At 74.2% G+C, this 227,965-nt stretch carries 221 protein-coding genes, 2 tRNA genes and 2 pseudogenes (2 of these 225 cut by a window edge); 94 read left to right on the top strand and 131 right to left on the bottom strand.

Going from position 1 to position 227,965, the window contains the following annotated elements; genetic code table 11:
* Both ND486_RS08065 and ND486_RS08060 read right to left on the bottom strand, forming a co-directional pair.
* A protein-coding gene (locus ND486_RS08065) for a substrate-binding protein (RefSeq protein ID WP_251783450.1) crosses the window boundary here: on the bottom strand, positions 1-541 show its beginning. The gene continues 893 nt to the left of window position 1, outside the view; only the first 541 of its 1,434 coding nucleotides appear in the window; it begins with the start codon at positions 539-541; its stop codon lies beyond the left edge, outside the window.
* 31 nt (positions 542-572) lie between these two features.
* A complete protein-coding gene (locus ND486_RS08060; RefSeq protein ID WP_208822812.1) occupies positions 573-947 on the bottom strand; it encodes a helix-turn-helix transcriptional regulator in 375 nt (124 codons plus the stop codon).
* Between the two features lie 218 nt (positions 948-1,165).
* On the opposite strand from ND486_RS08060, the gene ND486_RS08055 reads away from it, so the two are divergent.
* Entirely contained in the window at positions 1,166-1,591 is a 426-nt protein-coding gene (locus ND486_RS08055; protein ID WP_251783449.1) for a nuclear transport factor 2 family protein, read from the top strand.
* 66 nt (positions 1,592-1,657) lie between these two features.
* Here the strand turns inward: ND486_RS08055 and ND486_RS08050 are convergent, their stop codons facing one another.
* On the bottom strand, positions 1,658-2,620 hold the full coding sequence (locus ND486_RS08050; protein WP_251783448.1) for a helix-turn-helix domain-containing protein: 963 nt from the start codon (positions 2,618-2,620) through the stop codon (positions 1,658-1,660).
* Between the two features lie 226 nt (positions 2,621-2,846).
* Between ND486_RS08050 and ND486_RS08045 the strand changes: the two genes are divergently transcribed.
* Positions 2,847-3,617 (top strand): SDR family NAD(P)-dependent oxidoreductase, encoded by a 771-nt coding sequence (locus ND486_RS08045; RefSeq protein ID WP_251783446.1) that lies wholly within the window; start codon positions 2,847-2,849, stop codon positions 3,615-3,617.
* Positions 3,618-3,792: 175 nt separating this feature from the next.
* Here the strand turns inward: ND486_RS08045 and ND486_RS08040 are convergent, their stop codons facing one another.
* Complete coding sequence (locus ND486_RS08040) at positions 3,793-4,638, bottom strand: alpha/beta fold hydrolase (RefSeq protein ID WP_251783445.1); 846 nt, start codon at positions 4,636-4,638, stop codon at positions 3,793-3,795.
* A 20-nt stretch (positions 4,639-4,658) separates the two neighbouring features.
* Between ND486_RS08040 and ND486_RS08035 the strand changes: the two genes are divergently transcribed.
* Positions 4,659-5,075: a helix-turn-helix domain-containing protein gene (locus tag ND486_RS08035; RefSeq protein WP_251783444.1), complete on the top strand. Its 417-nt coding sequence runs from the start codon at positions 4,659-4,661 to the stop codon at positions 5,073-5,075.
* 55 nt (positions 5,076-5,130) lie between these two features.
* Here the strand turns inward: ND486_RS08035 and ND486_RS08030 are convergent, their stop codons facing one another.
* A complete protein-coding gene (locus tag ND486_RS08030) occupies positions 5,131-5,562 on the bottom strand; it encodes a TetR/AcrR family transcriptional regulator C-terminal domain-containing protein (protein WP_251783443.1) in 432 nt (143 codons plus the stop codon).
* 9 nt (positions 5,563-5,571) lie between these two features.
* Between ND486_RS08030 and ND486_RS08025 the strand changes: the two genes are divergently transcribed.
* From ND486_RS08025 to ND486_RS08010, 4 genes are all read left to right on the top strand, one after another.
* Positions 5,572-5,886 carry an amidohydrolase family protein gene (locus tag ND486_RS08025; protein ID WP_251783442.1) on the top strand — a complete coding sequence of 105 codons (315 nt, stop codon included), beginning with the start codon at positions 5,572-5,574 and terminating at the stop codon, positions 5,884-5,886.
* A gap of 633 nt (positions 5,887-6,519) precedes the next feature.
* A complete protein-coding gene (locus ND486_RS08020; protein ID WP_251783441.1) occupies positions 6,520-7,659 on the top strand; it encodes a serine hydrolase domain-containing protein in 1,140 nt (379 codons plus the stop codon).
* An 85-nt stretch (positions 7,660-7,744) separates the two neighbouring features.
* Complete coding sequence (locus ND486_RS08015; protein WP_251783440.1) at positions 7,745-8,707, top strand: alpha/beta hydrolase; 963 nt, start codon at positions 7,745-7,747, stop codon at positions 8,705-8,707.
* A 51-nt stretch (positions 8,708-8,758) separates the two neighbouring features.
* Positions 8,759-9,832 carry a helix-turn-helix domain-containing protein gene (locus tag ND486_RS08010; protein ID WP_251783439.1) on the top strand — a complete coding sequence of 358 codons (1,074 nt, stop codon included), beginning with the start codon at positions 8,759-8,761 and terminating at the stop codon, positions 9,830-9,832.
* A 266-nt stretch (positions 9,833-10,098) separates the two neighbouring features.
* On the opposite strand, the gene ND486_RS08005 is transcribed toward ND486_RS08010, so the two are convergent.
* The 6 genes from ND486_RS08005 to ND486_RS07980 all read right to left on the bottom strand — a co-directional run bounded on the left by ND486_RS08005 (position 10,099) and on the right by ND486_RS07980 (position 16,492).
* Positions 10,099-10,172: transfer RNA gene (locus ND486_RS08005), tRNA-Thr, on the bottom strand.
* A gap of 56 nt (positions 10,173-10,228) precedes the next feature.
* The gene (locus ND486_RS08000) at positions 10,229-10,735 is read right to left on the bottom strand and encodes a 2'-5' RNA ligase family protein (protein ID WP_251783438.1); all 507 of its coding nucleotides are present in this window, start codon (positions 10,733-10,735) and stop codon (positions 10,229-10,231) included.
* A complete protein-coding gene (locus ND486_RS07995; protein WP_251783437.1) occupies positions 10,728-11,879 on the bottom strand; it encodes a DNA polymerase III subunit delta' in 1,152 nt (383 codons plus the stop codon). Before ND486_RS07995 ends, ND486_RS08000 begins: the two co-directional genes overlap by 8 nt.
* Entirely contained in the window at positions 11,876-13,150 is a 1,275-nt protein-coding gene (locus ND486_RS07990) for an MFS transporter (protein ID WP_251783712.1), read from the bottom strand. Before ND486_RS07990 ends, ND486_RS07995 begins: the two co-directional genes overlap by 4 nt.
* 127 nt (positions 13,151-13,277) lie before the next feature.
* Entirely contained in the window at positions 13,278-14,003 is a 726-nt protein-coding gene (locus tag ND486_RS07985) for a hypothetical protein (RefSeq protein ID WP_251783436.1), read from the bottom strand.
* Between the two features lie 95 nt (positions 14,004-14,098).
* Entirely contained in the window at positions 14,099-16,492 is a 2,394-nt protein-coding gene (locus tag ND486_RS07980) for a penicillin-binding protein (RefSeq protein WP_308215822.1), read from the bottom strand.
* Positions 16,493-16,646: 154 nt separating this feature from the next.
* On the opposite strand from ND486_RS07980, the gene ND486_RS07975 reads away from it, so the two are divergent.
* Both ND486_RS07975 and ND486_RS07970 read left to right on the top strand, forming a co-directional pair.
* Positions 16,647-17,009, top strand: a complete 363-nt coding sequence (locus ND486_RS07975; RefSeq protein WP_178375656.1) for a WhiB family transcriptional regulator — start codon at positions 16,647-16,649, stop codon at positions 17,007-17,009.
* Between the two features lie 18 nt (positions 17,010-17,027).
* Positions 17,028-17,705 carry a class I SAM-dependent methyltransferase gene (locus ND486_RS07970; RefSeq protein ID WP_251783435.1) on the top strand — a complete coding sequence of 226 codons (678 nt, stop codon included), beginning with the start codon at positions 17,028-17,030 and terminating at the stop codon, positions 17,703-17,705.
* A 2-nt stretch (positions 17,706-17,707) separates the two neighbouring features.
* On the opposite strand, the gene ND486_RS07965 is transcribed toward ND486_RS07970, so the two are convergent.
* Positions 17,708-18,151: a MarR family transcriptional regulator gene (locus ND486_RS07965; RefSeq protein WP_251783434.1), complete on the bottom strand. Its 444-nt coding sequence runs from the start codon at positions 18,149-18,151 to the stop codon at positions 17,708-17,710.
* A 90-nt stretch (positions 18,152-18,241) separates the two neighbouring features.
* Between ND486_RS07965 and ND486_RS07960 the strand changes: the two genes are divergently transcribed.
* A complete protein-coding gene (locus ND486_RS07960) occupies positions 18,242-18,505 on the top strand; it encodes a hypothetical protein (RefSeq protein WP_251783433.1) in 264 nt (87 codons plus the stop codon).
* Between the two features lie 3 nt (positions 18,506-18,508).
* Here ND486_RS07960 and ND486_RS07955 read toward each other — a convergent pair whose 3' ends face one another.
* Together ND486_RS07955 and ND486_RS07950 are read right to left on the bottom strand one after the other, a co-directional pair.
* Entirely contained in the window at positions 18,509-19,648 is a 1,140-nt protein-coding gene (locus ND486_RS07955) for an ArsA family ATPase (protein ID WP_251783432.1), read from the bottom strand.
* Entirely contained in the window at positions 19,645-20,697 is a 1,053-nt protein-coding gene (locus ND486_RS07950) for an ArsA-related P-loop ATPase (protein ID WP_251783431.1), read from the bottom strand. Before ND486_RS07950 ends, ND486_RS07955 begins: the two co-directional genes overlap by 4 nt.
* 165 nt (positions 20,698-20,862) lie before the next feature.
* On the opposite strand from ND486_RS07950, the gene ND486_RS07945 reads away from it, so the two are divergent.
* From ND486_RS07945 to ND486_RS07930, 4 genes are read left to right on the top strand one after another with little or no spacing between them, the layout of a single operon-like run.
* Positions 20,863-21,033 (top strand): DUF4177 domain-containing protein, encoded by a 171-nt coding sequence (locus ND486_RS07945; protein WP_139282840.1) that lies wholly within the window; start codon positions 20,863-20,865, stop codon positions 21,031-21,033.
* Positions 21,030-21,488, top strand: coding sequence for a RidA family protein (locus ND486_RS07940; protein ID WP_251783430.1), 459 nt, complete (start codon positions 21,030-21,032; stop codon positions 21,486-21,488). Before ND486_RS07945 ends, ND486_RS07940 begins: the two co-directional genes overlap by 4 nt.
* 1 nt (position 21,489) lies before the next feature.
* The gene (locus ND486_RS07935) at positions 21,490-22,053 is read left to right on the top strand and encodes a hypothetical protein (RefSeq protein WP_251783429.1); all 564 of its coding nucleotides are present in this window, start codon (positions 21,490-21,492) and stop codon (positions 22,051-22,053) included.
* A gap of 23 nt (positions 22,054-22,076) precedes the next feature.
* A complete protein-coding gene (locus tag ND486_RS07930) occupies positions 22,077-25,046 on the top strand; it encodes a hypothetical protein (protein WP_251783428.1) in 2,970 nt (989 codons plus the stop codon).
* A 31-nt stretch (positions 25,047-25,077) separates the two neighbouring features.
* On the opposite strand, the gene ND486_RS07925 is transcribed toward ND486_RS07930, so the two are convergent.
* Positions 25,078-25,971, bottom strand: coding sequence for a Gfo/Idh/MocA family protein (locus ND486_RS07925; protein ID WP_251783427.1), 894 nt, complete (start codon positions 25,969-25,971; stop codon positions 25,078-25,080).
* 52 nt (positions 25,972-26,023) lie between these two features.
* Between ND486_RS07925 and ND486_RS07920 the strand changes: the two genes are divergently transcribed.
* From ND486_RS07920 to ND486_RS07900, 5 genes are all read left to right on the top strand, one after another.
* Positions 26,024-26,830: an NUDIX hydrolase gene (locus ND486_RS07920; RefSeq protein ID WP_178375648.1), complete on the top strand. Its 807-nt coding sequence runs from the start codon at positions 26,024-26,026 to the stop codon at positions 26,828-26,830.
* Positions 26,827-27,615 carry an MBL fold metallo-hydrolase gene (locus ND486_RS07915; RefSeq protein WP_251783426.1) on the top strand — a complete coding sequence of 263 codons (789 nt, stop codon included), beginning with the start codon at positions 26,827-26,829 and terminating at the stop codon, positions 27,613-27,615. Before ND486_RS07920 ends, ND486_RS07915 begins: the two co-directional genes overlap by 4 nt.
* A gap of 107 nt (positions 27,616-27,722) precedes the next feature.
* Positions 27,723-28,475 carry an amino acid ABC transporter substrate-binding protein gene (locus tag ND486_RS07910; RefSeq protein ID WP_251783425.1) on the top strand — a complete coding sequence of 251 codons (753 nt, stop codon included), beginning with the start codon at positions 27,723-27,725 and terminating at the stop codon, positions 28,473-28,475.
* On the top strand, positions 28,476-29,144 hold the full coding sequence (locus ND486_RS07905; RefSeq protein ID WP_251783424.1) for an amino acid ABC transporter permease: 669 nt from the start codon (positions 28,476-28,478) through the stop codon (positions 29,142-29,144).
* Positions 29,141-29,893, top strand: coding sequence for an amino acid ABC transporter ATP-binding protein (locus ND486_RS07900; RefSeq protein ID WP_285898326.1), 753 nt, complete (start codon positions 29,141-29,143; stop codon positions 29,891-29,893). Before ND486_RS07905 ends, ND486_RS07900 begins: the two co-directional genes overlap by 4 nt.
* Here the strand turns inward: ND486_RS07900 and ND486_RS07895 are convergent.
* From ND486_RS07895 to ND486_RS07880, 4 genes are all read right to left on the bottom strand, one after another.
* Positions 29,890-30,582 (bottom strand): HD domain-containing protein, encoded by a 693-nt coding sequence (locus ND486_RS07895; protein WP_251783423.1) that lies wholly within the window; start codon positions 30,580-30,582, stop codon positions 29,890-29,892. The two genes, ND486_RS07900 and ND486_RS07895, sit on opposite strands and share 4 nt — an antisense overlap.
* Entirely contained in the window at positions 30,579-31,841 is a 1,263-nt protein-coding gene (locus tag ND486_RS07890; RefSeq protein ID WP_251783422.1) for an MFS transporter, read from the bottom strand. Before ND486_RS07890 ends, ND486_RS07895 begins: the two co-directional genes overlap by 4 nt.
* Positions 31,842-31,882: 41 nt before the next feature.
* Complete coding sequence (locus tag ND486_RS07885; RefSeq protein ID WP_020628211.1) at positions 31,883-32,557, bottom strand: Crp/Fnr family transcriptional regulator; 675 nt, start codon at positions 32,555-32,557, stop codon at positions 31,883-31,885.
* Positions 32,558-32,719: 162 nt separating this feature from the next.
* Complete coding sequence (locus tag ND486_RS07880; protein ID WP_043282623.1) at positions 32,720-32,968, bottom strand: hypothetical protein; 249 nt, start codon at positions 32,966-32,968, stop codon at positions 32,720-32,722.
* Between the two features lie 352 nt (positions 32,969-33,320).
* Between ND486_RS07880 and nth the strand changes: the two genes are divergently transcribed.
* The 5 genes from nth to ND486_RS07855 all read left to right on the top strand — a co-directional run bounded on the left by nth (position 33,321) and on the right by ND486_RS07855 (position 37,932).
* On the top strand, positions 33,321-34,052 hold the full coding sequence (nth, locus tag ND486_RS07875; protein ID WP_374231390.1) for an endonuclease III: 732 nt from the start codon (positions 33,321-33,323) through the stop codon (positions 34,050-34,052).
* Entirely contained in the window at positions 34,049-34,720 is a 672-nt protein-coding gene (locus tag ND486_RS07870) for a TlpA disulfide reductase family protein (RefSeq protein ID WP_251783420.1), read from the top strand. The genes nth and ND486_RS07870 overlap by 4 nt, the downstream gene beginning before the upstream one ends.
* A complete protein-coding gene (locus ND486_RS07865) occupies positions 34,717-35,463 on the top strand; it encodes a CoA pyrophosphatase (RefSeq protein WP_251783419.1) in 747 nt (248 codons plus the stop codon). The genes ND486_RS07870 and ND486_RS07865 overlap by 4 nt, the downstream gene beginning before the upstream one ends.
* Before the next feature lie 2 nt (positions 35,464-35,465).
* Entirely contained in the window at positions 35,466-36,665 is a 1,200-nt protein-coding gene (locus tag ND486_RS07860; protein ID WP_251783706.1) for a MarP family serine protease, read from the top strand.
* Between the two features lie 70 nt (positions 36,666-36,735).
* Positions 36,736-37,932 (top strand): MFS transporter, encoded by a 1,197-nt coding sequence (locus tag ND486_RS07855; protein ID WP_251783418.1) that lies wholly within the window; start codon positions 36,736-36,738, stop codon positions 37,930-37,932.
* 18 nt (positions 37,933-37,950) lie between these two features.
* Here ND486_RS07855 and ND486_RS07850 read toward each other — a convergent pair whose 3' ends face one another.
* Complete coding sequence (locus tag ND486_RS07850; protein ID WP_251783417.1) at positions 37,951-39,225, bottom strand: adenylosuccinate synthase; 1,275 nt, start codon at positions 39,223-39,225, stop codon at positions 37,951-37,953.
* Between the two features lie 204 nt (positions 39,226-39,429).
* On the opposite strand from ND486_RS07850, the gene ND486_RS07845 reads away from it, so the two are divergent.
* Positions 39,430-40,011 carry a hypothetical protein gene (locus ND486_RS07845; RefSeq protein ID WP_251783416.1) on the top strand — a complete coding sequence of 194 codons (582 nt, stop codon included), beginning with the start codon at positions 39,430-39,432 and terminating at the stop codon, positions 40,009-40,011.
* Here the strand turns inward: ND486_RS07845 and ND486_RS07840 are convergent, their stop codons facing one another.
* The 7 genes from ND486_RS07840 to fbaA all read right to left on the bottom strand — a co-directional run bounded on the left by ND486_RS07840 (position 40,012) and on the right by fbaA (position 45,973).
* Positions 40,012-41,430: a WXG100 family type VII secretion target gene (locus ND486_RS07840; protein WP_251783415.1), complete on the bottom strand. Its 1,419-nt coding sequence runs from the start codon at positions 41,428-41,430 to the stop codon at positions 40,012-40,014. It abuts the gene before it with no gap.
* An 8-nt stretch (positions 41,431-41,438) separates the two neighbouring features.
* A complete protein-coding gene (locus tag ND486_RS07835; RefSeq protein ID WP_251783414.1) occupies positions 41,439-41,771 on the bottom strand; it encodes a hypothetical protein in 333 nt (110 codons plus the stop codon).
* Between the two features lie 128 nt (positions 41,772-41,899).
* Entirely contained in the window at positions 41,900-42,391 is a 492-nt protein-coding gene (locus ND486_RS07830) for a DUF3558 family protein (RefSeq protein ID WP_308215827.1), read from the bottom strand.
* 119 nt (positions 42,392-42,510) lie between these two features.
* Positions 42,511-43,188, bottom strand: coding sequence for a 1-acyl-sn-glycerol-3-phosphate acyltransferase (locus ND486_RS07825; RefSeq protein WP_062398772.1), 678 nt, complete (start codon positions 43,186-43,188; stop codon positions 42,511-42,513).
* Positions 43,189-43,308: 120 nt separating this feature from the next.
* The gene (locus ND486_RS07820) at positions 43,309-44,454 is read right to left on the bottom strand and encodes an aromatic acid exporter family protein (RefSeq protein ID WP_251783411.1); all 1,146 of its coding nucleotides are present in this window, start codon (positions 44,452-44,454) and stop codon (positions 43,309-43,311) included.
* A 5-nt stretch (positions 44,455-44,459) separates the two neighbouring features.
* Positions 44,460-44,873, bottom strand: coding sequence for a DUF3151 domain-containing protein (locus tag ND486_RS07815; protein WP_251783410.1), 414 nt, complete (start codon positions 44,871-44,873; stop codon positions 44,460-44,462).
* Between the two features lie 71 nt (positions 44,874-44,944).
* Complete coding sequence (fbaA, locus tag ND486_RS07810) at positions 44,945-45,973, bottom strand: class II fructose-bisphosphate aldolase (protein WP_062398779.1); 1,029 nt, start codon at positions 45,971-45,973, stop codon at positions 44,945-44,947.
* A gap of 150 nt (positions 45,974-46,123) precedes the next feature.
* On the opposite strand from fbaA, the gene ND486_RS07805 reads away from it, so the two are divergent.
* From ND486_RS07805 to ND486_RS29645, 3 genes are all read left to right on the top strand, one after another.
* Complete coding sequence (locus ND486_RS07805) at positions 46,124-46,855, top strand: RNA polymerase sigma factor (RefSeq protein WP_083474417.1); 732 nt, start codon at positions 46,124-46,126, stop codon at positions 46,853-46,855.
* Positions 46,852-47,196, top strand: a complete 345-nt coding sequence (locus ND486_RS07800) for a hypothetical protein (protein ID WP_208822261.1) — start codon at positions 46,852-46,854, stop codon at positions 47,194-47,196. Before ND486_RS07805 ends, ND486_RS07800 begins: the two co-directional genes overlap by 4 nt.
* 69 nt (positions 47,197-47,265) lie before the next feature.
* Positions 47,266-48,258: a VTT domain-containing protein gene (locus ND486_RS29645; protein ID WP_308215821.1), complete on the top strand. Its 993-nt coding sequence runs from the start codon at positions 47,266-47,268 to the stop codon at positions 48,256-48,258.
* Here the strand turns inward: ND486_RS29645 and ND486_RS07790 are convergent, their stop codons facing one another.
* From ND486_RS07790 to ND486_RS07780, 3 genes are read right to left on the bottom strand one after another with little or no spacing between them, the layout of a single operon-like run.
* Entirely contained in the window at positions 48,259-48,906 is a 648-nt protein-coding gene (locus tag ND486_RS07790) for an RNA methyltransferase (protein WP_251783409.1), read from the bottom strand. It lies immediately after the preceding gene.
* A complete protein-coding gene (gene pyrE / locus ND486_RS07785) occupies positions 48,903-49,463 on the bottom strand; it encodes an orotate phosphoribosyltransferase (protein WP_062398785.1) in 561 nt (186 codons plus the stop codon). Before pyrE ends, ND486_RS07790 begins: the two co-directional genes overlap by 4 nt.
* Positions 49,460-50,233, bottom strand: coding sequence for an SDR family oxidoreductase (locus ND486_RS07780; RefSeq protein WP_251783408.1), 774 nt, complete (start codon positions 50,231-50,233; stop codon positions 49,460-49,462). The genes pyrE and ND486_RS07780 overlap by 4 nt, the downstream gene beginning before the upstream one ends.
* 152 nt (positions 50,234-50,385) lie before the next feature.
* Here ND486_RS07780 and ND486_RS07775 point away from each other — a divergent pair, with 152 nt between their 5' ends.
* A complete protein-coding gene (locus tag ND486_RS07775; protein WP_251783407.1) occupies positions 50,386-51,984 on the top strand; it encodes an NAD(P)/FAD-dependent oxidoreductase in 1,599 nt (532 codons plus the stop codon).
* A 1-nt stretch (position 51,985) separates the two neighbouring features.
* Here the strand turns inward: ND486_RS07775 and ND486_RS07770 are convergent, their stop codons facing one another.
* The 9 genes from ND486_RS07770 to ND486_RS07730 form a co-directional block, all read right to left on the bottom strand.
* Positions 51,986-52,993: an adenosine deaminase gene (locus ND486_RS07770; RefSeq protein WP_251783406.1), complete on the bottom strand. Its 1,008-nt coding sequence runs from the start codon at positions 52,991-52,993 to the stop codon at positions 51,986-51,988.
* A gap of 30 nt (positions 52,994-53,023) precedes the next feature.
* A complete protein-coding gene (locus ND486_RS07765; protein WP_251783405.1) occupies positions 53,024-53,992 on the bottom strand; it encodes an SDR family NAD(P)-dependent oxidoreductase in 969 nt (322 codons plus the stop codon).
* A gap of 96 nt (positions 53,993-54,088) precedes the next feature.
* The gene (locus ND486_RS07760; RefSeq protein ID WP_062403935.1) at positions 54,089-54,736 is read right to left on the bottom strand and encodes a hypothetical protein; all 648 of its coding nucleotides are present in this window, start codon (positions 54,734-54,736) and stop codon (positions 54,089-54,091) included.
* Positions 54,737-54,810: 74 nt separating this feature from the next.
* Positions 54,811-55,719: a hypothetical protein gene (locus tag ND486_RS07755; RefSeq protein WP_251783404.1), complete on the bottom strand. Its 909-nt coding sequence runs from the start codon at positions 55,717-55,719 to the stop codon at positions 54,811-54,813.
* Positions 55,716-56,048, bottom strand: a complete 333-nt coding sequence (locus ND486_RS07750; protein ID WP_251783403.1) for a hypothetical protein — start codon at positions 56,046-56,048, stop codon at positions 55,716-55,718. Before ND486_RS07750 ends, ND486_RS07755 begins: the two co-directional genes overlap by 4 nt.
* On the bottom strand, positions 56,045-56,374 hold the full coding sequence (locus ND486_RS07745) for a YbaB/EbfC family nucleoid-associated protein (RefSeq protein WP_062398799.1): 330 nt from the start codon (positions 56,372-56,374) through the stop codon (positions 56,045-56,047). Before ND486_RS07745 ends, ND486_RS07750 begins: the two co-directional genes overlap by 4 nt.
* A gap of 50 nt (positions 56,375-56,424) precedes the next feature.
* Positions 56,425-59,058: an ATP-dependent chaperone ClpB gene (gene clpB, locus ND486_RS07740; RefSeq protein WP_251783402.1), complete on the bottom strand. Its 2,634-nt coding sequence runs from the start codon at positions 59,056-59,058 to the stop codon at positions 56,425-56,427.
* Between the two features lie 217 nt (positions 59,059-59,275).
* Entirely contained in the window at positions 59,276-59,620 is a 345-nt protein-coding gene (locus tag ND486_RS07735; protein WP_224401105.1) for a hypothetical protein, read from the bottom strand.
* Between the two features lie 211 nt (positions 59,621-59,831).
* Positions 59,832-60,641, bottom strand: coding sequence for a pyridoxamine 5'-phosphate oxidase family protein (locus ND486_RS07730; RefSeq protein ID WP_251783401.1), 810 nt, complete (start codon positions 60,639-60,641; stop codon positions 59,832-59,834).
* A gap of 314 nt (positions 60,642-60,955) precedes the next feature.
* On the opposite strand from ND486_RS07730, the gene ND486_RS07725 reads away from it, so the two are divergent.
* Positions 60,956-62,128, top strand: coding sequence for a globin domain-containing protein (locus ND486_RS07725; RefSeq protein ID WP_174525529.1), 1,173 nt, complete (start codon positions 60,956-60,958; stop codon positions 62,126-62,128).
* Between the two features lie 69 nt (positions 62,129-62,197).
* Here ND486_RS07725 and ND486_RS07720 read toward each other — a convergent pair whose 3' ends face one another.
* From ND486_RS07720 to ND486_RS07705, 4 genes are all read right to left on the bottom strand, one after another.
* Positions 62,198-63,001 carry a TauD/TfdA family dioxygenase gene (locus ND486_RS07720; protein ID WP_251783400.1) on the bottom strand — a complete coding sequence of 268 codons (804 nt, stop codon included), beginning with the start codon at positions 62,999-63,001 and terminating at the stop codon, positions 62,198-62,200.
* A gap of 63 nt (positions 63,002-63,064) precedes the next feature.
* Entirely contained in the window at positions 63,065-63,922 is an 858-nt protein-coding gene (locus ND486_RS07715) for an ABC transporter permease (protein ID WP_251783399.1), read from the bottom strand.
* Positions 63,919-64,860, bottom strand: a complete 942-nt coding sequence (locus ND486_RS07710) for an ABC transporter permease (protein WP_251783398.1) — start codon at positions 64,858-64,860, stop codon at positions 63,919-63,921. The genes ND486_RS07715 and ND486_RS07710 overlap by 4 nt, the downstream gene beginning before the upstream one ends.
* Positions 64,857-66,413: an ABC transporter substrate-binding protein gene (locus tag ND486_RS07705; RefSeq protein ID WP_251783397.1), complete on the bottom strand. Its 1,557-nt coding sequence runs from the start codon at positions 66,411-66,413 to the stop codon at positions 64,857-64,859. The genes ND486_RS07710 and ND486_RS07705 overlap by 4 nt, the downstream gene beginning before the upstream one ends.
* A 267-nt stretch (positions 66,414-66,680) precedes the next feature.
* Here ND486_RS07705 and ND486_RS07700 point away from each other — a divergent pair, with 267 nt between their 5' ends.
* Entirely contained in the window at positions 66,681-67,871 is a 1,191-nt protein-coding gene (locus ND486_RS07700; RefSeq protein WP_224401102.1) for an MFS transporter, read from the top strand.
* 29 nt (positions 67,872-67,900) lie between these two features.
* Here the strand turns inward: ND486_RS07700 and ND486_RS07695 are convergent, their stop codons facing one another.
* The 4 genes from ND486_RS07695 to dnaK form a co-directional block, all read right to left on the bottom strand.
* On the bottom strand, positions 67,901-68,356 hold the full coding sequence (locus tag ND486_RS07695) for a heat shock protein transcriptional repressor HspR (RefSeq protein ID WP_301549047.1): 456 nt from the start codon (positions 68,354-68,356) through the stop codon (positions 67,901-67,903).
* Positions 68,357-68,361: 5 nt separating this feature from the next.
* Positions 68,362-69,588 (bottom strand): molecular chaperone DnaJ, encoded by a 1,227-nt coding sequence (gene dnaJ / locus ND486_RS07690; RefSeq protein WP_251783396.1) that lies wholly within the window; start codon positions 69,586-69,588, stop codon positions 68,362-68,364.
* Positions 69,589-69,676: 88 nt separating this feature from the next.
* Entirely contained in the window at positions 69,677-70,339 is a 663-nt protein-coding gene (gene grpE, locus ND486_RS07685) for a nucleotide exchange factor GrpE (RefSeq protein WP_251783395.1), read from the bottom strand.
* Between the two features lie 38 nt (positions 70,340-70,377).
* Positions 70,378-72,249, bottom strand: a complete 1,872-nt coding sequence (dnaK, locus tag ND486_RS07680) for a molecular chaperone DnaK (protein WP_251783394.1) — start codon at positions 72,247-72,249, stop codon at positions 70,378-70,380.
* Positions 72,250-72,540: 291 nt separating this feature from the next.
* On the opposite strand from dnaK, the gene ND486_RS07675 reads away from it, so the two are divergent.
* From ND486_RS07675 to ND486_RS07660, 4 genes are all read left to right on the top strand, one after another.
* Positions 72,541-73,068 carry a DUF3558 family protein gene (locus ND486_RS07675; protein ID WP_251783393.1) on the top strand — a complete coding sequence of 176 codons (528 nt, stop codon included), beginning with the start codon at positions 72,541-72,543 and terminating at the stop codon, positions 73,066-73,068.
* Between the two features lie 80 nt (positions 73,069-73,148).
* Positions 73,149-73,487 carry a hypothetical protein gene (locus tag ND486_RS07670; RefSeq protein ID WP_251783392.1) on the top strand — a complete coding sequence of 113 codons (339 nt, stop codon included), beginning with the start codon at positions 73,149-73,151 and terminating at the stop codon, positions 73,485-73,487.
* A 25-nt stretch (positions 73,488-73,512) separates the two neighbouring features.
* Entirely contained in the window at positions 73,513-74,889 is a 1,377-nt protein-coding gene (locus ND486_RS07665) for a PPE domain-containing protein (RefSeq protein WP_251783391.1), read from the top strand.
* Positions 74,886-75,707, top strand: a complete 822-nt coding sequence (locus ND486_RS07660) for an ESX secretion-associated protein EspG (RefSeq protein ID WP_251783389.1) — start codon at positions 74,886-74,888, stop codon at positions 75,705-75,707. The genes ND486_RS07665 and ND486_RS07660 overlap by 4 nt, the downstream gene beginning before the upstream one ends.
* Before the next feature lie 184 nt (positions 75,708-75,891).
* Here ND486_RS07660 and ND486_RS07655 read toward each other — a convergent pair whose 3' ends face one another.
* From ND486_RS07655 to ND486_RS07625, 7 genes are read right to left on the bottom strand one after another with little or no spacing between them, the layout of a single operon-like run.
* The gene (locus ND486_RS07655; protein WP_226367990.1) at positions 75,892-76,287 is read right to left on the bottom strand and encodes a hypothetical protein; all 396 of its coding nucleotides are present in this window, start codon (positions 76,285-76,287) and stop codon (positions 75,892-75,894) included.
* Between the two features lie 28 nt (positions 76,288-76,315).
* Positions 76,316-77,341 carry a C40 family peptidase gene (locus tag ND486_RS07650; protein WP_062398829.1) on the bottom strand — a complete coding sequence of 342 codons (1,026 nt, stop codon included), beginning with the start codon at positions 77,339-77,341 and terminating at the stop codon, positions 76,316-76,318.
* Positions 77,338-77,934, bottom strand: a complete 597-nt coding sequence (locus tag ND486_RS07645) for a hypothetical protein (protein ID WP_062398831.1) — start codon at positions 77,932-77,934, stop codon at positions 77,338-77,340. Before ND486_RS07645 ends, ND486_RS07650 begins: the two co-directional genes overlap by 4 nt.
* A complete protein-coding gene (locus ND486_RS07640) occupies positions 77,924-79,831 on the bottom strand; it encodes a hypothetical protein (RefSeq protein WP_251783388.1) in 1,908 nt (635 codons plus the stop codon). Before ND486_RS07640 ends, ND486_RS07645 begins: the two co-directional genes overlap by 11 nt.
* A complete protein-coding gene (locus tag ND486_RS07635; protein WP_251783387.1) occupies positions 79,828-82,902 on the bottom strand; it encodes an ATP-binding protein in 3,075 nt (1,024 codons plus the stop codon). The genes ND486_RS07640 and ND486_RS07635 overlap by 4 nt, the downstream gene beginning before the upstream one ends.
* The gene (locus tag ND486_RS07630; protein ID WP_251783386.1) at positions 82,889-83,578 is read right to left on the bottom strand and encodes a hypothetical protein; all 690 of its coding nucleotides are present in this window, start codon (positions 83,576-83,578) and stop codon (positions 82,889-82,891) included. The genes ND486_RS07635 and ND486_RS07630 overlap by 14 nt, the downstream gene beginning before the upstream one ends.
* Before the next feature lie 3 nt (positions 83,579-83,581).
* Complete coding sequence (locus ND486_RS07625; RefSeq protein ID WP_020622502.1) at positions 83,582-83,860, bottom strand: hypothetical protein; 279 nt, start codon at positions 83,858-83,860, stop codon at positions 83,582-83,584.
* Between the two features lie 512 nt (positions 83,861-84,372).
* On the opposite strand from ND486_RS07625, the gene ND486_RS07620 reads away from it, so the two are divergent.
* Positions 84,373-86,847: a heterodisulfide reductase-related iron-sulfur binding cluster gene (locus tag ND486_RS07620; RefSeq protein ID WP_251783385.1), complete on the top strand. Its 2,475-nt coding sequence runs from the start codon at positions 84,373-84,375 to the stop codon at positions 86,845-86,847.
* A gap of 60 nt (positions 86,848-86,907) precedes the next feature.
* Here the strand turns inward: ND486_RS07620 and ND486_RS07615 are convergent, their stop codons facing one another.
* A complete protein-coding gene (locus tag ND486_RS07615; RefSeq protein WP_251783384.1) occupies positions 86,908-88,065 on the bottom strand; it encodes a hypothetical protein in 1,158 nt (385 codons plus the stop codon).
* Between the two features lie 42 nt (positions 88,066-88,107).
* Positions 88,108-88,488, bottom strand: coding sequence for a nuclear transport factor 2 family protein (locus ND486_RS07610; RefSeq protein WP_062398837.1), 381 nt, complete (start codon positions 88,486-88,488; stop codon positions 88,108-88,110).
* Between the two features lie 104 nt (positions 88,489-88,592).
* Between ND486_RS07610 and ND486_RS07605 the strand changes: the two genes are divergently transcribed.
* Entirely contained in the window at positions 88,593-88,898 is a 306-nt protein-coding gene (locus ND486_RS07605; protein ID WP_251783383.1) for a helix-turn-helix domain-containing protein, read from the top strand.
* Between the two features lie 2 nt (positions 88,899-88,900).
* Here the strand turns inward: ND486_RS07605 and dcd are convergent, their stop codons facing one another.
* Together dcd and ND486_RS07595 are read right to left on the bottom strand one after the other, a co-directional pair.
* Positions 88,901-89,485, bottom strand: coding sequence for a dCTP deaminase (gene dcd / locus ND486_RS07600; protein WP_251783382.1), 585 nt, complete (start codon positions 89,483-89,485; stop codon positions 88,901-88,903).
* A 26-nt stretch (positions 89,486-89,511) separates the two neighbouring features.
* On the bottom strand, positions 89,512-90,693 hold the full coding sequence (locus ND486_RS07595; RefSeq protein ID WP_251783381.1) for a UDP-N-acetylglucosamine 2-epimerase: 1,182 nt from the start codon (positions 90,691-90,693) through the stop codon (positions 89,512-89,514).
* Positions 90,694-90,856: 163 nt separating this feature from the next.
* Between ND486_RS07595 and ND486_RS07590 the strand changes: the two genes are divergently transcribed.
* Positions 90,857-90,927: transfer RNA gene (locus tag ND486_RS07590), tRNA-Gly, on the top strand.
* A gap of 94 nt (positions 90,928-91,021) precedes the next feature.
* On the opposite strand, the gene ND486_RS07585 is transcribed toward ND486_RS07590, so the two are convergent.
* The 12 genes from ND486_RS07585 to ND486_RS07530 form a co-directional block, all read right to left on the bottom strand.
* On the bottom strand, positions 91,022-91,249 hold the full coding sequence (locus ND486_RS07585; protein WP_251783380.1) for a hypothetical protein: 228 nt from the start codon (positions 91,247-91,249) through the stop codon (positions 91,022-91,024).
* Positions 91,250-91,252: 3 nt separating this feature from the next.
* Complete coding sequence (locus tag ND486_RS07580; RefSeq protein ID WP_251783379.1) at positions 91,253-91,558, bottom strand: VOC family protein; 306 nt, start codon at positions 91,556-91,558, stop codon at positions 91,253-91,255.
* A 455-nt stretch (positions 91,559-92,013) separates the two neighbouring features.
* The gene (locus tag ND486_RS07575) at positions 92,014-92,388 is read right to left on the bottom strand and encodes a hypothetical protein (RefSeq protein WP_251783378.1); all 375 of its coding nucleotides are present in this window, start codon (positions 92,386-92,388) and stop codon (positions 92,014-92,016) included.
* A gap of 54 nt (positions 92,389-92,442) precedes the next feature.
* The gene (locus ND486_RS07570) at positions 92,443-93,075 is read right to left on the bottom strand and encodes a pyridoxamine 5'-phosphate oxidase family protein (protein ID WP_062398847.1); all 633 of its coding nucleotides are present in this window, start codon (positions 93,073-93,075) and stop codon (positions 92,443-92,445) included.
* A gap of 144 nt (positions 93,076-93,219) precedes the next feature.
* Entirely contained in the window at positions 93,220-94,110 is an 891-nt protein-coding gene (locus ND486_RS07565; RefSeq protein WP_251783377.1) for a hypothetical protein, read from the bottom strand.
* A gap of 263 nt (positions 94,111-94,373) precedes the next feature.
* The gene (locus ND486_RS07560; RefSeq protein ID WP_251783376.1) at positions 94,374-95,018 is read right to left on the bottom strand and encodes a maleylpyruvate isomerase N-terminal domain-containing protein; all 645 of its coding nucleotides are present in this window, start codon (positions 95,016-95,018) and stop codon (positions 94,374-94,376) included.
* Positions 95,015-95,968, bottom strand: coding sequence for a 2-dehydropantoate 2-reductase (locus tag ND486_RS07555; protein WP_251783375.1), 954 nt, complete (start codon positions 95,966-95,968; stop codon positions 95,015-95,017). The genes ND486_RS07560 and ND486_RS07555 overlap by 4 nt, the downstream gene beginning before the upstream one ends.
* Positions 95,969-95,983: 15 nt before the next feature.
* Complete coding sequence (locus ND486_RS07550) at positions 95,984-96,322, bottom strand: MmcQ/YjbR family DNA-binding protein (protein ID WP_208826833.1); 339 nt, start codon at positions 96,320-96,322, stop codon at positions 95,984-95,986.
* Positions 96,323-96,365: 43 nt separating this feature from the next.
* Complete coding sequence (locus tag ND486_RS07545; protein WP_251783374.1) at positions 96,366-97,088, bottom strand: alpha/beta fold hydrolase; 723 nt, start codon at positions 97,086-97,088, stop codon at positions 96,366-96,368.
* Between the two features lie 9 nt (positions 97,089-97,097).
* On the bottom strand, positions 97,098-97,910 hold the full coding sequence (locus ND486_RS07540; RefSeq protein WP_208826828.1) for a DMT family transporter: 813 nt from the start codon (positions 97,908-97,910) through the stop codon (positions 97,098-97,100).
* Positions 97,911-97,989: 79 nt separating this feature from the next.
* A complete protein-coding gene (locus ND486_RS07535; RefSeq protein ID WP_167410005.1) occupies positions 97,990-98,322 on the bottom strand; it encodes a hypothetical protein in 333 nt (110 codons plus the stop codon).
* Positions 98,323-98,606: 284 nt separating this feature from the next.
* Positions 98,607-100,658, bottom strand: coding sequence for an Hsp70 family protein (locus tag ND486_RS07530; RefSeq protein ID WP_251783373.1), 2,052 nt, complete (start codon positions 100,656-100,658; stop codon positions 98,607-98,609).
* A 245-nt stretch (positions 100,659-100,903) separates the two neighbouring features.
* Here ND486_RS07530 and ND486_RS07525 point away from each other — a divergent pair, with 245 nt between their 5' ends.
* The 4 genes from ND486_RS07525 (at position 100,904) to ND486_RS07510 (ending at position 106,121) form a co-directional block, all read left to right on the top strand.
* On the top strand, positions 100,904-101,728 hold the full coding sequence (locus tag ND486_RS07525) for a hypothetical protein (protein WP_251783372.1): 825 nt from the start codon (positions 100,904-100,906) through the stop codon (positions 101,726-101,728).
* Positions 101,729-101,841: 113 nt separating this feature from the next.
* A complete protein-coding gene (locus ND486_RS07520) occupies positions 101,842-102,651 on the top strand; it encodes an IniB N-terminal domain-containing protein (protein WP_251783371.1) in 810 nt (269 codons plus the stop codon).
* A 165-nt stretch (positions 102,652-102,816) separates the two neighbouring features.
* A complete protein-coding gene (locus ND486_RS07515; protein ID WP_251783370.1) occupies positions 102,817-104,646 on the top strand; it encodes a dynamin family protein in 1,830 nt (609 codons plus the stop codon).
* Positions 104,643-106,121, top strand: coding sequence for a dynamin family protein (locus ND486_RS07510; protein ID WP_251783369.1), 1,479 nt, complete (start codon positions 104,643-104,645; stop codon positions 106,119-106,121). The genes ND486_RS07515 and ND486_RS07510 overlap by 4 nt, the downstream gene beginning before the upstream one ends.
* Positions 106,122-106,139: 18 nt before the next feature.
* Here the strand turns inward: ND486_RS07510 and ND486_RS07505 are convergent, their stop codons facing one another.
* Positions 106,140-106,589 (bottom strand): MarR family winged helix-turn-helix transcriptional regulator, encoded by a 450-nt coding sequence (locus ND486_RS07505; protein ID WP_062398878.1) that lies wholly within the window; start codon positions 106,587-106,589, stop codon positions 106,140-106,142.
* A gap of 148 nt (positions 106,590-106,737) precedes the next feature.
* On the opposite strand from ND486_RS07505, the gene ND486_RS07500 reads away from it, so the two are divergent.
* The gene (locus tag ND486_RS07500) at positions 106,738-107,529 is read left to right on the top strand and encodes an SDR family NAD(P)-dependent oxidoreductase (RefSeq protein WP_251783368.1); all 792 of its coding nucleotides are present in this window, start codon (positions 106,738-106,740) and stop codon (positions 107,527-107,529) included.
* A 9-nt stretch (positions 107,530-107,538) separates the two neighbouring features.
* Here ND486_RS07500 and ND486_RS07495 read toward each other — a convergent pair whose 3' ends face one another.
* On the bottom strand, positions 107,539-110,133 hold the full coding sequence (locus tag ND486_RS07495) for a LuxR C-terminal-related transcriptional regulator (protein ID WP_251783367.1): 2,595 nt from the start codon (positions 110,131-110,133) through the stop codon (positions 107,539-107,541).
* Between the two features lie 106 nt (positions 110,134-110,239).
* On the opposite strand from ND486_RS07495, the gene ND486_RS07490 reads away from it, so the two are divergent.
* Positions 110,240-110,872 (top strand): 2-C-methyl-D-erythritol 4-phosphate cytidylyltransferase, encoded by a 633-nt coding sequence (locus ND486_RS07490; RefSeq protein WP_251783366.1) that lies wholly within the window; start codon positions 110,240-110,242, stop codon positions 110,870-110,872.
* Here the strand turns inward: ND486_RS07490 and ND486_RS07485 are convergent.
* Positions 110,865-112,514 (bottom strand): GMC oxidoreductase, encoded by a 1,650-nt coding sequence (locus tag ND486_RS07485; protein ID WP_251783365.1) that lies wholly within the window; start codon positions 112,512-112,514, stop codon positions 110,865-110,867. The genes ND486_RS07490 and ND486_RS07485 overlap by 8 nt on opposite strands.
* A gap of 117 nt (positions 112,515-112,631) precedes the next feature.
* Between ND486_RS07485 and ND486_RS07480 the strand changes: the two genes are divergently transcribed.
* Positions 112,632-113,267 (top strand): TetR/AcrR family transcriptional regulator, encoded by a 636-nt coding sequence (locus tag ND486_RS07480; protein ID WP_251783364.1) that lies wholly within the window; start codon positions 112,632-112,634, stop codon positions 113,265-113,267.
* Here ND486_RS07480 and ND486_RS07475 read toward each other — a convergent pair.
* Genes ND486_RS07475 through ND486_RS07465 form a run of 3 tightly spaced genes read right to left on the bottom strand, consistent with a single transcriptional unit; the run spans position 113,198 to position 116,055 of the window.
* Positions 113,198-114,385, bottom strand: coding sequence for a class I SAM-dependent methyltransferase (locus ND486_RS07475; RefSeq protein WP_251783363.1), 1,188 nt, complete (start codon positions 114,383-114,385; stop codon positions 113,198-113,200). The two genes, ND486_RS07480 and ND486_RS07475, sit on opposite strands and share 70 nt — an antisense overlap.
* A 23-nt stretch (positions 114,386-114,408) precedes the next feature.
* Positions 114,409-114,831 carry a hypothetical protein gene (locus ND486_RS07470; protein WP_251783362.1) on the bottom strand — a complete coding sequence of 141 codons (423 nt, stop codon included), beginning with the start codon at positions 114,829-114,831 and terminating at the stop codon, positions 114,409-114,411.
* A gap of 42 nt (positions 114,832-114,873) precedes the next feature.
* Positions 114,874-116,055, bottom strand: coding sequence for an N-acetylmuramoyl-L-alanine amidase (locus ND486_RS07465; RefSeq protein WP_251783361.1), 1,182 nt, complete (start codon positions 116,053-116,055; stop codon positions 114,874-114,876).
* Between the two features lie 252 nt (positions 116,056-116,307).
* On the opposite strand from ND486_RS07465, the gene ND486_RS07460 reads away from it, so the two are divergent.
* On the top strand, positions 116,308-118,146 hold the full coding sequence (locus tag ND486_RS07460; protein WP_073576088.1) for an acyl-CoA dehydrogenase: 1,839 nt from the start codon (positions 116,308-116,310) through the stop codon (positions 118,144-118,146).
* A 66-nt stretch (positions 118,147-118,212) separates the two neighbouring features.
* Here ND486_RS07460 and ND486_RS07455 read toward each other — a convergent pair whose 3' ends face one another.
* The 4 genes from ND486_RS07455 to ND486_RS07440 all read right to left on the bottom strand — a co-directional run bounded on the left by ND486_RS07455 (position 118,213) and on the right by ND486_RS07440 (position 123,005).
* The gene (locus ND486_RS07455; protein ID WP_251783360.1) at positions 118,213-118,638 is read right to left on the bottom strand and encodes a CBS domain-containing protein; all 426 of its coding nucleotides are present in this window, start codon (positions 118,636-118,638) and stop codon (positions 118,213-118,215) included.
* 95 nt (positions 118,639-118,733) lie between these two features.
* The gene (locus ND486_RS07450; protein ID WP_251783359.1) at positions 118,734-121,172 is read right to left on the bottom strand and encodes a VanW family protein; all 2,439 of its coding nucleotides are present in this window, start codon (positions 121,170-121,172) and stop codon (positions 118,734-118,736) included.
* Positions 121,173-121,297: 125 nt separating this feature from the next.
* On the bottom strand, positions 121,298-121,618 hold the full coding sequence (locus tag ND486_RS07445) for a co-chaperone GroES (RefSeq protein ID WP_043276256.1): 321 nt from the start codon (positions 121,616-121,618) through the stop codon (positions 121,298-121,300).
* A 196-nt stretch (positions 121,619-121,814) separates the two neighbouring features.
* A complete protein-coding gene (locus ND486_RS07440) occupies positions 121,815-123,005 on the bottom strand; it encodes an ATP-binding protein (RefSeq protein WP_062398897.1) in 1,191 nt (396 codons plus the stop codon).
* A 308-nt stretch (positions 123,006-123,313) separates the two neighbouring features.
* Here ND486_RS07440 and ND486_RS28935 point away from each other — a divergent pair, with 308 nt between their 5' ends.
* Complete coding sequence (locus ND486_RS28935; protein WP_255497807.1) at positions 123,314-123,448, top strand: hypothetical protein; 135 nt, start codon at positions 123,314-123,316, stop codon at positions 123,446-123,448.
* A gap of 171 nt (positions 123,449-123,619) precedes the next feature.
* On the opposite strand, the gene ND486_RS07435 is transcribed toward ND486_RS28935, so the two are convergent.
* From ND486_RS07435 to ND486_RS29640, 5 genes are all read right to left on the bottom strand, one after another.
* Entirely contained in the window at positions 123,620-124,129 is a 510-nt protein-coding gene (locus tag ND486_RS07435) for an FxsA family protein (RefSeq protein ID WP_251783358.1), read from the bottom strand.
* 90 nt (positions 124,130-124,219) lie between these two features.
* Positions 124,220-125,965, bottom strand: coding sequence for a dihydrolipoamide acetyltransferase family protein (locus tag ND486_RS07430; protein ID WP_251783357.1), 1,746 nt, complete (start codon positions 125,963-125,965; stop codon positions 124,220-124,222).
* Between the two features lie 10 nt (positions 125,966-125,975).
* Positions 125,976-126,941 carry an alpha-ketoacid dehydrogenase subunit beta gene (locus ND486_RS07425; RefSeq protein WP_178373126.1) on the bottom strand — a complete coding sequence of 322 codons (966 nt, stop codon included), beginning with the start codon at positions 126,939-126,941 and terminating at the stop codon, positions 125,976-125,978.
* A 15-nt stretch (positions 126,942-126,956) separates the two neighbouring features.
* Entirely contained in the window at positions 126,957-128,144 is a 1,188-nt protein-coding gene (pdhA, locus tag ND486_RS07420) for a pyruvate dehydrogenase (acetyl-transferring) E1 component subunit alpha (protein WP_062398901.1), read from the bottom strand.
* A gap of 226 nt (positions 128,145-128,370) precedes the next feature.
* Entirely contained in the window at positions 128,371-128,736 is a 366-nt protein-coding gene (locus ND486_RS29640) for an antitoxin (RefSeq protein ID WP_073576094.1), read from the bottom strand.
* Between the two features lie 209 nt (positions 128,737-128,945).
* On the opposite strand from ND486_RS29640, the gene ND486_RS07410 reads away from it, so the two are divergent.
* The 4 genes from ND486_RS07410 to ND486_RS07395 are packed head-to-tail and all read left to right on the top strand — an operon-like array spanning position 128,946 to position 132,548.
* Positions 128,946-129,881 (top strand): ABC transporter substrate-binding protein, encoded by a 936-nt coding sequence (locus tag ND486_RS07410; RefSeq protein WP_251783356.1) that lies wholly within the window; start codon positions 128,946-128,948, stop codon positions 129,879-129,881.
* Complete coding sequence (locus tag ND486_RS07405) at positions 129,874-130,794, top strand: amino acid ABC transporter permease (protein WP_208822769.1); 921 nt, start codon at positions 129,874-129,876, stop codon at positions 130,792-130,794. Before ND486_RS07410 ends, ND486_RS07405 begins: the two co-directional genes overlap by 8 nt.
* On the top strand, positions 130,791-131,552 hold the full coding sequence (locus ND486_RS07400; protein WP_307799466.1) for an amino acid ABC transporter ATP-binding protein: 762 nt from the start codon (positions 130,791-130,793) through the stop codon (positions 131,550-131,552). Before ND486_RS07405 ends, ND486_RS07400 begins: the two co-directional genes overlap by 4 nt.
* A gap of 42 nt (positions 131,553-131,594) precedes the next feature.
* Positions 131,595-132,548 carry an AraC family transcriptional regulator gene (locus ND486_RS07395; RefSeq protein ID WP_251783355.1) on the top strand — a complete coding sequence of 318 codons (954 nt, stop codon included), beginning with the start codon at positions 131,595-131,597 and terminating at the stop codon, positions 132,546-132,548.
* Here ND486_RS07395 and ND486_RS07390 read toward each other — a convergent pair.
* From ND486_RS07390 to ND486_RS07365, 6 genes are all read right to left on the bottom strand, one after another.
* Positions 132,484-133,026: an SCO family protein gene (locus ND486_RS07390; RefSeq protein ID WP_251783354.1), complete on the bottom strand. Its 543-nt coding sequence runs from the start codon at positions 133,024-133,026 to the stop codon at positions 132,484-132,486. The two genes, ND486_RS07395 and ND486_RS07390, sit on opposite strands and share 65 nt — an antisense overlap.
* The gene (locus tag ND486_RS07385) at positions 133,023-134,486 is read right to left on the bottom strand and encodes a hypothetical protein (protein ID WP_251783353.1); all 1,464 of its coding nucleotides are present in this window, start codon (positions 134,484-134,486) and stop codon (positions 133,023-133,025) included. The genes ND486_RS07390 and ND486_RS07385 overlap by 4 nt, the downstream gene beginning before the upstream one ends.
* Positions 134,487-134,618: 132 nt before the next feature.
* Positions 134,619-135,200, bottom strand: coding sequence for a peroxidase-related enzyme (locus ND486_RS07380; protein WP_251783352.1), 582 nt, complete (start codon positions 135,198-135,200; stop codon positions 134,619-134,621).
* Between the two features lie 26 nt (positions 135,201-135,226).
* Positions 135,227-135,886 (bottom strand): response regulator transcription factor, encoded by a 660-nt coding sequence (locus ND486_RS07375; protein ID WP_251783351.1) that lies wholly within the window; start codon positions 135,884-135,886, stop codon positions 135,227-135,229.
* Positions 135,883-137,196 carry a sensor histidine kinase gene (locus ND486_RS07370; RefSeq protein WP_251783350.1) on the bottom strand — a complete coding sequence of 438 codons (1,314 nt, stop codon included), beginning with the start codon at positions 137,194-137,196 and terminating at the stop codon, positions 135,883-135,885. The genes ND486_RS07375 and ND486_RS07370 overlap by 4 nt, the downstream gene beginning before the upstream one ends.
* Positions 137,197-137,232: 36 nt before the next feature.
* On the bottom strand, positions 137,233-139,212 hold the full coding sequence (locus tag ND486_RS07365) for a serine hydrolase domain-containing protein (RefSeq protein WP_251783349.1): 1,980 nt from the start codon (positions 139,210-139,212) through the stop codon (positions 137,233-137,235).
* 122 nt (positions 139,213-139,334) lie between these two features.
* On the opposite strand from ND486_RS07365, the gene ND486_RS07360 reads away from it, so the two are divergent.
* Positions 139,335-139,673, top strand: a complete 339-nt coding sequence (locus ND486_RS07360; protein WP_251783348.1) for a hypothetical protein — start codon at positions 139,335-139,337, stop codon at positions 139,671-139,673.
* Positions 139,674-139,676: 3 nt separating this feature from the next.
* Here ND486_RS07360 and ND486_RS07355 read toward each other — a convergent pair whose 3' ends face one another.
* From ND486_RS07355 to ND486_RS07330, 6 genes are all read right to left on the bottom strand, one after another.
* Entirely contained in the window at positions 139,677-141,761 is a 2,085-nt protein-coding gene (locus ND486_RS07355; protein WP_251783347.1) for a hypothetical protein, read from the bottom strand.
* 347 nt (positions 141,762-142,108) lie between these two features.
* Positions 142,109-142,288: a YbdD/YjiX family protein gene (locus ND486_RS07350; RefSeq protein ID WP_251783346.1), complete on the bottom strand. Its 180-nt coding sequence runs from the start codon at positions 142,286-142,288 to the stop codon at positions 142,109-142,111.
* Positions 142,285-144,468: a carbon starvation CstA family protein gene (locus tag ND486_RS07345; RefSeq protein ID WP_251783345.1), complete on the bottom strand. Its 2,184-nt coding sequence runs from the start codon at positions 144,466-144,468 to the stop codon at positions 142,285-142,287. Before ND486_RS07345 ends, ND486_RS07350 begins: the two co-directional genes overlap by 4 nt.
* A gap of 250 nt (positions 144,469-144,718) precedes the next feature.
* On the bottom strand, positions 144,719-146,545 hold the full coding sequence (locus ND486_RS07340) for a phosphoenolpyruvate carboxykinase (GTP) (RefSeq protein ID WP_251783344.1): 1,827 nt from the start codon (positions 146,543-146,545) through the stop codon (positions 144,719-144,721).
* A gap of 387 nt (positions 146,546-146,932) precedes the next feature.
* Positions 146,933-147,283 (bottom strand): hypothetical protein, encoded by a 351-nt coding sequence (locus tag ND486_RS07335; protein ID WP_208822749.1) that lies wholly within the window; start codon positions 147,281-147,283, stop codon positions 146,933-146,935.
* A 204-nt stretch (positions 147,284-147,487) separates the two neighbouring features.
* Positions 147,488-149,107, bottom strand: a complete 1,620-nt coding sequence (locus tag ND486_RS07330; protein ID WP_251783343.1) for an MFS transporter — start codon at positions 149,105-149,107, stop codon at positions 147,488-147,490.
* Positions 149,108-149,255: 148 nt separating this feature from the next.
* On the opposite strand from ND486_RS07330, the gene ND486_RS07325 reads away from it, so the two are divergent.
* Both ND486_RS07325 and ND486_RS07320 read left to right on the top strand, forming a co-directional pair.
* Positions 149,256-149,840, top strand: coding sequence for a TetR/AcrR family transcriptional regulator (locus tag ND486_RS07325; protein ID WP_073576103.1), 585 nt, complete (start codon positions 149,256-149,258; stop codon positions 149,838-149,840).
* Between the two features lie 88 nt (positions 149,841-149,928).
* Positions 149,929-150,381 carry a hypothetical protein gene (locus tag ND486_RS07320; protein ID WP_251783342.1) on the top strand — a complete coding sequence of 151 codons (453 nt, stop codon included), beginning with the start codon at positions 149,929-149,931 and terminating at the stop codon, positions 150,379-150,381.
* 8 nt (positions 150,382-150,389) lie between these two features.
* Here the strand turns inward: ND486_RS07320 and ND486_RS07315 are convergent, their stop codons facing one another.
* Both ND486_RS07315 and ND486_RS07310 read right to left on the bottom strand, forming a co-directional pair.
* Positions 150,390-150,668 carry a DUF6802 family protein gene (locus ND486_RS07315; protein ID WP_251783341.1) on the bottom strand — a complete coding sequence of 93 codons (279 nt, stop codon included), beginning with the start codon at positions 150,666-150,668 and terminating at the stop codon, positions 150,390-150,392.
* Positions 150,658-151,320, bottom strand: a complete 663-nt coding sequence (locus ND486_RS07310) for a hypothetical protein (protein ID WP_251783340.1) — start codon at positions 151,318-151,320, stop codon at positions 150,658-150,660. Before ND486_RS07310 ends, ND486_RS07315 begins: the two co-directional genes overlap by 11 nt.
* 477 nt (positions 151,321-151,797) lie before the next feature.
* Between ND486_RS07310 and ND486_RS07305 the strand changes: the two genes are divergently transcribed.
* The 4 genes from ND486_RS07305 (at position 151,798) to ND486_RS07290 (ending at position 156,304) form a co-directional block, all read left to right on the top strand.
* Complete coding sequence (locus ND486_RS07305) at positions 151,798-152,538, top strand: glycosyltransferase family 2 protein (protein WP_062403950.1); 741 nt, start codon at positions 151,798-151,800, stop codon at positions 152,536-152,538.
* Between the two features lie 65 nt (positions 152,539-152,603).
* Positions 152,604-153,602, top strand: coding sequence for a glycosyltransferase family 2 protein (locus ND486_RS07300; RefSeq protein ID WP_202417942.1), 999 nt, complete (start codon positions 152,604-152,606; stop codon positions 153,600-153,602).
* Positions 153,595-154,407: a tRNA (guanosine(46)-N7)-methyltransferase TrmB gene (gene trmB / locus ND486_RS07295; protein ID WP_251783339.1), complete on the top strand. Its 813-nt coding sequence runs from the start codon at positions 153,595-153,597 to the stop codon at positions 154,405-154,407. Before ND486_RS07300 ends, trmB begins: the two co-directional genes overlap by 8 nt.
* An 805-nt stretch (positions 154,408-155,212) precedes the next feature.
* Positions 155,213-156,304, top strand: coding sequence for a nitric oxide synthase oxygenase (locus tag ND486_RS07290; RefSeq protein ID WP_308215826.1), 1,092 nt, complete (start codon positions 155,213-155,215; stop codon positions 156,302-156,304).
* Between the two features lie 24 nt (positions 156,305-156,328).
* Here ND486_RS07290 and paaI read toward each other — a convergent pair whose 3' ends face one another.
* Positions 156,329-156,778: a hydroxyphenylacetyl-CoA thioesterase PaaI gene (gene paaI, locus ND486_RS07285; protein ID WP_251783338.1), complete on the bottom strand. Its 450-nt coding sequence runs from the start codon at positions 156,776-156,778 to the stop codon at positions 156,329-156,331.
* A gap of 67 nt (positions 156,779-156,845) precedes the next feature.
* On the opposite strand from paaI, the gene ND486_RS07280 reads away from it, so the two are divergent.
* Entirely contained in the window at positions 156,846-157,490 is a 645-nt protein-coding gene (locus tag ND486_RS07280) for an NYN domain-containing protein (RefSeq protein WP_073576110.1), read from the top strand.
* Between the two features lies 1 nt (position 157,491).
* Entirely contained in the window at positions 157,492-158,817 is a 1,326-nt protein-coding gene (locus tag ND486_RS07275; protein ID WP_179761503.1) for an amidohydrolase family protein, read from the top strand.
* Positions 158,818-158,832: 15 nt separating this feature from the next.
* Here the strand turns inward: ND486_RS07275 and ND486_RS07270 are convergent, their stop codons facing one another.
* Both ND486_RS07270 and ND486_RS07265 read right to left on the bottom strand, forming a co-directional pair.
* Positions 158,833-160,068: a D-arabinono-1,4-lactone oxidase gene (locus ND486_RS07270; RefSeq protein WP_251783337.1), complete on the bottom strand. Its 1,236-nt coding sequence runs from the start codon at positions 160,066-160,068 to the stop codon at positions 158,833-158,835.
* 669 nt (positions 160,069-160,737) lie between these two features.
* Positions 160,738-161,214 (bottom strand): hypothetical protein, encoded by a 477-nt coding sequence (locus ND486_RS07265; RefSeq protein WP_251783336.1) that lies wholly within the window; start codon positions 161,212-161,214, stop codon positions 160,738-160,740.
* Positions 161,215-161,755: 541 nt separating this feature from the next.
* Here ND486_RS07265 and ND486_RS07260 point away from each other — a divergent pair.
* Together ND486_RS07260 and ND486_RS07255 are read left to right on the top strand one after the other, a co-directional pair.
* On the top strand, positions 161,756-163,045 hold the full coding sequence (locus ND486_RS07260; RefSeq protein ID WP_251783335.1) for an AI-2E family transporter: 1,290 nt from the start codon (positions 161,756-161,758) through the stop codon (positions 163,043-163,045).
* 44 nt (positions 163,046-163,089) lie between these two features.
* Positions 163,090-164,709 carry an SDR family oxidoreductase gene (locus ND486_RS07255; RefSeq protein WP_251783334.1) on the top strand — a complete coding sequence of 540 codons (1,620 nt, stop codon included), beginning with the start codon at positions 163,090-163,092 and terminating at the stop codon, positions 164,707-164,709.
* 49 nt (positions 164,710-164,758) lie between these two features.
* Here ND486_RS07255 and ND486_RS07250 read toward each other — a convergent pair whose 3' ends face one another.
* Both ND486_RS07250 and ND486_RS07245 read right to left on the bottom strand, forming a co-directional pair.
* Complete coding sequence (locus tag ND486_RS07250) at positions 164,759-165,121, bottom strand: BlaI/MecI/CopY family transcriptional regulator (RefSeq protein ID WP_251783333.1); 363 nt, start codon at positions 165,119-165,121, stop codon at positions 164,759-164,761.
* A gap of 64 nt (positions 165,122-165,185) precedes the next feature.
* Positions 165,186-166,346, bottom strand: coding sequence for a class I SAM-dependent methyltransferase (locus ND486_RS07245; RefSeq protein ID WP_251783332.1), 1,161 nt, complete (start codon positions 166,344-166,346; stop codon positions 165,186-165,188).
* A gap of 195 nt (positions 166,347-166,541) precedes the next feature.
* On the opposite strand from ND486_RS07245, the gene ND486_RS07240 reads away from it, so the two are divergent.
* Positions 166,542-167,060: a dTDP-4-dehydrorhamnose 3,5-epimerase family protein gene (locus ND486_RS07240; RefSeq protein WP_224401060.1), complete on the top strand. Its 519-nt coding sequence runs from the start codon at positions 166,542-166,544 to the stop codon at positions 167,058-167,060.
* Between the two features lie 170 nt (positions 167,061-167,230).
* On the top strand, positions 167,231-167,569 hold the full coding sequence (locus ND486_RS07235) for a DUF3040 domain-containing protein (RefSeq protein ID WP_251783331.1): 339 nt from the start codon (positions 167,231-167,233) through the stop codon (positions 167,567-167,569).
* A 101-nt stretch (positions 167,570-167,670) separates the two neighbouring features.
* Here the strand turns inward: ND486_RS07235 and dnaB are convergent, their stop codons facing one another.
* The 5 genes from dnaB to rpsF form a co-directional block, all read right to left on the bottom strand.
* Positions 167,671-169,080: a replicative DNA helicase gene (dnaB, locus tag ND486_RS07230; RefSeq protein WP_062403954.1), complete on the bottom strand. Its 1,410-nt coding sequence runs from the start codon at positions 169,078-169,080 to the stop codon at positions 167,671-167,673.
* A gap of 638 nt (positions 169,081-169,718) precedes the next feature.
* Positions 169,719-170,165 (bottom strand): 50S ribosomal protein L9, encoded by a 447-nt coding sequence (gene rplI, locus ND486_RS07225; protein WP_208822723.1) that lies wholly within the window; start codon positions 170,163-170,165, stop codon positions 169,719-169,721.
* Between the two features lie 14 nt (positions 170,166-170,179).
* Positions 170,180-170,416: a 30S ribosomal protein S18 gene (gene rpsR, locus ND486_RS07220; RefSeq protein ID WP_020623471.1), complete on the bottom strand. Its 237-nt coding sequence runs from the start codon at positions 170,414-170,416 to the stop codon at positions 170,180-170,182.
* Positions 170,417-170,470: 54 nt separating this feature from the next.
* A complete protein-coding gene (locus ND486_RS07215) occupies positions 170,471-171,016 on the bottom strand; it encodes a single-stranded DNA-binding protein (protein ID WP_251783330.1) in 546 nt (181 codons plus the stop codon).
* An 11-nt stretch (positions 171,017-171,027) separates the two neighbouring features.
* Entirely contained in the window at positions 171,028-171,342 is a 315-nt protein-coding gene (rpsF, locus tag ND486_RS07210; RefSeq protein WP_062398960.1) for a 30S ribosomal protein S6, read from the bottom strand.
* 333 nt (positions 171,343-171,675) lie between these two features.
* Between rpsF and ND486_RS07205 the strand changes: the two genes are divergently transcribed.
* Entirely contained in the window at positions 171,676-172,443 is a 768-nt protein-coding gene (locus ND486_RS07205; RefSeq protein ID WP_062398963.1) for a deoxyribonuclease IV, read from the top strand.
* Positions 172,444-172,450: 7 nt separating this feature from the next.
* Here ND486_RS07205 and ND486_RS07200 read toward each other — a convergent pair whose 3' ends face one another.
* Positions 172,451-173,572 (bottom strand): helix-turn-helix transcriptional regulator, encoded by a 1,122-nt coding sequence (locus ND486_RS07200; protein ID WP_251783329.1) that lies wholly within the window; start codon positions 173,570-173,572, stop codon positions 172,451-172,453.
* A gap of 191 nt (positions 173,573-173,763) precedes the next feature.
* Here ND486_RS07200 and ND486_RS07195 point away from each other — a divergent pair, with 191 nt between their 5' ends.
* Entirely contained in the window at positions 173,764-175,134 is a 1,371-nt protein-coding gene (locus tag ND486_RS07195; protein ID WP_251783328.1) for an FAD-binding oxidoreductase, read from the top strand.
* An 18-nt stretch (positions 175,135-175,152) separates the two neighbouring features.
* Here the strand turns inward: ND486_RS07195 and ND486_RS07190 are convergent, their stop codons facing one another.
* The 4 genes from ND486_RS07190 to ND486_RS07175 form a co-directional block, all read right to left on the bottom strand.
* On the bottom strand, positions 175,153-175,830 hold the full coding sequence (locus tag ND486_RS07190; RefSeq protein ID WP_251783327.1) for a CoA pyrophosphatase: 678 nt from the start codon (positions 175,828-175,830) through the stop codon (positions 175,153-175,155).
* Between the two features lie 555 nt (positions 175,831-176,385).
* Entirely contained in the window at positions 176,386-177,996 is a 1,611-nt protein-coding gene (locus ND486_RS07185) for a glycosyltransferase 87 family protein (protein WP_308215820.1), read from the bottom strand.
* 131 nt (positions 177,997-178,127) lie between these two features.
* Positions 178,128-180,557, bottom strand: coding sequence for a transglycosylase domain-containing protein (locus ND486_RS07180; RefSeq protein ID WP_251783326.1), 2,430 nt, complete (start codon positions 180,555-180,557; stop codon positions 178,128-178,130).
* 288 nt (positions 180,558-180,845) lie between these two features.
* A complete protein-coding gene (locus ND486_RS07175; RefSeq protein ID WP_251783325.1) occupies positions 180,846-181,238 on the bottom strand; it encodes a DUF5318 family protein in 393 nt (130 codons plus the stop codon).
* A 194-nt stretch (positions 181,239-181,432) separates the two neighbouring features.
* On the opposite strand from ND486_RS07175, the gene ND486_RS07170 reads away from it, so the two are divergent.
* The 4 genes from ND486_RS07170 (at position 181,433) to ND486_RS07155 (ending at position 184,947) form a co-directional block, all read left to right on the top strand.
* Complete coding sequence (locus tag ND486_RS07170; RefSeq protein WP_251783324.1) at positions 181,433-182,077, top strand: PadR family transcriptional regulator; 645 nt, start codon at positions 181,433-181,435, stop codon at positions 182,075-182,077.
* A gap of 1 nt (position 182,078) precedes the next feature.
* A complete protein-coding gene (locus ND486_RS07165; RefSeq protein WP_251783323.1) occupies positions 182,079-183,158 on the top strand; it encodes an inositol-3-phosphate synthase in 1,080 nt (359 codons plus the stop codon).
* 364 nt (positions 183,159-183,522) lie between these two features.
* Positions 183,523-184,122 carry a C40 family peptidase gene (locus tag ND486_RS29635; RefSeq protein WP_251783322.1) on the top strand — a complete coding sequence of 200 codons (600 nt, stop codon included), beginning with the start codon at positions 183,523-183,525 and terminating at the stop codon, positions 184,120-184,122.
* A gap of 105 nt (positions 184,123-184,227) precedes the next feature.
* Positions 184,228-184,947: an SDR family oxidoreductase gene (locus tag ND486_RS07155; protein WP_251783321.1), complete on the top strand. Its 720-nt coding sequence runs from the start codon at positions 184,228-184,230 to the stop codon at positions 184,945-184,947.
* On the opposite strand, the gene ND486_RS07150 is transcribed toward ND486_RS07155, so the two are convergent.
* Complete coding sequence (locus ND486_RS07150; protein WP_251783320.1) at positions 184,916-185,830, bottom strand: LysR family transcriptional regulator; 915 nt, start codon at positions 185,828-185,830, stop codon at positions 184,916-184,918. The two genes, ND486_RS07155 and ND486_RS07150, sit on opposite strands and share 32 nt — an antisense overlap.
* 82 nt (positions 185,831-185,912) lie before the next feature.
* Here ND486_RS07150 and ND486_RS28925 point away from each other — a divergent pair, with 82 nt between their 5' ends.
* The 6 genes and pseudogenes from ND486_RS28925 (at position 185,913) to ND486_RS07125 (ending at position 188,721) form a co-directional block, all read left to right on the top strand.
* On the top strand, positions 185,913-186,047 hold the full coding sequence (locus ND486_RS28925) for a hypothetical protein (protein ID WP_255497419.1): 135 nt from the start codon (positions 185,913-185,915) through the stop codon (positions 186,045-186,047).
* A pseudogene (locus ND486_RS07145) lies at positions 186,044-186,910 on the top strand (DMT family transporter); the annotation flags it as partial. The gene ND486_RS28925 and the pseudogene ND486_RS07145, both read left to right, overlap by 4 nt.
* A gap of 94 nt (positions 186,911-187,004) precedes the next feature.
* Positions 187,005-187,136: pseudogene (locus tag ND486_RS29630) on the top strand (DUF1707 domain-containing protein); the annotation flags it as partial.
* An 87-nt stretch (positions 187,137-187,223) separates the two neighbouring features.
* Positions 187,224-187,463 (top strand): hypothetical protein, encoded by a 240-nt coding sequence (locus tag ND486_RS29625; RefSeq protein WP_174525533.1) that lies wholly within the window; start codon positions 187,224-187,226, stop codon positions 187,461-187,463.
* Positions 187,464-187,513: 50 nt separating this feature from the next.
* Positions 187,514-188,269, top strand: a complete 756-nt coding sequence (locus tag ND486_RS07130; protein WP_062398985.1) for a UPF0158 family protein — start codon at positions 187,514-187,516, stop codon at positions 188,267-188,269.
* The gene (locus tag ND486_RS07125) at positions 188,266-188,721 is read left to right on the top strand and encodes a HEPN domain-containing protein (RefSeq protein WP_251783319.1); all 456 of its coding nucleotides are present in this window, start codon (positions 188,266-188,268) and stop codon (positions 188,719-188,721) included. Before ND486_RS07130 ends, ND486_RS07125 begins: the two co-directional genes overlap by 4 nt.
* A 12-nt stretch (positions 188,722-188,733) precedes the next feature.
* On the opposite strand, the gene ND486_RS07120 is transcribed toward ND486_RS07125, so the two are convergent.
* The 3 genes from ND486_RS07120 to leuS form a co-directional block, all read right to left on the bottom strand.
* Complete coding sequence (locus ND486_RS07120) at positions 188,734-189,162, bottom strand: DUF805 domain-containing protein (protein WP_251783318.1); 429 nt, start codon at positions 189,160-189,162, stop codon at positions 188,734-188,736.
* An 86-nt stretch (positions 189,163-189,248) separates the two neighbouring features.
* Complete coding sequence (locus ND486_RS07115) at positions 189,249-190,004, bottom strand: hypothetical protein (RefSeq protein ID WP_251783317.1); 756 nt, start codon at positions 190,002-190,004, stop codon at positions 189,249-189,251.
* A 46-nt stretch (positions 190,005-190,050) separates the two neighbouring features.
* Positions 190,051-192,912, bottom strand: coding sequence for a leucine--tRNA ligase (leuS, locus tag ND486_RS07110; protein ID WP_285898323.1), 2,862 nt, complete (start codon positions 192,910-192,912; stop codon positions 190,051-190,053).
* A gap of 207 nt (positions 192,913-193,119) precedes the next feature.
* Between leuS and ND486_RS07105 the strand changes: the two genes are divergently transcribed.
* On the top strand, positions 193,120-193,605 hold the full coding sequence (locus ND486_RS07105) for an SdpI family protein (RefSeq protein WP_062398996.1): 486 nt from the start codon (positions 193,120-193,122) through the stop codon (positions 193,603-193,605).
* Between the two features lie 61 nt (positions 193,606-193,666).
* Here ND486_RS07105 and ND486_RS07100 read toward each other — a convergent pair whose 3' ends face one another.
* The 3 genes from ND486_RS07100 to ND486_RS07090 all read right to left on the bottom strand — a co-directional run bounded on the left by ND486_RS07100 (position 193,667) and on the right by ND486_RS07090 (position 196,524).
* Entirely contained in the window at positions 193,667-194,176 is a 510-nt protein-coding gene (locus ND486_RS07100; protein ID WP_251783316.1) for a DUF427 domain-containing protein, read from the bottom strand.
* Positions 194,177-194,301: 125 nt separating this feature from the next.
* Positions 194,302-194,898: a YqgE/AlgH family protein gene (locus ND486_RS07095; protein ID WP_073573695.1), complete on the bottom strand. Its 597-nt coding sequence runs from the start codon at positions 194,896-194,898 to the stop codon at positions 194,302-194,304.
* A gap of 141 nt (positions 194,899-195,039) precedes the next feature.
* Complete coding sequence (locus ND486_RS07090; RefSeq protein WP_374231389.1) at positions 195,040-196,524, bottom strand: CCA tRNA nucleotidyltransferase; 1,485 nt, start codon at positions 196,522-196,524, stop codon at positions 195,040-195,042.
* 196 nt (positions 196,525-196,720) lie between these two features.
* On the opposite strand from ND486_RS07090, the gene ND486_RS07085 reads away from it, so the two are divergent.
* The 8 genes from ND486_RS07085 to ND486_RS07050 all read left to right on the top strand — a co-directional run bounded on the left by ND486_RS07085 (position 196,721) and on the right by ND486_RS07050 (position 205,736).
* Positions 196,721-197,269, top strand: coding sequence for an NUDIX hydrolase (locus ND486_RS07085; RefSeq protein ID WP_202417219.1), 549 nt, complete (start codon positions 196,721-196,723; stop codon positions 197,267-197,269).
* A complete protein-coding gene (locus ND486_RS07080) occupies positions 197,266-199,548 on the top strand; it encodes a DUF6049 family protein (protein WP_251783315.1) in 2,283 nt (760 codons plus the stop codon). The genes ND486_RS07085 and ND486_RS07080 overlap by 4 nt, the downstream gene beginning before the upstream one ends.
* A gap of 242 nt (positions 199,549-199,790) precedes the next feature.
* Positions 199,791-201,554, top strand: coding sequence for a protein kinase family protein (locus ND486_RS07075; protein WP_251783314.1), 1,764 nt, complete (start codon positions 199,791-199,793; stop codon positions 201,552-201,554).
* A 77-nt stretch (positions 201,555-201,631) separates the two neighbouring features.
* Positions 201,632-202,144: a sigma-70 family RNA polymerase sigma factor gene (locus ND486_RS07070; protein ID WP_073573699.1), complete on the top strand. Its 513-nt coding sequence runs from the start codon at positions 201,632-201,634 to the stop codon at positions 202,142-202,144.
* A 119-nt stretch (positions 202,145-202,263) separates the two neighbouring features.
* Positions 202,264-202,791, top strand: coding sequence for a hypothetical protein (locus ND486_RS07065; RefSeq protein ID WP_251783313.1), 528 nt, complete (start codon positions 202,264-202,266; stop codon positions 202,789-202,791).
* Positions 202,792-202,982: 191 nt separating this feature from the next.
* Positions 202,983-203,996, top strand: coding sequence for a thioredoxin-disulfide reductase (trxB, locus tag ND486_RS07060; protein ID WP_062399016.1), 1,014 nt, complete (start codon positions 202,983-202,985; stop codon positions 203,994-203,996).
* Between the two features lie 50 nt (positions 203,997-204,046).
* Positions 204,047-204,373, top strand: a complete 327-nt coding sequence (trxA, locus tag ND486_RS07055; RefSeq protein WP_020622767.1) for a thioredoxin — start codon at positions 204,047-204,049, stop codon at positions 204,371-204,373.
* A gap of 202 nt (positions 204,374-204,575) precedes the next feature.
* Complete coding sequence (locus ND486_RS07050; RefSeq protein ID WP_073573702.1) at positions 204,576-205,736, top strand: N-acetylmuramoyl-L-alanine amidase; 1,161 nt, start codon at positions 204,576-204,578, stop codon at positions 205,734-205,736.
* Between the two features lie 85 nt (positions 205,737-205,821).
* Here ND486_RS07050 and ND486_RS07045 read toward each other — a convergent pair whose 3' ends face one another.
* Entirely contained in the window at positions 205,822-206,511 is a 690-nt protein-coding gene (locus ND486_RS07045) for a GNAT family N-acetyltransferase (RefSeq protein WP_224401046.1), read from the bottom strand.
* 273 nt (positions 206,512-206,784) lie between these two features.
* On the opposite strand from ND486_RS07045, the gene ND486_RS07040 reads away from it, so the two are divergent.
* The gene (locus ND486_RS07040) at positions 206,785-208,155 is read left to right on the top strand and encodes a PLP-dependent aminotransferase family protein (RefSeq protein WP_224401045.1); all 1,371 of its coding nucleotides are present in this window, start codon (positions 206,785-206,787) and stop codon (positions 208,153-208,155) included.
* An 89-nt stretch (positions 208,156-208,244) separates the two neighbouring features.
* Positions 208,245-209,195, top strand: a complete 951-nt coding sequence (locus tag ND486_RS07035) for a D-alanine--D-alanine ligase (RefSeq protein ID WP_062399020.1) — start codon at positions 208,245-208,247, stop codon at positions 209,193-209,195.
* A 46-nt stretch (positions 209,196-209,241) separates the two neighbouring features.
* Here ND486_RS07035 and ND486_RS07030 read toward each other — a convergent pair whose 3' ends face one another.
* From ND486_RS07030 to rpmH, 9 genes are all read right to left on the bottom strand, one after another.
* Positions 209,242-210,180: an aminoglycoside phosphotransferase family protein gene (locus tag ND486_RS07030; RefSeq protein WP_251783312.1), complete on the bottom strand. Its 939-nt coding sequence runs from the start codon at positions 210,178-210,180 to the stop codon at positions 209,242-209,244.
* Positions 210,181-211,498: 1,318 nt separating this feature from the next.
* Positions 211,499-212,470, bottom strand: a complete 972-nt coding sequence (locus ND486_RS07025) for a ParB/RepB/Spo0J family partition protein (RefSeq protein ID WP_208820465.1) — start codon at positions 212,468-212,470, stop codon at positions 211,499-211,501.
* Between the two features lies 1 nt (position 212,471).
* Positions 212,472-213,365, bottom strand: a complete 894-nt coding sequence (locus ND486_RS07020) for a ParA family protein (protein WP_060713924.1) — start codon at positions 213,363-213,365, stop codon at positions 212,472-212,474.
* 70 nt (positions 213,366-213,435) lie between these two features.
* Complete coding sequence (gene rsmG, locus ND486_RS07015) at positions 213,436-214,110, bottom strand: 16S rRNA (guanine(527)-N(7))-methyltransferase RsmG (RefSeq protein ID WP_062399027.1); 675 nt, start codon at positions 214,108-214,110, stop codon at positions 213,436-213,438.
* Complete coding sequence (locus tag ND486_RS07010; RefSeq protein WP_145983423.1) at positions 214,107-214,598, bottom strand: R3H domain-containing nucleic acid-binding protein; 492 nt, start codon at positions 214,596-214,598, stop codon at positions 214,107-214,109. The genes rsmG and ND486_RS07010 overlap by 4 nt, the downstream gene beginning before the upstream one ends.
* Before the next feature lie 154 nt (positions 214,599-214,752).
* Positions 214,753-215,898 carry a membrane protein insertase YidC gene (gene yidC, locus ND486_RS07005; RefSeq protein ID WP_208820463.1) on the bottom strand — a complete coding sequence of 382 codons (1,146 nt, stop codon included), beginning with the start codon at positions 215,896-215,898 and terminating at the stop codon, positions 214,753-214,755.
* 40 nt (positions 215,899-215,938) lie between these two features.
* Positions 215,939-216,304 carry a membrane protein insertion efficiency factor YidD gene (yidD, locus tag ND486_RS07000; protein WP_308215819.1) on the bottom strand — a complete coding sequence of 122 codons (366 nt, stop codon included), beginning with the start codon at positions 216,302-216,304 and terminating at the stop codon, positions 215,939-215,941.
* A gap of 41 nt (positions 216,305-216,345) precedes the next feature.
* Complete coding sequence (rnpA, locus tag ND486_RS06995) at positions 216,346-216,732, bottom strand: ribonuclease P protein component (protein ID WP_208820459.1); 387 nt, start codon at positions 216,730-216,732, stop codon at positions 216,346-216,348.
* Between the two features lie 27 nt (positions 216,733-216,759).
* Complete coding sequence (gene rpmH / locus ND486_RS06990; protein ID WP_020622600.1) at positions 216,760-216,897, bottom strand: 50S ribosomal protein L34; 138 nt, start codon at positions 216,895-216,897, stop codon at positions 216,760-216,762.
* Positions 216,898-217,404: 507 nt separating this feature from the next.
* On the opposite strand from rpmH, the gene dnaA reads away from it, so the two are divergent.
* From dnaA to gyrA, 7 genes are all read left to right on the top strand, one after another.
* Entirely contained in the window at positions 217,405-219,168 is a 1,764-nt protein-coding gene (gene dnaA, locus ND486_RS06985; RefSeq protein ID WP_251783311.1) for a chromosomal replication initiator protein DnaA, read from the top strand.
* A gap of 1,043 nt (positions 219,169-220,211) precedes the next feature.
* On the top strand, positions 220,212-221,366 hold the full coding sequence (dnaN, locus tag ND486_RS06980; RefSeq protein WP_020628488.1) for a DNA polymerase III subunit beta: 1,155 nt from the start codon (positions 220,212-220,214) through the stop codon (positions 221,364-221,366).
* Between the two features lie 116 nt (positions 221,367-221,482).
* Positions 221,483-222,427, top strand: a complete 945-nt coding sequence (gene gnd, locus ND486_RS06975; protein ID WP_308215818.1) for a phosphogluconate dehydrogenase (NAD(+)-dependent, decarboxylating) — start codon at positions 221,483-221,485, stop codon at positions 222,425-222,427.
* A gap of 36 nt (positions 222,428-222,463) precedes the next feature.
* Positions 222,464-223,651 (top strand): DNA replication/repair protein RecF, encoded by a 1,188-nt coding sequence (gene recF, locus ND486_RS06970; protein ID WP_251783309.1) that lies wholly within the window; start codon positions 222,464-222,466, stop codon positions 223,649-223,651.
* 57 nt (positions 223,652-223,708) lie between these two features.
* Positions 223,709-224,425, top strand: a complete 717-nt coding sequence (locus ND486_RS06965) for a DciA family protein (protein ID WP_308215825.1) — start codon at positions 223,709-223,711, stop codon at positions 224,423-224,425.
* A 512-nt stretch (positions 224,426-224,937) separates the two neighbouring features.
* Complete coding sequence (gyrB, locus tag ND486_RS06960) at positions 224,938-227,004, top strand: DNA topoisomerase (ATP-hydrolyzing) subunit B (protein ID WP_251783308.1); 2,067 nt, start codon at positions 224,938-224,940, stop codon at positions 227,002-227,004.
* A 49-nt stretch (positions 227,005-227,053) separates the two neighbouring features.
* Positions 227,054-227,965, top strand: partial view of a DNA gyrase subunit A gene (gene gyrA, locus ND486_RS06955; RefSeq protein WP_208820449.1) — the start only. 1,599 nt of this gene lie beyond the right edge of the window; 912 of the gene's 2,511 nt are visible here — the first part of the coding sequence; the start codon lies at positions 227,054-227,056; the stop codon falls past the right edge of the window.

Below are 227,965 nucleotides of genomic sequence, written 5' to 3'. Positions count from 1 at the left end.
CGGGGTCGGTGGCGTCGTCGCCCACCATCAGGTCCAGCGGGCGCCCGCCGACACCACCCGACTCGTTGATCTCCTCGACGGCCAGGGCCGCCGCGTTCGCGACGGCCGAGGCGAACACGCTGCCCGACCCGGACCGGCTGGTGAGCACACCGATGCGGGGGCCGTCCGGGGCGTGGTCGGGAACCGGGTGGCCGCGCCGACGCATCAGCCACTCGAACCCGAGCCGGTCGATCTCGGCGTCGAGCCGGATCCGCGTCCCGCCGGGCGCGGCGGAGAACCGCAGCCGGATGCGGCCCTGCCAGGGCTGGTCGTGGGTGATCGTGATGGTGCGCGGTCCGCGGAGCTCGCTGATCCGGCCGAGCACGTCGACCGGCGGCCCGCCGGCGATGGGCGCCCGCAGGGTGACCGGCTCGCCCACCGCGACCCGGTCGCACGCCGCACCGAACAGCCAGCCCGCGCCGGAGTCGCGCCCGAAACGTCCGAAGACGACCGCCGGGGCGGCGGCGACGAACTCCTCCACCGCGAGCGCGATCGTCCCCACGGGGGTCAGTCTCCCGGCACGGAGGGTCCGGTCATCCGGTCGCGCCCTCCCGGTCCGTCGCGGGACGGCTCTCCACGGCGGAGCCCACCTCCCCGAGGGAGGACTGGAACAGGCTGCGCAGCAGCGCGATGACGTCGGCGGCCGCACCACCGGGCTCGATGGAGTAGTAGCGGTACCGGCCGGAACGGCGCTCGGTGATCAGCCCCGCGACGCGGAGCACCCGCAGATGGGTGGAGACGGCCGTCCGGCCGACCGAGGTGATGCGGTCGGCCAGGTCGCCCGCGCTGACCTCGTCGTGCTCGGAGAGCACGGCCAGGATGCGGCGGCGGACGGGATCGGCGAGCGCGTCGAAGGCGGGGCCGGCGTCCCGGCCGGCCCCGGCCGACGCGTCAGGATCCGATGACATGATGCCGAGTCTAACGCGGACGGACCCGCACGGTGGCCCGGCCGGGCCGAAGCGCCGACACGACGGGGAGGCCCGCCGGGCAGGGCGTGGCCGGCGACACCCCGGTCCGTGCACGCTGGTGCACGCAGGCGTGCAGTCGTGTCCAAGGCCGCCCGTGGAGTCCGCTCCTAGCGTCGGGTTCCAGGACCCCGTCACGGGACCGGACCGGAGGATTCATCATGATCAGCTCGGACACGCTCGCCGATCTCGAGGAGATCCGCGCGCTCAACGCCCGCTACAACTTCGCGGTCGACCAGGGGACCCCCGAGGAGTGGGCCGCCACCTTCTCGACGGACGGCGTGTTCCACGCCCTCATCGAGGGCCAGACCCCGAAGGGCCACGCCGAGCTCGCGGCCTTCGTCCCGCTGTGCCGGGACACCTTCGGCCCGATGCGGCACCTGACCATGAACGAGGTGGTCTCGGTGTCCGGTGACACCGCCACCCAGACCTGCTACCTGCTGTTCTTCGCGAACACGGCGGGGACGGTGAGCGGCACCGTCTGTGTGTACACCGACGAGCTGGTCCGCGAGGACGGCGCCTGGCGCTACCGCGACCGCAAGGTCGCGCCGGTCATGCCGTTCACCAGCTTCGCCCCGCCCGCCTGAGCGCGGCGGGTCGGTCGGCCCGGGTCCGGCGAGCCCACCGCTCGCCGGGTCCGGGCCGTCGCCGTCTCAGGCCGGGCGCAGGTCGGCGGGCCGGTGGCCGCGGTGGGTGCGGAAGGCCCGGTTGAGGTGGGAGAGGTCGAAGAAGCCCCACCGGGCGGCGAGGGCGGTCAGCGACTCCCGGCACGCCGGGTCGGCGAGGTCACGGGCGCAGGCGTCCACCCGTAGCTTCGTGACCGTCTGGGCGTAGGTGTGCTCGGAGTCCCGGAAGACGTTGTGCAGTGTCCGCACCGACACGCCGAAGTGCGCCGCCACCCGGGCGGCCGCGAGGTCGCCGTTCCGCAGGTTGTCCTGCAGGTGGGTGCACACCGACGTGTAGAGCGACGCGGCCAGCGTGCGGCGGCCGGCGCCGCGGGCCTCGTCGGTCGCCCCGCAGGCCGTGGCCAGCAGGGTCGTGAAGCCGGAGCTGACCGCGCGGGCCTCGGCGTCGCCCAGGTCCTCGACGGCGTCCCACACCGACCGCATGGTGCCCGCGACCACGGCGCCGAGTGCGCGGGAGCCGTCGACGGTGGTCGCCGTGACGTCGTCGGGCCGCGCCACCAGCGACATCAGCCGGTCGCGGGGCACCCGGAACGACAGCGACCGCCAGTCCCCGGCGTAGTCCAGCCGGAACGGCCGTGTCGCGTCGAACAGGGCGAACGAGCCCGCCGGGACGTGGCAGGTGCGCCCGCCCTGGGACCCGACGCACGATCCGGCGAGCTGCAGGTTGACGAAGACCGTGGCCTCCGCGGTCCGGGCGACCTCCCGTGTGCCGTGCAGGTTCACCTGCCCGACGGTGGCGATCTCGGCGCAGTTGACGTCGGCCACCCGCCGCGACCGGACCCAGCCCGCCACCCCCTGGGACGCCCAGTCACCCGCCCGCGGGTGGGGCAGCGGGACCAGCGGGGTGAACGCGTCGCAGACGACCTCGCGCCAGTAGGCGTGCTGCTCGCGCACGGGACGGTCCCGGGTCGACCAGTAGCCGGATGTCACGACGCCTCCAGGAGTGCGGGTGACCGATGTGACCACCGGTTCGTTGCCTGGCTGTTTCGCCCGCCGGACCAGTGGGTGACGCGGCCCGCACCGCGACGGCGACGCCCGTGTGAGACCCGGCGGTGCGCGCCGGTACCTGCGCCGGTGCACGGCCGTCCGGGCGCCGCGGCCCCGCTCCGGCCGAGGCTCGGTCCCGTCAGCACGACCGGAGAGAACGGAGACGACCATGGATTTCGACGGCAGGACGGTCCTCATCACCGGAGCCGCGGGCGGCATCGGCGCGGCGGCCGCCGCGGCGTTCGCGGCGGAGGGCGCCTCCCTCGCGCTCGTCGACCTCGACCGCTCCGCGCTGGAGAAGGTCGCGGCCGGGCTCGGCGTCGACGACGCCCGGGTGCTGCTGCACGTCGCGGACGTCCGTGACGAGCAGCAGGTCAAGGGCTACGTCGCCGCCACCCGCGACCGTTTCGGCGCGATCGACGTGTTCTTCAACAACGCCGGCGTCGAGGGCGCCACCGGCCCGCTGGTGGACACCGACCTGGAGACGGTCGACACCATCCTGTCGGTCAACGTGCGCGGCTCCTTCCTCGGGCTCAAGCACGTGCTGCGGGTGATGACCGCACAGGGCCACGGGTCGGTGGTGAACACCTCCTCGATGGCCGGGGTCATCGCGTTCGCCGGGCTGGGCATGTACACGGCGTCCAAGCACGCCGTCGTGGGCCTCACCCGCGTCGCCGCCGTCGAGGCGGCACCGGCCGGCGTCCGGGTCAACGCGGTGTGCCCCGGGCCGGTCGACACCAGGATGATGCGCTCGATCGAGAACGGGATGTCCCCCGACGACATCCCGGGCGTCCAGGAGCAGTTCGCCGGGCTCACCGCGCTCAAGCGCTACGCGGACCCGGCCGAGATCGCCTCGGTCGTGCTGTTCCTGGCCTCGGACCGGGCCAGCTACGTCAGCGGCAGCATCTACACCGTCGACGCCGGGATGACCGGGATCTGATCCGGGGCAGCCGGCCGGTGTCGGCGTCGGGCCGCCCGGTGGCGACGAGCGCACCGAGCACCAGCCGCGGCCGCACCGGACGCTGCTCCCCCGACCCGCTCCTCGGGCCTCGTCCGGGACCGGCCGGCGCGCCCGGGGTCCGCCGGCCGCGCCCGGCGTCCGACGGCACCCGGCATCATCCGGGCCGCAGCAGTGCCACGAGCTCGTCCGGCCGGTCGAGGGGCACGATGTGCCCGCAGTCGTCGAACAGATGCCCGTCGAGGACGTCGGCGACCCCGCGCAGCTGGTTCTCCAGCGCGCGGCCGACCGGCGCGGCTCCGACCGCGGTCGTGGGCACCGTCAACCGGGCACCGGCCACCGCCGTGGAGATCTGGTGTCCGGTCTCGGGCAACGACCGGTAGAGGGCGAACGCACAGCGGAGGGCGTCCGGGCGCGCGAACGTCCCGGCCATCGCGGACCGCAGATCCGGACGGATTCCGCGCCCGCGGGTGCCCTGGTCGAGGAACCACCCGGCGTACGCCGCCTCGTTCCCGCGCAGCACGCTCTCGGCCAGGCCCGGAACCCCGTGGAAGCCGAACCACCACGGGGGTCCGCCCTCGAAGAAGTCCTCGGCGCCGGGGAGCGTCCCCAGCGTCGACTCGACCAGGACCAGCCGAGCCACGAGATCCGGGCGGCGCATGCCGAGCAGGAACGCGGCGGGCACGCCGGCGTCGATCGCCACCACGACCGCCGGCGCCGCACCGAGGGCCACGATCAACTCCTCCAGGTCCCGGGACAGGTTCCCCGCATCGAGGCCCTCGGTCGTGCGGGTGCTGGCCCCGAACCCGCGCAGGTCCGGCACGACGACACGGTGGTCCTCCCTCAGCGCGTCGCGGACGTCGGACCACACCAGGCCAGTGTGCGGAAAGCCGTGCACGAGCACGATCGACGGCCCCTGCCCCACCTCGTCGACGGCCAGCTCGACCCCGTTCACGGCGACCATCCGCACGACGACCTCCAGTCGGTAACTTCTGGTGACCACGTCACCTAAGCTCACCGACCATGAGGACGGAAGACGGCACGTCGACGGCACCTGGTGAGCCCGGGGTGACCGGCGACCGTCGCGGGGACCTGTTCTCCCCGGACTGCCCCACCCGCCGCCTCCTCGACCGGCTCGGCACGAAGTGGACCTCGATGGTGGTCGGATCCCTGGCCGACGGCGGAGAGCTGCGGTTCACCGAGCTACGGCGGCGGGCACCGGGGATCTCGCAGAAGATGCTGTCCACGACGCTGCAGAACCTCGTGCTCGACGGCCTGGTCGCCCGCCGCGTCGAGGACACCGTGCCGCCCCGTGTGCACTACCGGCTCACCGAGCTCGGGGTCTCCCTCGAGATCCCGCTGTCCGCGCTGCGCGAGTGGGCGCAGCAGAACATGGCGCACATCGACGACCACCGGACACGGGCCGGGGCGGACCGGTGATCGGGAGCCGCACCCCGGACGACCGCACCAGGCAGGCCGCGGACACCGGCCGACCTCAGGAACCCTGGGAGAGCAACGAGGCCGCGACGGCGCGGATCCGGTCGAGGTCGACGTCGTCCTCGAGCGTGGCCGGATCCGGTCGACGGGGGAGGGCCGGGCGGACGCCGAGCAGGCAGCCCAGCAGGTCCGGGTGCGCGGTCTGCGCGATGAGGGCGCGGGCCGTGGCTGCGGCCGCCTCCGGAGCGAGGACCGTGCGACGTCCGAGGAACTCGCCCAGCCGCGCGGTCGGCATCTCGAAGACCGACTCGTAGTAGCCGGCCGCCAGCCCCGGGACCCTCTCGGCCTCGGTGATCCCCATCCGGAGGCTCTGGACCGACGTCGTCCACAGCAGAACCTGCAGCAGGCGACCGCAATAGCGCGCCGCCGCCTCGACGGGATCGGCGAGGTCGCCGTCGGGCACCCCGATCTGCAGATCATCAGCGGGCACTGGGGCGAGATGGTCCCGTTCTACCTCCCACGCCTCGACGACGTGCTCTCCCCCGGTGACACCGGCCTGTCCCGGACCATCACCGACACCTATCGATCTCATGTCTGGGTCACCCCCAGCGGGATGTACCACCGGCCCCAGTTCGACTACGTCCGCGACGTGGTCGGCATCGACCGCATCATCTGGTCGACCGACTACCCGTTCCTCCACCTCGGCGGCACACAGGACTTCCTCGGTGAACTCGACCTCTCCCACGGCGAGCGCGAACAGGTCACCCACGGCAACGCCGACCGGCTCCTCGGTCTGACGACGCAGCGGCTCTGACCGTCCGCCCCCACGGTGGGACGGCACCTGCTCGATCGCTACGGAAGGTGCGGAGAACCAGTCGATACGGCCGGCGTCTCGACCGAGGAGCGGGCCTACGCGTCCGGCTCGTGCCGCGGACGATGGCTCCGACCGCGGACAACGCGAACGGGCTGTCCGTGTCGTCATGGCGACGCGGACCCTGCTCCGGATCAGTCCGGTGACCTGCAGGAGATGGAGCCGCCTTGGGGAGTCGAACCCCGGACCTACGCATTACGAGAACTCGTGTCACCGGACACACCGTCCCCGCCGAGTCCGTTCGTGCACGTCGCCCGGTTCATCGTGCGCACCGCACACCTCCGTGCGCCTGCGTTGGAGGCCATGAAGGAGGCCACACGGAATCGAGTTCTCGCCGACCGGGACACCGCGTCCCTGTGGTCGGCCGTGGTCGACCTGCCGGCCGGCGCCGGACCGCCACATGGCGGGCGACAGGTCGAGATTCTCGTCGCGCCGTCGGTTACCAACTGATGTGGTTCCGACCACACTCAAGACCGTCGCGGAAGGCGTCACGCAGGCCTATCGGGCATCGGCGACCAGATCTGAGCCAACGGAGGTTCCGTGTCGAGGAACATTGAAGGATCCCGCATCGACCAGGTGCTGAAGGGGGCAGTGGACGCCGGTGCCGTACCGCACGTGGCCGCGATCGCCGCGGACGCCGACGGCGTGTTCTACGAGGGGGCCGCCGGAGTTCGGCTCGACGACGCCGGTGCGAAGCCTGTGTCGACGTCGACCCATTTCCGCATCATGTCGATGACCAAGATGGTCGCCACCGTGGCCGCGCTGCAGCAGGTGGAGCGCGGTGAACTCGATCTCTCGGCCCCGGTCGAGCGCTACGTTCCCGACTTCGCCGAGCTGCAGGTCCTCGACGGCTTCGACGGTGACACCCCGCGCCTACGCGCACCGAGGTCGAAGGCCACCGTCAAGCAGCTGATCACCCACACCTCGGGACTGACGTACTGGTTCTGGAACGAGGACCTGGTCAAGTACGAGCAGGTCACCGGCATCCCCAACGTGGTGCCAGGAGACATGGCCGCGTTCAAGGCGCCACTGGTCGCCGACCCCGGCACGAAGTTCGAGTACGGCATCAACACCGACTGGCTCGGCCGCGTCGTCGAAGCCGTCGCCGGCTCGACCCTCGACGTGGTGATCAAGGAGAACATCACCGGTCCGCTCGGCATGGACGACACGATGTTCGCCCTCGACGAGGCACGTCAGGCGAACAAGACGCCCGTGCACGTCAAGGGCGAGGACGGCAAGTGGATCTCGGCGGGCAACGTCCTGCCCGACGACCCGCAGTGGTGGGCGGGTGGCCACGGTCTGCACTCGACCCCGCGTGACTACATCCGCTTCGAGCGGGCGTTGCTGCGCGGCGGTGAGCTGGACGGTGTACGGATCCTGAGCCGGGAGACCGTGGACGCGGCGTTCACCGACCAGCTCGACGGCGCTCCGATGCCGACGGAGATCAGGACGGCAGACGCTCCGATCACCGACACGCTGAAGCTCGGTGAAGGGTGGGCGTGGGGCTACGGGCTGCTGATCAACACTCAGGACGTCCCCGGCGCCCGGCGGGCCGGGACGGGCGCGTGGGCCGGGCTGTTCAACACCCACTTCTTCATCGACCGCACCACCGGCATCTGTGCGTCGATCTACACGAACTCGCTGCCGTTCATCACCGAGCACGAGGCGTGGAAGCTCTACGGGGACTTCGAGGCCGCCCTCTACGCTTCGCTGTGATCGTCGACCCGCCGCGACGCTGCACCCGCCGGCAGCGTCGCGGCGGTCGTCGTCTCCCTGCCGCCGCACCCTGTCGGAGGAGCCTGTGTCGTCCAGAGCCCGGCCGGAGTTCGACCCGGAGCTGAAGGCCGGCCTCGCCGTGGTCGGTGGTGTGTTCCCGCCGACCATCACCCCGAACCTGATCGCGTTCATGCGGCGGTCTTATGCCTCCCCGCCGATCGACGACACGCTGCGGGGACGCGCGATCACGCGCAGCGAGCACACGATCGCCGGCCATCGAGGCGAGCCGATCCAGGTGTCGGTGCTGCGCCCCACCCGAGCCGGCTCCCCCCGGCCCGGCATCGTCTTCGTCCACTCCGGTGGGCTGATGTTCGGCGACCGCTTCAGTGGAGCCGACCTGGTGCTCGACTGGGTCGACAACCTCGGCGCAGTCCTGGTCGCCGTCGAGTACCGGCTCGCGCCGGAGTTCCCGGACCCCTTCCCCCGAGAGGACTGCTACGCCGCGCTGGAGTGGGCGGCGGCGACGGCCGGGCAGTTGGGCATCCGCCTCGACCGGCTCATGGTGGCCGGGGCCAGTTCCGGTGGTGGGCTCGCGGCCGGGATGGCGCTCGCGGCGCGGGATCGCGACGGCCCAGCCCTGTGCGGCCAGGTCCTCGACTACCCGATGCTCGACGACCGCGGCGTCACCGCCTCAACCGGCCAGTTCGACGGCGTCGGGGTCTGGGACCGCGTCAGCAACGAGACCGGCTGGTCCGCGCTGCTCGGCGAGGCGCGCGGTGGGCCGGACGTCTCCCCGTACGCGGCGCCGGCCCGGGCGACGGACCTGTCCGGGCTCCCGCCCGCCTTCATCGACGTCGGCGCCGCCGAGATCTTCCGCGACGAGGCGATCGCCTACGCCGACGGCCTCTGGGCCGCCGGTGGCGACGCCGAGCTGCACGTCTGGTCCGGCGGGTTCCACGCGTTCGACATCTTCGCCCCGCACACCGTCGTCGCCCGAGGCATGGTCCGGACGCGGGACACCTGGGTCGAGAAGATCCTCGCGGACTGATCCGGTGACCCACGCCACTAGACTGCACCCACCAGTCGTCGGGAGGCGCCCGTGCAAGAACTCCTCGGTCGGATCTCGGCGCTCGACCCGCAGGCGAGCCTCGGTCTGCGGGTCATCGCCTGCTTCGACGAACTGATCATCGGCAACGTCAACACCCGAGCACTGCTGAGTGCGGCCGCCTCCCTCTCCGGGTGCAACGCCGGCTACCAGAGCGATCTCCCCCCGCGGTCGCTCCGGGTCAGCCCGCGCGGCGAGATCGTGGCCCCCGACGACGGGCCGCCGACGCCAGGGAGCTGCTCGGCCATCACGGCCGAGGGGTTGACCGTGTGGATCGAGCGCGACGGCGAGCCGCATGCGAACGACGCGATCGTCCTCGAACGCCTGGCGCTGGCCGTCCGCATCCGCCTCGGAGGAGGCCGACGAGAGATCGACGGCCGCCGCGATCTCGGCCTGCTGCTCGACCCGACCGTCCCGACCGAGACCCGCCGTCTCGCCGCGGCCCGACTCAATCTCGTGTCCACCGCGCGATACCGCGTCATCGCGGCGCCGTTGTTCGCGGTGTGGGACGAGCACCCGTCCGGCGCCGAGGACGTCGTCGCGACCCCCTACGGATCGATCCACGCCCTGGTCGTACCCCACGACCACGCGCCCGTCCCGGCACGGCCGATCGGAACCGGGCCGGCCACCGACGTCGACCACCTGCACAGGTCGTTCCGCACGGCGGTGGTCGCCCTGCGTCTGTGCGATCCCGAGGTCGCACCGTCGGTCCTCGCCGACGACTACGGCGGCCTGGTCGGCCTACTCGCCGACCTCCCCCTGGACAGCGACCTGCCCGACGTCGACTCCCTGGACGCGATCATGTCCCACCCGTGGGGCTCGGCCACCGTCGACGCACTCGTGCGAACCAGCTCCGTACGCCAGGCGGCGCGGAACGCCGGAGTCCACCACAGCACGTTGCAGACCCGGCTCGACACGATCATCGCCGAACTGGGTTACGACCCCCTCGACAACGGCATCGGACGAACCCGATTCGGACTCGCTTCACTGGTCTGGCGACTCCGCAACTCCCGCGTTCTGGACCTCCCCGCCCCGACCACACCGTCGTCGCCCACCCCACTCCGATAACGAAGCGCCCGACGACGGTGTGGGTGGCTCCGCCGTCCCACCGATGTCGGTGATCACCGCCGACGATCGGAAGCAACGATCAATGTCGGACAGCCGCACCCGCTGTGGACAGAGAACCATGAGCAAGGAGGTGCAACCGACCGACGCACACACGGGTGGAGGCCACGTCGCAGGCAGCTGACCGGCAAGAACCCGCCTGAGAGAGGCCACGAGCCACGAGAAGGCGACAGGCAAGATCCATAAGCGCGATCTGACCTGCGAAAACGAGCCGCCTTGGGGAGTCGAACCCCAGACCTACGCATTACGAGTGCGTCGCTCTAACCGACTGAGCTAAGGCGGCGTGGTGCGAAGCCAGTGTAGCGACCGGGCTCCGCCGCCTGCACAAGCCCCCACCTGTCATCCGGTGAAGGGGAACCGCGGCCCCGGCTCCCACGGCCCACCGTCGTAGCGCCACAGCGCCAGGCCGGGGACGCCGGCGTCCCACGGGGCGAACCCGGCGGCCAGGTCGTCGTGCAGCGCCCGGGCCACGGCCGGGGTGACCTTGTTCTGGACGGTCACGTGCAGGTCGGTCTTCCCGGCGTCCTGTCGGGTGAGGCGGGACCGCCATCGGTCGGCGACGCCGCGGCGCAGGGCCGTCAGCCCGGGGCTGTCGAGGGTGAAGGCGACCCCGCGGCCGAGCAGCCGCAGGCCGGTGACGCGGGCGGTCATCGGGGCCCGGTCGGTCGCGGCGGTCAGGTCGGCGGCGAGTTCGGCGGCGGCGTCGCCGGGCAGGGCGTGGAACAGGGTCAGGTGTGCGGCGAGGTGGTTGCGCCCGGCCGGGAAGTGCCGTTCGCGCAGGTCGTCGAACCGGGTCTGCGTGGCGTCGTCGAGCAGGGCCGTGAGGATCAGCGGCCGGTCATCCACGGTGCAGGGCCGTCATCATGGCCTCGACGGCGATCCGCGGCTTCACGTTCTGCTCCAGCGCGTCGCGGCAGGCGAGCACCGCCTCCAGGCGACGCAGGCTCGACTCCGGGCCCCACTCGGCGGCGGCCACCCGGATCTCGCGGTCGCGGTCCGGGTTGGTCAGCGGCACCGTCGCGCCGGTCGCGGTGATGATCGCGTCCCGGTAGAAGCCGGCGAGGTCGACCAGGGCGCGGTCGAGCGCGTCCCGCTGGGTCCGGGTGGCGCGGCTCTTCTGGCGCTTCTCCAGGTCCCGCTCGGCCGCCTTCGCCGAGCGGGCCGCCGACGCGGCACCCTTGCCCGTGCCGCCGGCGCCCATCGCGACGGCCAGCTCCTCGCGCTCGGACTCATCGCGGGAGGACCGCAGCTCGTCGGCCTCGGCCTCGGCCGCGCGGATCAGCACGTCGGCGTGGAAGAACGCGTCGCCGAGGCGGCGGAGCTTCGTCGGCACGCCGAGGATCTCCTCGCGCCGGGCACGGGCCTGCGGATCGCGGGCGAGGCGCCGCGCGCGACCGACGTGGCCGCCGCACACCGACGCGGCCCACTGCGCCTGGTCGGGGTCGATCCCGTCGCGGTCGCGCAGCACCCCGGCGACGGCGTCGGGCGCCGGGCTGCGCAGGTGCACCATCCGGCAGCGCGACCGGATCGTGACGGGCACGTCGTCGGGGTGGTCCGACGGCGCGCACAGCAGGAACACCGTCTCCGGCGCCGGCTCCTCGACCGCCTTGAGCAGCGCGTTCGACGCGCCCTCGGTGAGCCGGTCGGCGTCGGCGATGATCACGATCTGCCAGGTCCCGGTGGCGGGCTTCCGGGCGGCGAGCTGGACGAGCGAGCGCATCTCGGCGACCGAGATAGACAGTCCCTCCGGGACGATCTCGCGGACGTCGGAGTGGGTGCCCGCCATGACGGTCCGGCAGGCCGCGCACTCGCCGCAGCCGTGGTAGCGGCACTGCAGGGCGGCCGCGAAGGCGCGTGCGGCGTTCGACCGGCCGGATCCGGGCGGGCCGGTGAACAGCCAGGCGTGGGTCATCGCCGTCGGGTCCGACGCCGCCCCGTCCAGCTCGGCGACGGCGGCGGGCTGGCCCACCACGTCGTCCCACACGCTCACGACGACCCCTCCTCCGTCATCTGCCGGCGCGCGACGACACCGACCACCGCCGCCAGGACGCCCCCGCCGGCGAGGACGAACCGCGTGCCGTCGACCAGCAGCGCGGTGTCGCCCACGGTCACCGTCCGCGTCGCCACGACGCCGACGACGATCGGCACCACCGACATCGCCCCCAGCAGCACCAGCCGCACCAGGGACTGGACGAACGCGTTGACCCGGCCGCGGATCCCGTCGGCGACCTCGGTGCCGATGATCGTGAGCCCGGTCAGGAACGCGACCCCGGCGAACGCGCCGACGAACAGCACCGCGGCGATCGCCATGAACAGGTGCACCGCCACTGCCACGACCACGAGCGACACCCCGGCCCCGATGATCGCGCTGCCGAACAGGCGCCGGTGCGGCACCTGCCGGGCCAGCACCGGACCGGCGGCCATGCCCGCCGCGAGACCGGCGAACACCGACGCGAACAGGATCGAGTACGCCGCGTCCCCGCCGCCGAGGCTCGACGCGTAGAGCTTGGCCGTCGCGATCACAGCGCCGCCCGCGGTGAACGCGCCGACGATCCCGACGACCAGCCCGCGCACGAGCGGGGTGCGGACGACGAAGGTGTAGCCGTCGCGCAGCAGGAACAGCATCGACGGCGGGGCGTGCCGCCGCTCGGCCTCGGTGGCCCGGCCGGAGATCTCCGGGATCGCGAGGTACACGACCAGCGCCGAGGCCAGGAAGGCGAACGCGTTGACGCACAGCGCCGCGTACACGGTGGTCGCCTGGTCCGCGCCGAACAGCGGACCGACCTTGCTGACCAGCGCGAAGAGCCCCGCACCCCCGACGACGGCGACGCCGTAGGTCACCAGCAGGCTCAGCTGCGCCGCGCTCTCCATCTGGGCCGGGCTGCGCAGCAGGTTCGGGACCGCCGCGTCCTTCGCCGGGATCCAGAACATGGTGCACAGCTCGAGGAGCAGGGTCACGACCAGCAGCCACCACAGCTGCCCGACGAACGGGATCGACAGCAGCAGCACGAACTTCGTGAGGTCGCAGGTCACCATGACCTTGCGCCGGTCGAAGCGGTCGGCGAGCACCCCGGCGAGCGGCCCGAACAGCAGCGACGGCACGAGCTTGGTCGCGACGACGCCCCCGAGCGCGAAGCTCTGCGCGGTGAACCCGGCGCCCGCGGTGAGGTGGGTGGCCAGCGACGTGAGCGCCAGCAGCGCCAGCCACTCACCGGTCGCGGTGACCGCGGTGACCGACCAGAGCCTGCGGAAGGCGGGGATCGCGAGGACCGACGTCAGGCGGTGCGACGTCGACGACGGGGTCGTGATCGCGGCTCACCTCCTCCTCACCCGGCACGGCGTGCGGATCTTCAGGCTAGACCGGGCCACCGACAGCGGACACGCTGCCTCAGACGATGGTGGACAGCGTTTGGACGAGGATCACCAGGTAGATCAGGACGAAGACGATCGTGAACACCCGGGCCCCGACCCGGCCGCGGGTCAGCCGGGAGAAGCCGAGCAGGCCGTTGTCGAGGTCGACCGGGGGCCGGGCGGACACCGCGGGCGGCCGGTAGACCGTGCCGACGGGTTCGTCGCCGTCCGCGCGGGGGCGACGCGGGGCGGGCAGCCGGGGCACCGGGCCGGTCGGCGACCGCCGGGGCGGGGGCGGGACCGGCGACGACGGGGTGGGCGTCACCGGGCGGCGGGGGCCGGGGACCGGGTCGCCCGCGTCGTCGTCCGGGGTGGGGATGGCGGCGGGGCCGGGCCTGCGGCGCCGGACCGCGGTCAGGGTCCGCTGGGTGGGGCCGTCGAGGTCGGGCTCGCGCGCAGCGGGCCGCTCCTCCTCCGCCGACGGGTCGGGGTCGGGGGCCTCCACGGGGGCGACCCGCTCGGGGACGCCGGTGCCGTCCACAGCGGCCGGTCGGGCAGCCGGAGCACCGGGCCCCCGCTCCACGCCGGACGCGGGCCGGATCCCGTCGGACGCGGGCCGTGACACGGCGGGACCCGCGGGGCGGTCACCCCGCTCCCGGGCGAGCCGGTCCGCCTCGCGCTCGGCGACCAGCCGCGCCACGCCCCAGCGCCCGTCGTCGGCGGGCGCCGGCGCGGGACGCCTGCTCCTCCACCGCACGGCCATGACGGCATGCTAGGCCGCGACCAGCGGTGATGCCTCGTTCCGACGGGGTATGGCGCGCGGTGCCGCCCGGCCGGGTGACCCGGCCGGACGGAGCGTCACCCGCCGTCGGGCGGCTGGTTCCCGTCGGGACGGTCCGCCGGCGGGCCGCCGTCCTGCCCCGGGGCCGGGCCGGGCGTCGGGGTGCCCGGGGGCGGCGGCGGGGCCGGCACCGACCCACTGCTCACCTGCAGGGTCACCTGCTCACCCGGGAGCGCGGCGCCGCGGGGCTCCTGCCCGACGACCGTCCCCTCCGGAGCGTTGTTGTCGACGGTGCGGGTGGTGACCTGCCATCCGGCGCCCTCCAGCTCACCGCGGGCGGCGCCGGCCGACCGGCCGACGACGTCCGGGATGCGGGACTCGGCGCCGCCGTCGAGGTAGCGGGGGTCGGTCGCGGGCAGCGGCGTCGGCGGGGTGTTCGCCACCAGCGGGGTCACCGCGCCGTACCACGTCCGGGCCGGGGTCTTGCCGCCGAAGATGTTGCCGTTCCCGCAGGCGAAGGGGGCGCCGCCGCCGTCGCAGAGGGGTCGCGGGCGGTTGGAGTTGTCGAAGGTGATGACCGCTCCGGCCATCTCCGGGATCCCGCCCATGAACGCGGCCGACTTGTGCTGCTGGGTCGTCCCGGTCTTGCCGGCCATCGGCCGGTTCCAGCCGGCGGCCTTCGCGGCGGCGGCGGAGGTGCCGGCGATGTCGTCCTTGCTGAGGCCGGTGACGAGGGTGTTCGCCAGGGCGGGCTCGACGGCCTGCTGGCACGGCTCCTCGGTGATCGGGACGGGCTCGCCCTCGGCATCGGTGATCGAGTCGATCGGCGTCGGCGGGCACCACTTGCCCTGGGAGAACAGGGTGGCGCCGACGTTGGCCAGCTCCAGCACCGAGGTCGGGGTGACGCCGAGCGTGAACGACGCGAGCCGCTGGTCCTTGATCACCTCGGCGATCGAGCGGTCGGTGCGCTTGCCGGTGCCCGGGTCGACGAACGGCGTCGTGGCCAGGGACTTCATGCCGAGGCGGACGGCCATGTCGACCACGTCCGGCACCCCGGTGAACTCCTCGAGCTTGATGAACGCGGTGTTCGGCGACTGCGCGAGCGCGTCGGTCAGGCTCATCCGGCCGGGGTAGTTGCCGGCGTTCGCGACCGGGACGGGGCGACCGCTGCCGTCGACGTAGATCGGGGAGGCGTAGCCCGAGGGCGGCACCTGCATCGAGTAGTTGATGCCGAGGCCCTTCTCCAGCGCGGTGGCCGCGGTGAAGATCTTGTACGTGGACCCGGCACCGAGGTTGACCGGCTGGTACGGCAGGCCGTAGCTGGTCTCCTCGGCGTCGGCGTTCAGTCCGAACGTGCGGCTCGACCCCATCGCGAGCACACGGTGCTTGTCCTGGCCGGGCTGGACCAGCGACATCACGTTCGCGACGTTGGGGGTGTCCGGCGGCACCTCCTTGTCGAGGGAGCGCTTGACCTCGGTCATCGCGCGGCGGTCCAGGGTGGTGCGGATGGTGTAGCCGCCCCGCTGGATCTGCTCCTCGGTGAAGCCGGCCTCGGTGAGGTACTGCGTCACGTACTTGCAGAAGAAGCCCATGTCGCCGGCGCCGATACACCCGTTCGGCACGCGGACCAGCGGGTTCGCGACGCCGAGCGGAGCGGCCATGGCCTGCTTCGCCTGGGCGTCGTCGATCATCTGCTGCTGGCGCATCTGGTCGATGACGACGTTGCGCCGCTGCAGCGCGGTCTGCGGGTTCTGCACCGGGTCGAACTGGGTGGTCGAGCGGACCATCCCGGCCAGCATCGCGGCCTGCGGGACGGTCAGCTTGTCCGGCGTGGTGTTGAAGTAGGTGCGCGCCCCCGCGGCGACGCCGTAGGACCCGTTGCCCAGGAAGACGATGTTGAGGTAGCGGTTGAGGATCTCGTCCTTGGACAGCTGGCGCTCCAGCTGCAGGGCGATCCGCGCCTCCTTGAGCTTGCGGGCCGGGGTCTGCTCGGTGGCCTTGAGCCGCTCGGCCTCGCTCGTCGCGTCGACGTAGAGCATGTAGTTCTTGACGTACTGCTGGGTGATCGTCGAGGCACCCTGGACGACGTCGCCGGACGCCGAGTTCGCGACGACCGCGCGCAGCGTGCCCTGCCAGTCGACGCCGTCGTGCTCGTAGAACCGGCGGTCCTCGATCGCCAGCATCGCGCCCTTCATCGCGGTCGAGATCTGGTCGTTCGTGACCTCGGTGCGGTTCTGGTCGAACAGGTAGGCGATCGGGCGGCCGTCGGAGTCGGTGAGCGTCGTCGTCAGCGGCGGGCGGGTGCCGACCAGGTCCGCCGAGCTCGACGTGACGCTGTCACCCGCCTCGTTGGACAGCACGCCGAGGCCGCCGACCAGCGGGAAGGCCATGCCCGCCGTGACCACACCGAGCAGGATGCACAGGCCGGCGAGGACGCCGAGCGGGCGGAGCAGACGCCGGGGGAACCTCACAGGGACAAGCCTACGGGCCGGGAGGTCAGGACACGGTCAGGATCGTGTCCCCGGTTGCGTAGTTTTGCGCGCTGACCCGGGCACCCTCCGCGTCCCAGGATCGAGGCATCACGTCGCGGGCCACCGGGCCCGCCCCGGCCCGAGAGGCGACCCGATGCTCGACACCCTGCGTCCCGTCACCGGCAGGCCCCGCCTGCGCCCCGCCGTCGTCGTCCGCGCCTGCACCGCGGTCTGGAACTGGCGTTCGGCCGCACGCTGCCGCACCTCCGACGCCGAGAACCTGTTCGTCACCGGTGCCGACCAGCGCGAGGCCCGCGAGTTCTGCCTGTCCTGCCCGGTCCGCACCGAGTGCCTGGCACACGCCCTGGACCACCGGGTCGAGTTCGGTGTGTGGGGCGGGATGACCGAGCGGGAGCGCCGCGCGCTCCTGCGCCGGCGCCCGGACGTGCGCGACTGGGCCGCGCTGCTCGGACGTGCGCGCTCCGACCACTACTCCGGACGCAGCAGGAGCGCCTGACCCGATAGCGTCAGGCGCGTGCTCGACTTCCTGGCCGGCCTCTACCGGACGCACGCCGACGACCTCGCCACGGTGATCGACGGGCAGCGGGAGCTCCTCGCCGACGGCACGATCACCCCGCAGCTCGACGACGTCGAGGCCGAGCTGACCTACCTGCTGCTGCGCCATCACCGGCCGTCGCAGGTGGTGGAGGTCGGCACCTACTACGGCTGGTCCACCACCTGGATCCTGTCCGCGTTGCGCGACAACGGGTCCGGTCACCTGCAGTCGTTCGACCTGGTCGACCACGTGTGCGGCACCGTGCCCGAGGAGCTGTCGACCGGGCGCTGGACGTTCCACCGCGGGGACCTGCGTGAGACCGTCGAGAAGGTCCCGGCCGACACGGGCTACCTGTTCGTCGACGCCGACCACAGGCGCCGCTTCGCCCGCTGGTACCTGGAGCACCTGTTCGGGCGGATCGCGACGGGCACCCCGACCAGCGTGCACGACGTGTTCCACCTGCCCCGGGCGCGCCCGTTCACCGAGGGGTCCGAGGTGCTGCGGCACCTGGAGCGCAGCGGCACCGAGTGGTTCACCTCCTCGCGCGCGGCGGCGCCGCGGAACCTGCGCGCGCTCGACGCCGTCCGGGCCGAGCTGGGGATCACCGGCGTCCGCGGGACCTCACGCAACCCCATGATCTTCTTCTCGATGCCCTGAGATCAGCGCCCGGGATCGCGCAGGCCCTCGACGAGACCGTCGAGGACGGTGGCGAACCGGTCGGCCTCCGAACGGTCCAGCGCCGACAGGAGGTCGGCCAGGCGTGCGTCGAGCCGTCCGCGGGCACGCTCGACCGCGGCCCGACCTCGGTCGGTGAGGGCGACGGCGACGGCGCGGCGGTCGGCCGCGTGCGGGTGACGGCGCAGCAGGCCGTGCGCCTCCAGAGCACTGACGTGCCGGCTGGTGACGCTGCGCTCCAGCCCGACGGCCGCGGCCAGCTCGGTGGTGCTGACCCCGTCGCCGAGCCGGGCCAGCCCGGAAAGCACCGGGTAGGTCGTCGCGTCGAGACCGTCGATGTCGCTGGTCAGCGCCGTGTGCAGCCCGGTGCGGGTGTCGCGCAGCAACAGCCGGCCGAGGGCCTCCGCGCAGCGGCGTTCGGGGGTCACCCCCTCACGATACGTGCATCTTGCACGCTCCCTACGGTCGGGCGTACCGTTTGAATACGTGCACAGTGCACGCTGATGGGGGGAGCGGTCATGGACGGAGCAGTAGATCCCGAGGACGTCCTGCCGGACGGGACCGAGTACGCGGAGCTGGGTGGGGAGCAGGTGCGCAAGGGGACGGTCGCCGCGTTCGTCGCGACGGCGCGGTCCCTGGAGGCGCTGCCCGCGGGGGACCCGGCCGAGGCCGGTCTGGCCTCGCACCTGCGGGACCTGCTCCCCGGCCTGCGCGCGGTCGGGGTGCTGGATGTGTTCGCGCCCCGCTCGGCCCGGCTGCGGGCGGTGCTCGGCGTGTCCTGAGCCTCAGCCCGCCGTCGCCGCGGCGCCGGTCTCGGTCTCGCCGGCCAGCAGCGCGCCGACCCGGCGCAGCCCGTCGAGGTCGGCGATGTCGCCGGCCAGCGCGGGGACCCGCGTCACCGACACGCCGGGGTGCGCGGCGGAGAACCGGGTGAGCAGGTGCTCCTCCCGTTCGTGCAGGTCGACGCGGTCGGCGTGCAGCCGCAGCACCGCGGCCGCGATCTGCGACCCCGGTCCGCCGACCTGCTCGGCTGCGGCCCGTGCACGCGCCGCGGAGACCGGCGCGAGCACCGGGTGGGTCCGGTTCAGCACGAGCCCGGCCAGCGGCATGTGCTCCGACGACAGCCGCTCGGTGAAGTACGCCGCCTCGCGCAGCGCGTCCGGCTCCGGCGCGGCGACGACGAGGAACGCCGTCCCCTCCGAGCGCAGCAGCGCGTAGGTCTTCTCGGCCCGCTCGGCGAACCCGCCGAACAGGGTATCGAAGGCCTGCACGAACGCCGACGCGTCCTGCAGCATCTGCCCGCCGATGATCGACCCGACGGCCTTGGCGAACAGCCCGAACCCGGCCTCGACGATCCGGCGCAGCCCGCGGCCACCGGCCCGGGCGGGCGCGGCGAGCAGCCGGATCATGCGGCCGTCGAGGAAGCGGGACATGCGCTGCGGGGCGTCGAGGAAGTCCAGCGCCGAGCGCGACGGCGGCGTGTCGACGACGACGAGGTCCCACGTCCCGGCACCGGCCAGCTGGCCCAGCTTCTCCATCGCCATGTACTCCTGCGTCCCGGAGAACGAGGAGGAGATCGTCTGGTAGAAGGGGTTCTCGATGATCTTCTGCGCCCGCTCGGGCGGGGCGTGCGACTCCACCATCTCGTCGAAGGTGCGACGCATGTCCAGCATCATCGCGGCGAGCTCGCCGTCGACCGTCCCGACCGGGGCGGGGTCGTTGGACAGCTCGCTCACCCCGAGGGCCTGGGCCAGGCGGCGCGCCGGGTCGATGGTGAGCACGACGACCTGACGCCCGCGCTCGGCGGCGCGCACCGCGAGCGCGGCGGAGGTGGTCGTCTTGCCGACGCCGCCCGAGCCGCAGCACACGATCACCCGGGTGCCCGGGTCGTCGATCAGGGCGTCCACGTCCAGCGGGGCGGTCATCGGCGGGCCTCCAGGTGCACACCCTGCGCGGTCATCGACTCGGCCAGCTCGTACAGCGAGCCGAGGTCCACCCCGCCGAGCAGCGCGGGCAGCGTGAGCCGCGGCAGCGGCGGGGTCGGCTCGGTCTCCAGGCGGCGCAGCGCGGCGGTCTCCCCCTCGACGGCGACGGCGTGCTCCACGGTCTCGGCGACCAGCCCGTCGATCTCGGTGGGGGCCAGCTCGATCCCGGCGCTCTGCAGGCCGTTGCGGATCCGGGTCGCGTCGACCCGCCCGCCCGCGGCGGCGGTGACCGAGCGGTCGGGCAGCCACTGCTCGCGCATCCGGTTCACCACGACCGAGCCCAGCGGGATCCCGGCGGCGTCGAGCTCGGCGGCCGCGTCGAGCGTCTCGGTGACCGGCAGGTCCGACAGCAGTGTGACCAGGTGCACCGCGGTGAGCGGGGAGTGGATGAGCGCCTCGACGCCCTTGGCCTGCCCGTGGATGGGCCCGACCTTGGCCAGGTCGGCCATCGCCCTGGTGACGTCGAGGAACGACACGAGGCGGCCGGTGGGCGGCGCGTCGAGGACCACCGCGTCGTAGGCGGGGAGACCGTCGGCCTCCGTGCGGGTGACGCACTCCTTGGCCTTGCCGGTGAGCAGCACGTCGCGCAGGCCGGGGGCGAGCGTCGTCGCGAACTCGATCGCGCCCATCCGGCGCAGCGTCCGCCCGGCCACGCCCAGCCGGTAGAACATCTCGAAGTACTCCAGCAGGGCGGCCTCGGCGTCGACGGCCAGCGCCCGCACCTCGCCCCCGCCGGGCGCGACCGCGATCCGGCGCTCCTCGTACGGCAGCGGGGCGGTGTCGAAGACCTGGGCGATGCCCTGGCGGCCCTCCACCTCGACGAGCAGCACCCGCTTCCCGCCGCCGGCGAGGGCCAGCGCGAGGGCGGCGGCCACGGTGGTCTTGCCGGTGCCCCCCTTGCCGGACACCACGTGGAACCGCGCGCGGGAGAGCGCGTCGGGCCACGGGTCGGGGCGGGTTCCGGGCTCGGGCCGGACGGTCGTGGTCACGGATCCAGCGTACGAGCGCCCACCGACAGCGGCCCGTCGGCGAGGTGCGTCCCACAACGGACGGGGCCCGCCCCGTGCTCCGGCGGTGGGCGTCCGTCGCAGGGGGACGGCCATCCGTCGCGCCACGGCGGTTCGGTGTCGGGTGCCCGGGTTACAGTCCCGCCCATGAGCTCCCCGGTCGTGAAGTGGGAATACCTGACCGCCCCCCTGCTGATCCACAACACCAAGGCGATCCTGGACAACTTCGGCCAGGACGGCTGGGAACTGGTCACGGTGACGAGCGGCGCGAACGCCGAGCAGCTGGTGGCGTTCTTCAAGCGGCCGGTGCAGCAGTGAGCGCACTCGCCCGGCTGAACGAGCTGGGGCTGACCCTGCCCGCGGTGGCCGCACCGGCCGGCGCCTACATCCCGGCCCGGCGCAGCGGGAACCTCGTGTTCACCGCCGGGCAGGTCCCGTTCGTGGACGGGAAGGTCGCCGCGACCGGCAAGGTCGGGGCCACGGTCACCGCCGAGCAGGCGTACGACCTGGCCCGGATCTGCACGCTGAACGCGCTCGCCGCGATCGACGGGCTGGTCGGCCTCGACAGCGTCACCGGCGTCGTGAAGGTCGTCGGGTTCGTCGCGTCGGACCCGTCGTTCTCCGGCCAGCCCGGCGTGATCAACGGCGCGTCGGACCTGCTCGGCGAGGTGTTCGGCGAGGCCGGGGCGCACGCCCGGTCGGCCGTCGGCGTCGCGGTGCTGCCGCTGGACGTGCCGGTCGAGGTGGAGCTGACGGTCGAGGTCGGCAGCTGACATGGATCGGCTCGCCGGGGTCCCGGCCGGTCACGAGCTGCTGCTGCGGCTCGCCGGCCGGTTCCCCGACGAGCTGCTCTGGCGGCTGCGCGACTGGCTGGTCGCCGGGGACACCGCGGCGCTGGGCGCGGTCCTGCCGCGCACGCTGCTGCGGCACCGGATCGGGCTGACCGGGCACGAGCGCACGCTGCTCGCCGAGGTCGTCGGGCCGGACGCGCCGTCGCGGCGCCTGGTCGAGGCGGTGCTGCCCGGCACGCCGCCCGCTCCGCCCGCGTTCACGGCGGGCGAGCCGGACCTGGCGGCGTGGTCGGCGCTGTCGGTCGTGCGCGACGAGGCGTCCGCGCTGCTGCTGGCCGTGCGCGACGACGGCGCCCGCGTGCTGCTCGTGCGTGACGCGCAGCGGCCGCACCTGCTCGCCGCCGCGGTCGCGCGGCTGCTGCGCGTCCACGGTGACCGTGTCCCGCGCGTCGAGGCCCTCACCGGCGACGCCCCGACCGAGTACCACGAGGCCGCGTGCACCGCGGCGGCGTCGCTGTGGAGCCGCGAGCCGGTCCCCACCGGCTGACGCGGGACCGCGAAGGAGGCCCCATGTCCGACCCCACGTACCGCCTGCTGCGGGAACTGGCCGGCCGGGTGGACGACGACCTGCTCGCCACCGGACGCGAGCTCGTCGCCGTCGGCGAGGAGGGGCACGCGCTGGAGCTGCTGGTCGCCGAGCTCGTCGCGGGACGGGCGGTGCTGCCGCACGCGGTGCGCTCCGAGCTGGTCGCCGAGGCCGCAGCCCGCCGGGTGCAGCCCGACGCCGACGCCTGCCTGCCGCCCGCCGCGGACGTCGCCGCCGCTCCGCACCGGTTCGACGGCGACGGCCCGCCCGGTGCCGCGGAGGCGGTCGCGGCCGCGCTCGCCGGCGTCCCGGTCCCGGAGTCGGGCTGGACGCTGGCCTGGCGCACGACGCCCGCCGGTGCCGCCCCCGGCCCGCTGCCGCAGCCGGTGCTGCTGGCCCGCACCGGGTCGCACGGCGCACCCGAGGTCCTGACCTACCAGGCCCAGTCGGCGCTGGCCCGGGCCGGACTGGTCGTGTCGGTCGAGGTCGGTGACGACGGTCCGGACCCCGGCTACCACCGCGCCGCCCGGGAGGTCGCGCGTCCGCTCCCCGCCACTCCGGTTCCCGACGCCGCCGCTCCGTCCCGGGAGGACGTGTCGGCGTCCCTCACCGGCGACGCACCGTGGCCCGCCCCCGACACGTCCCGGTCCCCCCTGGTGGAGCGCGGGGACGGGGGCGGGGTTGCGGACGGCGACACGTCCGGCCCGCCGGCCCACCGGGATCCCGACGACCGGCCCTCCGACCGGGTCGGGCTCCTGTCCTCGGCGACGCCCCCGGCCCCGCGGCCCGACCGGGACGGGATCCCGGCCGCCCCCGGACCCGACGCCGTCGAGGACGCACCGGGCGGACACCGCACCGACAGCTCCCCCGTCGACTCCTCCGTCGACTCCTCCGTCGACACGGACATCCCCGCCTCCGACCCACCGCCCGCACCGGTGCGCATCGACCACCCCGCGCCACTCCCCGGGAGCCCCGCCACCGAGACCCCGGACCCGGAGGACCGGCCCGGCCGGGCCGCCCCGGAGCCGACGACGGAGGGGTTCGCCGCGGCAGCCCCGTCGCCGGGAGCAGCCGGCGGACCCGACGCCGGGCCGGACCGGACCCCGGGCGCAGCCACGTCCGGCGCCGGGCCGGGCCCGGTTCCGGCCGCGGAGGCCTCCGCCACCGGAACCGGCCACGCCCCGGGCGAGGACGCCACCGGGTCCGGCTCCCCGGCGAGCGCGCCCGACCCGACCGGGTCGTCCCCCGAGACCGGCATGTCGGACGACGCCGCTCCCGGCCCGGGGACCGGCACCTCCGAACCGACGACTCGCGGTCCGGGGACGGCCGCCTCCGGCCCGGCCACGTCCGGTCCGGGCACCGACACGTCCGACAGGGCCGCTCCGGTCCCGGGGACCGGCACGCCCGACGGGGCCGGTCCCGGCCCCGCCGGGCCACGCGGCTCCGCGGCCCGACGCGTCGCGGCACCCGCCGAGGGGGACGACACGGCGCATCCGGCGCCGCGGCCGTCGCCGCCGATCCGGGCGCTGCGGGAGGCCTCCGCGGGCGACTGGTTCGACTCTCCGCCGGAGGGCGACAGCCCGGACCCGACCCCGCCGAGCGGGGTCGGCGAGGTCCCCCGGCACCGGTTCGTCGCCGGCCCCGGACCCGGCGGCAACGGCCACCTCCCCGACGCGAACGGCGCGCACCCCACGACCGCGGGCCGCGGGCCGGTGGCGGGGCCGCCGGAGCGGCGTCCGGTCGGGCCCGCCGCGACGCCGGCCGGGCGGCCGTCGGCCCCCTCCGACGAACCGCCCCCACCACCGGTCGCCCCCGCACCTCCCGGGATCCCGGCACACCCGGCCGCCTCGTCACCGCCCTCGGCCGCGGTGTCCCCGGCCGCGTCCGTCCCGCCGGTCGCCCCCGCGGACCCGGCCCCGACCGGCCCCCGGGCGGCCCCGCGCGACCTCGGCGTGCCGCTCCGCAGGCGGGCCGGGGAGGGCCGCGCGCCCGCGGGCGGCGGGCCCGGTCCGGTCGTCGGGCGTCCGCCCGTCGGGCCGCCCGCGGCACCGGGACCCGACGAGGCGTCCTGGCTCGCCGACTGGGCCTCCGGTGCCTGGGCCGGGGAGATCCCGCCTCCGGAGACCGCGGCGCGGACCGACCGGAGCGACGTCGAGGAGACCGTCCCGGGCACGCCGCCCGTCGTCCCCGCCGCGACCGCCACCGTGACCGTCGACGACGACCGCCGCGACGGCTCGGCGCATCCCGCCCACCGTGTGACCACCGGCGACGACCCGGCCCTCCCCACCTCCGGGCCGGCACACCCGGGGCCCGGATCCGACCGGACCCACGTCGGCACGTCCCCCGCCGGGGCGAACGGAGCCGCACCGGCCACGGAGGGCGCCCCGGCCCACGCCGGACCGGCTCCGGACGTCCGGGCCGGACTCGACCGCCCCGCAGGCACCGGACCGGCCGGAACCGGGACGCCCGGCCCCCCGCCCCCGGCCGACGAGGCCGATCCCGTCGACGAGGCCCCCACCCCACCTCCGGGGGTCCCCATCCTGCGCGCCCCGACGCCACCGGCCCCGGCCGACGGGGAGCGTCGCCCCCGGCACCTCCTGCTCACCGACGACGAGCCGGACGAGTGGGACGCCACGGAGCGGGACACCACCGGGTGGGACGGCACCGTGGAGGACCCCACGGAACCGGCCGACGTCGTCGCCCCCGCAACGGAGCCCCCCGCACGGGCGGCGGAGCACCCCGAACCGGGTCCGGCGGCGGAACCCACGACGGGGCCCGCGGACGAACCCACGCCGAGGCCGCGGCCGCGACCCCGTCCCGCCGGGGGCCTGGCCGACCGGCTCACCCCGACCGAACAGGACCTGCTGCAGCGCCTCCACGAGGAGCTCGCGGCCCGCGAGAACGGCGGCGAGCCGACCCCGCGCAACGGCACCGCCCGCACCGACCGGGGCTGAGCCCGGCCGGGCCGGCGGCCGGTGCGGGGGATCAGGCGACCGCGCGCACGATCCGGTCGATCACCCGCTGCAGGTGCAGCGCCCGTGCGGCGTCCACCGGGAGGTCGGCGCCGGAGCCGATCGCGTCGGCGAGGTCGTCGAGCAGCGCGCCGAAGCAGGCGACCGCGTCGGCCGGGCGACGGTCGAGCACGTACCGGCCGCGGCCGTCCTCCCCGAGCCCGCCGACCAGCGCCACCTCGAACTCGGTCGGGTCCACCGGGACACGCAGCGACAGCACCACCGAGCTGCGGGCGCCGCCGTCGTGAACGAGGCCGATCCGCCACAGGTCGGGCTCGTCGCGATGGGCGTGGTCGACGTCGACGACCGGTCCCAGCGCCGCGTCGAGCAGGTCCACGACGTGCGGGCCGACGTCGAGCAGCGCCCCGTGCTCGGCCCGCCACGACGACGCCGCGAACGGCCCGCCGAGCAGCGCCCCGGACAGCCAGCGGGCGGTCGCGGTCGTCCCGGGACCGCCGGCGCCGGCCGGGACCGCGTCGAGCCAGGCCCGGATCGCCGGGTCGAACCGCAGGGTCAGCATCGTCGCCGACCGGACGCCCGAGGCCGCGACCGCGGCGGCGGCCCGTTCCGCGGCGGGCAGGTCCGCGGCCAGCGGCTTCTCCAGCACGACGTGCTTCCCGGCGGCCACCACCCGCTCCAGCAGCTCGGCCTGCACGGCGGGCGGGACGGCGAACGCGACGGCGTCGCACGCGTCGAGCAGGTCCTCGACCGAGGCGTGCACCGGACCCCCGGAGACCGCGGCGATCCCGGCGGCCGCCTCCGGCCGTCGCGCCCACACCCCGGCCGCCGACCAGCGGGGATGCGCCGCGATGGCGGGGGCGTGCACCTGGCGCGCCCACGGTCCGGCGCCGAGCAGTCCGATACGCATGCGGGCATTCTCACCGCCGACCGGCCCCGATCATGACCTAGGGTCGGCGGCCATGAGCGATGATCCGGCAGCGCAGCCGGTCGAGCCGAGGGCCGCCGCGACCGTCCTGCTGGTCCGCGACGAGCCGGGCACCGGTGACCTGCAGGTCTTCCTGCAGCGGCGGGTGGCCGGGATGGCGTTCGCCGGCGGCATGACCGTGTTCCCCGGTGGCGGGGTCTCCGCCGGTGACGAGCCGGACCCCGCCCGATGGCGCGGACCGGAGCCGGAGCGGTTCGGTGCCCGGCTGGCCCAGCCCGCGGACCTGGCCGCCGCGCTGGTGACGGCCGCCGTCCGCGAGACGTTCGAGGAGTGCGGCGTGCTGCTGGCCGCCCCGGCCGGCACCGAGCCCGGCCCGCTGGACGCCGCCGCGGCCTGGCGGGACGACCTCGTCGCCCGCCGGATCACGCTGCCGGAGCTGCTCGCGGCGCACGACCTGGAGCTGCGCGCGGACCTGCTGGTCCCGTGGTCCCGCTGGATCACCCCGCCGCGCAACCCGAAGCGCTACGACACCGCGTTCCTCGTCGCACGCGTGCCGGACGGCCAGGTCGCCGACGACGCCACCACCGAGGCCGTCGAGGCGCGCTGGTGGAGCCCGGCCGAGGCCCTGTCCGGCCACGACGACGGCGACCTCCAGCTGATGCCGCCCACCCTGCGGACCCTGCAGGAGCTGCACCGGCACGACAGCGCGGACGAGGTGCTGGCCGCCGCCGCCGCGCGCGACATCGAGCCGATCACCCCCGAGGTGCGGCGCGAGGGCAGGGTCGTCACGATCACCCTGCCCGGCGACCCCGACTGGATCTACGAGGAGACGACCCGGTGAGCCACCCGCTCTACGGCACCCTGCGCGCCGCGCACCCGCTGGCATCGGTGCTCCTGCAGGACAACCCCGGCCCGATGACCCTGGAGGGCACCAACACCTGGGTCCTCGCGGCGTCGGACGCGCACGACCGGATCGTCGTCGACCCGGGTGAGGACGACGGCACGCACCTGGAGGCGCTGGCCGACGGCCCGCCGGTGACCGCGGTCGTCCTGACCCACCGCCACCACGACCACGCCGGCGGCATCGGCCGGTTCGTCGAGCTGACCGGGGCACCCGTGTTCGCCGCGGACCCGTCGCTGGCGTCGGGGACCACCCCGCTGGTCGACGGCGCCGTCGTCGCCGGTGGCGGGGTCGAGCTGGAGGTGCTGACCACCCCCGGCCACACCTCGGACTCGGTGTCGCTGCTGCTGCGCGGCCCCGGCTCCGACGGCGTCGCGCTGCTCTCCGGCGACACCGTGCTCGGCCGCGGCACCACCGTCATCGCCCACCCCGACGGCACCCTCGGGCCCTACCTGGACTCGCTGCGCCGGATCGCGGAGCTGCCCGCGGGCACCCCGGTCCTCCCCGGGCACGGTCCGGAGCTCCCGGACGCCGCCGGGACCGCGCGGCACTACCTCGCCCACCGCGAGCAGCGGCTGGAGCAGGTGCGGGCCGCGCTGGAGCGGCTCGGGCCCGACGCCTCGGCACGCGACGTCGTCGAGGTCGTCTACGCCGACGTCGACACCTCGCTGTGGGACGCCGCCGAGCTGTCCGTGCGCGCACAGCTGGATCACCTGCGTGGATGAACGGGACCGCACGGAGCGTTGAACCGACACGACCGACCGGCCTAGGGTCCCCGCATCTCGACGGGGCATCGCCATCCGTCGGCCCCGTTCCGCTCGAAGGAGACCCCGTGCGTCGCACGATCCTGGCCCTGGCCGCCGCGCTGCTGGCCCTCACCACCCTCGTCGGCTGCAGCAGCGGCGGGTCCGACACGCTGCGCATCGGCACCGAGGGGACCTACAGCCCCTTCAGCTTCCAGGGCCCCGACGGGCAGCTGACCGGTTACGACGTCGAGGTCGCCCGTGCGGTCGGCGCCAAGCTGGGCAAGGAGGTCGAGTTCGTCCAGACCCCGTGGGACTCGATCTTCGCCGCGCTCGAGTCGAAGCGGATCGACCTGGTCGCCAACCAGGTCACGGTCAACGACGAGCGGAAGGCCAGGTACGACCTCTCCACGCCCTACACCGTGTCCGAGGGCGTGATCGTCACCCGCGCCGACGACACCGCGATCCGGAGCCTGGCCGACCTGCGGGGCCGCACCACCGCCCAGTCCGCGACCAGCAACTGGGCCGAGGTCGCCCGCGGCGCCGGCGCGAACGTCGAGGCCGTCGAGGGCTTCGTCCAGGCCGTCCAGCTGCTCAAGGACGGCCGGATCGACGCGACCGTCAACGACACGCTCGCCGTCGGCGAGTACGAGAAGTCGACCGGGGACAAGGGCGTCAAGGTCGCCGGCACCACCGGGGACACCAGCGAGCAGGCCTTCGCCGCCCGCAAGGACAGCGGCCTGATGCCCGACGTGGACCGGGCGCTGGCCGAGCTGCGGGCCGACGGCACGCTGAAGCAGCTGTCCGAGAAGTACTTCGGCAGCGACGTCAGCGGGAAGTAGATGGATCCCGCCACCTGGGAGCTGATCGGCCGCAACCTGTGGCCGATGCTGCGGGCGACGGTCACGACGACCATCCCGCTGACGGCGATCAGCTTCGTCATCGGGCTGGTCCTGGCCCTGCTGCTGGCCCTGGCCCGGATCTCCTCGAACAGGCCGCTGTCCTGGCTGGCCCGCGCCTACATCTCGGTGGTGCGCGGCACCCCGCTGCTGGTCCAGCTGTTCATCGTGTTCTACGCGCTCCCGCAGCTCGGGCTGGTGATCGACCCGTTCCCGTCCGCGGTGATCGCGTTCAGCCTCAACGTCGGCGGCTACGCGGCCGAGGTCATCCGGGCGGCGATCCTGTCCATCCCGAAGGGGCAGTGGGAGGCCGCGCAGACCATCGGCATGGGGTACCCGACGACGCTGCGACGCGTGATCCTCCCCCAGGCCGCGCGCACCGCCGTCCCCCCGCTGTCGAACACGCTGATCTCGCTGGTCAAGGACACCTCGCTGGCCTCGACCATCCTGGTGACCGAGCTGCTGCGGGTCGCCCAGCTGGCCGCGGCGCCGACGTTCGACTTCTTCGCCCTCTACGGCGTGGCCGCGGTGTACTACTGGATCGTCTGCCTGATCCTCTCGTCCGTGCAGGTACGGGTGGAGACGCGGCTGGAGAGGTACGTGGCGCGATGAGCGACCTGCTGACCGTCCGGGGCCTGCGGAAGTCCTTCGGGACGCTGGAGGTCCTGCGCGACATCGGGTTCGACGTCCCGGCCGGGACCGTCACCGCGGTGATCGGGCCGTCCGGTTCGGGCAAGACGACGGTGCTGCGTGCCCTGAACGCACTGGACCGGGCCGACGCCGGGGTGATCACCATCGGCGACCTGGCCGTCGACTTCGGTGCCCCCGTCGACCGGTCCACGCTGGCCCGGTTCCGGTCCCGGACCGCGATGGTGTTCCAGTCGCACAACCTGTTCCCGCACCGCACCGTCCTGGAGAACGTCATCGAGGGCCCGGTGGTCGTGCAGCGGCGCCCCCGGGCCGACGCGACCGCCGACGCCCGGCGGCTGCTGGACCAGGTGGGGCTGGCCGAGAAGGCCGACCAGTACCCGTACCAGCTCTCCGGCGGCCAGCAGCAGCGCGTCGGGATCGCCCGCGCGCTGGCCCTCGACCCGCAGCTGATGCTGTTCGACGAGCCCACCTCGGCGCTGGACCCCGAGCTCGTCGGCGACGTCCTGCGGGTCATCAAGGACCTGGCGACGGCGGGCCGGACGATGGTCATCGTCACCCACGAGATCCGCTTCGCCCAGCAGGTCGCCGACCAGGTCCTCTTCGTCGACGGCGGGGTGGTGGCCGAGTCCGGTCCGCCGTCGCGGGTGCTGGTCGAGCCGGAACAGCCCCGCACCCGGCAGTTCCTGAAGCGGATCCTCGACCCGATCTAGACCCCGGGCGGGGCGCCGTCGGAGTCGCCGTGGGCGTCGACCCACTCCTCGCGGAACCGGCGCAGGAACTCCTCCAGGGCCGCGTGCCGCCGTTCGCCCATCTCGCGGCCGGCGGCGGTGCGCAGCTCGCCGCGCAGCCGCAGCAGCTTCTCGTGGAAGTGGGCGACGACCGAGCCGGTCGGCCCGGACCGGTAGCCGCCGGTCGCGACGCCCGCGGCCGGGTCCCACAGGGGCTCGCCGATCGCGCCGCCGTAGGCGAACGCGCGGGCGATGCCTGTGGCGCCCATCGCGTCGAGCATGTCGGCGTCGTGCAGGCAGGCCGCGATCCGGTCCGCCGTCGGCGCCGACGCCGCCTCCGAGAACGAGTAGCGGCCGGTGGCCTCGACGGCGTCGAGCACCGGGTCCCACAGCTGCTCGGCGACCCCGCCGCGACGCAGTGCGTCCCGGGCGTCGTCGCGGACCTCCGCGGGGGCGACGACGCGGCCGAGCCGGGCCTCGGCGGCCCGGTGGTGGTCGTGCACATAGGCGGCGACGGCGGCGACGAACCCGTCCAGACCCTCCCGCACCGCGAGCCGGGCCGACAGGCCGGCGACCCGGTCGAGGTGCCCGAGGTCGTGCGCGACGTCCGCGCCGGCCATGTCACCGGCGACGACGTCGCGCAGCCGCCGCAGCTCCCCGGCGCCGCTCACGCCGGGCTCCCGGCCGCGACGACGCGGGGCTCGGTGTCGGCGACCGAGCCGCGGCGCAGCCACAGCAGCCCCGCGACCAGCAGCCCCAGGGCGCCGCCCGCCGCGTACCCGCCCGGCCCGACGAGGTCGATCATGACGCCGGACAGGGCCTGCCCGACCGAGACCCCGAGCACCGCGGCCATCACCATCCAGTTGAACGCCTCGGTCGCCGACCCCGCCGGAGCGGTCTGCTCGACGCCGAGGGAGTGCGCGGTGACCTGCGGGGTGATCAGCGCGCCGGCGGCCATCATCACCACGGCCAGCAGCACCAGCGAGCCGAGCGGGGAGACGAGCCCCATCGTCGTCACCAGGACGGCGAAGCCGGCGAGCAGGACCGGCAGCCGCAGATGCAACGGCCGCGGCCAGGGCCGCATCCCGTAGAGCACCCCGGTCAGCACCGAGACCACCGACCAGAGCGAGAGCAGGACCCCGCCGGCGGCGGGCGAGCCGGCGAACGCGGTCGCGGCGATCACACCGACCTCGGCGGTCCCCGCCACCAGCCCGAACCCGAGCGACGCCAGCGCCACCGTCCGCAGCCCGGGGCGCCGGAACACCCCGAGCAGCCCGGCCTCGACCGGCAGCGACCCGTCGGCGCGCTCGGCGCGGATGCGGGCCGAGCGGCGTCGTACGGCGGCGGTCAGCGCGAACCAGGTGGTGCCGACGATCTCCGCGGTCGCCGCGACGACGAGCGCGGTGCCCGGCCACGGCGTCGCCACCACCAGCACCGCGGCCAGCGCGGGACCCATGATGAAGAAGATCTCGAGGCTGATCGCCTCGTAGGTGTAGGCGGCCTCGCGGCGCGGCCCGGGCGGGGTCAGGTCCGACCACAGCGCCCGCGACGACCCCTCGAACGCCGGCGTCGCGAGCCCGGTGACGACCGCGACCGCGACGGTGAGCGGCAGCGCCGCCCGGTACTCGATGCTCAGCACCAGCCCGGTGACGCACAGCAGGTAGACCGCGACGAGCACCAGCATCGGCCGGGTCGGGCCCAGCCGGTCCAGCACCCGCCCCTGCACGACCGTGCCGACCGCGGTCCCGACCAGCAGCGCCGCGGAGACCGCTCCGGCGACGGCGTAGGAGCCGTGGACCTCACGGACGTAGAGCAGCGTGGCGAGACTGTGCATCGCGATCGGGAACCGACCGAGGACGGAGGCACAGACCGGCGCGGCCGCCCCGGGGGTACCCAGGGCGGCGCGGTAGTCGGAGAGGGCGGCGGGCACACCCCAGCATCACATGATCTGGGACGCCCGTACCAGAGAATTCAGCGCGCGCGTCGTGCGAGCCGCTCCGGCTCCAGGATCAGCACGCTCTTGCCCTCCAGACGCAGCCAGCCGCGGTGCGCGAAGTCGGCGAGCGCCTTGTTCACGGTCTCGCGGGAGGCGCCGACGAGCTGGGCGATCTCCTCCTGCGTGAGGTCGTGGGTGACCCGCAGCAGACCCGACTCCTGGGAGCCGAACTGGCGCGCGAGCTGCAGGAGCGACTTCGCCACCCGGCCCGGCACGTCGGTGAAGATCAGGTCGGCGAGCATGTTGTTGGTGCGGCGCAGGCGACGGGCCAGCACGCGCAGCAGCTGCTCGGCGATCTCCGGACGCTTGCCGATCCACTCCCGCAGCGCGCTGCGGTCCATGGTGTAGCAGCGCACCTCGGTGACCGCGGTCGCCGACGACGTGCGCGGGCCCGGGTCGAAGATCGACAGCTCGCCGAACATGTCCGACGGGCCGGCCACCATGAGGAGGTTCTCCCGGCCGTCGGGGGACTTCCGGCCGAGCTTCACCTTCCCGCCCGACACGATGTAGAGGCGGTCACCGGGCTCACCTTCGGAGAAGATGACCTGCCCGCGGGAGAACTCGGCAGTCTCCAGAGCTTCGGCCAGCGCCTCGGCGGCCTGGGGCTCCACACCTTGGAAGATCCCTGCCCGGATCAGAACCTCGTCCACTGCAATGCTCCTCGTTCACCGGCCGTGTCGTCACGGCGGGTCGTCGGCGCGTCAGTGTAGAGGTCTTCGCCACACACGTGCGCACCACTGGCCCGATCGGATTGACATCCGATCGGGTCCGATTCGTCGCGGGGCGCTGTCCCGCGCCCGTACGCGATCCTGTCAGGCCGACGGGACCTGGCTCCGACGAGCCCCCCGGCGACGCCGGTTGCGCAGCCGGAACAGCTCCAGCGCGCGGCCCGTGCCGGACCGGAACAGGGCACGGACCTCGTCCGGACGCGGCTGTTCGAGCATCTCGTCCAGCTCGTCCTGGCGCACGGTGGACTCCCGCATGCGGGACTCCACGCGCTCCATACCGAGCGCGAAGAACATCACGAGCAGCGGGACGAGAACGCTCAACCAGGCAGTCATGGCAACTCCGATCCTCCCGTACGTGTTCGCAGCCCGGCCGGTCGGGGGTGGCCGCGTCGACGTCTTCGTGACGCGACCGTGACCTCGTAGCCCGTTCGGCGCACACCCGGCCGGGTGCGCACACCGCTCGTCGGACGCGTCGCCACGCCGGCCGGTCGAACGCCCCCCGCCGCGGACCGGACCGCGCCCGGCGACGAGCGGTGCACGGCGCGACACCGTGACACGACTGTCGGTGCCCACCCGTACGCTCGGTCACGTGAGCACCTCCGCCGGACGGCCGTCGCGGGCGTCGCGGCCCACCCCCCGCGCCGCCGCCGGTCTGGCCGCGCGCGTCGCGGCCGGGGAGAGCCCGATCGGGCGAGCGCGCCGGGTCAACCGCATCCTCAGGTCGCTGGCGGAGGCCTATCCGCACGCGCACTGCGAGCTGGACTTCACCACCCCGCTGGACCTCGCCGTCGCGACGATCCTGTCCGCGCAGTGCACCGACGAGCGGGTCAACCAGGTCACCCCGGCGCTGTTCGCCCGGTACCCCACCGCCGCGGACTACGCGGGCGCCGACCGGACCGAGCTCGAGGAGCTGATCCGCTCCACCGGCTTCTACCGGAACAAGGCGACGTCGCTGACCGGGCTGGGCGCCGCCGTCGTCGAGCGGCACGGCGGGGAGCTGCCGTCGACACTGGACGAGCTGGTGAAGCTGCCCGGCATCGGGCGCAAGACCGCGAACGTCATCCTCGGCAACGCGTTCGGCGTCCCCGGGATCACCGTCGACACCCACTTCGGACGCCTGGTGCGCCGCTGGGGCTGGACGACCGAGGAGGACCCGGTCAAGGTCGAGCACGCGATCGGCGAGCTCGTCCCGCGGCGGGACTGGACGATCGTGTCCCACCACGTGATCTTCCACGGGCGCCGGGTCTGCCATGCGCGCAAGCCGGCCTGCGGCGCCTGCACGCTCGCGGCGGACTGTCCCGCCTTCGGGCTCGGCCCCACCGACCCGGGCGAGGCCGCGGCGCTGGTCAAGGGCCCGGAGCGGGACCACCTGCTCGCATTCGCGGGGATCGCGGGGCCGCCCGGGGACGGCCGGTGACCCGGACAGGCGCCTCCCGCTCCGAGATCGTCTCGACCGTGGTCGTCGTCGTCCTGGTCGCGATCGCGGTCTGGGCGCTGTGGCCCTCGGGCCCCACCTCCGGCGGGAGCGGCGGTGCCGGTCCCGCGGCGAGCGCCGCCCCGGCCGACCGGCCCGAGACCGACCTCGCCGCCGCGGACCCGCAGGCACTGGCCGCCGCGCGGGCCTCGGCCCGGCTGGCACCGTGCCCCGCCCCGTCCGGCAGCACCCCGGCCGGTCCGCTCGCCGGGATCACCGTGCCGTGCCTGGGCGCCGACGGCCGTACCGACCTGGGCGCGGCCCTGGCCGGGCGTCCGACGCTGATCAACTTCTGGGCGTCGTGGTGCGTGCCGTGCCGCGACGAGCTGCCCGCGCTGCAGGCCTACGCACAGCGCCCCGGCGCACTGCCGGTGCTCACCGTCGACGTGCAGGACGACCCGGTGGCCGCGCTGACCCTGTCCGCGCAGCTGGGGGTCACCCTGCCGGCCGTGACCGACCCGCAGCGGGCCGTGCGTCGCGCGCTGGACACCCCGCCGCTGCTCCCGGTCAGCTACGTGACCCGCGCGGACGGTGGCGTCGCGATGGTGGACCCGCCCGTCCCGTTCCGGACCGCCGACGACGTCGCGGCCGCCGTGGAGCGGTTCCGGTGACCGCGCAGGCGGGCGTGCCGCAGGTGCCCGACCCCGACCCCGCGGCGGCGCCGGCGTCGCTGCGCCCGCTCGTCGACGGGGCGCTGGGCCTGGACCCGGCCTGGTTCGGCTGGCGACGCCTGCAGCCCGACACCGGCGAGCCGCGCCGGGCCTCGGTGCTGATGCTGTTCACCGACGGGGAGTCCGGCGGGCCGGACGTGCTGCTCACCGAGCGCGCGGCGACGCTGCGCTCGCACGCCGGGCAGGTCGCCTTCCCCGGTGGGCGGCTCGACCCGACCGACACCGGCCCGGTGCACGCCGCACTGCGGGAGGCCCGGGAGGAGACCGGGCTGGACCCGTCCGGGGTGGTACCGCTGGCCCTCCTGCCGGACCTGTTCATCCCGCCCACCGGGTTCCTGGTGACCCCGGTGCTGGCGCACTGGGCGTCGCCGTCGCCGGTACGGGTGGTCGACACCGCCGAGGTCGCCCGGGTCGTCCGGGTCCCGGTGGCGGTCCTGACCGACCCGGCGAACCGGTTCACCGTGCGCGGCCCCAGTGGCCACACCGGCCCCGCCTTCGACGCCGCAGGCCTGATGGTCTGGGGTTTCACCGCGGGCCTGCTGTCCGCACTGCTGCAGCGTTCCGGCTGGGAGCGTCCCTGGGACGCCGGCCGGGTCCTCGATCTCGACGACGCCTGGGCCCGCGCCCGGCGGAACGAACCGGAAGGAGGCCGGGTGGACGACCACGGCGTGGTGGACCGGTGAGCATCAGCTGGGTCGACGTCGTCGTCGTGATCCTCGCCCTGCTGGCCGCGGCGTCCGGCTGGCGGCACGGGGTCGCGGTGGCGCTGCTGTCGTTCGCCGGCGTGCTGACCGGCGCGGTGCTCGGGCTGCGGCTCGCCCCGTTGCTGGCCGGGCAGGTGGAGTCCCAGCAGGGGAAGGTGCTGCTCGGGATCGGCGTGGTGGTGCTGCTCGTCGCGCTCGGCGAGGCGACGGGCGTCTACCTCGGACGGTTCATCCGCGACCGGATCCGCGGCGAGGGCACCCTCAAGGTCGACTCGACGCTGGGTGCCGGCGTGCAGGCGGTCGCGGTGGTGGTGGCGGCCTGGCTGATCGCGCTGCCGCTGTCCTCGACGAGCTTCTCCACCCTGACCAGCGGCCTGCGCGACTCGCGGGTGCTCGCCGGCGTGGACGACGTGATGCCGGACGCGGCGCGCAAGCTCCCCGCCGAGCTGCGCCAGCTCCTCGACGACTCCGGCTTCCCCGACGTCGTCAGCCCGTTCTCGCGGACGCCGGTCGCCGCGGTCGGCCCGCCGGACTCCGCGCTCGCGCAGTCCCCGGTGGTCACCGAGGTCCGCGACCGGGTGCTGAAGGTCCGCGGGCGCGCCCCGTCCTGCCGTCGCGCCCTGGAGGGGACCGGGTTCGTCGTCGCCCCGCAGCGGGTGATGACCAACGCCCACGTCGTCGCCGGGACGTCGAGCACCACCGTCGAGGTGACGACGTCCAGCGGCCGGGCCCGCCAGCTCGACGCCCAGGTCGTCTACTACGACCCCGAGGTCGACGTGGCCGTGCTCGACGTGCCCGACCTCGAGGAGCAGCCGCTGCAGTTCAACCCGGACCCGGCCCGCGTCGGCGACGACGTGATCATCCTGGGCTACCCGCTGGACGGCCCGTACACGGTCACCCCGGGCAAGATCCGCGAGCGGATCCGGCTGCGCGGCCCGGACATCTACGAGCAGGGCAGCGTGCTGCGCGACGTCTACACCGTCCGCGCGGTGGTGCGCTCCGGCAACTCCGGCGGCCCGATGATCGCCCCCGACGGACGGGTGGTCGGCGTCGTCTTCGGCGCCGCGCTGGACGACACCGAGACCGGTTTCGTGCTGACGGCCGAGCAGGTCGGGCAGGCGCTGAACGTGGCCGCGAGCGGCGCGTCGTCCCCCGCCGACACCGGGAACTGCGCCTCCTGACCCACCGCATCCCGTCCCACGATCCGGGAACGAATGGCCGGATCGTGGGACAGATGCTTAGCGTGGGTACATGACCTCCGTCGACGTGACCCGTACCCGCCGTCGCTGGCTGGTGCTGGCCGTCGGGGTGTTCGCCCAGACCGCGGCCTGCTCGTTCGTCTACGGGCTGCCGTTCGTGGTGCCGCTGCTACGCGACACGGAGGGGCTCTCGTTGGCCCAGGTCGGCGCCTACGTCGGCGCTCCGACGGTCGGTCTGCTGTGCACGCTGGTGCTGTGGGGCGCCGCCGCCGACCGGTCCGGCGAACGCGGGGTGATGACGGTCGGGCTCGCGCTGTGCGCGGCGGCCGTCGCGGGTGCGGCGCTGCTGCCGATCGGGCCCGGCCCGCTGCTGCTGGTGCTGCTCGGCCTGGGCGGCGCAGGCGCGGCGTCGGTGTTCGCCGCCAGCGGCCGGATGGTGATGGGCTGGTTCGCCGCGCACGAGCGCGGCACCGCGATGGGGATCCGGCAGACGTCCCAGCCGCTGGGCGTCGCCGTGGCCGGGCTGACGCTGCCGACCCTGGCCGCAGCCGCCGGGCCGTTCCGGGCGCTGCTGCTGCCCGCGGTACTGTGCGTCGTCGCGTCGGTGCTGGTCGCGACGCTGGCGCCGGACCCGCCCCGGGCGCCGCGGCCCGCGGGGGCCGCGCCGGAGCGCTCCCCCTACGGGACGTCGGTGCTGTGGCGGGTGCACGGCGCGAGTGCGCTGCTGGTGGTCTCGCAGTTCGCGGTGGCGTCGTTCGCGACCGAGTACCTGGTCCGCGAGCAGGGGTGGCACGTGGCGGCGGCGGGCGCGTTCGTCGCCGGTGGGCAGATCGCCGGGGCGGTCGGCCGGATCGCGACCGGCGTCTGGTCGGACCGGGTCGGGTCCCGGCTGCGCCCGATGCGCCAGGTCGCGGCCGCCGCGGCCGCGGTGCTGCTGCTGTTCGCGCTCGGCGACGCCGTCGCCGGATGGCTGGCGGTCACGATGCTCGCCGTCGGGGCGGTGGTGACGGTCGCCCCGAACGGGCTGGCGTTCACCAGCACCGCCGAGATCGCCGGACCCGCCTGGTCGGGGCGGGCGCTGGGGGTGCAGAACACCGGCCAGAACGCCGTCGCATCGGTGGTCCCGGCCGCGCTCGGCGCCCTGGTCGGCGCGACCGGCTACGCGGCGGCGTTCGCGATCGCCGCCGCGGCACCGTTGGCCGCGATCCTGGTGACACCGGTCCGCGAAGAGCGCCGGCGATCGTCGTGACGCCGCCGGCGCAGCCGGTCAGCGGGTGATCGTCTGGTCCCGCCCGGGGCCGACGCCGATCGCGGACACCGGCGCGCCGGTGAGCTCCTCGATCCGCTGCACGTAGGCCTGCGCGGCGGGCGGCAGGTCCTCCCAGGTGCGGGCACCGGAGAGGTCCTCGACCCAGCCGGGCATCTCCTCGTAGACCGGGACGGCGTGGTGGAAGCCGGTCTGCGTCATCGGCATCTCGTCGACGCGGTGGCCGTCGACCTCGTAGCCGACGCAGATCGGCACCGACTCCAGCCCGGACAGCACGTCCAGCTTGGTCAGGAAGAGGTCGGTGATGCCGTTGACCCGCACCGCGTAGCGGCCGATGACGGCGTCGAACCAGCCGCAGCGCCGCGCACGGCCGGTGTTCACACCGACCTCGCCGCCGGTCTTGCGCAGGAACTCGCCCATCTCGTCGTGCAGCTCGGTCGGGAACGGACCGGAGCCGACGCGGGTCGTGTAGGCCTTCAGGATCCCGATCACCCGGGTGATCTTGTTCGGGCCGATGCCGGAACCGACCGACGCGCCGCCCGCGGTCGGGTTCGAGCTGGTCACGAAGGGGTAGGTGCCGTGGTCGACGTCGAGCAGGGTGCCCTGCGAGCCCTCCAGCAGCAGCGTCTCACCGCGCTCCAGGGCCTCGTTCAGCAGCAGCCGGGTGTCGACGATCTTGTCGGCGAACTCCTTCGACTGCTCCAGGACGGTGTCGACGACCTCGTTGAAGTCCAGCGCGCGCCGGTTGTAGACCTTGACCAGGATCTGGTTCTTCAGCTCGAGGGCCGCCTCCACCTTCTGGTGCAGGATCTTCTCGTCGAGCAGGTCTGCGGCGCGGACGCCGACCCGGGCCACCTTGTCCTGGTAGGCCGGGCCGATGCCGCGACCGGTCGTGCCGATCTTGGCCTTGCCCAGGTAGCGCTCGGTGACCCGGTCGATCGCCACGTGGTACGGCATGATCAGGTGCGAGTCGGCCGAGATCAGCAGGCCGGAGGTGTCGACGCCGCGCCGCTCCAGCCCGGCCTTCTCCTCGATCAGCGCCTCGGGGTTCACGACGACCCCGTTGCCGATCACGTTCTTCACGCCCGGGGACAGGATCCCGGACGGGATGAGCTTCAGCGCGAAGTCGCGGCCGTCCGGCGTGACGACGGTGTGCCCGGCGTTGTTGCCGCCCTGGTAGCGGACGACCCAGCCGAACTGCCCGCCCAGCAGGTCGGTCGCCTTGCCCTTGCCCTCGTCGCCCCACTGGGCGCCGATCAACACGATTGCGGGCATGTAAGAGACTCCAGTTCACACACGCTCGTCACGGTCGCGGGACCGGGCGTGATTTCCGGTTTCCGCGGCGAGGAGGGTACTCGATCAGTGGTTCCGACCGATCCCGAAGCGGTTCTCCTCGACTGCCTGCCGCAGCGGCGTCACCGGCTTCCCTTCCACGGTATCCGGCCCGGCGCGCGTCGGGAACGCCCACCGTCGTCGCTGGTGTCCGATCCCGCGGTGCGTTCGGTCACCGTGGGTCCGCGCCCCGGCAAGGCCGAGATCGACGGCCTGCTCCCCGTCCCGCGCCTGATCGTGCACGGCGACGACGCCGACCTCGCCGCCGTGCTCCTCCGGCTGCTCCGGCGGGACGCGCTGGCGACCGAGGTCGCCTACCTGCCGGTGTCCCGACGGTCGCGGGCCGCCGCGAACTGGGGCGTCCCGACCCGGTTCGACGACGCCGTCGCCCTCGCCCGGTCCGGCACCGCGCGCGAGATGCCGCTGGTGCGCGACGACAACGGCGGCGTCCTCGCCGGCCGCGGGGAGATCCCCGACCTCTACGGCGAGGCCTACTGCGACGCGACGCGCGTGCTGCACGGCCGCGTGAAGATGCTCGTCGTCGACGCGGGGCCCGAGGGCGTGCACGTGCGGGCGGGCCGCGGGGTGACCGGCACGACCGGGCGGGCGATCCAGATCGGGACGACCGGTGCGACGCCCGTCCGCGACGGCGTCGCGCACCCACGGGAGATCAAGCGGTGGGCCTGGTACCGGCACACCGAGCCGTGGCGGCCGGTGCTGCCGGGCTGATCAGCGCCCGGGGTCCTCGGGGGCGAGCACGGCGTCGGTCGCGGTGATCCCGACGTCGAACACCTCGTCGGTGGGGACGACATAGCGGTTGCGGTGGTCCCGACCCTCGCCGCGACCGCCCGGGACGCCGCCTGCCATCGGGCCGTAGCCGGCCCCGCCGCGAGCCTCCGCCGCCTTGGCGCCGGTCCACGGCTCGGGCGCGCCGCCGCTCCGTGGCCCGGGTGTGCGGGGCTCGGTGCCCCACGCCGCCCCGGCCCCACCGCGACCGCCGGGTCCGTACGGTTCGGTCGCCGCGCCCGGCAGCCGCGCGGTGCCGCGGGACTCGCCGAACGGGGCGCCGAGGGCGCCGCGGCCCGCTGCGGAACCGGCTCCGTACGGCCCGGTCCCGCTGCCGGAGCGGGTCTGCGGGGCGGGGCCGGTCTGTGTGAGGGGGCGGACGAGCTGCTGCCGACGTGCCTGGTCGCCGAAGCGGCGTGCGAGGTCCTCGCGGGTACGGGCGGCGTCCGGCGCCGGGGTCGGGGTCCGAACGCGGTCCGGAACGGGCGGGATGCGGGAGCCCGGCGCCCCGGCACCGCCTCCACCGGCGCCCGAGGACGCCGGACCGCTCGGCAGCGGGACGACGGGCGAGGGCCCGCCACCGCCTCCGGCACCGGCACCGGCGCCACCACCGGGGCCGCCGCCCGCACCGACGCCGCCCGACGAGCCGGGAGGCGCCGACACCGGCTGCGAGGCCGACCCGACCGGGGGAAGCCCGACGCCGGCCGGACCCGGTGTCGGGCCGGGAAGTCCGCCTCCACCCGGAGCGACGGAGACGCCGGGCTGCGGTCCCGGCGGACCGCCGGGACCCGGCGTCACGCCCGGAGACGTCGCGGGCGGGGGCGCGGCGGCCGCCTCGGTGGTGAAGCGGTCGTCGATCGCGGAGGTCTCGGACTCGTACCTCTGGAGCGCGCGGTTCGCGACCTCGTCGTTGATCTGGTTGTGCTCGGCGATGGTGACGTGGTCGGCGCCCCTGCCCCGGAGGGACTGCCAGGCCTCGCTGATGTTGTCGCCCGCGCGCTGGATCCAGGAGAACTCGGCGGGGTCCATGAAGCGGACCTGACCGCGCATGCGCTCGAACGCGCTGCCGTGGTCGAGCATGCGGTCGGCGCCGTTCCGGGCGACGTTCGCGGTGCCGTCGACGCCGGTGGCGGTGCGGTCCAGGGACTCCTGGGCGGCCCGGGCGGCGGGGCCCTGCCACGAGATGCCGAGATCGGCCATGCCGCGGTCGAGGGTCTGCTTGGTGGTCGCCATGTCGTCGACGAGCTTGCGGAGACCATCGGAGGTCTGTCGCATGGCCTCGGCGCCAGGCTTGTCGAGGATCCAGGCCGCCTTCGTGGCGATGTCGAAGGCTTCGAATGCGTAGCAACGCGGCAGCGCCATCGTCGTCCTCAGCGGGTGACGTGAGGACCGCGATACTGCAGCCCCGAGGAACCGGAGAAGGACGCCGCGTTCTCGTCCTCCGTGAGGCCGTATTCCTCGACGGCTTTGACCAACCTGTTTCGGGCCTCGATCAACTCGTTGACGTAGTCGGAGTGCGTCTTACGGAGGGCATCGACCTTGGGCTGGAAGACCACCACAGCGTCCTTGGATACCGGGTCATCGGCACACGGGGGCATGGCACGCAGAGCCACCGAGCCCGCAAGCGTCCGCCGCGCTGCATCCACACGCTCGTCGAACAGGCGTTTGACCTGCAGCACGTTGTCGACGTCGATCTGGGCCATGAAAGAGTCCGACGCCAGGCCCTGGGGGTGTCGTGCTGGAACGTCCATCGTGCGGACGCTAGCCATTACAGATGGCGTCCGAGGTGGATCGGGACGGACTGTTCGCATAAGCGAACCGCCCGACATCGTCACCCGTGTCCGGTCCTGGCATTCTCGACCACGAATCCGGCGAGTGAGCGTGCCTGTTCGCATACGCGTGTCATCGCGAGAGGCTTGCCGTCATCCCCGTACCCGACAGCCTGCACCTGCACTCGGAGCGTGTCTGCGTCTCCGGCGTCCATGTAGTACTCGCACAATGGCGTCGATTCGGCATCAGCCGTGACTCGAACGGCACCGAAGCCGCCGATGATGTCCGACGACGAATCCGAAGCACCCACTGCAGCCGAGGCAGGTTCGCTGATGGTCTGCACCGCATAGGAGATGACCGCGTCGTTGTCAGGCCATGTGCAGGTACGACTGGGGCCCTCGGGAAGTACCACGTTTCCAGGCTCGCCCTCGTCCACCGAGAGCTGGGCACGTTGAGCTGGAGTCAGCAGAGAGCAGAGGTCTAGCTTGCTCACGTCGATCTCCGCCGGCCGCGGCGGAAACGGCCCCTCCGGCTCCGCAGCCCCACACCCCACGACCACCCCGCACACGAACAGCAGGACGACAACGAGTCGGACCACCGGCGACGCTCCCCCGGACAGGAACAGGACCGCAGCAGGCTAGCCCGCCACCGTCGCCACCGGGCCCGTTCCGGTCAGGCCGCGGCGGCCGAGTCGTCCGGGCGCCGGTGATAGCTGTCCACATAGGTCTGCCCGGACAGGTCCGCGATGGCGTCCATGATCTCGTCGGTGACCGCGCGCCGGATCGCCGGAGCGCCCTCCAGTCCCTCGTAGCGGCTGAACTCCAGCGGCCGTCCGAAGCGGATCTCGACCCGGGCCAGGCGCGGGAACAGTCGTCCGATCGGCTGCACGCGCTCGGTCCCGATCAGGCCGACCGGCACGACGACCGCCCCCGTCGACAGTGCCAGCGACGCGACGCCGGTGTGGCCGCGGTGCAGCTTGCCGTCGAGGGAGCGGGTGCCCTCCGGGTAGATGCCGAACGCACCGCCGCGATCCAGGACCTTGCGCCCCGCGGCGAGCGCGGCGAGGCCGGCGCGGGCGTTGGACCGGTCGACCGGGATGTAGCCGAGGGCGCCGAGGAAGGCGGCCATCAGGCGTCCGCGCAGACCACGGCCGGTGAAGTACTCGGCCTTGCCGAGGAAGGCGACCTTGCGCGGGGCGACGAGCGGGATGAACGCCGTGTCGACGGCCGCGCGGTGGTTCGCCGCGAGGATCACCGGTCCGGTGGCCGGGATGCGGTCCGCGCCGCGCACGCGGGGCCGCCACACGAGCCGGACGAGTGGCGCGAGGACGTAGCGGATGAACAGCTGCACCGTGAACCCCGATCAGTGAGCGACGTCCACAACTCCGTGCAGGGGGGACCGACGTCCCGGCGCCGAACGAGGCCCGATTCTGCTCCGTGACCGGCCCGTGACGGAAGCCCTTCCGCCCGTTCAGTCCCCGTGAGGATCGGTGAGCTGCCCGCGCAACGCACGCAGCGCCTCGCTGCGGGTCATCCCGGTCGCCTGCAGCAGGTCGACGGCGATCGAGCGGACCTGGGCGACCAGCACGGGCGCCGAGACCGCGGGCGCCGCGGCCGGCTGTCCCTCCGCCGGCCGGGCGACGACCGCACCGGGGTCGGCGAGGACCGGTGCGTGCTGCACGGCCTCCAGGATCGGGCCGCGCGCCTTCTCGCGGTCGCCGTCCTGCCCGAGCTCCCCGATCAGCGCCTCGACGGAGACGGCGAGCTCGGTGATCGCGTCCGGCAGACCGGGCGGGACCGGTTCGCCGTCCTCGATCGCGGTCATCGCGCGCCGGGCGAGCACCCGGGCGTTGCGGTGGGCGTAGTCGGCCCGCTCGGCGAGCGTCCGGTAGCGGCGCAGCATGGCCCGGCGCGGCCGGTGCATCGGTGAGACCGTCACGACCTCGCCCGCGGAGCTGACCGCCGTGCGCAGCTCGTCGATGACGGCCTGGGTGTCGCGGGCCCGGGCCAGCGCCCGCGACGCGCTCTCCCGGTCGCCCTCGCGCAGCGCCGTCGCGGTCTCGGTGAGCACGGTGACGAGGTCGTCGAGCACCCGGCGGGCGACCCGGCGCACGATCCGGACCGGGTGCGCGGGGATGACGGCGGCGACCAGGATCCCGGCGAGGCCGCCGATCAGGGCGTCGATGCAGCGGTCGATCCCACCGGTCTCGGTGGGCGGGAGCAGCGTCGTCACCAGCACCGCGGACACCGCGGCCTGGTTGACGAACAGGGTCCCGCCGTCGGTGAACACCGCGATGACCAGCGCGAGCGCGACGACGAGCACCAGCTGCCAGAGTCCGCTGCCGATCTGCGCGATCAGCAGGTCGCCGACCAGGACACCGATGCTCACCCCGACGACGAGCTCGGCCGTGCGGCGCAGCCGCGAGTTCAGCGACATGCCCAGGCTGAGCACCGCCGCGATCGGCGCGAAGAACGGCCGCGTGTGACCGACCAGGTCACCGGCCACCCAGAGGGCGAGGCCGGCGGCCATGGAGCACTGCAGGATCGGCAGCCACGACGCGCGGACGCGCCGGGCACCGGCCCGGCCGCGTGAGCGGACCCGGTCCCACGCGGCCACCGGCGTCAGGACACGCCGAGGGCGGCGAGCGCCTCCGGGTCCGAGTCGTTGATCAGGGTGCGCAGGCGCTCGACCTCGGGGGCCTCCCCGATCGCCGTGGCGGCGCGCAGCAGCGCGCCGCACGACCGCAGGAAGCCCTGGTTCGGCTCGTGCGACCACGGCACCGGACCGAAGCCCTTCCAGCCGTTGCGGCGCAGCTGGTCCAGGCCGCGGTGGTAGCCGGTGCGGGCGTAGGCGTAGGCGGCGACGGTCTCCCCGGCGTCGAGGGCGCGCTCGGCGAGCACCGCCCAGGCGATCGACGACGACGGCGACCCCGCCGCCACCTCCGACGGGTCCTTGCCCGCGGTCAGGTCCGCCGCGGCGGGGTCGACCGGGAGGCGCGTGTCGTCGGGCTCGAGCAGGTTGCCGTGCAGACTCATGCCGCCATCCTGGCGCGCGCCCACCGGTCGTCGCCAACCGGTGGGCACACGACGAGGATCCGGAGGAGGACTCAGAGGGCCTTGCCGGCGGACTTCAGCGACTCGCACGCCTCGATGACGCGCTCGCTCATCCCGACCTCGGCCTTCTTCAGGTACGAGCGCGGGTCGTAGACCTTCTTGTTGCCGACCTCGCCGTCGATCTTGAGCACGCCGTCGTAGTTGGCGAACATGTGCGACACGATCGGCCGGGTGAAGGCGTACTGGGTGTCGGTGTCGACGTTCATCTTCACGACGCCGTAGCCCAGAGCCTCGTGGATCTCCTCGAGCAGCGAGCCGGACCCGCCGTGGAAGACCAGGTCGAACGGCTTGGCGCCGGCGTCGAGCCCCAGCTTCTGCACGGCCACCTCCTGGCCCTGCTTGAGGATCTCGGGGCGGAGCTTGACGTTGCCCGGCTTGTAGACGCCGTGCACGTTGCCGAAGGTCGCGGCCAGTAGGTAACGGCCCTTGTCGCCGGAGCCGAGGACCTCGACGGTGCGCTCGTAGTCGCCGGGGGCGGTGTAGAGCTTGTCGTTGATGTCGTTCGCGACACCGTCCTCCTCGCCGCCGACGACGCCGATCTCGACCTCGAGGATGATCTTCGCCTTGGCCGCCTGCTCCAGCAGCTCGGCCGCGATCTTCAGGTTCTCCTCGAGCTCGACCGCGGAGCCGTCCCACATGTGCGACTGGAACAGCGGGTTCTGCCCCTTGTCCACGCGCTCCTGGCTGATCGCGATCAGCGGACGCACGAACGAGTCCAGCTTGTCCTTGGGGCAGTGGTCGGTGTGCAGCGCGATGTTGACCGGGTACTTGTCCGCGACGACGTGCGCGAACTCGGCGAGGCCGACCGAGCCGGTGACCATGTCCTTCACCCGGGTGCCGGACAGGAACTCCGCGCCACCGGTCGAGACCTGCACGATGCCGTCGGAGCCTGCCTCCGCGAACCCGCGCAGCGCCGCGTTGAGGGTCTCGGTGCTGGTCACGTTGATCGCCGGGTAGGCGAACTCGCCGCTCTTGGCGTTGTCCAGCATCTGGTTGTAGATCTCGGGCGTGGCGATGGGCACGGGGCCTGCCTCCTCGTCGTCGGCGGTCGCTGCTCCGCGCAGCGCTCCTTGTCTCCGGGTGAGTATCACGTACCCGCGGGGAAGGGGGAGCCATCGTCGGAATGGGCCTGGTCTCACCACGGGCGACGCCGTCGACCGCTGCACCGGGTAATGCTGCGGAGCCTGTCGGTGGTGGTCGCTAGTGTGGTGGGCGTGGAGGAGGAGCGCGCCGAGAACGCCGTCGACCGGACGCTGGGCCGGTTGCGCGCCATCGACAGCCGACCGGCGCCCGCGGGCACCGGGCCGCACCCGTTCGCCCCGGGCACGGCGGCGGCACCGGTCGACGGGCCGGGTGGTTCCGGGGCCCGGCAGGGCCCGGAGACACCCCTGACTCTGGCCGACCTCTACCGCGACCACCGCCTGCGGCTCATGCGCCTCGCGATGCTGCTGGTGGACATCCCGGCCACCGCGGAGGACGTGGTGCAGGAGGCGTTCACCGGCCTGCACCGGCACTGGACCGGCCTGCGGGACGAGACGGCCGCCGTCGCCTACCTGCGTGCGGCCGTGGTGAACGGGTCCCGGTCGGTGCTGCGGCGCCGTCGCACGGCACGCGAGTACGTGCCGCCGCACGCGGCGAACGCCCGCTCCGCGGAGTCGCTGGCCATGCTGTCGGCCGAGCACCAGTCGGTCGTCGACGCGCTGGGCCAGCTCCCACCGCGCCAGCGCGAGGTCCTCGTCCTGCGCTACTACGGCGGGCTCACCGAGTCCGAGATCTCCGAGGCCGCCGGGATGAGCCGGGGCACGGTGAAGTCGACCGCCAGCCGCGCGCTCGACGCCGTCGCCCGGATCATGGCCGAGCGGGCCGGGACCGAGGCCGTCCGGCGTCCGGGAGAGCTGCGATGACCGGCCCCCAGCCGCCGCAGCCCGGCCGCGACGACGCCGCCCGCCGGATCGGCGAGGCGCTGCAGGCGCAGGCCCGCGGGCGCCCGATGCCGCAACGCCCCGCGGCGGGCCCGGCCCCCGTGCCGCCGCGCGTCCCCGGCCGGCTCCCGCCGCCGGTCCCGCGTCCCGGGCCGCCCCCGCAGCGCCGGCCGCAGCAGGCCCCGGCGCCGGAGCCCGCCCGTTCGGCGACCGGCCAGATCGTCTGGGCCGCGGTGATCGCGCTGCTCCTCGGTGCCCTGCTCGGCGGGGGTCTCGCGCTGGTGTCGGTGCTCCTGCCGGGTGCGCTTCCCGCCCTCGGCTGAGCCGCTCACAGCACCCCCACAGCGACGGCCACGTCGATCCACATCACCCGGCCGGTACCGTTTCCCGACGTGACGGTTCTCGCCGCGACGCAGACGCTCGCCCTCGGTCCCGACTGGCTCGACCCGGCGGTGATCATCGAGTCCCTGGGTCCGTGGGCCCTGGTGGGCGTCGCTGCGATCATCTTCGCGGAGTGCGGGCTGCTGCTCGGGTTCTTCCTCCCGGGCGACTCGCTGCTGTTCACCGCGGGCCTGTTCGTCGCGCAGGGCGCGATCGGCGTGCCGCTGTGGCTGGTCTGCCTGGTGCTGGTGGTGTCCGCCTTCGCCGGCAACGCCGTCGGCTACGGCATCGGCTACCGCGCCGGCCCGGCGATCTTCGACAAGCCGAAGTCGAAGCTGTTCAACCCCAAGCACGTCGAGAAGACCCACGAGTTCTTCGAGAAGTACGGCAACCGGGCCATCGTCCTCGGCCGCTTCGTGCCGATCGTGCGGACCTTCATCACCGTGAGCGCCGGCGTCGCGCGGATGGACCCGAAGCGCTACCTGACGTATTCGCTGATCGGCGGCGTCGCGTGGGCGGCCGGCGTGACGGTGCTGGGCTACTTCCTCGGCCAGTTCGCGTTCGTCCGCGAGCACATCGACCTGATCCTCATCGCGATCGTGCTGATCTCCGTGCTGCCGATCGTGTTCGAGGTGCTGCGGGCGCGGGCCGCGTCCAGGCGCGGGGGCCCCGCCGGCCCGGTCGACGGCGTCGCGGGCGCCGCGACCGGTGCGGCCGTGGCGACCGTCGGCGGGACCGCACCGGAGCGTGAGGACGACCCGGCCGCCGTCACCATGCGGATGCCCGCCGTCGGTGACGGCCCGGTCCCGCAGGGCCCGCCCTCCGCGCAGCCCGGCCCGCAGCCGGGTCGCGCCCCGCGGTCGCCCTACGCCGATCCCGGCCCGCAGCCGGGCGGGTACGGCCCCGACGGCGCCGTACCCGGGCGCCCGCAGCCCGGCGCCGTGGAGCCGCCGTACCGCCACACCACCGGCCGCCCCGCCATGCCGCCCCGGCACGGCAACTGATCACCAGGCCTCGGACAGGTCCGCGTGCTCGCGGATCCAGCTGTGCATCACGATGCCGGACGCGACGCCGGCGTTGACCGAGCGCGTCGAGCCGAACTGGGCGATCGACACGACCAGGTCCGCGGCGTCGCACAGCTCCGGTGACAGCCCGGGGCCCTCGGCGCCGAACACGAGTACACAGTCCCGCGGCAGCGACGTGGCCTCCAGCCGGGCCGCGCCCGCGACGTTGTCCACCGCGACCACGGCCAGGCCGTGCTCCCGGGCGAAGGCGACGAGCCCGCCTGCCTCGGCGTGGTGGTGCAGCCGCAGGTAGCGGTCGGTGACCATCGCGCCGCGACGGTTCCACCGGCGTCGCCCGACGATGTGCACGCCGGCGACGCCGAAGGCGTTCGCCGTGCGCACCACCGTGCCGATGTTGTGGTCGTGGCCGAGGTTCTCGATCGCCACGTGGAACGGGTGCGCCCGCCGCGCGAGATCCGCCGCGACGGCCTCGCGGCGCCAGTAGCGGTAGCGGTCGACGACGTTGCGCCGGTCCCCCTGCTCCAGCAGCTCCGGGTCCCACCGGTCGCCCTGCGGCCACGGCCCGGCCCACGGGCCGACCCCGACCTGGCCGGGGACCGACCACTCGCTGGGCCCGGGCTCGCTCATCCCAGCTGCAGGTCCGCCAGCCCCAGCAGCGCGCGGTACGGCACGCCCTCGGCCTCGACGGCCTGCCGGGCGCCGGTGTCGCGGTCGACGACGGTGCACACCCCGACGACGTCGGCGCCGGCCTGGAGCACCGACCGGACCGCGGTCAGGACCGAGCCGCCGGTGGTGGAGGTGTCCTCGACGACCAGCACCGGGCGGCCGGTGATGTCCGGGCCCTCGATGAGCCGCTGCATGCCGTGCTTCTTGGTCTCCTTGCGGACGACGAAGGCGTCGACCGGGTCGGTGTCCGGCTCGGCCGCCGCCGCGTGCAGCACCGCCGTCGCGACCGGGTCCGCGCCGAGCGTCAGCCCGCCGACCGACCGGTAGGTCCAGTCCGCGGTGAGCTCGCGCAGCAGCCGTCCGATCAGCGGGGACGCCTCGTGGTGCAGCGTGACGCGGCGCAGGTCGATGTAGTAGTCGGCCTCCGCGCCGGAGGAGAGCGTGACCCGCTCGTGGACGACGGCGATCTCCCGGACCAGCGCGGCGAGGCGGGAGCGGTCGGTGTGTGCGGAGCTCATGTGCGGTCCCTGTCGAACGTCGCCGTGATGCGTCGCAGCAGGCCCCGGGGCAGCACCCCGGTCACCCCCACGATCGCCTTGTACTGCCTGGAGGGCACGGAGACGACCCGGCCCCGGTCGAGGTCGGTGAGGGCCTCGTCGACGACCCGGGAGGCCTCCAGCCACAGCGGGCCGCGGCGGGCGCCGACGTCGATGCCGGCCCGCTCGTGGAACTCGGTGCGCACGTAGCCGGGGCACAGCACCATCGCGCGCACCCCGGTGCCCTGCAGCGACGCTGCGACGCCCTCGGTGAAGGAGATGACCCACGCCTTGTCGGCCGGGTAGGTGGAGCCGCGCCCGGCCAGGAAGCCCGCGACGCTCGCGACGTTCAGCACCGCTCCGGTGCCGCGGTCGACCATCCCGGGCAGCGCGGCCCGGGTCAGCTCCAGCACGGCGGCCACGTTCACCTGCAGCTGGCGGGCCAGGTCGGCGGCGTCGTTCTCCAGGAAGGTGGCGCCGAGCGCGAGCCCGGCGTTGTTGACGAGCAGGTCGACCGGCGCGACGTCGGGGTCGGCGAGGCGGCGCACGACCCGGGCCCGCTGGTCCGGGTCCGACAGGTCGGCGGGCAGCACCTCGACGGCGACACCGAGGTCGCGGTAGCGCTGCGCGGCGGTCCGGAGGCGGTCGGCGTCGCGCGCCACGAGCACGAGGTCGCGGCCGTCGGCGGCGAGCCGATCGGCGAACGCGGCCCCGATCCCCGACGACGCGCCCGTGATCATGACGGAGGGCACGCGGGGAGCGTAGTGCGTCCGCACCCGACCGGCGCAGGCGCGACGGTTACCGACGGGTCGGGTGTGACCCGTGCGACAGGGGTGTGCGACGACCTCGTGAGACGGGCCGCTCTCGCGTGCCGGTGCACCATGAAGCCTTTACCGTCGAGACCATGACGTCCGAGGCGCTGCCGATCCAGCGGCCGGTCGATCCCGCTTCCCCCGGCACCTCCGACGTGCCGAGCGGCCCGTCGCCCCGTCATTCGAGGGTCGCCGTCGTGGGGGCGGGGTTCACCGGACTCGCCGTGGGCCTGGCCCTGCTACGGCGGGGTGTGCACGACTTCGTCCTGCTGGAGCGGGCGGACGACGTCGGCGGGGTGTGGCGCGACAACACCTACCCCGGTGTCGGCGTCGACACGCCGTCGCCGCTGTACCAGCTGCGCGCCATGACCAACCCGGACTGGAGCGACCTCTACGCGCCCGGCCACGAGGTGCAGGACTACGCCCGGCGCCTGGCCCGCTCGACCGGCCTGCTCGACCACGTCCGCTTCGACGCCGACGTGCTCTCCGCCCGCTGGGACCCCGCGGACGCCCACTGGCGGATCGCGACGCCGTCCGGGGAGTTCACCGCGAACGTGCTGGTCAGCGCGGCCGGTCTGGTCGCGGACCCGAAGCTGCCCGACGTCGAGGGCCTCGCCGACTTCCCGGGCCCGGTGTTCCACTCGGCCCGCTGGGACCACGGGACCGACCTCACCGGCTCGCGCGTCGCGGTCGTCGGGACGGGGGCGACGGCGATCCAGCTCGTCCCCGAGCTGCAGCCGCGCGTCACCGAGCTGCACGTCCTGCAGCGCACCCCGGCCTGGATCCTGCCCAAGCCCGAGCGGCCCGTCGGCGAGCGCACCCGTCGCGCGCTGGCGGCGAACCCGCTGCTGTGCCGGATGCAGTTCGACGTCATCTACGTCGGCGCCGAGCTGCTCGCCGCGACCCGTCGCTCGCGGCTGCTGCGCGAGGCACTCACCCGGGTCGGCCGCAGGCATCTCGCCGCCCAGACGCCCGACCCGCGGCTGCGCGCGCGGCTGACCCCCGACTTCGACTACGCCTGCAAGCGGCCGCTGGTCTCGAACGACTACCTGCCCGCGATGAGCGCGCCGAACACGACGCTGCACACCGGCGGGCTCGCCCGGGTCGAGGGGCGGACCGTCGTCTCCGGCGACGGAAGCCGCGCGGAGGTCGACGCGATCGTGCTGACCACCGGGTTCGAGGTCGGCGCGACCGCCCCGATCGCGCGCCGCATCCACGACGCCCACGGCAGGACGCTGCACGACCACTGGGGCGCCTACCCACGCGCCTACCTGGGGATGAGCTACCCCGGCTTCCCGAACCTGTTCCTCATGCAGGGTCCGAACGCGACCAGCGGGGCCAGCTCGACGCTGCTGTTCTCCGAGGCCCAGGCCCGCTACGTCGCCGACGCCGTGTGCCGGATGGCGGCCGAAGGCATCCGCGCGCTCGACGTGAAGCCCGCCGTCGAGGAGCGCTGGACGCGGCGGATCCGGCGCCGCTCGGCCCGCACCGTGTACGAGACCGGCGGCTGCGCGAGCTACTACCAGAACGACGAGGGCGTCAACGTCGTCATGTGGCCGGCCAACACCGCGGAGTACCAGCTGCGGACCCGCCGGTTCCGGCTGTCGCCGTTCGACGTCGAGCGGGGCCGGACCGGTGCCGGGCGCCCGCTGCACCCGTTGCGCCCGGTCCGGCTCGCCGCGACGGCCTGACTCACCCGCCGGCCGCGGCCCCCCAGTCGGCGACCTCGCCGAGCAGGCGCTGCACGGCCTCGTCGTCGAGGAACGACGAGGTGAACGAGTTGGCGGCCAGCGTGCGGAGCTGGTCGTCGGTGAAGCCGAGGCCCTCGCGGACCGCGGCGTAGTTCGCGTCGGCGTAGCCGCCGAAGTAGGCGGGGTCGTCGGAGTGCACCGACACGTTCAGCCCCGCCGCGAGCATCTCCGGCAGCGGGTGCAGCCCGATGCCGGGGACGCAGGCGAGCCGGACGTTGGACAGCGGGCAGACCGTCAGCGGGGTGCGGTCACGGACCAGGCGGGCGACGAGGGCGTCGTCCTCGATCGCGCGGATGCCGTGGTCGACACGCAGCACGCCCAGCTCGTCGAGGGCCTCGGTCACGTAGCCCGCCGGGCCCTCCTCCCCCGCGTGCGCGACCGGCTTGAGCCCGAGCCCGCGGGCCCGCTCGAACACCGAGGTGAACTTCGACGGCGGGTGCCCGACCTCGGCCGAGTCGAGCCCGACCCCGACGATCCGGTCCAGGTACGGCTCCGCCGCCCGCAGGGTCTCCTCCGCCTCGGCGGCCGACCGGTCGCGCAGGAAACAGAGGATCAGCCCGGCGGAGACGTCGTCGGCGTGGTGCTCGATCGCGTCGGTGAGCCCGCCGATCACGTCGGCGATCGCGACGCCGCGGGCGGTGTGCGCCTGCGGGTCGAAGAACATCTCGACGTGCCGGACCCCCTGCTCGGGGCAGGTCCGCAGATACGCCGACGCGAGCGCGGCGAAGTCGTCGCGGGTCCGCAGGACGGCCATGTTGGCGTAGTAGACGTCCAGGAAGGACTGCAGGTCGGTGAAGTCGTAGGCCGCCCGCAGCTCCTCCACCGAGGCGTACGGCAGCGCGACGTCGTGCCGCCGGGCCAGCTCGAACACGGTCTCGGGTTCGAGCGTGCCCTCGATGTGCAGGTGCAGCTCGGCCTTCGGCAGCGGCGGGGTCCCGGTGGTCGTCACCGGGACATCATCCCGTGCCGTCCCGCGCGGTCAGGAGCTGGTGACCGTCGACGTCATGTAGGCCGAGACCTGGTGGCCACGGGATCGGTCGCGGGCCGCGGCGCTCGCGCGGGCGCGCTGCGCCGCGGTGCGCACCGGACCGGCGGCCCAGTGCCGCCCGCAGTCCCCGGCGGCGACGACGGCGCGCCCCGCGCCCGGGCGGGAGGGCAGGTCCGGCAGCCGGGACGGCTCCCGGTGCCCGGCACCGCCGAGCAGCTCCTCGGGCGTGGCGGACGGGGCGGCCGGGATCGCCGCGGCCGGGGTGGCGACGGCCGCGGCGCCGGTGGGCTCCCAGGTCGCGTCGGCGAACAGCTCGGCGCCGCGCCGGGCCGCACGGACACCCGCGGCGACGGCGCGCCGGGCCGGGCCCGGGCGGGCCGGGCCGCTCTGCGGAGCGCTCACGACGAGGCCGGCGTCGAGGTCGTCGACCACCGCGTCGGCGGCGTCGGCGGTCCACTCCGGCCGGTCGTCGCCGCGAACGGCGACGACGTGCACGTCGCCGGTCAGGGTCGGGGCGAGCGAGGTCACGAACGAGACCGCCCACGCGGCCGACCGCTCGTCCCCGCCGATCGCGACGATCCCGCCGGTGCCGCGACGCAGCATACCGGGCAGCGCGGCGTGGGTGAGGCGCATCGTCGCCGTCATGCCGAGGTCGACGCTCGCCCGCCCGGCGTCCGGTGCGGCGCCGGCCGCGTCGGCGAGCGCGTCGTGCACGAGGACGTCGACGGCCGGGGCCTCCGGTCCGGCGAGGAAGGCCTCGAGCCGGAACAGGCCGTGCCGGGTGCCGAGGTCCGCGAGGAGGACGTCGGCGCGGATCCCGTACCGGGCGGCGAGCTCCCGGGCGGTGGGGGCGACCCGCTCGGGATCGCGGGTGACGAGCAGGAGGTCGTGTCCGCGCGCGGCCAGTCGGTCGGCCAGAGCCGCGCCGAGACCCGTACCGCCGCCGGTGATGAGAGCCATAGCCACACGATCAGGCTAGCGGTACCCGTTCGGCTTAACGCGTTCGGGTGGTCACATCGCGTTGCGGTGGATCAACGCTGCGTAGATACCCGCAGATCAGGACTCGATCGCGGGACGACGGGCGTGCAGCCCCTCCTCCAGAGCGGTGGCGACCTCGGCCAGATCGGCGAGCAGGTCCTGCATCCGATCGGCGGAGATGCCGACGGGCGCGGCGGCCAGCACCCAGGCGTCCTCGGCCCAGAGGAGCTCGACGTCCTCGCCGACCGCGTCGCTGGCGTCGGCGACGCGCGGGGTCAGCAGCGGGCGGACGGCGTCGGCGTCGCTGACGAAGGCGTAGCGCTCACCGACCGGCTCGAGCAGGTCGAGACCGGCGTCGTCGGGCAGCGGGGCCGACGGCAGCCGCAGCTCGACGGCGGCGGGCAGCGACTCGTGCACCTGCACCGCGCAGAGCACCGAGCTGATGCGGCCGGCCTGCTCGTGGTCGAACGCGTAGGCCTTGCGCGGGCCGTCCGGGGTGGGGACGTCGCCCGAGACCAGGTTGCGGGCCACACCGGGGCCGCCCTGGTGGATCGTCCCGTAGCGCCAGCGGCTGGGCAGGACGGGATCGGACTCGAGGTACTCCCACTCCCGCATCGACGCCCAGCGGCGGCGGTCCCGCGTCGCGCCCCCGCGGAACCGGTCGAACAGCAGCAGACCGACACCGACGACGATCGCGACGAGGGCGATGACGAACCAGACCGACATGCCGGGCAGCGTAGTCCCGACGGGCCCCGTGGAGTGGTAGCGCCACGGCTCCGGACGTGCACGTTCGTCGCGGATCAGCCGGCCGGCGCCGTCGGGACGGGCCCGTCCCACTCCGCAACGGTCTCGCGGGCGGACGCCTGCTGTTTCTGGCTCTCGACGACGGCGTCGAGGGCGACGGCGCCCGCGGACTCCGCACGCGAGGCACGGACCGCGTTCGACGGCGAACGCGTCTGCAGGCTCTGCCCGATCCGGGTGGCGGTGCCCGCGGCGTCCTCCAGCATCCGGAGGATCTCCTCGAGCCGGGCGACCAGCGTGCGGGCGAACTGCACGATCTCGAGGACGACGGCGGGGACCGTCACCGCCCCGGCGCCGGCCGTGGCGACGGTGACCGCGGTGGCCAGGACGATCCTGGACAGGATGGAACCCAGGAAGTCCGCGATGGCGTCGCGGATCAGTGCCCGCTCGGTCCCGACGAGGACCCCCGAGTCCAGGACCAGCCCGGCCAGCTCCCGGGTGTCACCGGCCAGCTCCCGCAGGCTCGTCACCTGCCGGGTGGCGGCGGCGAGGTAGGCCCCGGCCGCGGCACCGGTCCAGACGGCCGGGACGTCGGTGATCGCCCGGTCCAGCTCCTCGGCCCGGCCCTCCAGGTGCCGGGACAACCGGGCCCAGCCGTCGGCCCGTTCCCCGATCTGCTTCCCGTCGCCGCACAGGACGTCGAGCACCTCACGCAGGACCTCGATGTGCTCCATCGCCCAGCCGGCGACCGCCGAGCCCAGGGCGGCCACCGGGTCCTGGACGACGCTGACGTGGTCCAGCGCCAGCGCGGCTCCGGCCGAGACGATGCCCAGGCCGTCCTGCCCGTCGACGGCCTTGCCCATGTCGTGGAAGGACGAGGCGATGCCCGCGCCCTCGAACCGGTCGTCGACGAGGTCCTCGCCGGTGGGCGGCGGCGCGTCGAACAGGTGCGGGGTCGGCGCGCTCACGATCCGCTCCGGGCGGATGACGGACCGACGTCGACTGCGCAGACCTCGGCGGTCAGGTCGGCGTCGAAGGTCCGGTACGACGCGGCGGACTCGGCGAGGTCGCCCGCCACCCTCGCGAGCGCCTCGGCCCCTCGGGCCACCTGCCGTGCGCCGATCGTGGTCGGCGCCAGCAGCGCACCCGTCAGGACCGTGCCGAGCACGCCGTAGGCGTCCGGGGAGAGGTCCGTCCAGCGCGGCACCGCGGCCGCCGTCGCCTCGGCCAGCGCGGACACCCGGCGCGAGTGGTCGGTCAGTCTCGTCGGGTCGACGGAGAAACCGGTGTCCGTCACCGCCCGGCCCCCGTCAGCGGTGCCATGATCGCCTCCACCTGCGCCGCCGCGTCCGCCGCGGCCTCCCGGCTCAGCCGCAGCACCGTCTCGGCGAGCCGGGCCCGCGGCATCTCCTCGGCGCGCACGCCGAGCTGCAGGTCGGTGAGGCTCCCCGACGGGTCGACGGTGACCACGACCGCACCGTCGCGGGTGCGTGCGGTCGCGGTCACCGTCGCGACCCGGTCCCGGGCCTGCTCGGCCCGGACCCGGATCGACTCGATGCGGGTGCGGTACTCGTCCAGCCAGGTCCGTCCCGCGTGCGGCTGCTCGGCGGTGAAGTGCTCCATGGGCCCCGACGATGACGTGCACCGCCGGGGCCCACGGGCGAACCGGTGGATCAGTTCGCGATCGCGACCGCCGGGTCGGCCGCCCCGACCGCCTTGCCCACGACCAGGCCGCCGGTCCCGCCGTCGGCCGACGGGTCCAGGTCGACCCGGACCGTGTCGCCCTCGCGGACGCCGCCGGACAGCAGCTCGCGGGCGAGCTGGTCGCCGATCGCGGACTGCACCAGCCTGCGCAGCGGGCGCGCGCCGTAGACCGGGTCGAACCCGTTCATGGCGAGCCACTCGCGGGCCGCGTCGGAGACCTCCAGCGACAGCCGCCGCTTGGCCAGCCGGCGCCCCAGCACCCCGACCTGGATGTCGACGATGTGGGTCAGCTCCTCGGTCGACAGCGCGTGGAACACCACGACGTCGTCGAGCCGGTTGAGGAACTCCGGCTTGAAGTGCGACCGGACGACCGCCATGACGGCGTCCGTACGCCCCTTCTCGTCCAGGGACGGGTCGGCGATGGCCTGGCTGCCCAGGTTGGACGTCAGCACCAGGATCGTGCTGCGGAAGTCCACCGTGCGGCCCTGGCCGTCGGTGAGACGGCCGTCGTCGAGCACCTGCAGGAGTGTGTCGAAGACGTCCGGGTGGGCCTTCTCGACCTCGTCGAGCAGCACGACGCTGTAGGGCCGCCGCCGCACCGCCTCGGTGAGCTGACCACCCTGGTCGTAGCCGACGTAGCCGGGAGGGGCACCGACGAGGCGGGCCACCGAGTGCTTCTCGGAGTACTCGCTCATGTCGATGCGGATCATCGCCCGCTCGTCGTCGAACAGGAACTCCGCGAGCGCCTTGGCCAGCTCGGTCTTGCCGACGCCGGTGGGCCCGAGGAACAGGAACGAGCCGGTCGGCCGGTTCTCGTCCGCGACGCCGGCACGCGCCCGGCGCACCGCGTCGGACACCACGCGCACGGCCTCGGACTGGCCGACGACCCGGTGGCCGAGCTCGTCCTCCATGCGCAGGAGCTTGGCGGTCTCACCCTCCAGCATCCGGCCGGCGGGCACGCCGGTCCAGGAGCTGACGACGTCGGCGACGTCGTCCGGGCCGACCTCCTCCTTGAGCATCACGTCCTCGGCGCGCTCGACCGTCTCGGTGGCGGCGGCGAGCTCCTTCTCCAGCTGCGGGATGCGCCCGTAGCGCAGCTCCGCGGCCCGGCCCAGGTCGCCGTCGCGCTCGGCCCGCTCGGACTCGCCGCGCAGCTGCTCCAGCTGCTCCTTGAGCTCGCGGGTGACGTCGATGGCGCTCTTCTCGTTCTGCCAGCGCGCGGTCAGCGCGGCCAGCTCCTCGCGCTTCTCGGCCAGCTCGGCGCGCAGGGCGACCAGCCGGTCCTTCGACGCCGCGTCGACCTCCTTGTCGAGCGCCATCTCCTCGATCTCCAGGCGGCGGACGGCCCGCTCCACGGTGTCGATCTCCACCGGGCGCGAGTCGATCTCCATCCGGAGCCGGGAGGCGGCCTCGTCGACGAGGTCGATGGCCTTGTCCGGGAGGAACCGGGCGGTGATGTAGCGGTCCGACAGGGCGGCCGCGGCGACCAGGGCGGCGTCGGTGATGCGGACGCCGTGGTGCACCTCGTAGCGCTCCTTGAGCCCGCGCAGGATGCCGACGGTGTCCTCGACGGACGGCTCGCCGACCAGCACCTGCTGGAAGCGACGCTCCAGCGCCGGGTCCTTCTCGATGTGCTGGCGGTACTCGTCGAGCGTGGTCGCGCCGACCATCCGCAGCTCACCGCGGGCGAGCATCGGCTTGATCATGTTGCCGGCGTCCATCGCGCCCTCGCCGGACGCGCCCGCACCGACGATCGTGTGCAGCTCGTCGATGAAGGTGACGACCTCGCCCGCGGAGTCGGTGATCTCCTTCAGGACGGCCTTGAGACGCTCCTCGAACTCGCCGCGGTACTTCGCACCGGCCACCATCGACCCCAGGTCGAGGGAGACGACGCGCTTGCCGCGCAGCGACTCGGGGACGTCACCGGCCACGATGCGCTGGGCCAGGCCCTCGACGATCGCGGTCTTGCCGACGCCCGGCTCCCCGATCAGCACCGGGTTGTTCTTGGTGCGCCGCGACAGCACCTGGACGACGCGGCGGATCTCGGTGTCCCGGCCGATGACCGGGTCGAGCTCGCCCTCGCGCGCCCGGGCGGTCAGGTCCTGGCCGTACTTCTCCAGGGCCTGGTAGCTGCCCTCGGGGTCCGGGCTGGTCACCCGGGCCGAGCCGCGGACCTTGCCGAACGCCTCGCGCAGCGCGTCCGGCGTGGCGCCGTGACGCCCCAGCAGCTGGGCGACCGGGCCCCCGGAGCGCGCGAGGCCGACGAGCAGGTGCTCGGTGGAGACGTACTCGTCGCCCATCTCGGTGGCGAGCTGCTGCGCCGCGGTGATCGCGGCCAGTGCGTCCCGGGACAGCTGCGGCGCGCTCACCGACGACCCCGACGCCGACGGCAGCCGGTTGCCCAGCGCGGTCAGCTCGGATCGGACGGCGGCCGCGTCCGCCCCGACGGCGGCCAGCAGCGGCGCGGCGATGCCGTCGCCCTGGGCCAGCAGGGCGCCCAGCAGGTGGGTGGGCCCGACATCGGGGTTCCCGGCCAGCGTCGCGGCCTGGACGGCGGCGGAGATGGCCTGCTGGGTACGGGTGGTGGGGTTGAAGGAGTCCATGCTCCGCGTTCCTCCCGGTCCTTCTGAGGTCGATGGTCTGTGGATGGGGAGCGGCACCCCGGGCCGCTGCTCCACAGTCTGCCCGGCCGGTGCACCTCTCGACAGGGTCAACCGCAGAAAAGTTGAGTCCATTCCGCTCAACACCGAGAAGTTCCGGGAACGGCCGCGGCCCGCCCGGAAGGTTCCGGACGGGCCGCGGGTGGAACGGGTGCGACGATCAGCGCTCGCTGTTGTCGATCACCGTGACGCGGTTGTCGTTGTCGCTGAAGTTGTCGTTCGCGTTGTCCCGGACGTTGTCGTTCAGGAAGTCGCTGCAGTTGCCGGCCTGGCCGATGTTCGAGCCGGCGACCGGGGCCTGCGCCAGAGCGTTGAGCGAGCCCTCGGTGACGATCTTGCCCTTGGCGTCGGCGTCGCCACCCTCGAAGGCGCAGGCCTTCGTCGGGGCGCCGTGGTGCTCGCCCTTGTCGTGGCCGTAGTCGCCCGCGAAGGCGAACGGCGCGGCCGCGGCCAGCGTGGCGGCGGTACCGGCGACGACGAGGCCGAGCTTCTTCTTCGACAGCATGTCTGGCTTCTCCTGTGGTGTATCCGATACAGGACGACGCGAACGGCACCCGGAGCCCGTGGGTGTCGCCTGCCGTCCGACCGCCCGGGGGTTCGACCGAGCGTGCTCGGTCGGTGACGGTCTGCTGCTGTCAACGACCGGCATCGACCGGGGTCACGGCGCTCGGTTCACTTGATCGGAGTATCCTCTGGTGCGCAACCGTCGCCCCAGGTCAGCGGCCGTGCGGGCGGCCCCGGAGCGTCCGCGAGGCCCCCGCGCCGAGGTGGGTCGTGCTCGGGAACCGGCGACGCGAGGGCCGCGGCACCCGCGGCTCGGTCCCCTTGGCTCCGAAGAAGTCGCCGCCCTTGCGGGCCGGGTCGTCGGTCCCCCAGGCGCGCCGCTGCGTCACCCGCTCCATCCGCGGGATGTGCTTGCGGCAGTGGATGTAGGCCTCCTCCACGTCCACCACCACCCAGCGCTCGGCGCGGCGGCCCGCGGCGTGGTCGCGCGCGTGCCCGGGGTAGACGGTGCGGAAGGCGTCGTCGTCCATGATCCGGGCGCGGCCGTTGACGTGCAGCCCGATCAGCGACTCGGTGAAGTCGACCATCAGCATCCCGACGTGCGGGTTCTCCACCAGGTTGCCGAGGCTGGCGTACACGCCGTTGCCCCGGTACTCGGGGTAGGCCAGCGTGTGCGGGTCCAGCACGTGCAGGAACCCGGGCGGGCCGGCCCGCAGCGAGCTGTCGCACTCGCCGTGCGCGTCGGACGTCGCGACGAAGGCCATCTCCATCCGCCCGACGAACTCGATCATCCGCGGCAGCAGCCGGTCGCGGAGCTGGTCGTCGTAGAACCGGCCGGCGCGGGCGGAGCTGCCCACCTCGGCCTGCAACGCGTGCTCACCCGCGGAGCCGGGCCGGTGCGGTCCGTCGGTGACCTCCGGGGCGTCGGGCACGCCGCGCTCCGGGGTCGCGGGGACGACCACCGGCGGCGTGGCCGGACGGTCCCGTCCGGGCAGGACGACGGCGGGGATTCGCAACGGCACAGGACAACCGTGCCATCCGGCGCGGCCAGGACCAAACGATCACGGCTCCGACCGGCCCGGGACACGCCACGTCGGCATTCCCCGCGATGGGCGCTATCCTGACCACGGCGCCACCCACGCCATGACGAGTGACCGCCGTCCCCGAACGGATGATGAGTGACAATGCGTACCCGCTCACCACACACTGGTGAGTCGGTCGGCGTACGCCGTTCCGGCGGATGGAGTCTCTCGCGTACCCTAACCGGCGGAACGCGGGCGTCGACGCCCGGTGTCACCGCGGCACGGAGCACGACCGAGGAGAGTGTCCGCCAGGCATGACTGCTGACCAGCTGATCGCCGGCGACGTCGCCCCGCCGCGACGCCCCGCCTCGGAGGCGGACCGCACCGTCGAGCTCATCCGGACCAGCTTCGCCCTCGTCGAGCCGCAGGCCGAGGACATCGGCAAGCACTTCTACGCCACGCTGTTCAGCCAGGCGCCCGAGACGCGTGACCTGTTCCCCGTGAACATGGAGGTGCAGCGCAGCCGGCTGCTGCGCGCCCTCGTGCACGTGGTGCAGATGGTCGACCAGCCCGACGACCTCGTCCCGTTCCTGCAGCAGCTCGGCCGCGACCACCGCAAGTTCGGCGTACTGTCCCAGCACTACGACGCGGTCGGCGCCGCCCTGCTCTCGGCGATCGCCACGTTCGCGGGCGAGAACTGGACCCCGGAGATCGAGAAGGCCTGGACCGGCGCGTACGGGATCGTCGCGGACGCGATGCAGCAGGCCGCCGCGGCCGAGCGCGGGCCCGCGTCCTGGCTGGGCCGGGTCGTCGAGCACCGCCGGATCGGCTGGGACCTGGCCGTGGTCACCGTCGCGACCGACCAGCCGGTGCCCTACCAGGCCGGCCAGTACGTCTCGGTGGAGACACCGCACCGCCCGCGGCTGTGGCGCTACCTGTCCCCGGCCAACGCGCCGCGTCGCGACGGGACGATCCAGTTCCACGTCCGCGCGGTCGAGGGCGGCTGGGTCAGCCGCGCGATCGTCGCGCACAGCCGGGTCGGCGAGACCTGGCGGATCGGCCCGCCGATGGGCCGGATGGCCGTCCCGCAGAACACCCGTCGCGAGCTGCTGATGGTGGCCGGCGGCACCGGCGTCGCCCCGATGAAGGCGCTGCTCGACGAGGTCGGCCGGCGCCCCCAGCCGCCGCGCACCCAGGTGTTCGTCGGCGGCCGCACGTGGGACGACCTGTACGACTTCACCTCGCTGCGCAAGCTGTCCTACAACTACCCGTGGCTCGACGTCATCCCGGTCGTGGAGTACGAGGACGAGCCGTCCGGGGCCGAGACCGGCACCCTGGCCGACGTCGTGACCCGGTTCGGCGCCTGGAGCGACCACGACGTCCTGGTCTGCGGGTCGCCGTCGATGATCCGCTCCACGGTGTCGCGGATGCTGGTCGCGGGCACGCCGCTCGACCGCATCACCTACGACCCGTTCACCATGGACTGAGCCGGCCCGTACGCCACTACGGCCGCCCTCCCGCGCCGGGAGGGCGGCCGTCGTCGTCGCGGGGGCCGGTCAGAAGGCCTCGGTGGTGCGCACCGACAGCACGTGCAGCTCCCGGCTGCCGGTGAACGCGTCGCGCCCGTGCAGGAAGCGGTAGTTGTCGAGGACCAGCAGGTCCCCGCTCTCCAGCCGGAACCGCGGTGCGGCCTCGAACGCGGTGGCGAGCACGTCGGCGTAGGACTCGATGTGCGCGAGGTGGGTGTCCCAGTACGGCTCGCGCGGCACCGGCAGCGCGTAGTCGCTCGCTCGGACCGCACGCCGGCCACCACGGGTGTGCTCGATCATCCGGCGCAGCAGCGGGGTCGGCGGCACACCGCGCGGCGGGTTCGTCCGGCTGCCGAAGAAGTCCACGTCGCAGCCGGTCAGGAACCCGTGCAGCGACGGGTGCTCCGCGGCGATCCGCTCGGCGAGCGCATAGCCGTCGACGAGCACCGAGTCGCCCCCGGACGGTGCCGGGGAGGTGCAGTGCATGAACAGGAAGTCCTCGTCGGGGTCGCGCAGCCGTACGGTGCGGCCGTGCACGTCGGCCTCGAGGAACGCGCCGTCGTTGTGCAGGCCGAGGACCGGCGAGTCGGTCCCGCCCTGTGGCCGGATGCCGAACAGCTCGCGCAGCCGCCCGCCGAGCAGGGTGGCCGCGGCGACGACCATCGCCTCCGGGTCCGGGCCCGCGCCGGGGATCCGGACGACGCCGTCGCGGGCCAGCACCTCCCGGGCCTCGCCGAGCGCCGCCGCGCGGGGCACGACCCCGGTCTCGTCCACCAGGCTCTTCAGCTCCGGTCGCGCCTCGCCCCTGCGCCGTCCGTCGGTTCCGGTCATCGCCACGACGTACCTCCTGCCGTTCATCCGTACTCGCAGCAGTCTGGCAGGAACGAAGCGATGTCAGAACTGTCCGGTCGGACCGGTCGTCCACCGGCGTTCCAGCCCGCGGCCCAGCGAGGTGACGAGCAGGGCCGTCCCGACGACGGCCAGCGCGGGCAGCAGGACGAGCTGCGGGGCGTTGAACAGGAACTGCCGCCCGTCGGCGAGCATCGCCCCCCACTCCGGGGTGGGCGGCTGCGGACCGAGCCCGAGGAACGACAGCCCGGCCACGGTCAGCAGGACGTTCGCGAACCGCAGGCACAGGTGCGACAGCAGCGGCCGGGCGAGGTTCGGCAGGACGTGCCGGAACGCGATCCGCAGCGGCCCGGCGCCGACGGCGACGGCACCCTCGACGTACTCGCGGGCGCGTTCGCGGACCACGAGCTGGTAGGTGAGCCGGGCGAACGGCGTCCACCCGGCGACGACGATCGCCACCAGCAGCGACCACACGCCCGGCGCCCCGCCGGACGCGGCGACCACCACGAGACCGATCAGCACCGCCGGGATCGCGACGAGCACGTCGATGGTGCGCTGGAACAGCTGCCCGACCGCCCGTCCGCACCAGGCCGCGAGCACGCCCAGCACCGTCCCGATCCCCGCGCACAGCGCGAGTGCGACCAGGGTGAACCCGACCGAGAGCCGGGCGCCGACGGCGAGCCGGGCGAGCACGTCGCGGCCGAGCTGGTCGGTGCCGAGCGGGTGCGCGGCCGACGGCCCGGCGAAGCGGTGGGACAGGTCGTTGGCGACCGGGTCGAGCGGCAGCAGGGCGACCACGACGAGCACCCCGAGCAGGACCAGCGCCCCCGCCCGCCACCACGTCGCGTGCCGGGCGACGCGCGCGCGTGCGTCCGCCGGGCGGGCCAGTGCCGGGGCGGTCACCGGACGGCGCTCCGGGCGACCGGGTCCAGCGCGAGCGCGAGCAGCTCGGCGAGGATCCCGGCGACGGCGGCGACCAGCACAATCGCGAGGAGCCCGGCCTGCACGACCGGCAGGTCCTGGCCCAGCACGGCGTCGTAGAGCAGGCGGCCCAGGCCGGGGATCGCGAACAGCACCTCGACCACGACCGAGCCGCCGAGCAGACCGCCGAGGAACAGCCCGGACAGCGAGGTCACCGAGGTCAGGGCCAGGCGGCCGCCGTGGCGCCACAGCACCCGTCCGTCGCTGATGCCCTTGGACCTCGCGACGGCGACGTGCGGGCGGGCCAGCGCGTCGAGGGTCTCGGCGCGCACGAGCTGGGCGGCGAGCGCGGCGGGGAACGCGGCGAGCGTGACCACCGGCAGCACGGCCTGGTCGACCCCGCCCCAGCCGGTCGCGGGCAGCACCGGCACGGTGACGGCGAAGGCGAGCACCAGCGCCGTCCCGAGCACGAACTCGGGGATCGCGACACCCAGCACCGAGCCGGTGGTCAGGACCCGGTCGAGCCGGCCGCCGGGACGGCGCGCGGCGCGCACCCCGAGCGGGATGCCCACCAGGGCCGCCAGCACCAGCGCGGCGAGGGCGAGGGTCAGCGACACCCCGAGCGCGGGCCAGAGCAGGCCCGAGACGGGAGTACGGCTGGTCCAGGAGATACCGAGGTCGCCGCGCAGCAGCGCGCCGGCCCAGCCCGTGAACTGGTCCCACCAGGAGCCGTCGAGGCCGTACTGCTCCCGCAGGGCGGCCAGCACCGCCGGGTCCGGGTCGGACTCCCCGGTCCGGCTGCGCAGGATCGCGAGCGCGGTGTCCTGGCCGGAGAACCGCGGGAGCAGAAACACCAGCACCGCCGCGGCCACGGCGACCAGCGGTAGCGCCAGCAGCCTGCGCGCGACGAGTGCGGTCACTCCGTCGTCGCCAGCCCGGGGACGACGAGCGACCTGGCCAGCGGGTCGACGGTGTAGCCGGTGACCCGGTGCCCGACGCCGTTCGCGTTGGTGTGCACCAGCGGGACCCCGACGACGTCGGCGTTCAGCTTCGCCGCGGCCTCGGTGAAGACCTTCTGCCGTGCGGCCGGGTCGGTCTCGGTGGCCAGCGGGGCGAGCAGGGCGTCGAACTCCGGCGAGCAGTAGTGGTTGAGGTTGTAGGAGCCCTGGCAGGTGTAGTCGGTGGTCAGCGTGGCGCCGGCGTCCGGCACGTCGAGCAGGTAGCTGCGCGAGAGCAGGTACATGTCGAAGTCACCGGCGAGCAGCTGCGGCTCGCGGGCGTCGTAGTCGCCGATGCGGACGGTGGCCTCGATGCCGGCCCCGCGGAGCATCTCCTGGACGGCGGTGGCCAGGGTCGGGAGCTCGGGGCGGGCGCCGTAGGCACCCAGCTCGATCCGCAGCGGGTTTTCCGGGCCGTAGCCGGCCTCGGTCAGCAGCTGGCGGGCGCGCGCGGGGTCGGCGGGCGGCGGGGCGTCCTGCGAGCCCCATGCCACCGCCGGGCCGAACAGCTCCGAGGCCGGGACCGCCGACCCGGCGAGGGCCTGCTCGCCGAGCGCGGTGCGGTCCACCGCGGCGGCGACGGCCTGACGCACCCGGATGTCGGCGAAGGGCGTGCGGGACTGGTTGAGGATCAGCGACGCCGTCCGGGGCGCGGCGACGGTCTGGTTCACGTACTCGTCACCGCTGAACTCCAGGGCGCTGGACTCGGGGAGCTCCTGGGCGATGTCGGCGTCGCCGGCCCGCAGCGCCAGGGCGCGGGCGGCCGGGTCGGGCACGAAGTTCGCGGTGACACCGGCCAGCTGCGGGCGCTCGCCCCAGTAGCGGTCGTTGCGGACGAGGGTCACCGACTGGGTGCCGTTCGCCTGGGTGATCGTCATCGGGCCGGTGCCGGTCTGCTGGACCGACGGCGGGGTGGCCCGGTACGCCGACGGCGCCAGGATCGCGGTGTTCGCGCTGGACAGCCGCAGCGGCAGGATCGGGTCGGGCTTCGTCGTCGTGACGCGCACGGCGTCCGCGCCGTCCGCGGCGGCCTGCATGCCGATCCCGCGCACCGCGCGCGGCGGCGCGGCGACGCCGGCCACCCAGTTCAGGGCGGTCGCGGCGGCCTCCCCGGTGAGCGGCTCGCCGTTCTGGAAGGTCACGCCGGGGCGCAGCTCGAACCGCCAGGTCCGCGGGTCGGACTGCTGGGCCCACGCCGTCGCCAGTGCGGGTCGCGGCCGGCCGTCCGGCCCAGACGCCACCAGGGACTCGGTCACACCCAGCTGGGAGACGACGAACGCGTCGTCGGTGTCCACCCCGTAGCCGGCCGACGGGCCGAAGGCCATCGCGATCGTGGCCTGCCCGTCCGGGACGACCCGGCCGCTCCCGCCGCCGCTGCCACCGCAGGCGGTGAGGACCACGGCGCTCACCGCCACGGCGACGGCGACCCGCAACCGGGAACGACGGGGTGCTACGACGGCGCGCGCGGCGGGCATTGCGACCTGTCCTCTCCGGCGCCCCTCGACCGTGTGTCACCCGGCGCCCGGAAGATCTTCGGTAAGCCTGTACACACGGTCAAGTGTGTGCACGCATGCGCATATGTCGTTACTGCCATCGAGTCGCGGCTGCAGAGGGCGACCTGGTACCACTTCGTGGTGCTCCGCAGTCTGCTCCGCCGCCCCGCCGATCCCGAGTCGGACCCGCGTCCCGCGGCTCCGCTCCGCATCGGTCGCCGGGAGCGCTTCAGCGGGCTCCCGCCGGTCATGAAACTGCTGATCAGCACCCAGCTGGCCTTCAACGTGGGCTTCTACATGGTGCTGCCCTACCTGGCCACACACCTGGCCGAGGATCTCGGGCTCGCCGCGGCGGCCGTCGGGCTCGTGCTGGGGCTGCGGACGTTCAGCCAGCAGGGGCTGTTCGTGATCGGCGGGACCCTGACCGATCGGTTCGGTGCGAAGCCGGTCGTGCTCGCCGGGTGCGCGCTGCGCGTGACCGGATTCATCCTCCTCGGGGCCGCCGGCACGCTGCCCGCGGTCATCGGCGGGGCACTGCTGACCGGGTTCGCGGCCGCCCTGTTCTCGCCGGCCGTCGAGTCGTCGCTGGCGCGGGAGGCCGGGGAACGGGAACGCGCCGGGGAGGGCCCGCCGCGGACCGAGGTGTTCGCGATGTTCGCCGTCGCCGGTCAGGTCGGGACGGTCACCGGGCCGCTGGTCGGCACCGCGCTCATGCTGGTCGACTTCCAGCTGGCCTGCCTGGTCGCCGCCGCCGGCTTCGTGCTGGTGGGGCTGGCGCACTGGCGGTGGCTGCCGTGGCGGGAGGCCGAGCAGGCCGGACGGCCGATGCTCGCGGGCTGGGGCGAGGTGCTGGGCAACCGTCGCTTCATGCTGTTCGCGGCCGGCTACTCGGGCTGGCTGCTGTCCTACAACCAGCTGTACCTGGCGCTGCCCGACGAACTGGAGCGCATCGGTCGCACCGCGGCACTGGGCTTCCTGTTCGTGCTGATGTCCGTGCTGGTGATCACCCTGCAGATGAGGGTGACGACGTGGGGCCGCCGGATCGGGGCCGGCCGCTCGGTGGTGCTCGGGTTCTGCCTGATGGCCGCGTCGTTCACCGTCGTCGCGGTGGCGCGGCTGCTGCCGGGCCTGCCGGGGTGGTGGGCGCTCGCACCCGCGGTGCTGATGGTGCTGCTGCTGACCTTCGGCGAGATGTTCGCCGTGCCGGTCGCGCAGGACCTGGTGCCCCGGCTCGCCGGGGAGCGCAGGCTGGGCGCCCACTTCGGGGTGCTGGCCTCGTTCGGCGGGCTGATGGTGCTCGTCGGCTCGACGGGCGTCGGCGCGCTGCTGGACCCGGCGTTCCCGCCGGCGCTGCCGTTCGCGGTGCTGGCCGCGGTCCCGCTGCTGGGCGCCGTGGTGCTCGGGCTGCTGGCCCGCCGCGGGGTCCTGACGGCGGCCTGAGCCGTCCGGGCCCGCACCGCCCGGGGGACTCAGCCGTCGTCTGCGGGGCGCCAGCGCACGACGGCCTGGCGCCGGTCCACCGGCACCAGGTCGCGCCGGTAGGAGCGGTGCACCGCCGCCGTGGCCTGCGCGGCGGCGGCACGGACCGCGTCGAGCTCGGCAGTGGCCTCCTCGAGGCGTGCCGAGAGCTCGTCGACCATCTGCTCCAGCTCGATGATCCGCTTGACGCCCGCGAGGTTCACGCCCTCCTCCTGGGAGAGCCGCTGCACCTCGCGCAGCAATGCGATGTCGCGCTGGGAGTAGCGACGCCCGCCGCCCGCGGACCGGCCCGGGCTGACCAGGCCGATCCGGTCGTAGCTGCGCAGGGTCTGGGCGTGCAGGCCGGACAGCTGCGCGGCGACCGAGATGACGAACACCGGGCTGTCGTGTGCCACGTCGACGGTCAGCGGTTCCTCCCCGTCCCGGGGGGTGCGTCGTCCGGCCACCGCCATCACCTCCTGGTGCTACCGAGCAGATCGGCCCGCGGGTCGAACGACGACGTCGCCTCGGCGTAGGCCTCCAGCGCACTGGTGGCCGCCTCGTCCAGCTTCTGCGGCACCGCCACCTCGACGGTGACCAGCAGATTGCCCTTCTTCCCGTTCTTGCGCTCGACCCCACGCCCCGACACCCGGAACGTCCGGCCGCTGGCGGTCCCCGGCGGGATCCGCAGCGAGACGGTGCTGTCGAGCGTCGGCACCGTCAGGGTCGCACCCAGAGCCAGCTCGGGGAAGGTCACCGGCACGGTGAGGGTCAGGTCGTCGGAGTTCTTCGGCGACCGCCCGAAGATCCGGTGCGGGGTGACCGAGACCGTGACGTAGAGGTCACCGGCGGGCGCGCCGCCGCGACCGGGCTCGCCCTGGCCCGCGAGCCGTACCTTCTGCCCGTCGTCGACGCCGGCGGGCACCCGCACCGTCAGCGACCGGGTCCGGGTGGACACGCCGTCGCCGTGGCACTCGGGGCACGGGTCGTCGATGATCCGGCCGGTCCCGCGGCAGTCGCGGCACGGCTCGGAGAACGAGAACGCGCCCTGGCTGCGGTTCACCAGACCCTGACCGGAGCAGGTCGGGCAGGTGCGCGGGGTGCTGCCGGGCCGGGACCCGGTGCCGCCGCAGCGCTCGCAACGCCCCGGCGAGGACAGCTTGATCGGCACCGTCGCGCCGCGCACCGCGTCGTCGAAGGAGATGGTCAGGCTGCTCTCGACGTCCTGGCCGCGGCGGGCACCGGCCGTGCCGTACCCGCCCGCACCACCGGCGTTGTTCCGCGCGGTGCGGCCGAAGATGTCGCCGAGGATGTCGCTGAAGTCGCCGGCCCCGGCACCGCCGGACCGGCCGGCCTGGCCGAACAGGTCGTTGATGTCGAAGCCGCCCTGGCCGGCGCCACCGGGGCGCGCACCACCGGGGAAGCCACCGCCGGTGCCGAACCCGCCGAAGCCGCCGCCGCCCGCGAACATCGCGCGGGTCTCGTCGTACTCCTTGCGCTTCGACTCGTCGCCCAGCACGCCGTAGGCCTCGGAGACCGCCTTGAAGCGGGTCTCGGCCTTCTCGTCACCGGGGTTCGCGTCCGGGTGCAGCTCGCGGGCGAGCTTGCGGTACGCCTTCTTGATCTCGTCCTGGGACGCCGTCGAGGAGACGCCCAGCTCGCGGTAGAAGTCCTTCTCGATCCAGTCGCGCTGGGTCACTCCGCCTCCTTCCCGATCAGACCCGCGGTGCGGCGGGAGGCCGGTCGCCTCCCACCGCACCGCGCGGTCACGTCCCTTCCCGTCCTGGTCAGGCCGGGTTCTGCGGCTCGCCGTCGCCGGCGTCCGCGCCGCCCCCGGCCGGAGCCTCGGGGCGGTCCTGCACGGTCACCATCGCCGGCCGGAGGACCCGGTCGGAGATGCGGTAGCCACGGCGCAGCACCGTCGACAGCACGGTGACCGTGGGGCCGGAGCCCTCGGCCGGCTCGTGCTGCACGGCCTCGTGGAGCTGCGGGTCGAAGGACTCGCCCTCGGTCCCGAACGGCTCGAGACCGAGCTTGGTCAGCACCGTGGTGACCTTGTCGGCCGCGGCCTTGAACGGTCCCGTGAGGTCGCCGTGCTGGGCGGCGCGCTCGAAGTCGTCGAGCACCACCAGCAGGTCGTTCGCGAAGGAGACCTTCGCGTCCACCTTGGTCTGCTCACGGTCCCGGTCGGCCCGACGCCGGTAGTTGGCGTACTCGGCGCTGACCCGCTGCAGGTCCGCGGTGCGCTCGGCGACCTCGGCCCGCAGCTTCTCGAGCTCCGGGTCCTCCCCGTCGGCCGGGCCCGCGACCTGCTCGCCGTCCCCGGCCGGGGCCGCCGTGTCGGCGGCCCCGTTCGCGTCGGCGTCGGGACGGACCTCGCCGGTCTCCGGGTCCACCTTGCGGCGGTCCCGGAACGTCACCGGCTCCTCCTGCTTCTGTTCGTCAGCCATGTCGACCGTCCTGTCGTCCCGTGGATGGCCGCCGGCCGTCACTTGCCGCCCTTGGCGTCCTTGTCGTCGTCCACGATCTCGGCGTCGACGACGTCGTCCTGCGCGTCGGAGGCACCGGCCGCGCCGGCACCACCCTCGGCACCGGCACCCGCGGCGCCCTCGGCACCGGGCTGCGAGTACAGGGCGGACCCCATCTTCTGGGACTCGGTGGCGAGCTTCTCCATCGAGGACTTGATCGCCTCGTGGTCGGTGCCCTTCAGCGCCTCCTGGGTCTCGCCCAGGGCGGCGTTCACCGCGTCCTTCACGTCGGAGGGGAGCTTCTCGTCGTTCTCCTTGACGAACTTCTCCGTCTGGTAGACGAGGGTCTCCGCCTGGTTGCGGGTCTCCGCCTCCTCGCGACGCTTGGCGTCCTCCTCGGCGTGCGCCTCGGCCTCCTTGACCATGCGGTCGATGTCGTCCTTGGACAGGGCCGACCCGCCGGTGATCGTCATCTCCTGGCTCTTGCCGGTGCCCATGTCCTTGGCGGACACGTTGACGATGCCGTTGGCGTCGATGTCGAAGGAGACCTCGATCTGCGGGACGCCGCGCGGCGCCGGCGCGATGCCGGTCAGCTCGAACATGCCGAGCTTCTTGTTGTACGCGGCGATCTCGCGCTCGCCCTGGAAGACCTGGATCTGCACCGACGGCTGGTTGTCGTCCGCGGTGGAGAAGATCTCCGAGCGCTTGGTCGGGATCGTGGTGTTCTTCTCGATCAGCTTGGTCATGACGCCGCCCTTGGTCTCGATGCCGAGGGACAGCGGGGTGACGTCGAGCAGCAGGACGTCCTTGACCTCACCGCGCAGCACACCGGCCTGCAGGGCGGCGCCGGCGGCGACGACCTCGTCCGGGTTGACGCCCTTGTTGGGCTCCTTGCCGCCGGTCAGCTCCTTGACGAGCTCGGTGACGGCGGGCATCCGGGTGGAGCCACCGACGAGCACGACGTGGTCGATCTGGTTCACCGAGATGCCGGCGTCCTTGATGACCTGGTTGAACGGGTTGCGGGTGCGGTCCAGGAGGTCCTGGGTGACCCGCTGGAACTCCGCGCGGGACAGCGTCTCGTCCAGGAACAGCGGGTTCTTGTCCGAGTCGACCGTGATGTAGGGCAGGTTGATGCTGGTCGACGAGGAGCTGGACAGCTCGATCTTCGCCTTCTCGGCGGCCTCGCGGAGCCGCTGCATCGCCATCTTGTCCTTGGTCAGGTCGATGCCCTGGGAGGACTTGAACTTGTCGACGAGCCAGCTGACGACCCGCTCGTCCCAGTCGTCACCACCGAGGTGGTTGTCGCCGTTGGTGGCCTTGACCTCGACCACGCCCTCGGCGATCTCCAGCAGGGACACGTCGAACGTGCCGCCACCCAGGTCGAAGACCAGGATGGTCTGCTCCTTGTCGCCCTTGTCGAGGCCGTAGGCCAGCGCGGCCGCGGTCGGCTCGTTGACGATCCGGAGCACGTTCAGACCGGCGATCTGGCCGGCCTCCTTGGTCGCCTGGCGCTGCGCGTCCTCGAAGTACGCGGGCACCGTGATGACGGCGTCGGTGACCTCGTCGCCCAGGTATGCCTCGGCGTCCCGCTTCAGCTTCTGCAGGACGCGGGCGCTGATCTCCTGCGCCGCGAAGGTCTTGCCGTCGATCTCCGACGTCTTCCAGTCGGTGCCGATGTGACGCTTGACCGAGCGGAACGTGCGGTCGGAGTTGGTGACCGCCTGGTTCTTCGCCGACTGACCGGTGAGGACCTCGCCGTTGCGCGCGAACGCGACGATCGACGGAGTGGTGCGGGCACCCTCCGAGTTCGCGATCACCGTCGGCTCGCCACCCTCGAGGACGGCGACGACGGAGTTGGTGGTCCCGAGGTCGATACCGACCGTACGAGCCATGGTGACTGCCTCCGAGATGTGTGGGGTGTGAGTGCGTCCGGCTCAAGTTGTACCAGGCCGGGGAGCGCCTCGTGCATCGCCCTTGAGTGGGTCCTGCTCAACTTGCTCTCATGGGGGTCAACGGGCGACCCGGAAGACTTGTTCCCAGGGGACTCAACTTTTATCCACGACGTTCGCGGGTGCTCCGAACGGCCGTCGACGGGGGTGGGGCGGGCTAGCCTGTGGCCGCTCGATCGTCGACGGAGGATCACCGTGCTCGTACCGGCTGCGCGTCGCACGGCCCTCGGCGTCGTGGGCACCGCTGTGATCGTCGGGCTCACCTCCTGCACGCCACAGCCGCCAGGTCTCGCAGCGGACCCCACCGTGCCCGCGCGCCCGGCCGCCATCGATGTGAGCGGACGCCATCCGTGCGAGCTGCTCGACACCGCACAGCGCTCGGACCTCGATCTGGGGGCCGGCAAGGCCGACGACGCGACGATCGGAGGTCGTCCTGCCCCGACCTGCGGCTATCTGGGCACAGGCCCGGCGGCGGTCGACGTCAACCTGCAGTTCATCCCGGTTCCGACGTCTCAGCTCCTGTCCGTTCCGGGAACGGCACCGGTCGACGTGTCGGGATACCGCGCCGCCGAGACCGTGTATCCGTCGAGCTCGTACCCCTCGTGCGAGGTGGGTGTCGACATCGACGATGCGACGTCGTTGCGAGCGCAGGCCATGGCGACGTCGTCGAACCTCCGGCGTTCCGGAACCACCGACCGCGACCTGTGCACGAGGGCCCGGGCCGTGGCCGCTGCCGCTCTGCCCTCGCTCCTGCGTCGCTGATCCGGCTCCGCGACTTCGCAATCGCGACGGGAGCTGCGGGAACCGCTGTCCCCGGGCGCCGGCGCACCTACGTTCCAGCCGTGGAACAGACCCAGCGAGGGACCGTGGGCGGCTCGTCGGACGCCTTGATGAGCCAGATCTCGCCGGACAACGTGCTCGAGGTCGGTCGCGCCCTGTCCGCCCAGATCGTCGCCATTCGCGAATCTCTCCGCAGCGCGCAGAGGACACGGGTCGGTCCCTGCGGGGACGATCCGATCTCGGGAGTCGCGACACCGGCGTTCCAGGACAGGTTCGAGCGGACGATCGCGACGCACGCGCAGCATCAGACCGAGTTGGAGGAAGCGGTCCGACGACTCCGAGCGACGGCGGTCGTCTTCGAGCTCGGCGAGGACGCCATCGCTCGTTCGTTCGCGATCTGAGACTCGCGGCACTCCGGGACGGACGATGGCGTTCTCACAGGGCTTCAACTTCGCTGCCAGGACCCTCCAGGAGAAGTACGCCTGGGTGGTCGGGAAACCCGGCTCGACAGCGGTCGCCGACGCCGCAGCCGCACTCCGCACCGCGGACGCCGAGCTGCGCTCCGCATCGGACGAGGCCCGGAAACGCATGGCCGAGCTGGGCATCTCCTGGCAGGGCCCCGCCGCGGCCGCCGCCCAGCAGTCCCTCGACGGCATCACCACCTCGATGATGTGCACCGCCCCCGTCACCGCGAACGGCGCGACCCAGCTGGACGCCTACGGGCAGTCCTTCGACCGCACCCAGGCCGCCATCGCCGCCCTGGACCCCACCCCGCCGGGCATCTTCACCAGCGGTGTCCGCAACCTCCACCTGCTGGCGAGCACCCCGTTGACCGGGCTGAGCGCCACCGTCGCCGACTACGTCACCTCGCTCGAACGCGACCAGCGGCACAGCGAGGAGGCCGACCGCGCCCTCCAGGAGCATCTCGACACGGCGTCCGCGATCGACGACCGCTTCCGCACCGTCGACCCGGAGTCGGCCGCGACGCCCACCGGTGCGGGAGGTCCGGCACCGGGCTCGGCCGGGGCCGGCGGTCACGGCCCGGCCGGTGTCGGGGCCGGCGGCGGAGCCACCCCTCTCGGCGGAGGCGGTCCGGGAACCGGCGTCCCGGACCAGCCGGGCGGCGGGCCCCGCCCCGGATCGGACGGCGTCGGTGCTCCCGGCGGGCCGGGGACCGACGGGCCGGGGACCGAGGGATCGGGGTTCGTCGGATCGGGCCCCGGCACGCCGGACGTCGGGAGAACCGCGGGGCCCGGTGGTCCCGGGACCACCGGCGACGGCGTGGCCGACCGGGACCGGGGCACCGGGCTTCCCGGGCCGGTCGACGTCGTCGCACCCCAGCACCTCGACCCGACGACCACGCCCGCCCCGGACCCGTACCGGCCGGCGGCGTCCCCGGGCCCGTACCCCACGACGACACCGGGCCCCGACCCGCTCGCCACCCGCGTCGACCTCGGACGCCGGTTCGGCGAACGGACCCGGGCCCAGCCGCTCGTCCCGCCGTCGGCCCGTGGTCCCGGGTACGGCGACCGGCTCCCCGGCGGCACGGGATCCGGTGGCGCGCGCCTGCACGAGCAGTTCGGTCCCGGCGCCCGGACCGCCGAGCCGGCCTGGTCCGCCCGCCCAGTCGAGACCACCGGACGCGGCGGCGCCCCCGGCGGCTACGGCCCGGTGGCCGGCGGCACGAGCAGCCGCGACACCCGGGACCACCGCAACCGCTACGTCGTCCCCACCGACGAGGTGTTCGACATCGAGATCGCCGCGACCGACGCCGTCCTGGCCCCCGAGGAGCCCCACCGATGATCGACTGGAACCGCGCCACCGTCCTCACCGCCGCCGAGTTCGACGTCGCCCGGGACCTGCTCGACCTCGGTCGCAACCCCGCGGTCCTGGAGCTGCTCAGCCCCGGGTTCACCGACGTCGAGCGGGCCCGTGTCGTGCGGGGGTGTCTCGACACCCTCGCCGCACGCGGCCTGTTCACCGGCACCGCGTTCGAGCCGGACCTGGTCGGCGACCTGCGCACGGTCGTCGCACCGGAGTTCCAGCACGACCTCGTGGTCGCACCGCCGTCGTGGCAGCGGGCGCTGGTCGCGCGGCGGGCCGGGCGCGCGGTGCTGGCCACCCGGATCGGCGACGACGTCGCGCTGGTCCGCGTCCCGCCCGACGCCGCGTCGGCCGTCCTGGTCGAGCTGCTCGGCGAGGTCGTGCCCGGCCCCGGGGCCGGGGTGCGGATCCCCGTCGCGGTACTGGGCGAGGCCGCCGAGCGCGCCGACGGCGATCCCGACCGGCTCGTCCACGAGCTCCTGCGGCGGGGCTGCAGCGGGACCGAGGCCGAGATGCTCCGGCGGATGGGGCAGGTCGAGGGCGTCGCCCAGCTCGGCGCCGGCCGGAAGGGACCCGACCCGTGCCGCGCGCCGGGCGTCCTGCTGGTGCACGCCACCACGGACGGCTGCTACGTCCAGCGGCGCCCGACCCCGGACGTCGTCGGCGGCCCGCTCCCCGACGACGCCGTCGTGCACGCCGGTCCGGCCGACGCCGCGTACCTGGTCCGTGAGCTGGACCGGCTCGCCGACGCGGCGCAGCGCCGTCGCGCGCCGGTCGGGACGCACCGGGCCTGGTGAGGGGCCCGGGAACTCGCTCACCGGGTGAGCGCATCCGCAGGGGAGGTGTCCCTGCCGCACGCCGAGATGCAGCTCAGCGGGCCGTGGAGATCGACGATTCCCGCTGAGGTGCATCTCGGCGACACCCCCGCGCACCGGGCCGGACCCGACCGGCGCGAGCAGCAAGCGGCGGCGCGGGGCGCGGTCAGCGCAGGACGACGGTCCCCCGCGGCACCTGCCCCGCCGACGCCGGCGGCACGGTGTCGGGCACCTCCACCCGGACGGGCAGCGACCCGGGGACGACGCGGTCGTCGGCGTCGCGGTACTCGAGGTCGCCGTCGGGCCCCAGCTCGGTGACGTAGCCGTGTGTGGCGAGCTGGGCGTCGTCGAGCTCGGTCAACGGTTCGGCCCGCACCGCGGACACGGCGTACTCCGGCCAGTCGACGCCGGGGTAGGCGTCGTGCAGGTCGGTGAGCAGACCGACGAAGACCTGCTGCCAGCGCAGCGGCATCGACTGGGCCAGTGACCGCGGCACGACGAGGTGGTCCGGGCAGGCACCGGGCGCCGCGGAGTCGAGATAGTCCGAGAGCGGGGAGCGCATGCCGCCCATGATGGCGCCTCGACCCCGCTCAGGCGGGGTTCGGCGTGGTCCCCGGCCGGGTGGCGAGCGGGACGAGATCGGAGAACTCCCACGACACCGGCTGCACGCGGACGGGGAAGTTGCGGTTCGGCGCCTCGACCATCTTGCCGTCGCCCAGGTACATCATCACGTGGTAGATCGTGGTCGGGTCCGAGGTGTCGTGGGCGTAGAAGAGGAAGTCGCCCGGCTGCATGTCCCGGACCGGCAGGTGGCCGCCGGAGTTGTACTGGTCGCGCGACACCCGCGGGATCGTGACGCCGGCCGCCCGGTACGACGCCTGCAGCAGGCTGGAGCAGTCCCAGGAGTCCGGTCCGGTCGCGCCCCACACGTAGGGCTTGCCGAGCTCGCCGAGCGCGAAGCCGATCGCGGCCCCGGCGACGCCCGGGGGCAGCGCGCCGGTCGTACCGGGGGCGCAGCCCGTCGGGTTGGCGACGTCGCCGATGTTCTCGACCAGCGACGCGGCCAGGCCCTCCCACTTGGCGTAGGCGTCGGGGAAGGCCGAGCGCTGCACGGTCTGCGCGGCCTTGGTGACCGGCATCGAGTCCCAGCCCGGAACCTCCATCAGCCGTTCGTAGAAGATCCGGCTGCTGTAGGCGGGGTCGGTGACCTGCGCGGGGGTGCCCCACCCCTGCGACGGCCGCTGCTGGAACAGCCCGAGCGAGTCCCGGTCGCCGTAGTCGATGTTGCGGAGCGTCGACTCCTGCATCGCGGTGGCCAGCGCGATCAGCCACGCCTTCGGCGGGAGCTGCATGTCCTTGGCGACCGAGATGATCGCGGCGGCGTTCTGCCTCTGCTCGTCGGACAGCGTCTCGAAGGTGGCTCCCCCGCCGCCACGGCCGACCGTCGCGGTCGAGATCCCGGTGTCGCACCAGGCCGCGTTCGACCGGCCGCCGCCGAGGTTGGGGCTGAACGCGAGGAAGCCGACGGTCAGGAACAGCACCAGCGCCATCCCGATCGCGAGGAACGGCAGCAGCAGCCGCAGCGGCCGCAGCGCACGCGTCAGCGGAGTGCTCATGCCCGGTCGTAGCGGGACACCTTCCAGCCCGCCTCGGTGTCGACGACCAGGATCCGCAGGGTCAGCGTGTCGGTCGGCACGGTGACCTCGATGCTCTTCGGTGCGACCCGGGTCGGGGTCGCGGGCCCGGTGACCCGGGAGGCGGGCACGTTCGACGGGTCGACGCCCGCGAGCACGCCGAGGAACTCGTCGGTCGTGTACGGCCGCAGCCCGGCGACCCACTGCTGGGAGGTCATCCCGTCGGGATGGTTCACCCAGGCCGCCGCCCACACCCGCGCCGTCTCCAGCGCCTGCCGCGGGGCCTGCGACACCGGCAGCGCCTCGGGGGTCAGCTCGGGCACCGGCGGCAGCAGCGTCGGGGTGGGCGTCGCGGAGACGCCGGACGATCCGCTGTCCCACCGGTTGCCGCCGGAGCCGCCCCCGGCGATCAGACCGCCGGACGCCGCCCCGCCGGAACCGCCGAGCGAGACCAGCCCGAACACGAGCCCGCCCAGGACCACCACCGTCACGGCGAGCCGGGCGGGGGAGCGCAGCGGCCACTGCCACACCGCGCGATAGGCGCCGGCGCGGCCGCGGGAGGACCTAATCGGCACGGTCGCCGCCGGTGCGGGCCGCCCGCGGGCGGTAGATCTTGTAGACGGGCACGCCGTCGACGAGCTCCGGGCTCACCGGGGTCGGGTCGCCGGGGCGGCGGGGTCCCGCGTCGTCGCGGCGGTAGATGGAGCGGTCGTCGACCTCGCCGGGGTCGACCCGCGTGGCGAACCCGGTGTCGGGCCGCCCGGACGCCCCGACCGGCAGCGCCCCGCGGCGCGGCTCGGCGATCCGGGCCGCCTGGGGCGAGGACACGTCCGGTGCCGCGCGACGACGGACCCGGGCCCCCGGCCCGGCCGCGGTCTCGGCCTCCGGTCGCGCCGCGCCCGGGTCGCCGGACCCGCCGGGGCCGCCGCGCTCGGACCACCAGCGGGACTGGCGCTCGTCGGCGTCGTTCGGGCCGCGCATCCGGTTCCACACCCGCGACACCGGGCCGCCGTTGATGCCGGGGACGATCCCGCCGAACTGCTCACGGGTCAGTGTCACCATCGACACCAGCCGCCGGAACGGCCGCGCGACCGCCCACAGCACGAGCGTGACCACGCCGGTGACCAGCAGCGCGAGCCACAGGTCGACCCCGGACCCGGGGGCGAACAGCGACACGACCAGCAGCGCGTGCAGCCCGGCCAGCGCCCCGACGACGAGGGTGTTCACGATCGCGGCGCCGCCGATGCGCAGGATCGCCGGGATGACGTCCGGTTTCAGCAGCGCGACGACGGCGATCGCCGGCGCCGTCACCACCATCAGCCGGATGATCAGTAGTGCGACCAGCACCAGGACCTTGGACAGCAGCTGGAACAGCGCGATGCACGCGGCCTGGATCAGCGCGAGCGTCCCGGCCCCGATCCGGCTGCCGGAGGCCCCGGTGAAGTACGGGTAGCGGTCCCCCATGCGGTCGGCGAGCGCGGCGTACTCGCCCTTCTTGCGCTCCGCCGTCTCGGACGTGTCCTGGCCCTGGTCGATCTCGTCGATGGTGAACGCCTGCGCCCGCAGCAGGTCCCGGCCCAGCTCCTGGGCCTGCGGGACGTCCGGCGCGCCGAACGTGCCGCGCAGCCAGTTCTGGTAGGCGACCTGGTCGACGAGCACCGTCGGGAGGGTGTCGCGGGTGCCCAGCCCGACCTGGCCGAGGAAGCCCTCCTGCATCTGCGTGACCCCGTCGAGCAGCAGGTTGTCCGCGGCGCGGGACCAGTCGACCGGTGCGAGGTAGGCGGCGGAGCCGAGCATCAACGCGAGTACGGCGATGCCGGTGCGCTGGGCCTGGCGCGCGAGCTCGCCGCGCATCGCCAGCAGCAGCACGATGATCGCGAAGCCGAGCAGCCCGAGGCCCACCCAGGTGGTGAACACCGTCTCGTACATCGCCCGGGTCGCGGTGGTGATGACCTGGTCGAGCGGCGCGAACAACGACCCGCCGTCGGCGATGAGGTAGTGCGCCCAGTTCACCCCACCGACGGTCAGCTTCGCCAGGTTGAAGACCTGGTTTCCCAGCCACGTGTCGGTGGTGACCGACGGGTTCAGCACCCCCGACGTGGCGCAGCCCAGGTCGTAGTTGTGCCAGACGAGACCGGCGTAGCCGACCTCCTCGTAGACGCTGCCGGCCTCCCCGTGCAGCGCCGAGGGCCGGTCCAGCGAGCCGACCAGCCCGGTGCCGGGGCGGTCCGGCTCCGGCGGGGACTTGCAGTCCAGCGCCTGCGCCATGGCCGGCGAACCGAGCAGCAGCGTGCCGCCGGCGATCGCGGTGACCACCAGGACCGCCGTCCGACGACGACGGCGGCGGGTCACCCCGGGCGTCTGCGGCGTACGGCGCCGGGTCCTCCGCACCGACACGACGACGGCCGCGAGCAGCACGCCCAGGACGACCCAGACGCCTGCGCCGCCGGACGGGTCGAGGCCCGCCGTCACCGTCCGTCCCCGTCGGGGGGAGCGGCCGCGGGGTGGCCGTTCGTGGCCGCCGTCCCCTTCGACGGGCCGGTGCCGTTCGTGGGGGCGGTGCCGTCTGCGGAGGCGGTGCCGTCCGCGGGGGCGGGCTCGTCGACCACCCAGTCGTCGTCGAGCTCGTCGAGCAGGTCGAGCTGCTCGTCGTCGTAGAGCTCCGCGCGGCCGACGGCGGCGTCGGTCGCGGCGACCGACACGACTTGCACCCCACCGGCACGGATCCCGCCGGCCAGGACCGGGTCGTCGTCGCCGGGGCCGATCCGGGTGTCGGTACGCAGGTCGATCTCGTCGCCGTCGAGGTCGGGCAGCACCACGGGGGCGGGGGCGCGCCGGGCGGGCAGCGGGCTCGGCTCGTCGGGTGCGGTCATCTCGGGATGCCCGGGCGCGGTGATCGCGGGACCACCCGGCGGGCGCGGGGCGACGACGCGGGCGGCGTCGGGGTTGGTGTCGAGCGCCTCGCGGACGTGCTCCAGGTGCGGTGCCTCCAGGTCGATGCGGACCTTCTCCACGCCGCCGTGGCCGTCGGCGAAGACGAACTGGCGGGGCGCGTCGTCGGGCCGGTCGTCGTGGCGGGGGCGCGGGGACAGGGTCCCGAGCATCTCCTCGTAGCCGACGTCGGTGGGCACGCGCAGCAGCCGCAGCGCCTCGGACTGGGCCTCCTCGTCGTCGGTCCGGCCGACGAACACGGCGTTGACCAGCGACGCGAAGCCCGAGACCCGCAGCAGGTCACCGGCCAGCTGGGAGGCGAACAGGGCGCGGACGTTGAACTTGCGGGAGTCGCGGGCGAGGCGGTCGATGAGCACCTTGCCGGTGGGCACCTGGGACAGGAAGTGCGTCTCGTCGAGCGCGACGCCCTTGCGCAGGTTGCGGTCGGCGTCGTAGATCGTGCGCTGGGTCAGCCAGGACGCCAGGTTCAGCAGCTCGACACCGAGCGACTCGTTGTCGGTCCACTCCTCGCGCGGGCTGCCCGGGCGCGGCAGCGACAGTCCCTGCATCGTCAGCACGGTGAGCCGGTAGTCCCGGTCGGCCTGCCAGGGATCGGCCCGGGTCTCGTCGGGGAACAGCAGCGCGGCCTGCGGCAGCTCGCGCCGCTCGTCGAGGAAGTCCGCGACGACGCCGGCGTGGTCCTCGCCCTCACCGGCGTGCCGGCGCAGCGCGTCGATGACCATGCCCGGGTGCCGGTCGGGCGAGCCGCCGACCTCGCGGACCGCGCGGAGCAGCACGATCCGGGTGTGGGGCTGGCGGGCGATCTCGTAGGGCAGCAGCCCGGACAGCACGTCGAGCACCAGCCGACGGCGGGTGGCCGCGGCCAGCGAACGCTCCCGCTTCCAGGCGCGCTCGGGGTCCTCGTCGTCGAGGAAGTGGTCCGGCCGCGGCTCGGCGACCACCCGGTACGGGTTGAGGATGCCGGGGTCGGCGCGGAGCAGGTTGATGTGCCGGGAGAACGGCGCCAGCTCCGGCAGCCGGGTCAGCTCGGCCAGCGGGCCGGACGGGTCGAGCACCGTCCAGCGGGCCCCGGCGCGCAACGTCTTGTAGACGACCAGACCGGTGAGGAACGACTTGCCCGAGCCCAGGCCGCCGACGATCGCGGTGAGGCCGGACGCGCGTCGGACCTCCTGGGCCAGCCACGGGTCCCAGGCGACCGGGCGGCGGGTCGCGGTGCAGGTCTCGCCGAGCATGATCCCGCGACGGTCGCCGACACTGGCCGTCGCGGCCGGGACCGCGGCGGCCGCCCAGGTGACCGACCCGCGTCGCCGGTAGGCCGTCGCGGCCAGCGGCTCGCCGGGGATGAACTCGCGGGCGTAGCGGTACTGCGCCTCGGGGTGCTCGATCTGCACCTTGGGCCGGTACAGGTCGACGACCTGCTGGGCGCGGGTGGTGGCCTCGGCCTCGTCGCGGCCCGAGACGGCGATCCGCCACCAGCCGTAGAGACGGGTGTTGAGCTGGGTGAGCCCGGTGGTGAGCTCGTCCTCGACCTCCAGGACCCGGTCGGCCTGCCGCGCGAGCGACATCGGCGGGTCGAGGTCGTGGTCGTGGGTGTAGTGCCGGATCTGGCTGCGCACCTTGCCCATCTGGCGCTGCAGCTCGCCGGTGACGTCCTCCGGACGGCGCACGTAGATCCGCGCGGACCACTCCACCGGGAACGGCAGCCGGTCGGAGTGCTGCATCCACGGGTCGTCGATCTCGGGGATCCGCAGACCCTCCATCAGCCCGACGCTCAGCACCGCGACGTTGCGGGTGACGGTCTGGCTGCGCATCCGCCCGACGACCTGCACCGTCGGCGCGTACGGCTCCTGGTGCAGGTCGACGCCCTCGGTGAACGCGGCGAGGTCCTCCGGCTCCCAGGTCGACACCCCGCGCGGCACCGAGGAGAGCCCGCGCGGGGCGGGCAGCCCGAGGGCGACCGAGCGGTGCATCAGCCAGGCCATGTCCTCCGCGCTCGCGGGGACGGCGTCGAGACCGGACCCGGCGACGAGCACGTCCAGGTGGTTGATCTCGGTCTCCAGCGCGGCGAGCTCGGCCTTGACCGCGGACGGCACGAGGCGGTCCAGGACCGGCGCGGCGCGCTCCACCCAGCGGTCGATCAGCCCGCGGCCGGAGACCTCGATGCCGAGGAAGACCTCCTTGTCCGCCATCGACAGCCCCATCAGGTGGCGCTGCTCGCCCTCCAGGAACCCGTCCCAGCCCAGGGCGCCGGGCACGTCGGGCATACGGCCGATCGCGTTCTGGTCGAACGACTCCGCCCACATGTGCACCGGGTAGGGCCGGGTCGTGACACGCAGGTGCAGCCAGCGCCCCTGCAGCTCGCCGAGCTGCGCGGCGATCTGGCGGATCAGGACCTCGCGCTGGTTGTCGCTGCGGAAGCTCCACGCCTGCGCCGCGAGCCGGTACCAGGCCATGACCTGCCCGTTGGTACGCGTGACGTGCCCGTCGATCGAGCGCAGCGCGATCGACGGGGTGTAGTCCGAACCGCCCTCGCCGGCACGGGCCCGGCCGCGCCGGGCCTTCGGCCGGGGGGTCCGCTCAGGTGCGGCCACGGTGGCCACTCCGGCGCCACGGGTCGGGACGGGGGGTGCGCGCGGGCACGCTCGCGCCGCGACCGCTGCCACCGCCGCGGGCCCGGCGGAAACGGCTCCGGCGCGGCGCGCTGCCCGGCTCCGGCAGTGGCGGGACCACGCGCGCGGGTGCGGCGACCGGCGCCTCGAGCCCCGGGACCACCGGAGCGGTGGTGGCGGGCGTGTCCACGACGGCGTCCACGGTGACCGGCGGCCGCGTCCCCGCGGCGTCGATCCGGGTGCGCTGCGCGGTGGACAGCGCGGGGGTCCGGCCACCGGCCGACGGGACGCCGGGGTGGGCACGGGTGGCGTGGACGCGGACGTGCCCCGCGCGGACCGAGCCGCCCGCGGCCTTCCGACCGGCCCGCGGCCCGGTCACCTCGGCCCAGAACTGGCCGAGGACCTGGCCCAGCGGCCGCTCGTAGTCGATCTTCTTACCGAGCAGGCGGGTGATCGCGACGGTGCCGACGAGCGCCCAGGCCACGGAGAAGAAGTCCAGGCCGATACCGAGCCGGCGCTGGACGAACATGATCAGCATCATGACGAGGAGTCCGACGCCGTAGCTGACGTAGCGGGCGCGCCAGGGGAAGGTGGCCCGTGGCGGCCCGAGCCAGACGGCGTCGACGCGGTAGACCTCGTCGTCCGTGCGAACGAGCACGGATCAGCCCGGGGTCACGAGCAGGTTGGCCAGCGCCTGTCCGATGGCCGGACCGCTGCCGGTCACGGCGATGCCCAGTGCGATCAGACCCACCAGCAGTCCGATGCTGCGCCGGGCCACGCCGGCATTGTCACCACGACCACCGATCCACAGCAGGATGACGGCGATCGCGAGCAGGATCAGCGGCACGATGTTGTTCGTGATCCAGTCACGGAGGTTGACCGTGGTCAGCTGTCCGCCCTGGGCGAGTACCAGCTGGATCGCCTCGTACGAGGTCTTCACAGCTCCTCCTTGCGGCAGTCCGCTTGTCCCGGTCGCTCCCGCAGGCGAGTAGACCACGAGACCCGTACGGGATCCTAGGGGCTGAGCCACCCGGCCCACCGGTGCGCCACGCTGCGCGATCGGGTCGACACGGTCGGACCAGCGCCGATCGGGCGTGACTCGTGTCTCCCCGCGGGACCGGCCCCGGTCCGAGATGTCATGGTCGTCCTTGGCTACTGTTCGGTAACAAGCACGACCCGACCATGACGGGGTCGGGCGACCCCAGGCCGGGCGCACTACCCTTCGCCCGACCGTCGTCGCACCCCACCACACCAGTGCGGCGACGAGGTCCGAGGAGGCACTGCGATGGAGAGGCCCGCCCGGTCCCGGCGGCACGGTACTCCGTGCGCCCCCGACCGCGCCCTCGCCGACGCGCGCCACCGGACCGGTTCATCGTTTCCCGTCCCGATCCGTCACGGCAGCACCACGCTCCGGCAGGGACCGCTGGGTGTTCAACAGGGAGGTTCCTCCAGATGACCTGGGTGCAGTACACGCTCGGCATCGTCACCGTGCTGTCGGCGATCGTCGCCGTGGCCCTCGTCGCGATGACCGTGACCCGGATGGTGAAGATCATCCGGCTCGGTGAGTCCGACCCGACGCGCACCGGCCCGTTCGGGCCGCGGTTCGCGACGATGCTCAAGGAGACCCTGGGTCACACCAGGATGCTCAAGTGGACCAAGGTGGGCATCGTCCACTGGCTGGTCATGGTCGGATTCGGCGGCCTGTTCCTGGCGCTGATCGAGGCCTTCGTCGAGGTCTGGAACCCGACCTTCCACCTGCCGCTGATCGGGCAGTGGTCGGTGTACTCGCTGTTCGTCGAGATCCTCGGCGTCGGCACGGTCGTCGGCATCGCCGCGCTGATCGTCATCCGCCAGGCGAACAACCCGAACCGGCAGGGCCGGATGTCGCGGTTCTACGGCTCGAACATGGGCCGCGCCTACTTCGTCGAGGCGATCGTGTTCCTCGAGGGCCTGGGCATCCTGGTGGTGCGCGGCGCGAAGATCTCCCTGGGCGCGTTCGACGTGCCGGTCTGGTCCGCCCCGGTCTCCTACGCGCTGTCCGCGGTCCTGCCCGCCTCGACCACGCTGGTCACCGTCTTCGCCGCGGTGAAGGTGCTGTCCGCGACGGTCTGGCTGATCGTCATCGCGCTCACCCCGACGATGGGTGTGGCCTGGCACCGGTTCACCGCGTTCCCGAACATCTACTTCAAGCGCAACGACGACGGCTACAAGGCCCTCGGCGCGACCCGGCCGATGATGTCGAACGGCAAGCCGCTGGACCTGGAGGAGGCCGACCCCGACACCGACACCTTCGGCGTCGGCAAGGTCGAGGACTTCACCTGGAAGGGCCTGCTCGACTTCACCACCTGCACCGAGTGCGGCCGCTGCCAGTCGCAGTGCCCCGCGTGGAACACCGAGAAGCCGCTGTCGCCGAAGCTGCTGGTCAACGCCCTGCGCGACCACGCCTACGAGAAGGCCCCCTACCTGCTCGCCGGTGGCAGCCGCGACATGGCGGGCGACGAGGTCGGCATCACCGGCGAGGGCGCCGAGGAGCGGCTCAAGGCCATCCCGGTCGACGCCCTGGAGGCCGCGGGCCGCCCGCTGGTCGGCGGTGAGGACGTCCTCGGCGTCATCGACCCCGACATCCTGTGGTCCTGCACCACCTGCGGCGCGTGCGTCGAGCAGTGCCCGGTCGACATCGAGCACGTCGACCACATCATCGACATGCGCCGCTACCAGGTCCTCATCGAGACCGAGTTCCCCACCGAGCTCAACTCGCTGTTCAAGAACCTGGAGAACAAGGGCAACCCCTGGGGCCAGAACGCCAAGGACCGCCTCGAGTGGACCAAGGGCCTCGACTTCGAGGTCCCGGTCGTGGAGAGCGAGCTCGACGCCGAGACCGAGTACCTGTTCTGGGTCGGCTGCGCCGGCGCGTTCGACGACGGCCAGAAGAAGACCATCCGGGCCACCGCGGAGCTGCTGCACCGCGCCGGGGTGAACTTCGCCGTCCTGGGCTCGGGGGAGACCTGCACCGGTGACCCGGCGCGCCGCTCGGGCAACGAGTTCGTGTTCCAGATGCTCGCCCAGCAGAACGTCGAGACCCTCAACACCGTGTTCGAGGGCCGCGAGGCCGGCACCCGCAAGATCGTCACGACCTGCCCGCACTGCCTCAACACCCTGGGCCGGGAGTACCCCCAGCTCGACGGGCACTACGAGGTCGTGCACCACACCCAGCTGCTCAACAAGCTGGTGCGGGACAAGAAGCTGGTCCCGGTGTCGGCCCCGGCGGGCGAGGAGACCGGCCCGGTCACCTACCACGACCCCTGCTACCTCGGGCGGCACAACGAGGTCTACGAGGAGCCCCGCGCGCTGATCAACGCGACCGGAGCGGCCGGGACGACCACGCTGACCGAGATGCCGCGGCACGGCGACCGGTCGATGTGCTGCGGTGCCGGTGGCGCCCGGATGTGGATGGAGGAGCGCATCGGCAAGCGCATCAACTTCACCCGCGCCGAGGAGGCCGCCGAGACCCTCACGAAGGCCGGTGGCGGCTCGGAGCCGTCCGGCACGCTCGCGGTCGGCTGCCCGTTCTGCCGCACGATGATGACCGACGGCGTGAACCAGACCGCCGGTGAGGCCGTGCAGGTCCAGGACGTCTCGCAGATGCTGCTCGCCGCGGTGAAGCGGGGCGACGCCCCCGCCGACACCGCGCCGGAGCCGCAGCCGGAGACCGAGGGCCAGAGCGCGCCGACCACCGACGCCCCGGGGACCGCCACCCCGGCCGCCGAGGTGGCCGACGAGGCCGCGAAGCAGGACCCGACCCCGGCCGGTTCGGACGGTGCGTCGAGCACCGGCACCCCGGCGACGTCGGGGAACGGCGCGGCGAACGGGTCGAGCAACGGGTCGTCGCCGGAGGAGGCGACGCCGGAGCGCTCGAACGAGAACTGACCCACCACCGACGACGGCCGGGTACCCCGCAGGGGGTGCCCGGCCGTCGTCGTGTGCGGGTCAGCAGGGGGTGAAGGAGCTGACCTGGAACGTCGCCGGGGTGGTGCGGGTGAGGACGACGCGGCCGAGCTGCGGTGCGGCCGCGCCCCACGCCGAGCCGCAGGCGTCGACGGCGGTGGTGGCGCCGACCGCCACCTCCGGGTCCGGACGCCGGTCCGGGACGGTGACCTGTGCCCCGGCGGGCATCCGCCCGTGCAGGACGGCGACGGCGTCCTCGCAGGCCGCCGCACCGGTCGCGGCGCGGAGCTGGTCGAGCGCGGCGGGTTGGACGAGCCGGCAGACCCGGGCCGGGTTCGGCGAGGCGACCCCGGTGTCCAGCGAGACGAGCGCGAGCTGCGGGCGGGCGACGCCGAGGTCGCTGCGGAACTGTGCGCCGGCCTGCGCGTCGACGCGGGCCTGGTCCTGCCGGATCTCGGCCGAGCGGAACGAGTAGCCGACCCCGGACACCACCAGCAGCACCACGCCGGCGGCGAGCACCGTCCAGCGCGGCAGCAGCAGCGCCCCGGCGACGATCACCCCCACCGACAGGGCCAGTGCCCACGCCCACGGGTTCTCCCGCGTCCCGTTCACCAGGGCCGCGACGAGCACGACCCCGGCGACGTGCGGTGCCCACCCCTGGAGCAGCCGGTCCAGCCGCAGCAGGGCCAGCAGGACCAGGGTGCCGAACCCGAGGCCGACCGGGACCCACCAGCGGCCCGGGTCGTCGAGGAAGGGCAGGAGCAGGACCGCGGCACCCGCGAGACCGAGCGCGGTGGCACCGCGGACGGTGCGGGGGCGCAGGCGGCGCCACGGGGCCCAGGGGTCCCGGTCCTCCGTCCCGCGGTCCGCCTGCGGCGGGTCCGCGGGGGCGGGTGCTGCCCGGCGGGTGAGGGCGCGTGAGCCCGGGTCGGGCTCCGGGGGGACCACGGGGGACACGACGAGCTCGGTGCCGGGCTCCGGCGGGGTGGCGGGCTCGGAACGGGCCGTGCCCTCACCGGCCGCGTTCTCCCCGGCGACGCCGGGCGCGGGTGTGCCGGAGGCGGGGGCGCCACGCCCGGCCGGGCCGGGACCGGCGTCGTCGTACCGGGGCGGGGTGGCGCGGCGGACGCCGCGGTCGGGGCGACCACTCCGACGGCGGCCGGTGGCCCACGGGTCCGGGGAGCTGCGGTCGGCGTCCATCACCGCCCAGCGTAGCGGCGGTGCACGCCCCCGCGGGCACGCTCACGCGGCGAAGAACGCGTTCATCCCCGGCTCGTCGGACAGGAAGGTCTCGATCTCGACGATCCGGTCGCCCCCGATCCGGCACACGGTGGCGAGGTGCTCGTCGAGCACCCGGTCCCCGCGGCGGGCCGTGTTGTGCAGCCCGAGCGCGACGTGTTCGGCGCTCACCAGGATGTGCTCGAGCGCGAAGTCCACACCGTAGGACGCGATCAACGCCGCACGTTCGAGCACCGCGTCGGCGCCGTCGACCCGACCCGAGACCGCGTTGTCGCCCGGCAGGGTCCAGGAGACCTCCGGATCGAGGATCGCCCGCAGCCGGTCGCGGTCCCCGGTGGTGAGGGCGGTGTGGAACTCGGTCGCGATGTGCCGACGGATGTCCATGACTCCTCCAATAGTTCGACTCTATTCGAACCATAAGAGGGTCGAGCGGTCTCCGCCAGATGACGGCCGCCACATCAGTTCGACTGTAGTCGTACTATGGGGCCGTGCAGGAGAACCCGCCCCCGGCCGCCGACGAGCTGCGCATCGAGACCGTGATCGCAGCACTCGACCACCCCGTGCGGATGCACGTCGTCCGCACACTCGCCGCACTCGGCGAGGACGAGACGCTCACCTGCCAGGAGATCCTGCCGGACATGACCAAGAGCAGCGCGAGTCACCACTGGCGGACGCTGCGGGAGTCGGGCGTGATCGAGCAGCGCCGCGACGGCAGGGTGCTGCGCACCCGGCTGCGGCGCGTCGACCTCGACGCGAGGTTCCCCGGGCTCGTGGCGGCCGTGGTCGCCGGGTGAGTTCAGGCCCGCCGGGTGTCGGTGCGGTGGAAGTTGCGGAACGCGCGCGACGGCGTCGGGCCCCGCTGCCCCTGGTAGCGCGACCCGACGCCCTCGGTGCCGTAGGGCCGTTCGGCCGGGCTGGACAGCCGGAACAGGCACAGCTGCCCGATCTTCATCCCCGGCCACAGCGTGATCGGCAGGTTCGCCACGTTGGACAGCTCGAGCGTGATGTGGCCGGTGAAGCCCGGGTCGATGAACCCGGCCGTGGAGTGGGTCAGCAGACCCAGACGACCGAGCGAGCTCTTGCCCTCCAGGCGACCGGCCAGGTCGTCGGGCAGCCCGACCCGCTCGAACGTGGAGCCCAGCACGAACTCGCCGGGGTGCAGCACGAACGACTCGCCGTCCGGCGTCTCCACCGGGGTCGTCAGCTCGTCCTGCTGCTGGGAGGGGTCGATGTGGGTGTAGCGCGAGTTCTGGAAGACGCGGAAGTACCGGTCCAGCCGGACGTCGACACTGGACGGCTGGAGCATCTCGACGTCCCACGGGTCGAGCACGAGCCGGCCGGACTCGATGTCCTTGCGCAGGTCACCGTCGGAGAGCAGCACGCCGACACCCTATCCAGGGCCCGCGGTCACGCCTCGGAGGACTCCTCGGAGTCCGACTCCACCCCGCCGGGGCTGTGCCGGCCGCCGCCGCCGAGGTCGTCGGGCAGCTGCGGCGAGCGGGTCAGCCCGAACATCCAGGCGACGGCCTGCTCGGCGCGGGCGGCCTCGAAGCCGTCCGACGCGGCGGCGCGGCGCCCGTGGTCGCCGTCGAGCACCTGCGCGACGGCGGCGGCCGCGTCGTGCGCGGCGATGCTGCGGATCGAGTCGCCGGGCTGCGGCACGTTCGGCCCGTCGACCAGGACCGCGAGGGTGCCGAGACCGGGTGCGTCGACGACGAGCTCGTGGTCGTCGCTGACCAGGACGGTCGCCGCGGTGAGCACGGCCAGCTGGTCGGGCAGCGCCGGTTCGGCCACGACCGTCACCCGCGGGTGGCTCCCGAGCGACTGCGCCGTCTCCCCGGCGGCGAGCGCACCGAACAGCACGATCTCGATCCGCGGGTACCGCTCCAGCAGGTCCGCGAGCCCGCGCAGCACCGGCGACGACGAGGCCCTCGCCAGGTCGACGACGATCAGCCTGCGGTGCTGGTCGTGCACCCGCTCCAGCGCGTCGACACAGCCCTGGTGCTGCGGGCCGGGCAGTGAGTTGATCGTGTCGCCGATCGTCAGCACGTTCGGGCCGAGCGGACTGCCCAGCGCGGAGCCGCTGGTGGTGAGGAACAGCGACGCGAGCTGGCCGATGACCCGCCGGTGCGCCTCCTGCGGGAACGGGCACAGCAGGTCGTCGGTACCCATGCCGGCCTGCATGTGCACGATCGGGATCCGCCGCCAGAACGCGACCGTCGCCGCGACCTCGGCCGCCAGCCCACCACCGTGCACCAGCACCGCGGACGGGTCCTGGTCGACGAGCAGCTGGTCGAGCCGGGTGAACAGCGCCGCGGCGACGTCGGCCATGCCGGGCCCGGTCTCCAGCGGCAGCAGGATCGTGATGTCGGTGGGGACGCCGAGGGCCTCGAACGCCTCGTGGACGGACATCGGGTCCGGGCCGGTGGCGACGGTGATCCCGCGGATGCGGTCCGCCGCCGCGACGGCACCGGCGACCGGAGCCAGCCGGGCGACCTCGGGACGGCTGCCGGCGATGAGCAGGACGTCGTGCTCGTGGTCCGGGGGGAACCCGGACACGTCGCCCGACGTCGGGTCGAACACCGTCATCGCAGTCGCCTTCCGGCCGAGGTCTGACCGACGGTGACGAGTGTGCGCGGAGCGGGCGGCCGGGTCGAGACACGCGCGCCCGGTGGTCGGATCGTGCGACGACCGGGCAGGGGAGGTCCGTGACAGGTACGCGGATCGTGGTGCTAGGGTGATCTCACGCCATGCGGATGTAGTTCAATGGTAGAACATCAGCTTCCCAAGCTGAATACGCGGGTTCGATTCCCGTCATCCGCTCTCACAGCGAAGGCCCAGCTCAGACGGTGTCCACACCGGAGCTGGGCCTTCGTCGTTCCTAGGTCCACTCATGCTGTGGGCCATTGACGGGCCATTAGCCGACCGGGACCAGGGCGCCCGCCGCCCCGCCCTCGTCGTCGCCCTGGCCGTCGTTGTCGATCTCGCGCCCCTCGACCAGAGCGCTCAGCCGGTCGGCGATGCGCTGGTCGGCCTCGCTCGTGGCGCGCTGGTCGAGGCGCCGCCTCCGGCGGAGCGGGCCGGCTACGCCGGCACCGCTCGGCTCGATCGCTCCTGCCTCCGGCCCGCTCGCGGCCGGCGGCACCAGCTACCCGGCCCTGTCCACCGTGACGACGATGATCCGACCGTCGGGATCCGTCAGCTTGTGCTCGCCCTCAGGCAGTCCCGGCGTCGCTGGCACCGTCAGCCCGAGCCGCAGACGGCCGGTGCTCCGCTCGGCGGTCGCCGGATAGATCTCCAGCACGAGGCCGCCAGCCAGCTCCACGGCGTAGTGCACCGGCCCTGAGCCGTGCTGCTCCCGCACGAGGTCCAAACCGAGCCCCGCATAGAAGTCCCGACACTCGTCCAGCCGCTCGGTGTAGATCACGATCAGTCCAGCCTTCACCTTCGCCACGGCAGGAGCATGCCTTGCCGCCCGAAGATCGACACCCGCTTTGCGGGCTCCGCCCACACCCGACACCGCTCGGAGACCAGGGGGATGCTGGTCTCCTCGCCGGGCCATTCGTGGGCCATTCACCCCGGTCAATCACGGTCATCCGGGCCACCCCAGACCGGAGCGCGGCCGACGTCAGAGCCCCCACGTCGTGGCGACACCCTGATTCCCACGCTGAATACGCGGGTTCGATTCCCGTCGCCCGCTCAGAACACGAAGGCCCAGGTCAGCGGCAGGTCTCCCGCCGAGCCTGGGCCTTCGTCGTCTCCGGGGAACGGTCCCTCGCGCCATTCCCGTGCGACGACGCCCCGCGACCGGTGGCGTGTGGCGCTCGCCGTGCGGCCTCATGATCACCGGTTGTGGAGCGCAGACGGCCGTGGAGTGCACTCCGGACTCCACAACCGGTGATCATGGAGTCAGAGTGCAGGCGGTACGTCCCGGCGGGTGACCCACCAGGTCGCGACCCCGGCCCCGGTGAGCAACGGGACGAGCACCAGCACCGCGGGGCCGGCGAACACCGCGACCACGCCCAGCGCGATCGCCGCGGTCCCCGCGCCGAGGCCGCTGGCCACGGCCAGCGCCGTCGCCCGCTCGCCGACCGGTTCCCCGGCCACCCAGGACAGGGTGCGGGCCACCCCGGCGACGACCACCGCCAGCACGATCCCCACGACCACCGCGGCCGGCGGCAGCGCGGCACCCGCCGCGAGCACGACCGGGATCGCGAGCGCGGTGAGGACGGCGGACAGCAGGGCACGCAGGGAGCGCCGCAGCGGCGGGACGGGGGGTGTCACGTCTCCCCATTGTGCAGGGTCTGACCTGCGGTTTCGATGTAACGTGCGCGACCCTCAGTAGAGCCGGGCCGCGTAGCCGGCACCGTAGTACTCCTCGATCCTCTCCAGTGGCTCGTCGGGACGGGCGAGCCGCTTGGCGAGCTGCGCGGTGGAGGGCAGCGCGTCCGGCGCGGGCCAGCTCGTCGTCGCCCACAGCTCGGAGCGCAGGAACGCCTTGGGACAGTGGAAGTAGATCTGGTCGATCGCGACCTCGCAGGCGAGCAGCGGCCGGCGGCCCTTCACGGCGAGCTCGTCGAAGTACGGCGCGTCCCGGACGAGCCGGGCCCGGCCGTTGATGCGCAGCGTGTCGTTGCGGCCCGGCACCAGCAGGATCACGCCGACGTGCGGGTTCTCCAGGACGTTGCGCCAGCCGTCGACGCGGCCGTTGCCGGGACGCTCGGGGATCGCGACCGTGCGGTCGTCGACGACGTGCACGAAACCGGCCGGGTCACCCTTCGGCGAGACGTCGCAGGTGCCGTCGCGGCCCGACGTCGCCAGCAGCAGGAACCGGGACGCCGCCAGCCAGGCGCGGTGCACGTCCACGAGGTGGTCGCGCTCCTTCGCCAGCGCGGGCGCGATGGGCTGCCCGGTGATCCCCTGCAGCTCGGCGAGGGTACGGATCTCGGTGCCGTGCGCATCGGAGGTCATGGGCCAACGGTAGGCGCGGACGCGCGCGGGGCCGAGTGGATTCCGGTCACGGGCGTCCGAGGACGGGCGGCGTCCACCCCCGCCACGGGAACAGCACGGACACGTCCGGCAGCGGCGTCCGCGGACACGGCCCGTACGGCGCGCTCACCGGTGCACCGTCGATCCCTGCGGGCCGTCGCTCCAGGAGATCTTCTTGGCGAAGCAGTCGTCGGAGCCGAAGCCCTGGGCGTCGCACCAGGCGTTCGCGCCGGCCGCTGTGGTGAAGGGCTGGGCGACGACCACGACCCAGTAGTCGCTGTTGCGGAAGACCGGCCAGTCGCCGGACCAGACCAGCGCGGCGCCCGGGTACTGCGCGGCGAGACCGCGGTAGTGGTCGAGGATGCCCTGCTCGTCGTAGGTGATGCCGCCGTCGCTGGTGCCCGCGCGCTTGGAGGACAGCTGCGGGACCCAGTAGCCGGCCGTCGCGGCGACGCGTGGGCTGTCGGCGGCGGCCTGCTCGGTGAGCGACGTCGTCGGCGACGGGGTGTAGCCCGGCACGTAGGTGGTCGGCGGGATCACGACCGGCGCCGCGGCCGGGGCGACCACCACCGGTACCGGCGCGGCCGCCGGGGTCACGGTGGGCGCGGCGCCGGGGAGCAGGTCAGGGCGCAGGACGAGCAGCGCCGCCCCCGCCAGCAGCAGCGTCACCAGCACCAGCGAGGCGACGACCCACGGCGTCCGCGACGGGGCGGGCGCCACCGGACCCCACCCGGCCGGGGCGTCCCAGCCCGGCGCGTAGCCGGTCGGCTGCGGGCCGGCCCAGGCCGACGGGGCCGACGCCGGCGCGGCGGGGCGGTACCGGTCGGCGGGGCGGTACTGCGCGGCCGACGGGTGCTGCACGACGGTACGCCCCTGCGGCACCGGGGCCCCGGCGCCGACCTGCACCGCCCCGGTCCGCGGCCGGGGGACGACGGCCTGCGCCCGCGGCCGTCCGCACCCCACGCAGAAGTGCAGCGAGCCCAGCAGCTCCGCCCCGCACCGGCACCGCTCCACCATGACGACCCTCCCCGACGACGGCGGCCGGATCCGTCCGACCGTGTTGCCCGCTCATCGCACGCGACACCCTGTCGTTATCGACGATCTTGGTCCGACCGGCGCACTTCATCTCTTGTGATGACGGGGCGAGACGGAGCAGCCCACCGGCCCGGCAGGAGGGCGTCGCGGGCGCCCCGGGTGCCGTCGTGGGACGTGGGCATGACCAGCACCGTCGAGCGGGGACGCATCGGGCAGCTGCAGGACGGTCCCGTCAGCATCACCTACTAGCCCAGCACGGGTGTCATCCCCGGCTCCCGCCCGGTGGCGGCGAGCGCGAGGGCGGTGTCGTCCCCCCACCCCGCGACGACGTCGGGACCGGCCAGCCGGGTCACCGTCTCCCGCACCACCGCGAGCCCCGACGCGGGCGGGGCCGGTGCGTCCGGCAGCGCGACGGTCATGTCCAGGTGGTGCACCACGACCTCGACGACCCAGGTGCCGACGAAGTCCCCGACGTCGAGGACGTGCCCCTGGAACTCCAGCCGGTACGGCCCGTCCAGGTCCGCGACGAGCCGGCGCAGGCCGCGCAGCGTCATCGCGACGTGGGCGATCTGCCCGGTCGGGCGGGCGTAGGCGGACGCGACGGCGCGGGCGAAGCGCTCGTGCGCCCAGTCCGGCAGCTCGGACCCGGGAAACGCGGTCCAGTAGGTCGCGAGATCGGCGTCGGCGGGGCGGTCGGTGCGGGCGGGGAACCCGGCGAGCATCTCGACCAGGCCCAGGTGCAGGTGCGCGAGGACGTCCGCGGCGAGCCAGCCGTGACAGCGGCTGCGGGCGTGCAGGTCGGTGTCGTCGACGTGGTCGAGCAACGCGGACAGCCCGTCGAGCGCGTCGAGGAACGCCGGGCGCGCCACGTCGAGCGGGTAGACCGTCACAGCAGGTCCGCACCCGACCGCGACGCCGGTTGCTCCCCGGCCGCGGCCATCTCCTCGGCCACCCGCATCAGCTCGGTGTTGACCGGGGTCGCGATCCGGTGCGCCGCGCCCAGGGCCACGATCTCGCCGTTGAGGTAGCGGGCCTCGATGGAGCCGGTCCCGCGCTGCAGGCTCTGCCACGACGAGGAGCCGCGCCGCGCCGCGCCCGCGACCGGCCGCTCGGTGATGGTGCCCTCCCGGCGGACGCGGTCGTCGTCGCCGGTCCGGACGGTGATCCCGGCCGCGTCCAGGACGGCGCGGCCCTCCGCGGTCACCGCCTCGACGAGGCGGGGAGCGTCCGGGTCGTCGAGCCCGCAGATCGCGTCGACGGCGTTGGCCAGGTTGGTGAGCAGCTTGCCGTACTTCGCGGCCATCACGTCCGGGTCGGCGCGGGAGGAGAACCCGGCCGCGGTGAGGTCGGCGACGATCGCCTCGGTGGTGGCGTCGACACCGGAGGGGAACCGGCCGACGTCGAGCACGCCCGGGACCGGCGACGACGACGCGACGACCACCCCCGGCTCGTAGTGCTCGGCGGGCAGGATCACCAGCATCGCCTGCACCCGGTCGGTGCGGCGTGCGGCGAGCCGCTCGTTGGCGACGCCGTTCTGCGCGCACGCCACGGTGATCCCGGGGGCCGCCTTGAGCAGCGCGGCCAGCGGCGGCGGGGTGTCCTGCGACTTGACGGCGAGGATCGCGACGTCGTCGGGGGTGGGCCGGGCCTCGCCGACCGTGCCGACGGCCTCGACCGGGTGGGTGGTCGACCCGTCCGGGGTGTCGAGGCGCAGCCCGCGTTCGCGGATCGCGTCGAGGTGCGCGCCCCGGGCGACGACCACGACCTCCCGCCCGGCCGCGTGCAGCCGCGCCGCGATCGTCCCGCCGACGGCCCCTGCCCCGATCACCACATAGCGCACGACGACGATGGTGGCTCAGCCGTCGCGACGGCGCACGACCGACGGCGGGGCCTTCCGCCGCCAGGCCTCCTCGACGAGCTCCGCGAGCTGCCCCGCGTCGACCCGGTCGAGGTCGACGAGGATCACGCCGTGGCCGTCGTAGTGCGGGGTCGTGAAGTACGCCGGGTCGCCCGACGCGAGCAGCGCCTCCTTCTCCTCGAGCGAGCACATCAGCACCAGCCCGCCCTCGGCCTCGGTGCGCAGCCGGGCGAAGCCCTTGCCACGGACCTTCAGCGACGGCGTCCGGTACCAGGTCGACTCCTCGACCTCCGGCAGCCCGGACCCGATCCGCACCACGTCGTCCCAGCTCGGCATGGGGTCATGGTGCCCGCGGCGGGCGCTGCCCGTCGTGGAGGAATCAGACCAGGTGGGCCGCGAGGAACCGGTCGACGGCGGCGCGGCCGTCGGCCACGTGCGGCTCGACCTTCCACTCCTCGACCAGCTCCGCGCCCGGCGCGAGCCCGGCGAGGCGGCGCGACACGGGCTCCGGGTGGAAGGCGTCGATCCCCATCAGCACCAGCCACGGCGTCGCGACGTGGGCGAGCGCCTCGTCGGGGACGGAGTACAGCATCCCGCCGCCGCCCCACATGTTCGTGCGGAACGCGGCCCAGTCGTCGTCGGGGACCCCGGGGTGGTCGGCCTCGATCCCGGCGCGCCACTCGTCGAACTTCTCCTCGAACAGGTGCTGGTTGTCGGCGCGGCCGATGGGCTGCAGCGCGACCGCGGCCCGGACGCGTTGCGGCGCGGTGACCAGCAGGTTCGCGATGAAGGCGCCGCCGATGCACATGCCGAGCACCGCGCACTCGTCGACGCCGAGGTGGTCGAGCAGGGCGAGCTGGTCGGCGGTGTAGGTGTCCCAGCCGTCGCTGCCGTGGACCTCGGCGACCGAGGACCCGGCGTTGCGCTGGTCCATCGCGATGACGCGGTACCGCTGCGCGAGGTGGGTGACCGGGTCCCAGGGGGCGTTGCCCCAGGCCGCGATCGTCGAGTTCATGCCGCCCGGGGCCAGCAGCAGGACCGGGAACCCCGTGCCGTGCTCCTCGTAGTGCAGGGTCACACCGGGGCGCTCGAAGGAGGGCATGGCCCGAAACTAGGCCACCCGCGGGGGAGTCCGCTTCTCCGGACGGCGCCGCGCCAGGATCGAGGTGCCGTAGACGACGAGCGCCAGCCCGAGCAGCAGCAGCCACCACAGACCGGGGCGGACGGTGTCGTCGAGCAGGGTGATGCCGACCAGACCGGGCACGACGACCTGGGTGACCATGTAGAGCGCGGTCACCGTGGAGACGTCGCCGAGCTGCAGCGCGCGGGCGTAGTTGTACAGGCCGGCCAGTGCCATGCCGACCAGGATGTAGACCAGCGGCTCGCGCAGCAGACCGGCCAGGTCGACGCCCTCGGACACGTGCATCGCGCGGATGCAGACCGAGCCGCCGCCCAGCCCGAGCCCGGCGAGCACCGCCGACGGCCACGGCTTGGTCGAGTTCGTGATCGCCAGCGTCACCCCCATGATCACGACGAGCGCCGCGATCAGGACGGCGACGGTCGTGCCGTGTCCGGTCAGGGCCTGCTTGCGCTCGGTCCCCGCGCTGCCGGCGACGAAGGCGAGCCCGAGCATGCTGGCGCCGATGGCGAGCCGGTGCACCGGCCGCAACCACTCGCCGCGGAAGTAGCGGGCGTACAGGGCGGTCATCGCGATGGCCCCGGCGAGCGTGGCCTGCACCGCGAAGATGGGGATGAACTGCAGCGCGACGACCATGCAGAGCCAGGTGACGATGTCCATCGCGATCCCGCCGAGGAACCGGGGGCGGGCCAGGACGGCGCTGGTGCGCCCGCCCTGGTTGGCCGCGTCGGCCTGGAGGATGGCGGCGACGGTGCTGCAGAGCATCGCGAACACCGCGAAGAGCATGCCGATCAGCACGGGCGGGCCCGGGTCAGGGCACGGGCGGCACGCGTAATGATCGGCACCGGCCGATTGTGACGTACTGCTACCGGGTGCCGGCCGGGCGGGCGTCCGACGGGGCGGGCCGCTGCTCGGGCAGCGCCGCGGGCATCTCGAAGAAGCCGCTCATCAGCCCGCTGCCGGGCTGCTCGTCACGTGTACCGGCGGCGGCCTGCCAGGGGGACGTGCCGCCCTGGGTCGCCCGGCGCTGCGCCAGCAGGGCCCGCGGGCGCTCGGTGAGGACCAGGATGCCGACCGTCAGGGCCACCCCCACCAGCAGCGGCCCTCCGACCACCAGGATGGGCCAGCCCACCACGACATACGCGAGCACCAACGCACCCGCCGCCATGCCGATGACCGCCCCCGCCAACCGCGTCACCACGCGCCCCTCTCACACCGTGCCCCAACCGTGACGACCAGTGTTTTACCACGTCGGAGGGGGTGGACACGGCCGACGCGACGCGGTGGCGGTCACACCTTCGAGCACGGCCCCGTCGCATGGTCCGTGGGGCCGAGCCGGCGTGGGGGCTCCCGTGTCCACGCCGGCCCGGCGGTCCGAATCATCCCGCCCCGGGGTCCGGGCGGGACGGGGTGGGGGTCACTCGGCGCTGTCGTCGCAGCGCAGAGGGTGATCGGCGGTGGATTCCCTGTCCGACAGGATGATCACGCAGCCGCACCCGCGGCCGGGGTGGTCGACGTCGGCGCGGGGGCCGTGGTCGTCGGGCCCGGGACCGGGGTGGTCGGGTCGGTGGCGGGCGGGGTGGTGACCGGCGGGGTGGTCGGGTCGGGCGTGCCCTCCGTCGGGGTGCTCGGGCCCTGGCTCGTCGCCGGCGGCGTCGTGACCGGCGGGGTCGACACCACGGGAGCGGGGGGTGCGGCCGGGGCCGGAGCCACCGGAGCCGGGGCGGCGGCCGCGACCGGAGCGGCGGCACCGGCGGCGGGGCGGGCCGCCGTACCCCCGGTGGTCGCACCACCCGGGGCACCGGCGCCACCGGTGGCGGCATGTCTCCCGCCCGCGGGGGCACCCGCGGCCGGACCGGCGGCGACGCCGGCGGCCGGGGCGGCCCCCGGGGCGACCGGGGCCGGCGCGACGGCCGGTGAGCTCAGCACGGGGGCCGCGCTCAGCTCACCGATCCCGGGGCTCGTCGTGGGCCAGAACAGCAGCGCACCCGCGATGGCGGCGGCACCGGCGAGACCACCGGCACCGACCACCAGGCGCTGCCGGGTGACCGTGGCGCGACGGGCGGTGGCCGGGGCGTCCCGGGTGACCAGGGTGTCCGGGGCGGGCCGCTCCGGGCGGACGGCGGACGGCGCGGGCGACTGTCCGGCCCCCAGGACCGAGGTCCGTGCGGGGGCGGGGGGCTGCGCCGTACGGGGGCGGGGAACCGCGGTCAGCGGGCCGGTCGGCGGCTCCGGGTCGAGCAGCGCGACGGCCGTGGCGGCCGCGGCGGGCTGCTCGGTCCGCGCGGTCCGCTCCCGCTCGCCGCGGGTCGGCCACGCCGGCGCGATGCGGTCGGTCGTGCCGGTGCGGTCGGTGCGCTCGGTGGCCTCCGTCCCCGGCCGGTCCCACGGGCTGCGCCCGGCCGGGTCGACGGGCTCGCGGGGCGCGGGGACACCGGTCAGCGGTGCCATCCGCACACCGGGCCAGGAGGTCCCGGCCCCCGGTGCGACGGCCAGTGCGGCACCGCGGGCGGCGTCGGCCACCGGGTCCGCGACGACGGCGACCGGGCGGCCCAGTGCCGCCGAGACCGCCTGCACCACGACCGGCATCCGCGCGGCACCGCCGGCGAGCAGCACCTCGGCGTCGGGGGCGGCGGCGGCGACGTCCTGCACCAGGTCGGCGACCGGCTCGAGCAGCGGGCGGGTGAGCTCGTCGAGGTCGGAGCGGTGGATCCGCACCGCGGTCCGCAGGCCGGGCATCTCCACCCGGACGGTCGCGACGGTGTCCCGGGACAGCAGCTGCTTGGCGGCGCGGCACTCGTCGCGCAGGGCGGTCAGGGCGGCGACGGTCCGCGGGTCGTCGGGGTCGAGCGCGTCGAACGCGGCGGCCGTGGCCGGGGAGGAGGACCGGACGAAGGCGAACACCGCGTCGTCGACGTCGGCGCCACCGGTCCGGCAGCCCAGCGTGCGGCCGACGGCGTCGGGCAGCACTCCGGGTGCGGCCGCGGCCAGCACGGTCGCGGTGGTCCCGTTGCCCCCCAGGTCGACGACGGCGAGCGGCCCCCCGGCCGGCACGACGGCGCGGTGGGCGAGCGCGACGGCCTGCGGCGCGGTCACCAGGGAGACGGTCAGCCCGCGGCGGCGCAGTGCGGCGGCCAGCAGGTCGCGCTTGTGGCGGCCCCAGCCCACCGGGCAGGTGACCCCGATCCGCGACGGCGGGCCGCCGTGCCGGGTGGACACCTCGTCGACCAGGACACGCACCAGCCGGGCGCACAGGTCCTCGGCCGCGTAGGCGTAGCCGCCCAGCGACAGCGGGGTCGGGTCCCCGACCCGGTCGAGGAAGCCGCGTGCGACGCGGTCCGGCTCGGCCGGGGCCCGGCGACGGGCGGGCTCACCGCACAGCAGGTCACCCCCGGGCGTCGCGACGAGCACCGCCGGGAGCACGTCGCTCCCGTCGCGGCCCCCCAGCCGCACGGGCTCCGCGGCACCGCCCGTGCGGAGCACGGCAGCGGTCACCGAGGTGGCCCCCAGATCGATCCCGAGCAGGTACGACATCACTGCTCCCCCCTCGTCGAACCGGCACGCCGGCGTAGTCCTCTCCGTGACCCATCGACGGGGGCCGCCCCGGTGTTAGCCCGTGCGGCGCAGCAGTTCGAGGTTGGGGACCGATCCCCTAACGGCCCCCCCACGGACCCGGAGCGATCCCCGATGGCCGGACCGGCCGGCGCCCCTAGCTTTCGTCGTCAACACCGGTCGTCGCCGACGGACCGGTCACACCCCGAGCGACACCGGAGGCCGTCATGGCTGCACACGACATCTCGCTGATCGACTTCATCAAGCTCCTGCTCGGCAACGGCTCCGAGAGCATCCAGGTCCGCGACTGGTTCAACGACAACCCGAACGCGGTCCTGCAGCACTACGGCCTCTCCGAGCTGTCCCCGGAGGACGTCCGCGACGCGCTGGTCATCGCGCAGGACAACGACACCGTCTCCTTCGACCGCCACTACGACACCGGCTTCAACTGGGGCGGCGACAAGGGCGGCTGGAGCGAGGGCAAGGGCCACGGCGACCACGGCGACCACGGCCACAAGGCCGCCGCGTCGCACGAGAACGTGCACGTCAAGGACGTCTGGCACACCGAGAACATCGACGACCGCGACACCATCGTCGACAACTCCGTGAACCAGCACATCGACACCCACGGCGGCGACTTCGACCAGGACATCGACATCCGGTCGACCTCCGCCTCCGGTGACGGCGCCGTGGCCGTCGGCGGCGACAACAACGCCCCGGTCACCACCGGCAACGGCAACGTCGTCGGCGACGGCAACCAGGTCGTGTCCGGCAACGGCAACACCACCGCCTTCGGCCAGGGCTCGGCCTACAACACCGGCGACATCTCCGCCGACAAGGGTGGCGCGGTCTCGCTGGGCGGCAACGCGACCGGTTCGCACGACGCCGACGGGTCGTTCAACAAGACCTGGAACGAGTCGCACCAGAGCACCGACATCAGCGACTCGTACAACACCGACAGCAGCACCGAGACCCACACGTCGGTGGACAACAACAGCCACACCCACACCGACATCGGCTCGCACAACGACCTCGACCTGCACATCGGCTGACGGTCCGCCCGGCCCGGTGACCGGGCCGGGCCCCCGGCCCGGTCACCACCCCCCGCACCACTCGAACCTCCGCCGCGCGCCCGAGCCCGGCGGCACCCCATGAGGAGAACGTCATGTCCGTCGAGAAGTCGCTGATCCAGTTCATCCTGGACCTGCTCAAGGACCCGAAGGCCCTGGCCGAGTTCAAGGAGGACCCGCACGGCATGCTCGCCCAGTGCGGCCTGTCCGAGGTCTCCGCCGACGACGTCCGCGACGCCCTGGTCCTGGCCCAGGACAACGACGACGTGTCCTTCGACCGTGACTACAACACCGGCGGCGGCCACGGTGGCGGCCACCACCACACCCCGCCGCCGCCGCCCGTGCACCACGGCGAGGACCCGGTCAAGTACATCGACAAGTACGTGACCAACAACCACTACACCTACAACGTCGACGACCGCGACACCATCATCGACAACTCGGTGAACCAGAACGTCGACACCGGCGGCGGCGACTTCAACCAGTCGATCGACACCAAGACCACCGTCGCGTCCGGCGACGGCGCGGTGGCCGTCGGCGGCGACAACAACGCCCCGGTCACCACCGGCGACCACAACGTGGTCGGCGACGGCAACCAGGTCGTGTCCGGCGACGACAACACCACCTCGTTCGGCTCCGGCTCGGCCTACAAGACCGGCGACATCTCCGCCGACCACGGTGGCGCCGCGTCCCTGGGCGGCAACGCCACCGGCTCGAACGACGCGACCGACTCGTTCAACAAGACCCACAACGAGTCGCACTCCTCGGTCGACATCGACGACTCGTACAACGCCGACTCGAGCCAGCACACCGAGACCCACGTCGACGACCACAGCACCACCCACACCGACGTGCTGTCGCACAACGACGTCTCCGCCGACGTCAACCTGCCGATCGGCCTCTGATCCGGTAGCGCTGCTCCGGGCGGATCAGTAGGGTTCGTCCGCCCGGACCGGCCGGCCCCGGTCACCCACCCGTGGGTGACCGGGGCCGTCGTCGTTCGTGTATCCATGACGGGAACGTGACGGGCGGTGTGGGGCACCGCCCGCGAAGTGACGGGGGGAGCGGCCGTGGCAGTGCCGGAGGCGGTCGCACTCGTCGACCTGGCCCTCAAGGCGGTCACTGCCTACGACCGCCCCGACCTGGCACCTCGGCTGCGGCAGACGAAGGCGCGGCTGACCGACCCGGTCGTGCGGGTGCTGGTCGTCGGCGAGTTCAAGCAGGGCAAGAGCCAGCTGGTGAACGCGCTGGTCAACGCCACCGTGTGTCCCGTCGACGACGACATCGCCACCGCCGTGCCGACGCTCGTGCGCTTCGGCGAGGAGACCTCGGTGACCCTCGTGCGCGAGGCCGCGGGCCCGGACGGCGCGGCGACCGAGCAGGCCGAGCGGACCGTCGTCGGGCTCGACCAGCTCGCCGAGCACGTCTCCGAGGCCGGCAACCCCGGTAACCGGGCCCGCCTCACCCGCGCCGAGGTCACGCTGCCCCGCAAGCTGCTGCAGAGCGGGCTGGCACTGGTCGACACCCCCGGCGTCGGCGGGCTCGGGTCCGCGCACGGCGCCGCGACGATGTCGGCGCTGCCGACCGCGGACGCGGTCCTGCTGGTCTCCGACGCCAGCCAGGAGTACACCGCCCCCGAGCTGGAGTTCCTGCAGGCCGCGCGCAAGCTGTGCCCGAACGTCGCCTGCATCGTCACCAAGACCGACCTGTACCCGCACTGGCGCCGGATCGTCGACCTCGACCAGGGCCACCTGCGCACCGCCCGGGTCGACGCCGAGCTGCTGCCGGTCTCCTCCGCGCTGCGGCTGCACGCGGCCCGCACCCAGGACCTCGACCTCATCGCCGAGTCCGGCTTCCAGGCGCTCACCAGCTTCCTGCTGCGCAAGGTCGTCGGCGCCGCCGACGACCTGGACCGCCGTTCCACCAGCCAGGACGTCCTCGTCACCTGCCAGGCCCTCGAGGCCACGATGCGGGCCGAGCTGATGTCGCAGAACGACCCGGAGAAGGCCGGTCAGCTCGCCCGCGAGCTGGAGGCCGCACGGTCGCGCGTCGATGGCCTACGCCAGCGGTCCGCCCGCTGGCAGACCACGCTCACCGACGGCGTCGCCGACCTGATCGCCGACATCGAGTACGACCTGCGCGACCGGCTGCGCGCGGTCTCCCGCGACGCCGAGCAGCTGCTCGAGGACGCCGACCCGGCCGACATCTGGGAACAGTTCGCCGAGTGGTTCCACAAGCAGGTGGCCCACGCCGTCGCCCAGAACTTCGTGTGGACGACCGAGCGGGCCCGCTGGCTGGCCGAGCAGGTCGCCGAGCACTTCGCCGAGGCCGTCGACGTGACCCTGCCCGAGCTGCGGGTCGCGGGCGGCTCGGTGGCCGGCCTGGTCGACCCGCTGGAGATGCCCGCGGACGAGAAGTTCGGCATCGGGCAGAAGCTGTTCGTCGGCGCCCGCGGCGGCTACGGCGGCATGCTGATGTTCGGTCTCGCCTCCACCTTCGCCGGGATCGCCCTGCTGAACCCGCTGTCGGTCGGCGCCGGGCTGCTGTTCGGCGCCAAGACCGTGCGCGACGAGAAGAAGCGCATGAAGCAGCGACGCCAGGCCGAGTCGAAGAACGCCGTGCGCCGGCACATCGACGAGGTGACCTTCCAGGTCGGCAAGGACTCGCGGGACAACCTGCGCCGGATCCAGCGCGATCTGCGCGACCACTTCACCACCGTCGCCGACGAGCTGTCCGAGGCACTGAAGGAGTCCGTCGCGGCCGCGCAGACCGCCCTCAAGGACGACGCCGAGCGCCAGCAGCGCGTCGCGGACCTGGAGGCCGAGCTGGAGCGGGTCACCGGCCTCGCCGAGCGGGCCAGGGCGCTGGCCGCCGCCGTGGGCGCCGGGAGCCCCGCGTGAGCGCGCTGACCGAGCAGACCCGGGCGCTGCTGCGCCGCACGCTGGACGCCTACGGCGACTCCCCGCAGGCCGCGGGCTGGCTGCGCCACCACCTCGACCGGTTCGACGAGCCGCTGCGCGTCGCGATCGCCGGCAAGGTCAAGGCCGGCAAGTCCACGCTGCTCAACGCCCTGGTCGGCGAGCGGATCGCCCCCACCGACGCGGGCGAGTGCACCCGCATCGTCACCTGGTACGCCGACGCGCCCGCCCCGGGCGTGCGGATGCACCTGCGCTCCGGTGCGGACCGCCCCCTCACCCTGGCCCGGCGCGACGGCGCGCTGCAGATCGACCTGCAGGGCGCCCGGGTGGAGGACGTCGACCGGCTGCACGTCGACTGGCCGTCGCAGCACCTGCGGCGCACCAATCTCATCGACACCCCCGGCATCGGGTCGCTGACCGCCGATGCGGCCGGCCGGGCCGGGGAGTTCCTGACGCCGGAGGACACGCCGTCGCCCGCCGACGCCGTCGTCTACCTGATGCGTCACCTGCACGCCGGTGACGTGCGGTTCCTGGAGGCCTTCCACGACCGCGGCGTCGCCCGCGCGACCCCGGTGAACACCATCGCGGTGCTGTCACGCGCCGACGAGATCGGCGTCGGCCGGCTCGACGCGCTGATCTCCGCGCGCCGGATCGCACGGCGCTACCGCGGCGACGACAAGCTGCGGGGGCTGTGCCAGACCGTCGTCGCCGTCGCCGGACTGCTCGCCGAGACCGCCCGCACCATGCGGCAGGACGAGTACGTCGCGCTCACCGAGCTGGCCGCGCTCCCGCGGGGCGACGTCGAGGCGCTGCTGCTCTCGGCCGACCGCTTCGGGCGCACCGACCTCGACCGGCCCGACGCCGCCACCCGGATCGCGCTGCTGGAGCGGTTCGGCCTGTTCGGTGTCCGGCTCGGGACGACACTGATCCGCCAGGGCGTGAAGGACCCGACCGCGCTGGCCGACGACCTGGTGCGCCGCTCCGGTCTCGACGAGCTGCGTTCGGTGCTCGACACCCAGTTCTCCGAGCGCCGCGACCTGCTCAAGGCCCGCTCCGCGCTGCTCGCGGTCGACCTCGTACTGACCCGCGAGCCCCGCCCGGCGACGGCCGCCCTGCGTGCCGAGGTGGAGCGGATCCTGGCCGGGGCGCACGAGTTCGTCGAGCTGCGGGCGCTGGCCGACCTGCGCGCCGGCAAGATCGTGTTCCCGCCCGAGGCGCTCGCCGACGCCGAACGGCTGCTCGGCGGCGAGGGCGGCTCGGCTGCGGCCCGGCTCGGGCTCGACGGTGCCGCGGGTCCGCGCGAGGTCCACGACGCCGCCTCCGAGGCGCTGCGCCGCTGGAGGCGGCGGGCGGAGAGCCCGCTGACGGGGCGGGCGTCGGCGGAGGCCGCGCGGATCGTGGTGCGGTCCTGCGAGGGGCTGCTCGCCGAGGCGTCCCGCCCGCACGCGCACCACTGAGGGATCAGGGCCGAGGGATCAGGGCGTCGCGTCGAGGGCGTGCAGCGCCGCGACCAGCGGGGCCAGCTCGGGGCGCGTCGCCGCGTCGGCCAGCGCCTGCTCCAACGCCCGGTCGTGGCCCGGACGGGCGCTCTCCAGGAGCCGGCGTCCCTGCTCGGTGAGCTCGGTGTAGATCCCGCGGCGGTCGGTGGGGCACAGGTACCGCTGCAGCAGCCCCCGGTCCTCCAGCCTGCCGACCAGCCGGGTCGTCGCCGACTGGCTGAGCACGACCACCGACGAGAGCTGGGCCATCCGCAGGTGGAAGCCGTCCTGGCGGGCCAGCGCGTCGAGCACGGTGTACTCCACCACCGACAGCCCGTAGGAGCGCTGCAACGCCCGCTCCAGGTCGTCCTCCAGCCGGGCGTGCAGGGCGGCCAGGGTGCGCCACCCCCGCGCCCGCGTCTCGACCGCGTCGTCGTCGAGCGACATGGTGTGCCTCCCCTTCGGCCCGGGTCACGGTGCTACGTTGTCGGCGTCAGCAATAACCAGCGTGTGCAACTATCGGCGTGCGCCGACTGTTGCACGTGCCGACACCACGATACGAGACGGCCACCCCGACTCCTGGAAAGAGACAGCCATGCACCTCGACCTCACCGGCCGGACCGCCCTCGTCACCGGCTCCACCCAGGGCATCGGACTCGCCATCGCCGTCGACCTCGCCCGCGCGGGCGCCCGGGTCGCGGTCAACGGCCGGACCCCGGAACGGGTCGACGCGGCCGTCGCCCGGGTGCGCGACGAGTCCGGCGGAGAGGTCGTCGGCGTGGCGGCCGACGTCACCACCGACGACGGCACCGCGACCCTGGCGGCGGAGCTGCCCGGGGTCGACGTCCTGGTCAACAACCTGGGCGTCTTCGGTGCCCAGGAGGCCCTCACCATCACCGACGACGACTGGCGCCGCTACTTCGAGGTCAACGTCCTGACCGCGGCCCGCCTCATCCGGACCTACCTGCCCGGCATGCGCGACCGCGGCTGGGGCCGCATCCAGAACATCGCCAGCGACTCCGCGGTCGTCATCCCGGCCGAGATGATCCACTACGGCGTGTCCAAGACGGCGCTGCTCGCGCTGTCCCGCGGGTTCGCCAAGGAGGCGGCCGGCAGCGGGGTCACCGTCAACTCGGTGATCGCCGGGCCGACGCACACCGCCGGCGTCGAGGACTTCGTGTACCAGCTTGTGGACCCGGCCCTGCCCTGGGACGAGGCGCAGCGCGAGTTCATGCGCGCCCACCGGCCCCAGTCGCTGATCCAGCGGCTGATCGAGCCCGAGGAGATCGCCCACATGGTGACCTACCTGGCGTCGCCGCTGGCCTCGGCCACGACCGGGGCCGCGGTCCGCGTGGACGGCGGCTACGTCGACTCGATCCTGCCCTGACCGGGCGGGTCAGCCGCGGTCGCCCAGGATCCGGCGGAGCTCGTCGAGCAGCTCGCTGCGGCCGCCCACGCCGAGACGCTGACGCATCCGGGCCACGTGGTGCTCGACGGTCTTCGCCGAGATGAACAGCGCCTTACCGATCTCGCGCTGGGTGCGCCCCTGCACGACGAGCTCGGCGACCTCCAGCTCGCGCTCGGACAGCAGACCCGACCCGGACGGTTCCGGGGCGGCCTCGACGGGCGCCGGGGCCGCGACGGCGGGCTCCTCCGCGACCGGGCCGGGCTCCTCCGCGGGGGGCGGGACGGTCCCCTGGCGCAGGTCCGTCCCCGCCGCCTGCAGCGCCCGCGCGCAGGCCAGCAGGGCCGACACCGCGCGCCGGTCCCCGGTCCGCAGTGCCGCCTGCCCGGCGAGGCGGCCGCCGTCGAAGGACAGGCCGACGGCGTGCAGCCCGCGGGCGGCGGCCTCGACCTCGGCCGCGTCGACCCGGTCCTCCAGCACGCCCACCCAGTGCGGGGCCGCCGTCGCCATGGCGTGGGCGAAGCGGCTGCCGCAGGCGGCGCTCTGCAGCTCGTCGGAGCGGGCGCAGGCGGCCTCGACGTCGTCGGTGAGCACCGCGGCCTGCAGCCGCGCCCAGTGCAGCGGGGCGACCCACAGCGCGGGGCGGCCGAGCCGGTCGAGCAGCGCGTCGGCCTCGGCGAGGTGCGGGGCCACCCAGCTCTCCTCCCGCAGCCGCGACGCCGCGGTCACCAGCTCCCCGAGCGGCTGCAGCACGTAGAGGTCGACCGGGTGGCGGACGATCGCCTGCCGGGCCCGGGTCCAGGACCGCATCAGCGCACCGAGGTCGGACTGGCGGCGGGCGATCGCGACCTGCAGCGCGGCGGCGAGGAACTCGTCACGCGGTTCGAGGGGGTCGTCGCCCGCGTCGACGGCGGCGAGCCGCTCCGACGCCGGGCCGGTCGCGCCGCGCAGCAGCGCGATCCAGCCGAGCAGCAGCCGGTGCCGGGCCCGGGCGGGCGCCCCGCCGAGCCCGGTCCGCAGGGCCCGGTCCAGCACGGACGCGGCGACGTCGAACTCCCCGGTGTGCACGGCCACCAGCGCGGCCAGCGCGGCCGGGGTGTCGGGCAGCAGCGCGGCGCCGTGCGCGGTCTCCAGCAGACCGGCGGCGCGGGCCAGGCCGGACAGCGCGGCGGTCGGGGAGCCCTCGACCGAGTCGAGCATGCCGCGGGCGGTGAGGTCGTCGGCGCCGTCGACGAGGGTGGGCGCGCGGCCGGCGACGAACCCGGAGCCGTCGACCCCGACGACGGCGCGGGCCTCCTCCAGCGCCCCGGTCCCGATCAGCACGGGCACGGCCGCCGCGGGCGGGCGCTCCCCGGACACCGCCGCGGTCCACCGGTACAGCTCCGCGCTGCGTGCCAGCAGCCCCCGCCGGGCGAGGACGGCGGCCGCGACCGACCCGGCGCGGACGGCGTCGGTGGCCTCGACGGCGTCGGTCGCGGACAGCACCGAGTCCGCGTGCCCGAGCGCGCCGTCGAGGTCCCCGGCGACCAGGTGGGCCTGCGCGCGGTGCGCGGCGACGGTCAGCGGGGGCGCCCCCGCGGCGACGGCCTCGGCGTAGAACCGGACCGCGTCCGGGCTCTCCGCGCGGGCCGCCTCGGCCGCGGCGGCCCGGAACACCGCGGCGGCACGCTCCCCGGTGGCCCCGGACCCGCGCAGGGTGCGGGCGACGGCGAGCACGCTCCCGCCACGGTCGAGCTCGATCTCGGCGAGGTGGCGGCGCAGCTCGGCCCGCCGGGCCGGCGCGACCCGGGTGCGGATCGCCTCGGCGACCAGCGGCACGACCCGCCCGTCGGGGGTGCAGAGCCCGGCGGCGACGGCCCGGCCGGACAGCTCGTCGAGCTCGGCGATCTCGGCGCCGACGCCGATGCCGGCCGCGTCGGAGATCCCGAGCAGCGGGACGAGCACCTCGCCGTCGACGGGGGCGCCGAGCGCGAGCACGGTGACCAGCTCGACCACCCGCGGGTCCTCGGCGTCGACGGCGTAGCCGATCTGCTCGGCGAGCTGCGGCGGCACCGGACCGCCGACCCGTCCGTGGGCGAGCAGCCGGTCGACCAGCACCGGGGCCCCGGCGGTGCGCTCGGCGACGACCCGGACGGCCTCGTCGGAGATCCGGACCCCGGCGAGGCGGGCGGCCCGGGCGGCGATCCCGGCGGCGTCGAGCGCGCCCAGGACCAGCGGCGGCGCGGCGGCGGCCAGCGTCGCGCCGAGCCGGGCCAGCGCGCGGCTGCGCGGCCACGGACGGAACGCGACGACCAGCCGGGCGCCCGGACGGCCCGCGCGCCCGCGCAGGTCGGCGAGCTCGTCGTCGCCGAGCTCGTGGGCGTCGTCGACGACCGTGACGTCCTGCCCGGCGCCGGCCTCGGTCCACACCCGGACCAGCTCGCGCAGCACGGTCGACTTGCCCGCACCGGCGGGACCGGTGACGGCCACCAGGCGCGGTGCGTCCGGGTCCTCGGCGACGGCCCGGACCAGCGCGACCGCGGCGGGGGCCCCGGCGAGCGGGCCGGTCGACGCGGCGGGCGTGGGGGACGTCGTCGGTGCCGCCATCCTCGTCCGCCCCTCCCGTCGCCCGATCGGGTCGCCCGATCGGGGACGGCCGAGGCTATCGGGTGCGGTGTCCGGTTCCCGCGCCGGACCCGGCAGGATCACCGGAGTGCGTGACCACGTGTGGGCGATCGTGCTGGCGGGCGGCCGGGGTCTCCGTTACGGCCGGCTGAAGCAGCTCGACGAGCTGGCCGGGTCCCGGCTGGTCGACCACACCGTCGCCGCCGCCCGGCGCACCTGCGACCGGGTCGCGCTGGTGCTGCCGCCCGGGGTGGACTGGGACGGCGAGCCGGTCGACGCGCTCGCCGTCGGCGGGGACCACCAGTCGGAGTCCCTGCGGGCCGGGCTGGCCGTCGTGCCCGCCGAGGCGGGGGTCCTGGTTCTCGCCGACCCGGCGCACCCGCTCGCCGCCGACCGGATCTTCACCGAGGTGGTCGAGGCCGTGCGGGCGGGCGCCGACGGGGCGGTGCCGGTGGTCCCGCTGCTGGAGGTGGTGCAGCGGGTGCGCGACGGCGTCGTCGTCGACACCCTCCCCAAGCAGGACGCGGTCCTCACGCAGTCGCCGCAGGCGTTCCGCGCGGACGTCCTGCGTGCCGCGCACGCCGACGCGCCCCGGCCGGTGGAGAACTCCGGGATGCTCGCCGCGCTCGGCCACCGCGTGGTGACGGTGCCGGGGGACCCGGCGAACCTGCACGTCGCGACCCCGGAGGACCTGGCCGTCGTCCGGCGCCTGGTCAGATGAGCGTGCCGACGTCCTGGGCGACCAGGTCGTCGGTGGCCCGTTCGACGACGGCGGCGATCGTCATCGACGGGTTGCAGGCGGCCGTCGTGCCGGGCATCAGCGACCCGTCGAGCACGTAGAGCCCGCGCTGGCCCTGCACCCGGCCCGCGACGTCGCAGACCGTGCCGATGCAGGCCCCGCCCAGCGGGTGCCAGGTCGTCGGCACCGCGTAGGTGGTGTCGAGGAAGGTGCCGCGCACCCCGGTGATGCGCCCCATCCGCTCGTGGATGCGCGCGGTGAGCGCCGCGTCGCCGTCGAGCGGCCACTGCACGACGCCCTCCTGGCGCACCGGGTCCCAGGTGACGCGGCCGCGGCCGGCGCTGACGCCGTAGCCGACGATCATCGTCGTGGTGCGGCCGAGCCCGAGCGGCAGCGGCGGCAGCGACGCCTGGATGACCGTGTTGGCCGACGCCGGGTCCGCCCAGTCCTTCGTCCCGAACACCACCGGCCCGCCCTGCACCGCGCCGAAGTCCTCGACCAGGGAGTTCCAGGTGCAGATCCGGTCGCCGTTGGTGCCCCAGTTCTCGCCGAGCGCGTCGGGCAGGTCCGGGACCGTGTCGTGCGCGCGGGCCCGCAGCAGCAGCCGGTTGGTGTTCTGGGTGCCCGCCGCGAGCACCAGCGCCGGGGTGGTGATGATCTTCTTCTCGAGCACGGTGCCGGTCTCGTCGATCCGGTCGACGTGCGCCTCCCAGCGCCCGTCGGCCGCGCGGACGACGTCGGTGACCTGGTGCAACGGGGCGACCGTGACCCGCCCGGTCGCCTCGGCGGCGGCGAGGTAGGTGACGTCGACGGTGTGCTTGCCGCCGTTGTTCACGCCGAACGCGGCGTCGCCGTTGGTGTAGGCGGGCCTCATCTCGCCGCGCAGCTCGGCCAGCGCGTAGTCCCAGTCGATCGGCATCGGGATCTTCTCGACCTCGTAGCCGGCGGCCTCCGCCCGGTCGCGGAAGACCCGCGGGGCGCGGTACGTCGGCGAGTCGATCAGCTCGTCCGGGGCGGTGGCCAGGCGGAGCATCCGGGCGACCCGCGGGTAGTGCTCGCGGGCGAGCACGTCGTAGTCCAGCTCGCGGGGCATCGTCGCGGCGAACACCTCGGCCGAGGGCTGGAGCGTCATCCCCTGGTAGAGCAGCGAGCCCCCGCCGACGCCGGCCGCGCAGAACGCGTCCATCCCGTTGCCGCCGACACGCTCCAGCAGCCCGGTGTACCGGCCGGGGGACAGCGGCACGGCGCCCGGGGTGCTCGCGGTGGGGCGCCCCAGCAGCACCGACAGCGGGTTCGGCGGTCCGTCCAGGGGGTCGGCGACCGTGTCGAGCCAGAACAGCCTGCGGTCGGGGTTCGTCGTCACCCGGGGGAAGGTCTCGGCGTCCGGCCCGGTGACCCACCGCCGTCCGCGTTCGAGGACGAGCACGTCCACACCGGCCTCGGCCAGGCGCAGCGCCGTGACGCCGCCGCCGAACCCGGAGCCGACGACGACCACCCGTCGCTCCTCCCGGGTCACGCGCATCCGGGACGGCGCGGCGGCGACCGCGGTGCCCGCTCCGAGCACCCCCAGCCCGGCGACACCGGCAGCACCCAGCAGGACCGACCTGCGGCTGATCGAGCGCATCGGGGAGCTCCTCTCGGAAAGACACCCGACTGGACACCTGTCCACCCGTAGTGGATCACGGTAACGGCACCGCCCGGCGACCCGGGGCCGGGGCGGTCGACGGCTAGGCTGGGTCCGGTGGACGGAGCATTCTCCCGGCGGAGCGAGGTCGCGCCGGCGACCCGGGACCGGCTGCTCACGGCCGGGGCCGAGGAGCTCGCCGACAGCGGCGCCGCGACGTTGACCGTGCGCCGGGTCGCGCGCCGGGCGGGGCTGTCCCCGGCCACCGCGTACAAGGTGTTCGCCTCGAAGGAGCACCTGCTCGCCGCGGTGTTCCTCGCCCACCTGCGCAGCGCACCGGGCGCCGAGCCCGCCGCGGACCTGCCGGTCGAGGAGCGCCTCGCCGGCTACGTCGACGGCCTGGTGACCGCCCTCGACGGCGGCGGCGACCTCGACACCGCACTGCGGTCGGTGTTCCTCGGCCACGACCCGGACGCGCGCCGGATCCGGGACTCCGTCGTCGCCGACTTCCAGGAGCGGTTCGACCGGGTCTGCGGCGACGACCTCACCGGCGACGCGCGCCGCACCGCCCGGCTGCTGCTCGCGGGCGCGCTGGTGCTGACCGGGACCGGCATCGACGACGCCGCCGCGACCCGCGCGGAGCTCGTCCGGGCCGTCCGCGCACTGCGGCCGGCCCCGGCCGGTCAGACCGCGAGCAGCTCCGTCGACCCGAGTCCCAGCTCGTCGAGCGTGGCGCGGACCTCGCCGGTGTAGACCGGGTTCATCAGCAGCACCGACCGCGGGGGCGAGTCCAGCAGGTCCTTCGGGGCGCGGATCGGCAGCCCGAGCCCGCCCATGAAACGCCCCTGCAGGCCGGGGTTGATGTCGACGACCGCGCCGACCGCGCCGGTCCCCTCCGCACCGCCCTCGACGACGTTGAGGAAGGTCAGCCCCTTCGCCCCGCCGCCCCAGACGACCACCTCGTCGCCGGTCGCGGCCCGGCCGCCGAGCCATTCCCGCCAGCGTCCGACCTGGTCCGACACCCGGGTCGCGAAGTCCCGGCAGGCGCTGCGCAGCGCCTCGCGCAGGTGCGGCTCCAGCTCGGGCGCACCCGGCGTCCCGTCCGGACCCGCCTCGGCGACGACGTACTGGTCGGCGTAGGTCAGCCGCACCTGCGGGTCGGAGAAGCCGACCCCGGTCAGGAACGTCCGCATGGTCGCCGGGGTGAAGTAGGAGCAGTGCTCGTACTGCAGGTCCCAGAAGGCGCCCTCGTCGAGGATCCGGCCCAGGTCGGGCACCTCGGCGAGCAGCGCCCGGCCGCCGCCGCGACGCAGCCCGGCGTACAGCTCCGCGCCGAAGACGGCGAGGTCGGGGATGTGCTCCAGGGTGTGCCGGCAGACCAGGGCCGCGGTGTCCGGCTCGACCTGGTCGCGGACGAACTCCGCGGGTACGGCGGTGAGCCGGTCCGCCAGCTCCGGGCGGACCCGCTGCGGCACGAAGTGCGGGTCGATCCCGGTCACCCGGCCGACGCCGGCGCCGAGCAGCTCGGCGGCGAAGTCACCGGACCCGCACCCCACCTCGACGACGTGCCGCCCGGCCAGCCCGAACCGCGCCACCCAGTCCGCGGTGATCTCCGCGGCGTAGGCGGCGAAGCGGGGGGAGTGGTGCTGGGACTCCTCGTGGTCGCCGGTGTAGTCGAGCAGCCCCGGGTCGAAGTCGCGGTTGAACACCAGCCCGCAGCGCTCGCACAGCACGAGAACCTGGTCCCCGGTGGCCACGGAACGCGCCGAGACCGGGTCGGGCAGCACCGCGGTGCCGTGCACCGGCAGCCCGGTCGCGGAGAAGAACGGGTCGCTCGCGGGCGCGTCGCACGCGGGGCAGCGGTTCAGCACCGGGCGAGACTAGCGGCAGGCCGTCACCCGTCCGTGCCGGCGCTCCGCCCACGCGGGACCCGCAGGTACGCCGAGCAGGCCGGGTGGAACGACGTGAGCACCGCGGCCACGGTCAGCACCCCGGCGGTGATGCCGAGACCCACCACGACCAACGGCGTCACCGTGCCCGGCACCCCGCCCGGCTCGCCGGGCGGCAGCAGCGCGACGAGCGCCCCCACCGCCCCGGCGACGGCGAGCGCGGGCCGGGCCGCGGGGTGCCCGCGCAGCAGGGCGCGGGTCAGGGTCGTGACCAGGCCGAGCAGGACGAGCACGAGCGCGCCGACGGCGTACACCCCGCCGGGGCCGGGTCCGACCGTCGCGGCCGCGAGCACGGCCGCCACCTGCACGGCGACGGCGGCCACCCAGCACCGGGCGGCGCGACGCAGCGGCGGGGGCGGGTCGTCCATGACGGCGTCACCGTACCGGCGCGACCCGCCGACGGGGACCCCTCAGCGGTTCAGCACGCCCTGCGGGTCCTGCGCGTCCGGGACGGCGCTGCCGGAGGTCCCGAGCAGCTTCTGCCACTGCGGGTGGTCGACGACGTCGGGCACGCTCTCCACCCGTCGTGCCGCCGCGAGCACCTCGACGGCACGGGCGGCGTCGTCCTCGGTCCCCGCGCGCACCGTGCGGGCCAGCTCCGGCCAGGTCTCCCCGCCGAGCAGGCCGTTGACGTCGTCGGCGCGGTGCGCGCGCTGGAACTCGCTCACCGCGGCCGCGGTGCGGTCGTCGAACCGGCCGTCGGGCTTCCCGGTCAGCGACCCGGCGTCGCGCAGCAGGTACTGGGCCGCCTCGACCATCGGGCCGCGGTCGCCGGTGCGCAGCAGCGGCCAGCTCGCCTTGGTCGACTCGGTGCGCGAGAGCCGCCTGCCCAGCAGCCCCGCCACCTCGCGGCGCAGCCGGGGCAGCGCGGCGTAGAGACGGTCACCCGGGCAGAGGGTGTTGCGGTAGTCGCGGTGGCCGTAGAGCTCGGTGGGGGCGATGCCGTAGCGCAGGCAGATGTAGGCGCAGGTGACGCGCAGCGAGTTCCACAGCGCCGGGGTCGGGTCGACCCCCGTGTAGGTGCCCTCGTTCTCGATGCCGATCGCGATGACGTTCTGGCCGGGCGAGTGCGCCCCCTCGACGACGCGGCGGCCCCCGTTGAGCTCGCCGAGGCTCCAGAGCCTGCCCTCCATGACGTGCCCGCCGCGCGAGATCGTGAAGTGCTGCCCCGAGTCGAGCCAGCCGTTGCGGTCCATGTGGTAGTTCTGGATCGCCCTGGCCATCCGGTGCGCGGCGCCGACGCTGTAGTCGTTCGTGTTCGCCCCGGCCGTGTGGTGCACCAGGATCCGGATCGGGCGCCGGTCCCAGATCCTCGGCGGGAACTTCGGCTTGCGCGCGCCCCACTCGAAGCAGCGCGCGATGTAGGGGACCGGCACGCCCTCGGCCAGCGGACCGGCACCGGCCGGGCCGGGCATGCCGTCCGGCCCCGGGACGGCCGACGGGCCGGGCACCGGACCCGTGGCGGGCGGAGCGGGGTCGGCGGTCGGCGGCGGTCCGGCGAACGCCCGGCCGGGCAGGACCAGGCCCGCGCCGGCGACCGCACCCCCGACCAGCAGCCCGCGGCGGCTCCAGCTCTGTCCCGGCTCGCCCATCGCTGCTGCCCCCTTCGGCGGCACCGCCGGCACCGCCTCCGTCGCACACGCCACATCCGTCCCGTGCGACTCCGCATTCTCTCGGTTCACGGGAAAAGGACGGCGCGGGCGCGCCGGTCGAGCGCGTCACACGGGTGGGCGGTCCCTGACGACGCAGCTGCACCTTGCTCTTGTTACCGGTCGGTAATACTCTGGAGTCAGTTACCGGCCGGTAAGTCGATCGGCCCTGGCACGAACGGCGGTGAAGGACGGATGGGCCACTACAAGAGCAACGTGCGCGACCTCGAGTTCAACCTCTTCGAGGTGTTCGAGGTACAGGACCACCTCGGAACGGGACCCTTCGAGGACGTCGACGTCGACACCGCCAAGGGCGTGCTGTCGGAGCTGTCGACCGTCTGCACCGGCCCGCTCGCCGAGCACTACGCCACGATCGACCGCAACCCGCCGGTCTTCCACCCCGAGGACCACACGGTCACCACCCCGCAGGAGCTCAAGGACGCCTACAAGGTCCTCTGGGACGGCGAGTGGTGGCGCCTCGGCCTGCCGAACGAGCTGGGCGGCATGGGCATCCCGCCGTCCGTGCAGTGGGCCGCCGCCGAGCTGATGTGCGGCTCCAACCCGGCCATCTTCATGTACATGGCCGGCCCGAACTTCGCCTCGATCCTCTACAAGAACGGCAACGAGGAGCAGAAGCGCTGGGCCCAGCTGATGATCGACCGCGGCTGGGGCGCCACCATGGTGCTGACCGAGCCGGACGCGGGCTCCGACGTCGGCGCCGGCCGCACCAAGGCGATCCAGCAGGACGACGGCACCTGGCACATCGAAGGCGTGAAGCGCTTCATCACCTCGGCCGAGCAGGACTTCACCGAGAACATCATGCACCTGGTGCTGGCCCGCCCCGAGGGCGGAAAGCCGGGCACCAAGGGCCTGTCGCTGTTCCTGGTGCCGAAGTTCCACTTCGACAGCGGGACCGGCGAGCCGGGCGAGCGCAACGGCGCCTTCGTGACCAACGTCGAGCACAAGATGGGCCTCAAGGCCTCCACGACCTGCGAGCTGACCTTCGGGGCGCACGGCACCCCGGCCGTCGGCTGGCTGCTCGGCGACGTGCACGACGGCATCGCCCAGATGTTCCAGGTCATCGAGTACGCCCGGATGATGGTCGGCACCAAGGCCATCGGCACCCTGTCGACCGGCTACCTGAACGCGCTCGAGTTCGCCAAGGAGCGCGTCCAGGGCGCGGACCTGACGAAGATGACCGACAAGACCGCGCCGCGGGTCACGATCACCCACCACCCGGACGTCCGCCGCAGCCTGATGCTGCAGAAGGCGTACGCCGAGGGCATGCGCGCCGTCTACATCTACACCGCGACCTTCCAGGACAGGGTGCGCCTCGGCGACGAGGGCAGCGGGATCAGCACCGAGCTCGCGGAGAAGGTCAACGACCTGCTCCTGCCGATCGTCAAGGGCGTCGGCTCCGAGCGCGCCACCGAGCAGCTCGTGCAGTCGCTGCAGACCCTGGGCGGGTCGGGCTTCCTGCAGGACTACCCGATCGAGCAGTACATCCGGGACGCCAAGATCGACTCCCTCTACGAGGGCACCACCGCGATCCAGTCCCAGGACTTCCTGTTCCGCAAGATCGTCCGGGACAACGGCCAGGCGCTCGCGCACGTCGCGGGCGAGGTCCAGGCGTTCATCGACTCCGACGCGGGCAACGGCCGGCTCAAGGAGGAGCGCGAGCTCCTGCGCACCGCGCTGACCGACGTGCAGGGGATGCTCGGCACGCTGACCGGCTACCTCTACGGCTCCACCAAGGACGTCACCGAGCTGTACAAGGTCGGCCAGCACACCGTGCGGCTGCTGATGGCGGTCGGCGACCTGCTCGTCGGCTGGCTGCTGCTGCGCCAGGCCACCGTCGCGCTCGCCGCGCTGGGCACCGACGGCGTCTCCGCGAAGGACCGGGCCTTCTACGAGGGCAAGGTCGGCGTCGCGACCTTCTTCGCGAAGTCCGTGCTGCCCCGCCTGACCTCGGACAAGGCGATCATCGCGAACGCCGACAACGAGCTCATGGAGCTCGACGAGGCCTCGTTCTGATCCGGCCCCGATGACGAAGGGCCCCGGGCGCGGACTCCCCGCCCGGGGCCCTTCCTCGTCGCGCCCCTACTGCGCGATGTAGCTCTCCAGCTGCTCGCGCTCCTGCTCCAGCATGTCCATCCGGGCCTTGACCAGGTCGCCGATGGACACGATCCCGGCCAGCGCCCCGTCGACGATCACCGGCAGGTGCCGCACCCGGCGGTCGGTCATGACCCGGGCGAGGTCGCCGACGCCGTCGTCGGGCGAGCAGGTGACCACCTCGGTGGTCATCACCTCGGCCACCCGCGCGTCGAGCAGCGCGGCACCGTGGCTGTGCAGCCGGCGCACCACGTCCCGCTCGGAGACGATGCCGACCAGCCTGTCCCCGTCGACGACGGGCAGTGCGCCGAGGTTCCGCTCGGCGATCGCGCGCAGCACCTCGCCCATCGAGTCCTCCGGCGCCACGGTGCTGACCGCGCTGCCCTTGTTCCTCAGAACGTCCGCGATGCGCATGGGGTACCCCGATCCCTCGCTGTCCGACGACTGGAGGGATCAGGGTACGAATGTGACCTGGCTCTCGTCATCCCCCGACGGGGACGATCACCGGATCAGCCGCCGCACTGCACGATCGGCTGAGGGTTGTACTTGACCGTCCGCGTCTTGCTGGTCGTCTCCCCGGTCTGCACGTTGCGCATGGTCCGGGTGTCGGTCGCGGTGAAGCCGGGCGAGCCCTTGCTGGCGCTGCACGGCTGGCCGGCCGGGATGTTGACGACCTGCGGCTGGGTCGGGTTCGTCCGCGGCCCGGTCGCCGAGGTGACCTCGTACATCTTCTGCCCGATGAACGAGACGGTGACGTTGCTGGGCGTCCACGCCGTGCGGATCAGCACCGGGGTCGGGCCGTCGTTGCGGAACTTGACGTCGATGAGGTCGTTGAAGACCGTCGCCTCGCGGGCCACCGGGTAGCGGCTGATGTAGTAGCTGTGCTCCTTGTGCTCGACGTCGGTCATACCGGCGAAGTACGACGCGTTGTACAGCGTCGTCGCGAGCTGGGAGACACCACCACCGACGCCGCGCGCCGGGTGGCCGTCCTCGATGATGCCGGCCTCGACGTAGCCGTTCGCGGCGTTGCGGGGGTTGCTGACGCCGTTGAGGCTGAACGTCTCGCCGGGCTGCACGATCTGGCCGTTGATGGCCTCGGCGGCGCGCTTGATGTTCTGCCCCGAGTCGGCGGCGAACCCGCCGGTGGTGAACGTCGAGATCTCGGTGGCGTTGCCCAGCGACTCCAGGTCGGCCGTGGTGATCTCGGCCGGCTTGTTCGCGTAGACCGCCGCGACGGTGCGCTCGCCCTGGCCGGTGAGGATCGGCAGCACGTTCGCGAAGGTGGCGTCGTAGTCGATGCCGCGCCCGTCCTGCGACGGGACGACCCGCGGCGGGGTCGCGGCGAAGTCGAGCTGGGCGTCGACGCCGGGCTTCTCGGTGCTCGCCAGCTGCGGCTGCGCGACGTCCTCGAGGGTCTTGTTCGCGATCACCGGCTTCAGCTTCACGGGCCCCTCCGGGTCCGCGGTGAAGCTGAGCGCGGTCGTGATGTCCTCCGGGGTGATGGTCGCGTTCGCGCCCTCACCGGTGATCGTCAGCGGGCCGGCGACGGCGGGCTTGGCCACCTCGTCGATGGCCTTCTGCACGTCGGCCGGGGTCGTGACGGCCTGCTCGACGATCAGCGGGAGCTGCACCGGCTCGCCGGAGGCCCACTGCTCCTCGACGACGCCGACGGCCGCGTCGACGTCGAGCTGCTGGCCGGGCTCCGGCGCGACCGGGGTCGGGGTGACACCCTGCCACTGGACCGAGCCCTCCTTGGGCTCCTTCATGACCAGCGGGGCCATCTGCTCCAGCGCGGTGCGCACGGCGCGGTCGTCGGCGGAGTTGACCACCCCGACCTCGCGGGTGGTGAAGAACGAGGAGATCCGGGTGATCGGGTTCAGCGGCTGCTCGCCCGCCTCGTCGAGGGTGCGCGCGTAGTCGACCTGCAGGCCCGCGGCCTTCGGGTCGATCTCGGAGCGGACCTCACCGGCCTGGACCGGCACCGGCGCGGAGGAGCGGGGCTCGATCGCGGCCTGCAGCGTCTCGGTGGCCTGGGCGCGCGACATGCCGCCGATCTGCTGACCGGCGACGACGACGCCGCGCGGCACGCTGCCGGAGCTCAGCGCGAGGTCGCCCACATAGCCGAGGACGAGCACGCCGAGCGCGGCGGCCGCGACGATCAGGCCGACCGGGCGCTTGCGCTGCGGGCCGTCACCGCCCTCGCCGTCGCCGTGCCCGTCGCCACCACCGGGGCCGCCGGGACCTCCCGGCCCACCCGGACCGGTCCCGCCCGCGGGGCCGGTCGCACCGGCACCGAGGACCGCGGTGCCCGCGCCCGGGCCGCCGGTGTGGATACGGGCGGTCTGCTCGGCGGCGCCGCCCGCGGGCGGCGTCGCGGCCGCGGCCGGGGTGACCCGGGGCAGGACCTGGGTGCGCTGCTCGCTGAGCGGGGCGACGCGGACGGTGTCCTGGTCCTGCCCCTCGGGGGTGGCGGGGACCGGGCGGGTCGCGTCCGGCGCACCGGCCGGCCGGGGGCCGGGCTGCGGCGCGGCGGGGCCCGCGGGGGCCGGGGCGCCGCCTGACGGCTGCGGGGCGGCCGTGCCGGACTCCGGGCGCTGCGGCGCGGGGGGCTGCTGGTGCGGGGCGGGCGACGGCGCGGCCGGGCCGTCCGCGGTGGTCGCCTGCCCGACGACGGTGCGGGCCGCGGGGGACTCCGGCGGCGCCTGCTCGGCGGCCTCGGCCGGGTCGGCGGGACCGGACACGTCGGCGGCCGGGACCTCGGTGGCACCCTGCGGCGCGGGGGTCCCCTGCGGCGCGGCGGGGGCGACGGGACCGGGCGAGGGACGGCGGGCGGGCATCACGGGGCGACCGGCACCGGCGGCGTCGCCGGTCTGCGGGTCTCCCGGCTCCGGCGCGGACGTCACCGGCTGCTCGTCCGCGTCGTCGGACGAGGGAGGGCGCTCGGGCATGACGTGGGACTTCCTTTCCGCACTGCCATCGACTCTGTCATCGCGACCGGCGTCGTCGACTGCGTCGACACCGCTGTCGAACCGGGTGGGCCGCGGGTCCGTGCGGACCGGCGCGACCCGGGGGGTCAGAGGTAGAGACCGGTCCCGTGCTGGGTGGCCTCGGAGGCCACCGCGTGCAGGTCCCGCTCACGCATGACCAGGTGCCCGACGCCGGCGATCTCGACCTCGTACTGGTCCTCCGGGGCGAGCAGGACGCGGTCGCCGGCCTTCACCGTGCGCACGTGCTGTCCCACCCCGACCACCTCTCCCCAGACCAGACGCTTGGCGACCTGTGCGGTTGCCGGGATCACGATTCCGGCCGAGCTCCGTCGCTCGCCGGAACCCTCGACCCTCTTGATCATGACCCGGTCATGGAGCATCTGGATCTCGAGTTTGGGCTCGGCCACCGGGCCGATGCTACGGGTGACCCCTGACGCCCCCGGCGGCGCCCGGCACAGGCGACAGCATGCCCCGAACGTGGAACGCCCCGCGGCGCTACCGAGTCGGGGGTCGGGTGGCGCCGCGGGGCTCAGCAGGGGTTTCGCACCGATACGACGACCTGTTACACCGCAAACAGTTTTCACTCGTCCGGAGCAGCGGAACTCAGGTGTTGGCGAGCAGGTACCGCCCGAAGTGCGGCACGGTGAAGGCGATCTGGCCGCGCTGGGCGGAGAACACCAGGCCCTTCTTGAGCAGGCTGTCGCGCGCCGGGGACAGCGACGACGCGCGCCGGTCCAGGTGCTTGGCCACCAGCGACGTCTCGACGGGGTGGTCCTCCCCGTCGGTCAGCTCGGCCATCGCCCGCAGGTACTCGCGCTCCGCGGGCGTCGCCCGCTCGAAGCGCGAGCCGAAGAAGCCGACCGCGAGCTCGGCCTCGGCCTCGGGGGCGGCCATCTCGACGTCCTTCACGCCGATCGGGCTGGTCGGTGCGGCGTCCCAGGCGGCCTTGCCGTAGGCCTGCACGAAGTAGGGGTAGCCGCCCGAGCGGACGTAGAGGTCGTCGAGGGCCTCCTGGTCGAAGGTCGCCTCCTCGCGCTCGGCCGGCGCGATCAGCGCGAAGTCGGCGTCCTTGCGGTCCAGCCGGTCGATCCGGGAGTACTTGAACAGCCGCTCGGAGTAGGACTTCGACGCCGACAGCACCGCGGGCAGGTGCGGCAGCCCGGCCCCGACGACGACGAGCGGCACCCGGGCCTGGGACAGCTCGTGGCAGGCGGCGCAGAGCGCGGAGACGTCCTCGGGCCGCAGGTCCTGCATCTCGTCGATCAGCAGCGCGATGCCGGAGCCGACGTCCTGGGCCAGCTCCGCGACCTCGGTGAACAGCTCGACGAGGTCGATCTCGATGTCGCCGGAGTCCGCGCGCCCGTTCTTCACCGGGACGTCGATGCCGGGCTGCCAGCGCTCCCGCAGCTTCGTGCCCTCGGGCGACGACCGCAGCGCGAACGCCTTGAGCACGCCCAGCACCTCGTCGATGCGCTCGGGGGCCCGGTGCCGGACGGCGAGGTCGCGGATCGCGCGGTGCAGCGCAGCGGACAGCGGACGGCGCAGGTCGGCGTCCGGGCGGGCCTCGATCTTCCCGGCGCCCCAGCCGGCGTGCATCGCCATCGAGCGCAGCTCGCCGAGCAGCACCGTCTTGCCGACGCCGCGCAGCCCGGTGAGCACCAGGCTCCGCTCCGGGCGACCGCGGGCGACCCGCTCCAGGACGATCTCGAAGGCGTCCACCTCGCGGTCCCGGCCGGCCAGCTCCGGCGGGCGCTGCCCGGCGCCGGGGGCGAACGGGTTGCGCACCGGGTCCATGCGAGGACGGTATCCGCCGCTCTTCGGAATTCCGTAGACGACGTCGGCGTGTCGCGGCCCCGCCACCCGTGCGGCCCAGCGGCGACGTCGGTCACCCAGCGTGATCGCGAGGCCCGTCCGGGCCGGCTCCGGCGTCGCCCGTGCGATCCGCCGCGAACGCACCGTGCGAGCGGGGCGGGTGAACGCCTGCGTTGTCGTCACGATCCGGTGGCCCGCGCCCGGCGACCTTCCGCGACCGCGGTTGACCAGCAACACTCTGAGGCGTGCACCACCCTGTCGCACGTGACTACGCCCGGGAGGAGAGCGCTGTGGGCCGACACCGCGGACGGCACCGCGCCGACCGGATGCATCACTCGACGCTGCGGATGAAGCCGATCACGCTGCGTCGCCGACGGCTGGAGAGCCTGCGCAGCCTGCTCGCAGGAGCGCGCCCCGGCTGGTGAGAAGGACGGCGGGGGCGACCCCCGAACGCCCCCGCCGTCCACCACCCCGACCCGGACCCGCCGCGCCCGGCCGTCGCACCCCCGGTGCCGCCGTCGCACCCTCCGCACGGGGTGCGGAGACCGCCTGCGGGGTGCGCCGGGAGACCACGCATCGCGAGGCCCGGTGACGGGTCAGGTGCGGTCGGGGCCGTCCACGACCTCGCCGTCGACGACCGGGCCGGTGCCCGCGGCGGGACCGGTGATGCGCGGGTACGCGGCCGCCGAGCGCGGCTCGGTGACGGTCTCCCCCTCGACCACGGTGGCGCCGTAGCGGATCCGCGCGGTGCGCAGGCTCGGTGCGGCCCGCTCGGCGGCGTTCACCATGCGACGCCGGACCAGGGCCCGCGTCGGGGGGAACACCAGGGCGAGACCGAGCACGTCGGTGATCAGGCCCGGCAGGAAGATGAGGATGCCACCGGCGGCGACGAGCAGCCCGTCGGTCGCCTCCTCGTGCGCCAGCTTCCCGCGCTGCACGGCGGTGGCGAGCGCGCGGGCGGCGCGGACGCCCTCCCGGCGGGCGAGCAGGAGCCCGATCACGGACCCGGCGAGCAGGACCAGCAGGGTCCAGCCCAGTCCGATCCACGCGATCAGCCCGGCGAGCGCGACGATCTCGAGCACGACGTAGAGCAGCACGAACGGCATGCCCGTACAACGCACGGGCACGCCGTTCTGCTCCCGGATCGCCCGAATTCCCCGGATCGGTCCCCGGGGCCCCCGGATGATCTCCCCAGGTCACCAGGTGAAGGCGACCCCGGGGTCGTGCAGCAGCGCGCCGACGTCGGCGAGGAAGCGCGAGCCCTCGGCCCCGTCGACGAGGCGGTGGTCGAACGACAGCGCCAGCCGGCACACGGTGCGCACGGCCAGCTCGCCGTCGACGACCCAGGGGGCGGGCTTGATCGACCCCACCGCGAGGATCGCGGCCTCGCCGGGGTTGATGATCGGCGTCCCGGTGTCGACGCCGAGCACGCCGACGTTCGTGATCGTGAACGTGCCCCCGACCAGGTCGGCCGGGGCGGTCCGGCCCGCCCGGGCGGTGTCGGTGAGCGTCGTGAGCGCGTCGGCCATGCCGCGCAGGGTGAGCGTGTCCGCGTCGCGGATCTTGGGGACGACGAGCCCACGCGGCGTCGCGGCGGCGATGCCGAGCTGGACGCGGGCGTAGTAGACGATCTCGCCGGCGCGCTCGTCCCAGCTGGCGTTGACCGCCGGGGTCCGCGCGGCGGCGAGGCAGGCGGCCTTCGCGACGAACGCCAGCGGGGTCAGCTTGACCCCGGCGAACTCGCGCGAGGCCCGCAGCCGGTCGCGCAGGGCCATCATCTCGGTGACGTCGACGTCGAGGAACTCGGTGACGTGCGGCGCGGTGAACGCACTCGCGACCATCGCCGCGGCGGTGGCCTTGCGGACGCCGCGGATGGGCTCACGCCGGTCCTCGGTGGGCCGGGCGGTGGTCGTGCCCGGTCCGGCGACGGTGCCCGGCCCGGCGGTGGTGCCCGGCCCGGCGGCGGTACCCGGGTCGCCGGGACCCGAGCCGTCCGGCGCGGCACCCGAGGTCGCGGCGCCGGCGAGATCCCCGGCAGCGGCACCCCCCGTGGCGAGACCACCGGCAGCGGCACCCGCCGCGGCGGGACCCCCGGCGACCGGCGACCCGGCGGACGTGCCGGCAGCACCCGCTCCGGCGCCCCGGCCGTCGGCCGCAGCGCCGTTCCCGGCACCCGTGAGCCCGGCCCCCGACGCGGCGGCGTGCACGTCCTCCCGGGTGATCCGGCCGTCCCGCCCGGTCCCCGTCACCGCCCGCAGGTCGACGCCGAGCTCCCGTGCGAGCAGCCGGACCGGCGGCGGAGCGAGCGGGACCTGGGCGGCACGCGGTCCGACCGCGTCGCCCCCGGCCCGGCCGTCGGAGCCCCCGGCCCGGCCGTCCGAGCCCCCGGTCTGCCCGTCGGAGCCCCCGGCTCCCGGGTCGGCTCCGGTGGACGTCCCGGGAGCGGCCTGCTCCGGCGACCCGAGCGACTGCTGGGGCGACGGGACGGGGGCCGCGCCCGGCCCCGGGGCGTCCGGGCCCCCGGCGACGGGGTCCCCCGCGGCGACGGACCCGGCCGGCGCAGCGGAGGCGGTGGGCTCGCGCCGGGGCCGTCGCCGGGCGGAGCCCTGCCGCGGCCCGTACCCGACGAGCGTCGCGATCCGTCCGTCCCTGCCCGCCTCACCGATCTTCGCTCCGGTGTCGGCGCCGGCGTCGGGCGCGGACCCACCGGTGTCGATCGCGATGATCGGCGTCCCCACCGCGACGGTCGCGCCCGGCTCGGCCAGCAGCTCGCCGACCGTTCCGGCCCACGGTGAGGGCAGCTCCACGGCCGCCTTCGCCGTCTCGATCTCCACGATCACGTCGTTCACCGCGACCGTGTCGCCCGGCGCCACCCGCCAGGTGACGATCTCGGCCTCGGTCAGCCCCTCGCCGACGTCGGGCAGCTTGAAGTGCTCACGCATGTGCTCGTCCTCACCAGGCCAGGGAACGGTCGACGGCGTCGAGCACCCGGTCCAGGTCCGGCAGGTACTCGTCCTCCAGCCGCGACGGCGGGTAGGGCGTGTCGAAACCGGTCACGCGGAGGACCGGCGCCTCCAGCGAGAAGAAGCACTCCTGCTGGATCCGGGCGGCGACCTCGGAGGTCACCGACGACTCCGCGGGCGCCTCGGACACCACGACCAGCCGACCGGTGCGGCGCACCGAGTCCGCGACCGGGCCGAGGTCGAGCGGGGACAGCGACCGCAGGTCGACCACCTCGAGCTCGCGGCCCTCCTCGGCGGCCGCGGCGGCCGCGTCGAGGCAGGTCCTCACCATCGGCCCGTAGGTGGCGACGGTCAGCGTCGAGCCCGGCCGCACCACCCGCGACGCGTGCAGCGGGTACGCCGACGCCAGGTCGGCGCCGTCGAGCTCGCCCTTCTCCCAGTACCGGCGCTTCGGCTCGAAGAAGATCACCGGGTCGTCGGAGAGGATGGCCTGCTGGATCATCCAGTGCGCGTCCGACGGGGTCGAGCAGGTGACCACCTTCAGGCCCGCGACGTGCGCGAACAGCGACTCGGGCGACTCGGAGTGGTGCTCGACGGCACCGATCCCGCCGCCGTAGGGGATCCGGACGACGACCGGCACCGGCACCCGGCCCTGGGTCCGGTACCGCAGCTTCGCCAGCTGGGACACGATCTGGTCGTAGCCGGGGAAGACGAACCCGTCGAACTGGATCTCGCAGACCGGCCGGAAGCCGCGCACCGCGAGCCCGATCGCGGCGCCGATGATCCCGGACTCCGACAGCGGGGTGTCGAGCACGCGCTGCTCGCCGAAGTCCTTCTGCAGCCCGTCGGTGATGCGGAAGACGCCGCCGAGCCGGCCGACGTCCTCACCCATGACCAGCACCTTGGGGTCGCGCTCCATCGCGGCACGCAGGCCGTCGTTGAGCGCCTTCGCCATCGTGGTCGGCACGGCTCAGTCCTCCTGGTCCGCGAACGACGCGTGGTAGGCCAGGAACTCCTCGCGCTGGCGCTCCACCGTCGGCGACGCCTCGGCGTAGACCTGGGAGAACATCCGCTCCGGACCGGGCTGGGGCATCGCCCGGCAGAACGCCCGCATCCGCTCGCCGAGCTCGTCGGCCTCGGCCTCGACGGCGTCGAAGAAGTCGGCGCCGACGCCGTGCCGGCGGGCCAGGTGCACCCGGACCCGCTCGATCGGGTCCTTGAGCTTCCACAGCTCGACCTCGTCGGCGAGCCGGTAGCGGGTCGCGTCGTCGGAGGTGGTGTGGGAGTCCATCCGGTAGGTGAACGCCTCGATCAGCACCGGGCCGTTGCCGGTGCGGCACTCGTCGAGCGCCCAGCGGGTGACGGCGAGGCAGGCGAGGACGTCGTTGCCGTCCACCCGGACGCCGGGGAAGCCGTAGCCGCGGGCGCGCTGGTAGAGCGGCACCCGGGTCTGGCGCTCGGCCGGCACCGAGATCGCCCACTGGTTGTTCTGGCAGAAGAAGACCAGCGGCGCGTCGTAGGCGGCGGCCCAGACGAAGCCCTCGTGGACGTCGCCCTGGCTGGTGGCGCCGTCGCCGAAGTAGCAGATGGTGGCCTCTCCGGTGTCCCGGTCGCCGACCTTGGACTCGAAGCGCTGGCCCATCGCGTACCCGGCGGCGTTGAGGCACTGGTTGCCGATGACGATCGTGTACGGGTGGAACCGGGTCGCGACCGGGTCCCAGGTGCCGTGGTCGGTGCCGCGGAAGATGCCGAGCAGCTCGGTCGGGTCGACCCCGCGGCACCAGGCGACGCCGTGCTCGCGGTAGCTGGGGAAGCACATGTCCTCGGGTGCGAGCGCGCGGCCGGAGCCGACCTGCGCGGCCTCCTGGCCGAGCAGCGGCACCCAGAGGCCGAGCTCGCCCTGGCGCTGCAGGGAGTTGCCCTCGCGGTCGGCCCGCCGGACCAGGACGAGGTCGCGGTAGAGCGACTGCAGGTCCTCTGCGGTGATGTCGGCGGCGTAGCGGTCGAAGCGCTCGTCGGGCACCCGCTCGCCCTCGGGGGTGAGCAGCTGGACGAGCTCCGGCCCGCCCTCGTCGACGCCCTTCAGCCCGGCGACGACCTGGTCGTGGCTGGGCCGGGATCGCGGATCGGTCGGTATCCACGCCTGGGGTACGTCCACGGCAGACCTCCTCGGTCGCACCGGGCGGGGTCACGCCCGGGAGCGTCGGCTCCGGGCCCGTGCGGGTGGTGCGGCCCCGGGACGCGCAGGCGCGTCACCGCCGATCCTGGCACGTCACCGGCCCCGAGGAGAACCGGTGCCCCGCAGGTCGACGGGTGGACGACGGACCGTCGGACGTCCACAGACGACGGTCCCGGCACCCGGCCGGGACCGTCGCGGGAGCGGGTCAGGCGCCGTGCGGGCGCTCCGGGTCCGGCGGCGGGAACGCCGGGGGCTGCTGCGGGGTGCGCTGCGTCGGCGCGTCCGCACCGCCCGCCGGGTACGGCGGGTTCCCGGCGGCCGGGCGGCCCGGGGCGGGCGGGGTGGTGCCCGGCGCGCCGTAGCCGTAGCCGGGCTGCGGGATGCCCGCCGCGTCCTTCGCCTTGCGCGCGGCCCCGGCGATCTGGTTCGTGTACTTGCCCTTGGTCTGCTTGTCGACGAACTGGGCGGCGGAGTCGAGGGCCTTGCCCGCCTTGTCCGGGTTGGACCGGGCGTAGCGGCGGGCGGCCTCGACCGCTCCTGCCAGAACGGTGAGTCTGCGGAACAGCGACATCTTCGAGGACCTCCGTGACGGTGCGGCACCGCGTCGATCCCGCGGCACTCGGTCGTCGCACCAACAGTAGGCGAACGGGCACGGACCGGCGCGGCGCTCCACCGGCGTGCGACGAGCACGTAACGGATCGACCGTGCGGGCGGCGGTGACCCGTCGGTAAGTGGCAGGATCCCCGCCGTTCGACCCCGCCTCACCTGGAAGGCAACCGCATGACGACCGCGAGGACCCGCAGCGTCCGCTCCCTGACCGGGATCGCACTGTCCGCACTGACCGCACTGGTCCTGACCGGCTGTGGCGCCGGCGGCGACGGCAGCGGGGGAGGCGGCTCCGCCGAGGCCACCGGCACCGATGCTCCGATCCCGGCCGTCGCCAAGGACGACCGGCTCGCCGCGATGGTGCCGGCCGAGGTGCGGCAGGACGGCACGTGGGTCGTCGGCACCGACCCGACCTACCCGCCGAACGAGTTCACCGCGCCCGACGGCACCACGATCATCGGGATGGAGGTCGACCTCGGCAACGCCATCGCCCAGAAGCTGGGGCTGACCGCGAAGTTCGAGCAGAGCCAGTTCTCCGGGATCATCCCGGGCATCACCGGCGGCCGCTACGAGGCCGGCATCTCGTCGTTCACCATCAACGACGAGCGCACCAAGGTGCTCGACATGGTCGGCTACTTCTCCGCGGGCACCAGCCTCGCCACCCGCAAGGGCAACCCGGACGGGATCGACCCGAACGACCTCTGCGGCAAGGCCGTCGGCGTCCAGCAGGGCACCGTGCAGGTCGAGGACGTGCAGGCCCGCACCACGAAGTGCACCGACGAGGGCAAGCCGGCCATCCAGGTGACCGAGCTGCAGGCCCAGACCGACGTGACGCTCGCGCTGAACTCGAACCGGATCGTCGCGATGCTCGCCGACTCCCCGGTCGCGGCCTACGCGCAGACCACCACGAACGGCGCCGTCGAGGTCGTCGGGCAGCCCTACGACACCGCCCCGTACGGCGTCGCGCTGAAGAAGAACGACGGCCAGTACGCCCAGGCCGTGCAGGGCGCCGTCCAGTCGCTGATCGACGACGGCACCTACACGAGGATCCTCGACAAGTGGAACGTCGCCAACGGCGCCATCGCCACGTCCTCGATCAACGGTGGCTGAGCCGGCGACCACCGGCGCCCGCCCCGAGCCCCGCGACGCGGTCGCCGTCCGGCACCCCGGACGGTGGGTCGCGATCGCGGTGCTCGCGGTCCTGGGCGCGATGCTGGTCAACACGCTGCTGACCAACGAGAACTTCGGGTGGCCGATCGTCGCCCAGTACCTGTTCTCCGCGCCGGTGCTGAACGGCTTGGCGAACACCCTCGTGCTCACCGTGCTGTCGATGCTGATCGGCATCGTCGGCGGCGTCGGGCTGGCCGTCATGCGGCTCTCGCCGAACCCGGTGCTGTCCGGGGTGGCCGGGGTGTACCTGTGGCTGTTCCGCGGCACCCCGCTGATCGCCCAGCTGCTGTTCTGGAGCTTCCTGTCGGCGCTCTACCCGAACCTGTCGCTGGGCATCCCGTTCGGCCCGGAGTTCGTCGTGTTCGACACGAACTCGCTGATCACGCCGTTCCTGGCGTGCCTGCTGGGCCTCGGGCTGAACGAGGCCGCCTACATGGCCGAGATCGTGCGCGGCGGTATCCAGTCGGTCGACCAGGGCCAGAGCGAGGCCGCCGGGGCGCTCGGCATGACCCGCGCCCAGACGCTGCGCCGGGTGGTGCTCCCGCAGGCGATGCGGGTGATCATCCCGCCGACCGGCAACGAGACCATCGGCATGCTGAAGACGACGTCGCTGGTCGTCGTCATCGGCTACACCGAGCTGCTCACCTCGGTGCAGCGGATCTACTCGACGAACTTCCAGACCATCCCGCTGCTGATCGTGGCCGCGGCCTGGTACCTGCTGCTGACCTCGCTGCTCACCGCCGGCCAGCGGGTCATCGAACGCCGCTACGGCCGCGGAGTCGCCGGTGCCGTCACCGAGGCGACCCCGCTGGTGCGGCTGTTCTCGTTCCGGACGGGAGGGAAGACCTCGTGACCCCGATGGTCCGCGCCGAGACGGTCGGCAAGAGCTTCGGCGACGTCGAGGTGCTCCGCGGCGTCGACCTCGTCGTCGAGCCCGGGCAGGTCTGCTGCGTGATCGGGCCGTCCGGCTCGGGCAAGTCCACGCTGCTGCGCTGCATCAACCACCTCGAGACGATCGACACCGGGCGGCTCTGGGTGGGCGGCGAGCTCATGGGTCTGCGCGAGGAGAACGGGAGGCTGTACCGGCTGCGCGACTCCGCGCTCGGCAGGCAGCGCCGCGAGATCGGCATGGTGTTCCAGCGCTTCAACCTGTTCCCGCACCGCACCGCGGCGGAGAACGTGATGGAGGCGCCGGTCGTCGTCCGCCGGGAGTCCCGCGCGACCGCACGGAAGCGGGCCGTGGAGCTGCTCGGCCGGGTCGGGCTGGCCGACCGGGCCGACGCCTACCCCGCGCAGCTGTCCGGCGGGCAGCAGCAGCGCGTGGCGATCGCCAGGGCGCTGGCCATGCAGCCGAAGCTGATGCTGTTCGACGAGCCGACCTCGGCGCTCGACCCGGAGCTGGTCGGCGAGGTGCTCGACGTGATGCGCGAGCTGGCCCGCGAGGGCATGACGATGATCGTCGTGACCCACGAGATGGGTTTCGCCCGCGAGGTCGGCGACGCGCTGGTGTTCATGGACGACGGCCGGATCGTCGAGTCGGGCGACCCGCGCGCGGTGCTCTCCGACCCGCAGGAGGAGCGCACCCGCGCGTTCCTGTCGAAGGTGCTCTGAGAGGCGACGGTCCGGGAGGCGTCGCGGCGTTAGCATCGCGGGATGTACTCGGCGACGGCCTCCTCCTTCGACGAGTGGAGCGCGATCGCCGAGACCGGTTTCGTCCCGCTCCGGGTGCAGCCACCGGGCGGACGGCCCGCGGCCTTCCGCGGCGAGCTCGTCGGGCGCGGGCTCGACGCCCGCCTGGACGTCTCCCGGATCACCGCCGACCCGTGCCGCATGACCCGCTCCGGGTCGCTCGACGACGCGCCGGACACGCTGTTCCTCTCGATCCAGCGCGGCGGCTCGGTGCGCGTGTCGCAGGCGGGGCGGGTCGCCCGGGCCGTCGCCGGTGAGGCCGTGCTCTACCGCAGCCGCGACCGGCTGTCGCTGGTGTGCGAGCAGCCGACCACCTGCCTCACCCTCCAGGTGACGGCGGAGCACGCCGAGCTCGACGGGGCGGCCGTCGCCGCGGCCCTCGCGCGCACGATCCCGGCCTCGACACCGGCACTGCGCGTACTGGCCGCCACCCTCGCCACGCTCGAGCGGACCGCCGACGGCCTGGACCCGGTGCCGGCCGCCCGGATGTCGTCGGCGGTGCTGCAGATGCTCGACGCCCTGCTCGGCTCACTCGACGGCACCGAGACGCTCCCGACCGGCCCGGTCGCCCTCGCCGCGACGATGCAACGGTTCGTCCTGGACAACCTCACCGACCCCGGTCTGTCCGTCGACGCCGTCGCCCGGCGGTTCGGGGTCTCCGGCCGCTACGTGACGCGGGTGTTCGCCGACGCGGGCCGGCCGCCACCCGCCACGTTCCTGCGCGAGGAGCGTCTGCGGCGGGCCGTCCGACTGCTCGACGGGGAGCACCGCCCCACGGTCGCCGCCGTCGCCGCGCGGTGCGGGTTCGCCGACACGACCACATTCACCCGGGCCTTCCGGCGCCGCTACGGGGTCACCCCGGGAGCGTGGGGCCGTCCGGGGGCGTCCGACCGGCAGGTCGGGTCCCCGCGGCCGTGAGCACGGCCGCCAGGTCGGCGGCGATCGACGCCGCGTCCCGGGTGTCCGGCCAGAACCGGGCCGGGACGGCGGCGGGGTCGAGCAGGTAGGTCATCGCGGTGTGCTGCACGTCGTAGCCGTCCGGGGTGTCGCGGCGGCGGGTGAAGACGCGGAAGGCCGCCGCCGCGTCGCCGGTCTGCTCCTCGGTCCCGGTGAGTCCGGTGAACCGGGGGTGGGTGGCCGCGAGGTGGCTCCGCAGTCGGTCCGGGGTGTCCCGGCCGGGGTCGACCGTCACGTACAGGGGGACCACGGCGGCTGCCGCCGCGCCCAGCCGGTCGAGTACGTCGTCGAGCAGGACGAGTGCGCGGGGGCAGACCACCCGGCACGCGGTGAACCCGAACCGGACCAGCTGCCAGCGCCCGCGGTAGGTCGCCTCGGTGACCCCGACCCCGTGGTGGTCCACCAGCGAGTAGGTCGCGCGGATCGGTGGCGCGGTCACGGCGCGGCCACCAGGTCGACCGCCGCGCCGTCCGGCACCGCCAGCACCGCCGGGGTGCGCGGGGTGACCTCGGTGCCGTCCAGGCACAGCCGGGTCCCGGGTGCGAGGCCGGCGAGGGTCACGGTGCCCCCGCCGGGAACGCTCCGGTCGCGGCGCAGGCGGGCGTGCAGCACGCCGTCGACGACCTCGGCCCTGCTGACCTCGACGTCGCGTTCCACCTCGGCGAGCCGGGGCGCGTCGTGGTGGCCGGCCGGCCAGGGCTCGCGGTAGAGGCCCCGCAGGCCGTCCTCGACGTTCAACCGCGCGTAGCCGAGCAGGACGTTGCCGGTCATCGGCTCGATCTCGGTGCGCCGCCCGTCGGCGTCGCGGGGTGTGTCGTTGCGCGGGTAGTACAGGCCGCCGTCGCGCTCGGTCGGGGCCATGAACCGGTCGGCGTGGGCGAGCAGGCCGGCGAGGGTCTCCCGGTCGCCCATCTCCGAGGCCCAGGCCGCGACCCAGCCGAAGTCGCAGGTGTCGGACACGATCTCCTGACCCATGACCTGACGGGCGGGCGCGGAGGGCACCGAGAACGTCCCGTCGGGACCGGGTTCGAGGAAGTCGGCGACCTGTCGCCGGTAGTGACGGCGCACGAAGTCACCGTTCCAGGTGTTCATCAGCGCGCCGCACCACGCGTCGGCCCAGGGGGAGGGGAGGTCGTTGGGCCGCACCTCCCGGGTGTCCTCGGAGATCATCATGGCGTAGTGGCCGCCTTCGTCGAGGCGGCCGAAGTCGGCCCACGCCTTCTCGTAGCCGGCCACGACCTCGTCGGCACGGCGGCCACCGGTGATCTGGTCGTGCAGCCGGAACCCGAGGATCGCGGGCTGGTTGCAGATCTGGAAGACGCAGTTCGGCTCGCACGCGACGCCGAGGTAGCCGCTCTCGACCATCAGCCAGTACAGGTGCTCGGTCAGCGAGTCCCGGTCGTAGGCGAACCGCTTCTCCTCCCCGCCCCAGAAGAACGACCAGTGCCGGAAGGTCAGCGCGCCGGGGGCCGCGAAGTGGTCCGAGCCGAAGAGCTGGTCGTGCAGCGTGGCACACGACTGCACGTACGCCGAGTACATGATGTTGTCCCGGACCACCGGGTCCCACTGCTCGGTGTAGCCGTCGGAGAGGTGGGCGTTGAACACCGAGCCGCCGCGCGAGACGTCGCGCCAGTAGAGCCACACCTCGGGCTGGAGCAGCTTCTCGACCAGCCGGCGGATCGTGGGGGCGAACAGGCCGGGCGCCGCGGGCAGCCGATGCCGGTGGGTGAGGGCGAGCCCGTAGACCATGTAGGCGAGCTGGAAGCGATAGCCGCCGAAGTCGTCCTGGCTGACACCCTTGCCGTGCATCAGCGACCAGTCGTTGGGCAGCTGCCGGGACAGGTTGTCCCAGTGCCGCAGGTGGCCGAGCTGCTCGCGGGTCAGGATCCCGTGGGACACCGTCGTCCTCCCTCCGGCGGCCGCCCACGCGGTCCGCCGCGCCGGACCGTAGGCCGGTCCCCGGCCGCCGGGCCGTCGTTCCCGGAACCCGAGCAGGGCGTTCCGGGAACACCGGCCGCGGCGGACCGGGCCTCAGCTGCGGGGGATGCGCCCCATCAGGAAGAACTCCGGGTTGGGGCGCAGCGCGGTCAGGTGCGCGAGCCGGTTCGACATCGCGAACAGCGCGGTGATCGCGCCGACGTCCCAGATCTCGTCCTCGGACAGCCCCGCGGCGCGGGCGTCGTCGAGGTCGGCCTCGGTGAGCGCCTCGGAGTTCCGGGCGACCAGCAGGGCCAGGTCGACGATCGCGCGCTCGCGCTCCGACAGCTCGACGGCGTAGGGGTTGGTCGCGACGCGGTCGGCGACCTCCGGGTCCTTGTAGCGGACCCGGAGGATCGCGCCGTGCGCGACGACGCAGTAGGTGCAGTTGTTCGCCCCCGAGGTGGCGACGACGACCAGCTCGCGCTCGGCCTTGGACAGTCCGTCGTCGGAGTCCATCAGCGCGTCGTGGTAGTCCAGGAACGCCCGCAGCTCCCTCGGCCGCCGCCCCAGCGCGCGGAACACGTTCGGGACGAACCCCGACCGCTCCGCGATCGCGCCGATCCGCTCCGCCAGGTCCGGCGGGAGCCCGTCGGGATCGACGTGCCCGAACCTGCTCACCTCGTGCTGTGCCATGCCGCGGACGCTAGCCGTCCGGGCCGTCAGCCGGGAGCGGCGACGCCGGTCCGGTAGGCCCACACCACGGTCTGCAGCCGGTCCCGGGTCCCGATCTTCGCCATCGCCCGGCCCAGGTGCGACTTGACCGTGGACGTCTCGACGACCAGTTCCTCGGCGATCTCGGCGTTGGACAGCCCGCGGGCCAGCATCCGCACGATCTCGGTCTCGCGCGGGGTCAGCGGCGCGACCCCGCCGTCGGGCGCGGCGTCCGGGGCCGGGCGGCGACGCGCGAACTCGGCGATCACCCGGCGGGTGACGGTCTGGTCGATCAGCCCGTCGCCGCGGGCGAGGCGGCGGACGGCGTCGACGAGGTCGTCGGGGTGGGTGTCCTTCAGGACGAACCCGCTCGCGCCCGCCTCCAGCGCACCGAACACGTAGTCGTCGAGGTCGAAGGTGGTGACGACGAGGACCGCCGGGACCGGGTCGTCGAGGCCGGTGATCTCCCGGGTCGCGACGAGCCCGTTGCCGCCGGGCATCCGGACGTCCATGCAGACGACGTCGGGCCGGTGCGCGCGCACCAGCGCGACGGCCTCCGGCCCGCTCGACGCCTCGCCGACGACCTCGACGTCACCGGCCAGCTCCAGGAACATCCGGAACCCGGCCCGGACCACGGCCTGGTCGTCGGCCAGAACCACCCTGATCACGCGCGTCCCCCTCCGGTCTCCGGGCCGGGATCGTGCGGGACGACCAGGCGGACCCGCCAGCCGTCGTCGCCGGTCCGGCCCGCCTCGAACTCACCCCCGACCAGCTGCGCCCGCTCGCGCATCCCGGCCAGCCCGAACCCACGGGTGCCCGGCGCGCTGCCGGACTCCGGCGGGGTGCCGCGCGCGGGCCCGTTCACCACCTCGACGGCGACCCGGTCGTCGGCGTGGGTCACGGTCACCCGGACCGGGGCGCCGGCGGCGTGCTCACGGGCGTTGGCCAGTGCCTCCTGCACCACCCGGTAGCAGGTGACGTCGGCGACCGGGGACGGCTCGCCCGGGTCCCCGCGCCGGACCAGCTCCACCGGCCCGCCCAGCTCCCGGGCCTGCTCCACGAGCCCGTCGAGCTCGGCGAGGCCGGGGACCGGGGCGTCGGCCTCGGCGCCGCCCGCGCCCGGCTCCCGCAGCGCCCCGACCACCAGACGCAGGTCGTGCAGGGTCCGGCGACCCTGCTCCCGCAGCCGGGACGCCGTCCGGCGCGCCTCGTCCGGGTCCCGGTCCACCAGCCGCTCGACCACCGCGGCCTGCACGACCATCGCCGACAGGTGGTGCGCGGCGACGTCGTGCAGCTCGCGGGCCATCCGCGCCCGCTCCCGGGCGACGGCGGCGTCCGCCCGCTCCCGGTACGCCGCGACGACACCGGCCGTGTGCACCCGGTCGAGCTCGGCGTAGCGACGCCGGGTCCGCAGGTACACGCCCAGCAGCAGCGGGCCGCCGTAGACCAGGACCGCCGACAGCACCTGGGCGACGACCAGCCCGGCCGCGCCGAGCAGTGCACCGTCGGCCGGTCGCACCGCGATCCCGGTGAGCACCACGGTGGTCTCGACGACCGCCGCCGCGCCGACCAGGGCACCGGCCCGTCGCGTCGGGAGCCGGGACCCGCAGGTGCCGGCCGCGACCGCCGTCGCCGGGCCGCGCAGGGCCGCACCCACCGGCAGCAGGACGACGTTCACCAGCTCCAGCCCGACCGTCAGCGCCAGGCAGACCGCCGGGGCGGTGCGGCGCAGCGCCAGCAGCAGGTTCGCCGCGGTCACCACCCCCAGGGCCAGCGCCGCCGTGCCCGGCGCCAGGCCCAGCTCCGCGGCCGGACCCGGTGCCAGCACCACCGGGGTGACCACCGCGAGCGTCCCGGCCGCGACGAGCACCGCCAGCGCGGCGTCGCGGCGGCGCGGTCCGGCCAGGCCGAGCGCGGTGAGCCGGGCGTCGAGCCGTTCCGCGCCCGTGCGGGGCGGCGGTTCGGGGTGCGGGTGCATGGGGGTCTCCGGCCTCGGGTGGGGTGATCGTAGGGCTCAGTAGGTGAGGCTCGGCAGCAGCAGGCCCGCCACGACCGCCACCACCGCGACGCCGGCCAGCGCGACCAGCAGCAGCACCCGGCCGGTCACCTGCCACCCGCCGGCCCGGGAGCGCAGCGCGGTGACCACCCCGGCCGCCGCGACGGGCACGCCCGCCAGCCCGATCCACTGGAGCACCTGGAGCCCGCGCAGGACCGGGAGCGGCACGTCGACCAGCGACGCGATCGTGAGCACCGAGACCACCCAGCCCGTGAGCGCGACGAGCGCGGCCACCGCCGCCGCCCGGGTGAGGCCGTGCAGGACCCGGTCGGTCCGCGGCCGGGCCGCGACGACCACGCCGTACCGGCGCCGCCACAGCGCCCCCGCGGGCCGGGCGACCAGCGCGCCGAGCAGCACCACGACCGAACCGGCCAGCACCGTGCCGAGCAGCGCCGCGTCGCGCAGCGGGCCGACCGGCAGCTCGGTGAACGCCGCGTCGTGGCCCAGCGCGGTGACCCGGCCGTCGGCGTCGGTGCGCACGGTCAGCAGCCGCTGGCCGCCGACCTCCCGCCACAGCCCGGGCCGGACCTCGGCGTAGGCGGCCGGGCGGACGTCGTTCGGGGCGGGGGAGACCAGCAGCGTGCCGTCCGGGCGGGCCGCCACCCGCATCTGCCCCATCAGGTTCATCGCGCCCATGAAGGTGCTCGCCGACCGGCGCGCCGACTCGTAGGTCCCCGCGATCGCGGCGGCCCGGGCCGGGGTGCCGGCGTCCGGGGCGGGTGCCGGGCCCGCCGCGCCGGGCAGGTAGCGGTCGGTGAACCCCTCGGTCACCGCGCGCCGCAGCTCCAGGGTGTCCGCGCCGCCGCGGCCGCTGCTGTTCGTCGTGACGAACACGCCGATCCGCTCGGCCGGGTACAGCTGCAGGTGCGAGTGGAACCACTGGGTGTCGCCGCCGTGGCCGAGGATCAGGTGGCCGTTGCGGCTCTCGTCGAACAGGCCGGGTGCCATCCGCGGGCCGTCGGCGAGCGCACCGAGAGTGTCCGGGCCCAGCGCCGGGCGCTGCATCAGCGCCCACGCGGCCGGGGAGAGCAGCGGGGTCGAACCGGGCGCACCGAGCAGGGCCGAGGCGAACCGGCCCATGTCGGTGGCCGACGCGCTGAGCGACCCGGCCGGGGCCGGGCCGACGAACTCGAACGGTGCCGGCGGGGCGTCGACACTGGTGTAGCCCTCCGACATCGCCGCCGCGGCGGCCGCGGGCAGCGGCTGGTCGAAGGTCGCGGTGGTCATGCCGGCGCGGTCGAGGACCTCGCGCTGCACGTAGCGCTCGAAGGGCTCCCCGGTGACCCGCTCGACGACGTACCCGGCCAGGCCGTAGCCGTAGTTGGAGTACGACGGCACGGTGCCGGGGGTGCCGACCTGCTCGGGCGGGTCGGTGGCGAGGAACTCCCGCAGCGACGGGCCGCCCGGCGCGGTGCGGATGAGGCCGCGGATCTGCTCCTCGAAGCCCGCGGTGTGGCTCAGCAGGTTCCGCAGGGTCACCGGGCCCCGGGGCATCGGCACGTCGATGTCGAGGTAGCGGCGGACGTCGGCGTCGAGGTCGACCAGGCCGCGGTCGGCGAGCTGCAGTACGGCGACCGCGGTGGCCACCTTCGACACCGATCCGACCCGGAACAGCGTCCGGTCGGGGTCGACCGGCCTGCCCGGTCCGGCCGAGCCGTAGCCGCGGGTGGCGAGGACCTGCCCGTCGCGGACGACGGTGACCGCGGCCCCGGCGATGCCGGTCCGGTCGAGCGCGGCGGGGACGAGGCCGTCCAGCCAGGCGCCGACGTCGGCGGGGCCGAGCGGGGCGGTCGGGACGGCCGCCCGCGGGGCCGGGTCGGGGGCCGGCGCGGCCGGGGCCGCGCAGCCGCCGACCAGGGCCGCGACCAGCACGACGAGCAGGGCGATGGCGGCGGGGCGACGGCGGGGCGGGCCGCCGGTCCGGCGTGCGGTGATCATGTCGTCGAGCCTCGCCGGAACGGGTCCCCGGCACATCGGGCGCAGGTCGGCACCGCGGCCTACGACCTCCGACGGAGACCGCCCTTCCCCGCGCGAGGCCCGATCGGGGACCATGTCGCGCCATGGGAGTCCCGGAGCAGGTCCGCACGCAGCTCGCGACCTGGTGCACCGAGCAGGTACCCGACGGTGAGAGCGACCGGCGCCGGATCGCCTACACCACGGCCGGCAGCACCGTCACGATCCTCGACCGGCGGCCGCCCGCGTTCCCGGAACTGGGTGCGGCGTGGTCGTCGACGGCGCTGGCGCAGCTGCGGGCCGACGACCCCGAGCCGGGCAGCTGGACGCTGTACCGCGTCGCCGACCCCGCCTCGAGGCAGCGCTGGCAGCCGGCGGGGCCGCCGGACACCGACCCGTTCGTGCTGCTCGCGCAGGTCGCCGACGGGATCCGCGCGAGCAGCTGACGCTCAGTCCTCCCGGCCGCCCGTGACGGCCGGTCGCGGGCCCGGGGCCATCGCCGACGGCGTCGACGGGCGGGACGGCTCGTCGTCGCGCGGGGCCGGGTCCGACCCGCGCGGGGCCGGGCGCGGTGCGGGCACCGGCGTCTCGACCGCCTCGTGGGCGGTGACCGGTCCGGCCTGCGCCGGGACGGCGACCGGGACCTCCGGGGCCGTACGGGCGGCGGGCACCGACGACAGCGGCGGGACGACCGGGACCGCGGGGTCCGGCCGCACGGCGGCGGTGCGGTCCCCGGTGCCGCGCAGGAACCGCGCCGAGGCCTGGTTCAGCACCTCGAGCAGGGTCGTCCCGGACGAGGCGGCCCGCGGCTCGTCACCGACGACGGCGAGCATCCGCGGCGCCGCCGCGGTCAGCAGCAGCCCGTCGGCCTGCATCGCACCCGCTCCCAGCACGACCACCAGGTCGGCGGTGTCCGCCGGGGGCAGCGTGGCGAGGACGTCGTCGACGGGCTCGGAGACGACCAGGCCGAAGCCCGGGACGCCGCGGCCGGCGTCGGCCGCCCAGGTCTCGGCGAGCTGCGGGTGGGTCCCGGCGAGCTCGCCGAGCAGCCGGTCCAGCTCGTCCCGGTCGGCGACCTCGCGCCGGGCGCGGTCGAGCTCCTCGCACGCCTCGGTGTAGGCCTGCGGGTCGTGTGCCCGCAGCGCCGCGACGACGGCCTCGTGCTCCGGGGCCCGTGCCCCGTCGGGCACCCGGTCGGCGCAGGCGGCGGCCAGGCGCTCCAGCTCGTCGGCGGCCTCGGCGGGGTCGCCGTGCTCGTCGTAGTCGACGATCGCGCGGGCGACCCGCTCCGCGGCGGCCAGGTCCGGCACCGAGACCGGGGAGTCCTGCTGCAGGAACAGCACGTCGTGGCGGAGCGCGCCGACCGACCGTGCGGTCGCCGCCACCCGGTCCAGGGTGTCGGTGAGCGCGGGCAGCTCGGAGGGGTCCCGCGGGATCGGCAGCCCCAGCACCGAGCACAGCCGCGCGATCTCGTCGTCGCGGCGGGTCAGGTCGAGGTGGTGGACGATCGCGACCACGTGGTCGTGGTTCTGCGGGGCCTCACCGGCGACGCGGAAGCGGCGCAGGTGCGGCTCGGCGTCCTTCTGCTCCTGCGGGCGGAAGTAGGACCGGGTCCGGCCGCCGGAGTCGAGGAAGTCCAGGTAGCGGCGGATCACGTCGGCGCCGCCCTGGGGCAGCGGCTCCACGATCTCGATCGCGGGGCCGGCGGCGTAGCGGGCGCGGTCGTCGCGCTGGCGGGCGGAGTGGCCCTGGAGCGCCTCGAACTCGGCGCGCAGGCCCTGGTGGACCAGGCGGCCGACGACCTCGCGCAGCCGGTCGGCGTCCGGGGCCGCGGCGATGGTCTCCAGCGAGCGCAGCACGCAGCGGGCGACCTGGGTGACGGCCCCGCGCCGGTCGGCGTCGAGGTCGCGCAGCAGGCCGGGGACGATCCGGGCCTCACCGGTCTCGGCCCCGGCCACGACCCGTCCGGCCCGCTCGCAGCAGCCCGCGACGTCGGCCGGGTCGGGCATGCCGTCGGCGTCGGGGAGCTGCTGGCCGCGCCGGGCGGTGCGGTCGGCGCCGACCCGGGCGAGCAGGCGGCGCAGCCGCTGCAGCTCGGGGACCGGCAGCTCCGGGAACGACGTGGCGACGCGGCCCGCGACGCTCGCCGGCAGCGCGTCGTGCACCGCGGCGACGCGCTCGGCGGGCGCACCGGTCAGCAGGACGCGCATGCCGTAGCCGGTCAGCTCGGCCAGCGCCCTGGCGAGCTCGCCGGGGCTGGTGTCGGAGAGCACGACGAGCGGCTCCTCGGCCACCACGCCGAGCAACGTCGACGGGTGGGCGGGGTCCTCCTCGGGGCGCGGCGGGGCCGCGGCCCCCAGCGCGGTCGACAGGGTCCGCAGACCGGCGGGCACCCGGCCGGCGCGCACGTCGCCGGTGATCCGCGCCGCCGCCGTCCGCGGTGCCGCTCCGCCGCGGCCGGCCGACGCCAGCCGTTCGACGAACGCGACGAGCGCGTCGATGTCCGTGTCCTCGGACACCCGGACGTCCAGCATCTCGCCTCACACCTCCGCCGTACCTGTGTCGTCGCCCCGGGGACGACGTTCACGGTGTGTATCGCCGTGGACGGCCCGGTGTTCCGCCTCCGCCGCGACTTTCCGGCCGGGACCGGTCGGCCACCGTCACGACGAGCGACGGAGCCGGGTCCCTTTCGGGGCACACGGCGGGTGCGGGTTCGTCCACTCGGACGTCCCCGGTTCCCCGCGAGAGGCTACCTGCTGGGGCGCCACGCTGGGCCGATCTCGTCGATACCGTGCAACGACGCCCCCTTCAGCACCCTCCGCCGTCCACAGTGGGTGACCGAGTCCGTCCGGGCACTGCTCCATCGGAGTGAAATACCCGGTCAGCAGCAGCGAGCGGACGGGACGCGGTCCTGACGGTCGGTCCGCTCCCGCCAGAACTCGCGCTCGCCCAGCACCGGGGCACCCGGATGGTGGGCCGCCCGATGGGCGAGGTACCGCTCGTAGTCGCGCTCCCCGGCGAGCTCGCGCAGGAACGTCCAGACCGCCCGGACCCGGCTCATCCGGAGCCCCCGGCCCGCGCGAGCTCGCGCTCCTCGCGGGTGGCGACGAGTCCGGCCGGCGCCTGGATCCGGGACTCGACGTAGGGGTCCTCGGAGCCGCCGGGCAGCGGGCGTCCGCGCAGCGCGGCGACCCACACCCGGACCGAGTCGGCCAGCACGATCACGATGAGCACCGCGAACAGGGCGGTGAGCACGGTGTCGACGGTCGTGTTCACGACGACCTTCTGCATCGCCTCGACGGTCTTGGCGGTGCCCAGGCTGGTCTTCCCGGCGTCGAGCGCGGCCCGGTACTGGTCGCGCTGGGCCCAGAACCCGAGCTTGGGGTTGTCGGAGAAGATCTTCTGGTAGCTCGCGGTCAGCGTGACGACGGCGTCGAACACCAGCGGCACGAGCGTGATCGGTGCGTAGCGGGCCCGGCCGGTGCGGATCAGCAGCGTCGTGCAGACGGCCAGCGCGACCGCCGCGAGCAGCTGGTTCGCGATGCCGAACAGCGGGAAGAGCTGGTAGATCCCGCCCAGCGGGTCGTTGACGCCGGCGTAGAGCAGGTAGCCCCAGGCCCCGACGATGACCGCGCTGCAGATCCAGGCACCCGGGCGCCAGCCCGTGTCGCGGAAGCGCGGCCAGACGTTGCCGACCGTGTCCTGCAGGATGAAGCGCCCGACGCGGGTGCCGGCGTCCACCGTGGTGAGGATGAACAGCGCCTCGAACATGATCGCGAAGTGGTACCAGAAGGCCCGCATCGCGTCGCCGCCGAAGACCTGGGAGAACACCGTCGACAGCCCGACGGCCAGCGTCGGCGCCCCGCCGGAGCGCCCGACCAGGGTCTGCTCCTCCACCGCCTGCGCGGCCGCGGTCAGGTCGGCGGGGGAGATGGTGAACCCGATCTGCTGCACCGCGGCGGAGGCGGTCTCGACGGTCGGCCCGAGCACCGTCGCGGGCATGTTCATCGCGAAGTAGAGGCCGGGGTCGAGGATGCAGGCCGCGGCCAGCGCCATGATCGCGACGAAGGACTCGGTGAGCATCGCGCCGTAGCCGATGACCCGGATCTGGGACTCCTTCTGGATCAGCTTCGGCGTCGTGCCCGAGGCGACCAGGGCGTGGAACCCGGACAGCGCACCGCAGGCGATGGTGATGAAGACGAACGGGAACAGCGAGCCCGCCGCGACCGGGCCCTGCCCGTCCGAGGCGAACCGGGTCAGCGCGTCCATCTGCAGCGACGGCCAGGCCAGGAGGATCGAGGCCGCGAGCAGCACGACCACGCCGACCTTCATGAACGACGACAGGTAGTCGCGCGGCGCGAGCAGCATCCAGACCGGCAGCACCGAGGCGGCGAAGCCGTAGACCACCAGCGCGAGGGTCAGCTGGTTCGCGGTCAGGTGGAAGACCTCGCCCCAGGACGAGTTCTGCACCCAGCCGCCGCCGACGATGGCCAGCAGCATCAGCGCGACGCCGACCACCGAGACCTCGATGATCTTCCCCGGTCGCAGGTAGCGCAGGTAGAAGCCCATGAACAAGGCGATCGGGATCGTCATCGCGAGCGAGAACGTGCCCCACGGCGAGTCGGCCAGGGCCTGCACGACGACCAGCGCCAGCACCGCCAGCAGGATCACCATGATCGCGAGGACGGCGACGATGGCCGCCGTCCCGCCGACCGGCCCGATCTCCTCGCGAGCCATCTGGCCGAGGCTGCGCCCGCTGCGACGGGTGGAGAAGAACAGCGTGACCATGTCCTGGACCGCGCCCGCGAACACGACGCCGACGATGATCCAGATCGTGCCGGGCAGGTAGCCCATCTGCGCCGCGAGCACCGGACCGACCAGCGGGCCCGCACCGGCGATGGCCGCGAAGTGGTGGCCGAACAGCACCCGGCGGTCGGTGGGCTGGAAGTCCTGCCCGTCGTCGAGGCGCTCGGCCGGGGTGGCACGGGTGTCGTCCACGCGCAGCGCGCGGTGGGCGATGAAGCGGGAGTAGAAGCGGTAGGCGATCGCGTAGGAGGCGACCGCGGCGAACACCAGCCAGGCCGCGGAGATCTCCTCGCCGCGGGTGAACGCGACGATCGACCAGGCGATCGCCCCCACCACCGCCACCGCGACCCAGATCGCGATCTGCTTCGGGTCACGACGACGGGCCGTGCCCGTCCCCCCGCCCCGTGGATCTCCCGGTCGCTCCGTCGTGACCATGCCGCCCCCTGCTCGTGCACCGTGCGCGACCGACGCCGTCGTGGAGCCGGCCCGGTCGGGCACGTTACGTCGAGCAACGTTCGCTGTCACCGGTCGTGGGACCGCCGTTACCGAGTCTCGACCCGGGGTCCCGTCCGCGCGGGCGGCGGACGGGGCGACTCCGGTGTGGTCGGCACGCAGCACGGAGCCCCCGCACACCGGGCGGTGTGCGGGGGCTCCGCGGGTCCCGCGCGGCCGGGGCCGCGGTGGGTCAGGCGCCGAGGCGCTGCTTCAGTGCCTCGAACTCGTCGCGGATCGAGGTCGGGAGGTTGTCCTCGCCGATCGTGGCGAACCACTCCTCGATCAGCGGGATCTCGGCCTTCCACTCCTCGACGTCGACGGCCAGCGAGGCCTCGACGTCGGAGCGCTCGGCGTCGACGCCGTCGAGGTCGAGCTGGTCGGCGGTCGGCACGAACCCGATGGGGGTGTCGACGGCGGCGGCCTTGCCCTCCAGGCGCTCGATGCACCACTTCAGGACGCGGCTGTTCTCGCCGAAACCGGGCCACAGGAAGCGGCCGTCCTCGCCGCGGCGGAACCAGTTGACGTAGAAGATCTTCGGCAGCTTGTCCGCGTCCGCGCCCTTGCCGGTGGCGACCCAGTGGGCGAAGTAGTCGCCGACGTTGTAGCCGAGGAACGGCAGCATCGCCATCGGGTCGCGGCGGACCTCACCGACCGTGCCGGCCGCGGCCGCGGTCTTCTCCGAGGACATGGTCGCGCCCATGAAGGTGCCGTGCTGCCAGCTGCGGGCCTCGGTGACCAGCGGGACGGTGGTCTTGCGACGGCCACCGAACAGGATCGCCGAGATCGGCACGCCCTGGGGGTCGTTCCACTCCGGCGCGACGACCGGGCACTGGTCGATCGGCACGGTGTAGCGGGAGTTGGGGTGTGCGGCCTTGACGCCCGAGTCGGGCGTCCAGTCGTTGCCCTTCCAGTCCGTCAGGTGCTGGGGGTCGCCCTCGAGGTCCTCCCACCACACGTCCCCGTCGTCGGTCAGCGCAACGTTGGTGAACAGCGCGTTCCCGGCCTCGATGGTGCGCATGGCGTTCGGGTTGGTCTTCCAGTTGGTGCCCGGCGCGACGCCGAAGAACCCGAACTCGGGGTTGGTGGCGTAGAGCCGGCCGTCCTCGCCGAACTTCATCCAGGCGATGTCGTCGCCGACGGTCTCGGCGCGCCAGCCGGGCACGGTCGGCTGCAGCATCGCGAGGTTGGTCTTGCCGCAGGCGCTCGGGAAGGCGGCGGCGACGTAGTAGGCCTTCTCCTCCGGGCTGATCAGCTTGAGGATCAGCATGTGCTCGGCGAGCCAGCCCTCGTCGTGGGCCATGGCCGAGGCGATGCGCAGCGCGTAGCACTTCTTGCCCAGCAGGGCGTTGCCGCCGTAGCCGGAGCCGTAGCTCCAGATCTCCCGGGTCTCCGGGAAGTGGCTGATGTACTTGTCCTCGTTGTGCGGCCACGGGACGTCCGCCTGCCCCTCGGCCAGGGGGGCGCCGATCGAGTGCAGGGCCTTGACCCAGCGGTCACCGGCCTCGTCGAGCAGCGGCAGGATGTGCGCGCCCATCCGGGTCATGATCTTCATCGAGATCACGACGTACTCGGAGTCGGTGATCTCGACGCCCAGCTTCGGGTCCTCGGCGTCGGTCGGGCCCATGCAGAACGGGACCACGTAGAGGGTCCGGCCCTTCATGCTGCCGCGGTACAGCTCGGTCATCGTCCGCTTCATCTCGGCGGGTGCGACCCAGTTGTTGGTCGGCCCGGCACCGCGCTCGGTCTCGGTACAGATGAAGGTCCGCTCCTCGACGCGGGCGACGTCGCCGGCGTCGGACGCGGCGTAGAAGGAGTTCGGCTTCTTCTCCGGGTCGAGCCGCACGATGGTGCCCTGCTCGACCAGCTGGTCGGTGAGCCGGGTCCACTCCTCGTCCGAACCGTCGCACCACACGACGCGGTCCGGGGCGGTCAGCTCGGCGATCTCCTGGACCCAGGCCGCGACGCCCTGGTTGGTGGTCGGTGCCTTGTCGGTGCCCGGAACGGTCGCTGCAGTCATGTCGTCCTGTTCTCCTCGCCGGCCCCGGCCCGTCACCGGGGGAACTACGACGGGCCCGCGACCGGAGTCGGTGACGGGCCCAGACGGGAAAAGGTGGTTTCCGAGGCTACCTGCGAAATAGTGCGCCACCCATGGGTGGAGTTGAGAGGTCAGGCACAGCACCGATCATGTAAATCGATCCAGTAGCCGACGGACGACGGCGATGTCCGCCCAGGTGACAGGCATGTCACACGAACGCAACCTGTTCCCGGTGACCGATTCGGCGACGATCCGTGACATCGGCACGCACATTCCGGGAGAAGCGTCGCGGAAATTCACCCGCAGGCCGGAAGCGACCGTTTCAACGCATTCTCGGAGCCCACTTAGGGCTTTCAGGAACGGAAGCGGTCAGCGCACGGCGGCGACGGCGCGCGCCAGCTCCGGAACCATGATCGGCAGCCGGTGCGCGGTCACCTGCCAGTAGCGCGTGCCGGGGTCACCGGCCCGCCACGCGTCGGCGAGCCGGACGACGGCGTCCGGGTCGATCCGCCGGCGCGGCCGGGGTCGCATCCCGCAGCGCTCACGGACGCCGGCGTCGAGCGCGCGCCAGGCGTCCTCGGCGGTGGTGTGGACCGAGACCTCCGGGCGGCCCGGGACGACGTCGTGGTCCTCGGTGCCGGGATCCCCGGCGCGGTCCACGGAGTCACCGGGGTGCTCCCCGAGCACCAGGGTGTAGGCGCTGACCACCTCGTACGGCACGGCTGTCTCCCGTGTGGAGTCGGCACCGGCGACCGGCACCGGTCGCCGCGGACGAGCCGTAGTGAACCAGCCGGGGCACACCGGATCCGCCGAACGAGCGTCCGACGGGGCCGCGCGTCGCCGGAACCACCCGTCCGGGCAGCCGGACGGTCACCCGTGACCGTCACGGGTGGTCACCCGGTGCTCACACCCCGCGACGAGCGGTCAGCGGCGGGCGACCGCGTGTCCGGCGTCGGCGTCCACCGCGGAGGCGCCGGCCGCCAGGACGTCCCGGTGCGCGCGGCGCAGGCCGAGCCCGGCCGTCGCCAGCACCACCGCGACGGCGACCGCCGCCACCCCGGACGCGACGTCCACCCCGTGCACGAACGCCTCCCGCGCGGAGGCCAGCAGGGCCGCCGCGGTGTCGGCGGGCATCGTCGTCGCGACGTCCGCCGCCCCGCCGAGGGTCTCCCCGGCCGAGGACGGCGTCCCGCCGGGGAGCACGACACCCGCCCGGTACACCGCGGACAGCACCCCGCCGACCAGCGCGGTGCCGAGCACCGCACCGACCTCGTAGGCGGTCTCGGAGACCGCGGCCGCGGCGCCGGCCTTCTCCGGCGGGGCGGCGGCGAGGATCGCGTCGTTGGTGACGGTCTCGGACAGCCCGATCCCCGCGCCGATCAGCACCGCGGCCGTCATCAGCAGCACGACGGCCGAGTCCACCTGCAGGAACAGGCAGACCACGTAGCCGGTCAGGACGAGCGCGAGCCCGGTCGCGACGAGCTGGTGCAGCGCGAACCGGCGGGCCAGCCGCGCGGCGGCGAGCCCGGCCACGACCGTCACCACGAAGCCCGGCAGCAGGAGCAGGCCCGCCTGCAGCGGCGAGTACCCGACGACCAGCTGGAGGTACTGGGCGGAGAAGAACAGCAGCCCGGTGAGCCCGAACATGGTGGTGGCGTTGGCCAGCGCGCTGTGCCGGAGCACGGGGCGGGCGAACAGCTCCAGGTCGATCAGCGGGTCCAGGCCGCGCCGCACGCGTCGCCGGTAGTGGGCGACGAACGCGGCCCCGGAGCCGACACCCACCAGCACCGACGCGACGACGGCGGGGGTCACCCCGCCCGCGGACCCGGCCAGCTTGAGGGCCAGGACCAGCGGTCCCATCGTCAGCAGCGACAGCACCACGCCGACCAGGTCGAGCCGGCCCGGCTCGGTCTCCCGCGACTCGGGCACCACCAGCGGCGCGACGACGAGCAGCAGCGCCATCGGCGGCACGCTCATCACGAAGATCGAGCCCCACCAGAAGTGCTCGAGCAGCAGCCCGCCGACGATCGGGCCGAGCGCCGCACCCGCGGCGAACCCGGTCGCCCAGATCGCCAGCGCGAGCCTGCGGTGGGTCCGGTCGAGGAACACCGACCGCAGCAGGGCCAGCGTGGAGGGCATCAGCATCGCGCCGAACACACCGAGCAGGGCGCGCGCCGCGACGAGCTGGGCGGCCGAGGTGGCGAACGCGGCGAGCAGCGAGACCGCGCCGAAGCCGGCGACACCGATCATCAGCAGCCTGCGGCGGCCGATCCGGTCGCCGAGGGTGCCCATGGTGACCAGCAGCCCGGCGAGCACCAGCGGGTAGATGTCGACGACCCACAGCAGCGTCGCCGCGTCCGGGCGGAGCGCGGCCGAGAGCTCCGGCAGCGCCACGCCGAGCACCGTGTTGTCGATCGACACCAGCAGCGTGGGGATGGCGAGCACCGCGAGCGCGAGCCAGGCGCGCGGCCCGGGCCGCGGCGCCACGTCCGGCCCGCCCCTGTCCATCGCCGCGCCCCCTGCGCCGACCTCCGGCCGTGACATCGCCGTTCTCCCTCGTGCTCGTCGTCCCGTGGTGCCCGGATCCGGACGCAGCTTTACCGTCCGGACGGTACATCTTTATACCGTCCAGACGGTACAGTCCATTCCCGGCCGGGACTGTGAGGCGGGGCACGGGCACTAGGCTTCGCCCATGGCGTCCCACTCCGAACGACGGAACGCGGGGACACGGGGACCGGGCTCGGCCCGCGACCGGGTCCTCGACGCGTACGAGACGCTGCTGATCGAGCAGGGGCCCGGTGGTGCCACCCTCGACGCGGTGGCGGCGGCCGCCGAGGTGTCCAAGGGCGGGCTGCTCTACCACTTCAACTCCAAGGAGTCGCTGGTCGGCGGCCTGCTGGAGCGGTTGCGCGAACGCAGCGCCCGGGACGCCGAGCTGATGCGCTCGGACACGGCGGGCACCGTGGCCTACTACCTGCGCACCTCGATGCCGGGCAACACCTCGCCGGTCGGGCTGACCCGCACCTACCTCGCCACCCTGCGCATCGCCGACGGCACCACCTCCGGGGAGGCCGCACGGAGCGCGCTGGCCGACGTCGACGCCGACGGGCTCGCCGCGCTCGGCGAGGAGATCCACGACCCGGTCGTGGCCTGGCTGGTGCAGCTCGTCGGGGACGGCCTCTACCTGCGCACCCTGACCGGCGCGCCGCTCACCGGCGGGGTGTCGACCGACGAGCTGCTCGACACACTGCGGGAGCTGCTCGCCGCCCGTTCCTGAAACGGATGAACACCTCGCGCGCAGAGCGCGTCGAACCGGTCGCGCGGGGTAGTCTCCAACCCTGCACACGCACGGGGAGGGGCCCACTGTGGAGGGAACCGGCGGCTATCTCGCACTGGTCGTGGTCGGAGTGGCGATCACGGTCGTCGTGGGCCAGATCCTGCTGCGCACCGGACAGCCGTTCCTGGAGGACGTCTTCCAGAACACGGAGACGTCGCACTCCATCAACCGACTGCTGGTGGTGCTGTTCCACCTGCTGACCCTCGGCGTCCTCGGCATGATCTCGGTGATCGACATCGACAGCATCACCGGCGTGCAGCAGATCGTGTTCAAGATCGGCGCCGTGCTGCTGATCGTCGGGATCGCCTACGGCGTCTCGATGCTCGTGCTGCTGCGCATCCGCGAGCGGCGCCGCCAGCAGAAGGTGTCCGCGGACATCGACCGCTCCATCGCCGAGCAGCGCCGCGGCGTCGGCCGGTTCCGGCGCGGCGCGAACACCGACAGCGAGGGCCGCACCCCCGCCGAGCAGCCGGAGGACTGACCCCGGGCTCAGCCGGGGTCTCCGGGCAGGCCGGTCACCGCGTCGGCGAGACCGTCGCCGTCGAGGTCGGTCCAGAACTCCGGACCCCGTCCGGAGTCGACGACGAGCGTCTCCGCCACACCGTCGCCGTCGGCGTCGCGGGCGGCGGGCCCGGACACCGGGACCGATCCCGCGACGCCGAGCCGGGCCCGCGGCACCCGCACCCACCAGGGGACGGGCAGCGCCGCCGCGACCACCGCGCCCGCCAGGACCGTGCTCCCGGCCGGTACCGGCGGCTCAGCACGCACGGGACGCCTCCGGCAGCCCGCGGTCGGCGTCGGAGATCCGGCGCAGCAGCTCGTGGTCCGCGGCGAGCAGCACCGCGTCGCGCACCCGCCGGGCCAGCGCACGGTCCCGGGCGGAGCGGACCGCCCGCACCCGGGCCGCGACGAGCGCACCCACCAGCAGGACGAGCCCCGCGAGAGCGGGCAGCACCCCGGGACCCCCGGCCGGGAGCACCCGCGCGCCGGCCGCGAGGAGCGACGCCACCCACACCGCCGATCCGGACAGGACCGCCCCGGACCACGCCCCGCGTTCCCGGCCCGGTGCGACGGCGAGCACCCGGCCCGCCGCGGCGACGAGAGCCCCGCCACACGACGGTGACGGAACGTGAGTGACATGTGTCACGTGGGCGCCCTGATGCCGCAGTGCGGCTGCGGCCGCGCGGCGGCGCAGGACCGGCCCGCTGCGGCGCCCCCAGGCGTCGTCGAGGGTGCGGGCGGGACCGTCGAGCGCGGCCGTCCACCACCGGACGTCGCCGGCCCGCCCCGCGCGCCGGGCCGCGTCCGCCGCCAGGCCGTCGACCTGCACCGACAACGTCGCCAGAAGATCGGCGCGGGCCTGGTCGAGCGCGGTGCGCAGCGGCGGTCCGATGCTGCCCGACAGCGGTTCCCGGTCCATGCCGGACAGTGTCGGAGGGACCGTTCCCGGGTGGATCCGTAGGACTGCGCAGCGGACCCGGGTGATCGTCGTCCCCTCTCATGGGCAAGGCTGAACCGCAGCGTGGACACGGACGAATCAGCCGACCGGGGCAACCCCACGGGCTCCAGGGACGTCCACTGATCGGGCAATACCGAAGACGCCCGACACCAGAACCGCAACCGGACCGTGATCGCGTCGTTGGACGAGTAAGCGGACCTGTATGGAGGAAGTGTGAGCGCCGTTACGCCCGCCCGCCCGACCGTCACGCCCGATGCGAGCGCCCCCGCGCGCCCCGGGCGTCAGAACGGTGCCGGTGCCGGACAGTCGCCGTTCCCGGCGAACCCTGCCCGACCCGGCGGGCGCGCTCCGCTGGCGCCGCAGCCGGAGGGACCCGAGGGCTTCCGTCGCCCGCGGCCCCGCCCGGCTCCGCGCCGCAGCGCCAACCCGGCGGTGTCGGTGATCGTGCCGACCCGCAACGAGGCCCGGAACCTGGAGATCGTGCTGCCGGCCATCGCCGCGGTGCGCCCGGCCGTGCACGAGGTCATCGTCGTCGACGGCAACTCGACCGACAACACGGTCGCCGTCGCGCGGCGCACGCTGCCCTGGGCGCGCGTCATCACCCAGACCCGCAAGGGCAAGGGCAACGCGATGGCCTGCGGCTTCACCGCCGCGACCGGCGACGTCATCGTCATGTTCGACGCCGACGGCTCGGCCGACCCGAACGAGATCCCGGCCTTCGTGAACGCGCTGGTCAAGGGCGCCGACTTCGCGAAGGGCAGCCGGTTCTGCAAGGGCGGCGGCTCGGACGACATCACGCTGCTGCGCAAGTCCGGCAACGCCGGCCTGAACACCGTCGCGAACCGGCTGTTCGGCACGCGGTACTCCGACCTCTGCTACGGCTACAACGCCTTCTGGGCCGACCTGCTCCCGCAGCTCGAGCTCCCGGACCCGGCCGCGCCGCAGCCCGAGGACGGCTCGATGCTCTGGGGCGACGGTTTCGAGATCGAGACCGTGCTCAACTGCCGCGTCGCGGCCGCCGACCTGACGATCACCGAGGTGCCGTCGGTCGAGCGCGAGCGCATGTTCGGCGAGACCAACCTGCGGACCTTCGCCGACGGCACGCGCGTGCTGCGTACCCTGATGGCCGAGCACCGTCGCATGGAGCAGCGTCGCAAGGCCTCGGGATACGCCCGCTAGGCCCCACGGCGCCGCCCGCTCCGGCCGCCCCCGCCGGATCCCGCAGCATGAGGAGCCCGAACGCCGTGAGCGCCCTGCCGACCGCCACCGTGGTCGTCTGCGTCTACACCGAGAAGCGCTGGTTCGACATCAAGGCCGCCGTCGACTCGGTCCTCGACCAGGACGTGACCCCGCTGGAGACGATCGTCGTCGTCGACCACAACGAGCGCCTGCGCGAGCGGGCCGAACGCGAGTTCGGGCCGCTCGGGGTGGTCGTCGTCGCGAACGACAAGAAGCAGGGCCTGTCGGGCGCCCGCAACACCGCGGTCGAGCTGGCCTCCGGTGAGGTCGTCGTCTTCCTCGACGACGACGCCGCGGCCCGCCCCGGCTGGCTGCACGCACTCCTCGCCCCGTACGAGGACCCGGACGTCATCGGCGTCGGCGGGGTCGCGCACCCGAAGTGGCCCGACGGGCGTCCGCGGACGCTGCCCGGTGCCGCCCCCGGGGACCCGAACGCCACCGGTGAGCTCGACTGGGTCGTCGGCTGCACCTACACCGGCCAGCCCACCGAGCGCGCCGAGATGCGCAACCTCATGGGCTGCAACATGTCCCTGCGCGCCGAGGTGTTCACCCGCGTCGGCGGGTTCGCCGAGGACATGGGCCGGATCGGCAAGAACCCGCTGGGCTGCGAGGAGACCGAGCTCTGCATCCGGGCCCGGCAGGCCTACGTCGCCGACGGCCGGAACCCGCGCATCCTGTTCGAGCCGCGCGCCGCCGTCGACCACCGGGTGTCCGACGACCGCGTCTCCTGGCGCTACCTGCTGCGCCGCGGCTGGGCCGAGGGCATCTCCAAGGCCGCCGTGTCCAAGGTCGTCGGGACCGGGGACTCGCTGTCCACCGAGAGCAGCTACACGATGAAGGTGCTGCCCGCGGGCGTCATCCGCGAGGCGAAGGAGCGCAACGCCGCCTCCGCCGCCGCGATCGTCGCCTGCTTCGGCGTCACCGCTGCCGGCTACGTCCGCGGCCGGCTGCCCGGCGCGACCGCCCACGTGCGGCTGCCCGCGGGCCGGAACACCGGTGCCTGACCGGACCACCGCCCCGGAGACCCCGCACCCGCACGACACCCGGATCCGCTCCTACGTCCACCAGCGCGTCCGGCTCTCCGAGGGCCAGCAGTCCGCCTGGGACCGGCTGTGGTCCACGTGGGGTTCCGAGGTCGACGACGTCGTGGCGTCCGGGGTGTGGGACCCGACGGCGACGTTCGGCCGGACCGCGCCGCTCGTGCTGGAGATCGGCTCCGGCATGGGCGAGACGACGGCGGCGCTCGCGACGGCCGAGCCGGGGATCGACCACGTGGCCGTGGAGGTCTTCGAGCCCGGACTGGCCCAGCTGCTCATGCGGATCGAGCAGGGCGGCCTGACCAACCAGCGGCTGCTGCGCGGCGACGCCGTCGAGCTCCTGGCCCGGGCCGTCCCGCCGGCGTCGCTGGACGGGCTGCGGATCTTCTTCCCCGACCCGTGGCCCAAGCGGCGCCACCACAAGCGCCGGTTGATCCAGCCGGAGTTCGCCGCGCTGGCGGCGTCACGGCTGCGCCCGGGCGGGCTGCTGCACCTGGCCACCGACTGGCCGCACTACGCCGAGCAGATGCGCCGGGTGGTCTCCGCGGAGCCGTCGCTGCGCCCGGACGACCGCTTCCCGCTCCGTCCGGACGGCTGGCAGGACCGCCCGTCGTGGCGTCCGGTCACCAAGTTCGAGGACCGGGCCCGGCTGGAGGGACGACCGGTTCGTGACCTGCTGTACGTCGCCGACCACGCCCCCGGCACCGGTGACACACGGAGAGTGACCGACTACGGTCGGGAGTACCCCCGACCCGGATCCCCACCCGAGTGACCCCCGAAGGACGCCCGTGACGACGGTGGAGCACGGCAAGAACTCGCACCCCGCTCCCGCGGCACCGAAGCGGCCGGTCGACCGACCGCCCGGCTTCCGGCCGAGCCCGACGCCCCGCCCGATGACGGGCCCGACGCCGGGCGCCCCGTCGGGTCCGGGTCAGGGGCCCGGCCCGGTGTCCGGCGAGTCCGGCGCGGAGCGGTCCGGCCGGTCGGTGTCGATGGTCCCGCTGGTCGGTCCGGTCGAGGGCCCCGTGCAGGCCACCACCGCCGTGGCGCGGCCCGGGGTGGAGACGACGACCGTCGTCGACCGGTCGCGGGTGCGGCAGGCTCCGCCACGGGAGCAGGGACCGGGCGGGTCCGGGCCGCTGCGGGACCAGCAGGCCACGGCCGAGCGGGCCACGGTCGCGACGCCGCTGCCGGAGCGCGCGACCGTCGCGACCCCGGTCCCGGGAACAGCCCAGGCCCCCGGGAGCACCCCCGGCTCCGGCACCACCCCGGCCCCGGGATCGCAGCGGCCTGCCGCGGGCAGCCGCGAGCACGTCCTCAACCGGGTCGACGGCCCGGGCGCCGCGACCGCGGTCGTCCGCGTCGCGCCCCCGGCGGAGACCCGCGTCGCGCCCCCGGCGGAGACCCGCACCGCACCGCCGGTGGAGGGCCGTGGCGCGCCGTCGGCCGGGAGCCGTGTCGCGCCCCCGGCCGAGGCCACCGGTGGCTGCCCGGTCACCGGGCACGGACGCTTCGGCGGACACCCGCCGCCCCCCGGCGTCGCCGACGAGCGGGACCCCGCCCCGGTCGACCCGGCTGTGGCCGAGGAGTTCCTGCGCCAGGTGTACGCCGAGACCGAGCCGGGCGTCCCGCTGCCGGAGCGGCTGCGCCAGGTCCGCGCCGAGATCGACCGGGTCGGCACCTACACCCACACCACGCACGAGCTGGTCTTCGGCACCCGGGTGGCCTGGCGGAACTCCGCGCGCTGCATCGGGCGCCTGTACTGGCAGTCGCTGCAGGTCCGCGACCTGCGCCACCTGCACGACCCGGCCGACATCGCGCAGGAGAGCGTCGGGCACCTGCGCGCCGCCACCCGCGGCGGGAAGATCCGTTCGACGATGACGGTGTTCGCGCCGGACGCCCCGGGGCGTCCCGGCCCGCGGATCCGCAACGACCAGCTCGTCCGCTACGCCGGGCACCGCAACCCCGACGGCACCGTCACCGGGGACCCGGGGCAGGCCGACTTCACCGACCACGTCGTCGGGATGGGGTGGCCGCGACCGCAGCCGGCGGGCCGGTTCGACGTGCTGCCGCTGCTGATCACCGGCCCGGACGGGCGGTCCCGGCTGTTCGACGTCCCGCCGGACGCCGTGCACGAGGTCCCGCTGCGCCACCCCGAGCACCCCTGGTTCGCCCGGCTCGGGCTGCGCTGGCACTCGGTGCCCGCCATCAGCAACATGCCGCTGGAGATCGGCGGGGTCGTGTACCCGGCCGCCCCGTTCAACGGCTGGTACCTCGACACCGAGGTCGGCGCCCGCAACCTCGCCGACACCGACCGCTACGACCTGCTGCCCGAGATCGCGAAGCGGCTCGGGCTCGACACCCGGTCGGTGCGCACGATGTGGCGGGACCGGGCGATGGTCGAGCTGGTCCGCGCGGTCACCTACTCCTTCGACGCCGACGGCGTCACCATGGCCGACCACCACAGCGAGGCCGAGCGGTTCATGACCTTCCTGGCGAAGGAGGAGGCCGCGGGACGGCGCTGCCCGGCCGACTGGAGCTGGATCGTCCCGCCGATGTCGGGCTCGCAGACCCCGGTCTTCCACCGCTACTACGACGAGCCCGACCCGGATCTGCGGCCGGCGTTCCTGGAGCCGCACGGACTGCGGCCCCGCGACGACCAGGGCTGACGGCCGGTCAGGGTCGAGGGCCGGTCAGGGCCGGGCGGTGACCGGGCTCAGGCCCGGCACCTGCCGGGTGCGGCCCCGGAACTCGGCGACGACCGTCCCGTCGGCGGCGCGGACGGTGACGTCGTAGAGCCCGGACCGGCCGCTCGTGGCCCGTTCGACCGCCTCGGCGGTGAGGACGTCGCCCTCGCGCGCCGGGCGCAGGAACGCGATGTCCGCGCCGCTGGCCAGGGCGGAGACGCCGTGGGAGTTGCTGGCGTAGGCCATCGCGGTGTCGGCGAACAGGAACAGGTAGCCGCCGTGGCAGACCCCGTGCCCGTTGACCTGGTCGGGACGGACGGTCATGGTCGCCGTCGCCCGTCCGGGGGTGACCGCGACGACGTCGACGCCCGCTGCACGGCTCGCCCGATCGCCGTCGCGCATGATCGCGGCGGTCCGGGTGGCGAGCTGCTCCGGCCCGGTCGGTGGGTTCTCCATGGGGACAGTCTCACCCGCGTGGGCGCCGGGCCGGGCGGGCGGGGCGACGGCGGCTAGGCTCCCCGGCATGAGCAGCGGGACGGGGCAACACGGACGCGGCGTTCCGACGGGCCCGCAGGAGCGCGTGCTGCTGGTGTGGGACGCGCCCAACATGGACATGAGCCTCGGTTCGCTGCTCGGCGCCCGCCCCACCTCGGCCTACCGTCCGCGGTTCGACGCCGTCGGCCGCTGGCTGCTCGACCTCGCCGGCCCCGAGGCCGAGGCCGAGGCGTGCGTGTTCACCAACGTCGCCCCGGGCAGCATCGACATCGTCCGGCCCTGGGTCGAGGCCCTGCGCAACGTGGGTTTCGCCGTCTTCGCCAAGCCGAAGACCAGCGAGGACTCCGACGTCGACGACGACATGCTCGCCCACATCGGCATGCGGTCGGCCGAGGGCAGGCTGCGCCACGTCGTCGTCGCCTCGGGGGACGGGCGGGCGTTCCGGGAGCCGCTGGAGAAGCTCATCGAGGTCGGCACCGACGTCACGGTGATCGGCTTCCGCGAGTACGCCGGGTTCGCGCTGGCCTCGGAGACGCTGTCGTTCCTCGACCTCGAGGACATCGACGGCGTGTTCCGCGAGCCGCTGCCGCGCGTCTCGCTGGAGACCCTGCCCGACGAGGGCGCCTGGCTGCCGCCGTTCCGGTCGCTGCGCTCGCTGCTCGACCGCCGCTGACATGGCGGTCCTCCAGCGGCTCACCGCCCCGGTCGCGCTGCCCTGCACGCCCGGCTTCCCGGTCGTGCGCGACGCGGTCCTCGACGTCGACGACACCGGCCGGATCGCGTTCTTCGGCACGGCCTCCGACGCGCCGGCGACCGACGCCGTGGTGCGGCCGCTGCCCGGGCTGCTCATGCCCGGCATGGTCAACACGCACTGCCACACCCCCATGTCGCTGCTGCGCGGGATGGGCGGCGACCTGCCGCTGATGCCGTGGCTGACCGAGGTCATGTGGCCCGCGGAGGGCCTGCTGACCGAACAGGACGTGCACGCCGGGATGCTCGCGGGCTGCCTGGACCTGCTGCGGACCGGCTGCACCACCAGCGTCGAGATGTACTTCTTCACCGACGCCCTGGCCGACGCCGTCCGCACCGCGGGCTCGCGGGCCGTGCTCACCCCGGGGATCATCGCCGCGCCCGGCTGGGACCGGCTCGGGACCTGGGAGCAGATGCGCGACGACGTCTCCGCCCGGATCGACGCCCGCGGCGTGATCCCCGACGACGACGGCCGGATCGAGCTCGGCTACGGCCCGCACTCGGCCTACACGCTGCCGCCCGGCGCCCTGGAGTCGGTCGCCGCGGCCGCCCGCGAGCGCGGCGCGCTGGTGCACACCCACGTCGCGGAGTCCCGCGGCGAGGACGCCCACGTGCGCGAGGCCCACGGCTCCGTCCCGGCGATGCTCGACGCCGGCGGCGCGCTCGGCGGGCGGGTGCTCGCCGCGCACTCGGTGCACCTGTCCGACGACGACATCGCCGTCTACGCCCGGCACGGCGTCGCCGTCGCGCACTGTCCCGGCTCGAACGCGAAGCTCGCGGCGGGCACCGCCCGGCTGCTGGACCTGCGCCGGGCCGGGGTCCGGGTGGGGCTGGGCACCGACGGTCCCGCCTCCTGCGACGACCTGGACCTCTGGCACCAGGCGCGGCTCGCCGGGCTGATGGCGCGGGTCGGGGCCGACGACGCCGCCGCCCTCACCGCCGCCGACGTGCTGCTCATGGGCACCGCGGACGCCGCGCACGCGATCGGCCGCGACGACCTCGGCGCGCTGGAGGCCGGGCGGCGGGCGGACGTGGTGCACGTCGACACCGACGACTCCGCGTTCGTCGCGCCGTCGGACGACGCGCAGCTCGTGTCTAACCTGGTGTGGGCGGGCGGCTCCCGCCTGGTCCACGACGTGTGGGTGGGCGGCGAGCAGGTCATCGACGCCGGTGAGCCGACCCGGGCCGACCGCCGGGCGTCGCTCGCCGCGGTGCGGTCGATCTCGGCGCGGCTGCGCGGGCAGGTCTGAGCGCTCCCGCGCCCGTCAGCGGCCGAGTACGGCCGCGAGGTGCGGGTCGGTGAAGCGGCGATCGGGGTCGAACCGGTCGCGGACGGCGCGGAACGCCTCCCAGCCCGGGTAGGCGACGGCGAGCTCGTCCGGCCCCCAGGCGTGCCGGGTGGTCCAGCAGGGCCGCCCGTCGGCGTCCTCGCAGACCGCGCCCGCGAGCCGGCGGACCGGCTCCTCCGCCGGTCCGCGGGTCCGCAGCCGCAGGTAGGCGGTGTCGCGGCCGGACGCCGGGTGCAGCAGACCGGTCTCGGCCCGTCCGGTGCGCACCCGCACGGGACGCAGCTCCCGCCCCCGCGCGGCGACGGCCGCCCCCAGCTCGCGCAGGACCGTCCCGAGCGCGGCACGCGGCACGGCCCACTCGGACAGGTCCGGGTCCCACGGCTGCGGGTCCGGCAGGACCTCGTGCGGCGGCCCGGCCGTGCCGGGCGCCCAGCGCTGCGGCGGCGGCCAGCCGGACCGCAGTCCCACCCCGGAGGACCACCACGACGACGCCAGCCGCGACACCGCCTGTCCCCAGCCGGCGCGCTCGACCGGACCGGTCGCCTCGGGCTCCGGCTCGGCCCAGCGCAGCACCGCGGACCCGGCGTGCACCGACGGGCTGATCGCGATGTCGCACTCGGTCCAGGCGTGCTCGCCGAGCAGGTCCTCGCCGAGCACCTCGTCGATGCCGACGGCGCGCTCGTGCACCTGCAGCCGCGTGAGCGGGACGGTGCGGAGCTCCAGCGCGGTCGCGACGCCCAGTGCGCCGAGCCCGCAGCGGGCGGCGTCGAGGTCGGTTCCGGTGACGTCGCGGACGGTGCCGCGACCGTCGACCAGCCGGACGGCACGGACCTGGTCGGACAGGGAGCCCTCCGCGGGGGCGCCGCCGTACATGCCCAGCCCGGTGGCGCCGCCGATGGTGGCGCGCGGCGCGTCGGGCACGGTGGCCAGCGCCCGGCCGGCGGCGGCGAGGGCGACGCAGAGGTCCGCGACGGTCTCCCCGGCCCGCACCCGCACGGTGTCCTCGCCGATCTCGACGACGCCGGTCAGCGCGGACACGTCGAGCAGCACGTCCTCGGTCCGGGCGAGGGGGCCCGGGGCGCGGCCACCGGCGCCGGTGGGGCGGACGGTGGCGCCCCGTTCCGCGGCCCGTCGCACGGCCGTCACGACGCCGGCCTCGTCGAGCGGGCGGTCGGTGCGCCGGGGGCCGGTCGCAGCGGGATCGGTGCTCATCCCTCGCAGGGTAGAACGCCGGGGGTCACCGTGCGGAACGATTCGAGCACGCGTCGCGGCGCGTCGTACGGCCGTCCGGTGGGACGGCGGTGAACGTGGTGACGGGTGTGCCGGACGGGACGGCGAAAGCTGCGGCGAATGCCCTCTTGTGACCCGGACGGCCGCCCGATACGGTCACACTCCGTGGCGATCATGTCGCCACGCGAGTCCGGGACGAGGGTGTCCCGTACTCGGCCCCGTCGTACTGCCCGGAACCGCGCTCCCCACGGCTCCGGTCGGCTCCGACGGCGTCACCGGCGTCGCGCGCGCCACGCCGGTGGCCTCCGCACGCGCGAGGGCCGGGTGCGGTGGTCGGCTCCCTCCGACCACCGCCCCGGCCCTCGCCTTGCGTGCTGACGACCCAGCTCCCCAGCCGGTCGTCACCTCATCCCGCGGTCCCAAGGTGTGTCCGCGGGATGTCCTGGTGCGTCCTCGGCGCTCCCGGTCCCCACCGGTCCTGCCGTGCGGCCGTACGCCCGTGGCGTGCGGCTACTCCCCGGGACGCTCCGGGGGTGTCGTGGTTGCCTCGCGTACCGATCCGGTCCCGAAAGGGTGCCGAACGGCCGTACCGCGCTGCCCGTGCCGGCGGAGCGACCGGGCCGGACGCCCGTCCGATCGCCCGGACGCCGATCAGGCCGTGCGGGTCAGCCGGTGCCGCCCGGCACCGCCCAGCAGGTGGGCGATCGCGGCCCGGTCCGCGGCACGCTCGGCGTCGCGACGGCGGCGCAGCATCACCATGGCGGCGTCGCCCGGTGCGTTCCAGGCGCCGTCACCCTGCTCCTGCGGCGTGTGGCCGAGCGGCTGCGCCGGGACCGGCGCGGCCTCGGCGTGGAACGCGGCGACCGTGTCCCCGTTCGGCCGGACCGCGCCACCGCGGCGGGTCGTGCGGACGGTGCCGCGGTGGACGCGGCGCACGGCGTTGCCGGCGCTCCCGCTCCGCCGGCCGTCCCGCCAGCCCCCGACGGTGAGGGCGTGGAAGATCGGGGTCTCCTCCTGGATCTCGTCGTGCGACTCGTGCCGGCCGGGGAACGGCCAGCTCTCCTGCGCGGCGCGTCGCGCCCGGATCGACGACTCGAGGCCACCCGCAGCGCTGTCGAACTCGTACACCCGCCGTACCTCCTGCTCGCCTGACATGTGGGGACCCACGGCCTGGTCCGTATCGCGTACATCTCGTACCGCCGTTCGGCCCACTCACCCGGTCAACGGGTGACACCCGAGAGGGGAAACGGGGGTGACAGTTCTGGTTCCGAGGTCCCCTCGTACGAGTGGCGTGACCGGTCCGGGACTCTCCGTGTTGTCTACGGAGAGTGGTCATTCGGACTCCTCCTGGAGCAGTCGGTGACGTCGGTTCGGAGTCCGGCCCGCCGGAAGTCCTCCGCGACAGGTCCTCGCATCGGCTCCGGCGATCACGATCCGGCACGTCGAGACCACCATGCGGCGGTGCGTGACCACATCGCCACCCCTTCGTGCCGGTCCGGCCCGCGGGGTGTCGACTACACGGGTGTAGTTCGACGGAGCGTCACGAACACCCGTCGGGACTGCTCCGTCCGTTCCGGCGCTGGGCCGTCCGGGGTGCAGTGCTCGGGAGCCGGGCCGTCAGCGTCGCGTGCACCGCGCCACCCCGGCCGATCCGCCGTACCGTCGTCTCATGACGGAGCGGACCGGGCGGCCCGCCGCTCCTGCCGGGAGCGGCATCCCGCGCCCACGGCACGACGACGACCCTGCCCTCGACGACACCGCCGACCACCACCACCGCGCCGCCACCTCCGGCGGGCGGACCGGGCCGCACGTCGCGGACCCCGTGGCGCGGGCCGCCGGGGCGCGTCCCCGCCCGTCACCGCGGGCGGAGATCCCGCGCCCGCTGCGGATCGCCTCCGAGGCCTGCGCCCGGATGCTCGTCCTCGCCGCCGGGTTCGCGCTGCTCGTCTTCCTCGTGATCGAGCTGCGGGTCGTGGTCGTCCCGGTGGCGATCGCGGTGCTGCTGTCCGCGCTGCTCGCCCCGCTGGTCCGGTGGCTGCACGAGCGGCGGGTGCCCCGCGGCATCGCGACGGCGCTGGTGATGGTCGGCGGTCTGGCCGCGCTCGGGGGGCTGCTGACCGCCGTCGTCAGCACCCTGGTCGACGGCACGTCCCAGGTGGTCGCGGAGGTCACCGACAACGTCGGCTCGCTGCAGGGGCTCGCCGACGCGACGCCGTTCCGGATCGACGTCGGCGTGCTCGGCGACCAGGTGCTGCAGGCGGTGCGCGACAACCAGCAGACGCTGACCTCCGGCGCGGTGACGACCGCCGCGACCGTCGGGGAGATCCTCGCCGGGTTCGCGCTCTGCCTGTTCGCGTTGATCTTCATGCTCCACGACGGCCGCCGCATCTGGGGGTTCGTCCGGCTGCTCGCCCCGCGGGCCCGGCGCTCGCGGGTCGACGTCGCCGCCCGCCGGGCGTTCGCCTCGCTCGTCGGCTACGTACGGGCGACGGTGCTGGTCGCGATCGTCGACGCCCTCGGGATCGGCCTGGGCCTGTGGGCGACAGGGGTGCCGTTCGTGCTGCCGCTGGCCGCGCTGGTGTTCCTCGGTGCGTTCGTGCCGATCATCGGGGCGGTGCTGACCGGCGCCGTCGCGGTGCTGGTCGCGCTGGCCACCGAGGGACCGGTGACCGCGCTGATCGTGCTCGGTGTCGTGCTGGCGGTGCAGCAGCTGGAGAGCCACGTGCTCCAGCCGGTGCTGATGGGCCGGGCCGTCCGGCTGCACCCGCTGGCGGTCGCGCTCGGCGTCGCGGTCGGAGTGGTCCTCGCCGGGATCGCCGGCGCGCTGCTCGCCGTCCCGCTGCTGGCCGTACTGACCGCCGCGGTGCGGTCGCTGGTCGCGTCGCGCGAGGTCGCGCCGCGGGCGGTGGACCCGCTGCGCCCGCGCGAGGCGAATCCGCCGCCCGCCCTGCCGGGCTGAGCGCACGCCCTGCCGCGCAGTGCCTGCGGTGGGACGATCGCGCCGTGCGTTATCTCGTGACGGGTGCGACCGGCTACATCGGTGGGCGGCTCGCGCCCCGGCTGCTGGGCCACGGTCCCGAGCCCGACCTCGTCCCGGACCCGTCCACGGGCCCGGTCCACGTGCGCTGCCTGGTCCGCAACCCGGACAAGCTCGCCGACGTGCCGTGGGCCGCCGACGCCGAGATCGTGCAGGGCGACCTGCTGGACCCGGACAGCGTCCGCGCGGCCTGCGAGGACGTCGACGTCGTCTACTTCCTCGTGCACTCGCTGTCGGACTCCGACTTCGCCGCCACCGACCGGCGGGCCGCGCTGATCCTCGGGGAGGCGGCGCGCGCGGCCGGGGTGAAGCGGATCGTCTACCTGGGTGGTCTGCACCCGGACACCGGAGCGGGGAAGCTCTCGGCCCACCTGGCGTCGCGGGTGGAGGTGGGGGAGACCCTGCTGCGCTCCGGGGTGCCGACGGTCGTGCTGCAGGCCGCGGTGATTCTCGGTTCCGGCTCGGCCAGCTTCGAGATGCTGCGCTACCTGACCCAGCGGCTCCCGCTGATGGTCACCCCGCGCTGGGTGCACAACCGGATCCAGCCGATCGCGGTGCGCGACGTGCTGCGCTACCTGATCCGGGTCGCGGAGATCGACGCGCCGGCCGCCGAGCTGAACCGGACCTTCGACATCGGCGGCCCCGAGGTCCTCACCTACTACGAGATGATGCAGCGCTACGCCCGCGTCGCCGGCCTGTCCCGGCGCCGGGTGCTGCCGGTGCCGGTGCTGTCGCCGTCGCTGTCCGCGCACTGGATCAACGTCGTCACGCCCGTCCCGAAGTCGATCGCGAAGCCGCTGATCGAGTCCCTGGTGCACGAGGTCGTCTGCTCCGAGGACGACATCAAGAACCGCATCCCCGACCCGCCGGGCGGGCTGATCGGCTACGACCGCGCCGTCGAGCTGGCCCTGTCCCGCATCACCGACGGCGAGGTCGAGACCCGCTGGTCGGGCGCGACCGTGGCGAACGTGCCGTCCGACCCGCTGCCCAGTGATCCGGAGTGGGCCGGCGGCGACGTCTACCTCGACGAGCGCGAGCAGGCCTGCGCCGCCACCCCGGAACGGCTGTGGACGGTCGTCGAGGGCATCGGCGGGGAGCGTGGCTGGTACTCGTTCCCGCTGGCCTGGTCGGTGCGCGGCTGGATGGACCGCGCGGTCGGCGGCGTCGGGCTGTCCCGCGGCCGTCGCGACCCGCACGACCTGCGCACCGGCGACGCGCTGGACTGGTGGCGGGTGGAGCGGATGGTCGAGCCCGGCGGGGCCCGCCCGGCCGGCAGCGACCGCGACCCGGAGGAGGGGCTGCTGCGGCTGCGCGCGGAGATGAAGGTGCCCGGCCGGGCCTGGCTGGAGATGTCGGTGCGCCCGCGTCCGGGCGGGTCGACCTACCACCAGCGGGCGGTGTTCATCCCGCACGGCCTCCCCGGCTACCTGTACTGGTGGTCGGTCGCGCCGTTCCACGGGATCGTCTTCGGCGGGATGGTCCGCAACATCACCCGCACCGCCGAGCGCGACGGTGACGTCCCCGCCCCGGCGAGCCGCCGTCCGGCATGGCTGCGGTCCCGGTCGCACCGCGACCGGGCGGCCTGACCGCCTCCGGGTCGGCGCTCCCCCGACCACGGTGGCCCGGGCGGCGGCGTCAGCCGCGGTCGGGGCCCGAGAGGGCGGCGATCAGCACGGCGGACTCGCGCTCGGACACCGAGCGCGCGAAGTGCAGGAGCACGGCCTCGGTGTCGCCGGGGCCGTCGAGCAGGTCGCGCAGGGCGCGCGCGGTCTCCTCCTCGCGGCTCGCGGCCGGCGTGTAGAGGTAGGCGCGGCCGTCCAGCTCGCGCTGCACCCAGCCCTTGCGGTGCAGGTTGTCGAGCACCGTCATGACGGTCGTGTACGCCAGCGGACGGGCCGGGGCCAGGCGGGCGCGGACGTCGCGCACCCGGCACGGACCCGCGTCGCCCCACAGCACGTCCATCACGGCGGCCTCGAGCTCACCGAGTCGACCACGCATGTTGCCTCCCGGACCCGAGGGTAACCGCAACCCCCCATGCTCCCCCGGTCGGTGGGCCGTCGGATCAGAAGCCGGACAGTGCGTGCACGGGCTCCACCGCACGCGGTCCCGGGCCGAGCACCACCCAGCGCCCACCCGCGGCCTCCACCCGGGGCAGCGCGGCGCGGACCTCGTCGAGGAGCTCGGGCAGGAACAGCAGGACACGGTCCGGGCGCAGACCGGCGAGCTCGGCGGGGGACACGACGGGCACGTCGCTGCCCGGCATGCGGCGGCCCTGCTTGGCCGGCGAGGCGTCCCCGACGGCGGCCAGCAGCGACGCGTCCAGCCCGGCGCGGCACACCAGGGGCACCGCGCGGGACGCCGCGCCGTAGGCGGCGACGGTGCGTCCCGCCGCCCGCTCGGCGACCAGCCAGTCGCGCAGCAGGTGGGTGTCGTCGGCGGCCGTCTGCAGCCGGGCGAACCCGGACGGCTCGGTGACGGCGAGGGCGCGTTCCTCGTCGACGAGGCGGCGGGTCTCGGCGTCGGGCTCGGCGCCGGCCCGGGCGGTGACCAGCACGGTCCCGCCGGACAGCGGGTACCACCACGCCCGGTGCACGCCCAGGCCGTGCCGGCGCAGTGCGGTGTCCAGGGCCGGCAGCGACCAGTAGCCGTAGTGGCCGTGGCGCAGGTCGAACCACTGGCCGTCACGCAGCACGGTGCCCAGCGACAGCAGCTGGAGCGCGAGCGTGCCGCCGGGTGCGAGCAGCGCGACCCGCCGGGCGAGCGCATCGGCCTGGTCGGGCTCGTGCAGCAGCCCGTAGAAGTCGACGACGAGGTCGGCCCGCCCGGTCGCGGACACCGCGTCCGTGTCGAGCGCGGTCATGCCGCGCCCGGTCAGCCGCGGGAGCCACGAGCCGCCGTGCGGGCTGCCGAACTCCGCGACCCGGCCGCCCGGGCGGACCAGCCCGGCGCGGGCGAGCCGGCCGACCGAGCGGTCGCTCTGGTCGGCCATCGCCCGCGGTTCGACGCCGTGCAGCTCCTCGGCCACCGCGGCATCGGTCTGCAGCTGGGCGAGACCGCAGCCGGCGCACAGCCACATGCGCAGCGGGGCCGCCGGGTCGGGCAGCGGGGCGTCCCGGGCGGGCATCCGGTCCCACGGCGGCTGCTCGCCCAGATCGAGCACGACCGTGCCCGTGGCACCGCCACAGGCACGGCACCGGGTACCCGGCGTCGGGTCGTCGGTCATGCGCCACCCCTTCGTCGCATCAGTACTAGGTCCGATAGTAGATACGGGGGCTGAAAGCCCGCTGTGCGCCCGATCGGAGCAACGTGGACTTGCGCAGCGTCACCAGGACCGGGGCCGCTCGTTGTCGTCTCCGGTACCCCAACCGCAGCCCACCGCGCGCCCGTCGCACGCGGTGACCGGACCCGAGGAGGTCGAGTGGACGTCGTACGGACCGTGGTGCCCGGCGCGCTGCTGCTCGACCCGACCGTCGCCGACACGTCCGGCCCGGACCTCACCGCCTTCACCGTGCGACGACGGCGCCGCCCGGCCCGCGACGCCGTGCTCGGCCTGTTCGGCCATCCCGGCGACGCGGTGCTGCTCGGCGTCCCCCGCGGCAGCGGTTACGCCGTCGTCATCGACGCCCGGCCGGACGCCGACACCTTCGGCCGGCTCGCCGTCGCGCTGCTCGAGGGCCCGCAGCGACTGCTCGTCCCGCCGGGCTGCCTCTACGGCGTCCAGTCCGTCGCGAGCGGGACCGTCGTCGAGCTGCGCAGCGCCACCCGGCTCCCGCGCCGGGAACGCTTCGACGTCCACCCCGACGACCCGGACCTCGCGGTCCGCTGGCTCCGCCCCCGGCCGGCCCGGACACCGGGCACGGCACGCTCCTGGGCCGCGCTGACCGCCCGCCTCGGGGCCCCCGCGGGCCCCCGCCGGGACCGCGTCTCCCTCTGGTGACCCCGGGCGCCGTCCCCGGTGTGAGGACGGGCGCATGTGAGCCGGTCGGCCCGGTCGGCCAGATCACGAATCGGTCACGTAACGTCGGTACCAGGCCGGATCGACGACGCCCCGCGCCGGACGGCGGCACGACCGTGTCCGCCGGGACGTGGACACGAGGGGTTGCCGAGGTGCTGAGCGAGCGCGAGAACCGTCGACTGCACGAGATCGAGGTGCAGCTGCGACTGACCGACCCGCGACTGGTCCGCCGGTTCTCCGCACTGAACGCCGCACTGCACGCACCGGCCCGCCACGGCGGACGGCTGCTCGCCGGGTTCGCCCGCGACCGGCGCACCGTGCACGGCTCCGGCCCGTTCCCGACGGTACTGCTGGGAGCCGCACTGGTCGTGCTGCTGCTCGGCGCCGTACTGGTGAGCGTGCCGGTCGTCGTCGCGGGGATCCTCATCGCCGGCCTCGCCCTGGCCGTCGCGGCCACCACCGGACCGCAGGCGCACCCCGGAACCGCCTGACCCGGCACCCCGCACCGCGCGGTGCCGCCCCGGACCGGCGCCGCACGGCGACCGGTGCCGCCCCAGACGGACGGCGTGGCCGTGGCGCGCGACCGGCGGCCTCAGCCGTGGGCGAGGTCGGAGAACCGGCTGTAGTGCAGCTGGTGGGCGACGGTGATCGTCGTGGTCGGCCCGTTACGGTGCTTGGCCAGGATCAGGTCGGCCTCACCGGCGCGCGGGTCGTCCTGCTCGAACGCGTCGGGGCGGTGCAGCAGCACCACCATGTCCGCGTCCTGCTCGATCGAGCCGGACTCACGCAGGTCGGACAGCATCGGCCGCTTGTCGGTGCGCTGCTCGGGACCACGGTTCAGCTGGCTCATCGCCACCACCGGGACCTCGAGCTCCTTGGCCAGCAGCTTGATCTGCCGGGAGAACTCCGAGACCTCCTGCTGACGGGACTCGACCTTGCGGCCCGAGGTCATCAGCTGCAGGTAGTCCAGGATGATCAGCTTCAGGTCGTAGCGCTGCTTCATCCGGCGCGCCTTGGCCCGGATCTCCATCAGCGTCAGGTTCGGCGAGTCGTCGATGTAGAGCGGCGCTTCGGAGATCTCCGACATCCGCCGCGCCATCCGCGTCCAGTCCTCGTCCGACATCCGGCCGGCGCGCATGTCGGCCAGCCGGATCCGGGCCTCCGCGGACAGCAGACGCATGACAATCTCGGACTTGCTCATCTCCAGTGAGAAGAACGCGCTGGTCATGCCGTTCTTGATGGAGCAGGAGCGGGCGAAGTCCAGACCCAGGGTCGACTTGCCCAGACCCGGCCGGGCCGCGACGACGACCATCTGGCCCGGGTGCAGACCGTTGGTGACCTGGTCGAGGTCGGCGAAGCCGGTCGGCACCCCCGTGGACTGGCCGCCCCGGGAGGCGATCGCGTCGATCTCGTCCATCGTGGGCTGCAGGAGCTCCTCCAGCACCGTGTAGTCCTCGGTGGTGGTGCGCTCGGTGACCTCGTAGACCGCGGCTTGGGCCCGGTCCACCGCGTCGTCGACGTCGCCGCCGTCGGCACCGTGGTAGCCGAGCTGCACGATCCGGGTGCCGGCCTCGACCAGCCGCCGCAGGACCGCCTTCTCGCCGACGATCTCGGCGTAGTACGCCGCGTTCGCCGCGGTCGGCACGGTCGCGATGAGGGTGTGCAGGTAGGGCGCGCCGCCGAGGCGGACGAGCTCACCGCGCCGCTGCAGCTCCGCCGAGACCGTCACCGCGTCCGCGGGCTCGCCACGGCTGTAGAGGTCCAGGATCGTCTCGTAGACGGTCTGGTGGGCGGGCCGGTAGAAGTCCTCCGGCTGCAGGACCTCCACGACGTCGGCGATCGCGTCCTTGCTCAGCAGCATGCCGCCGAGCACCGACTGCTCGGCCGTGAGGTCCTGCGGGGGCTGACGGTCGAACGTGGCGCCCTCGCCGGGTCCGGAGGCCTTCTCGCCGTCACGGACCGCACGGGGCTTGTTGCCGGGACGATCGTCCGTCAGAGCCATACGCAGCGTCACCCCCGGTGGACACAGTACCGAACGCACGTTCGACGCGCGAGTGGTACGTGCTGCCACCCGCGACCGTCGTCGGTGATCTGCCGGCCGGCGCGGTGCCCGACGGACCGCGGCGGGCGCGGTCCGGGGAGCAAGGCGCTCGCGTACCGGTACGGCCGACACTAGGTCGGCCGCGGGCCCGTGGCGAACCGGCCTGGTGATCGAACTGGGGATGAACTGTGCACGGATGCCGCCCGTCCCGGGACCGTGCTGGGGACAACCTGGGGACAGGGGAGCGGAACGGGCCGTCTGCGCAGGTCAGAGGCATACTCACAGCTGTGGACAACTTTGCTCTGGCGTGTCGTCGCACACCGCGTACGGGCGTGTCGGAGCGCCCGGCGGACCGCTCGCCGCCCGGCGCGTCCACAGGCCCGCCCGACGAGTGGATCGTCACCGCACGGCGTGTCGGCTGCGTGACAAGACATCCGGTGTGGGGTCGTCCGATCGGTGTCGATCGTCCATCCGGGACTGCGCACCGTGTGCACGACGCCCGTCCGGCCGGCCCGGACACGCGAAAGGGCGGTGCCCGGAGCACATGGCTCCGGACACCGCCCTGTTCACGCTCGGTGGTCGAACGACCACCGGACCGCTCAGCTCGCGACGACCGCGATCGGCAGCTCGGTGGTGACCTCCGGGTGCAGGCGGACCTGCACCTGGTGCTTGCCCAGGGTCTTGAGGTGACCCGGGACGTCGATGCTGCGCTTGTCCAGCAGCGGGCCGCCGGCCGCCTTGACGGCGTCGACGACCTGGGCCGGCGTGATCGAGCCGAACAGACGGCCGGTGTCGCCGGCCTTGGCCGGGACGGTCACGTTGATGTTGCGCAGCTGCGAGTCGACCTGCTGGGCGTGGCCCAGGTCGCGGATCTCGCGGGACTTCTGGGCCCGGCGGATCTGCTCGACCTGCTTCTCGGCGCCACGGGTGGCGACGACCGCGAGCTTGCGCGGCAGCAGGTAGTTGCGGCCGTAGCCGTCCTTGACCTCGACGATGTCACCCGGGGCACCCAGGTTCGGGACGTCGGCGTTGAGGATGAGCTTCATGTGTCTCCCCTTCCTCAGCGAGCGGTCGAGGTGTACGGCAGCAGGGCGACCTCACGGGAGTTCTTCACCGCGACGGCGACGTCCCGCTGGTGCTGCCGGCAGTTGCCGGAGACCCGACGGGCACGGATCTTGCCGCGGTCGGAGATGAACTTCCGCAGCAGACCGGTGTCCTTGTAGTCGATCAGCTGGGCCTTGTCCTTGCAGAAAGCGCAGACCTTCTTCTTCGGCTTGCGCACGATGGCCTTGGCCATGGTGGTGCTCCTGGAGATCGTCCTCCGCCCGTCACGGGCGGAGAGGTACGTGGATCAGAAGGGGGGCTCGTCGTCGGACGCGGCGCCACTGCCCGCGGGCGGGGCCGAACCCCAGGGGTCGTCATAGCCGCCGCCGGAGTTGCCTCCACCGCCGGAACCGCCGCCCTGTCGGGCGCCACCGCCACCGCCGCCGTCGTAGCCACCGCCGCCACCGAAGCCACCGGAACCTCCGCCCCGGTTGACCTTGTTGACCTTGGCGGTCGCGTAGCGCAGGGACGGGCCGACCTCGTCGACCTCCATCTCCACGACGGTGCGCTTCTCGCCTTCCTTGGTCTCGAACGACCGCTGGCGCAGGCGACCCTGGACCACGACGCGCGCGCCGCGGGTCAGGGACTCGGCGACGTTCTCCGCCGCCTGGCGCCAGATGTTGCAGCGCAGGAAGAGCGCCTCGCCGTCCTTCCACTCGCCGGACTGGCGGTCGAAGGTGCGCGGGGTGGACGCCACGGTGAAGTTGGCGACCGCGGCGCCGGACGGGGTGAACCGCAGCTCGGGATCCGCCGTCAGGTTGCCCACGACGGTGATGACGGTCTCGCCGGCCATGACGGCTCCAATCAGCCGGCGGCGGGCGCCGGCGTGCGGGTGACGTCCTTGCGCAGGACCTTGGTGCGCAGCACGGACTCGTTCAGACCCAGCTGGCGGTCCAGCTCGGTGACGGTGGCCGGCTCAGCGGTGATGTCGAGGACCGCGTAGATGGCCTCGCCCTGCTTCTTGATCTCGTAGGCCAGGCGGCGCTTGCCCCAGACCTCGATCTTCTCGACCGATCCGCCGTCGTTCTTCACGACGGTGAGGAACTGCTCCAGGGACGGCTGCACAGTGCGCTCGTCCAGGCCGCCGTCGAGGATGACCATGACCTCGTAATGACGCATGAGAACCACTCACCTCCTATGGACTCGAAACGGTCACGGCCCGGACGGCCGTGACAGGAGGTTCTCAGTGCACCCCGACAGTTTCCGGCGGATGCGCGGGAGCTGCGGGGATGCCGGTACAGGCTAGCAACGGCCGTTCCGGCCCCGACCTGCGGGTACGCGGTTCCCCGGATCGCCGGGACGGGTCCGGGCCGTGCCCGCGGAGACGCCGGCCGACGGACGGCTGTCCTTCGTCGCCGGCACCGGGGCCCGTCCTCGACGAGCCGCTCGGTGCCGTCACCGCCGCCCGACCGGCGGCCCACGGCTGTCGGGGGTCCTCGCTACCGTGCCCGTATGCAGATCGGAGCACACGTCCGCGACGCCGAGGACCCTCTGGCCGCGGCCGCCGAGGTCGGCGCCGAGGTGATCCAGCTGTTCCTGTCCGACCCGCAGGGCTGGAAGAAGCCGCCGCCGCACCCACGGGCGGCGGAGCTGGCCGCGTCGGACGTCGCGGTGGTGGTGCACGCGCCCTACACCGCGAACGTCGCGTCCACGAACAACCGGATCCGCATCCCGAGCCGCAAGATCGTGCAGCAGCACCTGGCCGGGGCCGCCGAGGTCGGCGCGTTCGGCCTGGTCGTGCACGGCGGCCACGTCACGAAGGACGACGACCCGGCCGTCGGGATCGACAACTGGCGCAAGTTCGTCGAGCGCCAGGCCGGGGAGCACGGCTTCGACGTGCCCGTCCTGATCGAGAACACCGCGGGCGGGGACAACGCCATGGCCCGCCGGTTCGACGCGCTGGGCCGGCTGTGGGACGCGGTGGGCGAGTTCGGCGTCGGGTTCTGCCTGGACACCTGTCACGCCTTCGCCGGCGGCGAGGAGCTGGCCGGGATCGTCGAGCGGGTCCGGGGGATCACCGGGCGGATCGACCTGATCCACCTGAACAACTCGCGCGACGCGTTCGACTCCGCCCGCGACCGGCACGCCAACATCGACGACGGGACGATCCCGCCGGACGAGCTGGCCGCCGTCGTCGCGGCGGCGGGGGCACCGGTCGTGGTGGAGACCCCGGCCGAGGGGCAGGCCCGCGACATCGCGTTCCTGCGCGAGCACACCTGAGGCGGCCTCAGGCGGTACCGGCGAACCAGCCGGACGGCGTGAGCCCCGCCCCGACCTGCAGCCGCGGGGCGTACTGGTCGAAGTAGACCCGGGCGGTGAGCTCGCGCCTGCTGCGGACCCCGACCTTCGCGAATACCGACTTGAGGTGGTCCTGCACGGTCCACGCGGACAGGTGCAGGACGCGGGCGATCTCCGCGGTGTCCGCGCCGCGCAGCACCAGGCCGACGACGTCGCGCTCACGCGGGGTCAGCCCGAACGCCGCGGTGACCAGCGGGACGATCTCCGGCGGGCGGGCCTCCTCGATCGTCACGACGACCTGCCCCGAGGCCCCGTCCGGCCCGGCCAGCGGCGACGCGTGCGCCACCACCCAGTGCCCGGAGCGTGTCCGCAGCCGGGTCCGCGGCAGCTGCACCAGGTGCCCGGCGGCGTAGCGGCGGGCCGCCCGGATCAGCCCGAGCAGCGGGAACGGGAGCGCCCCGTCGGTGTCCCCGCCGAGGTCGGCCAGCCGCTCGGCGACGCCGGGTCCGCCGTGGGTGACCGCGCCGTCCCGCCCGACGACGAGCACCGCCGGGCCGTCCGCGCCGCCGGGGCCGTCGGCGACCGCACCCGCGACGAGCCCGGCCCGCATCCCGCGGCCGAACAGCCGTCCGACGTCGGCGGCGTACTCCTGCTCGGCGGGGCTGAAGCCGCGCCCGTCGTCGCGGAACAGGGCGACGAAGCCCCAGTGCGCGCCGTCGGCGGCCGCGGTGAAGCGCAGCTCGTCACCGAAGCCGTAGACGGGGGAGAAGAACTCGTCGAAGCGACGCAGCCGGCTCAGGTCCCCGTCGGTCTCGGCGAGCGCCGTGGTCACCCCGCCGGGCCTGCGGAACACGTCGAAGGAGTTGTAGAGGTCGACGACCTCGTACTCGTGGCGGGCCCAGAGGTCGTCGTGCTCGTCGGTGAGGTCGGCCTTGACCACGCCGGTGACGAGCTCGGTCGCCGGGTCGACGGTGGCCAGCCAGGCCGCCGAGAACGGCAGCGACGACCGCAGCAGGTCCAGTGCGGTCAGTCCGAAGGTGGGCGCGTCCAGGCCGGCCGACGCCAGGGCGGCGAGGCGTTCACGGACGCGCGCCGGGGCGGCAGCGGGCACCTCCCGAGTGTCCGGATCCCCGCCGACGACCTCCATCGTCAGAATTGGGGAGGTGACGACATCCGTGCTGGTCGGAACGGGTGTCCCAGATTTCTGGGGTGTCGGTCGCCCAGCCCCGGGGGATGGGCCGGCGGCCCCGTGGGGCGGAGGGTCGGTGGCACCGAACGACCCTGATGAACGGAGCCCCGGTCATGACCTCGTCCTCCCTCGCCCGTCCCCTCGCCGAGCTCGCGGCCGCCGTCGCCGGGCCGGTGCTCGGCCCGTCCGACCCCGGCTGGGAGCAGGAGGTCGGCGGGTTCAACCTCGCGCACGTCCCGACACCGGCGGTCGTGGTCGGCGCCACCGGGGAGCACGACGTCGCGGCCGCCGTCCGGTGGGCCGCCGCGCAGGGGATGCGGGTGGCCGTGCAGGCCACCGGGCACGGGCTGACCGGCGACCTCGACGACGTCGTGCTGGTCTCCACCCGCCGCATGACCGAGCTCGCCGTCGACCCGGTCGCCCGGCGGGCCCGGGTGGGCGCCGGCGTGCGCTGGCGCGCGGTGCTCGACGCCGCCGCCCCGCACGGCCTCGCCCCGCTCTGCGGGTCGAGCTCGGGCGTCGGGGTCGTCGGCTACACCACCGGCGGGGGCCTCGGGCCGCTCGGCCGTCGGCACGGGTTCGCCGCCGACCACGTGACCCGGTTCGGCGTCGTGACCGCCGACGGCGTCGCCCGGACCGTCGACGCCGGATCGGACCCCGACCTGTTCTGGGCGGTGCGCGGCGGCCGGGAGAGCTTCGGCGTCGTCACGTGGATGGAGTTCGAGCTGGTCGAGCAGCCGCGGTTCCACGGCGGCGGGATCTTCTTCGACGGCGGCGACGCACCCCGGCTGCTGCACGCCTGGCGGGAGTGGGCGCCGGGGCTGGGGGAGGACACGTCGACCTCGGTCGCGCTGCTCGCGCTCCCGCCGGACCCGGCGCTGCCGGCGGAGCTGCGGGGCCGGTTCGTCGTGCACCTGCGGTTCGCCCACCTCGGCCCGGCCGACGAGGGCGAGGCGCTGCTCGCGCCGATGCGGGCGGTCGCCGCCCCGCTGCTCGACGGCGTCGGGGAGCTGCCGTGGGCGGCCGTCGACGCCGTCCACTCCGACCCGACCGACCCGATGCCGGTCTGGGACCGCGGAGCCGTCCTGGACTCGCTGCCCGCGGACGCGGTCGACGCGGTCCTCGCCGAGGCGGGACCGGACAGCTCGTCGCCGCTGGTCCTGGTGGAGCTGCGGCTGCTCGGCGGGGTGCTCTCCCGGCCGGCGGCGGTGCCGAACGCGGTCGCCGGGCGGCACGGCGCCGTCTCCCTGTACTGCCTCGGCGTGCCCGCGGGTCCGGAGGCCGCCGTGCAGGTCCCGGCCCGGGCCGCCGCGCTGCTCGACGCCGTCGCCCCGTGGACCCGCGGCGGTCTGGTCAACCTGGCCGGTCAGGCGGCGCCGGACACCGTCGCCGGGTACTGGGACGACGACACCCGGCTCCGGCTGGCCGCGCTGAAGCGCCGCGTCGACCCGGAGGGCGTGTTCGGCGGTCCCGTCCGCGTCTGAGACCCGGTCCGGGATTCGTCAGCGCCAGGCGAAGACCGGCTGCTCCAGGTGCGCGACGCGGGTCGCGCGCCCGTGCAGGACGACCTCGCGGAACTGGTGGAGCACCGCACCGGTGGGGGCGTGGACGTAGCGGTCGAACAGCGGCACCTGGATCACCGGGGCGTCGGACTCGGGGATCGTGAGGAACCGGGGCTCGTGGTCGATCTCGGCCAGCGGCGGGCGGTGCAGCTCGGCGACCTCGTCCGGGTTGGGCGTCGGCTCGCCCGCGCCGCCGGCCCACAGCACGACCGGGGTGATGACGTAGCCGGAACGGGTCGGGTAGTCGTCGAGCAGACCGAGCACGCGGTCCGGGCCGAGCTCGAGCCCGATCTCCTCGGACACCTCGCGGCGCCCCGCCTGCTCGGCGGTCTCACCCGGGTCGAGCCGCCCGCCCGGAAGGGCCCACTGCCCGGAGTGCGCCCGCAGCGACCGGGCGCGCCGGGTCAGGACGAACGCGACCTCGTCGGCGAGACGGCCGTCGCCGGTGGCACCGGGGACCGGCAGCAGCGTCAGGGTGACGGCGGCGGCCCGCTTCCCCTCCCGGTCCGCCTCCGACGCGGTGCGGCGCTCGGCCGGGGGGAGCGTCGTCAGCGCCGCCTCGACACGCTCCCGCAGCTGGCGCTGCACCGGTTCCGGGACCACCACGTCGTCGGCCATGCCCTGATCGTCGCACCCGCCCGGGCGCCGCACAGGCTCCGTCGCCGCCGCACACGTCACATCCTGTGCGGCGCCACCACACCCTGTGCGGCGCAGGGCTCGTGGCGCAGGGCGACCGGTGACCGGCACCAGGCTGTCGGCGTCCGGCCCTGCGGTCGTCGGCGCCCGGGCGCGACTGTCGGCGGGCACCGCGGGCGGCGGGCACCGCGGGCGGCGGGCACCGCGGGCGGCGGGCACCGCGGGCGGCGGGCGCGACGGGCGGCGGGCGCGACGGCGTCGTCGCACCGGTGCGCGCCGCACGGGATGTCCACGACGCCTGCCGTCGCACCCCGGACGGGGTCGTCGCACCCGCCGCAGGGGGTGCGACGACGGCACGGGGGGTGCAACGACGTCACCAGGGGTGCGACGACCGCCGGGGGACGGCGACCGCGGGGGTGTCCCGACCGCAAGGGGTGCCGCAACCGCCCGGGGTGCGGCGGCCGGTGGGGGACGGCAGCCGCCCGGGAGTGCAGCGAACGGCAGGACACGTGCGACGACGTGAGGGGCGGCCGCAGTTCAGTCCGCGGGGTCGCGCCGGGGGCGGGCCGCCCGGGACGGCCACGGTTCGGGTGCGGCCGCGCGATCGGCGCGACCGGAGCCCGCGGAACCGGACGCGCCACCGGACCGGGATGCGCCACCGGACCGGGACGTCCCGGCGGAACCGGTGGGGCCGGGGCCATCGCCGTCCCTCCGCCGTCGCCCGCCCCGTGCGGGCACGGCCGACGCGGAGGCCGTCACGACGGGCACGCCGGACCGGGAGACCCGCGGGCCGACCGGCCACACGGGCTCCGGGTCCCGGCCGGGGTCGGTGCCGGGCCGCAGGACCTGCCGGACGACGAGCACGCACAGCGCGACCACCACGGCGTCGCGGACCAGCACGGTCACCAGGAACGGCTCCGGCGGCAGCCCCTTGTTCGCGACGCCGAGGTACTGGAACATCCGCGGCACCCAGACCAGCGCGTCGACGACCATCCACGCCAGCAGCAGCCGCCAGCGGGGCAGGGCGAGCACCGCGAGCGGGACCAGCCACAGCGAGTACTGCGGGCTCCACACCTTGTTGACCAGCAGGAACGCCGAGACCGTCAGGAAGGCCAGCTCGGCGACCGCGGGCGGGCGCGGCGCGCGCAGCGCGAGCCAGGCGATCGCGGCGAACGCCAGCACCATGAGCACCGCGGTGACGGTGTTGAGCACGGTGGGGGACTGCCCGTCGCCGAGCGGGCCGTCGAAGCCGGACCAGCCGGTGAACCAGTACAGCGAGTACCAGATCGAGTCCGGGTCGGCCGGGCGCGTGCGGTTGAGCAGGAAGAACTCGACCCAGCCGCGCGGCCAGGCCAGCGCGACCGGGAGGTTCACCGCCACCCAGGCGAGGACCGCGGCACCGATCGTCCACGCGGCACGCGGGAGGCCGCCGTCGGCGCGGCGTCGCCAGCCGACGAGCAGCACCGGTAGCAGGAGCAGCAGCGGGTAGAGCTTGGCCGCGCCGCCGATCCCGAGCAGCACCCCGGCCCAGACCGGCCGGTCCCGGCGCAGCGCGAGCAGTGCCCCGGTCGCGAGCGCGACGGTGAGCGTGTCGAAGTTGGTGAACGCGTGCACCGCCACCAGCGGGGACAGCGCGACCAACGCGGCGTCCCACGGACGTTCCGGGCGGAGCATCAGCACCGCCCACACCACCACCAGCCAGGCCATGGCCAGCCAGATCGCGGTGACGTCGAAGTAGACGACGACGTCGAGCGCCGTCGGCAGCGGCAGCCGCTCGGCCAGCCACTGCCAGCCGTCGGTCAGCTGCGCATTGAGGTACTGGAACATCCCGGTGACGACCGGGTACTCCATGTACCGGGCGGTGCGGGAGCCGTCGGCGGCGGTCTCGAACCAGGCGTCGCGGTAGGGGACGGCGTCGTCGGCGAGACCTTCCAGCCCGTAGAGCGGGACGGTGTCGGAGTAGCACATCGCGACGTACTGACGGTCGTTGCGCCAGTCCAGCGCGAGCGCACCGTCGGGGGTGCGGTACTGCTGGAGACAGGCCGCCTTGCCCAGCCAGCCCAGCGCCAGCACGACGACGGCGAGCAGCAGCACCACCCGCAGCGGGGTCCACCAGCGCGACCGTCCGACGAGTGCGTGCCGGCCCATCGGGCCTCCGGCGACCCGGCTCGCGGCGCGCGCCAGCGGCTCGGTCCAGGTCGGGATCTCCCGGTCCCGGACGCCCGCCCCCGGCGCGTCGCGGGGGGCGGGTGGTGCGGCTCCGGGCCGGCCGCCTGCGGTCAGTTGTCGCCCCCGCGGCCCGGACGGTCCCGGCCCGCGTCGGAGCCGGGCGGAGAGTCGCTGTTGCCGTCGCTGCCGGGGTCGCCGCTGCTGCCGTCGCCGGACCCGTCACCGGAGCCGTCGCCCGAGGAGTCACCCCGGTCGCCGCGGTTCCCGCGGTCACCCCGGTCGCCGTTGTCGCCGTTGTCGCGGCTGTCGCGGCTGTCGCCGGGCTCCTGGGTGGTGGTCGTCTGCTGGTCGTCGCCCTGCCCGGAGTCGTTCGAGACAGCCCGGGCCGGGGCCTGGCCGATCGGCTCGAAGTCGGAGAACTGCTCCACCGGCGTCCCCTGCAGCACGTCGTTCATGAACGACTGCCAGATCGAGCCGGGCAGCATCCGCCCGTAGACCGGGCGGCCCGCGGAGTTCTTGATCGGGGTGTTGTCGTCGGTGCCGACCCACACCGCGGTGGACACCGACGGGGTGTAGCCGACGGTCCAGGCGTCGTTGTTCTGGCCCTGGACGCTGCTCTGCACGGTGCCGGTCTTCGCGGCGACCGGACGCCCGTCCAGCCCGATCCGCGACGAGCTCGCGACGTCGGTCATGGACTCGGTGACGTTGCGGGCGACCTCGGCCGGCATGACCTGCTGGCCGTTGTCGGTGCTGCCGCGGTCGTAGATGACCCGGCCGTCGCTGGCGGTGACCTTCGCGATCAGGAACGGGTCGCGCTTCATGCCGTCGGCCGCGAACGTGCCGTAGGCGGCGGCCATGTCCTCGGGGTGGACCTCGCGGTCACCCAGCGAGATGCCGCCGGTGGGGTTCGGCAGCAGGTCTGCGGGGATACCGGCCTGGTGCGCGGCGTCGGCGACCCGTTGCGGGCCGACGTCGAGGCCCATCCGGTAGAAGACCGTGTTGATCGACTTGGTCATGGCCTCCTTCACCGAGCACTGGCCGCAGCTGACGCCCTCGGAGTTGGTGACCGTGGTGCCGGCGAGCTCCTGGGGGGAGGAACCGTCGTAGATCGTGCCGAGACCGACCGGCGGGTTCGCCTGCAGCGCCGCCGCGAGCACGAACGGCTTGAACGACGAGCCGGGCTGCTTGAGCACCGAGGCGTAGTCGAGGCCGACACCGTTCTCCCCGCCGAAGTAGGCGATGACCGCCCCGGTCTTCGGGTTCACCGACACCAGCGAGGACCGCAGGTTGCCGGGCTGGCCGTCCATGACCTTCTTGACGGCCGTCGCCGCGTCCTCCTGGGCCTTCGGGTCGATCGTCGTGGTGACCGTCAGACCCTGGGTGTTGATCTCGGTCTCGGAGATCCCGAGCTTCTCCAGCTCGGCGCGGGCCGCGTTGTAGATGTGGCCCTTGTCGTCGCCGGGGATGCCACCACCCTCGGCCGCGGAGGCCTCGCGCCACTGCGGGAACCTCTGCTGCGCCCGGTCGGCCTGCGTCATCCAGCCCTGGGCGACCATGCCGTCGAGCACGAAGTTCCACCGCTGCTGGGACATCTCGAGGTTCTTCGCCGGGTCCCAGCGCGACGGCGACTGGATCAGCCCGGCGATCATCGCGCCCTCGGAGGCGTTCAGGTCCTGGACGTTCTTCCCGAAGTACGCCTGGCTGGCGGCCTGGATGCCGTAGGCGCCGCGACCCAGGTAGATCGCGTTCAGGTAGTTGCCGAGGATCTGCTCCTTGGTCATCTCCTTGGACATCTTCGCGGCCAGCACGACCTCGCGGAACTTGCGGAACAGCGAGTACTGGTCGTTGCCGGTGGTCACCTTGATGTACTGCTGGGTGATCGTCGAGCCGCCGCCGATCCCGCCGGAGAGCTGGTTGATCACCGCCCGCGCGATGCCGGTGATGTCGAAGCCGGGGTTGGAGAAGAACGTGCGGTCCTCGGCGGACAGCACGGCCTGCTGGACCGGCACCGGCACCTGGGACAGGTCGACGCTGGTCCGGTTGACGTTGTCCGGCCGGACGGTCGCCAGCGGGGCGCCGTCGGTGTAGGTGAAGGTCGCCACCTGGGTGACGGCGATGTCGTCGGCCTTGGGGACCGGGAACACCAGCCAGCCGATCGCGAACGCCACGAGCGGGCCGATCACCGCGAACGCGGCGAGCCCGATCACCCAGCGCCGGAGCCGGCGACGACGGCCGGGCTTCTTCCGCCCGTCACCGCCGTCCCCGGGACCGCGACCGTCGGGACGGCCGGGCGGGCCGGGCGGGCGGCCGCCACCGCCGCCACGAGGGGCGGCCGTGGCCGGTGCCGCCGCGGCCGCCGCGGCACCGCGGGCCGACGGACGGCCGGTGCGCTGCGGGGCGGCCGTGCGCGGACCGGCCTGGGCGGGCCGGACGACGGGGTCGAAGTGGCCGATCCCGGAGTCGTCGTGGGTCAGCAGCGGCGGCGGGGACTGGGGGACCGGGCGCGGCGGCGGACCCGCGGGTGCGGGTCGGCCGCCCACCGGTGGACGACCGGGGGGCGGGGGCATCGGGGGACGGGGGCCCACGCCCGGTCGGGGTGCCGGCGGGGGCATCGGGGGACGGGACCGCGGAGGACCGGGGGGCGGGGGCGGCGGCGGGGTGCGCCGGGGGTCACGCTCGTCGTTCACCGGGCGGCTCCGTGGGATGCGGTGGACCGGATCCGCTGCGGCCCGGGCCGGGGGTGCCCGGGGCGGAGGGGATCCGGCAGCGGACCGGCGCGGTGCGCGCGGTCCGGGTGGTCGTGCTCGTCGGGCAGGGCGCCATCGGACTCAGCCACCCGCACTCCGCCGACCGCGGGGGCGGCCGGTGCCGAGGACGAACGAGCGGACCAGGTGGTTCCAGCGGCACTCGGTGCACACCTCGACGACGTGCACGGAGAAGTCGGCGACCTGCGCCGCGAGCTGCTCGAGGTCCGCCGCGGAGCGGGCCGAACCGGAGACGTGGCGCAGGCTCTCGCCGAACACCCACGAGACCTGGGCGAGCTCGTCGTGCCGGCAGACCGGACAGGCCCGACCGGCGGACGTGCCGTGGAAGCGCGCGGCGCGGAGCAGGTAGGCACCTGCATCGCACACCTCCTCACGGCCGACCCGGCCGGCCCGGACGTCGGCCAGCAGAGCACGGCGCTGCAGGGCGTAGTCCACCACCTGTCGCGGGCTGAGCACCCGACCAGGGTACGCGGGACGGACCCGCGGACCCATCGCCGTCCCGCACGGGGCCCTGCGGGCACGACCGTTCCGTGCCTGGTCGGGGTACTCGTCCGGTCCGCGACCGCCTGTGATCACGATCATGGATGGGACGGATCGATGTATCGGACCGATAGGATGACGGGTCGGCGGTCCGCACGGAGGAGGTCGCGATGCTGGACTTCGCGGTCCTCGGCCTGCTCCAGGACGGTCCGCTGCACGGGTACGAGCTGCGCAAGCAGCTCGGCCGCAGGCTCGGTGGCTTCCGCGCGTTCTCCTACGGCTCGTTGTACCCGGCCCTGCGCCGGCTGCTGCGGGCCGGGTCGATCGCCGAGACCACCGACGAGGCGGGTGATCAGTACGGACGAGCTCCGGGACGGCTGCGACGGGGCAGGCGGGTCTACCGCATCACCCCGGCGGGCCGGGACCGGTTCGCGGCCATGCTCGCCGAGGTCGGCCCCCAGGCGTGGGAGGACGGAAGCTTCGACGTGCACCTCGCGTTCTTCGCGCGGACACCGGCGGAGACCAGGATCCGGATCCTGGAGGGCCGCAGACGGGCCGTCGAGGAACGCCGGGACGGTCTGCGCACCGCGCTCGGCAGGCCCTGCGAGGGGGTCGACCGCTACACCCGCGAGCTGCACCGGCTCGGGCTGGAGTGCTCCGAGCGCGAGGTGTGCTGGCTGAACGAGCTGATCGCGACCGAACGGGCCGAGCAGGGCGCCGCGGACGGACGCGACGAGAGGACCTTCCCCGGCGGCGGGCCATCCCGGCCCGCGACCGGCGGGGTACGACAGGACGAGACAACAGGAGGAGCCTGACATGAGCCAGGTTCGGGTGGCGGTCGTCGGCGTGGGCAACTGCGCGGCGTCGCTGGTCCAGGGGGTTCACTACTACGCGGACGCCGATCCGTCGACCCAGGTCCCCGGCCTGATGCACGTCGACTTCGGCGGGTACCACGTCCGGGACGTGACCTTCGTGGCCGCGTTCGACGTCGACGCGAAGAAGGTCGGTCAGGATCTCGCCGACGCGATCTCGGCCAGCGAGAACAACACGGTCAAGATCGCGGACGTGCCGCCGCTCGGGGTGACCGTGCAGCGCGGGCCGACCCTCGACGGTCTCGGCCGCTTCTACCGGGAGACCATCACCGAGGCCGACGGCGAGCCCGTCGACGTCGTGCAGGTGCTGCGCGACACCGGGGCCGACGTGCTGGTGTCCTACCTGCCGGTGGGCAGCGAGGACGCCGACCGGTTCTACGCGCAGGCCGCACTGGATGCGGGCGTCGCGTTCGTCAACGCGCTGCCGGTGTTCATCGCCTCGGACCCGGAGTGGGCGGAGAAGTTCCGCGCCGCCGGCGTCCCGATCGTCGGCGACGACATCAAGTCGCAGGTCGGCGCGACCATCACCCACCGGGTGCTGGCGAAGCTGTTCGAGGACCGCGGCGTGCAGCTGGACCGCACGATGCAGCTCAACGTGGGCGGGAACATGGACTTCCTGAACATGAAGGAGCTCGAGCGACTGGAGTCCAAGAAGGTCTCCAAGACCCAGGCCGTCACCTCGCAGGTGGACCGGGACATGGGCAAGGGCAACGTGCACATCGGCCCGTCGGACTACGTGTCCTGGCTGGACGACCGCAAGTGGGCCTACGTCCGGCTCGAGGGCCGCGCGTTCGGTGACGTCCCGCTGAACCTGGAGTACAAGCTCGAGGTCTGGGACTCCCCGAACTCCGCGGGCATCATCATCGACGCGGTGCGGGCGGCCAAGATCGCGAAGGACCGCGGCATCGGCGGACCGATCCTGTCGGCGTCGAGCTACTTCATGAAGTCGCCGCCGGAGCAGTACCGCGACTCCGAGGCCCGCGACAAGGTCGAGGCGTTCATCCGGGGCGAGATCGACAACTGATCCGTTTCTCGGTACAACGGCCCGGGGACGACCGTGCAGGTCATCCCCGGGCCGTTGCCGTACCCGAGACGTTCCGGAAGACGACATTACCGATCCGGAATGTTCTCGTTATTCGTCGTGAGCGCAGTCATGCAATGAATGTGCCCTGCGTCATTTATTTGAGCGATATCTGTTCGTAATGTGCGGTCCGGCCTTGCGCGACCACCGCCCATCCGGGGTGAGGGGTGCAGGGTCACCGCCGGGCGACGACGCGGGCGGGTCGTGAGTGCCGTCCGGTCCCCACCGGAACTCCCCCTTCGTACCGGCGCCCACGGGTCCCGCCCCGACCGCTCCTCCGGTGGTGCAACATCCCGAGGACCCCACCGTGCCCCAGCGTCATTCCGCTCCGGCGCTCCGCGTCGCCGTCGTGGCCACCACCGCCGCCGCGGCCGCAGTTCTGTCCGTGCTCCCCGCCGCCACCGCGGCCCCCACGGACGCCGCCTCCGCGGCACCCGCCGCGGAGACCGTGACCCGTGACGTCGCCCCGGCCGCGAACGTCCTGCCGGCGCTCGGCCCGAACCCGGCCGCGCTGTCGGTCTCCTCCGCGGCGCAGGCCGCGGCCCCGGCCGCGCAGGCCGCCGCCGCGCGCAGCGGCGCGATGTCGACCGCGATGGCCCAGCTCGGCAAGCCCTACCGCTGGGGCGCCACCGGCCCGAGCGCGTTCGACTGCTCCGGCCTGGTCCACTACGCCTTCTCCAAGGCGGGCAAGGACCTGCCCCGCACCAGCCGGGCCCAGGCCCAGGTGGGCACCCCGGTGTCGAAGTCGAACCTGAAGCCCGGTGACCTGGTCTTCTTCTACAGCCCGGTCAGCCATGTCGGCATCTACATCGGCGGCGGCCAGATCGTGCACGCCTCCACCAGCGGCCAGCCGGTGAAGATCTCCGACATCGACCGGATGCCGTTCAACTCGGCCCGCCGGGTCTGAGAGAAGCGTGCGGAACGAGGCTCAGCTCCGAGCGCGCCCGCTCCCCGGTACGACGACCGGCCCCGTCCTCGCGCAGGACGGGGCCGGTCGTCGTAGGTTCACCGGGTGACCGCTCCCCGCCGCCCGCTCGCCCTGATCACCGGTGCCTCCCAGGGCATCGGCGCCGCCACCGCCCGGCTGCTCGCGCCGCGCTACGACCTGGTCCTGGGCGGCCGGGACGAGAAGCGGCTGGAGGCCCTGGCCAGTGAGCTGACCGAGGCGGGCCCGGTCGCGGTCCGCACCGTGGCGGTGGAGCTCACCGACGACGACGCGCTGGCCACGGCCCTCGACGGCATCGACCGGCTCGACGCGCTGGTCCACTCGGCCGGGGTCGGCGAGCTGGGCACCGTCGCGGAGACCACCGCGCGGACCTGGCGCCACCAGTTCGACGTCAACGTCGTCGCGGTCGCCGAGACGACCCGGCTGCTGCTGCCCGCGCTGCGCGCGGCGGGCGCCGACACCGGCGCCGACGTCGTGCTCGTCAACTCCGGGTCCGGGATCACCGCCCGCGCGGGCTGGGGGTCCTACGCGGCGAGCAAGTTCGCGCTGCGCGCGTTCGGCGACGCCCTGCGCGCCGAGGAGTCCGGCCACGGCATCCGGGTCACCTCCGTGCACCCGGGCCGGGTGGACACGGCGATGCAGGAGCGGGTCGTCGCCCACGAGGGCGGCGAGTACGACGGCTCGCGGTTCCTGCGCCCCGAGTCGGTCGGTGCCGCGATCCTGGCCGCGCTGACCGCGACCCGCGACGCGCACCTCACCGAGATCGTGGTGCGCCCGCAGGGCTGAGGGCCGACTGCTCGCGCAGCTCGTCGAGGGCCGCCAGCAGCGGTGGCGCCGCCGCCGCGGCGTCCCGGACCACCGCCAGGATCGTCCGCACCGGCGTGGGCCGCACGACCGGCACCGCGCAGGTCCCGGCCGGCAGGTCGACGGCGCCGAGCCGGGGGAGCACGGTGACGCCGATCCCGGCGGCGACGAAGGCCAGCGCCGTGCGGTAGTCGTGGGCCTCGACGTGGAACGGCGGGCGGAACCCGGCGGCGGCGCAGGCCTCGACCAGGTTGCGCCGGCACCACCCGCGGGCGAAGTCGTTGTCCACCCACCGCTGCCCGGCCAGCTCCGCCAGGTCGACCTGCTCCGCCCCGGCCAGCGGGTGCCCCTCGGGCACCACCACGACGTAGGGGTCGTCGAGCAGGTGGTGCACCGAGAACCCGGGCCAGGCCTCGAACTCCGGTCGTTCGACGGCGATCTGCAGGTCCGACCGGTCGGCCGGGTCGTCGGGCAGCCACTCACGCAGGGCCAGGTCGAGCCGGACCCCCGGGAAGCCGGTGGTCAGCCTGCGCACCACCCGCGGCATCCAGGCGGACCCGACGGAGGCGAAGTAGGCCACCGAGAGCGACCCGGTGCGCCCCGTGCGCAGGTCCTCGACGAGCACCTGGGCCTCACCGAGCCGGGCGAGCACCGCGTCGGCCTGCTCGGCCAGCAGGAGCCCGGCCGCGGTCGGCCGCAGCCCGCGCCCCACCCGCTCGAACAGCACCAGGCCGGTCTCCCGGGCGAGTGCGGTGACGTGCTGGCTCACCGCCGAGGGCGTGTACCCCAGATTGGCGGCGGCGGACTGCACCGACCCACCGGCCACGACCGACCGGAAGATCATCAGGCGATGAGCGTCGAGCACGCGGACAAACGTACAGCAGAACTGAATCCAGAGGTAGAACATATCGCTGGTGCTGAACCGTGAGCGGTTCGACGATGTCTCCATGACCACCGTGAACCTGGGGCTGCTCGCCCTCACCACCCCCGCCACCCTCGCCGCGCTGTACCGGCTGTTCCGGGAACGACCGCGACGGTTGCCCGTCCGCACCGGCTACGACACCCGCCGGCCCACCCTGTGAGCGCCGCGACCCGGCCGGGACTGCTGCCGCTCGCCGCCGCGGCCACCACCGTCGTGCTCTGGGCCTCGGCCTTCGTGGGCATCCGCGCCGTCGGCCACGACCTGTCGCCGGGCGCGCTGGCCCTGGGACGGATGCTGGTCGGGGCCCTGACCCTGACCGCGATCCTGACCGTGGTCCGCGCCCGCAGACCCAGACCCGGCCCACCCCTGCCCCGCGGACGGTTGCTGGCGGCGGTCGTGATCTGGGGCGCGGCCTGGTTCGGCGTCTACAACCTCGCGCTGAACGCGGCCGAGCGGCACCTCGACGCGGGCACGACCGCGTTGCTGGTGAACGTGGCACCGGTGGTCGTCGCCGTGCTCGCCGGGCTGCTGCTCGGCGAGGGCTTCCCGGCACGGCTGCTGGCCGGGATGGCCGTCGCGTTCGCCGGGGTGGTGCTCATCGCGGCGGCGTCGTCGGCCGGGGGCGCCGACCTGTCCGGGGTGCTGCTGGGGCTGCTCGCCGCACTGGTCTACGCGGGCGCGGCCGTGGCGCAGAAGCGGCTGCTGCCCCGGGTCGACGCCCTGACGATGACCTGGACGGGCGCCGTCGCCGGGGCCGTCTCGCTGCTGCCGTTCCTGCCGTCGCTGGTCGCCGCGCTCGCCACCGCGCCGCCGACGGCCGTCGCCGGCGTCGTCTACCTGGGGGTGTTCCCAACCGGAGTCGCGTTCCTGACCTGGGGATACGCCCTGACCCGCACGACCGCGGGGCGGCTGGCCGCCACCACGTACGCGATCCCGCCGGTGGTGGTCGGACTGTCCTGGGCACTGCTCGGGGAGGTGCCCGCACCGGCCGCGCTCGCCGGCGGTCTGCTGTGCCTGGTCGGCGTCGCGGTCGCCACCCGTTCGGCTCCGCCCCGGGGGCGGGGATCGTCCGAACGACAGACCCCCGTGTCCCTCCCCGTCACTACGCTCGACGGGCATGGGGGAGTCCAGGGACGACGAGCGGTCCGTGATGCGGGTGTCGGACGCCGACCGCAGCGAGACCGCGGAACGGCTGAAGCTGGCGCACGACGAGGGCCGGCTGTCACTGATCGAGTACGACGAGCGGTTGCAGCAGGCCTACGCGGCGACCGTCCGCGCGGACCTCGACCGGCTGGTCACCGACCTGCCCGCGGTGGAACGCACGACGTTGCCGTCGGTGCGTGCCGAGACGGCGCAGGTGGAGAAGGCCGAGGCGAGGCGTGAGCACCTCACCGAGTGGCGCTCGTGGGCCGGCACCTCGGTCATCCTGACCGGCATCTGGGTGGTCACCGCGTTCGCCTCGTCCTCCGACGGGGAGGGACTCCCGTTCTTCTGGCCGATCTTCCCGATCGGGATCTGGGGGGCGGTCCTGGTCGCGCACTTCTTCTTCGGCTCCGGGGAGAAGGACGACGACTGAGGGTCCCGCGGCGGCTGCCACGCGCACCGGACCGGGCATAGAGTCGCCCCGTGCTCGACCCCGCCCGCCTCGACCTGTCCGCACTGGCGGACGCGCTCGAGGACCGCACGCCGGAGGTCACCTGGTACCTCGACCCGGCCGACGCCGAGGTGCACGGCGTGTCCGGCGACGACCGGCCCGGTCCGGACTGGGTGGAGATCCGGCCGGTGACCAGCCGGGAGTCCTACCGGGACATGTCCGACTTCACCGCGGGCGTGCAGCACCGGCGGGCCGCGGCGCTGCTGGACCGCGCGATCGACGGCCGGGGTGCGTTCCGCCGGTTCAAGAACACGCTGTTCGAGTTCCCCGAGGTCCGCGACCAGTGGTACCGCTTCCGCGACGCCCGTTCCCGCCGGCGCGCGGCGGACTGGCTGGTCGCGGCCGGCCTGATCGGTGCCGACGACGGCGAGCGGCTCAGGGCCCGCCACCCCGACCCGGACCCGTCCAACGACGACGTGCCCGCCGCCGTCGCCGACGACCTGGGCCTGCTCTACGGCCCCCGGCTGCGTCAGGTGCTGCTGTTCGGGTCCTGGGCGAGCGGGGAGGGCTCGGTCGAGTCCGCGATCGACCTGCTCGTGGTCCTCGACGACGACGGGTTCCCGATCCTGCCCTGGGAGGAGGTCCGCGCGATGGACGACGTGCTGTGGCAGCACACCCGGCGGACCGGGCTGACGATCAGCGTGCTGCCGGTCGGCCAGGGCGAGCTCGTCCGCGCCGCCGACCCGACGGTCGTGCGTGCCCGCGCCGAGGCGGTGCGGATCCGGTGACCCGGCGGGTGCACGGCGGGATCGCGCGGGCCCGGGTCGAGCTGGGCGGGGCCCGGGTGCTGGCCGAGAACGGCTTCGGCGACGCCGCGGTCTCCCGCGCGTTCCATGCCGCGTTCCGGGCCGCCGAGACCGCGCTGCTGGTGCTGGGGGAGACCCGCGCCGAGCACTCCGAGGTCGTCAGCGCGTTCGTGCGCCGGGTGGTGCGGGAACGGTCGCTGGACCCGCGGGCCGGGCGGCTGCTGCGGTCGCTCTACAACCGGCGGGCACTGGCCGACCACTCGGACGTGACCGCCCCGGCGGCGGAGGCGCGCGCGGCCCTCGACGACGCCGCGTTCGTGCTCGACGCCGTGGAGGCCTGGCTCGCCGAGCCGGCCCTGTCCCGGCCGCCGGACCCGGGGACCGGGGCGACCCGGCGGCCGGAGAAGCCGGTCCGGCGCGGAACCCGCGCCTGACCGGCCGCCGTCTCAGCGGAACTGCGGCGGGACCCCGTACGGCCCGGCCTGCGCCGCGACGAACTGCGCGGGAGCACGCTCGGCGCGCTTCGGGTCGTCGCCCCAGGCGTTCGGACGGTGCTCGCCGTCGGACGCCAGCCACACGATCAGCAGCACCACCCCGACCAGCGGGACGAAGCCGATGAAGTACCACCACCCGCTGCGCCCGGTGTCGTGCAGCCGTCGCACCAGGACCGCGATCGCGGGCACGAGGTGGACGAGTGCGACCACGGTCGCCAGCACCGGCGCGCCGAGCAGCTGCGTCGTCCCCAGGACCGCGTCCAGGATTCCGGCCACCAGGTAGATCCCCAGGTAGACCAGGACGAACATCCAGTACTCGGCCCGCCGGGCGCGCCCCCGGAAGTCGGAGAACCCGCGCATCGCCTGCAGGTAGTACGTCATGACGTGGCCCCTCTCGCCGTGCGACCACGGGCTGGTCGCTCGGACAAGGGGATGCCGCCCGGGGGGCGGCCGTTACAGCACGCGGGTCAGAAGAAGTCCCCGCCGAAGTCGGAGTCGTTGTCGAACAGGCCCCCGCCGTCGAAGCCGCCCTGGTCGGCGCCGTCGAAGCCGCCGTCGGAGCCCGGGTCGTCGAGGGCGGCGCCGTCGGCGAACCCGTCGGCGTAGGCGGCCTGGTCGGCGCCGGCCATCCCGCTGAACAGCGAGGTGAACAGCAGCGCCGAACCGACGCCCCAGGCCCCGGCGACGAGTGCCGGCTTCCACCACGGCTCGGAGTACCAGCCGCGCGGCACCGGACGCCCGGCGACGGTCCCGCCGGGGTAGTAATGGCTGTTCCGGTCGGTCGGCTGCGGCGAGGCGCCCAGGCGGCGGCCCTCCACCTCGACCTCGCGGTCCTCGGTGACCTCACCGGCGCGGGACTGGCCCGGCAGCGGCGGCAGCTCCGGCCCGGGGTCCATGCCCATCGCCGTGCGTGCGGCGCGGACGTAGTAGAGACCCTCGTAGGCGGTCTCGGTGACCTGCCGGCACTGCGCGGCCGTGCGCGCCTGCTCCATCTGCGAGCCCGCGGCGGTGTAGCGCTCGGCCGCGTCGGCCAGCGCCTGACGGCTCGGGTCGTCGGTCCCGGTCAGGGCCAGGACCTGGCCGCCGAGGCGCTCCACCCAGCGCCGGGACTCGGCCTGGGCGTCGGCCAGAGCGGTGGCGGAGTCCGCGTTGTGCCGCCGTACGAGCCAGACGACGGCCGCGACGACGGCCAGGACGACGATCAGGGTCAGGACTGCACTCATGACGGACCTCCTGCCCGCTCAACGGGCAGGAGGTCGCCTGCGTTCCCTAGCGGACGACGTTGACCAGGCGCCCCGGCACGACGATGACCTTCTTCGGCTCGGCGCCGTCCAGCGCGGCGACGACCTTCTCGTCGGCCAGCGCGGCCGCCCGGATGTCGTCCTGGGCGGCGTCGGCGGCGACGGTGACCCGCGAGCGGACCTTGCCGTTGACCTGGATCGGGTACTCGACGGTGTCCGCCACCAGGTAGCGCTCGTCGGCGACCGGGAACGGCGCGTAGGTCAGCGTGTCCTCGTGACCCAGCTTCTGCCACAGCTCCTCGGCGATGTGCGGGGCCAGTGGCGCCAGCATCAGCACCAGCGCCTCCGCGACCTCGCGCTCCACCGGCGCCCCGCGCTTGGTCAGCGCGTTGTTCAGCTCGATCAGCTTCGCGGCGGCGGTGTTGTAGTGCAGCGCCGGGAAGTCCTCACGGACACCGGCGATCGCCTTGTGCAGCGACCGCAGGATCTCCTCCGACGGCGCGTCCTCGACGACGGTCACCGCTCCGGTGCCCTCGTCGACCAGGTTGCGCCACACCCGCTGCAGGAACCGCTGCGGGCCGACGACGTCCCGCGTCGACCACGGACGCGAGGCGTCCATCGGGCCGGTGTACATCTCGTACAGCCGGAAGGTGTCGGCGCCGTAGCGGTCGCACATGTCGTCGGGCGTCACGACGTTCTTCAGCGACTTGCCCATCTTCCCGTACTCCCGGGTGACGGGCTGCCCGTTCCACGTGAAACCGGCGCTCGTGCCGTCCTCGCCGACGACCTCGACGACCTCCTCCGCGGGCACGTAGGTCCCGCGGGCGTCGGTGTAGGCCCAGGCCTGGATGTAGCCCTGGTTGAACAGCTTCCGGAACGGCTCCTCGCTGCTCACGTGGCCCAGGTCGAACAGGACCTTGTGCCAGAACCGCGAGTACAGCAGGTGCAGCACGGCGTGCTCGACGCCGCCGACGTACAGGTCCACGCCGCCCGGGTCGGCGACCGACCGGGCCGCGTCCTTGCCGATCCAGTACTTCTCGGCCTCGGCGGAGACGAACCGCTCGGTGTTCTCCGGGTCCAGGTAGCGCAGGTAGTACCAGCACGACCCGGCCCACTGCGGCATCGTGTTCGTCTCGCGGCGGTACTGCTTCGGGCCGTCACCCAGGTCCAGCTCGACGGCCACCCACTCGTGCGCCCGGGACAGCGGCGGCTCCGGCTCGGAGTTCGCATCGTCCGGGGCGTAGGTCTTGGGCGAGTAGTCGTCGACGTCGGGCAGGACGACGGGCAGCTGGTCCTCGGGCAGCGCGATCGGGCCGTGCTCGTCCCAGACGACCGGGAACGGCTCGCCCCAGTAGCGCTGCCGGGAGAACAGCCAGTCGCGCAGCTTGTACTGCACGACGCCCTCGCCGGCGCCCTTCGCGGCCAGCCAGTCGATGATCGTGCGCTTGGCCTCGTCGACGCCCAGCCCGTCCAGGCTGATCTCGTCGTTCGCGGAGTTGATGGTCGGGCCGTCGCCGGTGTAAGCGCCGCCGTCCCAGTCCGGCGGCGGCTGCACCGTGCGCACGTGCGGCAGCCCGAACGCGGCCGCGAAGTCCCAGTCCCGGGTGTCCTCGGCGGGCACCGCCATGATCGCGCCGGTGCCGTACCCCATCAGCACGTAGTCGGCGACGAACACCGGGACGGCCGCGCCGTTCACCGGGTTGGTGGCGTACGCGCCGGTGAACACACCGGTCTTGTCCTTGTTCTCCTGGCGGTCCAGCTCGGACTTCCGCGCGGCCTCGGCGCGGTACGCCGCGACGGCCTCGGCGGGCGTCGCGGCGCCACCGGTCCAGCGCGGGTCGGTGCCGTCGGGCCACTGCCCGGGGACCAGAGAGGAGACCAGCGGGTGCTCGGGCGCCAGCACCATGTAGGTGGCGCCGAACAGGGTGTCCGGGCGGGTCGTGAAGACCTCGATCGCGTCGGCGCCGGACTGCACCGGGAACCGGACCCGGGCGCCCTCGGAGCGGCCGATCCAGTTGCGCTGCATCGCCTTGACCGACTCCGGCCAGTCGACCCGGTCCAGGTCGTCGGCCAGCCGGTCGGCGTACGCGGTGATCCGCATCATCCACTGCTTGAGGTTGCGGCGGAAGACGGGGAAGTTGCCGCGCTCGGAGCGGCCGTCCGGGGTGACCTCCTCGTTCGCCAGCACGGTGCCCAGGCCGGGGCACCAGTTCACCGGCGCCTCGGAGATGTAGGCCAGCCGGTACCCGTCGACGGCGGCGCGCCGGTCGGCCTCGGACAGCTCGGCCCAGGGGCGGCCGTCGGGGGTCGGACGGGTGCCGGCCTCGAACTCGGCGCGCAGCCCGGAGATCGGACGGGCGCGGTCGGCGTCGGTGTCGTACCAGGACTCGAAGATCTCCCGGAAGATCCACTGGGTCCAGCGATAGAACGCGATGTCGGTGGTGGACACCGAGCGACGCGGGTCGTGGCCCAGGCCCAGCTGGCGCAGCTGCTGCCGGTAGCGGGCGATGTTGGCCTCGGTCGTCGTCCGCGGGTGCGTCCCGGTCTGGACGGCGTACTGCTCGGCGGGCAGCCCGAAGGCGTCGAAGCCCATCGGGTGCAGCACGTTGTGGCCGTTCATCCGCAGGTAGCGGCCCAGCACGTCGGTGCCGATGAAGCCCAGCGGGTGCCCGACGTGCAGCCCCGCCCCGGAGGGGTAGGGGAACATGTCCATCAGGTAGACCTTCGGCTTCTCCGAGCCGGGCTGACCCGGGTCGGGGGCGTGGAAGGTCTGCTCGGTCTCCCAGAAGTCCTGCCACTTCCGCTCGATCCGGGCGGCCATCTCGGCGTCGTAGCGGTACGCCGGTCGGTCCGCGCGCTGCTCGGACGCGGTCGTGGTCTCGGTGCTCATGTCCGTCTCACCTCGGGGATGCCTGTCGTGACGGCCCGACTCGGGGCCCGGAACACGTCGCGGCCCCTCGTGCGCATCACGCAGGAGGGGCCGTCGCGGCGCCGTGTTGTGGCTACGACGCCGCGCCGGGAAGTCGGCGGGCCGTGCACATGTGACCAGGGTAGCCGGGGCGGGCGTCCCCGTTCCCGCGGGTTCTACCCTGGTCACGTGCCCACGACGCTCCGCCTGCTCCTCGCCGCCCTGCTCCTGCTGGCCGGGGTGGTCCTGGTCGTCCTCGCCGTGCTGGGGGCGACCGGCCGGCTGCCGCGCAACCGCTTCGTCGGCGTCCGCACCGCGGACAGCCTGCGGACCGCCGACGCGTTCGCGATCGCCAACCGGGTGGCCGCGCCGCCGGTCGGCGCCGCGGGGGCGATCGCCCTGGTCGGCGGGACGGTGCTGCTGGTCCTGGACCGGACCGGCGCCGCCCCGTGGGTGCTGGGTGCGATCGCGCTGGTCGGGACGGTCGTGCTCGCCGGTCTCGGGGGCGCGGTCGGGGCGCGGGCCGCGGCGGCGGCGATCGCCGCGCAGGCCGCAGCCCCGAGCTGCGGCGGGGTCTGCGCCGGCTGCGACCTGGTCGCGGGCTGCCGCGACGCGACCGGCACCGAGCCGGGCTCGGAGCCCGGGGCCCGCACCGGGCTCACCCGCGAGGCCTGACCTGCGGGGCCGGTCCGCGGGCCCGGCCGGCGGGGCCTGATCCGCGGGCCCCGGCCCCGGGCTACCAGCCGCGGGAGCCCGGCCCGCCCTTGAACGGGCCGACGACCTCATCGGTGACCCAGCCGCCGTAGAACCCGCCGGGCTGCGGGCGGACCGTCTCCCCGTCCAGGGTGATCCGCTCGAACGGCGCCACGTAGACCGCGACCCGGTCGGTCAGCTCCGGGTAGCGCGCGTCCGGCCGCGGGTACCACCAGGCGACGTCGGTCAGCGGCGGCACGCCGGGGACGCGCACGTCGCAGTAGTGGGCGACGCCCTTCCACTCGCAGAACGTGCGGTGCTCACCGGGCACCAGCACGCCGTCGGTGAAGGCGGTGCGGGGCAGGTACCAGGTCGGCGGGTGGCTGGTCTCCAGCACCCGGACCAGGTCGTCCGACGCGGCGACGAGCGTCCCGCCGTGCCACAGCTCCGCGCGGCGGGGCACCCGCTCCGCCCGGGGCGGGCGCGGGTAGTCCCACACCGACTCCTGCCCGGGGCCGACGGGATCGGGCCGGGGACGACGGTCGAACAGCACGACCCCCACGGTAGGCCGGTCAGCGGCCCCCGGCACGGTCGCGGCGGACCCGCGCTGCGCGGCACCGGCCGCGGCGTCCCGACCGGGGGTGGGTCCACCACAGGCCACACACCGCCCGCGGGGATTCAGTTCCAGGCGGGATCACGCGGGAACGTGGCGAGCAGCGCCAGCGGGACGCCCTGGCGGCGCAGCACCCGTTCCCATAGCTGGTCGTAGACGGTGGTCAGCAGGTCGTCGGGCAGGCCGGGGACGACGTACCAGTCACCCCGGGCGATCTCGCCGCCCAGCTGGCCCGCGTCCCAGCCGGAGTACCCGGCGAAGATCCGCAGGCCGCGCAGCCGCTGCGCGAGCGGCGCCGGGTCGGAGTCGAGGTCGACCAGCTGCACCGGTGGCCGGACCGGCATCAGCCCGCCGAGCCCGCGACCGGTCTCCCCGGTCCGCAGGGCGGCCAGGCAGAGCGCGGTGCGCGCCTCGACCGGACCACCGACGAACATGGTCCCGGGATCACTGGTGAGCCCGGCCCAGCGCGGGAGCACGTCCCGTACGGCCGCCTGGCCCGGCCGGTTGAGCACGACCCCGAGGCTGCCCTGCGGACGGTGCTCGATCATGTAGACGACCGTCCGCGAGAAGTTCGGGTCGCCCAGACCGGGGGCGGCGACGAGCAGACTCCCCGGTGTGACCGGGGGAAGAGCGGCGCCTCGCGTGGCGCGGTGTTCCCGCACGGGTCCATGTTCGCACCTCCGGCGCGGACGCGATGCCGCCACCCGTTCGCCGCATCGTCGTACACCGGACATGATCGTCCATACGTTCGTACAATACGAACGTACATCAGTGTGGACGTCCGTACGGGACGCCCGTACGGATCAGAGGTTCTCGTCCGCCCAGGCCCGCAGGGCGACCTCGGCCTGCTCGGCGTCCATCCGCCCCTGCTCCATCCGCAGCGCCAGCATGTGCCGGTAGGCCTTCCCGACGGCCGGGCCCGGCGGGATGCCCAGCAGCTCCATGATCCGGTTGCCGTCGAGGTCGGGGCGGATCGCGTCGAGCTCCTCCTGCTTGCGCAGCTCGGCGATCCGGTCCTCCAGGCCGTCGTAGTTGCGCTGCAGGGCCGAGGCCCGGCGCCGGTTGCGGGTGGTGCAGTCCGAGCGCACCAGCCGGTGCAGGCGCTCCAGCAGCGGGCCGGCGTCGGCGACGTAGCGGCGCACGGCCGAGTCGGTCCACTCGCCCTTGCCGTAGCCGTGGAACCGCAGGTGCAGGTAGACGAGCTGGCACACGTCGTCGACCAGGGCCTTCGGGTACTTGAGCGCCCGCAGCCGCTTGCGGGTCATCTTCGCCCCGACCACCTCGTGGTGGTGGAACGAGACCCGCCCGTCCGGCTCCTTGCGCCGGGTCGCCGGCTTGCCGATGTCGTGCAGCAGCGCGGCCAGGCGCAGCGTGAGGTCCGGCCCGTCGGTCTCGCGCTCGATCGCCTGCTCCATCACGACGAGCGAGTGGGTGTAGACGTCCTTGTGCTGCATGTGCTCGTCGGTCTCCAGCTGCATCGCCGGGACCTCGGGGACGACGTGCCGGGCCAGGCCGGTGTCGCAGAGCAGCTCCAGGCCGCGCCGCGGATGGTCGCCGATCATCAGCTTGGTGAACTCGGCCTGCACCCGCTCGGCGGTGATCCGGGTCAGCTCGTCGGCCATCGCCGTCATCGCGGCGGTGACCCGCGCGGCGGGGGTGAACCCGAGCTGGGAGACGAACCGGGCGGCGCGCAGCATCCGCAGCGGGTCGTCGGAGAAGGAGCGCTCCGGGGTGTCCGGGGTGTCCAGGACGCCCTGGGCGAGCGCGGCGAACCCGCCGTGCGGGTCGACGAAGCGGCGGTGCGACCCGGTCAGCTCGACCGCCATCGCGTTGACCGTGAAGTCGCGGCGCACCAGGTCGCCCTCGACGGTGTCGCCGAAGCGGACCTCGGGGTTGCGGGAGGTGCCGTCGTAGGTGTCGGCGCGGAAGGTCGTCACCTCGAGGGTCTGCCCGTCGCGGCGCAGCCCGACGGTCCCGAACGCGATCCCGGTGTCCCAGACGGCCTCGGCCCAGCCGCGCACGATCGCGAGGATCTGCTCGGGGCGGGCGTCGGTGGTGAAGTCGAGGTCCCCGGAGTCCCGGGTCGACGCGCCGGTGCCGCGCAGCACCGCGTCGCGGACGCTGCCGCCGACGAGATAGAGCAGGTGACCGCGGGCGGCGAAACGGGCGGCCAGCTCGTCGGCGACGGCCGGGACGTCGAGCAGTGCGACCACGGCGTTCTCCTGTGCTCGCTGCAGCTCGTCCGGGTCCGGGGCGGATCCGGCCGGAGGTCGGGTCGGCCGGGTCACCTGTCGGGCGGTGGAGGACGGGGACGACGAGGACACGACGGGCCAGTCTAGGCAACGCGCCCGGCCGGTGGGCACGGGTCCTCCGGTCACTCCGTACCGCTCGACCGCTGATCGACGGCAGGGCGACCGGGTGACGCCACGGCCGCGGGCGGCTCGTCGACCCCCCTTCGAGCCACCTCCTCGTTACCATCGCCACATGTCCACCTCCCGCGGCCGCTCCTCGGCAGGGCGCGGCGCGGAACCCGGCCGTGAGGGCCGGAGCGCACGCGCCGGCCGTGCCGGGCGCGCCGACCGGTCCCCGGACCGCCGTCGCCGGCTGCGCACGGTGGACGAGACGTCCGCCGGTGGGCTCGTCGTGCACCCCGAGACCGGCGCCGCCGCGCTGATCGGCCGGCTGGACCGCCGGGGCCGGCTGCTGTGGTCGCTGCCCAAGGGCCACATCGAGGCCGGTGAGACCGCGGAGCAGGCCGCGGTGCGCGAGGTGCAGGAGGAGACCGGCATCATCGGTGAGGTGCTGGCTCCCCTGGGCACCATCGACTTCTGGTTCGTCGCCGAGGACCGGCGCGTCCACAAGACGGTCCACCACTACCTGATGCGCGCGCTCGGCGGTGAGCTCTGCGACGAGGACGTCGAGGTCTCCGAGGTGGCCTGGGTGCCGCTCGACGAGCTCGAGGGCCGCCTCGCCTACGCCGACGAGCGCCGGCTGATCCGGCATGCGGCCAACCTGCTGGAGGAGACGGCGTGAGCCGGGTCGCGGCCCTGGTCGCGATCGTGCTCACCGCGGTGGTGGCGCTGTTCCTGCCCGCGGCGTTCCCGGCGGGCGCCCCGCAGGCCGCGGCCCGGGACCGCCCGGCGCAGCAACCGGCCCAGCAGCCCGTGGCCCCGGTCCGGCTCGACGTCGGCACGATGACCCCGCGGGTGGTGACGTCGGCGGGGCCGGGCGAGCTGGTCGTCACCGGGACGGTCACCAACACCGGCCCGGGGATCGTCGACGACCTGGCCGTCCGGGTGCAGCGCGGGCCGGTGCTCGCCGGCGAGGCGGCGCTGCGGGCCGCGCTGGCCGGGGAGGCCACGGTCGACGACGCGACGCCGCCGTTCGCCGACCTCGGCCCGCTCGCGCCGGGCGCGTCGGTCCCGTTCCGCTACGCCGTCCCGCTCACCGGGCCCCCGCAGTCGACGCTGGCGCTCCCCGGCCCGGGCACCTACCCGCTGCTGGTGAACCTCAACGGGACCGTCGACGGCACGCCGTCGCGGCTGGCCGGGGTCCGCACGATGCTGCCGGTGTCGTCGCTTCCGGGGACCGCGCCGCCGTCGTCGCCGGTCACCGCCGCGCCGGTGACGATGCTGTACCCGATCACCGACGCCCCGCGCCGCGTCCCGCCGCTGCCCGGCGAGCCGCCGCTGCTGACCGACGACGACCTCGCGACCTCCTTCGCCGACGGCGGCCGGCTGCGCGGCCTGGTCGAGGCGCTGGGCTCGGCCGCGCCCGCCGGGTCCCCGACCCGGGCCGCGCTCTGTCTGGCGATCGACCCCGAGCTCGTCGCCACCGCGGCCGCCATGCGCGACGGCTACGGCGTCGTCACCGGCCCCGACGAGTCCGTTCCCGGCCGCGGCGCGGAGGCGGCGGGCCAGTGGCTCGCGGCGCTGACCGCCGCCGCGCGCGGGACCTGCGTGATCGCGCTGCCGCCGTCGGACGCCGACCTCGTCGCCCTGGTCCGCGGCGGGCAGGCCGACCTCGCCAGGACCGCGCTGGACCGCGGCCGCCGTACCCTGTCCGCCGAGCTGGGGACCACGGTCCTCGACGGCGTCGTGTGGCCCGCCGACGGCGTCGTCGACGAGGCGACGCTGGACGCCCTCGGCGGCGGGACCCGGCTGCTGCTCTCCGCCGACGGGGTGACCGGCACGGCGGCCTCCGGCCGGGTGCGCGTGGGCGGCTCCGACGGCACCGGCCGCGACGGCGACGACTCCGCGCTGCTCACCGACCCGCTGCTCACCGAGGCCGCGACCGGACCCGCGGGCGTCGAGGTGCAGGAGGGGGACGTGGGCGGGCTCGCCGGCCAGGACCTCGCCGGGGCGCTCGCGTTCCGGGCCGGGGACGCCGGCGGCCCGCTGGTCGTCGCACCGCCGCACCGCTGGGCCGCGGACGGGCCGGCCGCCGCCGGGGTGCTGACCGCCCTGACCTCGCTGATCGACGACGGCCGGATCGCCCCGACCGGCCTGTCCACCCTCATCGGCGGCGACGTGCAGGCGGGCGGGACGCAGCTGTTCTACCCACCGCAGGCCGGCGGCGCGGAGATCCCGGGGACGGTCGTGTCCGGGGTGGCCGACCAGGTCCGGACGATCGAGGCGCTGCGGGCCGCGGCCGAGGCCCGCACCGGGGTCGGGGCCAGCCCCGCCGACGTGTTCGACCCGCTGGTGACCGGCACGCTGCGGGCGGTGTCGTCGTGGTGGCGGGGCGACCCGGCCCGCGCCGAGCGGGAGGAGACCGTCGTCGCCGACCGGATCGCCGAGATCCGCGCGTCGGTGCGTGTGGTGGAGCCGCCCAGCCCGTACTCGCTCGGGACCAGCGACGCACCGCTGCTGATCACCGTCGCCAACGGGCTGCCGGTGACGATGAACGTGCGGGTGGTGCTGTCGAGCACCACCGGGCTGCGGGTCGCCCCGATCGAGGTGCAGGCGGTCCCGCCGCGCGGCCGCGTCCAGGTGCGGGTCAGCGCCCAGGTCACCCGCTCCGGGGTGTTCAGCGTCGACGCGGGTCTGCTCACCCCCGACGGCGTCGCCCTCGGCCCGGACACCCGGCTGCGGGTGCGGTCGACGGTCTACGGGACGGTCACGGTCTGGCTGACCGCGATCGCCGGCGGTGTCCTCGTGGTCCTGGTGGTCCGGCGGGTGCTGCGCCGGCTGCGTCCGGCCGCCGCACCCGGGCCGTCCGGCGGTCCCGGCCCAGGGCCCGGGCCCGGCACGCCCCCGGACGTCCCCGCGCCACCGGGACCGGCGCCGTCCGGACGCGCCCACGGCTCCTGAGCCCGGGGAGCCATCCGGCGAGACAAGGAACACTGATGTCGTTCGCCGTGGGGTATTGACCGCTCGTCGCATCACAGATGCTTCCCGGCGAATCCGCGGGGCCGGGAGGCAAACCGATCGTCTCCCGTCTCCGAAGACAGGGGAGACGGGTCCGGGGGCGTGTTCTCGGCTCGTCCACATCCGACCGGGTGCCGTAGGCTGACGCCGGACACGACACCGAGCGCCAGGGGAGGGCGAGGCCGTTGAGCGGGCAGATCGGCGAGCGCACTGCCCGGACCGGCCCCCACCCCGTCGAGGACGACGCGGCCCCCCGTCCGCACCCGTCGCTCGACCCCACCGACGCCACGGCGACCGCCGACGCGCCCGGGACCGCCGGGGTACCCGCCGACGAGCAGCCGACGGCCGCCGTGCCCGCGGTGCCGGCCCAGGCCCGGCCCACCGAGCGCATCCCGACCGTCCGCGAGACCGCGGGCACCACTGCGGGTTCGCCGCTCACCGAGCGCTACGTGCTCCGTCAGCGGATCGGGTCCGACCCGGCCGCCGGGGCGGAGTTCTGGCGCGCCGAGGACACCGTGCTGCGCCGCCCGGTCGGCGTCACGCTGCTGCGCAGGCTCCCCGCCGACGACCGTTCCGACGACCCGGAGGGCACCGCCCGCGCCGGTGAGATGATCGTGCGTGCCCTGCGCTCGGGCTGCTTCGAGCACTCCGGCAGCGCCCGGCTGCTCGACGTGCTGGCCCCGGGCACGCACGGCCTGCCGGCCGACGTGCTGGGCGCCGCCGTCGCCGAGTGGGTGCCGGGGCGTTCGCTGGCCGAGACCGTCGCCGAGGGCCCGGTCCGCGCGCAGCGAGCCGCCAAGGCCGTCGAGACCCTGTCGGCCGCCGCCACCGAGGCCCACCAGCAGGGCCTGGTGCTCGGCTGCGACCACCCGCAGCGCGTCCGGATCACCCCGGACGGGCGCGCCATGCTCGCCTTCCTGCTCCCGCGCCCGTCGGTGTCCGCCGCCGACGACGTCCGCGGGCTCGGCGGGATCCTCTACTGCCTGCTCACCCGGCGCTGGCCGCTGTCGGTGTCCGACGCCGCCCGCGCCGGGCTCGTCGCCGCCGACCGCACACCCGCGGGCCGGCTGCGGCCCGCGTCGCAGCTGCGGCCCGGTGTGCCGCTGGAGCTGGACACGCTGTGCAGCGGTGCGCTCGGCCAGGGCGACGGCGTCAGCCGGGTGCACACCGCCGCGGCGATGCACCGGATGCTGGCCGACGTCGTCGCCGAGGACGCCGACCAGGCCTTCTTCCCGCCGGTGCACGACGGCGCGCCCGCCGAGCCCGACGACGTGTGGCAGGACTCCGACCGGCTGCCCGACACCCGCAACGACCCCCGGCGCCGCCGCAACCTGCGGATCGGTCTCGGGGTGCTCGCCGTCGGCGTGCTGATCGTGCTCGGGTACGTCGCCGTGCAGCTGGGCATGCTGTTCGGTGGTGGCGGCGCCCCGCCGGTGGTCGTCCCGCCCGCGGCGAGCGCCCCGGTGCAGCAGCAGGTTCCCGCCGCTGGGGCCCCGGCCGCGTCGTCCGGGACGGGTACCGCGGTGCCGGACGTGTCGGCGACGGTGTTCGACCCGGTCGGCGACGCGGACAACGCCGGCACCGTCGGCAACGTCGTCGACGGCGACCCCTCCACCGTGTGGACGACGAGCCGCTACTTCCAGCCGTTCCCGGCGCTCAAGCCCGGGATCGGCGTGCTGGCCTCGTTCGACGCCGCCGAGCCGCTCACCGGGCTCACCATCGACTCGCCGACCGCGGGCGCGGTCGTGCAGGTCCGCTCGGCCCCGTCGGCCGAGCCGACGCTGGCGGAGACGACGCTGCTCGACACCGTCACCCTGTCCTCGGGACGGACGACGGTCGGCCTCGACCCGGGCCGCCCCACCCAGCACGTGCTCCTGTGGATCACGAACCTCGGGCCGAACAACCAGACCCAGATCGACGACATCGGGTTCCGCCGCACCGCACCCTGAGCCGCCCCGTTCGCGATCGCGACCGACCGGCCCGGCAACGCCCGTGAGCACCCCCCGGCGCTGCCTACCGTGCGCGGGTGACGACCGTCGACCGGATCCCGGACCGGGCCCCGCCCGACCTGGACGAGATGTTCCGCAGGTACGCCGACCGGCTCTGGTCGGTGGCCCTGCGGATGCTCGGCGACCGGACCGAGGCCGAGGACGCGGTGCAGGAGGCGTTCCTGTCCGCGCTCCGCTCGCCCGGGTTCCGCGGTGACGCCGCGACGGGGACGTGGCTGCACCGGATCCTCGTGAACGACTGCGTCGACCGGCTCCGCGCGGCCGGGCGGCGACGGGACCGGCTGCGGGCCCTGGAGACGGTCGTCGCGGCCCGGGACCACGCGGGCGGGCTCGTGGTGCGGCTCGCCGTCTCCGACGCGCTGGCCCTGCTGCCGGTGGACCAGCGGGCCGCGCTGGTGCTCGTGGACGGGCTCGGCTACGGCGTCGCGGAGGCGGCGGAGATGCTGGCGGTGGCGCCGGGGACGGTGAAGAGCCGCCGGGCCCGTGCGCGGGCCCGGCTGGCCCCCGTGCTGCGGGAGGACGAGGGATGAGCAGTTCTCACCGATCCGACGAGAATTCATCGGAGATCACTCGTCGGTACGACGACAACCACTGTCCACCTGCTTCGTGTCAACCCGACGAGGAACCGTTCGTCGAGGTCGGGGCGCGGATGGCCCGGGAACTCGGTCCGGTGGCGATGCCGGACGACGTGGCGGCGCGGATGCGGGCGCGGCTCGCCGCGGAGGTGGCGCGAGCGGCTCCCGGACCGGAGCGGGGCGACGCTCCGGCGGCCGGCGGCCCGCCGCCGGGCCGCCGCACCCCGTGGCGCGCGCTCGCCGTCGCCGCGGCGGCACTCGTCGTCGCCGGGGTCGGGCTCGCCGCCCTCGTGCCCACCGCGCCGGTCGTCGTCCCGGTCGGCGGGACCGCCCCGGAGGAGCTCCGGTCCGCCGCCGCCGGCGCGGCCGTCCCCGTCGGCGGGCTCGACGACCCCGCCCGGGTCCGCGCCTGCCTCACCGCCGCCGGCGACCCGCGACCGGACGCTCCGTTCCTGACGGCCCGCCCGCACTCCGTCGACGGCCACCCGGCGGTCCTGCTCGTCCTCGGCGGACCGGAGCGGGGCCGCTACCGCCTCGTCGCCGTACCGCCGGACTGCGGGCCGGGCACCGCGCGGGTGCTCGCCGAGACCACCACCGGCTGACCCGGCCGGGCACCGGCGACGCCCGGATCAGGCGGCCCACGTCCGACGGCACCGACGAGCGGGAATGCCCCTGTCTAGGATCGCGTTCGAGCCATACGGCAGCCACGACGCAGGAGCCGGCCACCCGGGCCGGCACCCGCAGGCCCGTCATCGCGCCCGTCGCCCGGGCGCGCCAGGAGGGATCGGTACCGGTGACCACCGACGACACGGTGCACAACCTGATCATCATCGGGTCCGGGCCGGCCGGCTACACCGCTGCGGTGTACGCCGCGCGGGCCCAGCTCGCCCCGCTCGTGTTCGAGGGCAGCCAGTTCGGCGGCGCCCTGATGACCACGACCGAGGTGGAGAACTACCCGGGCTTCACCGAGGGGATCATGGGCCCCGAGCTCATGCAGCAGATGCGGGGCCAGGCGGAGCGCTTCGGCGCCGACCTGCGCCCGCAGGACGTCGACGAGGTGAAGCTCGACGGCGACGTCAAGGAGGTGCGGGTCGGCAAGGAGACCTTCCGGGCCCGCGCCGTGATCCTCGCGATGGGTGCCGCCCCGCGCTACCTGCACGTCCCCGGCGAGCAGGAGCTCCTCGGCCGCGGCGTCAGCTCGTGCGCCACCTGCGACGGCTTCTTCTTCCGGGACCAGAACATCGCCGTCATCGGCGGCGGCGACTCGGCGATGGAGGAGGCCACGTTCCTCACCCGCTTCGCCGAGACCGTCACGGTCATCCACCGTCGCGACGAGTTCCGCGCCTCGAAGATCATGTACGAGCGGGCGCAGAACGACCCGAAGATGCGCTGGCGCACCAACTCCGAGGTCACCGAGGTGACCGGCGAGGGCTCGGTGAAGCAGCTGCAGCTGCGCGACACCGTGACCGGTGAGACCAGCACGCTCGACGTCACCGGCATGTTCGTCGCGATCGGCCACGACCCGCGCAGCGCGCTGGTGGCGGGCCAGGTCGACGTCGACGACGAGGGCTACGTGCAGGTGGACGGACGTACCACCTACACGAACGTCCCGGGCGTCTTCGCCTGTGGCGATCTTGTCGACCACACCTACCGCCAGGCGATCACCGCCGCGGGCTCCGGCTGCTCGGCCGCGATCGACGCCGAGCGCTGGCTGGCCGGCCACGAGGTCGGCTCCGAGATGGCCGGTGGCGGCTACGGCTCGGAGGAGACCGCCCCGGCGGCCGCCGTCGCCGACGCCGCGCACTGACCGCCCACCGGCACCCGACAGACCCGCATCCGCGACCGAAGGAGAACCCCATGGGCAACAACACCGTCGACGTCACCAGCAGCTCGTTCGACCAGGACGTCCTGAAGAGCGACAAGCCCGTCCTGGTCGACTTCTGGGCCACCTGGTGCGGCCCGTGCAAGATGGTCGCCCCGGTGCTCGACGAGATCGCCGGCGAGAACTCCGAGAAGCTGACCGTCGCCAAGCTCGACATCGACGCCAACCCGGAGGTCGCCCGCGACTACCAGGTCATGTCGGTCCCGACGATGATCCTGTTCTCCGGCGGCAAGCCGGTGAAGCAGATCGTGGGCGCGAAGCCGAAGGCGGCACTGCTCGCCGATCTCGCCGACCACATCTGATCACTGTCCGTGCGCTGCATAGCGCACGGAGATAACGCTGCGTGTCCCGGTTGATCACAACCGGGACACGCGCGTATCCGCCCCGCTGCACTCCTCCGGGGGCGGGGCAGGGCACAATGAGTCCGGCACGCGTCCGGTCACCGGGCGAAACCGACCGATCACGGGCGTCGCACGGCGCCTCACGACTGCGAGCGAGGGGTGCATGCAGCTGCTCCGGCGCGGGGACTGCGGTCCGGCCGTACGCGAGATCCGGACGACGCTGGGACAGCTCGGTCTGCTCCCGGCGGTTCCGCCGGGCTCGCGCGCCCAGGACATGTTCGACGACGGCGTGGACCGCGCCGTCCGCATGTTCCAGCAGGGCCGTGGCCTGATCACCGACGGCATCGTCGGCCCGGACACCGCCCGCGCGCTGCGGGAGGCGGGCTGGAGCCTGGGCGACCGGATGCTGTCGTTCACGCTCTCCACCCCCACCACCGGCGACGACGTCGCCCACCTGCAGGAACGCCTGCTCGAGCTCGGGTACAACCCGGGCCGGCCGAGCGGGTTGTTCGACCAGCAGACCGAGCAGGCCCTGATCCGCTTCCAGCGTGACTACGGCATGACCCCCGACGGTGTCTGCGGCCCGGAGACGCTGCGCGCGCTGCGCCAGCTCGGCCGGAAGGTCACCGGCGGGCGTCCGCACCTCATGCGCGAGCAGGAGCTGCTGCGCCGGGCCGGCCCGCGGATGCGCGGCAAGCGGATCGTCATCGACCCGGGACACGGCGGGCACGACCGCGGTGTCGACGTCGGCGGCGTCACCGAGGCCGACCTGATGTGGGACCTCGCCCGCCGGGTCGTCGGCCGCATGTCGGCCACCGGCATGGAGGCTCTGCTCTCCCGGCCGGAGAACGGCAACCCGCCGGACACCGAGCGCGCGCAGTTCGCCAACGACGTCGGCGCCGACATGGTCGTGTCGCTGCACACCGACGCGAGCTTCAGCCCGCACGCGCAGGGTCTGGCGACCTACTACTTCGGCAACGGGTCGGGCACCACGTCGAACGTCGGCGAGGCGCTCGCCGGGCTGATCCAGCGCGAGCTGCTCACCCGGACCTCGATGCTCGACTGCCGCAGCCAGACGTGCACCTGGGAGCTCGTGCGCCGGACCCGGATGCCGGCCGTCCGCGTCGAGGTCGGGTACCTGACCCACCTCGGGGACCGTCGCAAGCTGCTCGACCCGGGCTTCCGCGACGTCGTCGCCGAGGGCATCCTCGTCGCCGTCAAGCGGCTGTACCTGCTCGGGCAGGACGACCAGCCCACCGGCACGTTCACCTTCAACGACGTGCTGGCCCGCGAGTACGCGAGGGACGAGATCCGGGCCGTCTGAGGCCCGTCACGACCCGCAGCGCCCCGCCCGGCCCCTCACCCGGGGCCGGGCCACCGAGGCCGTCCACGGCCCGCTCAGAGCGCCCTCAGATCGTCCCTGCGGGCGGCACGAACGACAGCTGGCAGGACCCCGCGCGGGCCGGTGTCGCCGTCGGGCGCGGCGCCGCGGTCTGCATCGGGATGGTCACCGTGTTGAACAGCTGTTCGAGCGCGGCCTCCACGTCGGACTTCCACTCCAGCCCCGAGCGCAGCTCCATCCGCAGCCGCGGCCAGCGGTGGTGCGGGCGGACGGTCTTGAAACCGACCGAGCGGAGGAAGTCCGCCGGGACGACGCAGTCGGACTCGGTGCCGGGACGCGCGTCGCCGAACGCCTCCACGGCCTTCACCCCGCGCCGGGTCAGGTCCTTCACGACGGCCTGGGCGAGCGCCCGGCCCAGTCCCTCGCCGGCGAACTCCGGGGCCACCTGCATCGTGGTCAGCAGGACGGCGTCGGCGCTGACCGGTCCGGTCGGCATCTCGGTGGCACGGGGGACCGACGCCGGCGGCGCGAACAGCACGTACCCCGCGGGGGCACCGCCGACGTAGACGACCCGGCCGCAGGAGCCCCACTCGAGGAGCACCTCCGACAGCCAGGCCTCCTTCTCCAGGTCGGTCGTGCCGTACCCCTCGGCCTGGTCGGCGAGCTGGGGTGAGAGCTCCCAGTAGACGCAGTTGCGACACCGCTTCGGCAGATCGCCGAGGTTGTCGAGGTTGAGCGCGGCAACGTGCCAGGACACGGAATCCGACCTCCGGATGTCGTCGTCGCGCGATGCACGCGATGCTGCGCGGCCCGCCCCGTCCGGGGCGTGGTCCCGGCCCCGGCGCCGGAGCAGCCGTCCCCCGTGGCCACCCCCGGGTCCGGTGACCCCGCGCAGCCCGAGACTAGGTGGATTCTCGCGATCCCGTCACCCCGAGATGGCCCACCGGTACGAACGTCACGACGAAGGGCGGGCCGATCACCCGTCGCGGTTACACTCGGCGAGCCTTTTCCCCTCGCAGAGGAGCACGCGATGACCCTGCCCGACCGCCCGCAGCAGCCCGACGTCCGCCGTTCCGCGGCCGCGGCGGCCGCGCAGGCAGCGGCGGCAGGGGAGGGGGCCGTGGTCCCGCTCGCCCCCACCGAGCGCTTCGCGACCCGCACCGCCGGGATGACGGCGTCGGAGATCCGGGCGCTGTTCGCCGTCGCGAGCCGTCCCGAGGTCGTCTCGCTGGCCGGTGGCATGCCGAACCTGGCGGCGCTGCCGCTGCAGTCCCTCGCCCGTGAGGTGGCCGAGCTCGTCGACGTGGACGGCATGTCCGCGCTGCAGTACGGCTCCGCCCAGGGTGTCCCACAGCTGCGGGAGCAGATCTGCGAGGTCATGCGGGAGGAGGGCATCGAGGCCGACCCGAACGACGTCGTCGTCACCGTCGGCTCGCAGATGGCCCTCGACCTGCTGACCCGGATCTTCGTCGACCCGGGCGACGTCGTCCTGGCCGAGGGACCGTCCTATGTCGGCGCGCTGGGCAGCTTCGCCGCCTACCAGGCGCGGGTCGTGCACGTCGCGATGGACGAGCACGGGCTGGTCCCGGAGCTGCTGCACGAGGCGCTGGAGTCGCTGGCGCGGCAGGGGATCGTCCCGAAGTTCCTGTACACGATCCCGAACTTCCACAACCCGGCCGGCGTGACGCTGGCACACGAGCGGCGCCCGCGGATCCTGGAGCTGTGCCGGCGCTACGGCGTGATGGTCGTCGAGGACAACCCCTACGGGATGCTCGGTTTCGACGGCGAGGTGCACCCGGCGCTGCGCTCGTACGACCCGGACGTGCTGTACCTGGGGTCGTTCTCGAAGACGTTCGCGTCCGGGCTGCGGGTGGGCTGGGCGCTGGTACCGCCGCTGGTGCGGGACCGGCTGGTGCTGGCCGCGGAGTCGGCGACGCTGTGCCCGCCGTCGTTCACGCAGATGCTGGTGTCGCGCTACCTGTCGCACCACGACTGGCGCAGCCAGATCAAGACGTTCAGCGAGAACTACCGCGAGCGCCGCGACGCGATGCTCGCCGCGCTGGAGACGTACCTGCCCGAGGGCTGCACCTGGAACGTCCCCGACGGCGGGTTCTTCGTGTGGCTGACCGTGCCGGAGGGCGTCGACACGAAAGCGATGCTGCCCCGTGCGGTCACCGCGCGGGTCGCGTACGCGTCCGGTACCGGCTTCTACGCCGACGGGTTCGGCAGCCGGCAGCTGCGGCTGTCGTTCTGCTTCCCGACGCCCGAACGCATCACCGAGGGCGTGCGGCGGCTGGCGGCGGTGCTGGAGGCCGAGATGGAGGTCGTGCGGACGTTCGGGACACCGGTCCGCCCCGAGCTGACCCGGGGCACCCAGAGCCCGTCGCCGGACACGACCTGACGCCGTCCGACGACGGCGATGTTTCACGTGGAACGCCCCGGACCGGCTCCCGGTCCGGGGCGTTCGCGTTCATGGCGCAGAATGCCCGCGTGAGCGATCGAACGGTGGCCGTGCTGGCCGGAGGCCTGTCCCACGAGCGTGAGGTGTCCCTGCGATCCGGTCGTCGGCTGGCGGGTGCGCTGCGCGCGAACGGTGTCGACGTCCGCGAGTGGGACGTCGACGCGCGCCTGTTGGAGCGGCTGTCGACCGACCGGCCGGACGCGGTCGCCGTCGCGCTGCACGGCGGCGAGGGGGAGAACGGCGCCGTGCAGCAGGTGCTGGAGCTGCTGGGCATCCCGTTCGTCGGGACGCCGTCCGGGGCGTGCCGGCGGGCGTGGGACAAGCCGAGCGTGAAGACCGAGCTCGTCCGCGCGGGTCTGTCGACGCCGGACTGGGTCGCGCTGCCGCACTCGACCTTCCGTGAGCTGGGAGCGCAGGGCGTGCTCGGTGCGATCGTCGAGCGCCTGGGGCTGCCGCTGGTGCTGAAGCCGGACCAGGGCGGCTCGGCGCTCGGTGTGCAGGTGGTCCGGAACGCGGCGGACCTGCCGGCCGCGATGGTCAGCTGCTTCGCCTACGCCGAGACGGTGCTCGTCGAGCGGTTCGTCGCCGGGACCGAGGTCGCGGTGTCGGTCGTCCACGACGGCGAGGAGCCCCGCGCGCTGCCGCCGGTGGAGGTGGAGGTGCCGTCCGGGTTCTACGACTACACGTCCCGCTACACACCCGGTGCGGCCACGTTCCACTGCCCGGCGCGGCTGCCGTCGGACGTGCTGGACGCGCTGGCCGACACCGCCCTGGCCGCACACCGGCTGCTGGGGATGCGCGACGTGTCGCGCACCGACGCGATCGTCGACGCCGACGGTCACGTGCACGTCCTGGAGATGAACGTGTCGCCGGGCCTGACCGACACCTCGCTGCTCCCGACCGCGGTGGCCGCGGACGGTTCCGACCTCGCGACGGTCTACCTGGCGCTCGTCGAGCGCGCGGCGGCCCGGCAGGGCTGAGCGGTGTTCCACGTGGAACCACAGCGGTGTGGTTCCACGTGGAACATCAGCCGAGCACGCCGCCGCAGGGTTCGGAGGCCCGCCACAGCTCCAGGAGCGGGCTCATCCCGTCCCCGAGACCCGGCTGCTGCGGGACCATCGCGAAGCAAGCGACGAGCTGCACCAGCCGGGCCGCCTCGCAGAGGGCGAGCAGCTCGGCGTCGACGGGACGGCCGGCCGCCCGCTCGTAGGCGGCGACGACCTCCGGGCCGGCGAAGGTCAGGTCCCACTCGACCGGTCCGACGCAGACGTGCTCGAGGTCGGCGTCGTACGGACCGTCCGGGGTCCGCAGGACGTTGTACGCCGGCGAGTCCCCGTGCACCGGCTGTGGGCGCGTGCCGGGGAACCGGTCGGCGCAGCCCGCCTCGTCGCCGAGCACCGGGAGGATCGCCGCCCACTCCCGCAGCGCGCGGTCGCGGTCGGTGGGGGAGACGTGGGTGGTGTCGTGCCGCAGCGCGTCGAGCATCGCCGTGACGGAGTCGTCGAGTGGGTGCATCCAGTCCAGCTCGACCGGACACGGTCGTAGCGCGGTGTGCAGCCGGGCGAGCGTCGCGCCGCTCGCACCGGCGTCGGGCGGGCCGTCCGGGACGACGGTCAGGCGCTCCCAGAAGGTGACGGACAGGCCCCCGGCGGCGACGGGTCGCTCCGGGTGTGCGGGCCGGACCACGGGGTGCCCGGCGTCCGACAGCCACCGGCAGACCGCGATCTCGCGCCGCTGCTGCTCCGCCTGTCCCGCCGGATCGAGGCCGGGCGGGAGGACGGTGGGGACCCGCACCACGACCGGCTCCGGCTCCAGTGCGACGACGACCGAGAACAGGTCGTGCAGGACGCGGGGTGTGCCGGGGCGGTAGCCGTGGTCCCGCGCGGCGGACACCGCGGTGTCGACGGCGCGGTCGGTGCGAGCGGCGAGCTCGGCGTCGGTGAGCACCGGGTCATCCTGGGGCATCGGGGTGTTCCACGTGAAGCACACGCACGCGACGCCGGGCGGATCGGTCGGGCGGGCGGGGTCGGAGCCGCTCGGTGTGCGCCCGAGTCTGCTGCAGTGGGTCACCCCGCCTACTGCGTCGGCCGGTCCGATCCCACCCTGCACCGTCCGATCCCGCACCGTCCGGTCCACGCGCGGTTCCGCGTCCGGAACCGGGCCGACGGGCAGAGCACTCCCGCGCCGAGCACTCGCAGGCCGCCGCGCGCTCCCGGGCCGGGCACTCCCGGGTGGGCACTCCTGGGCCGGGCGCCGGCGGTCCGGGCATCGGTGGACCCGGGGCCTGCGGGCCGGACGTGGTGACCGGCTTCCACGCCGCAGCACGCGCGGTCGTCCCGGATGCCGGCCGCCGCCCACCGGGTCGGCGCATCCGGGCCGGCCGTCCCCGGCACGGTCGCCGGACGGCGACACCGGTCGGGCTCCACCGGGAATGCCGAGGTGCGGCGATCCCACCGGTGCGTCCGGCTGCCACCTCGGGCGGACGAGCCCTCTGCGCCGCGGAGGCGCACGGATCGGCGTCGCCCGCACCCGGTACGCGGCGACGAGCTCCTCCGTCCCGCCGGGCGACGAGGTCCGCACCGCCCAGGCCGCCCTCGGCGGGACGAGACCTCGACCCGGTCGCCGTGTCCGTGCGGCGCGTACGGGATAGCGACGCGGCAGGTCCCGCAGCGTGGGCGGACCACCCCGGGGCTGCGGCGTCCGCAGGTCACCGCTCACGAGACCGAGCCCGACGCGCTGCCGGAGGCTGCCACGGCCTCCGTCGCTGTTCCACGTGAAACATCGCCGCCGCCCCGCCGCTGACCCGATCACATGCCGTACCGAGACCGCGGGAGAGTGCCGCGGACCCCAGCCGCACACGAACCACGCAACCCCGGGGCGGACGCCCCGTCCCGCTCACCGACCGAGCCCGGCACTCCGTACGACCCTTGCCCGGGACCCACCACGAGCCGGACCACGCATGACCACCATCGATGCGTCGAGTTCAGACATACGTACGACTGATCAGGCGGGTTCCGGGCGGTGCACACCTCGGCGACCACAAAGTAGCCGGGAAAAGCGACCAATCGGGCACGTCCGGCGGCTCAGCGGTCCCACACGACTCCTGAGACCCACGCCCGCCTCCCCATCAACCCAGCACCCGTCGGACGTCCCAGAGGCCGTCTCAGGGCGCCCTCAGAAGCCGTCCAGCGCCCCACACCACGCAGCCACCCCGGTGCCCGGGCAGACCGACGGCCGCCGTCCACGGGGACGACGGCCGTCGGGGAAGGGGAGTGGTGTCCGGTCAGTCGCGCTCGCTGATCCCCATCAGCCCGGTGATCCGGTCGAGGTCCTCCACCGATCCGAACTCGACGACGATGCGGCCCTTGCGCTGACCCATCTCGACCTTCACCCGGGTGTCGAACATGTCGGCCAGCCGGTCGGCGCGCTCGACGAACTCCGGGCGCTGATCGCCGCGACGGCGGACCCGGCGTTCCTGCGGAGGTCCCGCGTGCCGCGCCAGCACGACGGCCTCCTCGGTCGCGCGGACGGACATGCCCTCCGCGACGATGCGGGTGGCGAGATCCTCCTGCTGCCCGGCGTCCTCGAGACCGAGCAGGGCGCGCGCGTGCCCGGCCGACAGCACGCCGGCGGCGACCCGGCGCTGCACCGACACCGGCAGCTTCAGCAGCCGGATCATGTTGGTGACGACGGGCCGGCTGCGGCCGAGCCGGTCGGCGAGCTCGGAGTGCGTGACGCCGAACTCGGCGAGCAGCTGCTCGTAGGCGGCCGCCTCCTCGAGGGGGTTGAGCTGGACGCGGTGGATGTTCTCCAGGAGCGCGTCGCGGAGCATCACGTCGTCGGCGGTGTGCCGGACGATCGCGGGCAGCGTCTCCAGCCCGGCGCGCTGGGCCGCGCGCCACCGGCGCTCGCCCATGATCAGCTCGTAGTCGACACCGGCCCGGCGGACCACGATCGGCTGCAGCAGCCCGAACTCGCGGATCGAGTGCTCCAGCTCGGCGAGCTGGTCGTCGTCGAACTGGGTCCGCGGCTGCTTGGGGTTGGGCACGATCCGCCGCAGCGGGATCTCGCGGTACTCCGCGCCGCCGTCGACGACCGGGGTCTCGGGGTCGTGGTCGTCGCGCCGGACGGCCGGAGCCGGGCGGTGCAGGGGTGCGCCGGGTCCGTTGTTCCCGGGCCGGTCACCGGACTCCGACGGGCCGGTGGGGATGAGCGCGGCGAGACCGCGCCCCAGTCCACCCTTGCGCTCGGCCATCTCAGCGACCGTCCGGGCGGTAGGCGCCGCTCGCCCCGTGCTCGGCGATCTCCCGGGCCGCGTCGATGTAGCTCATCGCGCCGCGGGAGCCGGGGTCGTAGGCGAGCACGGTCTGGCTGTAGCCGGGGGCCTCGGAGACCTTCACGCTGCGCGGGATGACCGTGCGCAGCGCCGTCGGGCCGAAGTGCTGGCGGACCTCGGAGGTGACCTGATCGGCGAGCTTGGTGCGGCCGTCGTACATGGTCAGCAGGATGGTCGACACGTGCAGCGAGGTGTTCAGGTGCGACCGGACGAGGTCGATGTTGGACAGCAGCTGCCCGAGCCCCTCCAGCGCGTAGTACTCGCACTGGATCGGGATGAGCACCTCGGACGCCGCGACGAGCGCGTTGACCGTCAGCAGCCCCAGCGACGGCGGGCAGTCGATGAGCACGTAGTCGACGTCGAGCCGGGACAGCGTCTCGTCGTTCAGCGCCTGGGCCAGCCGGGACTCCCGGGCGACCATGCTGACGAGCTCGATCTCGGCGCCGGCCAGGTCGATCGTGGCGGGCAGGCAGAGCAGGTTCGGCGACGCGGTGCTGACCGCGACGGCCTCCTCGAGGGGGATCTCGCCGAGCATCACCTCGTACACCGACGGTGTGCCGGTGCGGTGCTCGACGCCGAGTGCGGTGGACGCGTTGCCCTGCGGGTCGAGGTCGATCACCAGCACCCGGATGCCGTGCAGGGCCAGGCCCGCGGCGAGGTTGACCGTGCTGGTCGTCTTCCCGACCCCGCCCTTCTGGTTCGCGACGCCCATGATGCGGCGCGCGGCCGGGCGGGGCATGCCGTGCCGGTCGGGGTGCAGGACGCGTGCGGCCCGCTCGGCCTCGTCCGCGATGGGGGTCCATCCGGCACTCATGCGCGACCCTCGCTTCCTGGACGGTTCGTGCCCGGTCGGTGTTTCACGTGAAACGGCGCTCCGGCACCCATCATCGCCGTTCCTTCCTCCGGTTGCGGCGGGGCGCGCCGGTCCGCGGGATCTCGACCACCGTGGTCAGCGGATCGACCACACCGGCTCCGGTCTCGTGGATCCGGGGCTCGCCCCCTCCGAGCGCACGGACCGCCGCGGCGTCGCGGGCGATCTCGTCCGGGGCGGAGGCGCCCTTCAGCACCAGCATCGCACCCCCCTGCCGCAGCAGGGGCAGGCAGATGCCCGCGAGCCGGGCCAGCGGTCCGACAGCCCGGGCGGTGACGACGTCGGCCCCCTCCCATCGTCGCAGAACGGGCTTCTCCTCGGCACGCCCCCGTTCGACGACGATGTCCAGGCCGAGGTCGCCCAGCACCTCGTCGAGCCACTCCACCCGGCGGGCCAGCGGCTCGATCAGCACGATCCGCAGGTCCGGCCGGGCCAGGGCGAGCGGGATCCCGGGGAGCCCGGCGCCGGAGCCGACGTCGGCGACCCGGGCGTCGGCGGGCACGACCTCGCCGAGGACCGCGCAGTTCAGCACGTGCCGGTCCCACAGCCGGTCCCGCTCGCGCGGGCCGATCAGCCCGCGCTCGATCCCGGAGGTCGCGAGGTGCTCGACGTAGCGGACGGCCAGCCCGGTCCGGTCGCCGAAGACCTTCTCCGCGACCTCCGGGGTCGGGATGGGGGAGGTGGTCACTTCTTGTGGACCACGACCTGGCGACGCGGCTCCTCGCCCTCGCTCTCGGAGACGACGCCCTTCACGGTGGCGACGGCGTCGTGCACGACCTTGCGCTCGAACGGCGTCATCGGGCGCAGCCGCGCGGACTCGCCGCTGGCCTTGACCTCCTGGGCGGTCTCCAGGCCGAGCTCGGTGAGCTCGTCGCGGCGGTGCCGCCGCCACCCCGCGATGTCGAGCATCAGCCGGCTGCGGCTGCCCAGCTGCTGCTGGACGGCCAGGCGGGCCAGCTCCTGCAGGCTCTCCAGCACCGAGCCCTTGTCGCCGACGAGCTTCTGCAGGTCGGCGTCGTCCTCGGCGCCCTCGATGCTGACGATGGCGCGGCCGCCCTCGACGTCGAGGTCGATGTCGCCGTCGTAGTCCAGGATGTCCAGCAGGCGCTCCAGGTAGTCACCTGCGACGTCGCCCTCCTGGATCAGCAGGCTCTCGCCGGACGGCTTGTCCTGCACGTCCGGACCCTCGGCGGGCTCCTTGGCGGTGGTGGGCACGCGCAACTCCTCTCGTCAACGGTTCGCGGTCCGTCGCGCCCGGGCCCGCGCGGCGGTGGGGTCCGCCGGGGCCGGCGGGGGCGCCGGGGTCTGTCGGGGTGGTGCGGTGGGACGGTCAGCGACGCTTGCCGCGCCGGGCCTTCGCCCCCGGACGCTTCTGCACCGGCTTCGCCCCGGGCTTCTTCTGGCCGTTGCCGTTACCGGAACCGTTGCCGTTCCCGTTGCGGGCCGTGCCGTTGCGCTGCCCGTCGGGGGTCGCGCCGGTGCCGGCGGAGGCACCGTCGGACCCGGTGGCACGGGCCTCGGACGCCGCCTCGGCAGCCTCCTCCTCGGCCGGCTGGATCGGCTCGTCGGCGATCTCACGGACGTCCTCGGCGGAGCCGCGACGGACGTCGCGGAGCGGCTTCTGGCCGGGGCGCGGGGCGCGGGCCTTGGCGGACTCGGTGGCCTTCTCGGCCTTGTCCGACTCCTCGGCGTCGATCTTGCGGTAGACGACGTACTGCTGGCCGAGGGTCCACAGGTTGTTGGCGACCCAGTAGAAGAGGACCGCGAGCGGCAGGAACGGCGCACCGACGACGACACCGATCGGGAACACGTAGAGCATCAGCTTCTGCATGATCTCGGCCTGCGGGTTCGCCGCGACGGTGCCGGCGGCGATCTGCGCCTGCTGGCGGGCGACCGAGTGGCGCGCGGTGATGTGTGTGAAGATGCCGGCCGCGATCATCAGCGGGATCATCACGATCCACTGCGAGACCAGGTTGCCGCCGAGCGCCTCGACCGAGGCGGTGTTCTGCAGCGGGAAGATCGCCGAGCCCAGCTTCGCGCCGAACAGGCTCGAGTCGACGAACGAGGCGTTCTCGGCCGCGTTGAAGACGTAGTTCTCGGTCTTGCCCGGCTTGAACTCGCGCAGCACGTGGAACAGACCGATGAACACCGGGATCTGCACCAGGATCGGCAGGCAGCCCATGAGCGGGTTGGCGCCGTTCTGCTGCTGGAGCTTCTGCATCTCCGTGGCGAGCTTCTGGCGGTCGTTGGCGTACTTCTTCCGGAGCTTCTGCATCTCCGGGGCCATCTCCTGCATCTTGCGCATGGAGCGGACCTGCACGACGAACGGCTTGTAGAGGATGACGCGCAGCGTGAAGACGAGGAAGACGACCGACAGCGCCCAGGCGAACCCGTTGTCGTCGCCCAGGACGAAGCCGAAGACCTTGTGCCAGACCCACATGATCCAGCTGACGGGGTAGTAGATGAAGTCCAGCACTGCTGCGTTGCTCCTCGTGGTCTCGGGCGGGGCCCGCGGGTCAGCGGTCCGTACCGCGTGAGAGGCCTTCGGTCCGGGGCGGGTCGGTGGACGTCTGCTCCGGCCCGGGGTCGGGTTCGGTGCCGCTGCGCGGGACCCCGTCGCTGCGCCGCCGGCGCGGCGGCACCGGATCCCACCCGCCAGGGTGCCACGGGGCACACTTCAGCAACCGCCACACGGTGAGGCCGAGACCGCGCACGAAGCCGTGCTCACGGAACGCCTCGACCGAGTACGCGCTGCAGCTCGGGTGGAACCGGCAGCTCGGCATCAGGTTCGGGGAGATCCACACCTGGTACCAGCGCACCGCGGCCATCGCGGCCCGCGCGCCGACACCGGGCCGTGCGCGGGGGAGCTCTCCGTCGTCCATCGGAGCCTCCTCACCCGTCGGGGCCGCGTCGTGTGCCGTGCTCATCGCGGGCCGTCCGCGGCCGGGCGCGGACGGCGCGGCCGCTGCGCCGCGCGCAGTGCGGAGTCGAGGTCGGCCGCCAGCTCGGCGGACGAGGCGTCACCGGCGGGCGGCAACGCACGGACGACGAGTGCCGCGCCGGCGGGCAGCGCCGTCAGCCGGTCCGCGACCAGGTGGCGCAGCCGCCGGGAGACCCGGTGCCGGACCACGGCGTTGCCGACGGCCTTGCTCACGACGAAACCCGCCCTCGGCGAGGCGTGCTCGGGCACACCGCCGGGGCGGGTCAGGTCGAGATGCACCACCAGCCTCGACCGGCCGGCACGTCGTCCGCGCCTGATCGTCGAGGCGAACTCGGGCCGGCGGGTGAGCCGGGCGTGTGCCGGCAGCACGGCGCGGGCCGGTGGGGGCGCCGGCCGTCAGGCCGAGAGGTTGCCGCGCCCCTTGCGACGGCGCGCGGCGAGGATCGCGCGGCCGGCGCGGGTGCGCATGCGCAGCCGGAAGCCGTGCGTCTTGGCCCGGCGGCGGTTGTTCGGCTGGAAAGTACGCTTGCTCACGGTCGGCTCCTGGTCGGCGGTTCGCAGGCGTCCTGCGACGCCGAGATGTCTACGGTCACTGGCTCGGGTTCGCGGGCCACCGGCCACACGACGCTCCACAACAGCAGATGCGGGGAGCCGCGTTCGACGGGCGCGACACGCCCATCCGACCAGGTGTCCGGTCGTCAAGGGTACGCAGCGCGTTTCGAGGGGGTCAAACCGCCCCCACCGGGCGCCGCGACCCCGCCGGACGGCCGCCACGACGGCTGCTGCTAGCGTCGCCGACCCCGCCCGGGACCGGCGCGGGAGTAACGACCGCCCGCACCCCGACCGAGACCTCCACACGACCGACGGCCGGCGCCCCGATGCGCACCGGCCGGAGCCTGCTGCGTACCTTTACGCACAAGTGTGGACAACTCTGGGGATACATCGCCCCCGAGGCCGAGTCCTCGTGTCCGGACGGCTCATCGCCAGTGCTCCGGGGGGAGCAGACCGCCGACGGCGGTCGATCGGGAGGGGGAAACGCGGATGACCGACCAGCCGGGCGATCTCGGCGCGGTCTGGAACCGGGTCATCGCCGATCTCTCCGGCGCGTCGGCCGAGTCCGGCACACCCGCCCTCTCCCCGCAGCAGCGTGCGTTCCTGCGCCTGACCCGTCCCCTCGGCCTGCTCGACGGCACCGCACTGCTCGCCGCGCCGAGCGAGTTCGCGAAGGACGCCATCGAGCGGATCCTGCGCAGGCCGATCAGCGACGCCCTCGGCCGCCACCTCGGTGTGGCGGTCAACCTCGCCGTCGTCGTCGACGCCTCCGCGGCGTCCGGCGGCACCGAGGTCCCCGACCCGCCCGGGTTCGGCATGCACCGCGGCGTCACCGCGGGGGACAGCGTCCGCGACACCGGCACCGGTGACCGGGCCGGCGCCGACCCGGCCGCGTCGGCCGACGGGGACCACGGCGCCCGTCCCGCACACGACCGCCCCGCGCGCGAGCACGCCCCGACCGACGGCACCGGCCCGGACACCGGGCCGCAGGCGGGCGTCGACGGCGGGTTCGGCAACGGCTTCGCCGGCGAGGTCCGCCGCGACGACGGCGGCCCCTCCGGCACCGACCGCGGCTGGTCGGCCGAGCCGGCGCCATCGTCGTCCGGGGGGTGGGCGCCGCAGCCCACCGGGCGCCCGGAGCCGGGCTCGCGCGAGGGCCAGACCTCGTGGCCGGCCTACACCGCGCCGCAGGCGGGCGACCCGGTCGCGCCGCGGTCGCAGACCCGGCTCAACGAGCGCTACACCTTCGACACCTTCGTCATCGGTGCCTCGAACCGGTTCAGCCACGCCGCCGCCGTCGCGGTGGCCGAGGCGCCGGCGCGGGCGTACAACCCGCTGTTCATCTGGGGCGAGTCCGGGCTGGGCAAGACCCACCTGCTGCACGCCGTCGGGCACTACGCCCAGCGGCTGTTCCCCGGGATGCGGGTCCGGTACGTCAGTACCGAGGAGTTCACGAACGACTTCATCAACTCCCTGCGCGACGACCGCAAGGTCGCCTTCCAGCGCCGCTACCGGGACGTCGACGTGCTGCTGGTCGACGACATCCAGTTCCTGGAGGGCAAGGAGGGGACGCAGGAGGAGTTCTTCCACACCTTCAACACCCTCCACAACGCCAACAAGCAGATCGTCGTCTCCTCCGACCGGCCGCCCAAGCGCCTCGAGACGCTCGAGGACCGGATGCGCACGCGGTTCGAGTGGGGCCTCATCACCGACATCCAGCCGCCCGAGCTGGAGACGCGGATCGCGATCCTGCGGAAGAAGGCCGCGCAGGACCGGCTCGCCGTCCCCGGTGAGGTCCTGGAGTTCATCGCGGAGCGGATCGAGCGCAACATCCGCGAGCTCGAGGGCGCGCTGATCCGGGTCACGGCGTTCGCGTCGCTGAACCGGCAGGCCGTCGACACCCAGCTCGCCGAGATCGTGCTGCGCGACCTGATCCCGGACTCCGCGGCCTCGGAGATCACCGCGCCGACGATCATGGCGGTCACCGCCGAGTTCTTCGGCCTCACGCTCGACGAGCTGTCCGGGCCCGGCAAGACGAAGGCGCTCGCCCAGGCCCGCCAGATCGCCATGTACCTGTGCCGCGAGCTGACCGACCTGTCGCTGCCGCGCATCGGGCAGACCTTCGGCGGCCGGGACCACACGACCGTCATGCACGCCGACAAGAAGATCCGCAACGAGATCTCGCTCCGGCGGAAGACCTTCGAACAGGTGCAGGAGCTGACCGCGCGGATCAAGCTGCGCGCCCGGCACTGACCTTCTCCGGTGGCCCGCCCGAGGCGGGTTGTCCACCGGTCGCACCGCTTCTCCACAGCCCGGCCGGCCCCACCGTGACCAGGCAGGACGCGTTCCCGGCGGTCACCGCGCGCACCGGGACCGATCCGGTGCAACCCACAGGGGCCACGGCCCCCAGATCGCCGCTGCGGCGCGTTGCGGGCCGTCCCCGGGTGATCGGCACCCCCGCCGCCGCGGACGGCCGGGACACCGGGACCGTCCGGCGTGGTACCGATCGGGTCCGGCGTGGCAACACCCGCGTGTCGGTCCCACCACTCCCGTTCGTCGTCCGGTAGTGGGCGCTCGGCGCTTCACCACTCGTCCCGGTGATCGCTTGCGCTCACCCGCCGGTCACGCTCCGTCGACATTCCTGTGACGGGTGGGACGTCTGTGGGTTCATCGTGCAACGCGGGAGTGCCGAACGGTCTGTGCCCGCCATCACCCTGGGTCCACGATCCACCACGTTTCCACCCACATCTGGGGACAACTCTGTGGATGGATCGTCGCAGCCCCGTGGACGGATCGCCCGGGATCCGTGGACAACTCTGTGGTGAACCCGGGATGAACCGGGGACGGATGGGGGTCGACGCCGTCGGTCCACCGCTCCACGGACCTGTCAACGGGTGCCCCCACCGCCGCATCCCCAGCCGACGCGGCCTGCTGACCAGCGGGGATGCGCTCCATCCACACTGTGCACAGGACTTAGTACTACGACGGTTTGTCTCTCTCTATCTCTTCTTCCTAAGAACACCTGTGTGGACCGACCCCCGGACGGGGGTCACGGACGGGGACACCGAACGGGCACCGGGGTGGCGTGGAAACTGTCGGGGCGAGGCTCTACCGTGAGCGTCCCGGCGAACCCCGGCTTCCGATCCCGTTCCGGCCACTCCGCTCCGCAGCCCCCTCCGGGCCACGGCGCCGGCCGGACCCGGAGGACGAACCGGTCCGCCGCCGCACCGCCGTCCCGTCGACGACCCGGCCCCGCGCCGTGGTCCGAGCCGGGCGCTACCGGGGAAGGTCTCCAGATGAAGTTCCGGGTCGAACGCGACGTCCTCGCGGACGCGGCCGCCTGGGTGGCGCGCAGCCTCCCGGCTCGTCCGCCGGTGCCCGTGCTCGGCGGGGTCCTCATCCAGTCCGACGGCGAGTCCGGCGAGAAGCTGACCGTCTCCGGCTTCGACTACGAGACCTCGGCGCGCGTCGAGCTCGACGCGACGGTCGGGGAGCCGGGCCGCACGCTCGTCTCCGGTCGGCTGCTGGCCGACATCACCCGCGCGCTCCCGTCCAAGCCGGTCGACCTGACCGTCGACGGCTCCCGCGCCACGATCAACTGCGGCAACTCCCGGTTCAGCCTCCCGACGATGCCGGTCGAGGACTACCCGCAGCTGCCCGACATGCCGCAGCGCGCCGGGTCGGTCGCCGCCGACGCGCTCGCCGCCGCCGTCGCCCAGGTCGCCGTCGCGTCCGGGCGGGACGACACGCTGCCGATGCTGACCGGTATCCGGCTCGAGATCGAGGGCTCGCAGCTGACGCTCGCGGCCACCGACCGGTTCCGGCTCGCCGTCCGCGAGCTCGAGTGGTCCCCGGAGGACGCCTCGATCTCGACCGCGGTGCTGATCCCGGCCAAGACCCTGGCCGAGGTCGCCAAGACCCTCGCCGGGTCCGGCACCGTGGAGATCGCGCTGTCGGCCGGGGACGGGATGCTCGGGCTCACCGGTGGCGGCCGCCGCTCCACCAGCCGGCTGCTCGACGCCGAGTTCCCCCGCTTCCGCCAGCTCATCCCGGCCGAGCACACCACCGCGGTCGAGCTCGACGTGGCGCTGCTGGTCGAGGCGATCAAGCGTGTCTCGCTCGTCGCGGACCGGGTCGCCCAGATCCGGATGGAGTTCGGCGAGGACGGGCTGCGCCTGGCCGCCGGCGGCGACGACGTCGGGTCCGCCGAGGAGGAGCTGCCCTGCGCGCTCGACGGCAGCCCGCTGACGATCGCGTTCAACCCGGGCTACCTGCTCGACGCCCTCGGCGCGCTGCACACCGACCGCGCCCAGCTGACGTTCACCACGCCGAACCGGCCCGCGCTGGTCCGCCCGGTGCCCAAGCCCGCCACCGACGACGCCGGCGAGGCGCCGTCGCCGGAGAAGTCCGGCTACCTGCACCTGCTGATGCCGGTGCGGCTGCCCGGCTGACCCCCCGCCGGGCGGTCGTCCCGGCGAGGGGGAAGACTCGTCCGCGGTGTGATCGACGAGGGCCACCGGTGCCCTGCGGGCATGCCGGCGGCACGGACGCGAAGGGGGCCACTGCCGTGCAGATCGGCATGATCGGACTCGGCCGCATGGGCGGCAACATGCGGGAGCGGCTGCGGGCCGCCGGGCACGAGGTGGTCGGCTACGACCCCCGCCCGGAGGTCAGCGACGTGGCCTCGCTCGCGGAGCTCGCGGGTGCGCTGGCCGCGCCGCGCGTCGTGTGGGTCATGGTGCCCTCCGGCGAGCCGACCCGGAACACCGTCGCCACGCTGGCGACGACGCTGGAGCCCGGTGACCTGGTCATCGACGGCGGCAACTCCCGCTACACCGACGACCAGCCCAACGCCGCGCTGCTCGACGCGCACGGCATCGGCTACGTCGACTGCGGCGTCTCCGGCGGGATCTGGGGCAAGGACAACGGCTACGGCCTGATGGCGGGCGGCGAGCCCGAGCACATCGAGCGCGCCATGCCGATCTTCGACGCGCTGCGCCCCGAGGGCATGCGCGAGGAGGGGTTCGCGCACGCCGGGCCGGTGGGTGCGGGCCACTTCGCGAAGATGGTCCACAACGGCATCGAGTACGGCCTCATGCAGGCCTACGCCGAGGGCTTCGAGCTGATGGAGGCCAGCGAGCTGATCACCGACGTGCCCGGGGTGATCCAGGCCTGGTCGCGCGGCACCGTGGTCCGTTCCTGGCTGCTCGACCTGCTGGTCGACGCGCTCAAGGAGGACCCCCGTCTCGACCAGCTCGAGGGCTGGGTGGACGACTCCGGCGAGGGCCGCTGGACGATCGAGGAGGCCATCGCGCACGCGGTGCCGCTGCCGGTCATCTCCGCGGCGCTGTTCGCCCGGTTCTCCTCCCGGCAGGCCGAGTCGCCCGCGATGAAGGCCGTCGCCGCGCTGCGCCAGCAGTTCGGTGGGCACGCGGTGAAGAAGTCCGGGCCGGCCGGTGCCCCGGGCGACAAGGCGGGACCGTCGTCCGGCGGCGGTTCGACGCAGCAGTGACCCGGCACCGAGCCGGACGGGAAGGGTGACCAGGCGGTGTACCTCAGGCGGTTCTCGGTCACCGACTTCCGGTCCTGGCCGGAGGCCGAGCTGGAGCTCGACCCCGGCGTGACCGTGCTGGTCGGGTCCAACGGCGTCGGCAAGACCAACCTGGTCGAGGGGATCGGCTACCTCGCCACCCTCGGCTCACACCGGGTCTCCGCCGACGCGCCGCTGATCCGGCGCGGGGCCGAGCAGGCCGTCGTCCGCGGCGAGGTGCACCACCACGGCCGGAAGCTCGGCGTCGAGCTGGAGATCAACAACGGGAGGCAGAACCGGGCGCGGGTCAACCGCTCACCGGTCTCGCGGCCGCGCGACATCCTGGGGATCCTGCGCAGCGTGCTGTTCGCGCCGGAGGACCTGGCCCTGGTGCGGGGCGACCCGTCGGAGCGCCGGCGTTTCCTCGACGAGCTGCTCGTCGCGCGGTTCCCGCGCTACGCCGGCGTCCGCGCCGACTACGACAAGGTCCTGCGCCAGCGCTCGGCCCTGCTGAAGTCCGCGAAGCCGGCACTGCGCGGAGCCCGTGGCCGGTCCCGGGCGCCGGTGGCCGCGGACCCGGAGCTGCCCGACGACCTGGCGACGCTGGAGGTCTGGGACGGGCATCTCGCCCGTACCGGCGCGGCGCTGCTGGCCGGGCGGCGCGAGCTCGTCGTCGCGCTGGCGCCCTACGCCCGCGAGGCGTTCGCGGCGATCGCGCCGTCGTCGGACCCGATCGGCCTGGACTACCGGTCCAGCCTCGGGACGGCGGGGGTCGCGGAGCTGCCGTCGTCGACCGGGGACCTGGAGTCGCTGCTGCTCGACCGGCTGGCCGAGGTGCGGTCCCAGGAGGTCGAACGCGGGGTCTGCCTGGTCGGCCCGCACCGCGACGAGCTGGACCTCGCCCTCGGCGAGGGACCGGCGAAGGGCTACGCCAGCCACGGCGAGTCCTGGGCGTTCGCGCTGGCGCTGCGGCTGGCGTCCTACCGCCTGCTGCACGCCGACGACGTCGAGCCGGTCCTCGTGCTGGACGACGTCTTCGCCGAGCTGGACTCGGCCCGCCGCCGCGCGCTGGCCGGCCTGGTGGCCGACGCGGAGCAGGTCCTGGTGACCGCCGCGGTGGCCGAGGACGTGCCCGCGGAGCTCGACGGGGTCCGGTTCGCCGTCGGCGACCGGAAGGTGAGCCGCGACGGCGAGGTGCCCGCGTGATCGCCCCGGCAGGTCTCGAACGTGTCACGGCATTCTGGGGACAAGGCTGTGGATACTGTGGATAACTCAGGAGCATCGGGGGACGGACGCCGTTCCGGAACTGGAAACCGGAGGACAGGACGCCGGGGACCGGGCACGGACGGCGCCGCGCCTGGGGACGGACGCGACACCGGTCCCGGTCACGACGCGGTCACGGGCGGGGACGTCCCGGGCGGCGGTGTCCCGGGGGAGCAGGGTGACCTGCTCGCCGGCGACCGCGCGAACCTGCGCGGGGCCGACCTCGCGCGCGAGGCGCTGCGCGCGGCCCGCGAGGCGTCGGCCCGCAAGGCCGAGGAGCGGGCGCAGGCCGACCGGCCCAAGCTGCGCGTGGTTTCCGGGCGGGGGCGTCGTCGTCGCTGGTCGGGGGCGGGGCCCGACGACCGGGACCCGCAGCCGTTCGGACGTCTGGTGTCGCGGGTGTCGGTGGACCGCGGCTGGTCGAACCGGCTGACCGACGCGACCGTCCTCGGCCGGTGGCCGCAGCTGGTCGGGTCGGACGTCGCCGACCACTGCACACCGGTCTCGCTGCGCGACGGCGAGCTGACCCTGCAGGCCGAGTCCACGGCGTGGGCCACCCAGCTGCGGACCCTGCAGCGTCAGCTGCTGACCCGGCTCGCCGCCGCGGTCGGGCCGGACGTCGTGCGCCGGATCCGGGTCGTCGGGCCGAGCGGGCCGAGCTGGCGGCACGGTCCGCGGCACGTCCGCGGCCGCGGCCCCCGCGACACCTACGGCTGACCCGCGTCCTGCCTCCTGCTCCGCCCGGGTACCGCCCCGGTGTGCTCCCAGGGGAACCCTCGTAGCGCTCTAAGCCACGAAAGTTCCCCTGGGGGCACCGGGCGGGGGGGGGCGGGTGCCGCCGAAGGGGTGGTGGGCGCCGGGGTGCACGTTGTGGGCGCGTCACGTCGCCCCCGGGGGCCGTGGAGGGCCGGATCGGGTGAGGAGCCGCACCCCACCGGCCCGGTGCCTCTCGTCGGCGGTGAGCGCGGGATGACACGGCCGCCGGTCCGCTCGACCCCGCAGGGGCACGTCCGATCCCGCACCGGACGCCGTTCGCCCGTCTGTGGCGCTTCTGGGTGGGTCCTTCCCGTCTTTCCGTCGGTCCCGACGGGTAGGATCGACAGGTGTTTCCCGGGTGGCTCCCCAAGACATGACCAGAGCGCCCGGTCGGTGGAACCGTTCCGTCGTCGTCGCACCCGTGGTGCGCGCGTCGCGCGGGCGGTTCACGTGGCGAGGAGAAGCAGCTACCCGTGGCTTCCGACAAGGCAGCGAACAACGCCTACGGCGCGTCGTCCATCACGGTCCTCAAGGGCCTGGAGGCGGTCCGCAAGCGGCCCGGCATGTACATCGGCTCGACCGGTGAGCGGGGCCTGCACCACCTGATCTGGGAGGTGGTGGACAACTCGGTCGACGAGGCGATGGCCGGTCACGCCACGAAGGTCGTCGTGACCCTGCAGGCCGACGGCGGCATCCGCGTCGAGGACGACGGCCGCGGCATCCCCGTCGAGATGCACCCGGTGGAGAAGAAGCCGACCCTCGAGGTCGTCCTCACCAGCCTGCACGCCGGCGGCAAGTTCGACGACAAGTCCTACGCCGTGTCCGGTGGTCTGCACGGTGTCGGCGTCTCGGTCGTGAACGCGCTGTCCACCGCGCTCGACGTCGAGGTCCGCCGCGACGGCCAGATCTGGCGCCAGCACTACGAGTACGCCGTGCCCGGCGAGCTCGTCGAGGCCGGCACCACGAAGAAGGCCGACACCGGCACCACGATCACCTACTGGGCCGACCCGAAGATCTTCGAGACGACCAGCTACACGCTGGAGACGATCCGTCGCCGGCTGCAGGAGCAGACGTTCCTGAACAAGGGCCTCACCATGGTCCTGCGCGACGAGCGGCGGCCGGAGAAGCCGGCGGGTGTCCCGTCGTCGGACGCGGTGGACTCCGACGGCAACCCGATCGAGGCGCCCGTCCCGGAGGTCGACGCGGACGCCGAGCCCGACGCCGAGGGCTACGTGGCCAAGCCCAAGGAGTACGTCTTCCACTACCCGAACGGGCTGGAGGACTTCGTCGCGCACCTGAACAAGTCGAAGGACCCGATCCACCGCAAGATCGTCAGCTACACCGGCGAGGGCCCCGGCCACCAGGTCGAGGTCGCGATGCAGTGGAACTCGGGCTACTCCGAGTCGGTCTACACCTTCGCGAACACGATCAACACGCACGAGGGCGGCACCCACGAGGAGGGCTTCCGCCACGCGCTGACCGCGACGGTCAACAAGTACGCGCGCGACAAGAAGCTCATCAAGGAGAAGGACCCGGCGCTGTCCGGCGACGACATCCGCGAGGGCCTCGCCGCGATCGTCTCGGTCAAGGTCTCGGAGCCGCAGTTCGAGGGCCAGACCAAGACCAAGCTCGGCAACACCGAGGTCAAGTCGTTCGTCCAGCGCGTGTCGAACGAGTGGCTCGCCGACTGGTTCGAGCGCAACCCCACCGAGGCGAAGACGATCGTCACCAAGGCGGTCTCCTCGGCCCAGGCCCGTCTGGCCGCGCGCCGTGCCCGCGAGCTCGTGCGCCGCAAGAGCGCCGGCGACATCGGCGGCCTGCCCGGCAAGCTGTCGGACTGCCGCTCGCGCGACCCGGAGAGCTGCGAGCTCTACATCGTCGAGGGTGACTCCGCGGGCGGCTCGGCGAAGGCCGGCCGCGACTCGATGCACCAGGCGATCCTGCCCATCCGCGGCAAGATCATCAACGTCGAGAAGGCCCGGATCGACCGCGTCCTCAAGAACACCGAGGTCCAGTCGATCATCACCGCGATGGGCACCGGCATCCACGACGACTTCGACCTGGCCAAGCTGCGGTACCACAAGCTGGTGCTGATGGCCGACGCCGACGTCGACGGCCAGCACATCCGGACGCTCCTGCTCACGCTGCTGTTCCGCTTCATGCGCCCGCTGATCGAGAACGGGCACGTGTTCCTGGCGCAGCCGCCGCTGTACAAGCTCAAGTGGTCCGGTCGCGGGGCCGAGCCGGAGTACGCCTACTCCGACCGCGAGCGCGACGGCCTGATCGAGGCCGGCCGGGCTGCGGGCAAGAAGCTCCCCAAGGACCAGGGCGTGCAGCGCTACAAGGGTCTCGGCGAGATGGACGCCAAGGAGCTGTGGGAGACCACGATGGACCCGACGAACCGGCTGCTGCTGCAGGTGAGCCTGGACGACGCCGCCACCGCCGACGAGCTGTTCTCGGTGCTGATGGGTGAGGACGTCGAGTCCCGCCGGTCCTTCATCACCCGCAACGCCAAGGACGTGCGCTTCCTGGACGTCTGATCCACACATCTGATCCAGACGCACGTATGAACACGCACGAGGAGACTTCGTGACGGACACGATCGACCCCGCCGCCCCCGCGGCAGGCGGCGGAGAGGGTGGGGGCCGGGTCGAACCGGTCGACATCCAGCAGGAGATGCAGCGCTCGTACATCGACTACGCGATGAGCGTGATCGTCGGGCGGGCGCTGCCGCTGGTGGAGGACGGTCTCAAGCCGGTCCACCGCCGCGTCCTCTACTCGATGGGGGAGAACGGCTTCCGGCCCGACCGCGCCCCGGTCAAGTGCGCCCGCGTCGTCGGCGACGTCATGGGCAACTACCACCCGCACGGCGACTCGGCGATCTACGACGCCCTCGTGCGGCTGGCTCAGCCCTGGTCGATGCGCTACCCGTTGATCCAGGGGCAGGGCAACTTCGGCTCGCGCGGCAACGACCCGGCCGCGGCCATGCGGTACACCGAGTGCCGGCTCTCGCCGCTGGCGATGGCGATGCTCCAGGACATCGACGAGGAGACCGTCGACTTCCTGGACAACTACGACGGCAAGACCCAGGAACCGGTCGTCCTGCCGTCGCGGGTGCCGAACCTGCTCATCAACGGCAGCTCCGGCATCGCGGTCGGCATGGCGACGAACATCCCGCCGCACAACCTGCGCGAGGTCGGCGCCGGCGTCGCCTGGTGCCTGGAGAACCCCGACGCCACCGACGACGAGCTGCTCGAAGCGCTCATGGAGCGCATCAAGGGGCCGGACTTCCCGACCCACGGCCTCATCGTCGGGCGCGACGGCATCGAGTCCGCCTACCGGACCGGGCGCGGCTCGATCCGGATGCGGGCCGTCGTCGAGGTCGAGGAGGACGCCAAGGGTCGCACCACCCTGGTGGTCACCGAGCTGCCCTACATGGTCAACCCGGACAACCTGATCGAGTCGATCGCGGGCATGGTCCGCGACGGCAAGATCGCCGGG

This window comes from Pseudonocardia sp. DR1-2, assembly GCF_023717215.1.
Lineage (GTDB): Bacteria > Actinomycetota > Actinomycetes > Mycobacteriales > Pseudonocardiaceae > Pseudonocardia > Pseudonocardia alni.
This window is presented reverse-complemented; position numbering and strand designations above follow the sequence as displayed.

Coding starts and splice junctions, on each gene's coding strand:
- ND486_RS08060 (WP_208822812.1), bottom strand. CDS start 947: ATGTCATCGGATCCTGACGCGTCGGCCGGGGCCGGCCGGGACGCCGGC.
- ND486_RS08055 (WP_251783449.1), top strand. CDS start 1,166: ATGATCAGCTCGGACACGCTCGCCGATCTCGAGGAGATCCGCGCGCTC.
- ND486_RS08045 (WP_251783446.1), top strand. CDS start 2,847: ATGGATTTCGACGGCAGGACGGTCCTCATCACCGGAGCCGCGGGCGGC.
- ND486_RS08035 (WP_251783444.1), top strand. CDS start 4,659: ATGAGGACGGAAGACGGCACGTCGACGGCACCTGGTGAGCCCGGGGTG.
- ND486_RS08025 (WP_251783442.1), top strand. CDS start 5,572: ATGGTCCCGTTCTACCTCCCACGCCTCGACGACGTGCTCTCCCCCGGT.
- ND486_RS07985 (WP_251783436.1), bottom strand. CDS start 14,003: ATGGCCGTGCGGTGGAGGAGCAGGCGTCCCGCGCCGGCGCCCGCCGAC.
- ND486_RS07975 (WP_178375656.1), top strand. CDS start 16,647: ATGCTCGACACCCTGCGTCCCGTCACCGGCAGGCCCCGCCTGCGCCCC.
- ND486_RS07960 (WP_251783433.1), top strand. CDS start 18,242: ATGGACGGAGCAGTAGATCCCGAGGACGTCCTGCCGGACGGGACCGAG.
- ND486_RS07955 (WP_251783432.1), bottom strand. CDS start 19,648: ATGACCGCCCCGCTGGACGTGGACGCCCTGATCGACGACCCGGGCACC.
- ND486_RS07945 (WP_139282840.1), top strand. CDS start 20,863: ATGAGCTCCCCGGTCGTGAAGTGGGAATACCTGACCGCCCCCCTGCTG.
- ND486_RS07935 (WP_251783429.1), top strand. CDS start 21,490: ATGGATCGGCTCGCCGGGGTCCCGGCCGGTCACGAGCTGCTGCTGCGG.
- ND486_RS07930 (WP_251783428.1), top strand. CDS start 22,077: ATGTCCGACCCCACGTACCGCCTGCTGCGGGAACTGGCCGGCCGGGTG.
- ND486_RS07925 (WP_251783427.1), bottom strand. CDS start 25,971: ATGCGTATCGGACTGCTCGGCGCCGGACCGTGGGCGCGCCAGGTGCAC.
- ND486_RS07920 (WP_178375648.1), top strand. CDS start 26,024: ATGAGCGATGATCCGGCAGCGCAGCCGGTCGAGCCGAGGGCCGCCGCG.
- ND486_RS07905 (WP_251783424.1), top strand. CDS start 28,476: ATGGATCCCGCCACCTGGGAGCTGATCGGCCGCAACCTGTGGCCGATG.
- ND486_RS07900 (WP_285898326.1), top strand. CDS start 29,141: ATGAGCGACCTGCTGACCGTCCGGGGCCTGCGGAAGTCCTTCGGGACG.
- ND486_RS07880 (WP_043282623.1), bottom strand. CDS start 32,968: ATGACTGCCTGGTTGAGCGTTCTCGTCCCGCTGCTCGTGATGTTCTTC.
- ND486_RS07855 (WP_251783418.1), top strand. CDS start 36,736: ATGACCTCCGTCGACGTGACCCGTACCCGCCGTCGCTGGCTGGTGCTG.
- ND486_RS07850 (WP_251783417.1), bottom strand. CDS start 39,225: ATGCCCGCAATCGTGTTGATCGGCGCCCAGTGGGGCGACGAGGGCAAG.
- ND486_RS07840 (WP_251783415.1), bottom strand. CDS start 41,430: ATGGCGCTGCCGCGTTGCTACGCATTCGAAGCCTTCGACATCGCCACG.
- ND486_RS07835 (WP_251783414.1), bottom strand. CDS start 41,771: ATGGCCCAGATCGACGTCGACAACGTGCTGCAGGTCAAACGCCTGTTC.
- ND486_RS07815 (WP_251783410.1), bottom strand. CDS start 44,873: ATGAGTCTGCACGGCAACCTGCTCGAGCCCGACGACACGCGCCTCCCG.
- ND486_RS07805 (WP_083474417.1), top strand. CDS start 46,124: ATGCTGCGGAGCCTGTCGGTGGTGGTCGCTAGTGTGGTGGGCGTGGAG.
- ND486_RS07800 (WP_208822261.1), top strand. CDS start 46,852: ATGACCGGCCCCCAGCCGCCGCAGCCCGGCCGCGACGACGCCGCCCGC.
- ND486_RS07790 (WP_251783409.1), bottom strand. CDS start 48,906: ATGAGCGAGCCCGGGCCCAGCGAGTGGTCGGTCCCCGGCCAGGTCGGG.
- pyrE (WP_062398785.1), bottom strand. CDS start 49,463: ATGAGCTCCGCACACACCGACCGCTCCCGCCTCGCCGCGCTGGTCCGG.
- ND486_RS07775 (WP_251783407.1), top strand. CDS start 50,386: ATGACGTCCGAGGCGCTGCCGATCCAGCGGCCGGTCGATCCCGCTTCC.
- ND486_RS07765 (WP_251783405.1), bottom strand. CDS start 53,992: ATGGCTCTCATCACCGGCGGCGGTACGGGTCTCGGCGCGGCTCTGGCC.
- ND486_RS07760 (WP_062403935.1), bottom strand. CDS start 54,736: ATGTCGGTCTGGTTCGTCATCGCCCTCGTCGCGATCGTCGTCGGTGTC.
- ND486_RS07745 (WP_062398799.1), bottom strand. CDS start 56,374: ATGGAGCACTTCACCGCCGAGCAGCCGCACGCGGGACGGACCTGGCTG.
- clpB (WP_251783402.1), bottom strand. CDS start 59,058: ATGGACTCCTTCAACCCCACCACCCGTACCCAGCAGGCCATCTCCGCC.
- ND486_RS07735 (WP_224401105.1), bottom strand. CDS start 59,620: ATGCTGTCGAAGAAGAAGCTCGGCCTCGTCGTCGCCGGTACCGCCGCC.
- ND486_RS07725 (WP_174525529.1), top strand. CDS start 60,956: ATGACTGCTGACCAGCTGATCGCCGGCGACGTCGCCCCGCCGCGACGC.
- ND486_RS07720 (WP_251783400.1), bottom strand. CDS start 63,001: ATGACCGGAACCGACGGACGGCGCAGGGGCGAGGCGCGACCGGAGCTG.
- ND486_RS07705 (WP_251783397.1), bottom strand. CDS start 66,413: ATGCCCGCCGCGCGCGCCGTCGTAGCACCCCGTCGTTCCCGGTTGCGG.
- ND486_RS07700 (WP_224401102.1), top strand. CDS start 66,681: ATGAAACTGCTGATCAGCACCCAGCTGGCCTTCAACGTGGGCTTCTAC.
- grpE (WP_251783395.1), bottom strand. CDS start 70,339: ATGGCTGACGAACAGAAGCAGGAGGAGCCGGTGACGTTCCGGGACCGC.
- dnaK (WP_251783394.1), bottom strand. CDS start 72,249: ATGGCTCGTACGGTCGGTATCGACCTCGGGACCACCAACTCCGTCGTC.
- ND486_RS07665 (WP_251783391.1), top strand. CDS start 73,513: ATGGCGTTCTCACAGGGCTTCAACTTCGCTGCCAGGACCCTCCAGGAG.
- ND486_RS07660 (WP_251783389.1), top strand. CDS start 74,886: ATGATCGACTGGAACCGCGCCACCGTCCTCACCGCCGCCGAGTTCGAC.
- ND486_RS07655 (WP_226367990.1), bottom strand. CDS start 76,287: ATGCGCTCCCCGCTCTCGGACTATCTCGACTCCGCGGCGCCCGGTGCC.
- ND486_RS07650 (WP_062398829.1), bottom strand. CDS start 77,341: ATGAGCACTCCGCTGACGCGTGCGCTGCGGCCGCTGCGGCTGCTGCTG.
- ND486_RS07620 (WP_251783385.1), top strand. CDS start 84,373: ATGACCTGGGTGCAGTACACGCTCGGCATCGTCACCGTGCTGTCGGCG.
- ND486_RS07615 (WP_251783384.1), bottom strand. CDS start 88,065: ATGGACGCCGACCGCAGCTCCCCGGACCCGTGGGCCACCGGCCGCCGT.
- ND486_RS07610 (WP_062398837.1), bottom strand. CDS start 88,488: ATGGACATCCGTCGGCACATCGCGACCGAGTTCCACACCGCCCTCACC.
- ND486_RS07595 (WP_251783381.1), bottom strand. CDS start 90,693: ATGACGGTGTTCGACCCGACGTCGGGCGACGTGTCCGGGTTCCCCCCG.
- ND486_RS07570 (WP_062398847.1), bottom strand. CDS start 93,075: ATGACCTCCGATGCGCACGGCACCGAGATCCGTACCCTCGCCGAGCTG.
- ND486_RS07565 (WP_251783377.1), bottom strand. CDS start 94,110: ATGGTGGAGCGGTGCCGGTGCGGGGCGGAGCTGCTGGGCTCGCTGCAC.
- ND486_RS07550 (WP_208826833.1), bottom strand. CDS start 96,322: ATGCCGAGCTGGGACGACGTGGTGCGGATCGGGTCCGGGCTGCCGGAG.
- ND486_RS07545 (WP_251783374.1), bottom strand. CDS start 97,088: ATGCCCTCCTTCGAGCGCCCCGGTGTGACCCTGCACTACGAGGAGCAC.
- ND486_RS07540 (WP_208826828.1), bottom strand. CDS start 97,910: ATGCTCTTCGCGGTGTTCGCGATGCTCTGCAGCACCGTCGCCGCCATC.
- ND486_RS07530 (WP_251783373.1), bottom strand. CDS start 100,658: ATGTCGTACCTGCTCGGGATCGATCTGGGGGCCACCTCGGTGACCGCT.
- ND486_RS07525 (WP_251783372.1), top strand. CDS start 100,904: ATGGCTGCACACGACATCTCGCTGATCGACTTCATCAAGCTCCTGCTC.
- ND486_RS07520 (WP_251783371.1), top strand. CDS start 101,842: ATGTCCGTCGAGAAGTCGCTGATCCAGTTCATCCTGGACCTGCTCAAG.
- ND486_RS07505 (WP_062398878.1), bottom strand. CDS start 106,589: ATGTCGCTCGACGACGACGCGGTCGAGACGCGGGCGCGGGGGTGGCGC.
- ND486_RS07500 (WP_251783368.1), top strand. CDS start 106,738: ATGCACCTCGACCTCACCGGCCGGACCGCCCTCGTCACCGGCTCCACC.
- ND486_RS07495 (WP_251783367.1), bottom strand. CDS start 110,133: ATGGCGGCACCGACGACGTCCCCCACGCCCGCCGCGTCGACCGGCCCG.
- ND486_RS07485 (WP_251783365.1), bottom strand. CDS start 112,514: ATGCGCTCGATCAGCCGCAGGTCGGTCCTGCTGGGTGCTGCCGGTGTC.
- ND486_RS07470 (WP_251783362.1), bottom strand. CDS start 114,831: ATGGACGACCCGCCCCCGCCGCTGCGTCGCGCCGCCCGGTGCTGGGTG.
- ND486_RS07465 (WP_251783361.1), bottom strand. CDS start 116,055: ATGGGCGAGCCGGGACAGAGCTGGAGCCGCCGCGGGCTGCTGGTCGGG.
- ND486_RS07460 (WP_073576088.1), top strand. CDS start 116,308: ATGGGCCACTACAAGAGCAACGTGCGCGACCTCGAGTTCAACCTCTTC.
- ND486_RS07455 (WP_251783360.1), bottom strand. CDS start 118,638: ATGCGCATCGCGGACGTTCTGAGGAACAAGGGCAGCGCGGTCAGCACC.
- ND486_RS07450 (WP_251783359.1), bottom strand. CDS start 121,172: ATGCCCGAGCGCCCTCCCTCGTCCGACGACGCGGACGAGCAGCCGGTG.
- ND486_RS07440 (WP_062398897.1), bottom strand. CDS start 123,005: ATGGACCCGGTGCGCAACCCGTTCGCCCCCGGCGCCGGGCAGCGCCCG.
- ND486_RS07435 (WP_251783358.1), bottom strand. CDS start 124,129: ATGCCGTTCGTGCTGCTCTACGTCGTGCTCGAGATCGTCGCGCTCGCC.
- ND486_RS07430 (WP_251783357.1), bottom strand. CDS start 125,965: ATGCGTGAGCACTTCAAGCTGCCCGACGTCGGCGAGGGGCTGACCGAG.
- ND486_RS07425 (WP_178373126.1), bottom strand. CDS start 126,941: ATGGCGAAGGCGCTCAACGACGGCCTGCGTGCCGCGATGGAGCGCGAC.
- ND486_RS29640 (WP_073576094.1), bottom strand. CDS start 128,736: ATGTCGCTGTTCCGCAGACTCACCGTTCTGGCAGGAGCGGTCGAGGCC.
- ND486_RS07410 (WP_251783356.1), top strand. CDS start 128,946: ATGACGACCGCGAGGACCCGCAGCGTCCGCTCCCTGACCGGGATCGCA.
- ND486_RS07395 (WP_251783355.1), top strand. CDS start 131,595: ATGTACTCGGCGACGGCCTCCTCCTTCGACGAGTGGAGCGCGATCGCC.
- ND486_RS07380 (WP_251783352.1), bottom strand. CDS start 135,200: ATGGCACAGCACGAGGTGAGCAGGTTCGGGCACGTCGATCCCGACGGG.
- ND486_RS07370 (WP_251783350.1), bottom strand. CDS start 137,196: ATGCACCCGCACCCCGAACCGCCGCCCCGCACGGGCGCGGAACGGCTC.
- ND486_RS07365 (WP_251783349.1), bottom strand. CDS start 139,212: ATGATCACCGCACGCCGGACCGGCGGCCCGCCCCGCCGTCGCCCCGCC.
- ND486_RS07360 (WP_251783348.1), top strand. CDS start 139,335: ATGGGAGTCCCGGAGCAGGTCCGCACGCAGCTCGCGACCTGGTGCACC.
- ND486_RS07355 (WP_251783347.1), bottom strand. CDS start 141,761: ATGCTGGACGTCCGGGTGTCCGAGGACACGGACATCGACGCGCTCGTC.
- ND486_RS07350 (WP_251783346.1), bottom strand. CDS start 142,288: ATGAGCCGGGTCCGGGCGGTCTGGACGTTCCTGCGCGAGCTCGCCGGG.
- ND486_RS07345 (WP_251783345.1), bottom strand. CDS start 144,468: ATGGTCACGACGGAGCGACCGGGAGATCCACGGGGCGGGGGGACGGGC.
- ND486_RS07340 (WP_251783344.1), bottom strand. CDS start 146,545: ATGACTGCAGCGACCGTTCCGGGCACCGACAAGGCACCGACCACCAAC.
- ND486_RS07330 (WP_251783343.1), bottom strand. CDS start 149,107: ATGTCACGGCCGGAGGTCGGCGCAGGGGGCGCGGCGATGGACAGGGGC.
- ND486_RS07325 (WP_073576103.1), top strand. CDS start 149,256: ATGGCGTCCCACTCCGAACGACGGAACGCGGGGACACGGGGACCGGGC.
- ND486_RS07310 (WP_251783340.1), bottom strand. CDS start 151,320: ATGGACCGGGAACCGCTGTCGGGCAGCATCGGACCGCCGCTGCGCACC.
- paaI (WP_251783338.1), bottom strand. CDS start 156,778: ATGGAGAACCCACCGACCGGGCCGGAGCAGCTCGCCACCCGGACCGCC.
- ND486_RS07280 (WP_073576110.1), top strand. CDS start 156,846: ATGAGCAGCGGGACGGGGCAACACGGACGCGGCGTTCCGACGGGCCCG.
- ND486_RS07275 (WP_179761503.1), top strand. CDS start 157,492: ATGGCGGTCCTCCAGCGGCTCACCGCCCCGGTCGCGCTGCCCTGCACG.
- ND486_RS07270 (WP_251783337.1), bottom strand. CDS start 160,068: ATGAGCACCGATCCCGCTGCGACCGGCCCCCGGCGCACCGACCGCCCG.
- ND486_RS07260 (WP_251783335.1), top strand. CDS start 161,756: ATGACGGAGCGGACCGGGCGGCCCGCCGCTCCTGCCGGGAGCGGCATC.
- ND486_RS07250 (WP_251783333.1), bottom strand. CDS start 165,121: ATGCGTGGTCGACTCGGTGAGCTCGAGGCCGCCGTGATGGACGTGCTG.
- ND486_RS07245 (WP_251783332.1), bottom strand. CDS start 166,346: ATGACCGACGACCCGACGCCGGGTACCCGGTGCCGTGCCTGTGGCGGT.
- dnaB (WP_062403954.1), bottom strand. CDS start 169,080: ATGGCTCTGACGGACGATCGTCCCGGCAACAAGCCCCGTGCGGTCCGT.
- rplI (WP_208822723.1), bottom strand. CDS start 170,165: ATGAAGCTCATCCTCAACGCCGACGTCCCGAACCTGGGTGCCCCGGGT.
- rpsR (WP_020623471.1), bottom strand. CDS start 170,416: ATGGCCAAGGCCATCGTGCGCAAGCCGAAGAAGAAGGTCTGCGCTTTC.
- ND486_RS07215 (WP_251783330.1), bottom strand. CDS start 171,016: ATGGCCGGCGAGACCGTCATCACCGTCGTGGGCAACCTGACGGCGGAT.
- rpsF (WP_062398960.1), bottom strand. CDS start 171,342: ATGCGTCATTACGAGGTCATGGTCATCCTCGACGGCGGCCTGGACGAG.
- ND486_RS07205 (WP_062398963.1), top strand. CDS start 171,676: ATGCAGATCGGAGCACACGTCCGCGACGCCGAGGACCCTCTGGCCGCG.
- ND486_RS07195 (WP_251783328.1), top strand. CDS start 173,764: ATGACCTCGTCCTCCCTCGCCCGTCCCCTCGCCGAGCTCGCGGCCGCC.
- ND486_RS07190 (WP_251783327.1), bottom strand. CDS start 175,830: ATGGCCGACGACGTGGTGGTCCCGGAACCGGTGCAGCGCCAGCTGCGG.
- ND486_RS07185 (WP_308215820.1), bottom strand. CDS start 177,996: ATGGGCCGGCACGCACTCGTCGGACGGTCGCGCTGGTGGACCCCGCTG.
- ND486_RS07170 (WP_251783324.1), top strand. CDS start 181,433: ATGCTGGACTTCGCGGTCCTCGGCCTGCTCCAGGACGGTCCGCTGCAC.
- ND486_RS07165 (WP_251783323.1), top strand. CDS start 182,079: ATGAGCCAGGTTCGGGTGGCGGTCGTCGGCGTGGGCAACTGCGCGGCG.
- ND486_RS28925 (WP_255497419.1), top strand. CDS start 185,913: ATGACCACCGTGAACCTGGGGCTGCTCGCCCTCACCACCCCCGCCACC.
- ND486_RS07120 (WP_251783318.1), bottom strand. CDS start 189,162: ATGACGTACTACCTGCAGGCGATGCGCGGGTTCTCCGACTTCCGGGGG.
- ND486_RS07115 (WP_251783317.1), bottom strand. CDS start 190,004: ATGAGTGCAGTCCTGACCCTGATCGTCGTCCTGGCCGTCGTCGCGGCC.
- leuS (WP_285898323.1), bottom strand. CDS start 192,912: ATGAGCACCGAGACCACGACCGCGTCCGAGCAGCGCGCGGACCGACCG.
- ND486_RS07085 (WP_202417219.1), top strand. CDS start 196,721: ATGTCCACCTCCCGCGGCCGCTCCTCGGCAGGGCGCGGCGCGGAACCC.
- ND486_RS07065 (WP_251783313.1), top strand. CDS start 202,264: ATGGCCCGGGAACTCGGTCCGGTGGCGATGCCGGACGACGTGGCGGCG.
- trxA (WP_020622767.1), top strand. CDS start 204,047: ATGGGCAACAACACCGTCGACGTCACCAGCAGCTCGTTCGACCAGGAC.
- ND486_RS07050 (WP_073573702.1), top strand. CDS start 204,576: ATGCAGCTGCTCCGGCGCGGGGACTGCGGTCCGGCCGTACGCGAGATC.
- ND486_RS07040 (WP_224401045.1), top strand. CDS start 206,785: ATGACCCTGCCCGACCGCCCGCAGCAGCCCGACGTCCGCCGTTCCGCG.
- ND486_RS07030 (WP_251783312.1), bottom strand. CDS start 210,180: ATGCCCCAGGATGACCCGGTGCTCACCGACGCCGAGCTCGCCGCTCGC.
- ND486_RS07025 (WP_208820465.1), bottom strand. CDS start 212,470: ATGGCCGAGCGCAAGGGTGGACTGGGGCGCGGTCTCGCCGCGCTCATC.
- ND486_RS07020 (WP_060713924.1), bottom strand. CDS start 213,365: ATGAGTGCCGGATGGACCCCCATCGCGGACGAGGCCGAGCGGGCCGCA.
- yidD (WP_308215819.1), bottom strand. CDS start 216,304: ATGGACGACGGAGAGCTCCCCCGCGCACGGCCCGGTGTCGGCGCGCGG.
- dnaA (WP_251783311.1), top strand. CDS start 217,405: ATGACCGACCAGCCGGGCGATCTCGGCGCGGTCTGGAACCGGGTCATC.
- dnaN (WP_020628488.1), top strand. CDS start 220,212: ATGAAGTTCCGGGTCGAACGCGACGTCCTCGCGGACGCGGCCGCCTGG.